Source organism: Anaerococcus sp. C0059F3 (genome assembly GCF_056590475.1).
The window spans coordinates 1-176,604 of sequence record NZ_JBWPWE010000004.1 but is presented as its reverse complement, the minus strand read 5'-3'; the positions used below and the strand labels follow the sequence as shown (position 1 = coordinate 176,604).

The following is a 176,604-nucleotide window of genomic DNA, read 5'->3' as shown; positions in this document are numbered from 1 at the left end:
TTCTGTGCTGTATTTTGCCATTAAAAAACTGACCTCCATTAGTTGATTTTTAAGTCCAACTTTTGGGGGTCAGTACATTTTTTAAAAAGGGATTTTTATAATTAGTCTAAAACCAAATCAGTAAGTCTAAGTGGTTCGATATAATCATCGCCTTTGTAGACTCTCATATTTCCGCCAGATATTTCATCTATTAGGATGACTTTGTTATTTTCATCTAGGCCGAATTCTAGTTTTATATCATAAAGGTCAAGATTTTTTTCTTTTAGGATGTCACGAATTATGCCGCAAATTTCTTTTGTAAGCCTTTTTAGTTCTTCATATTGGTCAGCTGTTGCGATATTTAGAACTTCTAGGCAGTCTTTAGAAATTGTAGGGTCTCCTGCTGCGTCATCTTTGATTGTTACTTCAAAAAATGCGTCAAGTGGAGCGCCTTCTTCTATGTATTTGCCGTATCTTTTATAAAAAGATCCTACAGCTCTGTATCTGCAAATAAATTCAAGACCCTTGCCAAATACTCTTGCTTTTCTAACTTCCATTGTGTTTTCTTCTACATTTGCTTTTACATAATGGGTTGGGATATTTTTTTCATTTAGTTTATTAAAGAAAAATTCTGTCATCCTAAGGCCTGCATTGCCTGCGCCTTCTATTGATAGGCCAACTTGGTTTTCACCTGGGTCAAAAACGCCGTCCTTGCCTGTAACATCGTCTTTAAATTTCATCAAGATGTTGCCATTTTCGAGGCTAAAGATGTCCTTTGTCTTGCCTTTGTAAATTAAATCCATTATTTTCTCCTTATACATTTACAATAATGATATAATACTTACGACTTTCTTACAAATAAATTTTATTTACTAAGAATAATTTGTCAAGCCGACTTCATAAAAAATTTAATTTTCACTTTACCATTGAAAAAAATAATAAAATAGATATACTAATTTTGTAGAAGAAAAGTTAAGGAGTTAAAATGTCAAAAATAGCTGTCATAATGGGTTCAAAATCTGACTACAAGACTATGAAAGAGTGCTGTGCTGTACTTGATAAGTTTGGCATAGACTACGATAAGAGGGTTGTTAGTGCGCATAGGACACCTGAGTTAATGGTTGACTTTGCGAAAAATGCTAGGAAAAACGGCTACAGCCTTATTATTGCTGCGGCTGGTGGTGCTGCACATTTGCCAGGTATGGTTGCTGCGTCAACTACTCTACCTGTGATTGGTGTCCCAATTAAATCATCAACCCTAAACGGCGTTGACTCGCTTCTTTCTATTGTGCAAATGCCATATGGTGTGCCTGTTGCAACCATGGCTATAGGAGAGGCAGGTGCAAAAAACGCTGCTATTACTGCCCTTGCAATTCTTGCTATAAACGACGAAAAATTAGCAGAAAAGTACAGGGATTTTAAAATTGAATTAGAAAATATAGTAAAGGAAGATATGAAAATATGATCAAGACTATATTACCCAAAAGCACTATCGGTATAATCGGTGGCGGCCAACTTGGAAGGATGCTCGCTATGAGCGCAAAGGAAATGGGCTATAAAGTAGCAATTCTAGATCCGGGTGAGGACGCCTGCGCAAGAAAATTTGCAGATTATTTTATCCATAGTGCTTTTAATGTATACGAAAATATCGAAAAACTTTGCAAAATGAGTGATGTAGTGACTTTTGAGTTTGAAAATATAGATATAGAGTCCTATAAAAAACTTGAAAATAAGTACAATTTCGTCCAATCTTCAAGGCTTTTGGAAATTAGCCAGCACAGGCTAAGAGAGAAGGAATATGCCAAATCACTTGGGATTCCAACTGTAAAATACTTTGATGCAAACATTGACGATTACGATATTAACGGCAAGTACGTCATGAAAACCACCAGGTTTGGCTATGACGGCAAGGGGCAAAAAATTATTTCTTCAAATGAGGAAGTTGAAAAAGATACTATCCTTGAAGAATTAATCAACCTTGATAAGGAGATTTCTGTAGTTGCTGTTAAGGATATCGAGGGAATCGAGATTGTGGCTGTGGTTGAAAATGAACACAGAAACAACATTCTCTATAGGTCAAATATTCCAGCAAGAATTACAGAGGACCAAGGAGCTAAGGCTATAGATTATACAAAAAGAATCCTAGCCGACAATGACTATTATGGTGTTCTTACAGTTGAGTATTTCATATCAAATGGAGAGGTAATTTTCAATGAGATTGCCCCAAGAGTGCACAATTCTGGTCATATTACCCAAGAATCAGCGACCAAATCCCAATTTAGGGCCCACATAGAAGGTATTTGCGGACTTAAGGTGGGGAAAATCGAAAACAGGGAAGCGACTTTATATAATATCCTAGGCCAAAACGAAGAATATTTTATAAACCTAATCACCAAGAAACAAGGCTACCTTCACTTATACGAAAAGGAAGCTCGCCACAACAGGAAAATCGGACACATGAACTTTTTAGGAAGCGTATATTTGGAGGATGACTTTGAATAAGAGAATATTTGTACAAAAAAGACCAGCCTATGACAGGGAAAGTGAAAATTTAAAAAATCTTTTTAATAGGGACTTTGATCTAGACTTAAAAGACCTTAAGACTTATGTAATCTACGACCTTTACAACATAAGCGATGATCTTTATGAAAAATCAAAAACTAGAGTTTTTTCAGAAATAATGACAGACCAGGTTTTTGAAGACCTTGATTTATCTGGCAAAACCTACATAGCCTACGAAACCCTCCCAGCCCAATACGACCAAAGGTCAGATTCAGCTATGCAAGCCTTAAAGCTAATTGACGATAAGGCAGATGTTTTGGTAAGGGCAGGAAAACTTGTTGTATTAGACGGGGACGTTTCAGAGGAAAAACTAAAAGAAATTAAAAAATACCTAATAAACCCAATCGAATCAAGCGAAAAAGACCTTGGTAAAATGGACTTTGCCATAGATTCACAGATGAAACCTCTAAAAGATTTAAGAGGTTTTAGGAATTATGGAAAAGAAGAACTCGAAAAATTAATAAAAGACCTTTCTCTTGCCCTAGATTTAGAAGATTTGGAATTTATCCAAGACCATTACAAAAAAGAAGAAAGGGATCCAAGTGAAACTGAAATCTACGTTCTAGACGTATTTTGGTCTGACCACTGCAGGCACACAACCTTTGAAACTAGCCTTGATGAGGTAAATATAAATTCAAAACTTTTCCAAAAGGAAATGCAAGACGCCTTTGATTATTATTTGAAATTAAGGGAAGAACTTGGCATTACAAAGCCAATTAGGCTTATGGATATGGCATCAATCTTTGGCAAATACCACACCAAGGTTTTGGGCGATACCAATATAGAAGTTTCTGAAGAAATTAACGCTTGTTCCTTCTTTACAGAAATTGAAAATAAGGGCAAGAAGGAAAGGTGGCTTATCCAATTTAAAAACGAAACCCACAACCACCCTTCAGAAATCGAGCCATTTGGCGGTGCTTCAACCTGTATAGGCGGTGCCATTAGAGATCCACTTTCAGGTAGGTCCTATGTTTACCAGGCCATGAGGGTGTCAGGAGCGGGCAATATCCTAGAAAAAAGAGAAGAAACCCTAGCCAACAAGCTACCACAAGTTGAAATTTCAAAGGGTAAGGCCTTAGGAAACTCATCTTATGGTAACCAAATTGGCCTTGCGACTACCTTTGTTAGAGAAATCTACGACCCTTCTTATGTTGCAAAAACCATGGAAGTTGGGGCAGTTGTAGGAGCTGTTAAAGACGGTGATTACAAGAGAGAAGAGCTTGTTCCTGGTGATATAGTTGTAATGATTGGCGGTAGAACCGGACGTGACGGCATCCAAGGTGCCTCAGGATCATCTGTAATCCACGATGATTCATCCCTAACAACAGCTTCAAGTCAGGTTCAAAAGGGAAACCCAGTCGAAGAGAGAAAAATCCAAAGACTCTTTAGAAAACCAGAAGTCACAAGACTTATCAAAAAATCAAACGACTTTGGGGCTGGTGGTGTATCTGTAGCCATAGGCGAGCTTTCAGAAGGAATTGAAATTTTCCTTGACAGGGTTAAAACTAAATATAAGGGCCTTAATCCAACAGAAATAGCTATTTCTGAATCTCAGGAAAGAATGGCGGTTGGAATCGATAAAAAAGACTACGAGGCCTTTGTAAAAGAGTGTGAGAAAGAAAACCTCGAATACGTTCACGTTGCAAACATAACCGACAGAAACCGCCTAGAAATGTACTACGAAGACGCAAAAATTGTAGACTTTAGCGCAGAATTTTTAGCAACAGCAGGTGTCAGAAAACACGCCAAGGCAGATTTGGTTGATAATGTAAGGGAAAATCCTTTTGTCAAAAAAGAAGTCACTAAGGAAGCAATCCTAGATGAGCTAAAAGATTTAAATGTGACCAACCAAAAGGGTATGGTTTCAATGTTTGACTCAACAGTAGGTGCCCAAACAGTAATGATGCCATTTGCAGGCAAGGAAAGGATAACTCCAGTCCAAGCCTCAGTTGCAGCCATTCCGACACTTTATTCAACACCAGATACAGCAACCATCTTGGCTTACGGTTTTGTACCAAAAATCTCAAAATATTCACCATTTTTATCTAGCATTTACGCAGTATTAGAATCTGTGGCAAAAGTTTATGCAGTTGGAGGAAACAAGGAAGATCTTTACTTCTCATTCCAAGAATATTTTGAAAAACTCTTAGATGACCCAGAAAAATGGGGTAAGGTAAGCCAGGCAATGCTTGGTTCAATCATAGCCCAAAGGGAAATTGGTAGACCTTCTATAGGGGGAAAAGACTCAATGTCAGGATCTTTTAACGACCTAAATGTAGTTGAAACCTTGATTTCCTTTGCGTGTACACCAGTAAAAATCGAAGACGTTATTACTCCAGACCTTAAAAAGATCGGCAATAAATTATATATAATAGAAATAGAAAAAGACGAAAAGGCCTATCCAAACCTATCTAAGACCATGGCTGACTTTGAAAAATTAAATTCTTATATCAAAGAAAAGAAGGTTGTAGCTGCCTATGTTCAAGACTTTGGATCAGTTTCCTCATCTTTAATCAAGATGGCTTTGGGAAATAAATTAGGATTTACAATTGACTATGACAAGGCCCTTGATTTCAATCCTTGCTCAATCGTCGTAGAATCTAATTGTGATTTAGACTTTAAGGAAATTGGTAGGGTGAGCGAAGAAATTTCTATAAATGGAATTAAAATCGACCTTGATGATGCTGAAAAATCCTACATGTCAACCTTAGAAGAAATCTATCCAACCTACTACAACAAAAATGGGGGCAAGGTTGAAAACCTAGTGTCAGAAAAATCTGAAGATGTCTATTACAATGAAAAAGTTGATGAGGTTAAGGTGGTAATTCCAGTATTTCCTGGCACTAACTCAGAATACGATACCCAAAAGGCCTTTGAAGAGGCGGGAGCAGTAGTCAGTCAAGTTGTATTTACAAATACAAAAGAAGACGACATTGAAAAATCAATCGACGCCTTTGTTAAGGAAATTAAATCTTCCCACATCATAGCCTTCCCTGGTGGATTTTCTGCAGGTGATGAGCCAGATGGGTCAGCGAAATTTATAGTAAATATCCTAAAAAATGACAAGGTAAAAGAAGCAATCCATGCCCATCTTTATGACAAAAAGCTAATCCTAGGTATTTGTAATGGCTTCCAAGCCCTTATAAAATCAGGACTCTTACCTTACGGAAAGATCACAGACCTTGACGAAAACGACCTAAGCCTATTTAGGAATGTTGGTTTTAGGCATATATCAGATACAGCTATTACTAGAGTGGCATCTACCAAGTCACCATGGACCCAAGGCTTTGAAATTGGTGACCTTCATGAACTTGTATTTAGCCACGGAGAAGGAAGACTCGTTGGAAATAATATAGAGAAATTCAAGCACCTTGCAGCCTTCCAATATGTAGACGCCGATGGGGATGCAACCCTAAACGGTAAATATAATCCAAATGGATCAGCCCTAGCCATAGAGGGAATGGTGAGTGAAGATGGTCTAATCTTAGGAAAGATGGGCCATTCTGAAAGGTCTTATAAGACCCTTTACAAAACCAATACCCTAAAGGATAGGCAAGATATATTTAAAAATGGTGTGAAATATTTTACTAGATAGATTTTTTATAAGGAGTAAGGATGTTTGGAATTTGGAATATAGAAAAGGCTCCAAGTGTTGCCTTTTATGCCCTTCACGCCCTTCAACACAGGGGCCAACAAGGTGCAGGTATTGTCTCAACAGAAAGAACTAGACTTAGGGGATACAGAAATGTTGGTCTCTTGGCAGATGTTTTTAAGGATAATGGAAAACTAGAAAAAATTGATGGATCAGCTGCCTTGGGTGCCCTTTGGTACTCAAGCGGCAATTCTACCAACGTTCAAAATATAGAACCACTTTTGTATAAATTTAACGACGGCCACCTAGGAATTGCCATGAACGGAAATTTAAATAACGCCAAATGGTTAAGAGCCGAGCTTGAAGATGAGGGAGCAGTTTTCCACTCAGAAAGCCATGCAGAAATCATCATGCACCTAATTAGAAGGTCCAGAAAAGAAACAATTGAGGAAAGATTTAAGGAAGCCCTAAACAAGCTTAAGGGATCATTTTCTGTAATGCTTCTAACCCAAGATGCCTTATATGGTGCCGTTGATAGACACGCAACAAGGCCTCTAGTCCTTGGAAAACTTGGCGATTCTTACACAATCGCTTCCGAGTCTTGTGCCCTAAATGTTATTGGAGCAGACTTTCTAAAGGATATTTCTGCTGGTGAAATTATAAAAATTGACGATGGAGGTTACGAAATAGGAATCTTCACAGAAGCGTCAAATATAGCCATCGAATCCATGGAATTTATTTATTTTGCAAGGCCTGACTCAACCATCCTTGGCAAAAACGTCCACATAGTAAGGAAAAATACCGGTAGGGTTTTGGCGAGAGAATATCCTGTGGAAGCTGACATAGTTGTTGGTGTCCCAAATTCTTCCCTATCCCTTGCAACAGGATATGCAGAAGAAATCGGCCTTCCATACGAGATGGGTCTTATCAAAAACCAATACATAGGAAGGACCTTTATCGAGCCTTCCCAAAATCTTAGGGATATTGCAGTAAAGATGAAATTATCAGCCCTTTCTGATGTTGTTAGAAATAAGAGGGTAATCTTACTTGACGACTCAATTGTAAGAGGCACTACCTCAAAGAGAATCATTTCCATGCTTAAAAAGGCAGGAGCGAGCGAAGTCCATTTAAGGATAGGTTCACCAGAGATTATTTTCCCATCTTTTTCGGGAATTGATATGAAAACATCTCAAGAACTAATCGCTGCAAACCTAAGCAAAGATGAGGTTAGGGACTTAATTGGTGCAGATAGTTTGGAATTTATAAGTGTTGATGGCCTTAAGGAAGCTGTTGGCTTTGACTTTGATAGTCCTAACAAGGGAATTTCCCTAGATATTTTCACAGGCGACTATGTTGAAGGCCTAGGCAATTATGTAGAAGAATTTAAGGCGGAACTTACAGATATACAAAAAGAATTTTTAGCAAAGGGGAGTAAATGAGCGAGAAATACAAGGCGGCAGGTGTTAGCCTAAATGCCGGTTATGAATCAGTTGAGAGAATAAAAAAACACGTCGAATCCACAAAAAACAAGGGCATGATGGATATGATTGGATCTTTTGGCGGAGCCTTTGATCTTTCTGCCTACGGATTTAAAAATCCAGTTCTTGTTAGCGGGACAGACGGGGTTGGAACCAAGCTTAAGCTTGCCTTTGACATGGATAAGCACGACACAATCGGCATTGACGCTGTTGCCATGTGTGTTAATGACATCCTTGCCCAAGGGGCAATTCCACTTTTCTTCCTAGATTACATTGCCTGTGGCAAAAACGATCCAGCCCAAATCGAAGCTATTGTCAAGGGTGTGGCTGATGGTTGTAGACAGGCGGGGGCAGCTTTAGTAGGCGGGGAAACTGCTGAAATGCCAGGTTTTTATAAGGAAGGCGAATACGACATAGCAGGTTTTGCTGTTGGAGCTGCCGAAAAGGAAGATTTAATTAATCCAGAAAACACAAAGCCTGGCCAAGCTGTAATTGGTATTCCATCTACTGGCTTTCATTCAAATGGCTTTTCCCTAATTAGAAAGGTCCTAAAGGATGAAAATATAAGCTTAAATGACGAATTTAACGGGGAAACCATTGGCGAAGCCCTATTAAGACCTACAAGGATCTACGCTAAGGAAGTAAAAACTTTATTAGAAAATGTAAAGGTTGCTGGCATTTCCCACATCACAGGTGGTGGCTTTATAGAAAACCTACCAAGAGCGCTCAAAAAAGGCCTAGGCATGAAAATTTACAGGGATTCTTATGATGTTCCAGAAATTTTCAAATTTATTGAAGAAGAAGGTCAAATCGACCACGACGAGATGTACCAAGTCTTTAATATGGGAGTAGGCCTTGCAGTAATTGTTGATGATGCTGACAAGGAAAAAGTCCTTGACCTAATCGACGACGCCTTTATCCTAGGAGAAGTCACAGACCAGGAAGGAATCATCCTTCTATGAAAAAAATAGGAATCTTTGCTTCAGGTACGGGCACAAACTTCGATGCCTTGGCAAGTTCAGATGAGATAAAAAAACTGGCAGATATTGAAATCATGGTTTGTGACAAGCCTGGAGCCAAGGTTATAAAAAAAGCAGAAGATAAAAATATTAAGACATTTGTCTTTAATCCAAAAGATTATGAAAATAAGGCCGCTTATGAAAAAGAAATCTTAGAGAAGGTAAAAGACCTAGATTATATTTTACTAGCAGGTTATATGAGGATTTTATCTAAAGATTTTCTAGAAAAATATAAGGGCAAGGTAGTTAATATCCATCCTTCCCTCCTTCCAAAATATAAGGGCATAGAGTCAATCAAAAGAGCCTATGAAGCGGGAGAGGAATACATCGGAGTTACAATCCATTACGTAAACGAAGAAATCGACGGCGGAGAAATCCTCGCCCAAGATAAGTTTAAGGTTGATTATACAAAGAGTCTAGATGAGATAGAAAGTCATGTTCATGAAATTGAGCATAAGCTTTACATAAAGACAGGAGCAGAAATCTTAAAGGGGGAAAAATGAAAAGAGCATTGATAAGTGTGAGCGATAAGGCTGGTGTGGCAGACTTTGCCAAAGGTCTTGTGGCAAATGGTTTTGAAATAATTTCTACAGGTGGGACTTTAAATCATCTTAGGGAAAATGGAGTTGATTGCATTTCTATAGAAGACTACACAGGATTTCCAGAAATTTTAGAAGGTAGGGTCAAGACCCTTCATCCAAAAGTTCATGGCGGTCTTCTCTCAAAAAGAGACAATGATAGCCATATTGCAGAGCTTAAGGCCAATGAAATTGGCTATATTGACTTAATTTGCGTCAATCTTTATCCTTTCGCAGAAACCCTTGCCAAAGAAGGGGTAAGCCATGACGAAATAATTGAAAATATCGATATCGGTGGCCCTTCTATGCTAAGATCTGCTGCAAAAAATTATAAGTTTGTAACCGTAGTTACAGATAAAAATGACTATGAAACTATTCTTAAGGAATTAGAAGAAAATGGAGAGACAAGCCTAGAAACAAGACAAAGGCTCGCAGGAAAAGTTTTCAACAAAACTGCCCAATACGATTCTCTAATCGCTTCTTATTTTAATAAAATAAATGGGGATGTGGAAGAAAGTTTAACCCTAACTTACAGATTAGAAGACGAACTAAGATATGGAGAAAATCCTCACCAAAAGGCAGCCTTCTACGTCTCAGACGAAGAAGTTTCTTATGCACTTCAAGATTGTGTCCAATTACATGGCAAGAAAATGTCTTACAACAATATCCAAGACGCATCAGCTGCCCTTGATATTTTGCAAGAATTTGACGAGACAGTTTGTGTTGGCCTAAAACATATGAATCCATGCGGGGTTGCTACAGGAAAGACTGTTTATGAGGCATGGACTAGGGCTTTTGAAGCAGACCCTGTTTCAATTTTCGGAGGTATAGTTGCGATTAACGGCACAATTGATAAGAAAACTGCAGAAAAAATGCACGAAATTTTCCTTGAAATTATCCTAGCTTATGATTACGAAGACGAAGCTTTAGAGATCCTAGAAAAGAAGAAAAATGTCAGAATTTACAAGATTCCAAAGAAAACTAATAAAAATCCTAAACTGATAAAATCAGTTAGGGGCGGAATCCTAGTCCAAGACTATGATGACAAGGTTTATGAAAAACTAGAAACAGTTACAGAGACAAAGGTCAGCGAGGAAGACCTAAAGGACTTAGAATTTGCCTACAAGATTGTAAAACACGTTAAATCAAATGCAATCTTACTTGCCAAGGACGGTCAAACTGTAGGTGTTGGTGCTGGTCAAATGAACAGGGTCGGTGCAGCTGAAATTGCCTTTAAACAAGCAGGCGATAAGGCAAAGGGCTCAGTCCTTGCATCAGACGCCTTCTTCCCATTCAGGGACAGCGTTGATGAGGCAGCGGGACACGACATTAAGGCTATCATCCAACCAGGCGGATCAATAAGAGACCAAGAATCAATCGACGCTTGTAATGAAAACGGCATAGCCATGGTATTTACTGGCATGCGCCACTTTAAACATTGATATGGCAAGGGTATTAGTAGTAGGAAATGGCGGCAGGGAGCATGCCATTTCTGATAAATTATATAGGGAAGGCCACGAAATATTTATGCTGGGAGAAAATCCCGGCGTGGCCCAGTTTGGAACATGTATCACTTGCGAGGTCAGAGACCTTCCTAGTTTTTGCAAGGAAAAGTCAATTGACCTGGTTTTTGTAGGTCCAGAAGCCTTTTTGGTTGACGGGATTGTTGACCTTTTAGAAAAAGAAAATATCAGGGTCTTTGGCCCAAACAAGGCTGCAGCCATCCTTGAAGGCTCAAAGGCCTTTGCCAAAGATTTGATGAAAAAATATGACATACCAACAGCATCCTACGAAACTTTTACAGATTACGAAAAAGCTCTAGCATATGTTGAAAAATCCGATTTTCCTTTGGTAATCAAGGCTGATGGAATAGCTGCAGGTAAGGGTGTAATTATTGCCCAAAATCTCGAAGAGGGAAGAGAAGCTCTCAAAGAGATTATGGTTGATCAGAAATTTGCAGAAGCTGGTGCATCTGTTGTTATAGAAGAATTTCTTGAGGGAGAAGAATTTTCTCTCCTAGCCTTTGTGTCAGGCGAAATAGTTATGCCTATGAAGGTTGTTCAAGACCACAAGAGGGCCTTTGATAATGACCTAGGCCTAAATACAGGTGGTATGGGCGTTTATATGCCAATTAAGCATATCACAGACGCTGATATTAACGAAGCTATAGAAAAGGTCCTAAAACCAACAGCCAAGGCTATGATTAAGGAAGGCCGCTCATTTAAGGGAATCTTATTTGCTGGCCTTATGAAAACTAAGGATGGAATAAAAACTATAGAATACAACGTCCGTTTCGGAGATCCTGAGACAGAAATTATCCTCTTGTCTATGGAAACTTCCCTTTACGACTTGGCTGAGGCAGTCCTTGACGGAAGAGAAATGGAAATTAAGTGGAAGGATAGGGCCTATATAGGTGTTGTCCTTGCATCTAAGGGTTATCCAGAATCCTATGAAAAGGGTTTTGAGATCACTGGTCTTGACGGCCTTGATTCAAAAGTTTTCCATATGGGTACAAAGGAAAGTGACGGAAAGATTCTTACAAATGGCGGCAGGGTTTTAATCGTGTGTCAAGAAGGAGATTCCTTAGAAGAAGCGAGAGAAGCAGCCTACAAGGACATTGAAAAAATCAAGTGCGATAATCTTTTCTATAGAAAAGACATCGGATATTTATCATTAAAGTGAGGGAAAATGAAGACTGATTACGAAATATCTTTACAAGCAAAAAAAGAAAAAATAGAAGACGTTGCAGCAAAGATTGGCATTTCAGCCGATAAATTAATAAAATATGGTGACTACAAGGCAAAGATCAAAAGAGAAAATTTTGATAATTTATCTGAAAATCTTGTTTTAGTCACATCTATAAACCCAACCTCATCTGGGGAAGGAAAATCAACTGTTACCGTAGGCCTATCTGATGGTTTAAATAAAATTGGTAAAAAATCTACAGTTGCCCTTAGGGAACCATCTTTTGGACCAGTTTTAGGTAGAAAAGGTGGGGCAACAGGTGGTGGCTACGCTCAAGTTGTGCCAATGGATGAGATAAATCTACATTTTAATGGTGACTTTCACGCCATCACATCTGCCCACAATGCGATTATGGCCCTAATTAATAACCATATCTTCCAAGGTAATGAACTTGGCTTTAAAAAAGTTATGTTTAACTATGTCATGGATATGAATGAAAGGGCCCTTAGAAGGATAAAAATCAATGCCAATGGCAAGGACGAGAGGGATTCTTCATTTGATATTACAGTTGCAAGTGAAATAATGGCTATTTTATGCCTTGCAGAAGATCTAGAAGACCTAAGGTCTAGAATTGGCGATATAATGGTGGGTTATAACCAAGATGACAAACCTATTTTTGCAAAAGATTTGGGAGTTGAAGGTGTAGTTGTGGCCATCCTTAAAGATGCCATGAATCCAAACCTTGTTCAATCTTTAGAAAACAACCCAGCAATCATCCACGGAGGTCCATTTGCAAATATTGCTCATGGCTGTAACTCTGTTATTGCAACAAAAACAGCCCTCAAATATTCTGACTATGTAATCACAGAGGCAGGTTTTGGGGCCGATCTAGGAGCTGAAAAGTTTTTAGACATCAAATGTAGGGTTTCCGGCCTACGTCCAAAGGCAGCAGTTGTAGTTGCAACAATCAAGGCCCTTAAACTTCATGGTGGTGTTGACGAAGCAAATCTTACTGGAGAAAATCTAGATGCCCTAAAAGAAGGGGTTAAAAACCTTGAAAAGCACGTAGAAAACATGAGAAAATATAATCTTCCAGTAATAGTTGCCCTCAATGAATTTGTGACAGATACTGATGCTGAAATTAAATTCATGGAAGATTGGGCAAAGAACTTTGACGTAGAATTTTCCCTAACCCAAGTATGGGCAAAAGGCGGTGACGGTGCTATTGACCTTGCCAATAAACTTGTGAAAATAGTTGAAAATAATAGCGAAGAAGTAAAACTTCTTTACAAAGACGACCTATCCACAGAAGAGAAAATCAACACAATCGCCAAGGAAATCTACGGAGCAGCCAAGGTTAATTTTACAGATGAAGCAAGGGCGGTCCTTGATAAAATCGATGAACTTGGTTATAGAAATTTCCCAGTTTGCATGGCAAAAACTCCAGCATCTCTAACAGATGATGGCAAAATCAAGGGCAGACCAGAAGGATTTGAAATCACAGTTTCTGACATCAAAATTAAGACAGGATCAAGGTTCATAGTTGTCTATCTCAATAAGGTCTTAACTATGCCAGGCCTTCCAAAACATCCAAATGCTCTTGATATAGACGTTGACGGAAATGATAATATTATAAATTTATTCTAGAAAATACAAGAAGGATTGAAGTTGAAAGACAAAATCATCAAATTTAAGGAAAATTTAACCTATTATATAAAATCTTTGTCCTTTACGAGTTCATATATAGACGAGCAAAAAATGTATAGGAGCACAGATTGGGAAAAAGAAGTTAAAATTTTGCCCTTGGGTGCCAAGGTTTTAATGGTCTTTTTAATCATCTTCTTATTAATGATTTTATAAAAATTTACAAGCGGCTCCGGCCGCTTTTTTAGTATTTTTATGAAATCCTTTTTTTTTTTTTTTTTTTGATATGTGATATAATGAAGTTAACAAGATAAAGGAGGACAGTATGAAAAAGTTTTTATTAATATGTGCCTTAGCTCTAGCTTTTACAGGATGCAATAAGGAAGCTAATATAGAAGAGGGTGTAAAAATAAGTGAGACTAAGACTGATGTAGATGTAAAAGAATATTCTGGCGAAGAAAAGAAATTAGACCTTGCCTATAATACTTATTCCCTAAAAGGACTTGATACAGAAAATCTAGAAATGAACTTATTTACTATAAAAGACGGGGAAGTTTCTAACTTTGTAGATGGACCTTTACTTGATGTCAAAGAAAATTCTTTACTTGGTATTGGTTTTAATGAAGATTCCTATATCGACTTTAGGATAAAAGGAGATAAAGTATATTATTATACAAGTTATAAGTCAGATTCCACTATGGACAAGGACTATTTTAACAAGACTTATTGGCTAGACCAAGCTGATATAAAAGATAAGGAATCAACTATCCTCTTTGTTGGGATGTCCAAGGATGATAAGTATATTGATATAAAAAATATCACAAAAGAAGACCTTATAAAAATGAGTGAAGAAGATAAGGACCTCAAGATTTTAGCCTTTGAACTTATACTAGATAAAAAAGAAAAGTAAATTCCATATTTAGGAGAAAAAATGAAAAAGAGAAATGTATTATTAAGTTTATTTTTAATACTAAGCTTAGCGTCTTGTAAAGTAGAAGTGAAAAATGCAGAGGATGTCATGCTTACAAAAGAAGACTATGAGCTTAACGTGTTTGACACCTTTGATGGTGGAGATAATTTAGATTATGGGGCAGGAGTTTATTCCTTCAAGGGAATAAGGCCTGATGATCTTCGCCTGACTCTTTCAACTTATGAAAATGGGGAAATTTCAGAAGCTTTTGATATTGAGCTTCCTAAGATAGAAGATAAGGACAAGCTTGGTATAGCGGTAAATTCTAGCAAAATATATATATACGATCTATCAGATAATAAAACTTCTGTACTTACCAAATATGAATTTAAAGATAAAAAACTTACTCACAAGATGTCAAATGGCTGGCAGTGGGATAATGGTGGGGTAATCAAGAACGGAGAAGTTTACCCAGTATTTGCAAGTTTTTCTAATGAAGCTAATTCTTTGATAACCCCAATTTTTCATGAAGATGATATAAGAGATTGGATAAAAACTCATAAGGAATACTCAGGCATGCTCTTAGAATTAAGACTTGAGAATAGTGAGAAATAGCATTATAGAATTTATCATCAAAATATAAGCGGCTTTGGCCGCTTTTTTTGAATTATTTAGGAAATCCTTTTTTTTAAAAGATTTTGGGTATTATATAAGTAACAAGATAAAGGAGGATGAGATGAAAAAGTTTTTATTAATATGTGCCTTAGCCCTTGCTATTACAGGCTGCAATAAGGAAGCTAATCTAGAAGAAGGTGTAAAAATAAGTCAAGCTAAGACTGATGTGGATGCGGTAGAATATTTTGGCGAAGAAAAGAAATTAGACCTTGCCTATAATACTTATTCTCTAGAAGGACTTGATACAAAAAATCTAGAGGAGCAGTTAATTTCTATAAAAGACGGGGAAATCTTTGAGATTTCTAGAGGACCAGTGAACGCCACAAAGTCAAATGCTTTAATAGGTCTAGGTTTTAATGAAAATTCTTATACATTCTTTAGGATAGATGGCGAGGAAGTAAAGGATGCGTCAAGCTTTAGGGCTGATTATTCTATAGATAAAGACGTATTTAAGAAGACCTATTGGCTAGATCAAGGAGATATTAAGGATAAGGAGTCAACTATCCTTTTTGTCGGCATGTCCAAAGATGATAAGGATATTGATATAAAAAATATCACTAAAGAAGACCTTAAAAAAATGACTGAAGAAGATAAGGACCTTAATATTTTGGCTTTTGAACTTATTTAGATAAGGAAGCAAATTGATTTTTAAATCTTGATAAAATTCCGATTATCTAAGGAGGAAGAAATGAAAAAGAAAAATATATTATTAAGCCTTTTGCTCATTCTAATCCTAGGAGCATGCAAAATTGAAAGCCAAAATCCTGGGGAAGTGGGACTTGTAAAAGAAGATTTTGACCTTGATCTCATGGATAAATATGATGGTGGCAATATTGTCGATTTTGGAACTGGAGTTTATTCCATTAAGGGCGGCAAAGACTCAAATCTTAAACTGAAACTCACAAGTTTTGACAATGGAGAAGAAAATAAAATTTTTGAAATTAGCCTTCCAGATTTGGAAGAAGGGGAAAAACTAGGTTTTGAACTTTCTTCAAACCAAGTCAACGTTTATGAGATTTCAGACAAGAAAATTTCCCAAGTTACTAAATTTGATTATGAAAATCAAGTTTTTACAAATGGGGAATTCAAGGTTTCGGAATGGACTGAGGGCGGTTTACTTAAGGAAAATAAGCCTTTCCCATTATTTGCAGCATTCCTTGTTGATTCAAGTGAATTTTCATTTATAGGCATAGAAAATCCTGATTTTAGGTCTCAATTTAAAAATAATAAAGACTTATCGGCCCTAGTCTTGGAATTAAGCATAATCGATGATGAGAAATAGCAGTGGTCAAATCCACTGTTTTTTCTTAAATTTTTGATGGTGTGGGATTTTATATTAGGGAAAGTATAGTTTTTATAAGAAAGGATAAAATGTGTAAATTTTAGGAAAAGCACTTTATTTATTACTTATAATAGTTTTTATGAGATTTTTCTATTTTGTGTTGAGAAAATCTTTTGAAGATAAAATGCAACTACAGTGAAAATGGCAACTAGAGGTATTGTTTTATCTATCTATACAATAGCTATTCTTTCGCTATTTGCCATAGCGATTTTTATCCCAGCTGTGGGAATGACAAAAAGAGCCCTTGCAGGAGTTGTAGCTATCTTGATGTCAATCTATTTTGGAATCATAGTTAAGAAGTATATAAAAAAGGAAGCCTTCTAATGTGGCTTATCTTTGGGGCGGGTGCTATAATTACCGCCCTTTTAAATATTATAAATTACAAAAATAAAGATAATCTTTTTAGATTTTTGTCTTTATCTATCACAAGCCTTACTGTATGCGCTTTTTATGCAGATGGGGCAGGAAGAGTTGTTAGAGAGGATTGGAGCGACATAATGGATACCATACCAACCATATCTAAGGCCCTTTGGATTTGTGTGGCTCTTTCAATTCTTATAAATTCCATTTCATTAATAAAATCTCATAGAAAAAAATTGCAAAATAAAAAGGCAGCTTAAAATTAAGCTGTATTTTAGATTTTAAAGACCATTCTTATTATTCCGAATATTAGCAAATGTACTGGATAAAATAGGTAGTTAAATATTTTATTTTGTTTGCCCTTTTCTCCGTTATAGAAAAGTACAGTTGCAAAACCCAGGATGGCGTATATTTCCTTAATTATCACAAGGTAGGAAAGTCCTGATGCCAGAAGTCTTTTGTCATAGAAAAGATAGTATAGGTAAATTATTATAATGGCATAGTACTCATAGTCAGATGAAATGAGCATGGAGCCTAGGCTTGAAAGGACAACTATTAAGATAGAAACAAAAATCCATAGGGGTCTTTTTTTAATGTAATCTTTTAATTTATCAATTACCATGATTGTAAATAGTCCAAGGGCGAGGCCCCAGAGAATATTTTGTGACCAGGTATTTACAAATTCAGCCGACTGGAACATATCGTAAGGAATTTCAGAAATTACCGCAAAAATCAAAAGATTCCTTAAATATGACCAGCGTGATTTTGTTTTGAAAAAACCTTCCACAACCATAAAGGCAAAGATTGGAAAGGCAATCCTTCCCAAGATGTCAAAGATTGTTGTAATAATGACCATAGGGCCAGTTCCTGTTAAAAATGGTGTTATGATTGCCTTGTTGAAATGGTCTATAAACATTGAGGCAAAGGCTATATATTTTAATTGGGCACCGTTTATGCCCTTGATGCTTTTGATTTTTTCCATAAAATCTCCTTTTAGATTATTTGAAGATTTTATCCCAAAATTATAAAAATTGCAAATTTTAGGCGAAAAAATCTCCGACTAGGATTTTTCCTAGTCGGAGAATGGTTTTTATCTTATTTATTTTTTTCAATTGCTGCTTGGGCTGCTGCAAGTTTAGCGATTGGAATTCTAAATGGTGAACAAGATACATAGTCAAGACCTACGTTGTATAGGTATTTAACAGTGTTTGGTTCTCCACCGTGCTCACCACAGATACCTAGGTGGAGGGCAGGATTAGATTTTCTACCTTTTTCAACAGCTGTTTCTACTAAGAAACCAACACCTTTTTGGTCTAGAACTTGGAATGGATCCTTTTCTAGGATGTCTTTTTCGATGTATGCTGGTAGGAATTTACCTGCGTCATCTCTTGATAGGCCGAAGGTCATTTGTGTCAAGTCGTTTGTACCAAAGCTGAAGAAGTCTGTGATTTGTGCGATTTCATCGGCAGTGATAGCAGCTCTTGGAATTTCAATCATGGTACCAAGTAGGTATTTGATATCCATGCCTTGTTCTTCAAAGACTTTTTCGATTTCTTTTACAACTATATCTTTTACATAGGCAAGTTCGTGAACATCTGAAGATAGTGGAATCATGATTTCTGGAACTACATTTACGCCTTCTTTATTTAGTCTAATAGCAGCTTGCATGATTGCTCTTGCTTGCATTCTAGAGATTTCTGGATAGATAACGCCTAGTCTTAGACCTCTGAAACCTAACATTGGGTTTACTTCTTGAAGTTCTGAAATTCTTTCGTGAACTCTTGCTGGTTGGATTTTTAATTCTAGGGCAAGGTCAGCTATTTCTTTTTCTCCCTTTGGTAGGAATTCGTGAAGTGGTGGGTCAAGAAGTCTTACAGTTACTGGTCTTTCTTCCATTAATTTATAAATTTGATAGAAGTCTTCTTCTTGCATTGGAAGAATCTTATCAAGGGCAGCTTGTCTTGTTTCAACGTCAGCAGCAAGGATCATCTTTCTAACTTGGAAAATCCTGTCATCTGCAAAGAACATGTGCTCTGTCCTACATAGACCAATACCTTCAGCACCAAATTCTAGGGCTTGTTTAGCATCTCTTGGTGTATCAGCGTTTGTTCTAACTTTCATATCCCTATACTCATCAACCCATTGCATGAATTTACCAAAGGCACCGTGCATTTGTGGTGGTTGGGTAGCAAGGGCACCTGCAAAGATTTCACCAGTTGAACCGTCAATTGAGATTGTATCTTCGCTAGTTAGGACAACATCGCCTACTCTTAATGTATGTTCAAGTTCGTTAACGTGGATATCTTGGGCACCAGATACACAGCATTTACCCATACCTCTTGCAACTACTGCTGCGTGGGAAGTCATACCGCCTCTTGCAGTAAGGATACCAACTGCTGATACCATACCTTCAAGGTCTTCTGGGCTTGTTTCTTCACGAACGAGTATAACTGTTTCGCCGTCTTTTGCTCTTCTAGCTGCTTCTGGGGCAGAGAAAGCAATCTTACCTACAGCTGCTCCTGGAGATGCAGCAAGACCCTTTGTTAAAGCTTGGGCTTTTTTAACAGCTTCTTGGGTGAAGGTTGGGTGGAGGAGTCCATCAAGGTCTTGTGGGTTGACTCTTAATAGGGCTTCTTTTTCGTCAACTAATCCTTCTTCTACCATATCTACTGCTACTTGGACAGCTGCTTGGGCAGTTCTCTTACCATTTCTAGTTTGAAGTAGGTAAAGCTTGCCCTCTTGGATAGTAAATTCCATATCTTGCATGTCTTTGTAGTGTTTTTCAAGAGTTTGTGCTGTATTATAAAATTCATCATAAACTTCAGGCATTAATTCGTGAAGGTGGCTGATTGGTTCTGGTGTACGAACACCTGCTACTACGTCTTCACCTTGAGCGTTCATTAGGTATTCACCATAAAGTACGTTTTCACCAGTAGCTGGGTTTCTTGAGAAGGCAACACCAGTACCAGAAGTTTCTCCCATGTTACCAAATACCATGGTTTGAACGTTTACAGCTGTACCCATTTTATCATCAATATCGTTTAACTTTCTATATAGGATAGCTCTTGGGTTATTCCATGAAGAAAATACTGCTGAAATAGCAAGGTCAAGTTGTTTTCTAGGATCTTGTGGGAATTCTTCTCCAGCAAGTTCTTTGTAAACGACCTTATATTTTTCAACAACGTCAACAAAGTCTTCTGCTACAAGGTCGTGGTCTGTTTTTACGCCTTTTTCCTCTTTTTTAGCTGTTAGGACTTCTTCAAATTTGTTTTTGTCAAGGCCCATAGCAACGTCAGCAAACATTTGGATAAATCTTCTGTAAGAATCATAGGCAAATCTCTTGTTGTTTGTCTTATTTTCAAGGCCTTTAACAGCTATATCGTTAAGACCAAGGTTTAAGATTGTATCCATCATACCTGGCATTGAAATAGGAGCGCCTGATCTAACTGATACTAGAAGTGGGTCTTCGTTGTTACCAAAGGTCTTGCCATTGTGTTTTTCAAGGTCTTTGATGTGGTTTGTGATTTCTTCATTTAAGGCATCCCAAAGTTTTTTGTCTTCTTTGTAATATCTAATACATGCCTCAGTTGTTACAGAAAAACCATATGGTACATTGATTCCCATATTTGTCATTTCTGCTAGGTTTGCACCCTTGCCGCCTAGAAGGTCTCTCATTGTTTTGTTACCTTCATCGAAATTGTAAACGTATTTTGTGCTCATAATTTTTTCCCTTTCTATATTTTATTTAATTTGCTTGTGATAATTTCTGAAGTTTCTTCTATAGACCTGTAAGTCACATCAATGATTGTGCAGTCCAAGTCATTCATAAGCTCAAGCGCATAATCGATTTCCTTGCCTATTCTTTCCTTTGACGAATAAAGAGAATCTACAGATAAGCCCAAAGACTTGAGTCTTTCTTCCCTGATTTTTTTTAGGACATCCTTATCGATTGTAAGGCCAAAGATCTTATTTGGATCTATTTCAAATAATTCTTGTGGGACCTTTGAGTCTACAAGGATTGGAATGTTGCTTACCTTATATCCCATACTCGCAAGATACATGGATAGGGGAGTCTTAGAAGATCTTGAAACTCCAATTATTGCTATGTCACAATATGCTAAGCCCCTAAAATCTTGTCCATCGTCAAAATCAATGGCAAAATCAAGGGCTGCTAGCCTCCTCTGGTGGACGGGGTCTAGGGAATTTTTGTCTTTCTTATTTTGTGGAAGATTTTCCAAAAATCCATTCATTTCCCTTACAGAATAATCTATTAGACCAATTTCCCTAAGGTTTCTACTAGCTAGGTAGTTTTTGACATAGGCCTTCATTTTAGAATCTCTAAATGAGTGGTAAATTATCGAAGAATTTGAATCTGTAATTGATGTTAGTAGCTTAGTTAAGTTTTCTCTATTAATAATCCTATCAAAAATCTTTATTTCATAGGATTGATTAAAGTGGCTCATAGTTTCCTTTACTATATCTATTAGGCCAATAGAGCTACCATCTGAGATTATATACACTATTAATTTCATAATTTCTCCTACACCAAGACTCTATAGCTATTATACCAAAAAAATCAAAATAATGAAAATATTTTCATCAAAAATTTATAAATATCCTTAATTAATAGTAAATCTTATGATAATCATAGGCTTTAGTTAAAATTTTTCAATATTTATTAAGTAAGGGAAATCCATATCATGTAAGAGATTGAAATTAAATTAACAATCACTAAAATTATTGACTTTTGGGGATTTATTAATATAATAATCCCAACAGTTTAATACTAACAATGAAAGAGGATTAGCCTAGGAAGTCCTTTAGAGAGAAGATGGTTGGTGAAAATCTTTGGAATAAATAGGTGAAGGTTGCTTTCATATATGTTAATGTAGCATGCATAAATGCAAAGAGAGTCTTTTTATAAGAAATTTAGGTGGTAACGCGATAATTCGTCCTAGAATGCGTTGCCATTTTTTTAATTGAGAGGAGAAAATATGGATACAAAGTATAGTCCACAGGATTTTGAGAAAAAAATCTACAAAGAATGGGAAGAAGGCGGCTATTTTAAGGCAGGAGTAAATCCTGACAAGAAACCATTTACAATTGTTATGCCACCACCAAATGTTACAGGCCAACTCCACTTGGGCCACGCCCTAAATAACACCCTACAAGATATTATCATTAGATATAAGAGGCTAGCTGGTTTTGAAGCCCTTTGGATACCAGGCACTGACCATGCTTCTATTTCCACAGAAGCCAAGGTAGTTGGTAAAATTGCAAAAGAAGGAAAAACCAAGGCGGACCTCGGCAGGGATGGTTTCCTTAAGGAAGCTTGGGATTGGACCCACGAATACGGCGGCACAATCAAAAGACAACTAAGAACTATAGGTGTTTCTTGCGATTGGGATCACGATTCCTTCACCATGGATGAAAACTTAACTCGTGCTGTTAAAAGAGTTTTCAAAAAAATGTACGATGACGGTTTGATTTATAGGGGCAACAGGATTGTAAACTGGGATCCAATGGCAGAAACTGCTATTTCAGATGCAGAAGTCTACCACAAAGACCAAAAGGGCAAGCTTTGGTATATCAAATACCATTATGAAGATTCCGATGATTTTATAACTATCGCTACAACCCGTCCAGAAACCATGCTAGGCGATTTGGCTGTGGCAGTAAATCCAGAAGATACAAGATTTAAAGATAAGATAGGCAAAAATTTAATCCTTCCACTTGTAGGTAGGAAAATTCCAATAATTGCTGACGATTATGTAGATATGGAATATGGTACAGGTTGTGTAAAAATAACCCCATCCCACGACCCTAACGACTTTGAAGTTGGCGCCCGCCACGACCTTGGCCAATGTGTTGTTCTTGACACAAAGGCCCACATTGTAGATGGCTATGGAAGATATTCTGGTATGGATAGGTATGAAGCTAGAAAAGAAATGCTAGCTGATCTTGAAGAGCAAGGATTACTTGTAAAAATCGAAGAAATCGACCACGCAGTTGGCTATTCTGAGAGAACTGATGTTGTAATCGAGCCACTAATTTCTAAGCAATGGTTTGTTAAGATGGATGGCTTTGCTAAGATGTGTATAGATGCCTACAATTCAGGCGAACTTACTCTTATTCCAGAAAACCTATCAAAAACCTATATGAACTGGCTAGAAAATATCAGAGACTGGACAATTTCCCGTCAGCTTTGGTGGGGACACAGACTTCCAGTTTTCTATACAGAAGATGGAGAAATCATAGTTTCAGAAGACGAACCAGATGGAAACGGCATGTTAGAAGGCAAAAAAGTAACCCAAGAGGAAGATACTCTTGATACTTGGTTCTCATCAGCCCTTTGGCCTTTTGCAACCCTAGGTTGGCCAGAAGAAAACGAAGAATTTGATTATTTCTTCCCAACAGATATTTTAATAACTGGCTATGACATAATCTTTTTCTGGGTAATAAGAATGGTATTTGCTTCTTTATATACAACTGGAAAAGTTCCGTTCTCCCACGTTTTATTTACAGGTCTAATCAGAGATAGCCAAGGTAGAAAGATGAGTAAATCACTTGGTAACGGTGTTGACCCAATAGACGTAGTTGATAAATACGGAGCAGACGCCCTTAGGTTTACCCTAATTACAGGCAATTCTCCAGGAAACGACATGAGATATGACGAGGATAGGCTCCTTGCATCTAGAAACTTTGCAAATAAGTTGTGGAATGCATCAAGATTTGTCCTTATGAATATAGATGAGACTGATGATTTAGACTTTGATGGCAAAAACCTAACCCTCGAAGACGAATGGATCCTAAAAAGGCTTAACCAAGTTATAGAAGACGTATCAAAAAACCTTGATAAGTACGAAATCGGCCTTGCTGCAGATAGGATTGAAGACTTTATTTGGAACGAATATTGTGACTGGTATATAGAATTTGCTAAGATTAGACTTTATGGTGATGATGAAGAAGCAAAAGCTAATGTAAAGAAAGTTCTTCTTTACGTTCTAAAATCAATGCTAATCCTCCTTCATCCATTTATGCCATTTATAACAGAAGAAATTTATTCTTCCCTTCCAAACAAAAAGGACATGCTAATTGTTGAAGAATGGCCAGAGATCAAGGAAGAATTTAACTTTACAGAAGAAGAGAAAAACGTAAATTCTGTAATCAAGGCAATAACTGCAATCAGAAACCAAAGGGCAAGCCTAAATGTACCTGCAAAAACTAAGCAAAAATTAACTATAGTAGCAGAAAATGATAAAAATAAAGACTTACTTGCACAAATCAAGGCCCAATTTATCAACCTTGCTAGTGCAAGCGAAGTAGAAGTTTTAGAAAAGTCTCAAGCTAATATTTCTGATGACTGTCTAGTAAAACTTGTCTTTAACGAATTTTCAGTTTATATGTCCCTAGATGAATTGATGGACTATGAAAAAGAAAGAGAACGTCTAAGAGGTGAGATTAAGAAAATCGAATCTGAAATCAAAAGGGCAGAAGGCAAGCTTTCAAACAAGGGCTTTACAGACAAGGCTCCTGAGGCTGTAGTAAATAAAGAAAAAGAAAAACTAGCAGACTATAAGGATCTTTTAGAAAAAACAAAGGCCAGCCTTGAAGAAATAAAGGATAAGTAATGTACGGAGAGTTTTCCTATATCTATGATAAATTAAGTTTTGATATAGATTACGACTACTATGCTCAAAATATCAAGGATTTGGCCAAAGATTATAAAATTGGAAATGAGAATATGCTTGAGCTCGCTTGTGGCTCAGGCATGCTCACCCAATATTTTTTCGATGACTTTGATAGGATAGACGCCCTTGATATTTCAACAGATATGCTAAACTGTTTTGCAGAAAAATACGACAATGACAAGGTAAATCTCATCTATTATGACATGGTAGAATACGAGAAAAAAGACTTTTACGATCTAATAGTAATCCTTTTGGATAGTGTAAATTACGTCACAAATCCAGCTGACCTTGAGAAGTTATTTAGAAACTCCTATAACAACCTCAAGGACGATTCGCTTTTGGTTTTTGATATAAATTCAGAAATGAAAATGCGAGAAATTTTTGGGTCAGAATGTTATGTCTACGAGTATGAGGATATTTTCTATACTTGGGATAATTATATAGAAGATGACCTAATTGATATGAATCTAAATTTTTTCGTAGAAAATCCAGACGGAACATACAGGAGAATAGAAGAATACCAACAAGAAAGGATTTACGGGGTTGACTATGTAAAAACTTTGCTTGAAAAGATTGGTTTTACTGATATAAGGATTTTTGACGAGGATACACTTGACGATGTAAATGAGGAAACTTTGAGAGTCCTATTTTCAGCAAGAAAGGCGGCAAAATGAGTATAGGTGTAGTTAAATTTTTTGATAATAAAAAAGGATTTGGCTTCATAAAATGGGGCGGAGAAGACCTCTTCGTCCATTTTTCAGATATTATTTCTGAGGAAGAATTTAAGAGGCTAGATACTGGAGATAATGTAGAATTTGAAAAAATAGATGCCCCAAGAGGCCCACAAGCAAAAAAAGTTAAGAAATTATAGTAAAAATCCCTCGGTTGAGGGATTTTTTTGCATATTGAATTTCTAATAAAATAATCAATTGATTAACAAGCTAAATTGTGCTAGTATAGAATCATAAGAAAGGATTAATTATGGATTTTTTAGACAGTGTTTTTTCAAAAGTTAGTAAGGCTTCTAACAAGGTTAGTGAATCTGCTAAAACAAAAATAGAAGAAAATAAACTAAAAAAAGAATATAAAAATTTGGAAGAAGAGATGAATCAAGCTCTAAGGCTTATGGGATGTGAGCTTTATGATAGGTTAGAAAAAGGCGAAAGTCTACCAGATTTTAAAGAGGAAAGAGAAAATATAAAAAAATTATATGAAAGACTCACAGACCTAAATAAGCAAATAATTATCCTAACAAATGCAACTAGAAAATGTCCTAATTGCGGGGCCATATATGAGGCAAACGCAAATTTTTGCCCTGTTTGCGGACAAAAGAGAGAATTAAATGGATAAGTATTTGTTAAAAGAAAAATGTCCTCAGTGTTCTTATGAATTAAAAATAGGCTATAAATATTGCCCTAATTGTGGAATTCTTGTAGGAAACGACGGGCCTAGGGTTAAGAGGACGTCTTTTCTTGATTTAAAGGATACGACAAAAAAGACTGGACCAATTGCAAAACCTCTTATAGATATATATGACAATCTCAGTAAAAGCATAAATGCGTCAGATAAGATTTTAAATACCGATATTTATCCTCTTATAATTAAAATAGGTGAAAATCCAGAAATTATAAAGTTTAATAAGGAAATTATCTTAGAAAATGATGTTGTCTTAGCAAATGATTATAAGGGCTATTATATTGAGGTTAATCCAAGTTCGAACCTATTTGTAAACAAAAAAATTATAGACTCCACCAATAAATATTATCTTCATAACAATGATCTAATAGAATTAAAAGGCCTTATCCTAATTTATACAATTTTAGATCAGGAAGATGTTATATGGGAAAAGCAAAAAGTTGATGGAAGCTTTAACTTAGATGTCGATTTTATAAGATATGAAAATGCTAGACTTGTAATCAAGCCACCTTCTGAGGGACTTTTCTTAAATAATAAAAAAATTTATGATGAAATTTTATTTAATAATAATGATTTTGTCCAAAAAGACGGAAGGATGTTTATCCTAAGGGATGATTTCCTAATTTATCAAAAAGAATTAGAAGACTATCAGAAAAGATCCAAGGCTATTTTTGCTGTAAATATAGATAAGGATGATATCCTGGATGTAGATATTAAAGAAAAAGTGGTTATGACAGAAAATGGTCCTAAAACCCTACTTAAGGATATTAAATTTGAAGCAAAACCAGGGGAACTTATCTTAGTTCTAGGATCATCAGGAGCTGGCAAATCCACATTTTTCAATGAATTTTTAAATGAACATAACTCAAAGGCTCAAATAAGTATAGGCAATATTGACTTTGCCAAAAACTTTGATTTGGCCAAAAGAATGGTGTCGACAGTACCTCAATTTGACCTATCTAGAGACAATGATACGGTTTTTATGACTCTTAAAAACTCTGGGGAATTAAAACTTCCTAGGGACTTTACCAAGGATGATAACTTATTAGATGCTTACGTAATAGAAATCCTTGATATGATGAACCTTTCAAGGCTAAAAGATTCCTTAGTAAAAGATTTATCTGGAGGTGAGAGAAAAAGGCTATCCATAGCCAGTGAATATATTGCATCACCTGTAGTTTTTTTGCTAGATGAGCCAGATTCTGGGCTTGACGGCTATAATGCAAGGTCGATTATGGCAAACCTAAGGACAATAGCAGATAATGGCAAGATAATTATGGTAATTTCCCATAGCCCAGATAGGACTGTAGAATTATATGATAAAATCTTAGTTCTGGGTAAAAGTCAGACTGAAAATTGTGGTGAACTAGCCTTTTATGGAAGCCCAGATGAAGCTATGGAATTTTTTGATACAAAAAATATTGAAACAATTGTCGATAGACTTTTAGATGATACGGATTATTATGTAGAAAGATTTAATAAAGGGGAAAGAGATGAATTATCTATCTAAAAAAGAACAGATAAAAGTTTATTATGGAAAATTAATTAGGGATTTTAAAAATAAGTCAAAATTAGTAATTTTACTAGGAGCTATCACTACACCTTTAATAGTAAGGCTCATAACTGGTCCAGATAGTTTTTTAACAACATCGTCTGATGCTGGAACAGCTGTATTTATCTTGGCTTGTGCTTGTTTGTGGCTAGGGATTTTTAACTCCATCACATCAATTTGCAAGGAAAGAGACATAATAAAACACGAATATAGGGAAGGACTAGATATAAAATCATATATAGCCAGTCATATGATCTTCGGTCTTTTGATAGTTTTAATAGAAGCTTTAATAATAACAATACTTCTTACAATTTTTTACCATCAAAATATGGATAATTATATTGTAATTCTTGGACTATTTATTAGTTTTTTCCTTATTATCTATGCTGCCAATGCCCTTGGAATTTTAATTTCTGCAGCAGTTAAAAATACAGAAATAGCAATGACTGTCATGCCTTTTGTCTTATTAATTCAACTGGTTTTGGCAGGAAATATCAAACTTGAAAAATTGTATCTCCAAGCCATATCATGCCTTATGATTAGTAAAAATGGCTATGATTCCATCTTAAGACTAACAGGTTTTACTGAAAGACCTGGGTCCTTCCATGGTGTTGGAAAATTTATTGACTACTCCAATGTAAGTCATTTTATAGTTTGTTGGTTGATGCTTATAGTCTTGTCAGTCCTATGTGGATACTTGGCAGGTAAAGTTTTAGAAAAAAACATAAACAAATAAAGGTCTTGCCGAGCAAGGCCTTTTATTTAATTAGCTTATAGTCAAAGAGTTCAACTCCTGGGGCAAGGCTTAGGTTTTTATAGCCAAGTGCAGCTAGTTTTTTAACAGCCATCTTAGATCTGCCATTTGTCCTGCAATGGATTATGAGTTTTTCATCTTTTCCAAGGTCAAAGTCATTTTCCAAAATTTTATCAAGTGGAATGTTTATGGCATTTTTGATGTGGCCATTTTTATATTCTTCTTCAGTTCTTACGTCGATAATTTTATATGTTGGGTCAAGTTTTAATAAGTCGTCGCCTGAAATTGCTTTAATATCCATACTTATCTCCTTTTCATCACTATACTATAAATTTATATTATTTTGTTTAAAAACTGACACTTTATGGTAAATAAATATAGAGGTGAATTATGAAAATTTTAATTACAGGATTTGATGCCTTTGGCGGAGAACAAATAAACCCGGCAAGTCTAATTTTAGATAAGCTCGGAGATGAAATTGATGGTCACAGGTTAGAAAAACTTTTGCTTCCTACTAGGTTTGTTGGAAGTGCAGATATACTTGAAAAGAAAATAATCAAAACAAGGCCAGATATAGTCATTTCTCTTGGCCAAGCAGGCGGAAGGACTGATATTACAGTAGAAAGAGTGGCTATAAATATAGCAGATGCTTCGATTGCTGATAACGATGGGAAGATGCCTATTGATGAAAAAATAAGATGGGACGGGGAAAATGCCTATTTTTCGACACTGCCAATTAAGGCAATAGTTGAAAATCTTAGAAAAGAAGAAATTCCTGCTTCAGTTTCAAACTCAGCTGGTACCTATGTTTGCAATTTCATCATGTATAACGACTTGTATTTTGCCGATAAATACAAAAATATATCAGCAGGCTTTATCCATGTCCCATATTTGCCAGCTCAGGTTTTAGATAAGAGGGGTACGGGATCTATGAGTCTTGAAAATATGGTCAAGGCTGTAGAAATTATTATAAAAACATCCATAGCATACAAGGGCAAGGAAGACTTGGCCAAAGCAGAAGGGAGGATATGCTAATGAACAAAATAATAATTATTTTATTAATTTTACTCATTCCACAAATTTATTATTTGATTAAGGAAATTCGTTATAAGTCACTTGATATGACAAAGAAGTTTTTTAGGAGGCAGACTGTAAAAAAGGATAGATTTTATGAGGAAGCCTACCTTACAAATACCGATGGTTTTGACTCTTTTGTAAGGATATTAAGTTGTGAAAATCCCAAGGCTATTGTTCAACTAATCCACGGTGTGGCAGAACATTCGGGAAATTATCTAGACTTTGCAAACTTTTTAAATGAAAACGGATACATAGTTGTAATAGGCGATCACAGGGGCCACGGCAAATCAATTTCAACTACCTATCCAAATGGCTATATGAAAAGGGCAGAAGAGATCGTGGACGATGAGATAATGATTGCAAAATACATGAAAAAAGAATATCCAGGCCTTAAATACTACATGTTAGGCCATTCAATGGGATCTATGCTTGCTAGATTATTTATAAGGAAAAACGATGATTTAATAGACAAACTTATTTTAACTGGAACTGTGCCAACAAATCCTCTATCAGCCTTTGCCTTATTTTTCTTTAATATAGGATGTTTTTACTTTGGAGATAAGGGAGAGAGTAGGTTGATCGATGCCCTTGTTGGGGCAAAGGGTTTGGAATTTATCTCATATGATGTGGAAAATATAGGAATAAAAGCTAATGACCCACTTAGGATTTTTAAGTTTAAGACTGGTTATTCAAGGGTCTTAGTAGAGATTAATAAAAAATTAGGCCAAAAATCCACATATAAATGTAAAAATAAGGATTTGGAAATTTATAATATGGTTGGCGAAGATGACATTATAACCAAGGGAGATAAGGGAATTAAGTCCAGTCTAGATTTTTTAAAATCAATTGGTTATAAAAATATCCAAAATAAGGTCTATAAAAATATGAAACACGAAATTCTAAATGAAACCGACAAAAAAATGGTTTATAATGATATATTGAATTTTTTTGAAGGTAAATAATTAAAGATTTTAATGTAACTTTACAATAAAATATTTTGTTATAAAAGTAACTTATGTTATAATAGTACTAATAAATATAAAGGAGCAGTCATGAAAAAAACAAAAAAAGTTCTAGCCTTAGCGCTATTAGCAAGTTTATCAGCAAATAGCCTAGCATTTGTAAATCCTCAAAGTGAAAATGTAGCTTATGCGAGCCAAAAGCTTGATTTTGGTATTTCTACAAAAAATTTTGAAAGTAAGGCTATCACCTTAAATTTAAAACAAGATGAGGAAAATAAATCTCAAGCTCTTGCAGCAATTAGAAACTTAAGAGCAAAGATGTGGGATGAAAATGTACCATATATTTCTGATGCTGAATCAAATCCAACTAATATGAAGCTAAGAGAATATTTAAAGACTAAGGGAATCACATCAAAAGAAGCCTACATCAATAGAACAAAGTGGTCAACAGACCTTGAAAAAATAACCATTCAAAGGATGTATGAAGTTAGTCTTACAGGACTTTCTCACCAAAGACCTGACGGTAGTGATTGTGCTACAGCAGCTCTTCCAAATGGAACAAGAACTTATGCAGAAATCCTTGCTAACAACTCTGATCCATATACACCATCAAAGGCCTTCAACCAATGGGCTTACAGCAAGAGGGCAAACTTTGGAGGCAAGAGTGAATATGATCTTCTAAAAGAATCAAACGGTGTTTACAACAACGGCAACGCCCACCTTCACATCATCCTAGACCCTGAATATGACCACATGGGCCTAAGTATCATCTACGCAGGTGGATTAAACTATGTAGGAGTTGAGTTTGGTTACGCTGACAAGTCAGGCTCTGCTGCTACAGGTCTTGTTGGTGACTACACAATGTACTTTGGTCAAGCTAAGGAGGAAGAAAGCCCTAAAACAGATAAGAAACTTTCTAAAGAACAAAGAGAAAGATTAGAACAATCTATCAGCGAAAATAAGACACAAATATCAGCAGTAAAACTATTGTTTGAAGCTGCTCCAAATAAGGTAGAGAAAGTCAAAGATAGACTTTTAGCACTGATGGATAAGTCAGAAAAATTAATTCAAAAAGCAGAAAAAATGTTACAACAATAAGTAATTACAATCCCCTAATCTTTTATGATTGGGGGATTTTCTAGTAAATTTTAAAAAATATAGTAAATTATAAGTAAAGAAAGAATAGGGGATATTATGGAAAAAATTATAGAATTATTACCTATTAATAATGTAACAAATATCAGCCCAATTGAAGGTGGGGATGTGAATGATTCCTACAAGCTTGAGGCTGATGGTGGATCTTATTTTATGAAGGTCCATAAAAACAAAGATGCTTCATTTTTTGAATGTGAAAAAGCCGGACTTAAGTTATTTGAAGAAAATGGAATTTTTGCGCCAAGAGCCCTCGCAAGTGGGGATATAGATGGGTCAGCATATTTACTCATGACCTACCATCACGAAGAAAGAGCTGGTAGCCAGGAAGACTTGGCTAAGGTTATTGCAGATATTCACAAGATAAAAAGTCCTGATGGGAAATTTGGTTTTCCTTATCCATTTATTGGTACAGCTTGTGATTTTGACAATGAATTTAAAGACACTTGGAAGGAAGTTTTTCTTTTCGAGAGAATGGACAAGCTAAGAGATATGCTTATAAAAACCAAACTTTGGGATGATAAGGATAGGATTAGGTACGAAGAAGTAAGGTTTGTCATAGAAAGAGAGCTTGATAAACATAAGTCAGAAGCGGTTTTACTCCACGGCGACCTATGGGCAGGAAACTTTATGTTTGATGAAGACGAAAGACCAATCGTATTTGACCCATCACCACTTTATGGTGATAGGGAATTTGATATTGGAGTTTCAACAGTTTTTGGCGGTTTTAGAAAGGCTTTCTATGAGGAATACAAGGACCTAATGCCACTTGATGAAGGCTATCAACAACGTCTTAATTTCTATAGACTCTATATTTTAATGAAATATATGTTAAGGTTTGGTCCAGTTTACGATTCATCTGTAAATGACCTAATGAAGATAATTACTAAGTAAAAAAGTGCTTCGGCACTTTTTTTATTGGAATTTTTTGCCTTTAGAAAAGCTCCTTACAGCAGTATAATGATACATAAGCTAGAAAAAGGAGGGGCCATGGATGATATTAAGGCTTTGATTGAAAATTTACTTAATGATATCAAAGATGTAGATAAAAAGAAAATTAAAAGAAAAATTAATACTGACCAAGTCAAAGCTTCTATCAACCTTGACCTAGGAGAGAAAAACGACGGCTATTACGTGTCAAAACTAAGGCTTACAGGTAATCTTTTGGATGTGCCAAGTCAGGTTAAGTCACAGAGCCTAAAGCTTTATATAAAGTTTGCAAGGCTTGGCGAAAAAGAAGTGAAAATTACAAAGTCTCCTTATTTTTATAACCAACTTTACGTCCTAGCCCGTGACTATGTTGAGGATTTTATAGATCCCTACCACGAAAAAAAATCGGCAAGGATCTATAGGAACATAAAAAGTCTTATAAATAGAGATTTAGAACCTCTTTTTGGTCCAGTTGCTGAAGATTTTTTAAAAAAATTTCCAAGCCTAAGCAAGGATGTAATTGATTTTTATAACCTAACCGCATCAGGGAAAGTGGCTGTATTTTGGGATATGGATGGGAAACTTCGTGATAGGTATGATTTTCAAAAAGATGAGGAAAGGGCCCTACTCCAATTAAGTCAAAGGAGAAATGTCCTTTGGGAAAATCCGATTTTGGCAGACCTAACTATAAATTTATTCCTTAAAAGTTTGAAAATAATTTTTACAAGGCCTGAAATTAATAGCGATATTTTAAAAACTTACGCCAGGCCCTATACACTTTCGAAAAATCTTTTGGATAGCCTATTTATAATGACAGAGGCTAATGTTAGGAATAAATTTTCCTTCTTAGCTGGGATTAAAACCCAAAGGGCTATAGATATTCTCTTAGAAAACCAATGCGATGACATCTTGAGTGTTTTTATGGATTATCAATTAGTTTTTCTTGATAATTTGGAAAATAAAAAAATAGAAGAAATTTACCTGGGATATCTTAAGGAAAATCCTCAAAAATCAAATGATATAGCGGCTTTCATAGAAAGTTTGAATCTTGACCGCCAAGAAGAAATCCTAAGGTCTTTTGATAATAGGGAAAATTTTGGAGAAATTTTAGATAGTCTTTTAAAAGCTGATTTTACGCCGACAAGGGTCTTGGCACTTTACTATATTTTCAAAAATAATATGGAAAGACCAAAAGATAAAAAGGCACTTTTTGAAATAATTAGGGACGAAAATTACCAAGATTTTTTGGACCTAATTAAGGATAGAAACTTTGATATTGACCTAGTTTCAGAAGTTTTAGACCTTAGGGAAATTAAGGCTAAGAGGATTAAACTTGATAAAAGCCTTGTGAAAAAATCAAGGAAAGACTTGTCAAAGACAGTCCAAACCATAAATGATTTTGTTGGCGGAGATGAAGAACTTCCTGTGAATGAGGAAATTCCAGAAGAACTTAAGACCGAGGATAAAAAGGAAGAAAATCAAATTTCTAATGAAAAGATTTCTTCATCAGCAAAATCTTTTCTAGAAAAAATCTTAAAAGAAGGCTTTATTTCAAAGAAGGAAGCGACTGGCCTTGCTATGGATCAAGGGCTTTTCTTAAATGTTTTTATTAATAATATTAATGACGAATTATTTGAATATATAAATGATCAGACTTTGGTAATTGAGGATGACAGGATCCTTATTGATGAGTTTTATGAACAAATGGTAAAGGAGTTAATTGATGGATAGGATAAATCCAAAAGAAGCGAGCACTATTATAAAAAGTCTTGAAGCGGGAGTTGTGCCAGACATTGGCCTTGGCCACCTCCTTGTAGGCAGAAAGGCTGAAGTTGACGAGCTTATAAAGATTTTGGCAAATATAGAAAATGGAGATTCTGACCTAAGGTTTTGGGTTGGCGATTTCGGGTCCGGCAAGTCTTTTATGCTTAAAACCATAGAAAACCTAGCCCTTTCTAAAAACTTTGTAGCATCAACCATTGATCTAAATCCATCAAGAAGATTTTATGCGACAGACAGGAAAGCTGTAAACTTATATTCTACAATTATTGAAAACCTCAAGACAAAAAACGCCAGGACTGGCAATGTAATTGAAATAATTTTTGAAGAATGGATTTCAAATATCTTTGCCAAGCTAAGCGCAGACAAAGGATACGACTTACAAGATTTGATGAGAGGCGAATATAAGGACGATGTAATAGGAATTATCCTTGAAACTCTGGCAAAATTTAGGACAGTTGGGCTTTCCTATGAATTAGGTCAAGCAATTTCAACATACTATGAGGGCTTTATTACGGGTAACAGAATCTTAAAGCTTAAGGCTATGAGGTGGATAAGGGGAGATATTACCACAAAGACAGAAGCTAAAAAAGACTTGGGCATAAATGAAATAATTAATGATGATAATTATTTTGAAGCTATAAAAAATCTTGCCGAGCTTTTTCAAGAAATTGGCTATGCTGGTTTTGTAATAAATTTTGATGAGGCGGTAAACCTCTACAAACTCCCACACGCCACAACCAGGGAAAGAAATTACGAAAAGATTTTAAATATTTACAACGAATGTAAGTCAAACCAAGCCAAGGGTTTGTTTATAAATTTTGGGGCAACAAGAAAGACTGTTTTTGATGAATCTAGGGGCCTTGCTTCTTATGGTGCCCTAAAAGGCAGGCTTGGAAGCGAAGCCTCTATGGATAGTGATTTTGTAAATACCAACAAAACTGTCCTCGGCCTTAAGGTATTAAGTGACGAAGAGATTTATACTTTGCTTGAAAATTTGGTAAATATTTACAATACTCATTATAAAGCTGAAATAGATGTATCAAGTTCTGAAATAATTTCCTACATGGAAGGTCAGCTAAATAGGCCGGGTGCCGATGAATTTTTGACCCCAAGGGCAGTAATCAAGGACTTTATAGAAATACTTGATATTAAAAGACAAAATCCAGAGACAGAAATTTCCGACCTTTTAGCTGATAAATTTGGCAACCTCCTTCCAGTTTCTAAAGACCCTGACAATTTAGATGATGAAATAGAAGTGATATGACAAGTTCTTATGATTTATTAGCCAGGGATATGAGAAAGTATATCTACGAAAAAGGCTGGCCATCACTTACAAAAATTCAAGATGCTGCTATTAAACACCTATATGGTTCGGAAAATAATTTAATCTTAGCAGCTCCAACAGCATCAGGAAAAACTGAGGCTGCCTTTTTACCAGCCATTTCCCAGTCCACAGATATAAAAAATAAACTAAAAATTTTATATATTTCACCCTTAATTGCCCTTATAAATGATCAATTTAAAAGAATTACAGATATGTGCGAGGAACTTGATATAGGAGTTACAAGTTGGCATTCGGAAGCATCTGTGACACAAAAAGAAAAACTTGTGGTAAATCCTTCAGGAATTTTACTTATAACTCCAGAATCTCTGGAGGCTATGCTAGTTTCTGATAAGGGAAGGGCAGAAATATTATTTAAGGATCTAGATTTTATCATAGTTGATGAAATCCATGGATTTTTGGATTCAAATAGGGGATTACAATTAAAGTCTCTCCTTGTAAGAATACAAAATTATACAGAAAAAATCCCTAGAATGCTTGGCCTTTCTGCAACTATCGGGGATAAAAACTACGACCTAGCTAAAAATTTTTTCTTAAATGGGAGGGAGGCTAATATCCTCCTTGATAGGTCGAAAAATGACTTGGTTACAAGTCTTGATTATATAGAATGCACAGATGTAAATGAAGAAATTGCTAAAAAAATTTTGGAATATTCCCTAGGAAAATCAACCCTGGTTTTTCCAAATTCTAGGGCCAAGGTTGAAAAGCTATCCTATTTGCTAAAAAAACTTGTGGCAGAAAAAGCCTATGAGATTAGGGTTTTCTCCCACCATTCATCAATATCAAAGCTAAAGCGAACTGAAATAGAAAATTTTGCTAAGACCAGCAGGCAAGATTTTATAATTGTTGCCACTTCTACCCTGGAGCTTGGAATTGACATAGGGGCGGTGGACCAAGTTATCCAAGTAGGATCTGCAGCCTCGGTTTTATCTTTATCTCAAAGACTCGGTAGGTCAGGAAGAAGGACTCGAAAATCAGTAATCCACCAAATAGCAACCGACAAGTGGGACCTAGTCCAAGCTCTTTCGTCCTTGAAGCTATTTGAAGAGGGAAAACTTGATAAGATTGATATTCCAAGAAAATCTTATGATATTTTTGCCCACCAGGTCCTATCGACTCTACTTGAAAAAAATGGACTGATTATAGAAGAATATTATAAATTAAACCAAGAATTAAAATCTTTTGCAGATATTTCTGATGAAGAATTTAAGACCCTAACTAAATATCTTTTAGAAAAAGATTTTTTGGAAGAAATTGACGGCCAATATATAGTCGGCATGGAAGCTGAAAAACTAATGACCATGGGGTCTTTTTATAACCAATTTGTGGCAAAAAAAACTTACAAGGTCCAGACTGATAAGCTAGTCTTGGGAGAAATTGAACTTGGAGAAAATTTAAGAATCGCCGATAGGATTTACCTTTCTGGAGGGGTTTGGAAAATCGAAGCCATAAACCACAAGACTCGAAAAATTAGAGTCAGCCTTTCTGATAAGGCAAACGCCAGGAGTTTTGCTGGAACAGGTGGATTTGAAATTAGCGGAGAAGTAAGGGCAAAGATGGAAGAAATTTTATTAAATCCTGAGGGCCTTGACTTTGATGAAAAAATAAAAGAAATAATAAAGGATTTATGCGAAGAGATAAGTGAAGAGGCTTATCATTTTGTAGACCTCGATGGCGAGACTGGCCTAAGGACTTTTAGGTCAACAAAAATAAACAAAACCCTGGCTCTTATGCTAAATATAAAAACAAAGTCCCTTGATTATTATGTGGAAGATAAGTCTTCAACCATTTTGGGACCGAAAATTAAAAAAGACTTTGAAAACCTAAGGGAAAATCCACTTGAATATTCTGATATAGAAGCTTATCTTGCTGAAAATCCAAGGCTTATAGAAGGCTATATTTCCTTAAATAAGTTTATGGTCCTTGTACCAGATTCTTTGAAAGTTATTTATATTATAGAAAATATCTTAGACCTAGGTGGAGCAAAAGAATACTTACAAAACTTGTAATTAAATATTTCCTTATTTCATGTTATTATTTAATTAACAAAAAATAAGGAGGATATCATGAAACACGCAAAAGAAATGTTACTTATAGGTCTAATAGTTTTTGGAGGGATTTTTCTAAAGGCATCTGGATCTATAGGACAAAAAGACTATGAAAATGAATTAAGAGATAAGAAGGCCAAGGTAGAAGAATATTTGGGCCAGGTTGATGGAGTAGAAAAAGAATTTGTAGAAAAATATCTAAATCACGAGGATGAAGATCCAAGTGTGGTTGTTAGCGAAAATACAAACCTTGATACAGGCGAGTCATATAAATATATACAAGCTAGAGATTCAGAAAAAAATATTGATATTGGCGGCAAGCTTGATGGGGTAATCTTCTTTAGAAAAGGCAATGAAAGATGTTGGATAGATACAAATAAAAAGATTTATTATACAGATACTTTCGATTATAGCAAAAATCCTAAGGAAGACTCTATAATTTCTAGTAATGAAGAAATGATTTACGAAAAATTCTTAGATGGCTACGACAAAGAAGTCGAAAAACTAGAAAACGGCTACAAAGTAACTAGTCTTGATGATTTAAACAAGGGATCATATGATATCTATGATGAGGATATTAACTTAATTGAATCCTTCACAGACAACAGCCAAGGTAGGTGGAAAGAAGTTATTGTTTCAAGATCCGCAGATGTTAATGAAACTTATGAGAAGCTCCTAGGCCTAAAAGACACCTATACAATGGTTGACGATTTAGGTCAAATAAAAAACAAAGGTAAGCAATGAAATTTGAGAGAATTTTAAAAGTAGAAAATCTTGAAAAATATTATGGTAAGGAAGACAAAAGAGTCTTATCCCAGCTAAACTTTGACCTTCTTGAAGGCGAGTTTTTAGGCTTAATGGGCAAGTCCGGCTCGGGAAAGACTACTATCCTTAATTGTCTAGCAAGCATAGGGTCCTTTAATAAGGGCTCTATTTCCTATTATGATAAGGATATTTCCCTTTTCAATAGAAGGGCTATTTCTTCCTATAGGAAAAATGTGATTTCCTATATTTACCAAGATTTTAAACTAATTGACATTCTCACTGCCTATGAAAATATAATCTTGCCTTTAAATATTTCAAATAAACAAATAGATAAGGCAAGGGTCTTAGAAATTGCAAAAATTTTAGAAATCGAAGACATACTTGATTCTTATCCTGAAAGTCTTTCTGGTGGGGAAAAGCAAAGGGTAGCCATAGCTAGGGCTTTGATAAAAGAATCAAAGATTATCTTAGCAGATGAGCCAACAAGTTCTCTAGATAGTAAGCTTAGTGCAAATGTCCTAAGACTTTTAAAAACTTATAACAAGGTCCACAAAAGATCAATAATAATGGCAAGTCACGACACAAGAGCAATTTCTTTTACAGATAGGGTTTTATTTTTAGATGACGGCAAGATTTATAACGAGCTTAGACGTAAGGAAAATGAGTCTAGGGAAGAATTTCTAGAAAGAATTGAAAATGCAGATAGGAAGTTTTTAAGATGAAAAGAAATGAATCTAGCAAAAAACTTTATCTTTTAATCTTAATAATATCTTCCATCACATCCTACATAATTTTATCCATCGATAAGTCTGAAGTTTTTTCCTATATCTACGAGGAAAATAGGTATTATCTCCTTGATACGGTCAGGCTAATTTACCTAGTTTCCCTAATTTTTATTTTTATTTTGATTTATTATGCAAGTTTTTACATGATAAGCGAGAGGAAAAATGACATCGGGCTTTTGATGGCAGAAGGGCTAGGACAAAAGAAATTATTTATCTTACTTTTTAAAGACTCCCTAAAAGACCTTTTGAGGGCAAATATTTTGGGCCTATCCATATCTATTTTCATCAATGAATTTATAAACCTTTTGACTGTAAAGGTCCTAAGTCTGGGTCTGACTTTCCATAATTTTAGCGTATCATTTAAGGCCATTATTTTGACCCTGGCTATAAGTTTGTTTTTAAACAGCCTATCAATTTACACTATTGTTAGAGATTTTTATAAGAAAAATCCTGATGAAATTTTTAGGGGAGAAATAAGGTCAAGGTCAGATTCTTTTTTATTTTTGGCACTAGTTTTGTTTTTACTAGGAACAATTTTAAATTATGATTATTTTTGGGAAGATTTACTGGTCTTACTAAGTCTTATAAGTATATTTTTGCTTATACTTTTTTTTATATTATCAAAAATTCTCCAAAAGACCAGCGGGAAGAATTTGATTGTAAGGAAAAGTTTGAGCCTAACTTTTAAGAAAGACAAGGCTTCCTTGCTTTTTACAAGCTTTATGCTTATTTTAGGGACCCTTATCCTGGCTTACACAATCTTAACAAGTATAGCGTCCAGAAATGCCTTAGAAAGGCCAGCTGACTTTACCCTTTATGATTCTAAGGAAAAGATAGATATCCTATCGAAAGACCAAGATATGGCTCAAATGATAGGGGAAATTTATCCGGTTTTTGGTTATGAGTATTGGGATATTGATTCAGATGAACTTAATAATCTGGTTAAGGCAAATATCAGCCTTGATAGACAAAGTAGGAATGAATTTTATTTTGAGCCCGGGTTTTTATTAAGAGAGTCTTCTTTTGAAAATATTTATAAGATAGAAGCTGACTTAGGAGATAATGAAGCTATTGTTCTTGCAAAAACAGAAAATGAAAAATATGCCCTTGAAGAGACACTAGCTAAGAAAGACTCATCTCTTATAATAGGGGGCAAAAATTATAGGCTAAGAAATATTGTAAAATCAAATAAGATTTTTTCTAACGATGTAATTGGCCTAGCCAGTATGGTTGTTGTTAATGATAAGGTTTATGACTCTTTGATTTCTAAAAAAGAACCCTTTGCCTATAATATAAATCTTTCAAAAGACTTTGTAAACTCCTTTGGTTTTTCCAAAGGATCTGATATGCTAAGACAGGCTTTCATCGACGGGGGCTATAAGTATGAATCCTACATCTGGCAGGCGAAAAATGCTATTTCTCAAATTACAGAAAATCTCTACACTTATTTTTATTTGAGTTTTATTTTTATTCTGGCAGGGCTTAGCTTTTTTACAATTAGGATCTTTATCCTCTTTGAAAAATCCAAGGAAAAATTAAGAATCCTAAGCTTGATGGGTCAGGATATGGATGAAATAAGGGCTATAATCAAAAAGGAATACACAACGCTTTTTCTCACTGTAGGTCTTGTTTCACTTATTGTGTCAATATTTTTATTTACCAAAATACCATATACAATGAATATATTTTTCAAACTAAAACTTAGCAAAATAATTGGAAGCTTAGCCTTAATCAGCCTAGCACTTTTGATTTTAATGGGCCTATTTTTGAGGTTTATCCTAAGAATGAGCTATGAAAGGATACTTAATTATGAAGAAGATTTTAATAATTGAAGATGATAGAAACCTCCTAAATGAACTAAGGGAATTTCTTGAAAATATGGGATATGAAGTGGCAAGCGTGGATAATTTTCTAAAGGCAAATGATCTTGCCCTTAAAATGAGGCCTGACCTTGTGATTTTGGATATAAATCTTCCTGGGATTTCTGGTTTTGATATTTGTAGGGAAATAAAAGAAAAATCAAATATTCCTGTTTTGATGCTCACATCTAGGGTTGGGATTGAAGATGAAATAAAGGGTCTTGAAATAGGGGCTGATGAATATCTAGCCAAGCCAGTTGATACCAGGAGATTGATTTTGAGGATGGAAAAACTCCTAGATCTATTTGATCATTTCCAAGATATTATAAGTGTAGGTGACTTAAGCCTTGAATTATCAACATGTAAATTATCCTACAAGGAAGCCTACCTAATTTTGCCACAAACAGAGTCCGATATTATAAAAAAACTAATGGAATCCTATCCAGAGATTGTGACAAAGGATGACCTCTTAAAAGCAGTTTGGTCTACAATTTACATTGACGAAAATATCCTGCAAGTAAATATAACAAGGCTACGTAAAAAACTTAAAAATCTGGGCCCTTATAATATTTATAACAAGAGAGGCCAGGGCTACGGTCTAGGAGAGATAGATGAATAGCACATTAAAAGATGGACTTCTTTGGATAATAGCCTTTCTTGCCTTGGATGCTTTATTTATTTTTTTAATTTACCTAATAAGTCCAGGCCTAATAAGAAATTTCATAATATTTATCCTCTTATTTACAATTTTGGCCCTTGCCTTTATTCTTAGGTCAATAAAAAGGAAAAATGATAAGAAAAAGGCCTTACTAGAGGAATTTTTGCTAAATAATTCCTTTATGGCCAAGGATTTGCTTGTAGCAGAATTTGGCCATGATTATGGTCAAATCTTTGGTGACTTTCAAAGGGCTATAAAGATTAAGGATAAGAGGCTCGAAGAATCAAGGGCTAAGCTAATATCCTATAGGGATTTTATAGAAATGTGGGCCCACGAAATAAAAACTCCCCTTGCTTTTGCAAATTTATTTCTTGAAAACCACAAAAATGATTTTGACAGGGAAATCCTTGATAAGTTAAGCCTTGCCAACACAAATATAGAAAATTATATCAACCAAATCCTTTACTACGCAAGAGTAGATGCAAACAAAAAAGACTACAAGATGGAAGATGTCCTCCTTAGAGAATGCCTGGATGAAGCCATCAAGGCCTATTATCCATTGATTGCAGAAGAGGGGATTATTATAAAGGAAGAAGTAGGAGAAGCCAAAGTTTTCACTGACAAAAATACCCTGGTATTTATCATTTCCCAGATTATTTCAAATGCCATTAAATACTGTGATGGAGTTATAAATATTACCAATAAGGGTAAAAATCTTTATATAGGAAATAACGGACCAAAGGTTGCCGACCAAGACCTAGCCTTTATCTTTGAAAAGGCCTTCACAGGCGAAGTTGACAAGATTCATAAATCAACAGGCATGGGTCTTTATCTGGCAAAACTTTATGCAAAAGACCTTGCCATAGATATAGAGGTTGCTGAAAATAGGAATGGTAACTTTGTAATAGGCCTAAAACTTTAAGGAGAATCTATGATTTTAAAACCCGAAAAGCTTGTATTTAGCCTACACGATTCGAAAATTTTCTATATAAATAGAAGGGAAAGGAACCTTGAAATAAGCTTATCAAGTATGGTTATTTTTGAAAATGGCAAGACTTTTGCTATCAATAATCCTAAAATCATCTGCCATGACCTTATAGATATAGAAGCTAATATGGATTATCCTGTGAGAATACTTGCTTTTGAAAAAAATCCTATAAATTTAAGTCTAGATGAATTTAAGGACTACACCTTTGATATTATTGAAGAAGCCTACGGCCAAGGCCTCATTCACTTTTATGGGATAGGTAATACTTATAAAGATGGGAAACCATCCACCTATGATATGTCAATTGATATTTTCTATAGGGGAGAATTAGAGGCTATTTGGGATAGGAAAGACCAGGTTGAAATTAAGGGATAGTATGGAATTAAGTAAGAAGTTTGAGCTTCAAAAGTGTAAAAACAAAATAAAATACCAGATAAAGCATGAAGATGTGCCTATTAAGCTTGATCCAAACCTTGATGAAGCCATTAAATACCTCTTGTGGTATGTGCCCAATATAAATTCTGAGCAGGCCAAAAAAGAAGACCTTCTTACCAACATGGAATACGACGACTACGTATTTGTGGAATTGATGGCTGCCATGAAGCTTAGGGATGAGGATGTACTTTTTACCGAGGCAATAAAAAAGTCAATCGTGGATGATTTTAGGGGTGGAATTTGCCCAAATGATCAAAAAATCGTTATGACTTTAGCGGACGGTGAGACTAAGACAATGAGCCTTTTAAGACACGTAAGAAATGCCATAGCCCATGGGAATTTCAATGTGGTTGAAGGTTTGCTTGTTGGTTTTGATATCAAAAGGCAGGCTGACGATAAGATTCAATATAAGGGAATATTTAAAATTTATCCTGAGGGACTTTTAAGAGCCCTAAGGAAAATCCACTTTGACCTATCAAGCCAGGAATTTATTTCAGAAGCCTTCAGAAGAGCTGGTTATAGGGTTGAGCCTTACCAAGAACAATACCAAAGAAGTCACCGTTTTGACCTCTACGCCAAAAAGAATGACAGGCGTTTTGCCCTAGAAATAAGAAATTACGAGTATGGTCACAAGGTGTCAAAGAAAGAAATTTCTAAAATGATAAAAGACTTTAGGGGCGGGGCTGATGATTTAATTCCAGTTTTAATTATAAATTCTAATTATCTTACAGATGCGGCTAGAAATAAGCTCTTGAGGGAAAAAGTTATAATACTAGATATAAAAAATATTAAGAAGATGCACAAGGGCAGGGACATGGTATCAGAAATCCTTAGAGATAATTTAGTTTTCTAATAAGAAATTAAAGAAAATTGACAAAAACTTTAAATTTTTTTAAGGTCTGGTATAATGAACCTACATCGCAAGTTTGTAACGATGTATTTAGGAGGAATTATGACAGACATAAACAATCAAAATCAAGGCGAAAATCTAAGAAAAAATCGTCAAGAAAGAAGAAGAGATATTGCCATCGAAAGAGAAGGCAAATTAGAAGCAGGTAGAAACCTTTCATGGGGATCTATCATAGCAGGAGCAGTTTCAGGTGCGGCAGTATTTACTGTACTAAGTCTTTTGACAGCAGCCCTAGGCTTTGGAATTTTTTCTGCAACATCAGCTAATCCATTTGCAGGAATCGGATTTTTCACTGGCCTTTGGACAGCAATTACACTTATAGTTTCATTTTGCGTAGGTGGTTTTGTAGCAGGTTATGCGGCAAGATCTACAGGTCTACTACATGGTGCAATTACTTGGGCAGTAACAGTTTTACTACTTTTTACCCTTGTATTTAACGCAGTAGCAACCACACTTGGTATTGCAGGTCAAGCAGCAGGAGCTGTTGCAGGAACAGCGGCAAATGTAGCTGGAAGCGCCCTAAGTGGTGCAGGAGATGCAGCAAGCTCAGCTATTGGAGCAGCAGTTGATAAGGTTGGCGAAGGACTAGGAGATGTTGATACAGCAGAGCTTCAAGGTAACCTTGAAAAATACTTAGCTGATACAGATGTTAAGGAACTTCAACCTGACTACCTTGAAGGTCAAGTAAAGGAAAGTAAGGATGAAATCGCAGCAGCAGTTAAATCCATAGCTTTAAATCCAGAAAACGCTGGAGCAGAAATTGATAAGCTAACAAAATCACTTTCTAAGAAAGCTGAGACAATTGCAAATGCAGCAGATGAAGATGCTATAGCAAGTGCCGTAGCAGAAAATTCACAACTAAGCGAAGCAGAAGCTAAAGAAATAGGCAAGAACATCTATGATGAACTTGATAAGGCATCTGTTGAAACAAGCAAGGCAATCAATCAGGCAAGTGATAAGATTAATGAACTTGCTAAAGAAGCAAAACTTACAGCAGACGAGACAGTAGAAAAAGCTAAAAAAGGTGCTGACAAGGCATCAAACGCAGTTTCTATTGGTTCAGTTCTAACCTTCCTAGGCCTAATCGCAGCTCTAGCAATATCAGCAATAGCTGGTAGAAAAGGTGAAGAATTTGCCGTAAAAAACTTTAGATAAGCATAAAAATAGACCCTCTTGGGTCTATTTCTTTGTCCATTTATCCAATGATTGAAAGTATGGATGAGATTGGATATTTTGAATTTATTCTTTGGTTGTACTCTAGATACCTATTTGGGTTTTCGGACCTGGCTGTATTTAGGGAAATAATGAGCCCTGAATGGTCAAGAACGAAAAGAGATGGTGGAAACTCGTAAATCCTATCTTCAGCTGTAGGATTAGGATCAAGTGCGTTTTTCACCACATATGCATTTGATGATTCCTTAAGGATTGAAGCAAGCTTAATCGCTTCGTTGGCCGTATTTGAATTTGTCAAAATATAAATATTTCTTGATGCAAAAGTCGGGTCTTTTTTAATTTTTAAGGAAACCTGGTCGTAGTACATATAAGGATCAAGGTCGAAATGCTCGATTTTTTCCTTATATTTACTAGAAAGATTTTTTACAAAGGCTGTTTGATAAGGTGAATTTTCATCAGATTTTATATCTTTTAGATTATTTTCAATCAAATTTCCCCTGTAGAAAATCAAGTCTTCCTTGGTGTAGTCTTGGTGGATAAAATACTTGGCAAATTCGTTTACAAATAAATTGTTTAGCGAATTATTATCTGACAAGTCAATTACCATAGTAGAAATACCAGGTGCTGCTGTGACATTTTTAATTACTTCATCAATAATTTTTTTAAGGTCATTTACCCTAAAATTTGGTAGGGAAATCCTTAAAACATAGCCGCTTTCGATGCCAACTGAAGCTTCGTTAACATTTTTATCGTTTATTATCCTTTTATAGCGGTTTACAACCTGTGGATTTTCCAAAATTTCCTTCATGGCAGATCCGGTTTTGTTTTTATAGTAGTTAAATAAGTCGGTATAGCTATCCTTATCCAAAATCTTTGTGTAGGAGTCATTTATCAGGCTCAAATATTCACCTAAGAGCATAAAGAAATCTTGGTCGGTCTTTGAGCTGGTAATTTTTTTCCTGTATTCATCGCTTTTTTTTGTAAATTCTCCAAAAGATTCTGCATTTGACTTATCAACAGCAAAATTTTTGACTATGGTTTCATAGAGAATATCAAAGTCAGCGCTTTTCTCGGCACTGGTGAGACTCCTGCCTTCGGTAGAGGAGATGAAAGCTGTTTTTGATAGGTCATCAAGGACCTCATCTCTGAAGGCAGGATAGCCGGTCTTGGCATAGGTATTTAACTTTTTGATTATAAAAAAGCTTGGAATTACTATTAGTAATACTGCAAGGGCAGAGAGAATTATCCTGCGCCTTTTGTAGACTCTTTCTCTCTCACGCCTGGATCTTTTTCTCCTAGATATTTCTCTTGGAGTAAGATTTTCATCATCTTTTACAATCCTGATTTGACTAGGCCTAGACTCTTTCCTTCTTGTATTTTCTGTTTTTCTTCTAGAGTAATTTCTCTTTCTTCTTGTCATTGGTCATCCTGTTATTTTTTTCGAAAATTATAGCAAAATCGCTGCCTTCGCCAAGCTTTGATTTTACTTTAATCTTGCCAGATAGGGCTTCGACGAAATTTTTTGTAATGGCAAGGCCGAGGCCAACGCCATTTTCCTTAGTATTTCTAGCATCTTCAACCCTGTAAAATCTTTCAAAAATTCTCTGTATATTATCTTCTTCGATACCAATACCAGTATCAATTACATTTATAATAATTTCCTTGTCAGTTTCTCTAAGGTGGATATCAATGGTTCCGTCCTTGCCAATAGCCTTGATAGCGTTTGAGACAAGGTTTTGGATAATTTGAGTGAGTTTATCTCTGTCAGTTGAAAATATAACATCCTTGTCAAGGTGGGTTTCAATAGTGATATTATTTAATCTCGCCTTGGCAAGAAAGGTAGATGCAATATTTTCAATCAATTCAGTAATATTAACATTAGATTTAGATAAAATGGCATAGGACACATTTTCATCAAAGGTATTTTTAAGACCTACTACAAGGCCCTCAAGCCTTATAATTTCATTTGATAAAATATCCAAAGTCGCTGGATCTGCATCCACAACACCGTCTTTCATAGCCTCAATGTAGAGTTTGAGGTTGGTAAGGGGAGTTCTAAGCTCGTGGGAAATATCCTGGGCGTATTGCTTTCTTATGGATTCCTGTTTTTTTAGGTTGTTTGACAGATAATTTATATTATCTCTTAAGCTTTCTATTTCTTGAATATCAGAATCTTCCACAATTACATCATAGTTTCCTTCCTTGATGGCAACTGTTGATTCGTCAATAGAGATAATTGGTTTTGAAATATTTGTCGAAAGAATTATAGCAATAACAAGACCAATAGCCAGGGAAATTGTAATTGCATACAAAACCGCCTGGGTAAAATTGCCTTTCATTTCATTTACGCCAGTGTAGTCTCTATTGTAGTAAATTTCTATCTTTCCTGCCTTGGAATTGTTATTCTCATCGATAAAACTATATTCCTTGGTCAAAATCTTTGAATGGTCCGACTCGTCACGGCCCTTCAATTCCTTGATTAAATTATTATTTTCATCGTAATATTTTATATCAACCATTTGGTCTATAGCCATATTCGAAAGATAAGCCCACATAGATTGGCCGCTTATATTTGGATCGTTGTTTAACCTTGTAAATTGCTCTACAACTTCTTTGGGCCTCTTATCATCGATAGCCTTAAAAAGGTCGTTGTAGTTGATTGTGACAAGGAGGGTAATAAGGATAGAAAAAACTAGGATACAGGAAAGAATCCCCGCTATAAAGTTTTTTATTATCTTATTCTTGAGGGTAGTCATCTATACCGCCAGACTTATAACCCATGCCGTAGATGGTTTTGATATACATTGGTTTTTTTGGATTGTCTTCGATCTTTTGCCTTATGTTTTTGATGTGGGTATCAATGGCCCTGTCATAGGCATCGTAGTCATAACCGAAGGTAATTTCTATAATCTCATCCCTGGTATAAATCTTGTTAGGGTTTGAAAATAGGGTCTTAAGGATAGAAAATTCATTTTTTGTTAGGTATATTTCCACACCGTCCTTGAAAAATCTGTTGTATTCAAGGTCCATTTCAAGCCTACCATCAAGGGTTTTAATAATATCAGCCCTTGGGATATTGTATTTTTCGATACGTCTAAGGACAGCTTTGATTCTTTCTATAAGCTCCCTTGCAGAAAATGGTTTGGTTACATAATCATCAGCCCCAAGCCTTAGGCCAGTGACCTTATCGTCCTCTTCAACCTTGGCAGATAGCATGATTACTGGTACTGAGGACCTATTTCTGATTTCCTTCATCACATCTTCGCCAAGCATTTTTGGTAGCATTAGATCAAGGATAACAAGGTCAATATCTTCTGATAAAAACTTCTTTAGTCCTTCTTCACCGTCAAAGGCCTGGTAAACTTCATAGCCTTCTTTGACTAGGTAGGACTTAACGATATTATTGATACTTTCTTCGTCTTCTATTATTAAAATTTTAATCTTTTCCATAGTTCACCTTCCACAATTATTATACCATATTCAGGCCAATATTTCGTCAATCTTTAGCTAATGTTTAAAATAATGAAAATTGGATATAAATATAAGGAGAAAATAATGAAACCCAAAGGAGGAAATATGGGAAATTTAGGATTTATTTGGACATTAATTATAGGAGCCCTTGCAGGTTATATTGCAAGTAGAATAATGAAAAGAGACGCCGAAATGGGCGGCATTGCAAATATATTTACAGGTGTGCTTGGTGGTTACCTTGGTAACTGGCTACTTGGAAACTATATGGGAGGCAAATTCTCACAAATAATTTCAGCTGTAATAGGTGCAGTAATTTTATTATTCATCCTAGGATTAATCCAAAACCGTAAAAAATAAGAATTTATGCCAGGCTTGAGCCTGGCTTTTTTATATGCAAATCAATATATTTTATTTAAGAATAATACAATTTGAAATCTACATAATAAACTTGAACGTAATTTGATCAATAGAGGAGAGCATTATTGGTTAAATATTGCATATGAAACAAATTATTATATAGAAAAAGGGGCTGCGTCTGCAGTCCCTTTTAACTTATGGTTCTGGATTTTCAGGGTTTTCTTCTGGATGACTTTCTTTTTCTTCTCCTTCAGGTTTTTCACCTTTTTCACCTTTTTTATTTTTATCTTTGTCCTTATCCTTATCCTTTTCTTCGTCCTCGTCTTCATCTTCCTCTTCGCCTAGGCCTGAATAGGTTTTTGGCATCCTGTTTGACCAGTCTCTAGGGTAGATGTTGCCGAAGTTTGCAGGATTATAGTTAGACTTTGGATTGATAAATGACCTTGTTGTTACGAATTCTTCAGGAGTCTGTTCACTTACTAGGAGGTTGTTCCTAGAATCGACAGTAGCCCATTCGTGGACATCATCTTTTTGTGTTGGTTTGTTGTTTGGTCCAAATATTTCTGTTCTTACAGTTCCCCTAGGATCTGCATATGAAGCTTTTGTTGGAAGCATACCGCTCATGGTATCAACTTCCATAGAGATAATTCCTTTTGGCACTTCAAATTGTGCAGGTTCATATCCTTCGAGGATTTTATTATTTATCACATTCCACATGAGGGCTGCACGATCTGCAGAGTTACCTGTTAGGGAAATATTTTGGTTATCACAACCCATCCAGATTCCAACTGTATAATAAGGGGTATAACCCATACACCAAAAGTCGTTATCATCATCTGTTGTACCAGTTTTTGTAGCAAATTCTGTTCCGTTTAGGAAGATATTTCCATAAAACTTGCCCGCATCTTCTAGGGCAGAAGTGATTTGGTAAGCTGTTTCTGGACTTGTAACCTCGTGAGAAATCTTATCCTTATCTTCAAATAAAACCTTGCCTGTTGAGTCAACTATTTTTGAAAATGTAAGTGGCTCAAGATATTTACCGCCATTTGCAAGGGCTGCGTAGGCACCAGTCATATCTAGGGCTGTAAGTCCGTTTGTCATGGCACCAAGTCCCATAGCTGCAAGGTTTTCGTCGTTGGTTTCCCTGTTTTCATCACTTGTTACAAAGTTATCTTTGCCATCTTCTTTTATAATGCCAAAGTTTTTGAGATATTGTAGTGATGTGTCAATACCAACCTTGTCAAGGGTTGATACTGCAGTTGTATTTATGGAAAGTTTGAGGGCTTCTCTTAGAGGCTTAACTCCCATAAAGTATCCATAGACGTTGTTTGGCCAAGGCTTGCCATCTTCATCCATCATAAAAGGTACATCATCAAGGCCTGTTGCAAGGTTAAATCCATTGTCAAGGGCTGGGGTATAAGTTGCAAGAGGTTTCATTGATGAACCAGGTTGGCGGGGAACAGATGAGGCCCTGTCTAAGATCCTTTGGCCTTTTTGATCACGTCCACCCATGATTGCCTTGATGTGGCCAGTCTTGTGGTCAATAATTACAGATGATGATTGAGGCTGGATAACCCCTTCTAGGTCCATAGCATAAAAGTCCTTGCTTACAGAAAATGTTCCGTCTTCGTAAGATTTTATGAAGTTTTCGTTTTCATCTAAATAATTCTTGGCAATAACAATATGTTCTTCATCGTCTAGGTAGATATTTTTATTAGAAGTAAGATCAACCATACCAACCCTGTGGGTTCTTAGGTTTTTATTTTCCTCATCTAGGGAATAGTAGTCTCTAAAAACTAGCTTGGTTTGGTCTAGGTAGGCCTTATTTGTAGTTAAAACTAAATTTCCCTTATCATCAAGGTGGGCATCATCGGCTGAAAGCCTGATGTCGTTGTTTTCATTTAGGAAATTATTCCTTGCATAGTAAAGGAGCCTACCGCTTGAATTTACAATATTTCCCCACTTATCATATTTCATGTCAAGGAGGGGAGGAACATTCCAACCAGAAGTATCACCCATGAGGTAGGATGAAAAGTTAGCATATATATCTTCAAGTTTTCTTTGCATTTCTTGGTCAAGGGTTGTTGTAATCTTAAGTCCGCCATAATAAAGCCTGTCCCAAGCTTGGTTTTCACTCATATCTTGAGTTTCCATTAGTTTTGCTACAACTTGCTTTTCAAGAAGGGTGTTGAAATATGATGTAATTTCTGTATTTGCCCTTTCGGCAGGTTCTATTGATTTGGCAATGTCAAAGCTTTTCGCTTCTTCCATTTCCTCTTCGCTAATATAACCAAGCTCTAGCATCTTATCTAGGACATAATTTTCTCTTTTAAGTGGTGCATCATTAAAAACTGCAGAATATTTTGTCCCGTCAATGGTAAATTCTCCAAGAACTCTCTCATCAGTCACTTCACTTGTCTTAATAGCCTTATAGAGAGAATATTCTGATGGAGATTGGACAATACCTGCAAGAGCCGCACATTGGGCAAGGTTTAAGTCCTTTACATCCTTGTTAAAATAAGTATTTGCAGCAGCTTGGACACCGTAGGAATTTTGCCCCATAAAGACCCTATTGAGGTAGGCACCTAAGATTTCCTCTTTTGAAAGGTGGTCTTCTATCTCAAGGGCTAGGTAAATTTCCTTAATCTTTCTTTGGTAGGTTTGGTCGTTTGTAAGGTAGGTATTTTTCGCAAGCTGCTGGGTAATAGTTGACCCACCTCTAACAATGCCACCTGCCTTGATATTTTCAAACATTGAACCAATTATAGAAACAATATCTATACCCTTATGGTCCTTAAACCTTTCGTCTTCAACAGCAATGAAGGCGTTTTTTAAATTGTCTGGTATTTGATCATAGGGAACAATTTCTCTATATTGGCTTGTAGCAATTGCATCAACTTCGTTGCCGTCTTCATCAACGACAGTAGAGTTTTGACTCATTTCAAATTTGATTGCATCTGCATCTATCTCTGGTGCAGTCTTCATAACTTCAAGAATTGCTCCACCGGTTATACCTGCAAAAACTATCATAATCGACCCTAGAAATAGGATAACTATTAGTAGGAGTTTTAATATGATAGCGGATATTTTTTTAGTCATGTGGCCTCCGTTTAATTTTTAAATTTATACTTACTTCTATTTTATCATTTTTTGCGGGTAAGTTCCATCCTTTATTAAATTTTAGATAAAAGTATAATGAAATGGAAAGGATTTTTATGCAAGAAGTTATACAAGTCAACGTCCTAGGTAAGGATGATGACGAAGAAATAAAAATATATGAATTAGAATCCCTGATTAACACGGCAGGCGGCGAGTCAGTTGCCTTTGTAAGCCAAGTTGTGACTAAGGTTAACCCTAGGTTTTATATAGGCAAGGGCAAGCTTGAAGAAATCAGAGATTTGGCAGATAAATTAGAAGTTAAGACAGTAATATTTGACGTGGAATTATCAGCCAGTCAATTATATAACCTAGAAGAAGAATTAAAACTAAAGGTTGTTGACTGGACATCTTTAATTTTGGATATTTTCGCCCAAAGGGCCCACACCAAGGAGGCTAGACTTAAGATAAAACTAGCCCAACTAAAATACCAACTACCAAGGATAAACAAGTGGTTTGCCTATCTATCACGCCAGGCAGGTGGAATTGGAACAAGAGGTCCAGGTGAAACCATGCTTGAGACCGATAGGAGAGCTATTGAAAGAGATATCAGGTCCTTAGAAAAGGCCCTAAAAGATATAGAAAAAACAAAGCGCCTAAATCGTAAATCTAGGGATAGTACCTATAATATTTCCTTAGTTGGTTATACAAATGCCGGAAAATCTACAATCTTAAATGGAATGATGAAATTATTTGGGTCAGAAAAATATGTTTACTCTGATGACCTTCTTTTCGCAACCTTAGATACGTCTACAAGACGCCTTGATTTTTCAAACACCAAGGTCACTCTTACAGATACTGTTGGTTTTATCGACAACCTATCAAAGGAATTAAATGATTCATTTCTTACAACTCTCGAAGAAATCAAATTTGCTGATATGCTTTTAATTGTAATTGATTCTTCAAATAATATAGAAGGGCAAATTGCGACTATAGATAAGTCCCTATCAGAAATTGAGATGGATGAAAAGGAAATTATCTACGTCTTTAATAAGATGGATAGGATTAAGGATGATACAGCGGTTTCCTTATATAAGAGAGATTATGAGAGAATTTTTATTTCGGCTAAGGATGTCAATGACCTTGAAAGATTAAAAGAAGAGATTGTAAAGGTCATTAAAGAAGATTATAGAGAGGTTACCATGCACATTCCTTTTTCTAAGGGAGCGGTCCTCGATTATTTTATGACCAATTACGATATTCTAAAAATAGATTATGATAATGAGGGGACTATTATTGACCTTGAGATAAGTAAGGGAGACTATGGTAAGTATGTATCCTACATCAAAAAATGACTACAAGACAATAAAGGGTACTGTGGTTTCTGAGTTTGAGGTTGAAAAATCAGTCTTCATCACAACTGCTAAGCACGTTGAAAGTGAAGAAGAAGCCATAGAATTTATAGAAGAGATTAGGGAAAAATATAAGGACGCAACTCACAATTGCACAGCCTATATAATTAACAAAACCCCTGTAATTAAAAGATATAATGACGACGGCGAGCCCCAAGGTTCTGCAGGACTTCCTATGTTATCAGTCTTAGAAAAAGAGGAAGTCACAAATGTGTCTGTGGTTGTGACAAGGTATTTTGGAGGAAAACTTCTTGGCAAGGGCGGCCTTATCCGTGCCTACACCAAGGGAGTAGCTGATACAGTCGGCCCAAATGCCCTTTACAAAAGAGACTATTTGAGAGTAGAATTAATTTTGTCTTATACTATCCTAGGTCAAATTGAAAATTATTTGAATGAAGAGAAGTACCAAGTGATTGACAAGGCTTACACAGATGAAGTTAAAATTGAGCTTTATGTAAGAAGTGACAGGTACGAGAAATTTTCTGAAGACCTAATAAATATGACAAGTGCAAATATTATTATAAATAAAAAAGAAGAGCTGATGCTCTATGAAGTAAGGAGTTAAAAATGTCTGGACATAATAAGTGGAGTAAAATCAAAAATAAAAAAGGTAGTGAAGATGCCAAAAAAGGCAAAATTTTCACCAAACACGCTAGAAATATCACTGTAGCAGCTAGGGAAGGTGGCCTAGATCCTGAATATAATGCCAGCCTTAAGACTGCAATAGAAATGGCAAAAGCTGATAACATGCCAAATGATAACATAGATAGGGCTATTAAAAAGGCAAGCGGCGAAGCAGGTGGGGATAATTTTGAGAGAGTTATCTACGAAGGATACGGTCCAGGCGGGGTCGCCTTTATAGTTGACTGCCTAACAGATAATAAAAATAGGACTGCCCCTGATATTAGACATATTTTTGATAAGAATGGCGGTAACCTCGGGACAGACGGATCTGTAATGTTCCTTTTTGAAAAAAAGGGAGAAATTATTGTAAACGGCGAAAGTAAGGACCTCGATGATTTTATGATGGATGCCCTAGAAGCAGGAGCAAGCGACATAAAAGAACTTGAAGAAGGTTATTATGAAGCTCTTACAGAAGTGGCAGATTTTAATGATACTCTTGATAAACTAAGGGATATGGGTTATAAGATTGAGAGCGCTAATATTTCATATATCGCAAATGAAATTGAAGTTGACTCTGACCACCACGAAAAACTTTTCAAATTAATAGACGCCCTCGAAGATAACGACGACGTCCAAGAAGTCTATAATAATTGGGCTATACCAAGCGAGGACTAGGATGGAATTTGATATAGATAGGGTTGCATTTACAATCTTTGGCCTAGATGTCTATTGGTACGGGATAATAATTGTCACAGGCATCCTCGTTTCAGCGATTTTTGCAAAAAAAGAATTCGAAAGAAGGGGCTATAAGGCTGATATTGTTGATGATATCCTTTTTGCCATCCTTCCTATAGGAGTAATTGGTGCAAGGATTTGGTATGTGATTTTTGAATGGGACTACTATGGTGCTCACCCAAATGAAATTATTGACATCAGAGGAGGAGGTCTTGCCATCCAAGGTGGGATTATCTTTGGCTTAATCGCCCTATATATTTTTAGTAAAAGGCGTGACATACCAATGATTGACCTTACAGATATACTTTCTCCATCCCTTGCTTTTGCTCAGGCAGTTGGCCGTTGGGGAAATTTTGCCAATGCCGAAGCCCACGGTTATCCAACAGATCTTCCATGGGGAATTATTATTGATGGGGTCAAGGTTCACCCAACATTTTTCTACGAATCTTTTGGGGACTTTTTGATATTTTTATTTTTGGTTCTCTATAGAAAGAAAAATCCGTCTAAGGGTTTCATTTCAGGAATATATTTCCTTGCTTATGGCCTTGTCAGATTTTTTGTAGAAGGTTTGAGAACTGATTCCCTATATGTATTTGGCCTAAGAACAGCCCAGCTTGTTTCAATTGTATTTATGATTGTAGGAGTTTGTTTATTAATTTATGCCAAGAGGGAAAATCTCCCACCACATTTTTATAAAGAAAAGAAAAACATAAAAGAAGATAAGATTATCAAATTTAAATAAGAAAAAGCATTTGACCGGTTATAAAAACCGGTCTTTTTGTTTGCTTTTTTCTGCTAAATAGGATAAAATATAAGTGAAGTGGAAGATAGTGGTAAAAGGTGGTAAGAAATGTTCCTAGGTGAATACATTCATAAATTGGATAACAAGAATAGAATAATGATGCCTAGTGACTTTAGGGAAGATCTTGACGGATATTTCTACCTAACTAAGGGACCAGAGAAGTCTCTTATAGTTTATACCGAGGAAGAATTTCAGAAAAGATCAGCCGCCCTTGACCAACTAGTTTATGAAAATAAGAAAAATCGTGCCATAAAAAGGCTATTTTTCTCATCCACTGTCAAAGTCAACCTTGATAAGCAAGGGAGGATTTTGATCAACAAATCTTTGAAGGACTATGCCGGGATCTCAGATGAGGCCATGATAATTGGCAATAACACCACCATAGAAATATGGGATAAGGACATCTGGGATGAATATATAAATGAAGTCGAGGTGAATTTGTCCGATATTATGGACGAATAATATGAAATTTGAACATACACCAGTTCTCTATAGGGAATGTATAGAAAATTTAAATATAAAACCTGATGGAATTTATGCAGATTTGACCCTTGGTAAGGGAGGTCATTCTAAATTAATTTTAGAAAATCTTTCACCAAAGGGACTATTAATAGGCATAGACCAAGACAAAGCTGCCATTGAAGCGGCTTCAGAAAACCTAAAGGACTATGACAACAAGGTATTTTTCAATACTAATTTTGAAAACATAGGAAAGGTTTTAACTGAAGCAGGTTTTGATAAAATTGATGGTGCTCTAATGGACATTGGCGTTTCTTCGTATCAAATTGACAATCCAGAGCGTGGATTTTCCTATATGCACGATGGACCTCTTGATATGAGAATGAATAGGCAAAATGAGTTAACAGCAGAAATAATTGTCAATGAATACTCCCAGGATGAGCTTTCTAGAATATTTTTTGATTACGGTGAAGAAAGATTTTCCAAAGCCATAGCTAGAAATATTGTAAAAGCTCGCGCAACCGAAAGAATTAATACCACTTTCAAACTCCGAAATATTGTTATGAAATCTGCGAGATTTTCGGAAGTTCATCCTGAGAAGAGAGTATTTCAAGCCCTACGAATCGAAGTAAATAGGGAACTTGATGTCCTAACAAAGGCAATCGACACAATAATAGATTTTATTGATAAAGATGGCAGACTAGCGATAATTACTTTCCATTCTTTAGAAGATAGGATAGTTAAAAATAAATTTAAGGATTTGGCAACAGGGTGTATATGCCCGCCAGAAATCCCAGTCTGTGTATGTAATCACGAGGCTAAGGTAAAAATCATTACCAAAAAGCCAATTACAGCTAAGGCTGATGAACTAAAAGAAAATTCTAGGTCAAAACCTGCGAAATTAAGAGTATGTCAGAGGATATGATATGGCTGAACGTTTTGAAAAAAGATTAGTAAAAAATAATAATAAAAACCGTGTCAGACTAAAGGTTAAGGAAAAACCAAAGGTAATGAGGTCATACCAGGTAGATAAGCTCAGGAAAAGAGATAGGAAGGTAAAATACGCTATTTCTTTATTGGTTTTTGCCTTCATTGGAACTTTGACAACTCTTTTAATTATTAAGAGAATTAACTTGTCAAATGACAGATTTGAGTATAATAGACTACAGGCAGAAATTGTAAGCTACGAGCTCCAAAAAAATAGACTTCAAGATAATCTTGATGAGGCAATTGACCTAAACAGGATTCAAAGATATGCTATTGAAGAGATGGGCATGGTTTATAAAAATGACAAAAATAATTAACTGCCGTTAGGAATTATTATGGACAATATATATTTAATAACTATTATTGGCATTTTTTTGAGTATGGGACTTGGGAAAGTCATAATTCCCATGCTTGAAAGAAAGAAAATCGGTCAAAATATTAGAAAGGTAGGACCTCAAAGCCACATGGCAAAGGCAGGCACACCTACCATGGGTGGAATTATTTTTATAATAGTAGCTCTTGCTATGAGTCTAATTATTCTACCAAAAAATTTGGAAACTTTAATCTTAGTTATTTCTATGCTAGGATTTGGAGCGATTGGTTTTATTGATGACTTTAGAAAACTTGTTCTCCATCAATCTGAAGGTCTTAAACCTAAACAAAAATTGGTTTTGCAATTTGCTTTGGCAACCTTGATAACAATCTTAGCCTTTATTAACGACAAAGAATCTATAACCAAACTTTTAATACCATTTACAACTACCTACCTACCAGTGTCAGTCCTTGGTATTCCTATAATGATTTTTATAATTGTAGGAACTTCAAACGCCACAAACCTAACTGACGGGCTTGATGGACTCTTGGTAAGTGTGTCTATTCCAGTTTTTATAACTCTTGCAATTCTTGCAGGAAGTGGAACAAATAAATTATTTGCTGTAATTATGCTAGGCGCAATTCTAGGATTTTTAATTTTCAATTCAAATCCAGCCAGCGTTTTTATGGGAGATACTGGATCAATGGCTATTGGTGGAGCTGTAGTGGCCCTTGCCATTAACCTAAAAATTCCAATATATCTTGTGATATTTGGAGGAGTATATGTGATGGAGACCTTATCTGTAATTATTCAGGTAATTTCTTATAGGTATAGGAATAAGAAAAGAGTATTTCTAATGACACCTATCCATCATCATTTTGAATTAAAAGGTTATAAGGAGCAAAAAATTGTAGTAGGATTTATGATTTTATCTACGATCCTATGTCTAATTACTTTGGTGGCAATACTATGAAAAAAGTTTTAGTTTACGGACTCGGTGTAACAGGAATTTCTTCAGTTAAGGCTTTAGATAAGTTTGGATATGAAGTTTACACCTATGATAAAAATAAAAAAAATATTAAAGAACTTGAGGGCTATGACTATAGCCCTATTTCTGATGAAAATTTTGGAAAATACGACTTTGTTTTAAAATCGCCTGGAATCAAACCAAGTGATGATATTGTGAAAATTTTAGAAAAAGATAATGAAATAATATCTGATATAGAAGCAAGTCAGAGACTTTTTCCAGATAAGGAAAAAATTGCTATAACAGGCACAAATGGTAAGACTTCTACAACTTCTATGGTCACTCATATTTTAAATGAGTGTGGTCATCCTGCTTACGCTGTAGGAAATATCGGTGAGGGAATTTTGTGGCAGATGTATGATAAAAAAGGAGTTTTTGTAGAAGAACTTTCATCTTTTCAACTTCATGATACACAGACTTATAAACCACATATTGGTGCGATTTTAAATATTAAAGAAGATCACATAGATTGGCATGGATCTTTTGAAGATTATATAGATAGCAAATTAAAACTTGCGTCAAATCAAGATGAAAACGACTTTTTGGTTATTAACCACGAAGATGAGATAAGCCAGAACCATTTGGGAGATTTTAAGGCTCAAGTTTATGAGTTTTCAAGCCAAAATATGGTGGAAAGGGGTCTTTTCCTTGATGATAATAAAATCTGCTTTAGAAATGGCGGTTGTAATATTGCAGAAATCCTAGATGTTAGAGACTTATCTGTAATTGGAAACCACAATTACGAGAATGTTATGGCTGCGATATTGCTTACTTATTTGTATGGCTTAGATTTAGTTGATATTGTTAAAGCAGTAAAAACTTTCAAATCAATTTCCCATAGACTTGAATATGTGAGGACCCTTGATGGAATAGATTTTTACAATGATTCTAAGGGGACAAACGTAGATAGCTCTGTAAAGGCAATTGAAAGTTTTGATAGACCTATTCTTATAATTGCAGGTGGCTATGATAAGCATATAGATTACACAGATTTTGTAAAGGCCTTTAAGAAAAATGGCAAGATCATGGTTTTAATGGGAGCAACCAAGGAAAAATTAAGGCTTTTGTGCGAAAAATACCAGATTAAATATATTTTGGTTAAGGATATGAAAGAAGCAATTGATACAGCCTATGAAAACGGTGAAAAGGGCGATGTGGTCTTACTTTCTCCAGCTAGTGCTTCTTGGGATATGTATAAATCTTATGAGGTAAGGGGAGATGAGTTTAAGGCCCTTGTAAATAGATTGGAAGAAAAATGAGAGTAATACTATCAGGTGGTGGAACGGGTGGACATATCTATCCGGCCATTGCTATTGGACAAAAAATCATGGAAGAAAAACCAGATAGCCAGATAATTTATGTTGGAATTAAGGGTGGCCCAGAAGAGAAGATTGCTGCAAAAAATGGCTATGAATTTAAAGCTATTGAAGCTATGGGGATTCCTAGAAAAATCAATAAAAGGCTTTTTAAGGCCCTAGCCACAAACCTTAAGGGTTTTAAGGAAGCAAAAAAAATCATCAAAGATTTTAAGCCAGACCTTGTAATTGGAACAGGCGGTTATGTTTGTGCACCAATTTTATACCAAGCAAGCAAAGCAAAAATTCCATCAATTGTTCACGAATCAAATTCTTATCCAGGAATGGCTTCTAAATTTTTATCAAAAAAAGTCGACAGGGTTTTAATTTCCTACAAGGAAGCTGCCGCACATTTTAAAAACAAAGACAATATTGTAGTTACAGGAAATCCAGTTAGGAATAATTTTGATTTGTCATTTACGGATGAAGACCTAAATCAACTAGGCATTGACAAATCTATTCCAGTTGTATTTTCATTTGGCGGATCAAATGGGTCTTTCGCCTTAAATAAGGCGGTTATAGAAATGAGCGGGGATTTAAATGGAGAATTTTATCTCCTCCACCAAACAGGAAATAGGTTTTATGATGATTTTCTTAATAAGGCTCATAAATCGAAATACCTTAAAGCCTTTGCTTATATAGATAATATTGATTTGTTCTATGGGGTATCAGACTTAGTCATTGCTTCAAGCGGAGCTATGAGTTTGGCTGAAATATCTTCTGTTGGTAGACCTTCGATTTTGATTCCAAAAGCCTACACAACTGAAAACCATCAGGAATACAATGCCCGTACCTATGTCGATCATGGAGCAAGTCTTATGATTTTAGAAAAAGATTTATCTGGCTCCCTCCTAAAAAAAGAGATTATGAGTATAATAAAAGATAGAGAAAAAATTAAGCAAATGGGGGAGAAGGCTTACGACCTTGCTGATGAAGATGCCTTAGACAAGATTTACCAGCAAATCGAAGAGCTAATATAGATGACAAATAAAAACGACGATAGGTTAGTAAAAAAAGGATCTAGAGTATTTAACAAAAAATATATAGCCAAAAAACGCAGTTTGGAAGAAGAAAAAAGAGGGAATTCGAAAGTCTTTATTTTTCTCTTAGTTTTGGCTTTTTTATTGGGAGTTTTTTACAATCTCTACACCCACCCTTTTATGAAAATCCAGGATATATACATAAATGGAAATAGGGTTACAGAGGATACTGAGATTATAAAAAAACTTAAGTCACCTCTAGGCAAAAATATTTTATTATATAATCCGACTAAGTACGAAGAAGATATAGAAAATTTAGAGTATATAAAATCGGCCAAGGTGAGGAAGGTTTTTCCAAAGATGTTATCTGTTAAGGTTGAAGAAGATTTTCCTATGTTTGTAATTAAAAAATACGGCAAGGAAATTATTGTGACAAATAACGGATTGGTTACAGATAAAAAGCCTTATAGCAAGGAGGCGAAGCTTATAGAAATAAAAACCAAGGGTGTAGAAACTACTCTCGGCCAAAGTTTCACTTCATCACAGGCAATAGGGGATTTTATCAAAGAATTGCAAGCTTCCTCTTTAATAGGGAGCCTAAGCCAATTAAATTTGGAAAATAAGCTTGATATTGGTATAATGATACAAGATATTGAGGTTAAATTTGGCGATTTAAATAATATTTCTTATAAAATTAAATTGCTGGAGAAAATTTTACAAGACATTAAAAGCAAGGGACTAGAAGCTGTAAGCATCAACTTAAACAATGGAGATAATCCTCTTGTGGTTGTAAAATAGAAGTCTTTTAGTAAAAATCTTAATAAGTAGAATAAAACAATGGGGGATTTTATGGCAAATATTAACATTGATATGGACAACAACTCTTTAGCTAAGATTAAAGTTATAGGAGTTGGTGGTGGTGGCAACAATGCTATCAGCAGAATGAGAGACAACGGACTATCAGGAGTAGAGTTTTTAGCTCTAAATACAGACCTACAAACTCTTCAAGAATCAAACGCAGATTTAAGACTACAAATTGGTGAAAAGCTAACTAGAGGTCTTGGTGCTGGTGCAAATCCAAGTGTTGGAGAAAAAGCAGCAGAAGAATCTAAGGGCGAGATTGAAGAAGCAATCAAGGGCGCTGACATGGTATTTATCACAGCCGGTATGGGCGGTGGTACAGGTACAGGTGCAGCTCCAATCGTAGCTCAAGTTGCTAAGGAAATGGACATCCTAACTGTAGGTGTAGTTACAAAACCATTCACATTTGAAGGTAGAAAAAGAGCAACTCAAGCAGAAGCAGGTATTGAAAAACTTAAAGAAAATGTAGATACACTTATCACTATTCCAAATGATAGACTTTTACAAATTGTAGAAAAAAGAACTTCAATGGTTGAAGCTTTCCAAATGGCTGACCAAGTACTTATGGATGCTGTTAGCGGTATTTCAGAGCTAATCGCAGTTCCAAATGTAATCAACCTTGACTTTGCTGACGTTGAATCAATTATGAGTGATCAAGGTATTGCTCACATGGGAATCGGCAGGGCAAGCGGAGAAAATAGAGCTGTTGACGCTGCTAAAGCTGCAGTTAATTCTCCACTACTTGAAACAAGCATTGACGGAGCAAACGCAGTTCTTCTTAACGTAACAGCTGCAGAAGTTGGCTTAATGGAAGCAAACGAAGCTGCAGAATTAATTAGAGAATCAATTGACTCTGATGCAAACATCATCTTTGGTGTTGGCCAAGATGAATCTCTAGGAGATGAAATCAAGATTACTGTTATCGCAACAGGTTTTGACAACAGTTCTAGATCTCGTAGGGCTGATAGAAATTCTAACAGAGCTGATGAACTAAGAGCTCCACAAAGAAATTCCCAAGCAAACCAACAAAGAAAATCATCAAATCCATTTGATGATATAGATCTTCCAGACTTCTTAAAATAAGATGAGATGTCCCTATTGCAACTCAACAAATACTAGGGTAGTTGACTCAAGGTCGACAGATGACGACAGGGCCATCCGTAGGAGAAGGCTTTGCGAAGATTGTGACAAGAGATTTTCAACCTACGAAAGGTATGAAGATTCTACAGTCATGATAATAAAAAAGGATAATACTAGAGAAGCCTTTGACCCAAGAAAGGTCATATCAGGTATAGTGAAATCCTGTCAAAAACGTCCAGTATCTATGGATCAAATAGAAGAAGTAGCAAAAAATATCGAAACCAAAGTCAACCACACTGGTAAAAAGGAAGTGACCTCAACATATATAGGCGAGCTTGTCATGGATGAGCTAAAAGACCTTGATTCTGTAGCCTATGTCAGATTTGCTTCTGTATATAGGGAATTTAAGGATTTGGAGTCCTTCTATGAGGAGATTATAAATTTAAAAGATGATAAAGGTGCTAATTCTTAGCATCTTTTTTCTTTAAGGAAGAAGAATGGATTTATTTGAACTAAATAGAAAAATTGAATTAGAAAAATCTGCCCCTCTAGCTGATAGGCTTAGGCCAAAAAGCCTAGATGCCTACATAGGTCAAGACCACTTGGTAGGAGAGGGCAAAATCATAAGAAGGATGATTAAGGCGGATAGGATTTACTCTTGTATTTTTTATGGGCCGCCAGGAGTTGGAAAGACTACCCTAGCAAAGATTATCTCAAACTCAACCAACATGGCTTTTGAGGAAGTCTCAGCTGTGGCAAGTGGGATATCTGACCTTAAGGAAAAAATCCAGATAGCCAAGGATAACCTGTCCTACGAAAATAAGAAAACCATATTATTTGTAGATGAGATCCATAGGTTTAATAAGAGCCAGCAAGATTATCTCTTACCTTTTGTGGAAGATGCAACAATTATCTTAATTGGCGCAACAACAGAAAATCCTTATTTTGAGGTAAATAAGGCTTTGATTTCAAGGATGTATGTCTTTGAATTAAAAGAACTAACAGAAAAAAATCTTAGTGATTTGATTGACCTTGCCCTAAATACTGATGAGGTTTTAAAAAATAAAAACATAATCCTGAGCCAATCTGCTAGGGATAAGTTAATAAAATATTCAAATGGTGATTCTAGGGCCCTTTTAAACTCCTTGGAAATCGCCATATTTTCAGAAAATGAAAAAGATGGTAGAATAGAAATAGACTCTGAAACTATAGAGAATTCTACAACAAAAAAGATTGCTGTTTATGATAAAAACGGCGATAGGCACTACGATACTATATCGGCCTTTATCAAGTCGATGAGGGGGTCAGATATAGATGCAAGTTTGTATTATTTGGCAAAAATGCTAGTTTCTGGGGAAGATATTAAATTTATCGCAAGAAGGATGATAATTTTTGCGGCAGAGGATATATCAAACGCAGATCCTTTTGCCCTGGTTTTGGCAAATTCGACTTTTGAGGCGGTAAACAAGATAGGTATGCCTGAAGCAAGGATTATCCTTGCCCAAACGGTAACCTACTTAGCAGCAGCAATAAAGAGTAATTCAACTTATCTTGCGATTGATAAGGCCATTGACTTTGTAAGGACCAACCAGGATAAGACCGTACCAAACAAATTAAAGGATAGCCATTACGCAGGAAGTAAAAATCTGATTACAGAAGAATACTTATATCCGCACGACCACGGTGGTTATGTAGACACAAACTACTTGCCAGATGATTTCGCTGGTGAAAAATTTTACCAGGCAAAATATTTAGGCTATGAAAAAGAAATGATCGAAAGATTAGAAAAAATAAAGGAAGGCAAAAATGAAGATTAGAGAATTAATGAGAGAAGCGGGAAGCTACATTGATAAGGAAGTAAAAATCGAAGGTTGGATAAGAAACTCAAGATTTAGCAAAAACGTAGGTTTTATCGACCTAAATGATGGTTCTACTTTTAAGAACCTACAAGTTGTAGTTGGTAAAGAAATCGAAAACTACGACGAACTTGACAAGCAACACCTATCTGCATCTTTATGTGTAGAAGGAAAATTTGTAGCAACAGGTAATAACAAAAATCCTTACGAAATCCAAGCTACTAAGGTCATCGTTTTAGGTGAATCATCAGAAAAATTCCCAATTCAAAAACAAAGACAAACCTTTGAATTTATGAGAACTATCCCACATCTTAGACCAAGAACAAATACCTACAGGGCTGTTTTTAGACTTCGTTCAATCCTAGCCTTTGGTCTTCATAAGTTCTTCCAAGAAAGAGACTTTGTTTATGTAAACCCACCAATCATCACAGCTAGCGATGCTGAAGGTGCAGGCGAGATGTTTAACGTAACAACAATAGACCCTAATGATCCACCAAGAAGAGAAGATGGTAAAGTTGATTACAATAAAGACTTCTTTAGCAAAAAATCTTATATGACCGTATCTGGTCAGCTTGAAGCAGAAGACTATGCCCTTGCTTTTGGTAATGTTTATACTTTTGGTCCAACTTTTAGGGCAGAAGTGTCAAATACACCAAGGCATGCTGCAGAATTCTGGATGCTAGAGCCTGAAATGGCCTTTGCTGACTACAATGTCTGCATGGATACAGCTGAAGATATGATAAAATACGCAATTGACTATATCCTAGAAAATGCCAAAGACGAAATGGAATTTTTCAACCAATGGATTGACAAGGGCTTAATTGAAAGATTAACAAAACTTCGTGATTCTGAATTTGCAAGAATTACCTATACAAAGGCAATCGAATTACTAAAAGAATCTGGCGAAAAATTCGAATTCCCAGTTGAATGGGGCATGGACTTACAAACAGAACACGAAAGATACCTATCAGAACAAATAGTAGGCGGGCCAGTATTCGTAACAGATTATCCAAAAGACATCAAGGCCTTCTACATGAAGAGAAACGACGACGGCAAGACTGTTGCTGCTTTTGATATGCTTGTGCCAGGTGTTGGCGAATTAATCGGTGGATCTCAAAGAGAAGAAAGATACGACGAGCTTGTAAAATCCATGATTGATAATGGCTTAAAACCAGAAGAATACCAAAACTACCTTGACCTAAGAAGATTTGGTACAGTTGTTCACTCTGGATATGGTCTAGGTTTTGAAAGAGCTATGATGTATGTAACAGGCATGAAAAACATCAGAGACGTGATTGCCTACCCTAGATATGTAAACGCCTTTGCAAGGGAAAATTAGGAGGAAAGATGAGGGAATATAATCCAAATGCCATTGAGAAAAAATGGCAAAAGATATGGAAAGAAGAAAAAACTTTTAAATCCGAAATAGATCCAAATAAAAAGAAATTTTACCCACTTGTAGAATTTCCTTATCCATCAGGCCAAGGCCTTCACGTTGGCCACCCACGTCCATACACAGCTATAGACGTTGTGGCTCGTAAGAGAAGACTTGAGGGAGAAAATGTAATCTATACCATGGGTTGGGATGCCTTTGGCCTTCCAGCAGAAAACTATGCAATAGAAAACAAAATCCACCCAGCTATTATTACAGAAAAAAACATCGACCACTTTAGGGGCCAAATGGAATCTATTGGTTTCTCATTCGATTGGGATAGGGAGATAAATACAACAGATCCAGAATATTATAAGTGGACCCAATGGATATTCCTACAAATGTATAAGATGGGTCTTGCCTATAAGTCTGAAACATCAGTAAACTGGTGTCCATCTTGTCTTGTTGGCCTTGCTAACGAAGAAGTAGTTGACGGCAAGTGTGAAAGATGTGGGGCAGATGTTGAGCATAAGCTTAAAAATCAATGGATGCTAAAGATAACTGCCTATGCAGATAGGTTGATTGATGACCTTGAAGGAGTTGATTTTGAAGATAGGATAAAGACTAGCCAAATCAACTGGATTGGTAGAAGCCACGGTGCAGATGTTAATTTCAAAATCAAGGGCAAGGAAGAAAAGCTAACAGTTTACACAACCAGACCTGACACAATTTTTGGTGTATCTTACATGGTTGTATCCCCTGAACACCCAATCCTTGAAAAATATAAAGATGAAATTAAAAACTACGATGCAATTGTAGAATATCAACACCAAGCAAGTCTTAAATCTGATTTTGAAAGATCAGAATTAAATAAGGATAAGACAGGTGTTATGATTGATGGTTTATCTGCAATTAATCCACTAAATGAAAAAGAAATTCCAATTTGGGTTTCTGACTATGTTTTAATGGGTTATGGTACAGGTGCTATCATGGCAGTTCCTGCCCACGATGAACGTGACTTTGAATTTGCTAAGAAATTTGATATGCCAATTGTCCGTGTCTATGACTCAGAAGAAGACCTTCCTGTAACAGACATCGAAAAAGGTATTTCAATCAATTCTGATTTCCTAAATGGACTTACTGCAAGCGAGGCTAAGAAAAAAGCTATTGAATATATAGAAGAAAAAGGCCTTGGCAAGGCTAAGACAAACTTCAAACTTCGTGACTGGGTATTTTCTAGACAAAGATATTGGGGCGAGCCAATTCCAATGGTTTATTGTGATGACTGCGGTTGGGTGCCAGTAGATGAAAAAGACCTACCAGTAAAATTACCTGAAATTGAGTCTTACACACCAACAGCCACAGGTGAATCCCCACTTGCAAAGATTGACGAATTTGTAAACACAACCTGTCCTCACTGCGGCAAGCCAGCCAAAAGAGAGACAGATACCATGCCACAATGGGCAGGATCTTCTTGGTACTACCTAAGATATGTAGATCCACATAACAAGGAAGCTCTTGCAAGCAAGGAAGCAATTGATTATTACACACCTGTTGATTGGTACAACGGAGGAATGGAACATACTACTCTCCACTTACTTTATTCAAGATTTTGGCATAAGGTCCTATACGACATTGGAGTTGTTCCTACCAAAGAGCCTTACATGAAGAGGACAAGCCACGGCATGATCCTAGGTCCTGATGGACAAAAGATGAGTAAATCACGTGGAAATGTAATTAATCCAGATGATATCATCAGAGATTTTGGTGCAGATACACTTAGGACTTATGAAATGTTCATGGGAGACTTCTCGTCAGTTGCAAAATGGTCAGATGAGGGAGTCAAGGGCTGTAGGAAATATCTTGAAAGAGTTTATAACCTTCTAGACCTAGTGGAAGATGGAGATGATTATTCTAAAGAATTAGAAATCCTAACCAACCAAACAATTAAAAAGGTAAGCGAAGATTATGAAAACCTCAAGTTTAATACAGCTATAGCTCAATTAATGACTTTATCAAATGAGATGAGATCACTTGGAAAAATTACTAAAAAAGATTTCAAGACCTACATTACTTTATTAAATCCAGTTGCTCCTCACCTTACAGAAGAGCTTTGGGAAATGGCAGGCTTTGAAGGAAGGTTAACAGATACTACTTGGCCTACTTATGATGAAAACAAGCTAAGTCTTGATACAGTAGACCTACCAGTTCAAGTTAATGGCAAGATGCGTGGCAAGATTACAATTTCAAAAACAGCTACCCAAATAGAAGCCCTAGCCCTTGCTAACCTAGATAAAAACGTAAATACCTATATCAAAGATAAAGAACTTAGAAAGGTAATCTACGTTCCAGGAAAGATATTAAATATAGTTGTATAAAAAATAAAATCCATTGACCGAGTCTGGTCTTTGGATTTTTCTTTGTAAAATTTCTATCTTTACCAAATCTTCACAAAAGTATGGTATCATAATGTAGTAATTGACAGATGGGAAAGATAGGTGTATGATAGCACTACATACATCATACAGCGGAGTAAATATGGAAAAGTTTGTAAAAGATCAAATTTTTAATATAATAGGGGCAATCCTCTTAATCTTGGGTATTATCCTGGGTTTTGTAGGCTTCCACAAGGGATACTTTAATTCTCTTGATACTTTTAGGGAGTTAATTTTGGCCAAGGGAGCTTGGGCACCTATTGTTTTTATGGGCCTACAAATAGTTCAAATAATCGTGCCGGTAATACCAGGTGGTCTTACCTGTGTTGCAGGAGTGGTGATTTTCGGAGCCTTTTGGGGATTTATTTATAACTACATATCAATATGCCTAGGATCTATACTTGTATTTTTCATTTCAAGAACCTTTGGTAGGTCTATTGTAATAAGAATATTTGGTGAAGAACTTTATGATAAGTATAAGGGAAAACTAAATGAAGATAGGTACGACAAGTTTTTTGCTCTTGCGATTTTCTTGCCAGTTGCACCAGATGATTTTTTATGCTACCTAACAGGTCTTACTGAAATGTCTGTAAGGAAATTTGTTGCAATCATTCTTCTTTGCAAACCCCTTAGCATTTTTGCTTATTCTATGGCCTGGGCCCTTGGTTTTGACTTTTTAATTAAAAAATATTTGTAGGAGAAATAATGAAATTTGAAGATTTTTTAATATTTTTATTCCCAGCCTACTTTGTAATAGTTGGCTTCATTTCAAATATGATAAAGGATAAGCCCATTGATAAAAAATACGGCTATAGGACAGAACTTTCAATGAAGTCCAAGCAAAACTGGTATTTTGCAAATTCTTTTATGGCGAAAGGTTCCTTTGCCCTTGCCTTTATCTTTATGGTTTTGGGTTTAGTCTTGAATAATTTTGCCGATATGACAAGGTATAGGAGGATTTTATTTATTATAATAGAATTTATGTCCTATATAATTTTAGGAATTACACTTGAAAATAGGCTTAAGACAGCCCACAAAAAATAGGAGGAGATATGTTAAGATTACTTGTTTATTTTTTACTTGCCTTGGGGATTATACTATTAATTTTTGGAACTATTCGCAAGTATAAGGAAAGTCGAGATAAGTTAGATTTATTTGAGATAATCGGTCTTATTCTTATGCTACCCCTTCCTATAGTAATGATACTTGATAGATTTATCCACTAAAAAGCTCTCTAACTTGGAAATTCCAAGCTGGAGAGCTTTTTAAGAGAGTAATATACTTAACTTTTTAAGGCTTTTCTATATAAGTTTTTAGATAAGCGTATAAAAAGTAAAAGGCAAATGAAATTCCTATGTGGCCTATGCCAGCAATTCCTGATATGGCTGCGCTTATGGCATTATTATCTAAGCCATAGATTTGATAAAAACCTCTTGCAATTAGGGTTCCTATGACTAATATCAAAGAAAAGTTATAGGTATTGAAAAATCTTTTTTCTTTTTTGTCTTCTTTTAGATCAAAACTTTTAGCAAATAAGCTTAGGATTATAAATAAAACAAAGCCTAATACTAGGGTATGGGTGTGGGCAAGTCCTAAATTTGTAGGGCCTCTAAAGCCAATAATCCTTGTATATTCCCTGTAAAAAGCTCCTATAAATAAGCCAAAAAGGGCGTAGATGAATGATGTCTTAAAGTATTTTTTTGTCATTTTTTTCTCCTTTCATAGCCTTATATCCAATTAAAACTGTCCAGATATAGGCGCAAGTTTTTGGCACCATGAGAGCGCCTATGGCTGGTAAGACCTGTTCAAAAAGCACAACTGGTAAATAAAAACCAAAGCTTAAAACAATGGTTAGCCAAAGATTTTTAAAGGCAGTGTCTTTTCTTTCCCTTGATTTTTGGTAGAATATTATAATTATAATTAGACCCATTATTGTAAAGGGAATGTTCCTATAAATGCCCCAGATAAGTGGGGATGGGCTGGTTAAAAATTTATTTTCTGGACAGAGAACTAGTAAAATCCTCAAGACTGCTAGGGCCCAGATAGTGAAAGTAAGTCCTTTTTTATTTTTAATCTTATAACGCTCTCTCCAAACGTAGTAGAGGATGAGGTAGAAAATCGTCATAGTTATGGAAGTGATTAGTTTGCCAAGGCCAAGTGATCTTGTGAAAGATTCAAGACCTGTGGTATTTAGGGCTATGGCACGAGGTATTAGATGAAAGGCATCACCAAAGCCTAAAACCAGGGCCATTAGACCGAATAAATAGTATACTCTATCAAATTTTCCTTCTTTGAGCATTTTTGTGCCGAGAAATATTACTGTTCCTAGGTAAAAAATATCAAAAATTGTTTCAAATAATGCTTGCATATAAACTCCTTACTGAACATTGTTCATTTTATTGCCTTATAAATCCCGCTTCAAATAGCGGGTTAATATAAGGTCTTTTTTACAATTTTTAATAGCAAGTCTTTGTTATAATTTTTATCAACTATAAAACAAAGGCTAGTTGACAGGATAAATTCAACCAAATCATCCTTAGTAAAGTCATCGTCAAAAGCATCTTTTTTGATATTGGGATCCTTATCCAGGATATAAATCAAATTTTCCCTGAGTTTTTCGATGTAGGTTGCCATTGAGTCCTTGGCCTTGCCGATGCTCTGTGATTTAAAACTTAGGGAGTGGATGGTAAAAAAGTTTGGATACTTTTCTATGCCAAGACTTAGGTGGGTAAAAATATCCGACAGGTATTTCAAAAAGTCATCGGCTCCCTGGTCGTGCTCTTCTATTCGGAATATATCTTCCCAAACACTTTCTATAGTTGAAATCATAAGGTCATCCTTGGATGAAAAGTAGTTATAGATTGTACCTACTGCAAGGTCACATTTTTTTGCTAACTTCCTTATGCTTAGGGCATCTAAGCCTTCGCTTGCAACCAAATCTCTAGACTCTTTAAGGATTTTTTCTTTGGATATAATCATATATGACTCCTAGATGAACATCGTTCATTATCATTATAAGGTGAAATTTTTACTTGTCAAGATTTTTTTTATTTCTTAATTCATCATAGTGGGTTTTTCTTTTAGGATTTTCCTTAAACCAACCCTTAAGAACTCTTTGTTCTTGCTCAATAACTTCACCAATTGACCAAAAACAGCAACAGGCAATTACACCAGCAAAGATGCTAGGGATAAGAGATTTGATGTAAAGGGAAAGGGCAACAAAAATTATACCAAATAAAATAAAAAATTTGTTAACCTTCCTCCCAAAATAATATTCGCCCTTGATCACGAGGGGATGAAAAATTCCTATTAAAAAAAATGTCACGACGCCAATAATAATTCCTTCCATAATTCCTCCTTTAATAATTATCATATATATTGAAAAATTGGTCAAATATTTAAGAAAACCCTTAAAATTAAAGAATGTAAAAGGGTTTTTACATAAAAAAACTTGAGTGTAAAGTGATATAGATAGACTAAATAAATAAAATTTTTTAATATAGACTTAGGAGGTAAGAATGAAAATCGGAGATAAATTAAAAAATGCCAGGTTAAAAAAATCCATGACCCAAGAAGAAGTTGCAGAAAAACTTTTTGTCTCCAGGCAGTCAATTTCAAATTGGGAAAATAACAAAACATATCCTGACATTGGAAATGTAATCGCTCTTTCTGACTTATACCAAATAAGTCTTGATGAGCTCTTAAAAGGGAGTGATAATTTTATGAAACACTTAGAAGAATCAACAAACATTGTAGAATCAAACAAAAAACTCATTTTTATTATAGTAATTGCTTTAATAGCAATGATTATAATGGCACTTTTTACAGAATTTTTGCCAGAAAAAGTATTTTTAATTTCAATATTTAGCCTTGCAGTAATAGTAACAGGCTTAGTTTATAGTGAGATTATTAAAAGATTTTAGGAGAAAGATATGGATATAAAATTAATAATAATGATAATTAGTGGGGCAGTCTTTGTGGTTGGTGGTTTTATCCTCCAATATAATATCTATCAAATGACCCAAATAGATGCAAAAGCGAGGGGGCTTAAACACCCTAGATTATTGGGGGTCTTAAATATTTCAGGCAATAATGGCAATGCTTTTTTGCTAGCATATTTAATTGGTAGGAAAAAATACCCAATACAAAATATTTCTAGTAAGGATTTGGCAGATCTAGAATCCTATAAGAAAAAATCTCTCCTTGCCTTATCAATGAACCTTATAGCATCTTTAGTTTTTGTAATAGCTTTTATATACTATAAGGGGATGACATTATAAAGACTTAAAAAGCTTAGGCAATTTCTCGCCTAAGCTTTTTTCTATACATATAATTCTGCTTGCGTTGTGAACATCTCTTTATAGAGGCCGTCCTCTTTTATTAATTGTTCATGGGTCCCGTTTTCTGTGATTTTTCCAGCATCACAGACAATTATTCTATCTGCATATTTGGTAGACGATAGTCTGTGGGAGATGAAAAGCGAAGTTTGCCCTTTAGAAATTTTTAGCATATTTTCAAAGATTTCCTGTTCACTTCTTGGGTCTAGGGCGCTGGTTGGCTCATCCATGATAAAAAACTTTCCTTCATGGAAGATTGAACGGGCCAGGGCGATTTTTTGACCGATGCCACCTGATGGCTCGACAGATTTATCTGAGAAAAGATAGGTAAGGAAGGTATCTTCCTTTTCTACTTGTTTTCCTATCCAATCCGATAAATTCAAGATGTCAAAGGCCCTATCCATATCCCTGTATTCATCATCGCTGATATCTTCCTTTAGTTTACTAGTAATATTTTCACTAATCCTAAAAGGAAAGAGCCTAAAGTCTTGGAAGGTAGGGGATAAGATTTCATAATATTTTTTTGTTGAAATCTCAGATATATCTATATCGTTTAGGTAGATATGGCCCTCAGTGGGTTCGTAAAATTTACACAAGAGTTTTACTATTGTTGATTTGCCAGCTCCGTTTTTGCCTACAAGTGCAAGGGTTTCTCCATTTTTTATTTCAAAGGAACAATCTTTTAGGACATAATCTTCACTTGCTGGATACTTAAAGGATACATTTTCAAATCTTATCCTAATCTCATTTGTATCAATATCTGTAATTTCTCCCTTATCAAGCAGGCCTTCTTCCATTTCAAGGAAATTGAAAAATACATCAAGTTGGGAATTTACAGAAATAACCTTAGCGTAGTTTTGCTGGATGAGATTAGTTGCGTTTATAACCTGGATTAGGGAGTTGAAGTACATGGTGAAGTTTGCAAGGCTAATTGTCTTATCGATTAATTTATAGGTTAGGTAAATTAATGTGAGAATTATTGATCCATTTGCACTTACATTCATAATCCCAGTGTAGATTCCGTTTTTGTTGAAGTAGTCGGTTGATGATTTAATCATCTCATTTTGGTAGTAATCAGCTTTTTCAAGAACTAATTCTTGACCATCATAGATTTCAATGTCTTTAAAATATCTTAGATCTGATGCAAAATTAGCAAAAAACCTGTATGACCTTAGGTCAGAGATGTTATTTTCTTGGTATTTTAGTTCGTTTTCTTTAATTAGTGTCACAATTTTCTTGTTTATCAAAACTAACAAAACCAACAAGATAATGATAGCAGGATTTAGCTTTACAAGTATTCCTAAAGATAAGATTCCTGTTATCACTGCCGATATTACTAAGACAATTATGTCATAAAGGGTGTACATTTCCCAAACGGCATAGTGGGCCTGCTCCATCATGTCCTGGATTTCTTTGGAGTCGGATTTTTCTATGGGTAGTCTTAGGGATTTTTTTGCTATCTTAAAGGTGAGTTTGTCTGACATATCTTCAAAGGTGAGAGTCAGATAATTGTTTAGCCATCTATAGGTTACTTCTTTGATAAAACCTAGGACTATAACCAAGAGGCCAATGCCTAGACAAAATGAAATTCTTTTTTGTCCCATAAGCTCATCTATAATTAGCTTTGGAGCGAAGATATTTATAAGAGGCAAGAACCCAAGGACTAGGTTTGTTATAATGACTTTGAGGGTAAAACCTGGGCGGTAGGTGTCTATTAATTTAAAAAGTTTTCTTATATTTTTCATAGGACCTCCTTGTAATTGTCTGCTTGGAGATTATAGAGGTCTTTATAATCCTCACAAGTATTCATCAGCTCATCATGAGTCCCATTTGCGAGAATCTTACCGTCTTTAAGATAAATTATCCTGTCACAAAACTTAGTCGATGCCAGTCTGTGGGAGATAAAAATCGAAGACTTATCTTTGGTGAGATTATCGTAGAGCATATAAAGCTCTCTTTCGTTAAGGGCATCAAGTTGAGCTGTCGGCTCATCTAGAATAAGAAGCTTAGCCTTAGATTTTGCAATAGCTCTGGCTAAAAATAGTCTTTGCTTTTGACCACCAGATAAATCAACCCCGTCATTATCCAGAATCCTTAGAAGAGTCTGGTCATCTTTTTTATCATATTTTTTTATGATTTCATCTAGGTGGGTCATCTTGTAAATATCGTCTATATCTCTATTCTCAGTTGACATTAGGATATTTTCCTTAAAGGAAAATGGCAAGAGATTTGAATCTTGAAAGACAGCTGAAATTAGCTTTTTATAGTCTATGTGTGAATCTTTTATATCTTCTCCATTTATTAGAATCTTGCCTTGTGTTGGCTCATAAAGACCTGCGAGAAGTAGGGCGAGTGTTGATTTACCTGCTCCATTTTCCCCTACAAGAGCAATACTTTCGGAGTCTTTTATCCTTAAATTTATGTCTTTTAAAACATAGTCATCTGTACCTGGATATTTAAAAGAAACATAGTCAAGGACAATTTCTACTTGTTCTGGATAAATTTCTTGTTTTTGGTCCTTATAGACATCTGTAATCTTAAAAAATGGCTTAAACATAGTGAAGTTTCTCCTGATATCAGAAAAAACCCACATGGTCTGGTGGTTAAAGGCAATAAATGCGAAAATCGCTGTAAAATAGACATAGAAAGATGCTATAGAAATTCCACCTACAATAAGGCCTGTCATTAGCCAATAAATAATAAGACCGTCTCTGATTAGGTTAAAAATATTTGCCAAGGTAAAAATTATTAGAGTCTTTGTGTTAACTTTTCCGAGGCGATTTATCCTATCTTTATTTGTTTTGCCATAATAAGATTTAAATATCCTTATGGTATCGAAAATCAAAATATCTTGCTTAGATAGGGGAGATTTCATTTCGTTATTAAGCTTTGCAAACTTATCCCAATTTGGACTCACTTCGTCCCAGTATCTGTTATAAGATTTTGGGACTTGGTTTAAAAGTGCCCAAGAAAGGCCAGTTAGGATTAGTGTTGTGATTAAGACCCAAAGATCCATTGTAGTAAAAATCCACAAAAATCCACCGATAGAAATCATCATGGAAAAGACATTTGGTAGATCCATCATAATGCCACCAGCTCCGAGCCAAGGCGATTCTACAGCCTTCATGGCATCACTTATTTTTTCGGATTCTTTCTTTTCTTTTTTAAGAGCGTAGGGTAGGTAGAGCGAATACTCTGTGATCATATTCATTAGCTTATAGCGGACGTGGTTCATCCTCATCCTGTAATTGCCCATAACAAAGGCATCAAAAAAGCTAATTAATGAAGAAATAAAAAATAAGCCTATGAAAAACATGGGAAAAACTTCAGGATTTCCTTGGTAGTTTTCTAGTATATAGGCAGGCGAAATAATCCATAAGAAGGGTTTGATCCCTACAAATAGACCGTAAAGTGCGATTAGTAAAAACATAATTGGCTCCAAATGAGCCATCTTTTTAATCAAAAATTTAAATTCTTTCATAGTGCCGAAAATTCGGCATCCTCCTTGGTTTTTCATATGTAAGTCAAGGAGCTATCCTTACTTACTAGTTACGGGTTTTCTTTCCTTTTCTTAATTTTGTCATTTTTCTTTTCTCCTTTCTTTAAACTTCTAATAATTTACCACGGTAGAATATTTATGTCAAATATTTATCTACCAGTAGCAAAGGAAATGATAGTATTTTTTCCTTCTTTTCTGATGTCTAAAACCTTAAATCTCCTGATTTTATAAGTATTATCAAAATTGATATAAGAATTAATCACAGTGCCAAGACCTGCCACTTCTGTAATTCCTGCTTTTGTTGTGATAGGTAGGTTAGAATCGATGGCGTAATTTATCATCTCATCGAAAAGCTCAGCATCTATATCAGATGTGCAATCTAATAGGGTAATATAAGCCTTATCTTCGCTTAGAAATAAGTTTGTTTTAACATTACCATAAAATCCTTCTAGGAAAATTTGAAAGAGAATGTAGGCTGTATTGTAGGATAGGTTTCTGTATCTTAAAGCCTTATCAACAATTAATTCGATTGTTTCTTCTGTGTATTTGCCTTTTACAGAAATAAGGTCTTTGCCTTTATTTTCCTTGACTTCGACAACCTCAAGACCTCCTGCAGTCTTGTAATCGTTTATCAAAAAATCATCACTAGGCATAAAGATAGTTTTTTCTACAAGAAGCTGGCTAATATTATTTTTAAATCTCTTATCTTTCACTTCTGCGGTGAAATTTAAAATTTCTGGATATTTTTCGTAAATTTTCATGATTTTCTCCTCTAATCTATTATATCATATGATATAATGAAATAGAGGTTTTTATGAAAAAAAGAATCATCCCTTTTCTTTTGGGCTTAATCCTTGGAATTCTGGGCTTTATTAATTTTGAAAATGTGAATATCCTTTTTTGGGGACTTATTTTTGGAACCCTTTTTTTATTTTTTTATAGGAAAAGCAAAGAATATGCCATATTTTTTCTTGCAATCCTTGTAGGCTTTTCTCTGGCTAGTCTTAAATTTTATAGGATTAATCCAAAGGAAAGTAAGAATGTAAATATAAATTTTACTATAATTGATAAAAAGATGAGCAAAAACTCATTAAGATATACGATTAAAATTGATGAAAATGGGAAAAAAGCCTTCATGTTTGATGAAAATGACTTTGATATTGGTGATCAAATCTCATGTGCTGGAGACCTTAAGCTTGTAAGGAGAAATACCAATCCAAATCTCTTTTCTTATAGGTATTATGCTATATCAAAGGGAATTGGTCTTGAATTTAAGCCTAGAAACTTAAATCAAGAAGTGACAAGGACTAGGTCTTCGAATATTTTCCTAAGTCTAAGAAGATCTTTTACAGCTTATGTAAATAGGATTTTTAGGAGAAATTTATCCAAAGATTCTGCTGACTTTGTTATTTCGGTAATTTTGGCGGACAATCTTTTTGAAAAGGGAGATATAAATAAGCTTGGTCTTGCTCATATCCTTGCTATTTCAGGCTTTCACTTAAATCTCTTGATGAATTTTATGGTTTTAATCTTATCCAAAATTGGTCTTTCCTATAAGAAATCCATGACACTTTCACTAATATTAGCTAGTCTTTATGGCTATATAATTGGTTTTGCCTATTCAATCCTTAGGGTAATAATAGTTAGTACAATTGTTTTTCTTGGGTTTTTGCTAAGGCGTGGAGTCGATAGGGTTAAGGCCTTGATGGTTGCAGCAATTTTGATTTTATTTATAAATCCTTTTGCCATCTTAAACACTGGTTTTATCCTTACCTTTGTGACCATGCTTGCAATTTATAAGATTTATCCAAGACTCAATGCTTATTTTAAGGAAGGTTTTATAAGGAAAAACCTTGCCTTTACAACTAGTATCCAAGTTGCAGCCCTGCCTTTTACTGCCTACTACTTTAGGTATTTTAATTTTCTTAGTATCATTGCGAACTTCCTGGTAGTGCCTGTTTTTGAACTTGCCATGTATATTATTTTTAGCCTGATATTTTTATATCCGATTTTTAAAGGCTTTCTAAAACCAGGATTTATGGTCCTTGATATAACCATTAGGTCAATATTTAATATGACAGAAATACTCGCAAAAATTAAGTTTCTTTCTTTTAATTTTATAGCTGAAAGTATCTTTATAAGCCTTTATCTTTTTGCCCTTATCTTTGTACTAACAAATATAAAAAATAAAAAAGGTTTAGGTAAATTTTTTAAGGTTTCTTTTGTCATTGTTATTTTATCAATGGCTGTTAGAAGTCTCGGTAGACCAATAGAATATCAAATGATAGACATTGGCCAAGGAGACGCATTTTTGCTTAATGATAGGGGCAAATATTATATGATAGATGTGGGTGGACCAAAGTACAAGGACTATGATTCGGGAGAAAGAATCCTTGTGCCTTACTTAAAAAGTCTTGGAATCAAGGAAATTGAGGCCGTATTTATAAGTCATGAAGACTCTGATCACGCTGGCAATCTTGATATATTAAGGAAAAATATAAGAATTAAGGAAATTGTAACTGATAATAAGGTTTCAAAGGAATTTATAGAGAAATACCAGCCAAGTTTTATGGGAATAGGTGATGAGTTTAAGTTAAAATCTGGTAAAATTACCTGTATCTATGATGGGGCAGAAGGAGACCTTGATAAAAATGACCAGTCCCTAGGGCTTTTACTTGAGATTAGGGGCAATAAAATTTTGACTATGGGGGATTTATCATCGCCTTATGAAGATAAACTTAAAGTCGAGGCTGATATATTAAAATTATCCCACCATGGTTCATCTTCATCTAGCTCCAAGGAATTTATCGAAGAAGTCAATCCAAGGATGGTTTTGATTTCAGCAGGAAGGGATAATACTTACGGCCATCCAAATAAAAAAGTTCTAGAAAATGTTGGCGATATTAAAAAATATAACACCCAAACTGATGGTCTTGTAAAAATCAACTTTTATAAGGACAGGGTCAAGGTAGAAAAATATTTGAAGGGAGGATTTTTTAGGTGAAATATATTGATTTTTTTAAAAACTTTTCGGGCTTAAAAACATCTGGCATATATTTATTTGATTCCAAAGAGGAATATTTAAATACAACTATAATCGAAGAAGCGGAAAGACTTATAAATATAAAAGATTTTAATCTTATAAAAATAAAGGGAGAGACCGATTTCGATACAATAAAAAATACCTACGAAACTTATCCAGTCATGGAAGATAGGAAGATTATTATTTGGCAAAATATTGATTTATCTAAGGATGGGGTCAAAAATTATAAGGAAATTTTAGATAAGCTAGGGGAAGATGTTAAGGACTTTCCTCCTTATGCAAGTTTTTTGATTTTTTCAGACACCAAACCATTTAAGGGGAAATTTTATAAAGAGATTGCTAAAAACGGGACGATTGTCGAGATTGATAGACTTAATAATAATGAACTAAGGTCTTTTATCGGCAGAAGATTTATAAAAAATAATAAAAAGATTTCAAATAAGTATATAGACGAGATTATCAATAGGTTTTCTTATTTGTCTTATAATAGCGAAATTGATTTATTTGAGATTGTAAATTCGGTTGATAAGATAATTTCAAATTCAAATGACGAAATAATAAAAAAAGAAGATATAGATGACCAGCTAGACCAGGTTTTAAATTTAAACATCTTTAATCTTACAGATGCTATTGCCAGCAAAAATATAAAAGAAGCCTTAAAAACCCTTCTTTTAATGGAAAAATCTGGAGAAGACCTATTTATGATTTACCATATGTTAATAAGACAGTTTAGGATTTTGACAGCTGTAAAAAGTTTGACTGAGGCAAATTATAATGATTCTTTTATAATGAAGGCCGCCCAAATTGGGTCTTTTGAATTAAGAAAAGCCAAGGCAAATATAAGAAATTATTCATTAGACGAATTGATAGATATAAATGAAAGACTAATGGATATGGAAATAAGATCAAAGTCCGAAGCCTTTGAGATGAAGGATGAATTGATGAAATTAATCGCTTTTGTGGGGATTTAAAAAGAGTGGAGTAACCACTCTTTTTTGATACTTATATTTAATTAATTCCTCGACATCGCTCGGGATAAATTCATCGCACTGGACTATTTTCCCTGCATAAAGATTTTCTATTATTTTCCTGCGTGCTTCGCACTTGTAAAATAATGAAAAACGAGCAGATATTGCTTGCAAAACACGTGTAATTTGCGACTACGAAAAAAGAACGCTCCTGTTCGTCGCGTCCTTTTTTCTCCGCTGCATAAGGTTTTTCTATTATTTTCCTGCGTGCTTCGCACTTGTAAAATAATGAAAAACGCACAAATTATGCTTGCAAAATTTGTGCTACTTTTAGCGACTCGGCAAATTCAACACTCCTATTCGTCGTGTTGAATTTTCCTCCCTGCATAATGTTTTTCATCAATTTCTCTTCGCAACTTCGTTGCTCAATAAATTGTGAAAACCGTAAAAAATTTTGCTTACAAAATTTTTTACTACATTTAAAATGAGTGATTATCAGTAGTCATATGTTAGGATCCATTACTGATTATCACTCATTTTATTATGCGTTTAGTTTTCTAGCTAATTTTGATGTAGTTGCTGCTACTCTGTTTTTGTGGATAACATTTTTGCTTTCAGCTTGTTTTAGCTTTTTGTCAACTACTTTAAAGATTTCTCTAGCTTCTTCAAGATTGCCTGCTTCTACTGCAGCTTCAAATTTTTTGATGTATGTCTTGATTTCTGATTTTCTAGATTTGTTTCTAAGATTATTTCTCTTAGCAACTTCTATTCTTTTTTGACTTGATTTAATATTTGCCATCTATTTTTCACCTCTCTTCTGTTTTGCTTGACTTATGTATTCTACCATAATTTATTAAAAAGCTCAAGTTTTTATTTATCTTATGTAAATTTTTGAGAATTGACCCAAACTAGTATATAATTAATAAGAATGAGAGGTTAGCTATGAATGAAGAAAACAAACAAATAAAAAAAGAAAATTCACTATTAAATACCATTTGGGATTGGGTTAAAACCATCCTTATCGCCTTGGCTATTACATTTTTTGTTAAGGCTTTTATCATTGATGCAACAAGGGTAGCGGGCAAGTCTATGCTAAATACCCTCCACGATGGAGATATGCTTATGGTTAATAAAATCGGCAAGCATTTTAGGGACTATAAGAGGGGAGAGATTGTAATTTTGCATGCTCCTGATTATCCAAACAGACTTTATGTAAAAAGAGTAATCGGTACTCCTGGCGATCTTGTTGAGTTAAAAGATGGTGATGTATACATCAACGGTGAAAAACTTGAAGAAAAATATGTTTCAGTTGACGAAACCCTTGCCAAGACAGAACAAACAGGTTGGGTCCTTGGTGATAAGGAATATTTAGTTTTTGGTGATAACAGAGCCAATTCTAATGATTCAAGGGATTTTGGACAAATTTATAAAGAAGAGATTGTAGGCCATGCATTTTTTAGGATTTATCCTTTTGAAGATGCAGGTTTAATTGATAACAATCCTTATGGAAATTAATTAGTAGGAGTTATATGACAAAGAAAAAAGATAATATTAGGAATTTTTCTATCATTGCCCACATCGACCACGGAAAGTCAACTCTTGCTGATAGGCTTATAGAAAGAAGCGAAAATATCAGCCAAAGGGATATAAAAGAGCAGATGCTTGATGATATGGAGCTTGAGCAGGAACGTGGGATTACAATTAAATTAAAATCAATTAAAATCCACTATAAGGCTAATGATGGAAAAGTTTATGACCTAAATCTAATTGATACTCCAGGCCATGTTGACTTTAACTATGAGGTTTCAAGATCTCTTAAGGCATGTGAAGGAGCTATTCTTGTTGTTGATGCTAGTCAAGGTGTAGAAGCACAAACTTTGGCCAATACATATTTGGCACTTGAGCAAGATTTGGAAATCCTTCCAGTTTTAAATAAAATCGACCTACCAAGCGCTAGGGTTGATGAAGTTAAACTTGAGATTGAACATCAAATTGGTCTTGATACTGATAAGGCACCTTTGGTGTCAGCAAAAACCGGCCTAAATATTGAAGATGTTCTAGAAGATATAGTTGAAAATATACCAGCACCAGAAGATCATGATGATAAACCGCTTAAGGCCCTTATTTTCGACTCTTATTATGATTCCTATGTGGGAGTGATTTGTTACATAAGAGTTTTTGAAGGGGTAGTCCGTCCTGGTGATGAAATTAAGATGATGAATACTGGCAAAGTTTTTGAAGTAAACCAAGTTGGCTATACATCAAGAGGTAGGATTGCTACCAAAGAACTAAGGAGTGGTGACGTTGGTTTTATCGAAGCATCTATAAAGCAAGTTAAGGATGCAAGAGTTGGTGATACTATCACAACAGTAGAAAATCCAACAGATAAACCACTTACTGGTTATAAGGAAGTCCTACCTATGGTTTATTCTGGTATTTATCCAGCAGAAGGCGAATCTTTTGATAAATTGAGGGACTCGCTTGAAAAGCTCCAGGTAAATGACGCAGCCTTAGTATTTGAACAAGAAAATTCTCAGGCCCTAGGTGTTGGTCTAAGGGCAGGTTTCCTTGGACTTTTACACATGGATATCATTACCCAAAGGCTTGAAAGGGAATATGACCTTGATATCATCGCAACAGCTCCATCTGTAATTTACAAGCTTAAGTTAAAGGGTCAGGATAATGAAAAGGAATTACAAAATCCTAATGATTTCCCAGATCCAACAGAAATCCAATATATTAAGGAACCTGTAACTATATCTGAAATTATCACTCCAAAAGATTATATAGGCCAAGTAATGGATCTAGCCCAATCTAGACGTGGTGAGTTGATAAATATGACCTACATTGATGAATCCAGGGTGTCAATCAAGTACAAAATCCCTCTAAGCGAGGTAATTTACAACTTCTTTGATTCTTTGAAATCAAGGACAAAGGGCTACGCTTCACTTGATTATGAAGTAACTGACTACCAAGTTTCAGATTTAGTTAAGCTTGATATCTTGATTAACGAGCAAAACGTTGATGCCCTTTCTCTTATCGTTCATAGGGATAATGCCTACTCAAGGGGCCGTGGTATTGTTGAAAAACTAAAGGATGAGATTCCTAGACAACAATTCGCTGTTCCAATCCAGGCTGCTATCGGTGGCAAGATTATTGCAAGAGAAACAGTTAGAGCTCTTAGAAAAGACGTAATCGCTAAGTGCTACGGCGGCGATATTTCAAGAAAGAAAAAGCTTCTTGAAAAACAAAAAGAAGGTAAGAAGAAGATGCGTCAACTTGGTAACGTTGAAGTTCCACAAGACGCCTTCCTTGCAGTATTAAAATTAGATGATGAATAAAAAATAGGTATTTTAAAAGGATGTGAAATTCACATCCTTTTTTGGTATCTTGCTAGGCTTAAGAAGATCAAAAACAAATATACACCTAAAGCTAGAAAGGCGATATATTTAAAATCGGTCACTGGATAATAAGTCGATGTATTTAGTCCCTTAATAGCAATAATTGCTAGGAAAAGCGATAGGGGTGCTCCTATTAGTAGAGTTTTTATTGGTAGACTTATGGCTTTTTTTCTTGATTTTTCTATCAAAAATATTAATACTCCAAGGCCTAGAAAACCTATTAAAGAAAGTCTTGCATAAAATCCTAATAACAATCTAGGAAGGAGGGTTTGGTGAACTTCTCCAGAGCCAATAACCATATTTGGCATGGAATCGTGGTTTTGATAGAGAACTGTTTTAAAATTATCCTTATGGAAAGTTAAAGATTTTCGTAGCCTTCTTTTATTAAAAATCTTGTCATATTTTGTACTATAAGCATCAAGGTAGATGGCGTCTTCTGTATCTGTATAGTCTATTCCACTAACCCTGTCATTAAATTCTACTGTGTAGATTTCATCACTCCTATAAACCTTATACAAACCCTTTTCATACTCGATATGCCTTGGCGTATTGAGGTAGGAGATTATAAAAATAAGGATTGATCCGAGAAGAGCGATGATAGCTAGTGTAAAATACCTTGTTTCTTTTTTTATCCTTTTTTCTACAAAATCTAAGGGCTTTGATTCTTTTCTTTCAATTTGTATTTCATCTTTTAAAAGACCTTCACATTCTGGGCAAGTTCTTAGATGGTCTTCGACAAAGATTTTTGATTCATCACTTAAGAGATTTTCCTGATATAAGGGAAGCAAATCTTTTATAATTTCACAATTATTCATTTTTTTCCTCCAATAATATTTTTAATTTTTCTTTTGCCCTGTGGTAGACAACACAGGCCCAGTTTTGGTTTTTGTTGTAAATTTCTCCAATTTCCTTAAAAGAAAGGTCGTTAAGTCTTAATTTAACTACATCTTTATAAGGATTTTCGAGATTTTCTATAGCCTTTTCTAAGGCAGTCAGGTTTTCTTTTTCTAAAAAATTTTTCTCAAAAGATTCCAAAGCTAAGTCAAAATCTTCGATATTTTCTGTTAGTACAATCCTCTTGTTTTTCTTATAATAGTTGTAATAGGTATTTTTGCCTATTTGAAATAGGTAGGATTTGATATTTGAATCTTCTATATTTTCTATATTGTCCATTGCTTTTATAAAAGACTCTGAACATATATCCTGGGCGACTTCTTTGTTTTTGCATAGATACAGCAAAAACTTATACAAGTCGTCAAAATATATCCTATAAATTTTTTCTATATCCATGACCCCTCCTTCATATAGTAGACAAATAACTTAATCATATCTTACAAAATTTTAAAAAAAATTCCATTATTGTATAGTATTCCTATCAGAGCGAAGGAGAAATTATGGATATTAAAGTTGATTTTACTGATTTGCTAATAAAAACTGACAGGCTAATATTAAGGGCTTTTAATGATAATGATTTGGAAGATTTTTACGAATATGCCAAGACACCCGGTCTTGGTGAAATGGCTGGTTGGCCACATCATGAAAGTATTGACAACACTAGGGAAGTTTTAGAAAGATTTAAGAAGAACAAGGACGTTCTAGCTATAGAAATGGACGGTAAAGTAATTGGATCAATAGGTCTTCATCCTGTGGATGATGAGTTTTATAAGGATTTTGAAGATAAGAAGGGAAAGGAAATAGGATTTGTATTAAGCGAAGCTTTCCAAAGGCAAAAAATAATGACCGAAGCTGTAAAAGCCCTTATGAAATATGCCTTTGAAGAATTAGACCTTGACTATATTTCAGCTGGTTATTTTAGGAACAATTTTAAGTCTAGGTCTTTTCAGAAAAAATTGGGTTTTACTTATTATGGAAGCCATATTGTGAAAATTCTTCTTGGAATTGTAGCACCTGTCCATCAAACAATTTTTACTAAGGATGATTATCAAAACAATAAAACTGGCCACGTTGAAGAGAAAAAGAATCCTAAAGCTAGCCAAGAATTAGTATTGAAATCAGACTCTGAAATTATAAAGAGATTATATTTTGAGAAGGAAAATGAATTTGTTCCCAAAAATAGCGACAATCCTTATTATATTATTGTAATTGAGGGTAGGATTAGGGTTTTATTTGAAAATAAGGAATATACTTATTTTCCAGCCGATGCCCTAAGGATAAGAAAAGGCCAGGATTTTAAGATTATATCAAGATCTGATGCTAAAGTAGTATTAATAGAAATGACTGGTAAGAATGAATAAGGTCGGTGCCTATATCCACATTCCTTTTTGCGAGAAAAAGTGCTATTATTGTGATTTTGCAGCCTTTCCTAACTTGGAAAATTGGATAGAGCCTTATGTAGAAAATCTAATTAAAGAAATAAGACTATATAGGGAAAAGATGGATGTTATAATAGATTCAGTTTACATTGGTGGGGGGACGCCTTCCTATATCGATCCTATATTTATAGAGAAAATTGTAGGTGAAATTTATAAATTTAAGACTGACATTAAGGAATTTACCATAGAAGTAAATCCCAAATCCCTTGACATGAGAAAATTGCAAACCTATAAGGCTTTGGGAATTAATAGGATTTCCTTAGGTGTCCAGTCCTTTGATGATACGGTTTTAAAAAATATTGGTAGAAACCATACTAGTCAAATAGCCATCAAAGATATTGAAATGATAAAAAATGCAGGATTTGATAATCTTTCCTTTGACCTTATGCTAAATTTGCCTGGCCAGGATTTCACCAATGTAAAAAGAGATTTGGAAATGGTTAAGGAATTAAAACCTAAGCACATCTCTTGGTATTCTCTGATTCTTGATAAGGGCTCAAGGTTTTATGCTCTTGATAAAGAGGGTAAGCTTGACCTAATGGATTCTGATCTCGAAGTTGATATTTTTTCTTATTTGATAGATGGGTTAGAAAATCTTGGACTTCATCGCTACGAGGTATCAAATTTTGCCCAAAAAGGTTTTGAGTCTTTTCATAACAAAAAATATTGGAATCAGGAAGGCTACCTAGGCTTTGGGATTGGAGCTGCAGGTTATCTTTCAAATCTTAGATACAATAATACAAGAAATCTTGCTGTTTACGATAAGATGCTCAAATCAAACAAGATTCCTATAATTAATAAGGATTTTGTTGATAAGGATGAAAATGAGAAGGAATATATAATTTTCAAACTAAGGGAAACAGAGGGCATAAATCTGGAAGTCTTTAGGGATAAATACGGTATAGACTTTTTGAAAAAATATAAAGACCAAATAAAGAAATTTAAGGATGATGGATTTTTTGAAATTGACAAAGCTATAAAATTTACAAAAAAAGGTATGAGCCTATCTAATGAATTTTTTGTAGAAATAATATAGGCTTTTAATTTCTATATTTTTGGGTATATAAGGAATATAAGAATTAAGGAGATAAAATTATGACAATACAAAAAGTAACAATAGCTGGCGGTGGTGTTTTGGGTGCACAAATTGCCTATGCAGCAGCCTTTCATGGATATGACGTAACAATTTGGGGCAGACGTGATGATTCAATCGAAAGAATCAAACCAAGAGTGGACCGTCTACATCAAATATATAGTCAAGAATTAGAAGTAGCTCCTTCTTACATTGGTGAGAAAAACCCAAACTACCCAAGATCATTTTTTGCTTCTAAAGAAGAAATTACAGAAGAAAGAATAGCTGAACTAAAAGAAGTTAACGAAAAAGTCTATAAGAGTTTTATATACGCAACAGACTTAGAAGAAGGTTTTGGTCATGCTGACCTTGTTATAGAAGCAATAGCAGAAGTAGTTGACCAAAAGAAAGATTTCTACGAGAAAATTGCTCCATTCTTAAAAGAAGAAGCAATCCTTGTAACCAACTCATCAACCCTACTTCCATCTATGTTTAGGGAATATACTGGCAGGGAAGAAAAATTCTTAAGCCTTCACTTCGCAAATAATATCCACAGACAAAACCTAGCTGAGGTTATGAAACACGATAAGACCGATGATGCAGTAATGAAAGAAGTTGTTGAATTCGCAAGATCAATTGGCATGTACCCAGCCATCCTTAAAAAAGAACAACCAGGCTATATCTTAAACTCAATTCTTGTTCCAGTATTAGGTGCAGGCCTAACACTCTACGGAAATGATGTAGCAGACCCAGTTGATATTGATATGGACTGGAAAATCGGTACAGGTTCACCAAAGGGTCCATTTGAGATAATTGACTTAGTAGGCCTAACTACTGTAATTAATATTTTAAGCAACAACCCAGCATCAAAAGACCCATCAACACCTATTGGTAAGGCGATGATTAAGCTAAAAGAAATGGCTGATAAGGGACATATTGGTATAGAATCTGGTCAAGGCTTCTATAAATATAAATAGAAATCTTATAAAAGTGGCTGAAATGCCACTTTTTCTGTTAGAATAAAAGAAAAACTTAAAATAATTTAATATTTGATTTTAATTTACTTGACAATTAATCCTAACTAAGTATATTATTATTAGCAGTCGGAAGTAAAGAGTGCTAAAAAGGAGTGAAAGACTTTGAAAGATAGAAGAATGCAGATACTTTTCACTATCATAAATTCTTATATCTTGGGAGGAGAGCCTGTCGGTTCTAAGTCTTTGGCGGATGATTATTCTTTTGATGTATCAGCTGCCACAATTAGAAACGACATGAGTGATCTTGAGAAAAAAGGTCTCTTGAAAAAGGCCCACACTTCAAGCGGTAGACTCCCATCAGACAAGGGTTATAGGTTTTTTGTAGACTATTTACTTGAAAATGGTCTGATAAATGAAAGACCAAGACCAGACTATACTAGTTTGAAAGATTCACTAGATAAGAGATACCACAATGCTACGGATATAGTAAGTTCCGCTACAAAGATTTTGGCAGGAATTACAAATCTAACAGCAGTATCAGTTACTTACAAAAATCAAATCAAATCAATTGCTAATATCGAAATGCTAAGGGTAAGCGAATCTTCCTTGCTTTTGATAGTAGTTTATGATAATGGCTTGATAGTAAATGACTTGATTAGGTTAAATTATAGTCCAGAAGACGAAGACCTAGAATTTTTAAACAGGCTCTTGCAAAGAGAGTTAATCGGGTCAAACATTTTAGACTTGTCTGATAAGATTAGGAAAATTGAAGAAAAGTTAAACCTCAATTATAAGTATTTACTCGATATAATCCAAACTAAGATGAAAAACGAATCTGACAAAGATTCGAAAAAAGAAATCAAGATAGAGGGTTTGGGTAATATATTCAGATTCAAAGAATTTGATGATATAGTAAAGGCTAAGGAATTTATCAATCTCTTTGAAAGTCCAGATATTATTACAGATTTTCTAACTGATAAAAATGATAAAAGCCTTGTCATCACTATCGGAGAAGAAAACGAAATCGACCAGTTAAAAGAAAATACAATCATAACTTCATATTTCAAGGTAGATGAAAACACCATTGGTACAATCGGTGTGGTAGGTCTAACTAGGATAAATTATAAGGAAGTAATCGAGAGTATTAAACTAGTTTCAGATTTATTAAATCAATAAGAGGAAGGTGAATGATTTGGCAGACGATATCAAAAAAGACGAAAATCTCGACGAAGAAGCCAGAGATATAAAAGATATAGAAGACGAAATAGAAGCAGACCTTGATGAAGAAATAATTGACGCAGAAATAGTTGATGATGAAAAAGATGCTTCAGGAAATAACGAATATATAGAAAAATACCAAAGACTAATGGCTGACTTTGCAAATTACAAGCAAAGGGAAGAAAAGGCCAAGGCAGATTTTAAGAAGTTTGCATCAAGCTCTTTGATAGAAAAATTATTGCCAGTTCTTGATAATTTCGATAGGGCTCTTAAAGATAAGGACCCAGAAGACCCATTTGTAAAGGGAGTTATAATGACAAGAGATGAACTCCTAAAAACTCTTAATAACGAAGGTCTAGAAGAAATTCCATCAGACGGCGAAAAATTTGATCACAATCTTCACCATGCAGTTATGACAGAAGAAAGTGACACTGTTAAAGAAGATTATATTATAGAAACATTCCAAAAAGGATATACATTAAACGGCAGAATCCTTAGACCAGCTATGGTTAAGGTAAGCAAGTAGGAGGAAAAATTATGGCAAAAATTATAGGAATTGACTTAGGTACAACAAACTCAGCAGTAGCTGTTATGGAAGGTGGTACACCAACCATTATCCCAAATAGCGAAGGTAATAGAACTACTCCATCAGTAGTAGCTTTCTCAAAAGACGGAGAAAGACTTGTAGGTGAAACAGCTAAAAGACAAGCAATCACCAACCCACATAGAACAATAGCATCAGTTAAAAGAGAGATGGGCCACGACTGGAAAAGCCCTGAAATTGATGGCAAACAATATACACCAGAAGAAATATCTGCAATGATCCTTCAAAAATTGAAGGCAGACGCAGAGGCTTATCTAAATGATACAGTAACAAATGCAGTAATTACAGTACCTGCATACTTTACAGACGCTCAAAGACAAGCTACAAAAGATGCTGGACAAATCGCAGGTCTTAAAGTTGACAGAATTATAAACGAACCAACCGCAGCTGCTCTTGCATATGGTATGGATAAGGAAACTGACCAATCAAAGATTATGGTTTACGACCTTGGTGGTGGTACATTCGATGTTTCAATCCTAGAAGTAGGTGACGGAGTATTTGAAGTATTATCTACAAGAGGTAACAACAAATTAGGTGGAGATGACTTTGATAATGCAGTTGTAGATTATCTTGCAGCAGAATTTAAGAAAGAATCAGGCGTTGATCTTACAAAAGATTTAACAGCTATGCAAAGACTTAAAGATGCAGCTGAAAAAGCTAAGAAAGAATTATCTTCAACCCTAACAACAAATGTAAACCTACCATTCATCACAGCAGTAGATGGTCAACCTGTCCACTTAGACATCAACCTATCTAGAGCAAAATTTGATGAATTAACTCATGACCTAGTAGAAAAAACTAGAAAACCAGTAGAAGATGCTCTTCACGACGCAGGTCTATCAGCATCTGACATTGACAAGGTTCTTTTAGTAGGTGGTTCTACAAGGGTACCAGCTGTTCAAGAATTAGTTAAGAAAATAATCGGCAAAGAACCACAAAAAGATATCAACCCAGATGAATCAGTTGCAATCGGTGCAGCTATCCAAGGTGGTGTTTTAACAGGTGAAGTTAAAGACCTATTATTACTAGATGTAACACCTCTATCACTTGGTATTGAAACTCTTGGTGGAGTTGCTACAAAACTAATCGAAAGAAATACAACTATCCCAACTAAAAAATCACAAATCTTTACAACTGCAGCTGATGGACAAACAGAAGTAGACATCCACGTAGTTCAAGGTGAACGTGAAATGGCAGCAGACAATACTACTCTAGGTAGGTTCCAACTTACAGGTATCCCTGCAGCTAGACGTGGTGTGCCACAAATCGAAGTAACTTTTGATATAGATGCTAACGGTATTGTAAATGTAACAGCTAAGGACCAAGGTTCTGGCAAGGAACAAAAGATTACAATCACATCTTCATCTAACTTATCCGAAGAAGAAATTGATAAGAAAATCAAAGAAGCAGAGAAATTTGCAGAAGAAGATAAGAAGAAAAAAGAAGACATAGACGCTAAAAACAACGCAGAAAACCTAGTTTACCAAGCAAGAAAAACTGTAGAAGACGCTAAACTTGAAGGTGCTGATAAGGAAAATATCGAAGCTAAGGCTAAAGAACTTGAAGAAGCAATTAAAGCCAACGATATTGACAAAATCAAGAGCCTATCTGAAGAATTAACAAACGAAATCTACAAGGTAAGCGAAAAAATGTATAAGGCAAATGAAGCAAGCCAAGGCGAGGCTAGCGGAAAAAACGAAGACGTTGTTGATGCTGACTATGAAGTAATCGACGAAGACGAAGAATAATCTTTTGAAAGATTTACTATAGCTAGTATAATAAAAACAATTGATAAAAGGAGCTATTTCCTAGTGAAATAGCTTTTTTTAGTGATTGGAGGAAAAATGAGAGATCCATATGAAGTGCTGGGCGTTGGTAAAAACGCCTCAACTGATGAAATAAAAAGAGAATATAGGAAACTTGCCAAAAAATACCATCCAGACCTAAACCCAGATGATAAGGAAGCTGAGCAAAAATTTAAGGAAGCAACCTTATCCTATGAAATTCTTTCAGATCCAGAAAAGAAACAAAAATACGATACCTATGGAGCAGCAGCCTTTGAAAACGGAGGCGCAGGTTTTAATGGCGGCTTTGGTGGTGGTTTTGGTGGCTTTGGTGATATTTTTGGTGATTTATTTGGAGATATATTTAATCAAGGTTATCAAAATAATGCAAAAAGACCAGTAAAGGGTGCAGACATCCAGCAGGTTGTAAACCTAACTTTCCAAGAAGCTGCCTTTGGTACAGAAAAGGAAATCCAAGTTAGACGAGAGGTAGAATGCCATGTTTGTCATGGTTCTAAGGCTGAGGAAGGATCAGAAAGCCATACCTGTCCGGATTGCCATGGCCAAGGTGTGGTTAATGAAGTATCAAGAACACCTTTTGGAACCATGTCTAGGACTGTAACCTGTTCTAAATGTCATGGAACTGGTGAAATTATTAATAAGCCATGCAAAAATTGCCATGGTTCAGGCAAGGAATATAAGTCTGAAAAAATTAAAATTGATATTCCATCAGGAGTTGAAGATAAAAACGTCATCAGACTTTCTGGCAAGGGTCATGTTGGGGAAAATGGAGGTCCTTTTGGTGATTTATATGTAATCCTTAGAGTATCTGACCATGAAATCTTTAAGAGAGATGGACTTGATATTTATTATGAGATGCCAATTAGTTTTCCAACAGCAGCACTAGGTGGCAAGATAAATGTGGCAACACTTAGAAAACCAGTAGAATTTGAAATCCCAGCAGGAACTCAAACCGGGGAAAGATTTACCATCAAAAATGAAGGAATTGAAGATAAGAGAAAGGGAATTACTGGTAATCTTTATTTTTACGTAAAAGTCATAACTCCAACTAAGCTTTCCAAAGAACAAAAAGAAGCCCTAAAGGCCTACGCTGAGGCAAGTGGGGATGAAGTTAAGGAAAACAAGTCATTTTTTGATAAAGTAAAGGACTTTTTTGAATGAAAAAAACATTTAACATACTAACCCTAGGCTGCAAGGTAAACCAGTACGAGTCAGAGGCCGTTGAGGAAATTTTTGAGTCAAGGGGCTTTGAAAGAGATGAAAAAAACGCAAGTGTCTATGTTATAAATACCTGCACAGTTACAAATATGTCTGATAGAAAGAGCCGTCAGATGATTTCAAGGGCTAGAAAAGATAATCCAGATGCCATTATAGCTGTAATGGGTTGTTATTCCCAAGTAAAACCAGAAGATGTAGCGAAAATTGAAGGCGTGGATATAATTTTAGGTTCAAGAAATAAGGAAGAAGTGGTAGATCTTTGTGAGGATATGCTTCAAAACAAGGAAGCTATTGATCAAGTAATCTCTGTTTCTGAGGAAAAAACCTTTGAAGACCTACAAATTTCAAACCAAACAGAAATGACCAGGGCCTATATGAAAATCCAAGACGGGTGTAATATGTATTGCTCATACTGCCTAATTCCTTACGCAAGGGGCAATGTTGTAAGCCGTCCTATGGATTCTATTGTTAAAGAAGCTGAAAGATTAGCTCAAAATGGCTTTAAAGAAATAGTACTCACAGGCATCCACGTTGCAAGCTACGGCAAGGACATTAAGGACGGGAGTAGCCTAATAGATGTAATTGAAAATGTGGCCAAGGTAGAAGGTATAGAAAGAATTCGACTTTCTTCAATGGAACCAAGACATATAACTAAAGATTTCCTCGAAAGGATGAAGGCTACTGAGAAGGCCTGTGACCACTTCCACCTATCCCTCCAATCAGGATCAGATGATGTCCTAAAGGCTATGAATAGGAAATACGATACAGCCATATTTAAAGAAAAAACTGACCTAATTAGAGAAGTCTTTCCAAACGCTGGACTTACAACAGATATTATTGTAGGTTTTCCTGGAGAAACTGACGAAAATCACAAAGAAACAATGGACTTTGTAAAAGAAATTAAATTTGCCAAAACTCATTTATTTAAATATTCAAAAAGAGATGGGACAAAAGCGGCTAGCATGAAAGACCAGGTTAATGGAAATATCAAAAAAGAACGCTTAAAAGATTTAGAAGCTATAGAGAAAACTAATAGGGAAGAATTTTTAGAAAAGCAAATTGGAAAGACATTATCAGTTTTATTTGAAGAAAAATCTGATATGGATGGGGTTAAATCAGGATATTCAACAAATTATCTAAGGGTAAATGTGAAAGATGAAACAATTCCAAGCAATGAAATCTATGATGTAATCATCACTGGTATAGAAAATGATGAATTAATTGGAGAAATAAGGTAAAAATACTTTACTCTTAAAAATAATTGTGGTAACATATATATTAATGGGGGTGAAGTATGGATTGTGTATTTTGTAAGATTGTAGATGGACAAATCCCATCTAAGATAATCTACGAAGATGAAGAGTTAATTGCATTTGACGATTTAGATCCACAAGCACCTATCCATTTTCTTGTTATACCAAAAAAGCACATCCAAAGTTTAGAAACTCTCGATGAGGCTGATAGTGAATTGATAGGCAAGATATTTTTGGCAATCAGAAAGATAGCCCATGATAAGGGCATAGCTGATTCTGGATATAGGATTGTCAACAACATTGGAGAAGACGGAGGACAAACTGTGCCTCATATGCATTTCCATGTTCTTGGCGACAGAAGCCTACAATGGCCACCAGGCTGATTTGAGTCTAGACTGTGCATATACGAGAGGGGGGATAGAGATGACAGAAATCAGAGTTGGAGAAAACGAATCAATTGACAGTGCGATTAAAAGATTCAAAAGACAATGCGCAAGATCCGGTGTACTTTCTGAATATAGAAGAAGAGAACACTACGAAAAACCAAGCGTTATAAAGAAAAAGAAAATCGACGCTGCTAAAAGAAAAAACAGAAAAAGAAAATAATAATTTAACCATCCACAATGTGGGTGGTTTTTTTATGGATTTTGAAAATGATTAAAAGCTAATTTTATAATTAAAGCCAGGCAAACTTTCTTATATTTTAATAAGTAATTATAAAAATATTTATATAAATTTTTCGGATTTTAACTTAGTATTTTATTTAATTCATAATACTTTGCAATAATAGTTCTTTTTTCTTACTATAATTTATCCAATTTAATAAACTATAAACAAATAATCAGGGTTATAATTTTAACAATCATTGACTATGTTGAATATATATTATATAATTTTAATGAGAAAACGTTAACGAAGATATTTGTCACTAACTTTACTAACTACTTTACTTGTAGTTTTTTATATTTTCACTAAATTATTTGGTGAAAAAATATAGGGCAAATAGCCCTATAAAAATTTTTCAGTAAAATGTAACCGCTTACAAATATAAATTAATATATTATAAAAACTTTATATTTTATTTTAAATTCTTGGTTAAGATTGATTTATTCGGGGTAGTAAAGTTATGAAAATATCTTGGTAATGGATTCTATTATAAAGATACTTGAAGTTATAAATGGGATGAGAACAATAAGTAAAAGAAAGGATTGTGTATGAAATTAAATTTAGAAAATTTATCTAAGGCAAATGAAAAGGTTGACAAAAAGGTATCCTATGATGTCAAACAATTAAGGGAAGATTCTATAAGAGACCCTAAGTGGTTGGCTTTTGGATCTGGAAATATTTTTAGAGCCTATATTGCAAGAATTGGTCAAGACTTGGTTAATGAGGGACATTTTGATAGGGGGATTTCTGTTGTTGAAACTTTCGATACAGAAATTATTGAAAAGACCTATACACCATTCGACAACCTTTGCTTATCTGTGACTCTTCATAAAGATGGTAACTTTGATACTAACTTGATTGCTAACTTAGCAGAAAGTCTAACCTTAAAGGACCTTGACAGAATTACAGAAATATTTTTAAATGATAATCTTCAAATAGCATCCTTTACAATTACTGAAAAAGGTTACAATCTTTATGCTCCGAATGGTGAGTTAATGGATGTTGTTAAGGCTGATTTAGAAAATGATCCTGAAGATAGCAAACATCTTATGAGTATAGTTACTAATTTACTTTTTAAGAGATTTAATAAGAATGAAAAACCACTCACACTTCTAAGCCTTGATAACTGCTCAGAAAATGGTGATAAAGTAAAAGCTTCAATTATGCTAATAGCTAAGAAATGGAATGAAAATGGGAAAGTAAATGATGATTTCATCAAATACCTAGAAGAAAAAGTTTCTTTCCCACTAACAATGATTGATAAAATCACTCCAAGACCAGCTAGCGAAGTTAAAAAATATGTAGAAGATCTTGGTTTTGAAGATATGGATATTGTAGTTACCTCAAAAAATACCTACACAGCACCATTTGTAAATAGTGAAGAGTCTGAATATTTAGTAATTGAAGATGATTTCAAAAATGGTAGACCAGATTTCACAAAAGCAGGTGTTTTCCTAACTGATAGGGATACTGTAAATAAGGTTGAGACAATGAAGGTAACAACCTGTCTAAATCCTTTGCACACAGTTTTAGCAACTTATGGCTGCGTTTTAGGTCATACAACAATTGCAGAAGAAATGCAAGATGAAGATTTAGTTAAATTAATCAAGAAAATCGGTTATGACGAGGGATTAAAGGTAGTAGTAGATCCTGGTATTATAAATCCAAAAGACTTTATTGATGAAGTTATCAATGTGAGATTCCCAAATAAATTTATGCCTGATACACCACAAAGGATTGCAACTGATACATCTCAGAAGATTTCTGTAAGATTTGGCCAAACCATTAAGGGGTATATAAAAGATAAGGACCTTAAGGTAGAAGACCTTAAATTCATACCATTAGCCCTAGCAGGTTACTTAAGATACCTATTAGGTGTAAATGATGAGGGAGAAGCGTTTGAACTTTCAAGTGATCCTTTGATGGACTATCTAAAAGAAAGTCTTGATGGAATCACTCTTGGAAACTTCAAAGTAACAGAAGGTTTGAAAGATATTTTAAGAAATAAAGAAATATTTGGTCTTGATTTGGAAGAAGTTGGTCTTGATAAAATTGTTACTGATTACTTCGAAGAATTATCAGCTGGTCCAGGAAGTGTAAGAGCTACACTTAAAAAATATCTAGGATAGAAAAGGAGAGATAAGCTTATGAAAATGACTTTTAGACACTATGGAAACAACGACCCAATTTCACTTGAGTACATTGCACAGATTCCAGGTGTGACTGGTGTAATGGTAATGATGAACGAGTGGGAAGCAGGAGAAGTTTGGGAAAAAGATGTATTTCAAGAATATGTTGATAAATGCCATGCTGTAGGACTAGAATGTGAAATAATTGAATCAATTAATGTTCACGAAGATATTAAAATGGGTCTTCCTACTAGGGATAAATACATTGAAAATTATAAACAATCTCTTAGAAATGTTGCTGCATGTGGGGTAAAGACTGTAATTTATAACTTCATGCCAGTTTTTGACTGGGTAAAGACAGAATTATATAAAGTTCTTCCAGATGGTTCAAACACACTTGCCTTTGACCAAGCAAAAGTAGAAGGCCTATCACCTCGTGATATGGTTAATGAAATCCTTGATGGGGCTGGAAACTTTGAACTTCCAGGCTGGGAACCAGAAAGATTAGCTCAACTTGAAGATGTTCTAGATAAGTATAAAGACATTGATGAAGATAAATTAAGAGAAAATTATAAGTACTTCCTTGAGGCAATTATTCCAACTTGTGAAGAAGTAGGTATCAAGATGGCAGTTCATCCAGATGATCCAGCTTGGCCAATATTTGATATTCCAAGAATTACTTCTACACCAGAAGACTTAGAAAAAATCGTAAACCTAGTTGATTCTCCATCAAATACACTTTGCATTTGTACAGGATCTTTAGGATCAAGAGTTGAAAATAATGTGCCAGAAATAATTAAAGATTATGCTAAAAGAGGCAAAATTGGAGCAATGCACGTAAGAAACATCAAGTTTACTGGTGAAAAACAATTCTATGAATCAGCTCACTTATCAAAATGTGGTTCTTTAGATATGTATGAAATCATGAAGGCTCTTTATGAAGGTGGCTTTGATGGTTATCTAAGACCAGACCACGGCAGAATGATTTGGGGCGAAGAAGGTAGGGCAGGATATGGTCTATACGACAGAGCCCTAGGCGTTGCTTACCTAAACGGTCTTTGGGAAGCTATAGATAAGGCAAATAAATAAATTGAGACAAAACTTAAAGAGTAGGGCTTGGTTTTAAAGCCAGCCCTGCCTTAAGAATTAACAAAAATTATAAGTTTTCATATAAAAAATATTTGTAAATAAAATTTTATTTTAATATTAAATTATAAAAGTATGTGTAATTTCTAATATAATTAGCCATATACACCAGAATCGAGGAATTATGATTAAAAAAATTATGAAAATTGCCTTGGGACTTTTTGCTATATGCATATTTACAGCATGCGGCAACAAAGGACCTGATGCAGGCAAAACAATTATCAGGATTGGCCACAACCAATCTCAAAACCACCCTACCCACAAAGGATTATTAGCTTTTGAAAAATATATAGAGGATAATCTCGGGGATAAGTATGATGTGCAAGTATTCCCATCAGAACTTCTAGGTTCACAAACAGATATGGTTCAGCTTACACAAACTGGAGCTATAAATATGGTTGTTGCAAGTAACTCAATCCTTGAAACCTTTGACGATTTCTATGAAATTTTCAACCTTCCATACCTTTTTGCTTCAAGTGAAGCCTACCACGCAGTTATGGATGATAAGTCAATAACTGATCCTATTTTTACATCTACTAGAGATGGTGGATTTGAAGCTGTAACCTGGCTTGATGCAGGAAGCCGTTCTTTTTATACTGTTAAAAAGCCAATAGAAAAACCAGAAGACCTTAGGGGACTAAAAATCAGAGTCCAACAATCACCAACCAACGTTAGGATGATGGAGCTTTTAGGCGGTTCTGCATCTCCAATGGGCTTTGGTGAAGTTTATACAGCCCTTCAATCAAATATCATTGACGGGGCAGAAAATAATGAAATGAGTTTAACAGATAATGGTCACGGAGAAGTTTGTAAGTTTTATTCTTACGATATGCACCAGATGATTCCAGATATTGTCCTTGCTAACTATGAATGGTTAGAAGGTCTTGGAGAAGATAGAAAAGTCTTCGATGAAGGATTTAAGATTATAAACAAGGTTCAAAGAGAAGAGTGGACTAAGGCTGTAGAAAATGCCAAAGAAGGTGCAGTGAAAATGGGAGTTCAATTTTCATATCCTGATCAAAAACCTTTTGTTGATGCAGTTGCACCATTAACCCAAGAAGTTTTATCAAGAAACGAAAAATTAAAACCTGTTTATGAGAAAATCCAAGAATACAACAAAAAATACCCAGCTAAGGAGGCAAGTAAATGAGAAAAGCCCTTGAAAATCTAATGAAATTTTTAACAGCTGGTACTCTTTTAGTCATGCTATTATTTGTAGTATGGCAAGTATTTACCAGATACATCTTATCAAACCCATCAACATGGTCCGAAGAGTTGGTATCATATTTGTTTGCATGGTCAACTCTCTTTGGAGCAAGCCTTATTGTTAGCGAAAGAGGCCACATGAATATACCTGTTTTAATAGATACAAAATCTGTTAAAACACAAAAAAATGCTAGTATATTCTCTGAAATAATGATCTTCTTATTCTCACTAATTGTTCTTACTTACGGTGGAATCAGGATTACAAATCTAGCTTTAAATCAATTGACATCTTCACTTGGAGTTGCAATAGGAATTTTCTATATACCTCTTCCAGTAGCAGGAATAATCAACATGATTTTCTGCATCCTTAATATCAAGGACATCTTAGATGGTAAGGTTGAATTTTTCCAAGCTAAGTCAGCATCAGAGATTTCTGAAAGATTGGCAAATGATGCTAGCGAAGTTTCAAAATATGAAAATGAAGACCTAGATATAAATATGGGAGGTAAATAATGGGTGGACAAGCATTAGCAGTAATATTAATAGTTTTAGCAGCCCTATTGATAATAGGAGTGCCAATTGCCTTTTCAATTGGTATAGCATCAATAGTGACAATAATGTCAACTGTTCCATTAAATGTAGCTGTACTTACAGCAGCTCAGAGAACCTTCGTCGGCATGAGTTCCTTTACTCTTACAGCTATTCCATTTTTTATCTTGGCTGGAAACTTCATGAATGAAGGTGGAATTGCAAAGAGATTAGTAGACTTTGTAATGGCGATTTTAGGTAAATTACCAGGCGCACTTTTGGTAACAAACGTAGGTGCAAACGCACTTTTTGGAGCAATTTCAGGCTCAGCTTCAGCAGCTGCAGCAGCAGTTGGATCTATGGTTAGGTCAGGAGAAGATGAACTAGGTTATGACCGAGGTTTATCAGCTGCTACAAACGGAGCGTCAGCACCAGCAGGTCTTCTAATTCCACCATCAAATGCTCTTATTACCTATTCTTTAGTATCAGGTGGTACATCTGTAGCAGCACTATTCTTAGCAGGCTACATCCCAGGATTAATCTGGGCCCTAGCTTGTACAATAGTTGCCGTAGCAATAGCTAAGAAAAAGGGATACAAGGGAACTGAAGGTAAGTTTTCTTGGTCAAACCTAGGAAGAGCAACACTTGCAGCACTACCATCTTTGGGACTAATTGTAGTAGTAATCGGTGGTATTGTAGCAGGAGTATTTACAGCAACAGAAGGATCAGCTATTTCCGTTGTATATTCCTTAATCCTAGGACTCCTATATAAAAACCTAAATTTCAAAAAAATAATAAATATCTTAGTAGAATCAGCTAAAATGAGTGCTATCGTTGTATTTTTGATAGGTGTATCAAATATCTTATCATGGGTAATGGCCTTCACAGGAATCCCACAAATGATAGGAGAAAGCTTATTATCAATAACAACAAACCCAATAATCATCCTATTAATAATGAACGTAATTTTATTAATATCTGGAACTTTCATGGACGTTACACCAGCAATATTAATATTTACTCCATTATTCTTACCGATTGTTCAAGAATTTGGTATCCATCCAGTACAATTTGGTCTAATAATTGTTTACAACCTATGTATCGGAAACATTACACCTCCAGTAGGTAACACCTTATTCGTAGCAATCAAGATTGGGGATACCACTCTAGCCAAGGTAATGCCATACATGCTAAGGTACTACGCTTTAATCCTAATAGGATTATTACTAGTAACTTATGTACCAGCAATCTCACTAGGCCTACCACAAGCAGCAGGATTAATTTAATATTATGTTGGCAGGGTGAGTACCTTGCCAATATTTTTAACAATAATTACAAAAAATGCATTTTATTACCATTAGGAGGTAAATATGAAGAAGTTTCTTGATGAAAATTTTATGATTAACAATGAATTTGGACAAATGCTCTACAATAAGTATGCAGCAAAAATGCCTATATTTGATTTTCACTGCCACCTAGAGGCTAAGGAAATTTATGAGAATAAAAATATACCATCAATTACCGAGGCTTGGCTTGGTGGAGACCACTATAAGTGGAGGGTGATGAGGGCTTGTGGTGTAGAAGAAAAATACATCACAGGTGATGCGTCTGATTTTGAAAAGTTTGAAAAATACGCAGAAGTGATTCCAAACCTAATAGGAAATCCTATCTATCATTGGACACATTTGGAACTTAAGAATTTCTTTGGAATAGACTATCCGTTAAACAAGGAAAATGCAAAGGAAGTTTTTGAGAAATGTAATGAACTTTTGGCCAAAGATGAATTTAGACCAAGAGGTCTAATCGAGATGAGTAATGTAGCTGCAGTTTGTACTACAAATGATCCTGCAGAAGATCTTTCTTATCATAAATTACTAGCAGAAGATGAAAGTTTTAAGGTTAAAGTATTGCCAGCCTATAGGCCAGATAATGCTTTATATATTGAAAAAGACGGATTTGCAGATTATATTAAAAAACTTTCTGGATCTGTAGGATTTGAGATTAAAAATTATTCAGATATCAAAAAAGCCCTTGTAAAAAGGATGGAATATTTTAAAGAACTAGGCTGTATGGCAAGTGACCAAGCCTTTGCTTTTATACCATACAAGAGGGCAAGTGAAGAAGAACTTAACGAAATAGTCCAAAAGAAATTATCAGGCAAGGAAGTTTGCTTAGAATGTGAAGAAAAATACAAGACAGAGTTAACTATTTTCCTAGCCAAAGAATACAAAAAACTTGATTGGGCGATGGAAATCCATGTTGGAGTAATAAGAAATAACTCAAAGGTCTTATTTGAAAAATTAGGAGCAGACGTAGGTGGAGATAGCCAAAACGACTTAAGTTATGCAGAAAACCTTGCAAACCTACTTTCAGATTTTGAGGAAAATGAAGGACTACCAAGAACAGTTATTTTCCCATTAAATCCAAAAGACCACTTCCCAATAGCAACTATAGGCGGATCATTTAACAGGGCAAATCCTGATAATATGCAAAATATACAACTTGGAACAGCTTGGTGGCACCTAGACCACAAGGAAGGCATGATTGAGCAATTAAAGGTATTTTCAAGCGTAGGAGTCCTAGCGAAATTCATAGGTATGCTAACAGACTCAAGATCATTCCTATCTTATCCAAGACACGAATATTTCAGAAGAATCCTCTGCAACTTCATAGGTGAATTAGTAGAAAACGGCGAATATCCAGCTGATGAAGAATTCTTAGGCAAGGTTGTGGAAGATATTTGCTATAACAATGCAAGAAAATATATAAAGATAGATTTATAAGGTAAGTTAATGTAAACAAAAACCTCTTAACAGGTATTTAATAAAGTTAAGAGGTTTTTTATTGATGCAAAATGCACTGGATTTTTAGAAAATGTGTTTATACTTTTTTATTTATTTCTTTTTAATCCTTTTATAATAAAATAAATTGTAAATCCTAGATAGGCTATATAAATAAGATAAGTAAATTCCACTGGCAAAGGGAAATATGCTTCAGGATGACCTAGGGCATATTTTATGAAAACTATAGCGATTAAAAACATGCCTAGTCCTATAAATAAATATTTTTTTGAACTTTTCATAGTTTAGTCCATATCAAAGTTAATTACATATTCATAAATTTCATTTTTTGAAAAAGTACTTTCTTTTTTAATTTTTTTTACGATTTCTTTAGTAGATTTGCCATCCTTAATCATTTCTCTTATTTTTCCATCAAAACTTGAGATATCATCAGTTTCTTCTTCTTTTTTACCTTCTAAAATTAAGACGAATTCACCTTTGAATGTGATTTGCTCTGGGTCTATGTCTTTGATTGTGTAGGTTTTGTATTCCTCGAATTTTTTTGTTAGTTCCCTAGCAATTGTAAGCTTTCTTTCTGGAAAGATTTCTTTAAAGTCTTCGATGGTTTTTCCTAGGTTGTGGACAGAGTCAAAAATAATCGAAGTTTTATCTTCATTTTTTAATTTTTCGTATAATTCACTTTTCTCCTTGGATTTTTTGCCGATAAATCCATAAAATGTAAAAGCTGACATATCCTGACCGGACCCGATTAGGGCTGTGAGTATTGAGCTTGGACCAGGAAGGATTGTGTATGATATATTATTTTCAATGCATTTTTTGATTAAAATTTCACCAGGATCAGACATTCCAGGCATACCCTGGTCGCTTATTACTCCTATTGTTATTCCTTCGCTTGCTTTTTTAATTAGCTCTTCGCTTTTGGCTTGCTCATTAAATTTGTGGTAAGAAGTAAGTGGCTTAGATATTTCATAAAAGTCTAAGAGTTTTTTAGATTCTCTAGTATCTTCACAAGCAATTAGGTCGCATGCCTTTAGGGTATTTATTGCTCTTATTGTCATGTCTTCGAGGTTGCCGATAGGTGTTGGCACAAAATATATTTGGTAATCCATTAGTCCTCCTTGTAGGTTCCGTTTATTTTCCTAACCTGGTCAGTGTATTTCCCGTCCTTATAGATTATGATTGGGTCTTCGATTTTTATCCCATCTTTTGCGTTTTTTACAAATTCTATTATGATAAACTGGGGTTTGGTATCGTAGGTAGAAGATGCAAATTGTATTCTTTTCGCTTTTACATTTCCACACTTATTAAAAATTTCTACCATGCGTTCTGGTTTATGAATCATAAAAAGTTTTCCCTTATCCTTTAAGGTTTTGTTTGCAAAAGCAAAAATATCGTCTAAGTTTAAATAGAGTTCCTGCCTTGAAATTAGGAATTCCTCGTCCTTATTTTTTATATTTTGGTCAATCTTGTAGTAAGGGGGATTGGTTATGATATAATCTAGGCTGTTTTCCTTAAAATCAATCTTGTTTAAGTCTTCGTTTATTATTTCTATATTTTTAATACCGTTAAGGTCTAAATTTTCTTTTAGGATTTTTGTCTTGGCCTCTTGGATTTCTACAGCATAGACTTTTTCCAAACCGTAAAGGCCGTTTGCCATCATTGCTAAAATTCCGTTGCCTGCTCCAATATCGAGGAGAATTTTGTTTTTCTTCATCTTTGCAAAATCTCCCAGCAAAATTGAGTCGATTCCAAAAGAATAAGCGCCCTCAACGTGGATCATTTTTAAATTTGTACGTGGAATATAATCTAATTTTCTCATATTTATATTATAACAGATATGTAAATATTGTTAAATTCAATATTGATAAAGATTTTTGCGAAAGATTTGACAAAAGGAAAACCTTATATTATAATGGAATCATAAGGTAATAAAATCTTCAGGGCGGAGTGTAATTCTCCACCGGCAGTTATAGTCTGCGAGCGCAAGCCGAATCGGTGAAATTCCGATACCGACAGTTAAAGTCTGGATGGAAGAAGTGTTATAGTACTATTTTTGTATGTATTTTCTTTGAAGTCAAGTCCCTGAAAGGGGACTTTTTTTAGTCCCCAAAAAGGAAGTGATAGATTGAATTATGAAAAATTGATGAGAGAGTGCTTTGCCTTAGCAGAAAAGGGTGCGGGAAAGGTTCTCACAAACCCAATGGTGGGTGCTATCTTAATTAAAGATGGAGAGATAATTTCAAAAGGCTACCATCACGGTTTTGGCAAGGACCACGCAGAAGTTAATTGCTTTAAAAATGCTAAAGTTGATGTAAGTGGAGCTACAATGGTAGTAAACCTTGAACCATGTTCCCATTTTGGGAAAAATCCACCTTGCGTAGATGAAGTGATCAGGCAAGGAGTAAAAAAAGTTGTAATCTCAAACCTTGATACAAATCCAAAGGTAGATAGTATTCAAAAAATGAGAGATGCTGGTATTGAGGTTATTATGGGAGTTCTTGAAGAAGAGGGAAGGCTTTTAAATGAGAAGTTTTTCTTCAATATGAAATATCATAGACCCTTGATAAGTCTAAAGTATGCCATGAGCCTTGATGGAAAAATAGCCACAAAAGACTATGATTCAAAATGGATTAGTGGGGAAGAGTCAAGAAATTTTGTCCACAAGCTAAGAAATGACTACGATGCAATTCTTATCGGGAAAAATACTCTTATAAAGGATAATGCAAAATTAAATTGCAGGCTAGATGGAGGTGTGGACCCTGTTAGAATTATTTTAGCAAATGACTTAGACTTTGATGAAAATCTTGAAATTTTTAAGCTAGATTCTGATAAAGATACTATTATTGCAACTACTTCAGATAAGGATTTGGAAGTAAATGCAAAAATCCTCCTCTGTAAAGAAAAAAACGGTCAAGTTGACCTAGAAGATTTGCTAGATAAACTTTATCAGATGAATATTTCATCAGTCCTTGTAGAAGGAGGAAGCCTTGTGAATACAAGTTTTTTAGAAAATAATTTGGTAGATAAAATTTATGAATTTATTGCCCCGATTGTTGTTGGCGGAAAAGATTCGAGATCAGCATTTTTAGGACAAGGTGTAAGTGAAATTAAGGATGCAGAGAAATTTGAAATAGCAAATTTAGAAAGATTTGGCGAAGATATTATGGTTGAGGTGAACAATGTTTACAGGAATATCAACTGAACTTGGAAAGGTCGCAGAATTCAGACAGAAGTCTGACCATGTCGAAGTTAAAATTACCTGCAAGGGTGTATTAGAAGATTTAAAAATCGGGGATTCTTTAATGACTGACGGGGTTTGCCTAACGGTCAAAGAATTTGGCCCAGATTATTATAAGGCAGACCTTATGAAAGAAAGTCTTGATAAGACAAAGTTTGACTCAAGTTTATTGGGCAAATTTGTAAATCTTGAAAGGGCTTTGAGGTTTTCAGATAGGCTTGACGGCCATATTGTCCAGGGCCATGTGGATGGGGTTGTCAAACTTATTGGTATCAATAAAAATGTCTATAGGTTTAAAACTGATAGGAAGATATGCAAATATATTGTAAATAAGGGTTCGGTTTGCCTTGACGGAATTTCCCTTACGGTGTCAGCAGAAAGTGCAGATACCTTCGAAGTCTCACTCATTCCGGAAACCATTGCCAACACCAATTTTAAGTATAAAAAAATAGGCGATGCTGTTAATATCGAAACTGATATTATTGGTCGTTTTGTAGAAAAATTATATAGAAATGATAAAAAGGAGGATTTGGGCTCACTTTTAGGCCTTAACTAGGATGACAAATATAGAAAAAGCTATAGAAGCTATTAAAAACAACGAATTAATAATAGTTACTGATGACGAATCAAGAGAAAATGAAGGTGACTTTATCTGCGCCGGAGAAAATGTAACAGGCGCGATGATAAATATCATGGCAAAATACGGTAGGGGCCTTATTTGTACACCTATGAGCGAAGAAGTTGCTCAAAATCTAGATATTCCTCTTATGGTTGTAAATAATACAGATAACCACGAAACAGCCTTTACAGTGTCAGTTGACCATGTGAACACAACTACTGGAATTTCAGCCTACGAAAGAGCTGAGACTGTAAGAGAGCTCGTAAATCCAAATTCTAAACCAGAAGATTTTAGAAGGCCTGGCCATGTTTTCCCACTAATTGCAAAAAAAGGTGGAGTCGTAGAAAGAGATGGCCACACAGAAGCGACTGTAGATCTGATGAAGCTTGCAGGCAAAAAAGAGATAGGTCTTTGCTGTGAAATAATGGCTGATGATGGTCATATGATGCGAGGTGACGATTTAGTAAAACTTGCTGACAAACTTGGCCTTGTAATGACAAGTGTGGAAGAAATTCAAAATTTTATAAAAGAAAACAAAAAGTCTGAACTTGAAATCACAAACCCTGTAAAGCTTCCATCTGATTATGGTGAATTTACTGCTATTGGTTTTGTAGATCCAAAAGATGGCAAGGAGCATATTGCCCTAACCAAGGGGGATATAAGTGGAGAAAATATCCTAACAAGAATCCACTCAGAATGCCTAACAGGAGATGTGCTTGGGTCAAAAAGATGTGACTGTGGCAACCAACTCCACAAGGCTCTTCGAGCTATAGAAAAAAATGGTTCGGGAGTGCTTCTTTATATGCGTCAGGAAGGACGTGGAATTGGTTTATTTAACAAGCTTAAGGCCTATGAGCTTCAGGAAAATGGATTTGATACAGTTGATGCTAATAGAGAATTAGGTTTTCCTGATGATATGAGAGACTATAAGGTTGCAGCAGAAATTCTAAAAAAACTTGGAGTGAAGTCTGTAAGACTAATGACCAATAATCCTGACAAGGTAGATCAAGTTGAAAAATACGGCATAGAAGTGAGCGAGAGAGAACCTCTTGAGATAAAATCAAACGAAATAGATGAATATTATCTAAAAACAAAAGTTTATAGGATGGGACACAAATTAAACGAATTTAAGGAGAAGAAAAATGCGTGAGTATAGTGCAAATTTAGTTTCAAATAATAAAAAATATGCAATAGTTGTTGCGAGATTTAACCACTTTATAACAGATAGGCTTTTAGAAGGCTGCCTTGATACCCTAAAAAGACATGAGGTCAAAGATGAAGAAATTTCTATAGTAAGGGTGCCGGGAGCTTTTGAAATCCCACTTGCAGCAAAAAAGCTTGCCAAAAAAGAGGATGTAGATGCGGTTATCTGCCTTGGAGCTGTTATTCGTGGCGATACCCCACACTTTGACTATGTTTGTGCAGAAGTTTCAAAGGGAGTTGCCCACGTGGGTCTAGAAAGCGAAAAACCAGTTATATTTGGGGTTGTAACCACAGATAATGTTGACCAAGCTGTTCAAAGAGCAGGAGTTAAGTCTGGAAATAAGGGGGCAGAAGCTGCGATTTCTGCTATAGAAATGGCTAACCTTGTTGATCTACTATGATTTTAGTTTTTGACTTTGACGGGACAATCCACAAGACAGAAATAGCTTATAAAAAAGCCATCACAGAAAGCCTTGATGAACTAAATTTTGATATAAATGATTTTGATTTTAAATCTTTTATAGGCATGGGACCAAAAGAGGTTTGGGATATAATTCTAAAAGATGATTCTGATAAAACTCCATATATAGAAAAAAATGGCGATAGGATTATAAAGTATATGAAGGAAGCTGGTGAGCTTTATGATGGGGCTATCGAAACTCTCTCATATCTAAAAGGTAAATATGACCTCTACATACTTTCAAAATGCAGGAGAGTTTACATGGAAGCTGCCAGGGAAAAGTTTGGTCTTGATAGGTTTTTTAGCAAATATTTTATAGGTGAAGATTATGAATTTCTCGATAAGAATAAGATTCTAAGACAAGAAATTAAAGATGATTATATAATGATAGGCGACCGCAGGGAAGACATGGAAGCGGGTCTTAAAAATGGAAAAAAAGCAATTTTTGCAGCCTATGGATATGGCTCATCCTCCGAAGGAGATGGGGCCTATAAAAAAATATCTTCTATAAAAGAATTGGATGACATATTATAAATAAAAACCAGGGTGATTTTAAAATCGACCCTGGTTTTAGATTTCTAAAAAATATTTTGTTTACTTATTTTCTTTGATGTATTTACTAGCTTCTAGGCCTGAAATCCTACCAAATATTACAGAAGAAGTGTAGGCGCCAGATGTGTCTGTAACTTCTCCAGCTGCAAAAAGGCCTGGTATAACTTCGTCAGAAGTATTTAAGACTTGGGCCTTACTATTTGCGACAATTCCACCCTTAGTCATGTGTAGGCATGGAGTTACTTTCACGCAATATAATTTGCCCTCATAGTCTAGTTCATCTTTGGCGGCTTCTTCTCTAAAGGCATCTTCTTTTTCGCTCCTAACAGCAGCATTAAAGTCTTCCGTGGTTTGAATTAGTGTATCTTTGGAACAGCCAATACCATCTGCTGCCAGTTCTTCAACAGAATTATATTCTTTGATATAACCTTTTTCTACTTGCATCTTAGGTCTCATGAAAGAGTCTTTAGCCTTTTCATCAAAGATGAAATAAACTGGTCTATTTTCCATCATTTTTTGTCCATATTCGATTCCACTATCAGATTCTGCAATAAATCTTTCCCCATTTTCATTTACAAAAATGAAATTATCCATAGAAAAACCTGTTAGGTCACGTCTCGGATCTAGCATTTTATGGAAAATAACAGGTTTATCCATGTGGTCTAGCTTGATATCATTATTTTCAGCTATGGTTATAAAGTCACCTGTTACACCCATTTGGTTAGATGATGGGATATCTTCTGCACCAGGTATATATTTTGCTACCAGGTCTTTGTTCATAGAAAACCCACCTGTGGCAATTACAGTAGCCTTAGACTTAATTGTATATTTGCTAGTCTTATCCTCAACCTTAGCACCCTTTACACCATCATCTTCTAAGATTAGGTCAACACCTTTAGTACCTGTAAGTATTTCTATTCCTAAGTCTTTTGCTTTTTCTTCAAGCTTAGTTTGAATATGGTTGCATGCGTATTCATTTTCATTTCTTAAGTGGCTCATAGAACTTTCCCAGCCAAAGTTATAATCAAGCTCTATACCCTTATCTCTAAGCCATTCATCAAGTACGAAAGCACCTTCGGTCATAGCATCAACTCTTTCGTCGCTATCCCAAGATTTTTCTCTAAATCTTTCTCTGTATTCTTCTTTAGTAACTTCGTTACCAGCATCTTTCATAGCTTTTGAATTTGCAAGGTCGAAAAAGTTCATATCAAATTTACCATTACCTGATAGGATATCTAATTTCTCTATTATTGTAACATTTTCAACGCCCTCAATCTTAGCATCAATAGCACTTGCAAGTCCTGATGGACCACCGCCTATGATTAATAAATCAGTTTCCTTATCTTCAGCTTCTACAAGTTCTCGATCTTCTTCATAACCTGTGGATCTAGTAAGTTCTATTTCACCTTCAAATCCTGCTTCCTTCATAGCTTCAAGTACGGCTTCCTTTACGGCATAGGTTGAAAATGTAGCAGCAGAAACACAGTCCACATCAGGGCTGTTTGCTTCTACAATTCTTTCTTTAATAATAGGGAAAGCACTTTCAATAACTGCATCTGTTTCCTGGTTATCAAGTAAAGATACGTCTGAAATTTTTCCATCAGCTATTTCAAGCTCTATATTAATATCTCTATCATAACCTTGAGCAGAGGCCTTGTATGTACCATCATTCAAAGCTGTAGGCTTTGTTTCATTGGTTTTTTCTTCTTTTATTTTTTTATTTTTTCATTTTGTTTATCTTCCTCAGTTTGTTTTGTATCAGTATTATTTGTACCCTTTTCTGTATTGTTTGCACAGGCTTCTAATAAAACTGACAAAGATAAAAGGCCAGCCAATAACTTTTTATTTACTTTCATATTACCTCCATTAAATATTATTTATTATTTACAAGTATATTATAAGAGATTGACAGAAAAAAGACAAACTTTAACACATTTAAATGATATTTGTAAAAAATTTGAACTATCTTTTTCATCTAAAAAATTGATATTTGTTATATAAAAAAAGAGGGAAGCTCCCTCCATAAAATTATTTTTACTTAAGCGGTGTGGATTGATTTTGCCTCTAGGTACTCCATAAGACCAAATTTTCCGCCTTCTCTACCAACACCTGATTGTTTGGTGCCACCAAAAGGCAATTCTGGGCTTCCTCCGTTTGAGTTTAGGTAGACATCTCCAGCTTTTATTTCGTAAGCAATTTCTTCTGCTTCTTCTGGATTTCCAAAGACTGCTGATGAAAGACCAAAGTCTACAGCGTTAGCTACTTCTATAGCTTCTTTTTTATCTTTAACCTTTATTATGGAAACGACCGGTCCAAAAATTTCCTTATCGTGAATTGCCATACCTGGCTTCACATCTGTAAAGATTACAGGTTTTACATAATATCCATTTTCGCTTTCTTGAGGGACCTCACCCTTAAGGAGTTTAGCTCCTTCTTTGATTCCTTCTTCGATAAAGCCTTTAACTCTGTTAAATTGTTTTTTGCCGGCAAGGGTTCCAACAACAGTATTTGGATCATCTGGGTCTCCAACAGGATAGTTATCGTATTGGGCTATAAATTCTTTTATAACATCGTCGTAAATATCCTCTGTGATAATAGCTCTTGATAGGCAGGAACAGGTTTGACCTACATTTAGGTAAACCCTATTTAAAACTTGCTTTACACCCATCTTGATATCTGCTCCCTTGATAAAAACGGCAGGAGACTTGCCACCAAGTTCAAGGACAACTTTTTTTGCTGTATCCATTGCATGTTTAGCTGAAGATGAGCCACCAGCTAAGCTTCCTGTATAAGAAACCATGGCAACTTTTGGATGAGAATTTAAAATATCTCCAACTTGTGCACCAGAACCTGTAATTAGGTTAAAGACTCCTTTAGGAAGACCTATTTCATCAAAGGCCTTGGCTACAAAATAAGCTGTAAGAGGTGTATCTGATGCTGGTTTTTGGACAACTGTACAACCCATAAGTAGGGCAGGAATTACTTTCATTATTATTTGTCCTAAAGGATAATTCCATGGTGTAAGACTTGCTACAACACCAATTGGCTCCATTCTGACATAGCCACCATCCATATCAATCCTGTAGTCAATTTTCCTAGCTTGGTCAATAAAAACATCAACCCTTCTCATTTGCTTATCAAATTGACCGGGTTTTGCTATTCTAATTGGTACACCAAGCTCGAGTTTTATTGTTTCTATAATTTCGTCTTGGTGGTCTATCATCCAATCCTTAAACTTTTCTATATAAGAAATTCTTTCCTCAAGACTTGTCTTGGAAAAAGTTTTGAAGGCTTCATAAGCAGCTTCAACTGCTTGGTTTATTTCTTCTTCACTTGCTTTTGGAACCCTACTAAGGATCTCACCTGTAGCAGGATTTTCAACCTCAATCCATTTGTTGGATTGGCTTTCTTGGTATCTTCCATTAATATATAATTTTTCATTGTTTAGTTTTTCAAAATTCATATTCTTCTCCTTTCCCATTTTTTTACCCAAATTTTCTCTTATATATCAAAAGGGTATAATAATTAATAATAAAGATTTAAAATTTAGAATTTAAAAGGAGATATTATGAAATATTTTGGTACAGACGGATTTAGGGGAGAGGCTAATAAAAACCTTAATGTTTACCATGCTTTTAAGATTGGTAGATTTATTGGGGATTATTTTTCAACAAAGAATAATGGCCACGGGAAAATCCTTATCGGCAAAGATACAAGAAGGTCTTCTTACATGTTTGAAGATGCCTTATCAGCTGGTATTACCTCATCAGGTTCAAATGCCCATCTATTACACGTTACACCAACTCCTTCAGTTTCATATATAACAAGGACAGAAGATTTTGATTGTGGAATTATGATTACAGCTAGCCATAATCCTTACAACGATAATGGTATTAAAATCATAAATAAAAATGGCGAGAAAATGGAAGATGAATTCCTATATAAGCTCGAAGAATATATAGATAGCGACATAAAAGATATTGAACTTGCTGTTGGCGAAGACATAGGAAGGACAGTTGACTATATTGGAGGTCGTAATAGGTATATTGCCTATTTAATCCAAACAGTAACCAAATCTTTTGAAGGAATCAAGGTTGGTCTTGACTGTGCAAATGGAGCTGCCTTTACAATAGCAAAACCAGTTTATGATGCCCTTGGTGCTGACACCTTTGTAATTAATGCTGAACCAAATGGATTTAATATCAATAGGGACGCAGGATCCACTCATATAGATGGCCTAAGAAAATATGTAGTTGAAAATAAACTAGACCTAGGTTTTGCCTTTGATGGAGATTGCGATAGGTGTATTGCTGTTGATAATGAAGGAAATATTATAGATGGGGATTCTATACTTTATATCCTAGCAAACTTCATGAAAAAAGACGGTGCCCTTGATTCAAATACTGTTGTTACAACTGTTATGTCAAATATCGGTCTTTATAAGGCCTTTGATGAGCTTGGAATAAAATATGAAAAGACAGATGTTGGCGATAAAAATGTCCACGACCGCATGTATGAAAAAGATATAGAACTTGGTGGAGAGCAATCAGGCCACATTATTATCAAGAAGTTTGCTAATACAGGTGATGGCATTCTTACATCATTAAAGATAATGGAAGCTATGATTGAATCTAAAAGTGACCTTAAGAGTTTAGTTCGTGACCTTAAAATATATCCACAAGTCTTAATTAATGTAAGAGTTAAGGATAAAAATACTGTTTTAGATAATGAGTATGTTAAGGCAAGTGTGGAAAAAATTGAAAAAGAACTTGAAGATTCAGGTAGAGTTTTAGTACGTAAGTCAGGCACTGAGCCACTTATTAGAGTTATGGTAGAAGCGGAAACTGAAGAGATTGCAAAGCAATCTGCTATGGAAATTGTAAATACTATTAAAGAAAACGGCCTTTGCCTTGATTAGAGATTGTAAAAGTGGAAGAGAGATAGATATAAGGGAAAGTTTCCTTATAGTAAAGGGAAAAGTCTACGCCAAGGAGTCTTATATTGCCTTTGACACATCAAAGCTTAAGGCTTATCCGCCTATCGTGTATTACGATAGGGAAGACGAATACCTTGGAAGCTTTGAAGAAGAGGGGCTTTATGAGTTTTCTGACATAGAAGATGATCTTTTATCTTATAGTGATTATTGCTTTTCCAACCATGATTTAGATGATCTAAGGGACTTACTTGTTAGAAAAAGAGAAGAATTTATAAAAAAACTTATAAAATAATAGATTAAGTGTTGACAAGTATAGACTTAGCGGGTAATATAGATGATTGTATGGAAGTATCCGTATAGACAAATAGGAGGTGTTTTATGAGAGTAAAAGTTAAATTAGAATGCACAGAATGCAAAAACAGAAACTATGATACAACAAAGAACAAAACAAATCATAGTGAGAGAATTGAGCTTAAAAAATACTGCCCATTCTGCAAAAAACACACAGTTCATAAAGAAACAAGGTAGGAGATTAAATGGCTAAGAAAAAAGATTCTTTCTTCTCAGGAGTTAGCAAAGAATTCAAAAAAATCCAATGGCCTGTCAAGAAGACTACTTTAGAGTATACTCTATTAGTAATCGCCATCAGTGCAGCTACAGCAGTTGCAATCTGGGGACTTGATAAGATATTCCATTTCCTACTTTCAACAATAATGTAGGTGGACAATGACTGATTCTTTAAACTTTGAAGCTAATAAAGAAGAAGAAAAGGAAGCTTTATTAACCGAGATAGAAAAAAATGCTAGATGGTATGTAGTTCACACCTATACTGGCTATGAAAATAGGGTTGCTGATAAAATTCAAATGATGATTGATAATGAGCAAAACCCTGACATTATAGATGTGACTGTGCCAACAGAAGAGTATGTCGAGGTTAAGAACAACGAAAAGAAAGTAAAGACTAGAAAGTTATTTCCTGGTTATGTAATGGTCAAAATGAACGTTACAAGTAAGTCTTGGTATATAATAAGAAATACCCAAGGCGTTACAGGTTTTGTTGGTCCTGATGGAGATCCAGTTCCATTAACAAAAGCTGAAGTTAGAAAATTCGGTGTTAAGGAAAAAGAACCTGTATTTAATATCAACGTTAAACCAGGCGATGACGTAAATATCATTGCAGGCCCATTCAAAGATTTTGTCGCAAAAATCGAAGAAATCGACATGGAAAAGGGCAATATCAAAGCATATGTAGATATGTTTGGTCGTGATACATTAATCGACCTAGAATTCAGTGATATAGAAGAAATTTAGTACTGTCAAAAGCAGTGGGAGGGGAAACCCGAATCACCACAAGGAGGTAAATTATGGCAGAAAAAGATATAAAAGCGATAGTAAAATTACAAGTACCAGCAGGAGCTGCATCACCAGCACCACCAGTAGGAACCGCACTAGGTCCTCACGGAATCAACATTATGGAATTCGTTCAAGCATTTAATGCTAAGACAGCTGACCAAGCTGGAATGATTATACCGGTTGAAATGACTATTTATGCGGATAGGACATTCAAATTTATAACAAAAACACCACCAGCACCAGTATTAATCAAAAAAGCTATCAACCTAGCAAAAGGTTCAGGCGAACCAAACAAAAACAAGGTTGGATCAATTAAGAGAAGCCAACTTGAAGAAATTGCTAAGACTAAGATGGAAGATCTTAACGCTGCAAGCCTAGAAGCTGCAGTAAGCATGATAGCAGGAACAGCAAGAAGTATGGGAGTCACTGTAGAAGATTAGTGGGAGAGTTAACTCGTTTACCACAGGAGGTATTAAATGGCTAAAAGAGGAAAAAAATATTTAGAATCAAAAGCTTCATATGATTCTACAAAAGAATATGAATTAAACGAAGCACTTGAAATTGTTGAAAAAAATGCAAAGGCAAAATTTGATGAAACTGTTGAAATTCACTTCAACCTTGGTGTTGACAGCAGACACGCTGACCAACAAGTTAGGGGTACAGTTATTTTGCCACACGGTACAGGTAAGGTACAAAGAGTACTTGCTTTCGTAAAAGATGACAGAATAGACGAAGCTCTTGCAGCAGGAGCTGACTTTGCAGGTAATGAAGAATACGCTGAAAAGATCCAAAAAGATGGTTGGTTAGATTTTGACGTTGTAATTGCTACACCAGACATGATGGCTACAGTAGGTAGACTTGGTAGGGTACTTGGTCCACAAGGCCTAATGCCAAACCCAAAAACTGGTACAGTAACAAACGACGTTAAACAAGCAATCGAAGACATCAAAGCAGGTAAGGTTGAGTATAGAACAGACAAGGCTAACTTAATCCACGTTCCAGCTGGTAAGGTATCTTTCGGAGTTGAAAAACTTTCTGACAACATCAAAGCTCTAGTTGGAGAAGTTGTTAAGGCTAAACCTGCAGCAGCAAAGGGTAAGTATATTAAATCAATCACAGTAGCATCAACAATGGGACCTGGTGTAAAATTACAAGCAGGTAGAGCTAGCGAATTAGTTGAAACAAAATAATTTGCAATTTTCTTAGAGTGATTGTATAATATAAAAGTCAAATAAACAGGCTACCAAAGACTACGCAGACAGAAATGTTTAATTATTGCGTATAGGTGGGAGAAATTAACTACATCCCCACCGATGTAGGCACTATTAAAGTGTCTATATAAAGTGGGGTTTTTATATACCTACCATTAGCCTTAGGAGGTGAAAAAGTGAGCGAAAAAGCTATAGCAGCTAAACAGTTGATAGTTAACGAAATCAAAGAAAAAATCGAAGGTTCACAATCAGTGACACTTGTAGGTTTTAACGGCATGGACGTTAAGGAAATCACAGATCTACGTGATAAATTCAGAGAAAAAGAAGCTGAATACAAAGTGTACAAAAATACAATGATGAGATTTGCTTTCCAAGAACTAGGCTACGATGAATTAATCGAAGAGCTTAAAGGAGCAAACGCCCTAGTATTTTCTAAACACGACCTTGTAGACGGTCCAAAGATCGCAGTTGACTACAGAAAAGAAGACGAAAAAAACGAAGAAAAATTAGTTTTAAAAGCAGGTATTGTTGAAGGTAAGTATCAAAATAGCCAACAAATGATGGCAATAGCTACATTACCAGCTACAGAAGTTCTACACTCTATGCTTGCAAATGTATTACAAGCACCAATCAGAACTCTTGCAGGAGATCTTAACAACACAATATCTAAACTTGCAATCGCACTTAATGAAGTGGCAAGCAAAAAAGAAAACGAAGCAGCATAATAAAATAATATTAAAAATTTAAGGAGAATTAAAAATGGCATCAGAAAAAGTAACAAACCTATTAGAAGAAATCAAAAATCTTACAGTTCTTGAACTTTCAGAACTAGTTAAAGCAATCGAAGAAGAATTTGACGTATCTGCACAAGCAGCAGTAGCAGTAGCAGCTCCAGCAGCAGCAGGCGGAGCAGCTGGTGAAGCAGCAGCAGAAAAATCTGAATTTGACGTAGTTCTTAAATCAGCTGGTCAATCAAAAATCAACGTAATCAAAGTTGTTAAAGACGTAGCTGGTCTTGGACTAAAAGAAGCTAAGGCTCTAGTTGACGGAGCTCCAGGCAACGTTCTTGAAGGCGTAGCTAAAGATAAGGCTGAAGAAGTTAAAGCAGCTCTTGAAGAAGCAGGCGCTGAAGTAGAATTAGCATAAGCTTACAAACATTACTAGGTTTATCCTAGTTAAACCTCCTAGTTTTCATTAGGAGGTTTTTCTATGGTCATTTGTCTATATTCAAAAATAGAAATATTGATCCTTCAGTTTATTGTTAATGATGGATTGATTTTAGGAAATGATCTTATAATTATGTATTAATTTTATTTTCTTATAATTGTTGATAATCATTACCAATGTTGACAAATAGACATTTTGACGTATATTATTAGCTAGAAAGGTGTGGGAAGATATGCACGATTTAATAGAAAGTTTAAGGGACGCTGATTCCGATAAAAGAATAAATACTCTCAAAGAAATCCTCCAAGATAAAAAAATAAGGGTTTCTCACCAGAGACTTTTGATATTGGACTACCTAATAACCCATCCTATCCATCCTACAGCCGACAAGATTTACAAGGACCTTATGGAAAAAGACCCGGTTATTAGTCAGGCAACTGTATATAACAGCTTGAATTTATTCGTATCTCACAATCTTGTAAAAGAGTTAGATTTCAATATGGCTTCAAAAAGATACGAATTTAAAAGGCCAAGCCACGGCCATTTTATTTGTGAATCTTGTGGTAAAATCAAGGACTTAGAAATCCTTGATATGGAAAAACCACCTATGCTAAAAGATTATACTATAGACACTACTGAAGTAATCTACAGGGGAATATGCCCTGATTGTAAGTAATAAATTTAGCGTTTTTTTAACGCTTTTTTTATTTGTAGAAAGGAGAAAAAATGAAAAAAATAATATCATACTTACCAGGTCTGACCTTGGCTCTGGTAATTGCTTATATAGCACAATTTTTAGAAAATATCCTACCACAACACGTAATTGGTGGATCAGTAATCGCTTTATTTATAGGAATGTTTTTAAACACAATAATAGATACAGAAAAAACTCTAAAATCGGGAATTACCTTTACCTCCAAAAGGCTTTTAAAATTTGCTATTATTCTTTTTGGTGCAAGCCTTAATATAAGTATTGTTTTAAATGTTGGAAAATTATCAATATATGTAATGATATTTACTCTTCTAACATGTTTTGGTGGTGGATATTTTATAGGAAAAGCTTTGGGTCTTAACTGGAAAATGTCAAACCTTATTTCTGCAGGAACAGGCATTTGCGGAGGTTCTGCCATAGCAGCCATTGCTCCTGTGATTGAAGCAGAAGATACAGATATTGCTTACGCTATGAGCGCTACATTTTTATTTGATATGTTAATGATAATAGCCTTTCCTATTATGGGTAGGGCAATGGGTCTATCTGACATGGCTTATGGGCTTTGGACGGGAACAGCTGTAAATGATACATCAAGTGTAGTTGCAGCAGGTTTTGCATATTCGGATGCGGCAGGGGACTTTGCAACTATGGTCAAGCTTACAAGGACTCTTTCAATTATCCCAGTTGTTTTAATTTTTAGAATGATTCACCATAGGTTAGAAGTAAAGAAAATGGGCCATGAATATGTAGAAAAGAAGTTTACAATTTCTTCTATAGTGCCATTTTTTATCCTCGGTTTTTTAGCTATGGTTATGTTGAATTCCCTTGGATTTATATCAGAAAATTTGTCTATGACCCTAAAGACAATTTCAAAATTTTTGATGGTGGCAGCCCTTGCCGCTATTGGCCTAAATACCAAATATAGGGATATGAAAAAAGCTGGGATTAATCCTATGGTTCACGGATTTATAATCTCACTCTTAGTTGTAATTGTAGCAATAGCAGTAATTTATTTTATGGGTTTAGTTTAATATAAAAAGCAGGTAAATTTAAAACTTACCTGCTTTTTTAATCTAATTTTTTAAATCATTAAAAAACTTCATCGAATGGTCAAAATCGTGGTATTTAAAACCAAGTTCAAAGGCTTCTTTTCTTTGGGCTGAAGAACCGTGGGTGAAGGAATCAACATTTACATCCATACCTGCCATTTCCTGGATTCTGTCATCTCCGATAGCTGAAGCAGCCCTCATAGCTTCCTTAATATCACCCTCGTCTAAGTATCCCTTTTCTTGGACATAGTAGGCAAAGACCCCTGCAAAATAATCTGCTTGGAGCTCTTGGGCAACGGAAACTTTGTTATATTCAGTTTCTGTGAGTTTTTGTCTTAGGTCATTAGTTTGTCTTATAATCCCAAGTTGATTTTGAACGTGGTGGCCAACTTCGTGGGCAAGAACATAGGCTAAGGCAAAGTCACCGCCGCCACCGAACCTTGTCTTCATATCATCATAAAAGCTAACATCAAAATATATGGTCTCGTCAACTTGACAATAGAAGGGATCCATCCTTGATTGGGCTATACCACAACCAGTCCTTGTTGTATCTTGATAGAGGGTCATATGTGGTTCCTTGTAGTGGGCGTTTGCTTCATTAAATTTTTCGTGCTAGACATCCTCGGTATCAGCTAATATTACTGAAAGAAAATCTTCTAGAGTTTCTCTTTGCCTAGAAACTTCCTGGGATTCGATTTGGGTGTTTGGACTAATCTGTTGGTTTTGATTTGTAATTACACTTGGATCCACACCAAGGAAATACAAGACAAGGATTAACACAATTCCACCTAGACCACCGCCAACAGCTAGGGGAGCCCTTTGGCCCCTATTAACATTAGAAGATCGCCTTCTATCTTTCCATTTCATAAAAACCTCCAAAATCTTTTATTAATATATTGATACCCATAAGAAATATTTTTATAATAAAAAATTGATTGGTAAATTAAGGTGAAAAATTATATTGATATAAACAAGGATAGTAAAATAGCGAATAAATAAAGCCTATTTTTAGGCAAGACCTAAAATAGGCAAAAAAATGGAGCCGCTTCCCGGAATTGAACCGAGGACCTCTTCCTTACCATGGAAGCGCTCTACCTACTGAGCTAAAGCGGCACACTTATGATTATACAAGCTAATAAAATTAATTCAAGTAAATAAAATAAATAAATTTTAACAAATTAATAGAATTTTTTATTATATTATGGTAGAATAATGTATATGAGTACATTAGGAGGATTTAATGAGCAAACAAACATTTGAAAGAAGCAAACCACATATTAATATTGGTACCATCGGCCACGTAGACCACGGTAAAACAACAACAACAGCAGCAATCACACAAGCCCTAAACAAAAAATACGGCACAGGTGAATACATCGACTACGAACACATCGATAAAGCTCCAGAAGAAAGAGAACGTGGAATCACAATCAACACATCTGTAGTAGAATACGAAACACAAAAAAGACACTACGCACACATCGACGCTCCAGGCCACGCTGACTATGTTAAAAACATGATTACAGGTGCAGCACAAATGGACGGTGCAATCATCGTAGTATCTGCAGCAGACGGTCCAATGCCACAAACAAGAGAACACATCCTACTAGCAAGACAGGTAGGTATACCAAAAATCGCAGTATTCTTAAACAAAGAAGACCAAGTAGATGACCCAGAACTAATCGAACTAGTAGAAATGGAAGTAAGAGACCTACTAAACGAATACGACTTCGACGGCGACAACTGCCCAGTAGTAGTAGGATCAGCATTAAAATCACTAGAAGAAGGTGGAGAAGGTCCATGGTCAGACAAAATCCTAGAACTAATGGACGCCGTAGATGAATACTTCGACATCCCAGAAAGAGACAACGACCAACCATTCCTAATGCCAGTAGAAGACGTAATGACAATCTCAGGACGTGGAACAGTAGCAACAGGAAGAGTAGAAAAAGGAACATTAAAAGTAGGTGACACAGTAGAAATCGTAGGCCTAACAGAAAAGACATCTCAAGCAGTAGTAACAGGTGTAGAAATGTTCCACAAACAACTAGAACAAGCTGAATCAGGCGACAACGTAGGAGTTCTTTTAAGAGGCGTTCAAAGAAACGAAATCTCAAGAGGACAAGTACTAGCAAAACCAGGTTCAGTACACCCACACACAGAATTCGAAGGTCAAGTATACGTACTAACCAAAGAAGAAGGTGGACGTCATACTCCATTCTTCTCAGGCTACAGACCACAATTCTTCTTCAGAACAACAGATGTTACAGGTGACATCCAACTAGAAGACGGAGTAGAAATGGTAATGCCAGGAGACAACGCAACATTCAAGATCACACTTCAAAAGCCAATCGCCCTAGAAGAAGGACTAAGATTCGCTGTACGTGAAGGTGGTAGAACAGTAGCATCAGGAGTTGTTTCTAAAATCGTTAAATAATCTAATTTAGATTATTCATCACAAAAAAACAATAAAGAAAAAAGCGGGCCTGGCTCGCTTTTTTGTTTAGGAGAAGCTATGTTTAAGAAAAAAACTTTTCTTGGTATTTTTTTGATATGTATTTTAATTTTTGCTGGTTGTTCCAAAAAAAATAAAGTCGCAGAAAATGATAAGTTAAAAGAGGCGCTTGAGAGCAGTGAAAATATTGAAAAGAAGATATCGAAAAAGAAAAAGCCGACGAAAAATAAAATAGGAGTTCCCTATGAAATAGGGGTTACACCAGATGATTACAATATGGACTATGATACTTCAAGACTCTTATCTTTAGAGGATAAGAAGAGTAAGTATTACCCAAAAGATGGAGTTAGAGGCCTTTATTTTAATTCTGGTTCTATAAATAATCCGGAAGTTTACGATAGGATTGTAGGATTGATTGAGAATTCTAATCTTAATGCGGTTGTTATCGACGTTAAGGACGACTGGGGCAATATTACTGTAAACTTTGATACAGATAATGAGGATATCCAGTATGCCAATACAAAACTTCTAGATGCTGAAAGTTTGATTTCAGATCTTCATTCCAGAGGAATTTATGTTATAGGCAGAATTACAACTTTTAAAGATTCTATTATTACAAAAAAACATCCTGAATGGGGTTTTACTAGAGATGATGGAAGTCTTTGGGCCAACGGTCGTGGGGAAGTATTTATGAATCCTTTCTTAAAGGAAGTTCAAGATTACAACATTGAAATTGGTGAACTTGCAGCTGAAGCTGGTTTTGATGAAATTCAATACGACTATGTTAGATTTGCTGAAGGTTTTGAAACTTTTGGTGATACTCTTTCTTATTCTAGGGGTGAGTATGAAAACAAACCTATGGATGAAGGAGATAAGAGGGTTTCAGCTATTACTGGCTATGTAAGAAAAGCGCGTGAATCAATTTCAGCCTACGGTCTTCCTGTAGCTATAGATGTCTTTGGTTATGCCCTACAGGCAGGACGTGCAAGCGGTATAGGCCAAGATTTTTCGGAAATTTCCAATGAAGCTGATATAATGTGCTCCATGATTTACCCATCTCACTGGGGTCCTTATTCCTTTGACATAGAAAAGCCAGACCTTGAGCCTTATGAGCTCGTAATAAGATACCTAAAAGAAGAACAGGCTATTTTTAAAGATCTAGAACACAAACCGCAGTCTCGTCCTTGGATTCAGGATTTTACAGCTTCCTGGATTGGTGAAGGCAATTGGATGGTTTATGATGCTGATGCAGTTCAAGCTCAGGTGGATGCAATATATGAGTCAGGCCAGAGAGAATATTTAATATGGAACGCAACCAATACTTATTCCGAAGGTGTTGATTATTAAAAAGCAGGGGAGACCCTGTTTTTTTAGTATAAAAAAACAGAGCAAGTTGCATCACTTGCTCTGGTACAAAATTAATTTTCAGTTTATTTTTATGGTTTATAATCTGTGTTTTCTCCTAAATTGAGAAGGAGTTTGGCCTACTTTTTTCTTGAAAACTTGGTTAAAGTAGGATTGTGAATTAAAACCTACAAGGGCAGAAATTTCCTCCATGGTGTGGTTGGTTGAAATTAATAAGTTTTTGGAAATTTCTATTCTTTTTAAAATTAAATATTCTATCGGAGTTATCCTGTAGGATTGTTTGAATTCTGAAATGAGGTGGAACTTATTCATATAGGCCATTGATGATAGGTCTTCAAGCTTTATGTCTTCATTATAGTTTGTATCAATATATGATTTTATATAATCTATCTGTCTATTAATTTTTTTATCGTGTTTGACTGTGATAGATTTTCTGTATTTTCTTAGAAGGTTGATTACAAGGGTGGATGCAACTGCATTTGCTAGGCTATTTGAGAAGATGTCATTTCCCTTGTATTCATTATAAATATCTTCAAAATAATCTTCAAACTTAAGACTTTTATCCCTATTATCTATATGAAAATAATTAATTGCTTTCGCAGCATCATCCACAAGTCCTGCTATGGATATAGATTCGATACCAAAGCCAAAATATTTTATATTAGCAATATCTTTATCGAGATACATTGTATGACCGATGTTTGAATTTATGATTATTAGGTCTCCAGCATGAACTTCTACCATCTCACTTTCTATAGATAGTTTGCCAAATCCTTCTGCTAGGTAATAAAAATAGGTAAAAGGATGAAATTGAATCCTGTTAGAAACTTTTTGATTATAGGTATTTTTTTGAGCATCAAGTATTTTTACATCCAAATTATTTAGACTATTTTCTTCTTCTAATATTTGATCATTATTATTTTCCATTTTTATCCTCTAAATTTTTTACTAAGCTCGTTTTCCTTATGAATAAATTTATAAGTATATTATACTATAAAATTTAGAGAATTTTAAGACAAATATGAAATAATTTAAAATATTTTTATAAAAAATTTGGGCTAAATATTATTTATATTTTAAAGCTAGAATCTTAAAATTTTTGGGTATCATATATTAAAGACTTTGTCAATTGATAATAAGTGCAAGAAAAGTATAATTTGACTAGGTGAGAAGATGAGATTAATATCAGATGATATGATAAATCAAATAAAAGAAAATTCTGACATAGTAGATATAATTAGTGAATATGTCGACCTTAAAAAGGCAGGTTCGTCTTTTAAGGGCTTATGTCCATTTCATAATGAGAAGACTCCATCTTTTACAGTAGATAGTAAGAAACAATTATTCCACTGTTTCGGGTGCGGAGCAGGTGGTGACGTTGTTTCTTTTATAATGCAAAAAGAAGGTTTGTCTTACCCGGATAGTTTAAAATATCTTGCTCAAAAGGCTGGGATAAACTTAGTTTTCAATGAAAGTCCTGGAATGAGTGAAAAAAGAAAAAGACTTTATGAAATAAACAAAGACATAATGATGTATTTCTATAAGAATCTTTTGACAAATAAAGCTCCTCAAGATTATCTTCTTAAAAGAGGGCTTAGAAGCAATATAGTAAATACTTTTATGCTTGGATTTGCCAAAGATAGTTGGGATGACTTATTAAATTTTGCTAGGTCAAATGATATAAAGGAAGAAGACCTTCTTGAACTTGGGCTAATTGCTAAGTCTAAAAATGGAAATTTTTATGACAAGTATAGGAATAGGTTAATTTTCCCAATAATTGATACCTATGGCAGGATAATTGGTTTTGGGGGTAGGGCTATTGATAATACTATGCCAAAATACCTAAATTCACCAGAATCAGAAGTTTTCAAAAAAAGATACAATCTATATGGACTTAATATTTTCAAAAAGCAAAGTAAAAGAGATTTAATCCTTGTTGAAGGCTATATGGATGTAATTGCCCTAAATAACAATGGAATTGATATAGCGGTTGCAAGCCTTGGTACTGCCTTTACAGTAGATCAAGCAAAACTTGCTAAAAGATATGCTGATAATATTTATATTTGTTATGATTCTGATGCTGCTGGAATTAAAGCAACAAAAAGAGCTATAGAAATATTTAAAGAAGCTGAAATTGGGGTAAATATAATTGAGCTTGGTCAAGGCCTTGATCCAGATGAGTATGTCAAAAAGTACGGCAAAGAAGCTTTTGAAAAGAAAATAGATGAGGCTCTTGATGAGTACAATTATGCTTATGAACAGATCTTAAATGGCTATTCTGAAGCAAATGAAAACGAAAAACTTGAAAAATTGAATTTATTTATTGGGTTCTTAGCTTCTATTGAACAAGATTTAACCAGAGAAATTTTTATAAATAAGGTTTCATCTTTGTTTGATATAGACAAACAAACTTTAAAAGGCGCCATTTCAAAGTATAATAACAAGCATCACCAAGAAAAAATAAATAAAGATAATTTTACCGAGCCAAATATAGTTATAGAAGAAAAAAAGAACGATATTAGTGCTCATGAACTTGAAATTTTAAGACTTATCTTTAATCAGCTTGAAGATTATAAAGTAAATGCAGATTATTTTGATAAGTATTTGATAAATCCAAAGGCTCTTAATTTTAAAGATTTTCTTATTAATAAGGAAGTAAGTAAATTTGATAAGGCCGATGGAGATTATAGATACATGCTAGACTACGTCATGGATGATAAAAATCCAATAGTGGTTAGCGAATTAAAGGATAAGATTAACCTATATGAAAGACTTAAAAAGAGGAATAATCTCAGAAATAAGTCTATAAATGCTAAGGGGAGAGATAATGAACAGCGATGATAGTAAATTGCTCGAAGATGATGTTCTAGACGAAATCATTGAAGAGTTTGAGTCCATAAGTGAAAGTCAAGATGGGATGATCACTTATAGTCAAATTTTTAATTTTGATGATTTTAGGGACATCGACAAGGAAAGTCAAAAGCTAATTCTTGCTAAGATCACTGCTTCAGGTATAGAAATTGTTGAAAAATCTGAAACAGAACTTGATCAAGAGGAAGAAGTCGAAGACGATATTGAAGAAGAAGAGCAAGAAGACGAAATTGACGAACAAGAGTTGGAAAAAGAAATAGATAAGTCTGTTGATAATCTAGCTGGCATTAAGCTTGATGATCCAGTTAAAATGTACCTTAAAGAAATAGGTAAGGTCGACTTACTTACAGCTACTGAAGAAATTATCCTAGCTAGACGTATGGAAGCTGGAGAAATAGCCCATAAGTCTATGCATGGATATAAATTTAATAAGCAAAATAAAAATAAACTTGCAAATGACGTGTTTTTCGGTGACTTAGCAAGGGTTTTGGAAAATGCAAACAAGTCTTTACAAAATAAAGAAAATTTAAGTGATGAAACCATAAAAGATCTGGATGGGCTTGTTAATATGGGGTCCTTATTTAAACAAGTAATGGAAGATGATCTTGACAAGGACCAGTTAGAACAACTAAATGCAAAGATAATTATTTGCAATATTGCTCAGAATTCAATAGACGATGGCCTATCAAGGAAAGATGCAAACATTCTTTGCGACCTTTTCGATTCCTTTGACCACATGCTTAAAATAATCGAAAATGACGAAGTTGTTAGCATGGTTTATTCATCTTTTAATGATCTACTAAAGAAGGCTGCCAATAAGGATGCAATAAAGACAAATGATCAGATGATTATTGATAATCTTTTAAAAACATCAGAATTTGCAGCGGAAATTAAGAATAAAAAGGTCATATCCGATGATGAAGCTGCCTACCTAGCTTATATAATTGAACAGAGAAATATGTCTTTAAAGATGTTAAATAAGGAAGAATTTACAGACGAAGAGCTTAATAAACTTAAGATAGATATAATAAAATCACAAAGGGCTAAGGAAAAGCTTGCTGAAACTAACCTCAGGCTTGTAGTTTCTATTGCAAAAAAATATGTTGGACGTGGCATGAGCTTTCTAGACCTAATCCAAGAAGGAAATATGGGGTTAATGAAGGCTGTTGATAAATATGATTACAACAGAGGATTTAAGTTTTCAACCTATGCTACTTGGTGGATTAGGCAGGCTATAACCCGTGCTATTGCTGACCAGGCAAGGACAATTAGGATTCCTGTTCATATGGTAGAGACAATTAATAAACTTGTCAGAATTCAAAGACAGCTCGTTCAAGATCTAGGACGTGACCCATCCAATGAAGAAATTGCAGACATAATGGGTATCGAAGTTGAAAAGGTATCTGAAATTAGGAAAATTGCTCAAGAACCAGTAAGTCTTGAAACTCCAATAGGTGAAGAAGAAGACAGCCATCTGGGAGATTTTATAGAAGATGATACAGCTATAGATCCAGGCGAGGCTGCTAACTATACAATGTTAAGAGAGCAATTAAACGATGTTTTATCTTGCCTTGGAGCTAGGGAAAAGCGTGTTCTACAATTAAGATTTGGACTAATAGACGGCACTCCACGTACCTTAGAAGAGGTAGGCAAGGAATTTGATGTAACTAGGGAGAGAATTAGGCAAATTGAGGCTAAGGCCCTAAGGAAACTAAAATCTCCAAATAAAAGTGAATTATTGAAAGATTTTTTATAAATGGAAGATAAGAAAAGATTATTAGATATTATTAATATCTTAGATTCAAATAAAAAAATTATAGATATAGGAACCGATCACGGATTGGTTCCTTTATATTTGGCTAAAAACAAGATTTCAACCGATGTTACTGCAACAGATATATCTGCCCCAAGCTTACAAAAACTTGTTGACAGACTTGATGATGACCTAAGGAAAATAATTAAAACCCAGGTGACAGATGGTTTTAAGGGTCTAGAATCTAGCGACAATCAAGTTGCGATTATAGCAGGTATGGGTGCAAATACCATAATTGAAATTATTGAAGAAAGTTTAGACTTCGCGAAAAATCTTGATTACATGGTTCTTGCTTCAAATGTGAATACATACGAGTTAAGGCACTTTCTAAATAATCATGGTTTTTATATAGAAAAAGATTTTTTATCTTATGAAAATAGAAAATATTATGATATTTTGAAAGTTTATTACGGTAAAAATCAGGACTTAAGCTTTGAAGAATACTATTATGGGAAAACTGATATAAAAAATAAAAGTGATTTATTGAGGCAAAAATTATCTATAGATGAGAAAAAGAACCAGGGATTTTTAAAAGAAATTAAGGAAAAATCTCAAGACGACCAAGCTATTAAAAAAATAACAGATAGGTTAAAAGCTATAGGAAAGGTAAAAGAAAGATGCAAATTCGAGAATTAATAAATAAATTAGAAGAAAAATATCCCTTTGAACTACAAGAAGAATGGGATAATTCTGGACTACAGATAGGAAACCCAGACAATGAATTAAAGGGAGTTGTTGTATCCTTAGACTTGGAAGAAGGAGCGATAGACTATGCCCTTGAAGATAAGAAAGCAAATCTAATTATCACCCACCATCCATATTTATTTAATCCTACAAAGTCTATAGATTTTAGGGATAGTTTTTATAACAGGCTTAAAAAGTGCATCAAAAATGACATTACGGTTTATGCCTTCCATACAAATTTAGACATAGCAGAAGGTGGGGTAAATGACAATCTTGCCCACATTTTAGGTCTTAGGGATATAAAGAGCCTAGAAAATGGCAAAGAACTTGGCCTAGGAAGGTATGGTTATATTGATAAACAGTCTGCTAATAAATTTCTTAAAGAAGTAAAAGAAAAACTAGAAGCAAGTGGCCTTGTTGTCTACGGAAATTGCGACAAAATGATTGAAAAAGTTGCACTTTGTGGAGGGGCTGGATCTTTTCTTATAGAAGACGCTATTAATCAAGCTTGTGACTTAATAGTGACAGGAGATGTAAAATATCATGAAGCTATGGATATGTCAAATAAGGGGATAATAATCGCTGATGTGGGACATTTCGCAAGTGAAAACCATATTATATATAAATTACAAGATGAAATAGAAGAAATTACTGGAAAAGAAGTTTATAATTTTTCAAAAACAGATAGATTCAGACATTTTATTTAATTTTACTTTTACGATAAAAAGGGGTATCTTAACTAGGGAGTAAATCAGATAATCGCGGGGCGTAAGTCACGAGGAAAGTCCGTGCACCATAGAGCAAGGATGCTTGATAACGTCAAGTAGGAGTGATCCTCAGGCAAGTGCAACAGAAAGTATACCGCCAATTTTGGTAAGGTTGGAATGGTGAGGTAAGAGCTCACCAGCTGTCCTAGTGATAGGCAGGCTATGTAAACCCCATCCGGTGCAAGAACAAAATGGACATTAGGAGGCTTGCTCGGCCCGGTCCGGAAAATGGTAGTTCGCTTGAGCTTATTAGTAATAATAAGACTAGATAGATGATTATCCACGACAGAACACGGCTTATAGATTTACTCTATACATAATTAGCACACAATTAGTTACAAAAAATTAATTGTGTGTTTTATTTTTTACACTTATTGGTAAAATATTTTATTTATATTGGGAAATTTTAGCTGAATTTACGAATATATATAAAATAACTCTATTAAGTGTAATTTTTTTGTAACTAATTATTGACTTTTTTGTTAAAAAGATATAGAATTAACTTAGATTTCAAAAACAATTAACAAATAGATTTACAATTCATGACAATTATGGAGGAGTAATTTTTTATGAGTAAGAAAAATATAGGAGCAGCATTATCGGTTATAGCTGCATCAGCGGCTGTTGCTACAGCATATGCTACTACTGTAACAGATTTAGAAAATGATAAACATACTAATTCATTAATTACTGAAGAAAACAAGGAAGTTGATTCTTCTTATTCTTTCGTTAAGTCTGATTATACAAAAGAAGTTAAAAATACAAAGATCGCAGGCAAGGCAAGAGATTCTAAAAAAGCTAGCCAAGAGATCAAAAAAGATATTATTATAGAAAAAACAGCCAAGACTCTAGTTGAGACACAAATTGTAAATGCTGAGAAAAAAGCAGAAGCAAATGAAGATGAAAATGAAGTAGTTGTCTATGATGACAAAAACTTAGATGAAATCATCGAAGAAAAAGCTCAAGCCGAAGTTAAGGATGTAGTTGTATACGATAATCAAAACATAGATGAAGTTGCTAAAGAACAAGTTGCTACATATAAAGAAAATACAGAAGTAGCTCCATTAGCAGAAGAAAAAGTTGCACCTGCAAAGGTTGAAGATCCTGTAGTTTCTGATAAATTCGTAAATACTGCAAGTTTAAATATTAGAGCATCTAAGGATGCATCAACTTCAGATAACATAGTAAGAACTATCAAAGCTGGAGATAAGTTAGTTGGCCATGTTGAAGGAAACTGGTTTGTAACAAATGAAGGTTATGTAAGCCTTGATTATCTAGCAAACTATTATCCACAAGACTTAGTTAACAAAGTAAACGCTGAAGAAGAGGCTAGAAGAGCTCAAGAAGCAAAGGCAGCAGAACAAGCAAGACTAGCTGAAGAAGCTAGAAAAGCTCAGGAAGCTAAGCAAGCAGAAGAAGCAAGAAAAGCTGAAGAAGCAAGAAAGGCTCAAGAAGCTCAAAAGCAACAAGTTAAACAAACTGTTCAACAAGTAGAAAAAGTTGTTCAAGAACAAGCGGTAAATACACAAGCACCTGCCGGTCAAGGTGCCCAAGGTGCTGTAAATGTTGCTAGCCAATTTGTTGGTTATTCATATGTTTGGGGTTCAGCAAACCCAAGTGTTGGTTTTGACTGTTCAGGTCTTACATCTTATGCTTACAAGCAAGTAGGCGTAAACCTTCCACACAGCTCTCAAGCTCAATTTAATAATGGTTATGCTGTTGATACCAACAATCTAAAACCAGGAGACCTTGTATTCTTCTCATTTGGTGGTGGCTCAATCGACCACGTAGGTATGATAACAAGTTCTGATGGATCTTTCATCCATGCATCTACACCTCAAACAGGTGTCAGATATGACAACATATTTAACGGATCATACCAAACAGCCTTCAGAGGCGCTAGAAGAATATACTAAGAAAAAATTATATGCCCAGGGCAATAGCTTTGGGCATTTTTTATTAGGAAAAATATGGAATTATTAAATACAAAAACTTTAAGAAAAGAAATAATATCTAGACTACAAGACTACGATTTTAAAAATAAGATAATTCTTCTAAGCAAAAACCCAAGCGAGGAAGTAAACCACTATAAGGATGTTATCATAAAAAGGTGTCAAGAATTTGGAATTACTTATATTGATAAGATTTTTAAGGAAGAAAGTCAAGAGGAAATTCTAGATTTTTTATCATCTTTTGATAAGGAAGATGGATTTATAATTCTGGCGCCCTTTGGTGACAGGGAAGACTTGACTATGCTTAAAGAAAATATTGACCTTAAGGACTTAGATTCTTTTACCTACAAAAGTCTAGGAAAAATCCTTGATGGTGATAAAAACTCACTTCCTGCAACAGCAAGGGCTGTAGTGAGCTTTATGGACTATGAGGGAGTTGACTATAAGGGTAAGAGAGTAGTTATAGCTAATAATACGAATATTATCGGTAGGCCACTTGCCATGTATCTTGCTGCCAAGAGGGCAAGTGTAACTATTATTAATAGCCTTACAAATAATCCAAAAGAACTTATAAAAAATTGCGATATTTTTATTTCAGCAATAGGAAAAGCTCATTTTTATGATAAGACCTATTTTAGAGCTGGCCAGCTTCTTATAGATGTGGGAACTTCCTACAAAAATGGTAAGATAATAGGAGATATTGATAGCGATTCAATATCAGATATGGACGTAAAATACCTAGGAAGTAAAAATGGGATTGGATCAATTACGACTATAACTTTAGTGGAAGGACTAATATATTAATGCCTATAGTAAATAATGACCAAGATTTAATAAGATATAATGATTTTGTAAGAAATTCTGAATATGCCAGACCAATGCAGGATACAAATTGGTCAAAAATAAAAAGTAACTGGACCCATGGCTTTGTTTATTTAGAAGAAAACAAACAGATTATCGCAGCTATGTCTGTAATTGGGATTAAAAATACCAATGGCAAACACTTTTTATATGCACCAAGAGGACCTGTTTGTGATTTTAAAGATACCAAGCTTGTAGAAGCCCTAATCAAAGAAGCAGAGCCTTTAAGAGAAAAATATGATGCTTTTCTTTTGAGGATGGATCCAGAATTAAATTTCGATGAAAAACTCGTTTATGATTATAGAAAAATGGGTTATGATTTTAGATCTGTAGGCATAGACACTCACGCCTTTACCCAGCCAAGATATAATATGATAATTGATTTAAGCAGCCAGGATGAAGATGAAATTTTTGAATCATTTTCATCAAAAGGTAGATACAATATTAGAAAATCAATCAGAGCAGGAATTAAAACTATTTGCAAAACAGATGAAGAAAGCCTTGATATTTTTTATGAACTTACAAAAATAATGGCTGAAAGACAAGGTATAGGTCATAGACCAAAAGATTACTACGAAAGATTGATTAAATATTTAGATGGAAAAATTTTTCTTTCATATTTTGAGGATAATCCTTTATCAGCTTCACTTTTGATTCCTTATGGAAATAAGGTTTACTATCTTTATGCTGCTAGCTCTAATGAGATGAGAAATAAGATGCCTAACTATAATATGATTTGGGAAGAAATAAAATGGTGCCTTGAAAATAATTATGACTATTTAGATTTAGGTGGAACTTTTAGTCTCGATACTAATGATGGCCTATATAGGTTTAAACAATCATTCTGCTATCCAGATAAGTATTCAAACTTCATAGGCGAACTTGATGTTGTCTATGATAGGAAAAAATACGAAGAATTTTTAATAACAAAATAAATTACTCAATATAAACAATATATACTAAAAATTTTTTATTGAGAAGCAAAAAAGACGAGAAAATTTTCTCGTCTTTTTTAGATTTATGAACTAATTTTTATTTATCAAGTGATTTTGCTATCTTGATTGCTTCTTCATATTCAGGAAGATCAGTGTTTTGAGCTAGGTATTGGACATATTTTATGGTGTTATCCTTATCTAGTACAAAAACAGAACGGTTTAATAGTTTTAATTCCTGGATTAGGGTGCCGTATCTGCTAGAGAAGTCTCTGCAGTTGTAGTCTGATACAAATTTAATTTTATCGGTTTTTTTAACCTTCTTAAACCTTTGTTGGGCAAAAGGTAGGTCATTTGAGACTGTAACAACGACAATATTATCTGAGAAAAACTCAGTTGCTTTTTGGAACATTTTTGTTTGTAGTTCGCATACATCAGTATCTAGGGATGGAACGACTGACAAGATTTTTATTTTATCTCCCTCTTCTTCATAAAAATGATATTCAGTTAAGTCCATCTTATCTGCCTTAAAATCTGGCGCCTTATCGCCAACATTTAATTCATCTCCGAGAACTGTGATATTTACAGTGCCGAATTTTCCTTTTCTTGGCATATTATTCTCCTTTTGGTTTCTTTTTCTTTTCCGTCTTTCCTATATTTTATAACAAAGTGGAATTTTAATCAATTAAAATTGAAAATAATTAGATTAAGAAATATTGTAAATAAGGCAAGGATGGGGTATAATTAGCTAGTATGAATAAATAAGGAGGCAAAATGGCTAAAATAGTTTTACAAGCAGAAAAAAGAGAAGCTACTGGTAAAAATCAAGTTAAAAAACTTAGAAATAAAGAACTTATCCCAGGAGTTATCTATGCTAAAAATCAAGAAAATGTAAATGTTCAATTTACAGCTAGAGATTTTGAAAAAGTACTTAGACAAGCTGGAACATCTACTATTATTACATTAGACATCGAAGGTGAAGGTAAGGAAGTTCTTATAAAGGAATTTGCTAGCCACGCATACAAAAATCAATTCTTACACGTTGATTTCCAAGCAATCGACCAAAACGAATCAATCAGAGTTACAGTTCCTGTTGTCCTAGTTAACAGAGATGATATGAACGAAGTTACAGGTGTACTTGTACAAAACCTTGAAAGCGTTGAAGTTGAATGTCTACCAAAATACATCCCACAAACAGCAGATGTTGATGTTAAGGAAATGGCAATTGGTGACAACATGACTATTGCAGATCTTGATATAGCATCAAACGAAAACATCACAATTCTTGCTGATGAAGATGAAGTAGTATGCTCACTACAAGAAGTTTCTGAAGAAGAAATCGTTGATGAAGAAGCTGAAGCAGCAGATGCAGCAGACGTACCAACAGTTGGCGAAACTGAAGAAGACGAAGAAGACGCTGAATAAGATTTAAAACCATTGGTCTTTAAAAGAAGGACAATGGTTTTTTTATTTGCAAATTTTTATAGAATAACAATAGTAGACTAAAAATGTAATTTTATAGTATAATGAATGTATGAATGGAAAATTTATAGTTTTTGAAGGACCTGATGGATCCGGCAAAACCACAATAATAAAAAAAGTTAAAGAGCTACTAGAAAATAAAGATTACTCTATATCCTATTATAGGGAACCAGGTGGGACAGATATTTCTGAAAAGATTAGGTCTATTATTATAGACAATGATAACCACATGATGGATGCTAAGACTGAAGCCCTCTTATTTGCTTCATCAAGAGCTCAGCTTGTTGCAGAAAAAATCCTTCCAGACCTTAAGGCAGGAAAGATTGTTATTTGTGATAGGTTTGTAATGTCATCTCTCTTATACCAAGGCCTGGGAAGGTCACTTGGAGTAGAAAATGTAAAAAGTATAAATGACTTTGCAACAGGTGGACTAAAACCTGACCTTACTTTATTTTTTAATATAGACTACAAGACAGCCCTCGAAAGAAAAAGAGCAAATTTTTCTCCAGATAGGCTAGAAAATGAAGATTTTTCTTTCCATAAGACTATTTTTGATGGCTATTTGAAGATGGCAGATCTTTATAAGGATGAAATTAAGAAGGTCGATGCAAGAAAATCTATAGAAGATTTGACAGAAGATGTTATAAATATCATATATCAATTATTGGAGGACTAAGATGAAATTATTGGTAGCTATAGTACAAGATGCAGATGTTAATTTTTTAATCGATGCTCTAACAGAAAAAGGATACAGGATAACAAAATTATCTACCACAGGTGGTTTTCTTAAAAAGGGCAACACAACACTACTAATAGGTGTGGAAGAAGCAAAACTTGATGAAGCCCTAGGAGTAATTGAGAAAAACTGCAAGAAGAGAAATACAACTACCACAATTATAAATCCAACAGGCGAAAGTTCACTTATTAGCTCAACTGTGCCAATAGAAATAAGTGTTGGCGGAGCAACCATATTTATAATTGATGTTGAACAATATATACAACTATGAGCTTATTAGATAGCCAGCTAAAAAATAATAGCCTATCTAATGCTTATATAATTGAGGGAGAAGATTTAGCCCATAACCTTGAATATGCCAAAGATTTTGCTAAAAAAGTCTTTGGATCATATGGCTTAAGTACAAAGCTTGAGACAAACCCAGATATGGAAATAATTGATAAGGACATAATCGATATAGGAACTATAAGAAACCTTATCAAAGACATGGTAATAAGACCAGTAAATAATAAGATTAAGGTTTACCTTATCCATAACGCTCAAAATTTAAGGATAGAAGCGGCCAACGCCATGCTTAAGAGTCTTGAGGAATTAAAAGCCTATACTTTAATTGTATTTACAATTGATAATGCAGGTAAGATGCTTCCCACCATTAGGTCAAGGTGTCAGATAATCTCCTTAAATACAACAAATAATGACCTAGATATAGATATGGAAAGATTATCTGAAATTTTTTCAAAGATTTTCCAAGGAGACCTCGCAGTTTATTATAAGGAGAGGGAATTTTTGCTTTCTTTTAAGGAAGATAAAGCAAGCCTAATGGAAGGATTGATTAAAATCTTATCAGACACAATCAATAATAAGTATAAGGCTAATAGAGGATTTGCTAGCTATGATTATAACATAGAAAGCATTTCTGGCCTGAGTTTAGCTAGTATTGAGGGACTTTTGGCTAAGTTTGAGAGAATAAATTCATCTTTTAGGAATAATATAAATTTTGAATTGAGTGTTGAAAATATATTTTTAAATATATATAGAGAAGGCAGGCGAAGTTGATGAATGTAGTTGGAATAAGATTTAAAGACGCGGGAAAGATTTATTATTTTTCTGCTAATAATTTAATTCTGAATTTTAAGGACAAGGTAATAGTAGAAAGCTCGAATGGTTTGGAACTAGCGGAAGTTGCCTTGGCCAATATTGAAATAGATGAAAAGAAGTTTGATAAAACTCTTTCACCAGTTATAAGAAAGGCGACAGAAAAAGACCTAGATATTTATAGGCAAAACCTAGAAGATTCTGAAGAAGCAATTAGAATTGCCCAAGAAAAGGCGAATTTCTATAGGCTAAAAATGAAAATAGTCGATAGTGAATATAGTTTTGATAGGACAAAAATCACTTTTTATTTCACAGCTGATATGAGAGTTGACTTTAGATCACTTGTTAAAGACCTTGCCTCTATATTTAGAAATAGGATAGAACTAAGGCAAATAGGGGTGAGGGACCACGCTAAGCTTAAGGGATTTTATGGAACATGTGGACAGAAGTCTTGCTGTTCAAGATTTATGTCTGATTTTTCGCCTCTATCTATAAAAATGGCCAAGGATCAAGGAATCACCCTAGATCCTGCAAAAATTTCTGGTATCTGCGGTAGGCTAATGTGTTGTCTTTCTTTTGAGGAAGAAAATTATGTTAGGGCTAGAAAATATATGCCAAGACCAGGAACTATGGTTCAAACAGAAGATGGAGAGGGTATCGTCCTTGCTAATGACTTTGTAAAAGAAATGTGCAAGGTGAGAGTAAAGACAGAGGACGATGTAGAAATAGAAGAATATTATAAGGCAAGCGACCTTGTCAAATGTAAATGATAATTATTATCAATTTGCATAAATAATCATTATTTTCCGTTTTTAGGTATAAAAATATAAAAAAAGTTGACATTTGGTGTATATAGTTGTATACTAATCATATAACAAATATAGGAGGAAATTATGGCATACAAAATAGATGAAAATGTTTGTATTTCTTGCGGTTCATGCGAAGGTGAATGCCCAGTAGGAGCAATCTCACAAGGCGATGCAGCTTATGAAATAGATTCAAATGCATGTATTGATTGTGGTGCTTGTGCAGCAGTTTGCCCAGTTGAAGCAATCGACCAAGAATAATATATACTACATAAAAAACAAAGACTCCCTTGGGGGTCTTTTTATTTTTCACGATTCTTCTCTTAGATTATAGTAGAGTTTTAAAACTCATATATTTTTTTGAAAAACTTTATGTAGAATATAGGTACAATATATTTTTTAAAAGCAGTTGTGGATTAACTTATTTAGTTATATCAATATTTTAAGTATGAAGATTAAAATTTTATTTAAGTTGAAAATAATTATAGAATGGATATCTGAAAATAATTGTTAAAATCAAAACCCTAAAATCCAAATGTGGATATTGGGGTTTTTAATTTTCCATGCTTATATTAAAAAAAAATCAAATAAACATTGTTAAAATCAAGGAATTTGATATAATTATATAATGGAGACAATATGGATATAGACGTAATAATAAATCAAATTTACAATTTAATATTAGATAACCAAATATTGGGTTTTGCCATTGGTGGTTTTGTAGTTTTGCTTTTAATTTTTATTATATCAAAGACTTTTAGAAAGTCTGGTCTATTTTTATTAGCCAACACATTTTTGATTGATTACACCATTAGGTCCTTGCCATTCGAAATCTATACCTATTATCCAATAGTCCAACAAATAATAACCGGGCTTTATGTTCTTGGATTTTTAAATTTCCTTATCAGGGTAATAGTAATGGTTGTAAAGATGAGCAAAAGAAAGACTAATGAAGAAGAAAAGTCAAGCCTTCAAAACTTTATGGAATTTACAGGCATAAGACCATTTTTCCTAATGCTTATAATTAACCTAGTCAATTTTAATTCCTATATACCAAAAAATATCATTTCACTTCTAACAAGCCTATCTTTTTTGTATATGGCCTTTAGAACACTTTATTCTACTTATTTATATTTAAGTGAAAAAGAAAGTCTACCTATAAAAGATGATATGGATTTTGATGATATAAAGGCTTACCTTTATGATCCTGATGATAAGGCTAGTAAAAATTATGGAAGGATAGTTAGGAAGGATTTGAATAAGGAATCAAAACTAAGTATCGAGCCTAAAAATAAGAAAGCTAAAAAGGAAAAGTTTACTGACCCAATTTCCATTTCTGAAATAAATAAAGATGTTAGGGATATGGAAATGCTTAAAAATATCGAAAAAGACCTATCAGATAATGATGTGATTAAGTTAATTGAGGAGTCAAATCCAAATATTACAAAAATCTCCCTTACAAATCTTAAAACGGGAGATGAACATTCCTACACCAGCAAGCGTGCTAATTTCCACGTTGATGAAGACCATGAATATAAAATAAGTTTGAGTTTTGAAGAATATAATGACTATGATTATGGAAGATTTATGGACCTTCTTATTGCCTACGGGGTGGAAAGGGAAGTTTATAAATTCGAACTTACTGTAATTTCAAAACTTAATGAGGATTTTAAACTGGTATTTTTTGACCCAAGCCAAATTATTGATATTGATAAAAATGGGAATGTAAGGCCGTCTGGTAAAGATATATCAATGATTTTCCCTAAGTATAAGATAAATTTCATCAAGGGGAATTATTAGATGAGTGATAATAAGAGTTTTATGAAAGCTTGGCGATTGGAACGCCCTTATTTAACAAGCGGTCATTTAAAAATAATCGCTTGTAGTGCCATGTTTTTAAGTCACTTAGCCCAATGTGGCCTATTATATATGTTGGGGTTTACCAAAATTGCAGACTTATTTATGCTTATTGGGCGAATTTCCATGCCACTTTTTTGCTTTATGGCCGTTCAGGGAATTTTACTGAGTAAAAATCCTAAAAAGTATTTGAGAGGACTATTAATCTTTGCTTTTTTATCAGAAATCCCCTTTGATCTGGCAAGTACAGGCTATTACTTTTTTATTTATAGCCAGAATGTATTCTTTTCCCTATTTTTGGGTGCATTTATGGTTTACCAATGGGAAAAGATAAGGAAAAGTGAATTAAATGAGCTTTTAAAATTTTGCTTTGCTATCATAATTTTCTTAGGAATTTATTTTTTTGCAGGATTTTTTATGACAGACTACGATTCTAATGCTATTGTTGCTATTGGTCTATTATACTTGGCCAAGGATAGTAGAATTTTAACGGCTCTTGCAATCCTAATAGGTTTTGCTTTTGAAGCAAGGATTGGCGGGGATTACTTATCAATACCCTACATGGTTTACCTATCAATTCCTCTAATATTTTTATATAATGGAAAAAGAGGTACCTATAATAAGTGGTATTTTTATGCCTTTTATCCAGTCCATTTGATACTTATTTATTTATTGAAAATTATATTATTATAAGGAAAATATGAATATTACAGAAATTTTATCAAAAGAATTAAATATTAATGAAGAAAGAATAGAAAATGTAATTAAACTTCTTGATGAAGGCTCAACTGTTGCCTTTATCGCTAGATACAGGAAGGAAGTTACAGGCAATCTTACTGATGTTGAGATTAGAGAAATAGAAAAAAATCTTTCTAGACTTCGTAATATAGAAAAAAGACAAGAAGAAATTATAAAATTAATTGACGAAAAAGGCCAATTAACAGATGAACTTAGGGAAGAAATTCTTGCAAGTAATTCTTTAACCATTCTTGAAGATATTTATGCCCCATATAAGTCAAGAAGAAAGACAAGGGCTGATATAGCAAGAGAATTCGGTTTAGAGGAATTTTTAGAAAAACTTCTTACAGAAATATCTAGCGAAGAAGAAGCTGTTGATGCAGCTAAGGATTATTTCCAGGAAGGTCTTAAGGATGAAAAAGAAGTTATTGAAAGATCCCTTGATATCCTTGCTGAAGATATAGCAAATACAATTGATGCAAGAAATATAATTAGGCGTGACGGTTTGTTAAGAGCAACCTTAATTACAAGTCTTAAGGCAGAAGATGATAATCTATACGAATCATACCATGATTTTTCTAAAAAATTAAAAGATCTTAAGTCTTTCCAGGTTCTAGCCATTAACAGAGCAGAAAAGGAAGATATACTTACAGTAAAAATTGAATTTTCAGACGCCTATAACAAAAGCCTAATTTATAAGCTGGTTAGCCAAGATAGGGAATTTAATCCTTACCAAAAAGAACTTGTAGAACTCACAATAGATGATGCTTACAAGAGATTGATGTTACCTTCAATTACAACAGAGCTTAGAAATAAATTAACAGAAGAAGCAAGCGATGAATCAATTAGAGTTTTTGGAAATAACTTAAAACCTTATCTCCTACAAAGGCCTATTAAGGGCCAGGTGGTAATGGGGCTTGACCCTGGTTTTAGGACAGGGTGTAAGGTAGCAGTTGTTGATAAAAACGGAAAATACCTAGACCAAGCTGTTATTTATCCAGTAGAACCTCACAAAAAAGAAAAAGAAGCAATTGCAACCTTAAAATCCTTAATCGAAAAATATGGAGTAACTTTAATAGCTCTTGGAAATGCAACTGCTTCTAGGGAAACAGAACTTGTTGTTGATAAATTAATTAAGGAAGTAGATGGCGTTTCATATGCCATAGTAAACGAGGCTGGTGCCAGTGTTTATTCTGCATCAAGTCTAGGCGAAGAAGAATTTCCTGACCTTGATGTTACCATCAGAGGTGCAATATCAATGGCAAGGCGCCTCCAAGACCCCATGGCTGAACTTGTAAAAATTGAACCAAAACACATAGGCGTTGGCCAATACCAACACGACCTTGATGGCAAAAAGCTTGATGAAGAGCTAGCAAAAGTAGTAGAAGATGCAGTAAATGAAGTGGGAGTTGCTATTAATAATGCTTCCTACAAGCTTCTATCCTATGTATCAGGCCTAAACCAAAATCTAGCCAAGAGAATAGAAGAAGACTTCAAGGATGGAAAGATTGTTTATAGGAAGGACCTCTTGGATGTGAAGGGATTGGGTAAAAAAACTTATGAACTTGCAGCAGGATTTTTAAGGTTCCCATCATCACCAGAAATCCTAGATAATACTGCAGTCCATCCAGAATCCTACAAAATAGCCAAAAAAATCCAAAGCTTAGATTTGGATAAGATTGATATAGAAAAGCTTGCCCAAGAACTTGAAGTGGGAATACCAACACTTGAGGATATTATTGCAGAGCTTAAGAAACCTGGACGAGATCCTAGGGAAGATAATCCAGAAGTCCTTACCAAAAAGGAAATAATGGGTATAGATGATTTGAAAGTTGGAATGGTTCTTAAGGGCAAGGTAAGAAATATAACTGACTTTGGTGCTTTTGTAGATATTGGAGTTGGAACTGATGGCCTAGTACACGTTTCAGAGATTTCCGATAAGTTTGTAAAAAATCCACATGATGAATTGACAAATTCGCAGGTGGTAAGTGTTAGAATTATAGAAATAGATAAGAAAAAAGAAAGAATTGGTCTTTCAATGAGGAGTGTGAATTAATGAGATTATCGAATTATTATATGCCAACCCTAAGACAAGATCCGGTTGATGCAGAGACAGCCAGCCATAAATTGTTAGTAAGGGGAGCATTCATCAGACAACAAGCTTCAGGAATTTATTCCTTCTTACCTCTTGGACAAAAAGTTTTAAACAAGATTGAAACTATAGTTAGAGATGCTATGGATAGCCACGGGGCTATTGAGGTTTCAACTTCAATCCTCCAACCAAGACAAATTTGGGATAAGTCAACCAGATGGGAGACCTTTGGTCCTGAGATGTTTAAATTAAAAGATAGGCACGATAGGGAATACGCCTTAGGTCCAACAGCAGAGGAATCTTTTGTAGACCTTATAAAGGACGAATTAAATTCTTACAAACAATTACCATTAAATTTATATCAAATCGTTGATAAGTTCAGAGATGAAAAGAGACCAAGATTTGGAATCAACAGGTCAAGAGACTTCCTCATGAAAGATGCCTACACCTTTGATGCTAATCTAGAAGGCCTTGAAAAGTCTTACATGAATATGTGGAAGGCCTATGAGGTTGCTTTTGATAAGATGAAACTCGACTACAAAATCGTAGAAGGTGACTCAGGAGCCATGGGCGGTCACAAATCTCATGAGTTTATAGCACTTTCTGAATCTGGTGAAGGAATTATTCTTTATACAGAAAACAGCGATTCTGCCTATACAGATGAAAAAGCAAGGTCTATTATTGAGCCACTCAAAGAAGATTTAAAGGATCTTGAACTAGTAGAAACTACAGATAAAAAGACTATTGAAGAAGTATCAACTTTTTTAAATACAGAAGCAAAAAGATGCGCTAAGGCAATTGACTTAATTGTTGAAGACGAACCAGTCTTTGTATTTGTACCAGGTGATAGGGAATTAAATATGGCTAAGCTTATTTCTTACCTAAAAGTTCCAGAGCATGAAATCGAGATGGCTGATGACGAAACTATTGAAAAACATACCAAGGCACCAGCGGGATATACTGGTCCAATTGGTATAGAAAATGCAAGAGTTATTGTAGATGAATCACTTACAAGAACAAACAACCTAGTAGTAGGAGCGAATAAACCTGGCTATCACTATATCAATGCAAACTTCGGCAGAGACTTCGAAGGCGAAGTGGCAGAAGATTTGATCCTAGCAAAAGAAGGCGACCAGGCTTACGATGGATCTGGCCTTTATAAGGCAGCTAGGGGAATTGAAGTAGGAAATATTTTTCAACTTGGAACAAAATACTCTGAAGCCCTTGAGGCTAATTTCCTAGACCAAAATGGAGTTGCTAAGCCATTTATAATGGGTTCTTATGGTATAGGTATCTCAAGGTCAATTTCAGCTGTTGTGGAGCAATACCATGACGATAAGGGCATTATCTGGCCAACAAGTGTAGCCCCATTTGAAGTAATAATTACTTTAATAAAACCAAATGATGAAAATCAAGCTAACTTAGCTGAAAAAATCTATAAAGAATTAAAGGCAAAGAAAATTGATGTTCTTCTTGATGATAGAAATGAACGCCCAGGTGTTAAATTTAACGACAGGGACCTAATCGGTATCCCATACAGGATTACGGTTGGAAAAGATGCAGTAAATTCTATTATTGAATACTCAACTAGGGCTGAAATGGAAAATAAAAACCTAGATGCTGACGAAGCAATAAAATTAGTTTGTGAAAATATCTATAAAGATTTGGAAGATTAATCCAAGATAGGTATGATATATAGTATAGAATTAAATAGGGCATAGCCCGGAGGAGAAAATATGTTAGTTAATGCAAAAGAAATGTTAGACCTAGCTTATGAAAATGGTTACGCAATAGGACACTTTAACACCAACAACCTAGAATGGACAAAGGCAATCCTACTTGCTGCTGAAGCAAAAAAGACTGCTGTTATTATTTCATCTAGTGAAGGTGCTGCTAAATACATGGGTGGTTTCAAAACTGTAGCTTCCCTTGTTAGAAATTTACACGATGCACTTGGTATCACTGTTCCAGTAGCAATCCACTTAGACCATGGTTCATATGAAGGAGCTAAAGCTTGTATAGAAGCAGGTTACACTTCTGTTATGTTTGATGGTTCTCACTTCCCAATTGAAGAAAACCTTGAAAAAACAAGAGAAATCGTAAGACTTGCTCATGAAAAAGGCATCTCAGTTGAAGGTGAAGTTGGCGGTATCGGCGGCGAAGAAGATGGCGTTACATCTGCTGGCGAACTTGCTAATGTTGAAGAATGTAAAAATCTTGCAGCTTGTGGTATAGACTTTTTAGCAGCAGGTATTGGTAACATTCACGGTGTATATCCAGCTGATTGGCAAGGCCTTAACTTTGATAGACTTAAAGAAATTTCTGATGCAGTTAAAATGCCATTAGTACTTCACGGTGGTACAGGTATTCCTGATGATCAAATTAAAAAAGCTATCAGCCTAGGCGTTTCTAAGATTAACGTAAATACAGAATGCCAAATCGCTTTTGCTAAGGCAACTAGAGAATATATCGAAGCTGGAAAAGACCAACAAGGAAAGGGCTTTGACCCAAGAAAACTTCTTCTTCCAGGAACAAATGCAGTTCAAGCTTTAGTTGAAGAAAAAATTGACATGTTTGATAGCGAAAATAGCGCTAATAAATAAGAACAAATTAAGGGGCTTTAGGGCCCTTTTTTGTATAAAAATATGGATAATTTAAAAGAAAAAAAATTAGTTGACCTTAGGGAAATTGCCAAAGATTTAGGCATTGAGTCAATTAGCAAATATAGAAAAGATGAATTAATTAAACTTATTGAAGAAGAAGAAAATAAGAAGGAAGAAGAAAGCAAAGAAGCTAGAGAAAATGACCTGGGCGCTAAGTTTGACTGTGACGGTATTTTAGAAATCCTACCTGATGGTTTTGGTTTTTTAAGAACCCAACTTTACGAATCTGGAGACGATGACATATACGTTCCACCAAAGCAAATAAAGATGTTTAGGCTAAAGACGGGGGACTATATTGAAGGAATTGCAAGAGAAAAACATGATAAGGATAAATTTTCTCCTCTTATTTTTGTTTCAACTGTAAATGGTATAAAGCCAGCCGATGCCTTCAACAGAGATTTATTTGAAGATTTGACCCCTATATATCCAAACGAAAGGATAAGTGTAGAAACTGATCCTAAAAATATTTCTGGAAGGATTATTGATGTAATTAGCCCTATTGGTCGTGGCCAAAGAGGACTTATTGTTTCTCAGCCAAAAGCAGGAAAGACTACTTTAATTAAGGACATAGAAAGGTCTTTAGAAAAAAATTACCATGACCTAAAAATAATTGTCCTTCTTATTGATGAAAGGCCAGAAGAAGTTACAGACTTTATAAGGTTTGTAAATGAATATAGGGATCCTGATAATGTTTTGATGCGTACAGAGGTTGCTGCATCTACTTTTGACATGCCTCCACAAAGTCATATTGATATAGCGGAAATGGTTCTTGAAAGGGCAAAAAGATTTGTCGAAGAGAAAAAAGATGTGGTTATTCTTCTAGATTCCCTAACAAGACTTGCTAGGGCTTATAACATAATGACTCCTCAATCAGGTAGGACACTTTCAGGTGGTCTTGATCCTCTAGCCTTAGTTGGTCCAAAGCAATTTTTTGGTGCTGCAAGAAATATTGAAAATGGCGGATCATTAACAATCCTTGCAACAGCCCTAGTTGACACAGGTTCAAGGATGGATGATATGATCTTTGAAGAATTTAAGGGAACAGGTAATATGGAAATCCACCTAGATAGACGACTTTCAAACAGGAGGATTTTCCCAGCTATCAATATCGAAAAATCATCCACCAGACGTGATGATCTTTTATTAACCAAAGAAGAACTCGAAGCGGTTTATAAATTAAGAAAATCAGATCTAAATACTACTGAATCAATAGTTGAACTTATAGATTGGATGAAGAGGACTAAATCAAATAAACAATTTGTAGAATTAATAAATTCATCAATTAAATAACTTGATTTTAATATTTTGCCTGGTATAATTTATATTGCTTATTGAAATGGAAAATAGAGGTGAATTATGAATAAAGAATTACATCCAGAATATCACCAAGCCAAAGTAACTTGTATGTCATGTGGCAACGAGTTTACTGTAGGTTCAACAGAAGAAGAAATCAAAGTAGAAGTTTGCAACAATTGTCACCCATTCTACTCTGGTAAACAAAGAACTGCTGAACGTGGTGGTAAGGTAGAAAGATTTAACAAAAAATACGGTAGAAAATAATAGTATGAAAGATAATAAGGTAAGGCAACTTACCTTATTTTTGTGTAAAATAATGAAAATATCAGACTTTTTAAAAATAGATTATGAGACAAGCCTAATTGCCCTTACTTATATTTTAGGAAAAAGCAAGTCTTATGTCCTAATGAATCAAAATTTAGAATTAAATAACAAGCAAATTGAGCGATTAAAGGATATAATAGATAAGAGAAAAGACTCTTATCCACTCCAGTACGCTATAGGCGAGTGGGAATTTTATAACCTTAGGCTTAAGGTTGACCAAAGAGCCTTGATTCCACGCTTTGAAACAGAAATAATTGTGGATTACCTAATAAAATCACCAATAAAAAGAGATAAAATTTTAGATATTGGAACAGGTACAGGTGCAATTGCTTTATCACTAGCAAAGAATATTGAAAATTCTTATGTAATTGGTTCAGATATTGAAGAAAAGGCTATAAGTCTTGCAAGGGAAAATAAAGAATTTACCGGAATAAAAAACGTTGAATTTATAAAATCAGACTTGTTTGAAAATATTGAAGGGAAATTTGATTTAATTATTTCAAATCCTCCTTATATCAATAAAAAAGATTATGATGCTCTTGATAAAGAACTTTATTTTGAGCCAAAGTCTGCACTTTATGGTGGAGAAGATGGTCTCGATTTTTATAGGGAAATTATAAAAAAAGCTAATGATTATTTAAATAATCAGGGACATCTTGTATTTGAAATAGGTTATGATCAAAAAGAAGTTTTAAATAAGCTTCTTATGGACCAAGGCTTTGTTAATATAGAAAATTTAAAAGATTTTAATGATTTTGATAGGTTTATTATTGCACAGAAAGGATAGAAGATGTTTGAAAATTTAGAGCATGTTAGAGAAAATTACAAACAATTAGAGGCGAAACTAGCTGATCCAGCAGTCTTATCTGATATGGATCAGTTTAGGAAGGTATCTAAAGAATATAATTCTTTAAAACCAGTTGTTGAAAAATACGAAGAAATAAAAAATGCTGAAGATACCATAGCTGAAAATCAGGAACTAATAAATGAAGCTGATGATCAGGAAATGGTTCAAATGCTAAAAGAAGAGATAGAAGAAAACAAGGATAAACTAGAAGTCTTAAAAGATGAGATGCAAATTCTTCTAATTCCAAAAGATCCTAATGATGAAAAAGACGTAATCGTTGAAATCAGACCAGGAGCTGGTGGAGATGAGGCAGGACTTTTTGCTGGCGACTTATACAGGATGTATAACATGTATGCTGATAAGGCTGGTTTTAAGACTGAAGAAATTGAAGTCAATACCCAGGGTGTTGGTGGAATTAAAGATGCTACCTTCGTTGTTAGAGGTGAGGGAGCTTATTCAAAATTAAAGTATGAATCAGGTGTTCACAGGGTACAAAGGGTACCAGAAACAGAATCTGGTGGTAGAATCCACACATCAACAGCAACTGTAGCCGTTCTTCCAGAAGTAGACGAAGTAGAATTACACATAGATCCAAATGACATCAGGGTAGATGTATATAGGTCAAGTGGTAATGGCGGTCAATCTGTAAACACAACTGACTCAGCAGTTAGACTTACCCATATCCCAACTGGTTTAGTAGTTGCTATCCAAGATGAAAAGAGTCAGATAAAAAATAAGGAAAAAGCTATGAGAGTTCTTAGGGCAAGGCTTTATGAACTTGAAGAACAAAAGAGAAATAAAGAAATAGCTGACAACAGAAAAAGCCAAGTTGGTACTGGTGATAGGTCTGAAAGAATAAGGACCTACAACTTCCCACAAGGAAGAATTACCGACCACAGAATTAACAAGACAATTTACCAACTAGATGATTTTCTAAATGGGGATATAGAAGATATGATCAATTCCCTAATTGCAGAAGATCAAACTAGAAAACTTGAAAAAGTAGGCGAGGACGAATAATTGTTTGATTTTTTAGCCAATAGATTCGTAAAAGAATATGAAAATATCGATGACCCTGAAGTTAGGCTTAATCTAATCAGCCTTTCTTCCATCATGGGTATTGGCATGAACATTATACTTTTCCTATCAAAAATATTTTTGGGAATCTATACCAAGTCTACTGCCATCTTAAATGATGCTTTTAACAACTTATCAGACTCGGTGGTTTCTATTATGTCGTTGTTAGGTTCTAGTTTTTCAAAAAAACCAGCTGACGAAGAACATCCTTTTGGGCATGGAAGGGTTGAATATGTAATGGCTCTTTTGGTTTCGATTGTAATTGTTTATGTAGGTATTAATTTATTTATTAATTCTGCGAAAAGCTTTAACGATCCGAACCCAAATGGCCTAAGCTTATTATCTTTCATAATACTTTTTGCTGGTATTTTGATTAAAGTCTATATTTACTATCTAAATTCAAGACTTTATAAGGATTTAGAATCAGATTTAAATCTTGGAGTAATGCTTGATGCAAGAAATGATATAATCTCAACTACAGCTATAATTCTTGGTGTGTTTATGCAAAGATATGTAAACTTCAACCTAGATGCGGCTATGGGTGTTGTTGTAGCATTTTTTGTAACCAAACCTGGTATAGACTTATTTAATGAAACTGTTGGCTATCTTTTAGGTGAAAGAATTGATGAAGAAATAGAAAAGAAAATTTCTGAGATTCTTTTAAGTGGGTCTTATATCATCGGTTTTCACCACTTAGACATCCACCAATACGGCAAGGGACATATTGCGGGATCTTGTCATGTGGAAGTGCCAGGAAACCTAACAGTAGCAGAACTTCACAAAGAAATAGATCGAATCGAAAAAAAGATTAGGAAAGAAACAGGGGTAATTCTTACCCTACACGCTGACCCAACCTACAATATCTTAGATAAAGAAGGTTAAATGAAAACTGAAATTTTAATAATTGACAGAGAAAATATAAATAAGGCTTATATAAAAAAAGCGGCAGACCTCATAAAAGAAGGAGCCCTAGTCGCTTTTCCAACAGAAACAGTTTATGGTCTTGGTGCTGATGGTTTAAATAATGAAGCCAGCAAGAAAATTTTTAAGGCCAAGGGTAGACCTGCTGATAATCCACTTATCTTACATATTTCCCATATATCTATGTTAGATAATTTAGTAGAGGAAATAAGCGAAAGCCATAGGAAATTATTTGATCTTTGGCCAGGGCCAATGACTTTGATTTTTAAAAAATCTAGATTAATTCCTGAGGCAGTGACAGCTGGTGGTGATACAGTGGCAATAAGATTTCCATCTGATGAGATTGCAAGAGCTTTGATAAGTGAAGCTAATACACCAATAGCAGCTCCTTCTGCTAATATATCAGGAAGGCCTTCTCCAACCAAGGCAGATGATGTCTACCAGGATATGGACGGGATTATACCTCTAATTATTGATGGAGGAGAATCAAATATTGGAATTGAATCAACTGTAATTGACTTATCTGGAGAAAAGCCAACCATTTTAAGACCAGGTTATTATACTTATGAATTTCTAAAAGAAATACTTCCTGATATGAGGCTTGATGATAGTCTAGTAGATTCTACAAAGATACCAAAATCACCTGGACAAAAGTACAAACATTATGCACCAAAGGCAAATCTTAGGGTATTTATAGGAGAAAATGTACCGGATTATTTATTAGACCTTGCAGAAGAATATAAGTCTCAAGGAAAAAAAGTTGGAATCTTAGCTTTTGATGAAGATAAAGATAAATTTGCTTCCTACCCATATATTTCTCTAGGTTCAAGGATTGATTTATCAACTATGAGCCATGTCTTATTTTCATCTCTAAGGGAGATGGATAGACTAAAAGTTGACATAATTCTTGCAGAAGGTGTAAGGGAAAATCATTTGGGTAAGAGTATAATGAATAGGATGAAAAAAGCAGCAGCAAACGATGTAAATTATATATAGGAGAAGATATGAAAAACGTAACAGTATTAGACCACCCAGTTATAAAACATAAAATTTCTATACTTAGAGATAAAAATACGGGTTCAAATGAATTTAGGTCCTTGGTAACAGAAATTGCCATGATTCTTGCCTATGAGGCAACAAAAGATCTTGAACTTGAGGAATATGAATTAGAAACTCCAGTTGCAAAGACTACTGGATACAGACTTACAGGCAAGAAAATCGGTATAGTTCCAATTCTTAGAGCAGGTCTTGGCATGGTTGATGGTGTACTAGAAGTTTTGCCAGCAGCAAAAATTGGTCATATTGGTATGTACAGGAATGAAGAAACCCTTCAACCAGTTGAATACTACTGTAAACTCCCTAGCGATGTTGAAAACAGGGATATCTTAGTTGTTGACCCTATGCTTGCTACAGGTGGTTCTGCTTGTGATGCTATAGATAGACTAAAAGAATATGGTTGCAAATCTATAAAATTATTATCAATTATAGCAGCACCAGAAGCTTTTAAACTCCTTGAAGAAAAGCACCCAGATGTTAAAATTTATATTTCTCAATTAGATGAAAAACTAAACGAAAACGGTTATATTGTTCCAGGCCTAGGAGATGCCGGAGATAGATTATTTGGAACTAAGTAAGGAATGAAAATGGCGAAAAAAGAGATTTTAATTATTAATTCTAATGGACCTCTTAAAGGTGAGGTTAATATATCAGGTGCGAAAAATTCTGCACTTCCTATACTAGCCGCATGTGTTTTAGGCACTGAAGAGATCATATTAGATGGGGTTCCTGAGCTTAAGGACGTTGAAATAATGGTTGAGGTACTTAAGCACCTTGGAAGCAAGGTTGAATATCTTGATCAAAATACCTTGAAAATTAATTCGGCAGGTATCAATACTAGTGAAACTCCATATGAACTTATGGATAAGATGAGAGCATCATTTGTCGTAATGGGTCCGCTTTTATCAAGGTTTCACGCAGCTCACACCAAGGCACCAGGCGGATGTAATATAGGAAGTCGTCCTATAGACCTCCACCTAAAGGGATTTGAAGCTCTTGGTGCAGTTAACACTGTTAATAACGACGAAATAGCCATAGTAGCTAAGGATGGGTTAATTGGTACAGAGATTTACCTTGACTTTCCATCAGTAGGAGCTACACAAAACATAATTATGGCTGCTTGCCTTGCCCAAGGTAAAACAACCTTAGAAAATGCTGCAAAAGAACCAGAAATAGTTGACCTTGCATCTTTCCTATCTAAGATGGGTGCAAATATTAAGGGTGCAGGTACATCTACAATAGTTATTGAAGGTGTTGAGAAACTAACCGGTACCCGTCATACCATAATCCCAGACAGGATTGAAGCTGCAACTTACATGACAGCTGCAGCTATGACAAGGGGAGAGGTTTTAATAAATAATGTAATAGGTTCTCACATCAGACCTGTTATTGCAAAACTCGTTGAAATGGGTGTTGATGTAGAAGAAATCGAAGATGAGGATAAGATTATAGTTAAGGCTCCTCATAGATTAAAATCAACTAATATCCAAACCCTTCCATATCCAGGTTTTCCAACAGATGCTCAGGCTCAATTTATGGCCCTTATGACAGTTTGTGAGGGAGAAAGCAGGATTCAAGAGACTGTTTTTGAAAATAGGTTTATGCACGTTGAAGAACTTATGAAAATGGGTGCCGTAATTGCAACATCTGGCAACAGGGCAACAATTGCAGGCGTTGAGAAACTCCACGGGGCAGATGTAAAAGCAACTGACCTTAGAGCGGGTGCTGCTCTTGTTATGGCAGGACTTGTTGCAAAAGGTACAACAAGAGTTTTTGATATTTATCACATAGACAGGGGATATTCAAATCTTGTTGAGAAGCTAACTAAACTTGGCGCTGACATAAAGAGAGTAGAAGTAGAATAATGAAATTAGAAGGCATAGTATCAAACATTAGGTATAGGAACGATGAGAGTGGCTATAGCGTTATGACGCTTGAAACCTCTGATTCTGACATAACTATTGTTGGCACTATGCCCTTTTTTAATGAAGGCGATAGGCTAGAAGTAGAAGGCGATTTTACCTACCACGATAAGTACGGTGAGCAGATAAATGTCAGAAATGTAAGGCTTAAAAAACCTTCTGATAGGGAATCTATAGTAAAGTATTTGGCGAGCGGAAATATTAGAGGAGTTGGCAAAAAAACTGCCCAAGCAATTTACGATGTATTTGGCACAGATTCTCTAGATATTTTATACAAGGATCCAGATAAACTTTTGAAGGTTGAAGGTATCGGGAAGAAGAAACTTGAAGATATAAAGATATCTGCCGAAGAAACTAGGGATTCAAGACGTAGTTTAGAATTTCTCCAAGGACTTAGGATATCCTATAATCTTGCTATGAAAATTTACAATAAGTATGGAGAAAATACTATAGATATTGTAAAATCAAATCCTTATAAACTTATTGAAGATATTAAAGGAATTGGTTTTTCTATGGCGGATGCCTTGGCAAGAAATATGCAAATGGAATCCAACTCTGCCTTTAGGATTTCAGCTGGACTAAGATATGTAATTGATTTTGAAGCAGATTTTAATGGCCACACTAGCCTTGAAATCTCATATCTCATCAATGAGGCGGCCAAGCTTTTGAAGGCTGATAAGGATTTAATAAGAGAACAAATCCAAGACGATCTCTTATCGGGAAAACTTGAACTTGTTGAAATAGAAGAAAAATCCTATGTCTACTCCAAGGGTCTTTATAAGGCTGAAAAATCAGTTGCCATGGCTCTTGCTAAAAAAATCAAGGAACCCTATATTTTTGATATAGAAATAGATGAAGATCTTGGTGGATATTCTGAAGAGCAAAAACAAGCCATTGAAGCTGCCTTTGAAAACATGGTCTTAGTAATAACTGGTGGTCCAGGTACGGGAAAAACCACAATAATAAATGCCATTACAAGTATTCTCGATAAAAACGAGCTTTCCTACGCACTTGCAGCACCTACTGGTAGGGCTACTAAGCGTATGCAAGAGGCAACAGATAGCGAAGCAAACACCATCCATAGGTTAGTTGGAATAAGACCAGATATGCCAATTGCTGAATATAACGAGGAAAATCCAATCGAGAAAGATTACATAATCGTTGATGAGATGAGTATGGTTGATATTTACTTGATGAAAAGCCTTCTTGATGCGGTTGGTGAATCCACAGCATTAATTTTGGTTGGTGATAGTGACCAGTTGCCATCAGTAGGTCCGGGAAATGTTTTATCTGATGTTTTAAATTCTTCTGCCAAATCAATTAGGCTTAAGAAAATCTTTAGGCAGGCAGGCCAATCAAATATAATTGTAAACGCCCACAGGATAAATGAGGGTAAATACCCAGTTTTAAACCAACCAGATAAAGACTTTTTCTTTATAAATGCAAATGGAGATAATTTTAATCATGTCTTATTAGATTTAATCAAAGACAGGTTACCAAATTTTTATAGTTTTGATCCAGTAAGGGATATTGAAGTCCTAGCCCTATCAAGAAAAACAAATTGGGGAGTGGATGCTATTAATAAATCTATTCAAGATGCTATTAATAAAGAAAAAATAATTTTAAAAGTAAATGATAGGACCTTTAAGCTCCACGATAAGGTCATGCAGGTGAGAAATAATTACGATTTAAAGGCTATAAACGAAGCTTCTAACGACGATGGAGTCTATAATGGGGATATTGGTATCATTACAGAAATAGACACCAATGATGAGAGTCTTAAGGTCGAATTTGACGACGGAAAAATCGTAAAATACAAAAAAGAAGATATTAAAGATTTGGACCTATCTTATGCTATCACAGTCCACAAATCTCAAGGCTCCGAATTTAAGTGTGTAATAATTCCAATGATGCAGGTTGCTCCTATGCTTTTGACTAGAAATCTTCTATATACTGGGGTAACTCGTGCAAAAAAACTTGTGATATTACTTGGAGATAAGCGATTTATAAAAAGAATGGTTGATAATAATAGGTCAAATGACAGAAATACCAATCTTTCCTATTGGATAAATGAAATGGAGTCTATTCTTGCTGATTGATTATTTATTTTTAGATGAAAATACCTGTACTTTTTGTCAGAGCGAATACATTTACAAGTACGGTCTTTGTAGGGATTGTTATGATAGGCTTGATTATGTTGATAATAAATTTCTTATAGGTGATTATGAGTGCTACTCTATATATTTTTATGACGAATTTTTTAAAAAGCTAATAGGTCTCTATAAGTTTGAGAGAAGGACAGAATTTTCTAGGATTTTCGCAAAGATTATCTATGACTATGGGATTAAGAAAAATCTTTTCGATGTCGATTATATTTTGCCTTCACCATCATCAAAAGGAACTTTGATCAATAGAGGCTTTGACCATATCAGAATGATTACCGATGATTTTATTGATAAAATAAAACCAAGATATCTTGATAATTTTAAAAAGATAAAAGATACAAAGGCCCAGCACGATTTGGGCAAGGAAGATAGGAGTAAAAACTTAATCGGTGCTTTCAAATTAGATAAGGATTTGACTGGAAAATCAGTTTTGATAATTGACGACCTTGTCACAACTGGAAACACCTCACTTGAAATGATAAAAGTTTTGGAAGAAGCAAATGTAAAAGAAGTAAAAATCTTAGCCCTTGCTTCTGAAAGAAGGGTATTATAAAAGCCAAGCTAAGCGATTGCTTAAACTTGGCTTATTTTTATGCTTCTACCTTTTCGGCTTCTTTCATAAATTCATAAATTTTAATGGCTAGGGCCATTTCAATTCTTTTTCTAAATAGTTTGCAAGAATAATCGTGGGTGTGGTTTAAATCACCTGTCGCATTGTAATTATTTGCAGCACAGCCACCAGAACAATACATATTTGCCCAGCACTCTCTGCATTCTGATTTTGAATAGCAGTTGCAGGTCTTAAACTCGTTTACAAGGCTAGTATTTTTTACGCCTTCAAAAATATTTCCTATCTTAAAATCATCATTGCCTACAAATTGGTGGCAAGGGAAGAGGTCTCCAGTTGGTGTTACAGCCATGTATTCTGTTCCTGAACCACAGCCTGAAAGTCTCTTGTGGATGCAAGGGCCGTTTTTAAGGTCAATCATATAGTGATAAAAAATGAATTCCTCGTTATTATCAATTGCTTCCATCATCATATCAGCTAATTTTTCGTATTGGTCAAAAAGTATTGGAAGGTGTTCATCTTTTAGGGCATATTCATTATCAGGGCTGCCTACAACCGGCTCTAGGGAAGTACGTTTGAAACCTAAATCTAGATAGGTTTTAATATCTTCTGTAAAGTCGAGATTGTTGGCTGTATAGGTCCCTCTCATGTAGTATTCCTTATCACCGCGTTTTTCAACAAGTCTTTGGAATTTTGGCACAATTAGGTCAAAGGAACCAGTACCAGCGAGGGTCTTTCTAAAGTGGTCGTGTTTTTCTTGCCTACCATCAAGGGATAAGACAACATTTTTCATATTCTCGTTCAGATAATCAATAGTATTATCATTTAGAAGTAGACCGTTGGTTGTGAGGGTGAAGTTAAAGTGCTTGTTATATTCTTCTTCTTTACTCCTTGCGTAGTCAACAGTATATTTTACCACATCTAGATTCATCAAAGGCTCACCACCAAAGAAATCTATGTCTAGGTTGTAATGACTGCCAGAATTTTCTAAGAGAAAATCAATTGCTCTTTTTGCAACTTCCTTAGTCATTATAGCGTCTGGTCCATGATATTTGCCGCCCTTTGCAAAGCAATAATCACAGGTAAAATTGCAAGTGTGGGCCACATTTAGGCAAAGAGCCTTGATGTTAGTTGGCCTTTTTGTAACATCAATTGCAAGGTCCTTAAAATTATCTTCTGTGAATAATTGACCTGTAGAGATAAGTTCTTCAACCTCATCGAAGGCTGCATTTAGTTCATCATCTTTGAGCTTGTACTTTTCTTTAATTTCTTCTTTTAATATATTTTCGTCTGTATTTTTGTATTTTTCAATAATATCATAGGTGACATCATCAACTAGGTGGACAGATCCACTATATATATCTAAAACAATATTAAAACCCTTAGCTTTATATTGGTGTATCATAAATTCTCCTTTATTTTTAAAATCCCTACTATTATACTAATATGCAAGGATTATAAAAGCTTTAAACAGAAAAAAACTTACCTACATTTATGTAAGTAAGTTATTAAATAGTGTAAGTTTTTTCCTATTTATTTTCCTTTTTGCTAACACATTCTTGGTTGGCAACTCCGCAAGATGTTTTACAAGCAGATTGGCAAGATGTTTGACATTCACCGCAACCGCCGTCTTTTTGGCTCTTGTGAAGATTTCTTGTGTTAAGTGTAAGTATTCTTTTCATATTAAAATCTCCTTATCGATAAGAATTTCTTATTCAATTATAATATTAACAGTTTTCTTCTCTTTTGTCAATCAGGACAGATATCGAATTTTCCTCAATATTTAGATTAATGTTATTTGCTAATAAATTATTTATATTTTCTAAGACATTTTTATCAATTAATTCTCCTGGCGCAATAATTGGTATTCCTGGTGGATATGCGTAAGTAAAGCCAGCAGCAATTTTTCCCTCAGCATCTTTTATATTTATTAATAAAGATTCTTTTTCCATGGCCTCATAGATTTCGTAAATTTTTTTAGGTCTAATATAGGAAAAATTATTTGACGCATTTATTTGACCTAAAGTTTTATCAATTTTAATTAGAGATTTTTTGAGAAGTTCAAAAGCTAGGTCGCTATCGTAAAGACTTGCTATCAAAAGGACGTAGGAAGGGTAGGCCATTTCTACTTCGATTTTTTCTTTTTTCAGCAAGTCTCCAAGTTCTTTCCCGTTTATATTTGTATCCTTAGTTGAAATTAAAATCTTTGACCTGTCTTTATTTTTAGAATCAATTAATTTTAAATTTTTCAAATTCAACTTATAAAGATTATCGAGATTTTTTGATAACTTCTCATTTAAATTTTTCATCTTTCCAAGGTTTTCTAAAATATAATCAATAGATTGTAAGATCAGATAAGATGGGGAAGATGTTTGGAAAATAGACATAGCAAATCTTAAATCTTTTATTATTTTTTCATCGTTAACAAGAACAGCCGCTCCTGGTGTGAGGGCAGGAAGATTTTTATGAAAAGAAGTTATGGCTATATCAAAAGTGTTTTTATATTCGCCTGTCAAAAACAAATGAGACCCGTGAGCCATATCTAAAACTAGTTTGGTATTATTATCCTTACACAAATCATAAATTTTTTCTATATCAAGGATAAAGCCCTCGTATGAAGGTGAAGTGATTACAAGAGCAGCGTAGTTTTTAGCTTTTAATTGATTTTCTAAGTCCTTATAAGAAATATCAACTATTGCACCGATGTCATTAGTTTTAATATCTAGATAATCGACTTTTAATTTATTAATCAAGCAAGCGTTATAAACGGCCTTGTGGGATGATCTTTGGATTAAGATATTTTTTTTATTTTTTGTGAGGGCTCTTATGCTAGCTAAAATACCTGATGTAGATCCATTTGTAGAAATAATTGCCTCTTTTACCTTATAAATTTCTGCAATTTTTTTCTCCATTTCTACAAAAATTTCTTTAGGATCATTTAGGTTATCAAGCCCATCTATTTCTGTAAAATCCCTTCCATATCCTATATTTGGATTTAAAATTTTTGACCTTTTGTGACCAGGCATATGGAAAGGATAGATATTTTCATTTAAGTAATCATCAATAAGTTTATTTAACATATGTCCTCCACTAATATTATAGCTTAACTTAAAAATTTTGTAAGGTAAATTATCCATTTGGGTGTATGATAAGGCTAGGTGATTAAATGAAAGATAATTTTATAAAAATAATTAAATCAATAATAGTATTTTTGCTCTTTGTGATTGTATTTGCAGCAGGTTTTATTTTGTGGGGCTTTCTTAAGGGTGAAAAAATAGAAAATCCTATTGCAGATATTACAGGTCCTAAGGATGAGTTTTTATTCCTCCTTGCAGGAGTTGACTCAACAGGTGAAGAAACAGGTACAAGGACTGATACACTTATGCTTATAAGAGCTGATAGCAATAATAATACAGTAGATATGATCTCTATTCCAAGAGATTCTTATGTGTCAATAAATGGCAAGATGGATAAGATTAATGCTGCACACTCCTATGGGGGAATTGACTTGACCATGAGCGTTGTTAGGGACTTTTTGGGAATTAACCTAGATAAGTACATGGTAATTTCTTTTGAGGCAGTAATAGAAGGCATTGATGCACTTGGAGGTATGGATGTTGATGTAAGCCAAGACGTGGCAGGAGCTATGGGAATAAATCCTGGTATCCACACTATGAGTGGAGATGAGGTCTTAAAATATGTTAGGTTTAGAAAAGGCTATCAAAATGCAGACCTTGGTAGGATTAATACTCAGCAAGACTTCCTTAAACAATTTATAAAGGAAGCCACTAAGCCAACCAATCTGCCAAAACTTCCAAAAGTTTACGCTGCTATGAAACCATATATAAAAACAAATATGAATATAAAAGACCTATCATCTCTTGCCATGAAATTTAAGTTTGTAGATTCTTCAAATCTTAATTCTGTAAGGCTTGAGGGTGAGGGCTTTAATATGGGTGGCATCTCATATTATAAGATTTATCCTGAATCAATAGAAAATATCAGGTCAACCTACCTAAATTCATTTTTAAGAAATTAGGAAATGGGTATAATAGATATGAATACGATGGAGGAATTATGGATATCAAATCATTAATAAGAGTAATTGAAGATTACCCTGAAAAGGGCATATCCTTTAAGGATATAACAACCTTACTAAAGGATAAGGATGGTTTTAGAAAAACAATTGACCTACTTGAGGCAGAGTTAAAAGACTATGATTTTGACTATATAGCAGGTGTTGAATCAAGAGGACTTATCTTTGGTGCACCTTTGGCTGATAGGCTAAACAAAGGCTTTATTCCAATAAGAAAGCCAGGAAAACTTCCAGCTGAGATTGAAAAGGTATCTTATGATCTAGAATACGGCACAAACGAGCTAGAAATTCACAAAGACGCTCTTAATGAAGGCGATAGGGTTGTAATTATTGATGACCTTATTGCGACAGGTGGATCTGCAAAAGCTGCTGCAAAGCTAGTTGAATCTATTGGTGGGGAAGTTGTTTGTTTTGAATTTTTAATTGAACTTACATCTCTAAAGGGTAGAGAAGTTCTAAAAGACTATGATGTAATATCATTGGTTGAATATGACCATTAATTAAAATAATGTAAAGAGGTTTCATATTGAAATCTCTTTTTAAATGCTCAAATTTAAACATCTTTAAGAATTGAGAAATTAAATTAATTTTCTTAAATAAATTTATAAATATACTTGAAATGAATATTATCCCTAGTATAATCTTATTAAGGTCAGAGATGGTCAAAGAAATATGATGGAGGTAGAAATGCAATATAGAGATTATTATGAAGTGCTAGGGGTGGACAAAAAAGCTAGCGCTGATGAGATAAAAAAAGCATACAGAAAACTTGCTAAAAAATACCACCCAGACCTTCATCCAGACGATGAAAGTGCACACAAAAAATTTACAGAAATAAATGAAGCCTACGAAGTTTTATCAGATTCAGAAAAAAGAAATAAATACGACACATTTGGTGCCAATGCAAACTTTTCTGGCGGTCAAAACTTTGATCCAAGAGATTTTGGTTTTGATTTTGGAAACTTTGGAAATGGCTCTTACACATATACAAGTTCAAGTGGTTCAGGTTTTTCAGACTTTTTTGATACCTTATTTGGAGGTTTTGGAGGATCTTCTTCAAAATCTAGCCAAGGTTTTGGCGGTTTTGGTAGTTCATTTACTAAAAAGCCTAAGTCAAAACTAGATACCGAAGTTAGTATTTCAATTGATGAAGCCATGAAAGGTACAAGTAGAAGAATTTCTATAAAGTCAGAAACCGGCATAAAAGATATTGAAGTTAATATTCCAAAAGGACTAAAGAACAAAAATAAGATTAAAATCGACGGTTCTAAATACGGATTAAATGCAGATATTTATGTAATGGTCAAGATTAAAGAAACTGAGGATTTAAAACTAGAAGGAATTGACTTTGTAAAAAAAGTTAAAGTTAGTCCTTGGGATGCATACTTTGGTACTAAGAAAAAAATCTCAACAATTAAGGGCAATATCTTAGTTACAATTCCTGAAAAAATCACTTCCAATAAGAAAATAAGACTTAAGAACTTAGGATATACCGACAGGAAGAATAAGACTGGTGATTTGATCTTGGAAGTTCTTATTGATAACCCAGAACTTAACGAAGAACAAGTTGAATTATATAAAAAGCTAAAAGAAATCGAGGGATAATATGGATAACAACAAATTAACACAAAAATCAATCGAAGCTATCAACAATGCAAATTCAATGGCAATCAAGGATGCCAATCCAGAAGTTAATGAATTTCATTTAGCCCTAAGCTTAGTTGATAGCCCAAGCTCCTACGTTTCAATGGTTTTAACCAAGATGGGAGTAGACGTAAACTCATATAAGAAAAAAATAGAAAATAGGATAGAATCTTTGCCAAAACAATCTGGCAATGCGAAGACTTACCCATCTCAAGTCTTTCAAAGGATATTTTTGAAGGCTGAGGATGAGGCAGAGGCTATGGGTGATTCTTTCATATCAATTGAACACATTTTCCTTTCATTGTTGAAGGAAAATACTGAAATGAGCCCAATTAATAAGGAGTTTAATATTTCTTATAAGGCCTTCAAAGATTATGTCTTAAAAGTCAGGAATGGTCAAAAAGTTACAACAGATAATCCTGAAGAAACATCTAATCCATTGGAAAAATTCGGTAGGGACTTAACCCAAGAAGCTAGGGAAGGCAAAATAGACCCGGTTATTGGAAGAGATGCAGAAATTAGAAATGCACTTAGGATTTTATCACGCCGTAAGAAAAATAATCCGGTTTTAATCGGTCAACCTGGTGTTGGTAAAACTGCAATTGTCGAAGGTCTTGCCCAAAGAATTGTAAACAACGATGTGCCAGAACCTCTTCAAGGCAGGAGGATATTCTCACTTGATATGGGAGCTCTAGTAGCTGGTGCCAAATATAGGGGCCAATTCGAGGAAAGACTAAAGGCAGTAATTGAAGAAGTCAAAAAATCTGACGGTCAAATTATAATGTTTATAGATGAAATCCACACCATAGTAGGTGCTGGTAAGTCTGAAGGTGCTATGGATGCATCAAATATTATGAAACCAATGCTTGCCCGTGGAGAAATTAAGGTTATTGGTGCTACAACTCTTAACGAATACAGGGAATATATTGAAAAAGACGGAGCACTTGAGAGAAGATTCCAAAAGGTAATGGTAGAAGAGCCAAGCGTTGAAGATACTATTTCAATTCTTAGAGGTATTAAGGAAAAATATGAAATCTTCCACGGAATTAGGATTCAAGACTCAGCAGTAATTGCAGCTGCAGAATTATCTGATAGATACATTTCAGATAGATTTTTGCCAGATAAGGCAATAGATCTTATGGATGAGGCTTGTGCAACAGTTAGAACCGAAATTGACACCATGCCAGCCTATCTCGATGAGCAAAAGAGAAAATTATTACAATTACAAATTGAAATCACAGCCTTAAAGAAAGAGGAAGATGATTATTCAAAGAAGAGGCTAGCTGATCTTGAAAAAGAATTAGCTGATCTTTCAGAAACTTATAATGAAGATTTCTTAAAGTGGAAAGAGCAAAAATCTGCCATTGATGATGTAAAAACCATCAAGGAAGAAATAGACAAAGTCAAGGTTGAAATAGATCAGGCAGAAAGGTCTTATGATTTTGAAAAACTTTCAGAACTCAAATACGGTAAGTTAGTTGAACTTGAAAATAAATTAAAAGAAGCTAGTGCATCTAATAATGACGATTCTTCTATAAAGGAAGAAGTGACTGACGAAGATGTTGCAGATGTAGTTTCAAGCTGGACAAATATCCCAGTATCAAAACTAGTTGAGACTGAAAGGACAAAAATTCTTCATTTAGGCGACACCCTACATCATAGGGTAATCGGCCAAGACGAAGCAATTAAAGCTGTTTCTGATGCAATCATCAGGGCTAGATCAGGTCTTAAAGAGCAAAATAGACCAATAGGTTCCTTTATCTTCCTAGGCCCTACAGGTGTTGGTAAGACAGAACTTGCAAAAACTCTTACAGAAGCCATGTTTGATGATGAACATAATATGATTAGGATTGATATGAGTGAATATATGGAAAAATATTCTGTATCAAGGCTAATCGGTGCCGCTCCAGGCTATGTAGGCTACGAAGAAGGTGGTCAATTAACTGAAGCTGTTCGTAGAAAACCATATTCTGTAATCCTTTTTGATGAAATTGAAAAGGCTCACCCTGACGTATTTAATATCCTTCTTCAAGTATTAGATGACGGAAGATTGACAGATAGCCAAGGCAGGACAGTTGATTTTAAGAATACAATAATCATCATGACTTCAAATATAGGTTCAGAATATTTAATAGACGGTCTAAATAAAGATGGCACTATTAAGGAAGAAAATCAAAAGAAAGTTGATGAAGTTTTAAGAAGATCATTTAAGCCTGAATTCTTAAACAGAATAGATGATATAGTTATGTTCACACCACTAACAAGCGATCAGGTTTACGAAATTATCGACCTACAAATTGATAATATTAGAAAGAGACTTGCTGATAGGGATATCAAACTTGAAATAACACCAGCAGCTAAAGAGTATATTCTAGCTAATTCTTACGATGTAGAATACGGTGCTAGACCTGTTAAGAGATACCTACAAAGAAATGTAGAAACAAAACTTGGTAAGCTAATAATCGAAGGAAAAGTTTCCGATAGAGATACAGCTACTCTTGACTTAGTTGATAATAAACTAGAATTTAAAATCAAATAAGATAGTTGTGCCAAGTAGAAATAATAACGGAGTAATTTAGTAAGTTGCTCCGTTTTTACTTTGGCTATTTTCTGGGGTTTTATACTATATGTAGTATTTTTATACTTATGACCACAATATATAGTACTATTTATTTTACTTTAAAAATAAAATATGGTATGATATAAGTGTAAAATTTCGGAGGTAAAAATGTTACAGGTAATTAAAAGAGATGGGACTAAAGTCGATTTTAATAAAGATAAAATAACCATCGCTATTGAAAAAGCCATGCATTCCCCAAGCGGTATTTATGTGGAAGGCCAGGCGGCAGAAATAGCTGGTGAGATTGAAGAGAGATCTAAAAATAAAAGAGAAATCTCAATTTATGAAATCGAAGACTTAGTCTACTACAAACTAATAGACAGGAAAAATCCTGCTACAGCCAAGGCCTATGAGTCTTATAAGTCAGTTCAGGCTTATAAACGTGAGCAAAATACATCTGACGATGAAATAATCGGACTTTTAAATCAAACCAATATAGATGTAATGGATGAAAACTCAAATAAAAATCCAATCATTGCTTCAACCCAAAGAGACCTAATAGCTGGCGAAGTAGCAAAAGACATAGCAAAAAGAAAACTAATTCCAGCAGACCTTGTAGAAGCTCATGATTCAGGAGCTATACATATTCACGACCTCGATTATCTAATTCAACCAATTTTTAATTGTTGCTTGGTAGATATGAAAGATATGCTGGATAATGGAACAGTTGTAAACGAAAAAATGATTGAAACACCAAAGTCTTTTCAGGTTGCTTGTAATGTTATGACTCAAATCATAGCTCAAATAGCTTCAAACCAATATGGTGGCCAATCAATCAATATTTCTTGTTTAAGCCCTTATTTGGAAAAATCTTTCGATAAGAATTTTAAATTATCAAAAGAAATCTTAGGTGACACTGACAAGGCAAAAGAAATGGCAGATGCCCTAACTCAAAGAGATCTAGAAAGTGGCATTCAAACCATTCAGTATCAAATCAATACCCTTATGACTTCAAACGGTCAATCACCTTTTGTGACACTTTTCATGCATACAGATGAAAACGACCCATATCTTGGCCAAACAGTTGAAATTATAAAAGAAATTTTAAAACAAAGAATCCAAGGTATTAAAAATGACCAAGGCGTATATGTTACACCAGCTTTTCCTAAGCTAATTTACGTACTTGATGAAAATAACATAAATCCAGATTCCAAGTATTTCGACCTAACAAGACTTGCTGCAGAATGTACTGCAAAGAGAATGTATCCTGATTATATTTCAGCAAAGAAGATGCGTGAAAACTACGAAGGCAATGTTTTCTCTCCAATGGGTTGCAGGGCCTTCCTTCCTCCTTACAAGGACAAATTCGGAGACTACAAGTTTGATGGTAGGTTTAATATGGGAGTTTGTACAATAAACCTCCCACAAATTGGAATTTTAGCCCATGGTGATGAAGATTTATTCTTTGAAATATTAGAAAAAAGACTTGACCTTGTAAAAAGAGTTGGACTTTTAAGATATGACCACCTTTCTAAGGTAACAAGCGATTCTTCACCAATCCACTTCCAACACGGAGCGATTGCTAGACTTAAAAAACACCAATCAATCAAACCACTTCTAGAAAATGGTTATGCTACAGTTACAATTGGCTATATTGGAATATATGAAGCCACAAAGCTAACTATTGGGGAAAGCCATACAACAAAGAGAGGCCACGATTTTGCCATGAAGATCATGGAAATGTTAAATGACAAGAAAAAAGAGTGGTCAGATCAATATGGTATTGCCTTTGCGGTTTATGGCACACCTGCAGAAAGCTTAACTCACAGGTTTGCATCAATTGACAAAGAGAGATTTGGAGATATAAAAGACGTCACAGATAAGGGATATTACACAAATTCCTTCCATGTAGATGTTAGGGAAAATATTTCTGTATTTGATAAATTTGACTTTGAATCTGAATTCCAAAAATTATCTACAGGCGGTTGTATTTCCTATGCAGAAATTCCAAATATGACTAACAATATAGACGCAGTCCTAACAATGATAGAATATATCTATGATCACATCCAATATGCTGAATTTAACACAAAGAGCGATTATTGCGGCAATTGTGGTTACGATGGGGAAATTCTTTTAGACGATGACAACCAATGGTATTGTCCAAATTGTGGTAACCACGATAGGGCAACACTTACAGTTGTTAGGAGAACTTGCGGTTATCTTGGAGAAAATTTCTGGAATGAAGGTAGAACTAAAGAAATAAAGGCGAGAGTCCTTCATATATGAATTACGGGCAAATAAGAAAATACGATGTTGCAAATGGTCCTGGTATCAGGACCACTTTTTTCCTTACAGGTTGTGATAGAAATTGCCCGAATTGTTTTAATACCGACTATATGGACTTTAACCATGGGAAAAAATGGGATGAGCAAGCTGAAAAAGAAGTTATTTCATATCTAAAACTCAACCAAGTTGAAGGCCTAACTGTTCTTGGTGGGGAGCCATTTGAAAATCCCCTGGGTCTTTTAGATGCTTTAAGGAATATAAAAAAAGAGGTAACAAAGTCAATCTGGGTTTATACTGGTTTTATCTATGAAGATTTGGTTAATATGGCCAAAGCTCGCGAGATTTTAGAAGAAATTGACGTCCTTGTTGACGGAGAATTTATAGAAGAACTCAAGGATTTAAAGCTAAAATTCAGGGGCTCTTCTAATCAGAGAATAATTGACGTAAAGAAATCATTAGAAAATAATAGAGTTATTATCCTAAATGGGTATAAATAGAAAAAGACAATTTAGGAGGAATAAATGACAAACCAAAAGAAAAGATCAGGTGCTGCGGGGATACTAATTGCAATAATAGCCATCATTGTAATTGCCCTTATTATGATTGTGCCAACCTATAATAGACTTGCAGGCAGTCGTGAAAATGTAAACCAGGCTTACGCTCAAGTACAAAACGTAGTCCAAAGAAGGGCAGACTTGATACCAAACCTTGTAAACACAGTTAAGGGCTACACTGACCACGAATCAGAAACTTTAACTCAAGTTACAAATGCAAGAGCAGGTGTCCAAAATGCTAAAAATCCAAAAGAACTTGCTGAGGCTAACGAAGAGCTAACAAGAGCAATTGGAGATATTAATGTAGTTGTCGAAGCCTACCCAGAATTAAAAGCTGATACTCAATTTGTTCAATTAATGGATGAATTAGCTGGTAGCGAAAATAGGATTTCAACAGAAAGAAAAAATTATAACGAAGCTGTTCAGGCATATAACACTGATATAAAGAAGTTTCCAACAAACCTAATAGCAAAATTTACAGGTTATGATGCGGCTGAATACTTTAAGGCTGATGCGAGTGCTCAAGATGCACCAAAGGTAGACTTTGGTAATTAGGCTTAGTTTAAAAATAACTAGGAAATAAAAGGAGATGTCATGAGAGAGGCAAAATTAAAAAGGCTTTGGCTAATATTTTTAATATTTTTCTGCCTTTTTCAAAGTAAAACTTATGCTAGCATCCCGAAACCAACGGACAATTATTACCTGGATGAAGAAAATCTCTTAGACGAATCGACCAAGGAAAATATAAATAAAACCAACAGACAACTTGAAGATAAGACAGGAAGCCAGGTAATAGTCATGACCCTGGATAATCCAGAAGGGCTTGAAGGAAATTACTATGGTACGGAAATATTCAACTCTTGGAAAATAGGAGATCAAAAAAAAGATAATGGAGTTTTAATTCTCTTACTAATGAGTGACCAAGAAGGGCAAAATCAAATAAATATCATCACTGGTTACGGCATAGAAGGCAGGCTCAATGACGGTAAAATTGGTAGGATAATTGATTCTTTCATGCTTGACGATCTAAGAGATGGTAATTATTCTGAGGCCCTTAATGAAGGTTTTAATGCTGTTGTAGGTGAGATTTGTGCTGAATACGATATAGAACTTGAAAAGGACTATACTGGCTATCAAGACGAGCTTGCAAATTCTAATGATGGAGGCATATCACTTAAGACCATTCTCTTTATGATTATTATTTTTATAATAATATCAAATATTATAAATAAGAATAATTATCGAGGTGGAGGTGGTGGAGGCTTCAGAAGAAGACGATACACCTATCCAAGATTTGGTCCAGGTTGGTCATCTTGGTCTAGCTCTTCAGACTCTTGGGGATCTTCAAGCTTTGGTGGCGGTTCATCAGGAGGAGGCTTCGGCGGAGGATTTTCCGGTGGTGGAGGATCTTCAGGCGGAGGCGGCGCTGGCAGAAAATTTTAAGGAGTAAATATTGAAAGGATATTTAGCAAGTCATTTTTTTAATGATGCTATGTTTAGGTGGACAGAAGATTTAGCCCAGTATATAGAAAAAAATACTGATCTCGAACTTTATGTTCCACAAAGAAATGCAGATATAAACGATAAGAAAAATAATGATGCGATTATAACTGATATTAAAATATCGCAGGCAGATACTGCTCATCTTAAAGAATCTAATGTATTAATTGCAAATCTTGACGGATTGACAATTGATGATGGGGTTTCTGCAGAAATCATGGCCCATGGAGTTATGCGAGAATTTGAAATAGACCATGGAATAGATTTTCCAAGGATGATTATAGGGATAATCACAGATATGAGATATCAGGGAACGGGTGAGAATAAACTCTATAGAAATCTCATGGTTGTTGGAAAAGTGAAAGAGCATGGCCACTTGGTTGTAGGATATGCTGGAGATGATTCTTTTAAGGAAGAAGTAGTTAGATATATAAATGATTTTATAAAAGAAAATAAATAAGGAAAAAGGCGGTAAATCTACCGCCTTTTTCCTATTTTAATTTATCTAGTAATTTTGTAGCAATAAAATATAAAAGGAAATAATTTATTATTCCATCTACTAATACTTTTACAAAACGTGAAGCTAACATTACCTTGTAAGGATTGTTAAATAATTGGCTTAACCACAATGTATTTAAGAACATATGACAGATGTAAAACACAAAAAATACCATAAGTCCAACTTGAACCTTCATAGAAATGTTTTTATCCTTTGAGTATTCTGTTATAAGTCCAGGTATAAGACCTGTTAGGACAGATACTAAGGTAAATCCAAAGTGTGGTGTGCCTCCAGCATTTATAGCAACACCTATTAAGTCGGCTGCAAGTCCAGCAAGTGCTCCAGGTATTGGACCTAATAGCATGCCTGCAAGCATCAATGGCAAGTGGCCAAAAGAAAACTTAATTGTTGGTGTGATGAAAATACCAAAAAATCTTGAAAAGATAATTGATAAAGCCGTCAACATAGCCGCCTTCACGAGTGAATCAACACTAATTTTTTTATTCATTTTTTCCCCTTTCTATCAGAGGTCAGCGGTTGCGATAAAGAATCGGAAGTTTCGTCTGGAAACAACAACCCATTTTCCAGCACTAATCGCTCTTTACCTACTCTGATAGATTCATTATAAGCTAATTGGGGGAAATTTCAAAATTTTAGTCTGGATTTAAGACAAAACCTTGGTCAACTAAGGTTTCAAACATTTTATTTCTATTTTTGATAATGGATCCTTGTTTTTTAGGAATTTGACTTGAAAAAGATTCACTTTTTCTACCAGAATCTCTCAAATCATAGTAGGTTGCCATTTCTTCATCATAAGCCTTTATCATTTCTAGATAAGAATCATAGGTCTTATAGGAATTTTCAAAGTTTTTTAAATTTATATCTAATCTTGGCTTTATTTGAGGATCTTGGTTTGGAACTCCAAAACCAACGCCAACTGCTGGGTAGGTTAATTTTGGCATCCCTAGTAATTCTATTACCTTCTTTGTATCATTGTGGATATTACCAAAATAATTAGCTCCAAGGCCTAAAGACTCAACAGCAATTGTCAAATTCTGTGCAGCAATAATTGCGTCTGTAAAACCTTGAATAAATTTATCAAAGCTTATGATATTGTCATTTTCAAGGCCTAATTCTCTAGCTATTTCGTAATTTCTTTTTAGGTCTACGATAAAAATCCAAAGTTCGGTCGCCCTTGCCATGTAGGCTTGGTTGCCATTTTCTGCTAATTTTTCTTTGATTTTTGGATCCGTAATCCTAATTATAGACATATTTTGCATGCCGTTTGAAGATGCCGACATATTTACAACATCTAGTAGGGTTTTAATTGTATCGTCGTCTATCTTTTCACCTGTAAATTCTCTAATAGTCCTGTGTTTTAATTGGTTTTTGATTGTTTGGTTCATAAGTCCTCCTTTCTTAATTAATACCCAAAGGAGTATAGTAATACTAGGAGAAGTTATGAAAATAAGGACATCTGTTCGAAACTTAATTGAATTCGTTATGAGATCTGGCGATATAGATAACAGATTTAGGGACAATACCATGATGATTGAAGGTATTAGGGCTCACCAAAAAATTCAAGCTAAGTACGATAAGACTTATAAAAAAGAATATAAACTTAAAAATATTACGACCTATAAGGACGTAGTTTTTGAGGTTGAAGGTAGGGCAGATGGTCTTGGCAAAAAAGATGGAACCTATCTTATAGATGAGATTAAGTCAACTTCTAGAAGCCTTGATGATCTTACAGATGATAATAAACTCCATTGGGCCCAGGCTCTTTGTTATGCTTACTTTTATGCTCTTGACAATTCACAAGATACGATGCTTATTTCCCTAACTTACGTATCGGTTGATGATTATAGGTCTAAGATATTTGAAAAGTCCTTTAGCTTTGATGAACTCAAAGATTTTTATTTTAAGCTCCTAGATGAATACATAATATTTTCAAAAATTTTGGCTACTAATAAAGAAAAAAGAGATTTGTCCATAAAAAAATTGGATTTTCCTTACCCATCTTACAGGAAAGGCCAGAGGAAGATGGCTGTGGCTGTATACACGGCAATTTTAGAAGAAAAAAATCTTTTTGTAGATGCACCAACAGGGATAGGAAAGACTATTTCAGCGATTTTCCCAAGTATAAAATCCATGCCTGAAAGTTTAACAGACAAGGTATTTTACCTAACAAGCAAAAATACCATAGCAAAAGAAGCCTTAAAAAGTCTAAATCTTCTTGAAGATAAGGGACTTTTCATAAAAGCCCTACATATTACAAGTAAGGAAAAAATTTGTTTAAATGACGAGGTTTCTTGTAATCCTGTTGATTGTCCTTATGCCAAGGGCCATTTCGATAGGGTAAATGATGCCTTAAAAGATATACTAGAGAATGAAAATACCATAGACTATGATATAATTATCGAGTATGCAAAAAAATATATGGTTTGCCCATTAGAATTTGAACTCGATATTAGCCTCTATGCTGATTTTGTAATTTGCGATTATAATTATGTTTTTGATCCAAATGTTTTTTTGAAGAGGTTTTTTGAGGAAGTCATAGATTCCTATGTATTTTTGATAGACGAAGCCCACAACCTATTAGAAAGAACAAGGGATATGTATTCCTATTCCTTCAAAGATACTACTTTTACAGGTTTAATCGAACTTTTAGATGAGAAAAAAGATAGAAAGTTAAGAAAAAAATTGGGCCAGATTGTAGATGATTTTAATAAATTAGGCCAAATTGCAAAGAAAAATTCCTATTATTTTACAAATGATTACATAGATGTATTGGACAAGGATTTGCTTGCTTTATCAAAGGCAATGGAAAAATTTCTTGTAGAAAAAACTGACCATGGAGCTTATGACAAGGTTCTAGATCTCTATTTTGAAATAAATAAGTATCTAAAAATTTCGGATTACTTTGCAGAAGGCTTTTATAATGTCATTTCTTATGACCCAGGAAGTTTTGAGAGAAGTTTTGAGATAAAGTGTGCCGATCCTAGAGAAGTGCTTAAAAATAAATATAAACTTGCAAGGTCATCGATATTTTTCTCTGCAACCCTTTCGCCAATGGGTTATTTTGTAAAGGCGCTTGCTGGAGAAGATTCCTTAAAACTAAGACTAGATATGCCTTTTAATCCTAGTCATCTTTTGATTTTTAAAAAATCTATATCTACAAGATATAGGGATAGGAATAGGAACCTGGCACTGGTTGCAGAATCAATTAGGGATTTTGTCGCAAGTAAAAAAGGTAATTATTTTATATTTTTCCCATCTTACTCATATTTGGAGGATGTGGCAGAGTACTATAAGGATAATTTTGATGAAGAAATTCTAATCCAGGAAAGAGTAATGACAGCAGAAGCTAGGGGAGATTTTTTAAATGAATTTACCTATGATTCGGCTAAAATTGGATTTTTAGTTCTTGGTGGAATTTTCTCTGAAGGAGTAGACTTAATTGGCGATAGGCTAATTGGATCGATGATAATATCTGTAGGCATGCCTGGAGTCTCAAAAGAAAGAGATTTGATTAAATATCACTTTGACAAAGAAGGTTTCAATGGCTTTGATTATTCCTACACTTATCCAGGCTTAAATAAGGTCTTTCAAGCAGCTGGAAGGGTTATAAGAGGAGAAGAAGATAGGGGAATAATTTATCTTTTGGATGATAGGTATTCATGGCAAAAATATATGGAGCTTTTCCCAAAACATTGGACAAATCAAGTGATAGCAAATGATAAAGATGATTTTGAAAGAATTATAAATAAATTTTGGAGTATAGATGAAGAAGAGACAGACTAAAGATATAAAAATAACCCAAATGAAATATCCAAATATTTCAATAGGTTTTGACGAAAATGGAAGAAAAGTAGAATTTAAAGGTGGTCTTTTAGGCCAAACCGTAAGAGTAAAAGCTGGAAAGAAAAACAAGGATAGGATTAAAGGGAAATACATAGAGCTCCTTGAAGGATCAAAGCTTGAAAATGCTAGAGAATATTGCCCACAAGCTGAAATTTGCGGTGGTTGTGCTTATCAAAAACTTGCTTATGAAACGGAACTTATGCTTAAGCATGGAATGATAAAAGATTTATTTGATGAACATGGAATTGAATATAACAATGACATATCAATAAATAGGTCACCTATCACAAAAGGTTTTAGGAATAAGATGGAATATACTTTTGGTGACTCAGTTAAGGGTGGCCCGCTTGTTTTAGGACTTCATAGAAAGAGAAGATTTTACGAAATAGTGGATTGTAAGAATTGCAATATTGTAGATTCTGATTTTAATACCATAAGATCAAAAGTCCAGGAATATTTTAGAGAAAAAGGAACTGACTTTTATCACAAGATGGCAAAAGAAGGTCTTTTAAGGCACCTTGTTATTAGAAAAGCCATGCACACTGACCAAATTATGGTAATATTGGTAACCACAAGTGATGACATTTTTGATGAAACAAGATTAAGATTATTCTTGCACATGCTTTTAGATTTAGACCTTGATGGTAAAATTTTCTCAGTATATCATGTCTTAAATGATTCGGTTGCAGATGCAGTTATTCCTGAAAAGATAAAATTAATTTACGGCAAAGAATATATCACAGAAGAAATGATGGGCTTAGAATTTAGGATATCCCCATTTTCTTTCTTCCAGCCAAATGTATTTACAGCAGAAAAACTCTACCAAAAAGCCTTTGATCTAGCTGAAATAGATAAAACAATGGATGTCCTCGACCTATATTCAGGAACAGGTACTATCACCCAGCTAATGGCGAGTGTAGCAAAGACTGCAACTGGTATAGAGATTGTCGAAGAAGCAGTAGAAAAAGCAAGAGAAAATGCAAGGATAAATGGTCTAGATAATGTAAATTTCCTCTGTGGCGATGTCTTAGAAGAGATAGAAAAAGTAGGAAACAAATACGACGTGGTGGTATTAGATCCACCAAGAGCAGGAATAAGTCCTGCATCTTTAGAAAAAATTCTAAATATCGACTGCAAAAAATTTGTCTACATCTCCTGCAATCCAAAAACACAGATGGAAAATTTAAAAACTTTTATAGATAGGGGATTTGAGATAAAGGACTACGAAATCTACGATCAATTTCCAAATTCAAGACATTTAGAAGCAATTGCTTTACTTGAAAAATAAAATAAAGTCTTTATAACTGGCTTATGAGATAAAATTTCTAAGCCAGTTTTTTAGTAAATTTAATAAAAAATCAAGGTATAATGAAAGTAATAATTAGTATCAGAAAAGAACTGTTACTATATGAAAAAGAGGTAGAAAATGAGCCTAACTTATAAAATAGCAGCTGACATTGTAAGACTTCTTGGTGTCAAAAAAATGTTTTTAAAAAATAAAGAAGAGATGCTAGAATATGCAAAAGGCGAAAATGCAAAAGTAGTTTTTGAGCTTGAGAAGGCAAAAAAGAGAGCTATGAGGAGAAATTATTTTCTATTTGATAGGGATGTGATGGGATCTATGCTCATAACTTATCAAAAAAATAAAAGTCCGGCTAATGGAGCTGTTCTTTACCTTTTTGGTGGGGGAATGATTACACAACCGAATAAAATAGATTTTTCTTTAGCCGAAAGGATAATGGAAAAAACTAATAAAGACGTCTGGTTTTTGTTTTATCCTCTATGTTCAGAAGATGTTAATGTGAGTAAGACCTATGAAGTTTGTTTTGAAACCTATAGATTAATGACAGAAACTTACCAAGCTTATAATATAAGTGCATTGGGTTTTTCTTCAGGGGCTTGTCTTTCTCTTGGAATATTTCTTCACAATAATGCTTTGGGAAAACCTCTTCCAATGCCTGGCAAAATAATATCAGTCTCTCCAGGAGGAATTCCTGATGCAAGCCAAGATGAAAACAAAGAGATATGGGATAAATTAAAAGAACTAAACCAAAAAGACATCATGATAGAGCCAACATATTTTAAAACCGCCAGAGAAATCTTGATGGGAGATGCAGATTTGCCAGAATATATGTTAGATGGAACAAAGGGAGATTTCACTGATTTTCCAAAAACTTATTTCTATTATGGTGGCAATGAATGTCTCTTTGCCTTCGCTGAAGAATTTAAAAAAGCAATGGAAAAATATAAAGCCCCATATGAGATTATTGTTGGTGAGGGCATGTGCCATTGTTACCCTTTAGTGAGGTTTTTTAGAGAAGGAAGAGAAGCTCAAGATGAAATAATAGAATTATTGAAGTCTTGAATTTAAAAGATTTATAAAGATCTAAAGGGAAATCAAAGAGAGAGTGGGAATACAATTTATGATTTTTATTTTCTTATTTATTTTATGCCTAATATTTTTCGGTTTGTGTTTTTTGGGAACAGGCACCGATGAGAAAAATTTAAAAAACTATATGTCCTACCCTGATGAAGTGCAGGCAAAAATAAAAAGGATAGGTGACTACCAAGGGAAATTTAAAGAAGCTAGTAAAACATCGACATTTGTTGCAAATTTTATAGTATTTTCTATTTTATTTTTGATATTAGGACTAAAAATTCGTCAGGAAAGTTTTGTCCAAAACTTTATAGCTCTATTAATTTTAGGACAAGGATTGAATGTTTTCGACCTTGTATTTATAGATCTATTGTGGTGGAGAAATACAAAAAGAATTAGGCTATCAAAAATACCAGAAAAAGCACTGTACCAAAATCCAAAGAAACACATAGAAGCATTTGAAAGAGCTTTTTTTATGTACTTTCTGATAGCTTTACTAGATGGATATATCCTAACTTTATTCTAAGGAAAAATCATGAATTTTACTTGTTATGGAGAAAAATTTAACAAATCTATCTTATTTATCCACGGTCTCGCATCTACAGCTGACTTATGTTTTAAACCACTTTTGCCTTATCTTACTGATTATTATGTGATTTTTTGTGAGCTTGATGGGCATTGTAATTCTTGCATAAATGATATGATCTCAATGGAAAAAACAATTGAAGATATAGAATCTTACATATTAAATAAGTTAAATGGGGAGCTTTACGGACTTTGTGGATTTTCTATGGGAGGGAGTCTTGCAGTAGACCTAATTTCAAGAGGAAATATTAAGGTTAAAAATGCACTGCTAGATGCGCCGATAACTGCCGAACTAGGGTTGATGGGTATTATTTATACTTGGACCTTTATCATAGGAACAAATATGATAAAAAAAGGAATAAAAATTCCTAAGAATATATTAGATAAGGTCATGGGCAAAGATAATACAAGTATTATCGAAATGATGTATCCAAAAATCAGCAATAGAACTATTAAAAATGTTTGCAAATATATTTACCATTACAAATTTTCTGAGAATTTAAAAAAATATTCTAAACCTCTTTTATTTTGGAGGGGTAGCGAAGAACCGATTCCAGCAAAAAGCCAAAAGAATTTGGAAAAATATTTACCACAAATGACAGTAGAAGTATTTAAAGGCTTTGGTCATGGTCAATTTTTGCATGAACGTCCAAGAGAATATGCTGAAAAATTGAAAAAATTCATGGACGATTAAAAATTAATTAAAAAAATATAGAAAATAAGGGAGGTTTTAATTTGGAAATTAGGAAAATTTTAAAAGTAGATTTATCTAAATTATCAAGGTTGATGGTAGAAGTTTATAATGCTCCACCATGGAATGATAAATGGACAGAAGAAACAGCCTTAGAATCCTTAACTGATATTTTGAATTTTCCAAACTTTACTGGATATCTTATCGAAGATGGAAATGATATTATAGGTGCAATACTGGGATATTCTAGGAAATATGCCACTGAAACTACCTATTATATTGATGAGTTTTTCATTTCTGAAAAATATAGGAGATTAGGTTTAGGGGATAAACTGTATAATACAACTATTAATCAATTAAAGAAAAAAGCTATAAGTGGAGCATTTTTTACAACTTTGAAAAATTCACCTGCTTATAATTTTTATACAAAAGAAGGAGCCTGGGATCTAGAGGATTCAGCATGTTTCTACCATAAATTTTAGTAAGACACCTATAAACAATAGGTGTTTTTCTTTAAAAATTAATAAGGGTATATTGTAAATACTATTTTAAAACGAGGAAGCAAATGAAAAGAATTTTAATTATAGAGGATAATGAAGATATTGGCTTGCAAATGAAAAGATATTTAATAAAAAATGGCTATGAGGTTGAGCTTGCAAAGTCTTTTTATGAAGCAAATTACAAGATGAATGTTGATATTGATGTAGCGCTACTTGATATAAATCTACCAGATAAAGATGGTCAACATCTGATAGAGAAATTAAAAGAAAAGGACATCAGGGTTATTGTAACAACGGTAAAAAATGAAGAAGATTTTATAATTGCAGCCTTGGATCAAGGGGCGGACGATTACCTAACAAAACCATTTTCACTTGCTATATTAAGGGCGAGGATTGATGCAGTTTTAAGGACTCTGCCTATATCACAAGATAAAAGTATTTCTTATAAAGATATAAAAATAGATTTAAACGAGTCAAAAGTTTATTTTAAAGGGGAAAATATTGAATTAACTCCACTTGAGTATGAAATTTTACTTTTCTTTATTAAAAATCCCCACAGAGTTTATACAAGGAGCCAACTTCTTGAAATGTTTTGGGAGGATAGGGATAAGTTTGTAAATGATAACACTCTCACATCAACTATTAAAAGAATTAGAGAAAAGCTTGATAGGGAAGTTATATCAACTGTAAGAGGAATAGGTTATAGGATGGACTAGATGGTATATGTATTTTGGATAATAAGTCTTTTTTTACTTCATTATTTTTTAGAAAAAAGAAAGAAAAAGAGAATTAACGAGCTTACCGATTTGATAGAAAATATGAAAAATCAAAATTATAAAATCCCTATGAAACAAGATGATTTTTCGATTTTGGAAGATAAAATTTACAAGCTATTTATTGAAATTGTAGAAGCCAAGGAAACCACCAGCAAAAATAGCGAAAAGCAAATAGAATATTTAGAAGATATAGCCCATCAGATAAAAACCCCAATCACTAAAGTGACCCCACAAAGTTGGACCTAATACCAGAGTTAGAACTAAACTAGCTCTGGTATTTCTTTGTTCTTTCCTA

172 protein-coding genes, 1 tRNA gene, 1 other RNA gene, 2 pseudogenes and 2 riboswitches are annotated in these 176,604 nt (G+C 34.6%); of the genes and pseudogenes, 143 read left to right on the top strand and 33 right to left on the bottom strand.

Features of this window, described 5'->3' with window-relative positions; genetic code table 11:
* Positions 1 to 101: 101 nt before the first annotated feature.
* Positions 102 to 782 (bottom strand): phosphoribosylaminoimidazolesuccinocarboxamide synthase, encoded by a 681-nt coding sequence (locus tag AC1EJ5_RS04130; RefSeq protein WP_479814718.1) that lies wholly within the window; start codon positions 780 to 782, stop codon positions 102 to 104.
* Positions 783 to 964: 182 nt separating this feature from the next.
* On the opposite strand from AC1EJ5_RS04130, the gene purE reads away from it, so the two are divergent.
* The 16 genes from purE (at position 965) to AC1EJ5_RS04050 (ending at position 17,084) form a co-directional block, all read left to right on the top strand.
* Complete coding sequence (gene purE, locus AC1EJ5_RS04125; RefSeq protein ID WP_223419954.1) at positions 965 to 1,444, top strand: 5-(carboxyamino)imidazole ribonucleotide mutase; 480 nt, start codon at positions 965 to 967, stop codon at positions 1,442 to 1,444.
* Positions 1,441 to 2,481: a 5-(carboxyamino)imidazole ribonucleotide synthase gene (locus tag AC1EJ5_RS04120; protein ID WP_479814716.1), complete on the top strand. Its 1,041-nt coding sequence runs from the start codon at positions 1,441 to 1,443 to the stop codon at positions 2,479 to 2,481. The genes purE and AC1EJ5_RS04120 overlap by 4 nt, the downstream gene beginning before the upstream one ends.
* Complete coding sequence (locus AC1EJ5_RS04115; RefSeq protein WP_479814714.1) at positions 2,468 to 6,136, top strand: phosphoribosylformylglycinamidine synthase; 3,669 nt, start codon at positions 2,468 to 2,470, stop codon at positions 6,134 to 6,136. The genes AC1EJ5_RS04120 and AC1EJ5_RS04115 overlap by 14 nt, the downstream gene beginning before the upstream one ends.
* Positions 6,137 to 6,156: 20 nt before the next feature.
* Positions 6,157 to 7,572 (top strand): amidophosphoribosyltransferase, encoded by a 1,416-nt coding sequence (gene purF / locus AC1EJ5_RS04110; RefSeq protein WP_479814712.1) that lies wholly within the window; start codon positions 6,157 to 6,159, stop codon positions 7,570 to 7,572.
* Positions 7,569 to 8,573, top strand: coding sequence for a phosphoribosylformylglycinamidine cyclo-ligase (gene purM, locus AC1EJ5_RS04105; protein ID WP_479814710.1), 1,005 nt, complete (start codon positions 7,569 to 7,571; stop codon positions 8,571 to 8,573). The genes purF and purM overlap by 4 nt, the downstream gene beginning before the upstream one ends.
* Positions 8,570 to 9,133: a phosphoribosylglycinamide formyltransferase gene (gene purN, locus AC1EJ5_RS04100; RefSeq protein ID WP_479814708.1), complete on the top strand. Its 564-nt coding sequence runs from the start codon at positions 8,570 to 8,572 to the stop codon at positions 9,131 to 9,133. Before purM ends, purN begins: the two co-directional genes overlap by 4 nt.
* A complete protein-coding gene (purH, locus tag AC1EJ5_RS04095; protein ID WP_479814706.1) occupies positions 9,130 to 10,650 on the top strand; it encodes a bifunctional phosphoribosylaminoimidazolecarboxamide formyltransferase/IMP cyclohydrolase in 1,521 nt (506 codons plus the stop codon). Before purN ends, purH begins: the two co-directional genes overlap by 4 nt.
* Position 10,651: 1 nt before the next feature.
* The gene (gene purD, locus AC1EJ5_RS04090; protein ID WP_479814704.1) at positions 10,652 to 11,890 is read left to right on the top strand and encodes a phosphoribosylamine--glycine ligase; all 1,239 of its coding nucleotides are present in this window, start codon (positions 10,652 to 10,654) and stop codon (positions 11,888 to 11,890) included.
* A gap of 6 nt (positions 11,891 to 11,896) precedes the next feature.
* Complete coding sequence (locus AC1EJ5_RS04085; RefSeq protein WP_479814703.1) at positions 11,897 to 13,540, top strand: formate--tetrahydrofolate ligase; 1,644 nt, start codon at positions 11,897 to 11,899, stop codon at positions 13,538 to 13,540.
* Positions 13,541 to 13,561: 21 nt separating this feature from the next.
* Complete coding sequence (locus AC1EJ5_RS04080) at positions 13,562 to 13,753, top strand: hypothetical protein (protein ID WP_479814701.1); 192 nt, start codon at positions 13,562 to 13,564, stop codon at positions 13,751 to 13,753.
* Positions 13,754 to 13,862: 109 nt separating this feature from the next.
* Positions 13,863 to 14,447, top strand: a complete 585-nt coding sequence (locus AC1EJ5_RS04075) for a hypothetical protein (RefSeq protein WP_479814699.1) — start codon at positions 13,863 to 13,865, stop codon at positions 14,445 to 14,447.
* A gap of 21 nt (positions 14,448 to 14,468) precedes the next feature.
* Positions 14,469 to 15,062, top strand: coding sequence for a hypothetical protein (locus AC1EJ5_RS04070; protein WP_479814697.1), 594 nt, complete (start codon positions 14,469 to 14,471; stop codon positions 15,060 to 15,062).
* 121 nt (positions 15,063 to 15,183) lie between these two features.
* Positions 15,184 to 15,750 carry a hypothetical protein gene (locus AC1EJ5_RS04065; RefSeq protein ID WP_479814696.1) on the top strand — a complete coding sequence of 189 codons (567 nt, stop codon included), beginning with the start codon at positions 15,184 to 15,186 and terminating at the stop codon, positions 15,748 to 15,750.
* A gap of 60 nt (positions 15,751 to 15,810) precedes the next feature.
* Positions 15,811 to 16,404, top strand: coding sequence for a hypothetical protein (locus AC1EJ5_RS04060; RefSeq protein ID WP_479814694.1), 594 nt, complete (start codon positions 15,811 to 15,813; stop codon positions 16,402 to 16,404).
* Between the two features lie 201 nt (positions 16,405 to 16,605).
* Positions 16,606 to 16,788, top strand: coding sequence for a hypothetical protein (locus AC1EJ5_RS04055; protein WP_479814692.1), 183 nt, complete (start codon positions 16,606 to 16,608; stop codon positions 16,786 to 16,788).
* Positions 16,788 to 17,084 carry a hypothetical protein gene (locus AC1EJ5_RS04050; protein ID WP_479814691.1) on the top strand — a complete coding sequence of 99 codons (297 nt, stop codon included), beginning with the start codon at positions 16,788 to 16,790 and terminating at the stop codon, positions 17,082 to 17,084. The genes AC1EJ5_RS04055 and AC1EJ5_RS04050 overlap by 1 nt, the downstream gene beginning before the upstream one ends.
* Positions 17,085 to 17,098: 14 nt before the next feature.
* On the opposite strand, the gene AC1EJ5_RS04045 is transcribed toward AC1EJ5_RS04050, so the two are convergent.
* The 3 genes from AC1EJ5_RS04045 to AC1EJ5_RS04035 all read right to left on the bottom strand — a co-directional run bounded on the left by AC1EJ5_RS04045 (position 17,099) and on the right by AC1EJ5_RS04035 (position 21,356).
* Positions 17,099 to 17,806, bottom strand: coding sequence for a TraX family protein (locus AC1EJ5_RS04045; RefSeq protein WP_479814689.1), 708 nt, complete (start codon positions 17,804 to 17,806; stop codon positions 17,099 to 17,101).
* Positions 17,807 to 17,919: 113 nt separating this feature from the next.
* The gene (gene ppdK, locus AC1EJ5_RS04040) at positions 17,920 to 20,544 is read right to left on the bottom strand and encodes a pyruvate, phosphate dikinase (protein WP_479814687.1); all 2,625 of its coding nucleotides are present in this window, start codon (positions 20,542 to 20,544) and stop codon (positions 17,920 to 17,922) included.
* A 14-nt stretch (positions 20,545 to 20,558) separates the two neighbouring features.
* Positions 20,559 to 21,356 (bottom strand): pyruvate, water dikinase regulatory protein, encoded by a 798-nt coding sequence (locus AC1EJ5_RS04035; RefSeq protein WP_479814685.1) that lies wholly within the window; start codon positions 21,354 to 21,356, stop codon positions 20,559 to 20,561.
* Positions 21,357 to 21,818: 462 nt separating this feature from the next.
* Between AC1EJ5_RS04035 and AC1EJ5_RS04030 the strand changes: the two genes are divergently transcribed.
* The 6 genes from AC1EJ5_RS04030 (at position 21,819) to AC1EJ5_RS04005 (ending at position 28,219) form a co-directional block, all read left to right on the top strand.
* Positions 21,819 to 24,455, top strand: coding sequence for a valine--tRNA ligase (locus tag AC1EJ5_RS04030; protein WP_479814683.1), 2,637 nt, complete (start codon positions 21,819 to 21,821; stop codon positions 24,453 to 24,455).
* A complete protein-coding gene (locus AC1EJ5_RS04025; protein WP_479814681.1) occupies positions 24,455 to 25,189 on the top strand; it encodes a class I SAM-dependent DNA methyltransferase in 735 nt (244 codons plus the stop codon). Before AC1EJ5_RS04030 ends, AC1EJ5_RS04025 begins: the two co-directional genes overlap by 1 nt.
* Positions 25,186 to 25,386 (top strand): cold-shock protein, encoded by a 201-nt coding sequence (locus tag AC1EJ5_RS04020; RefSeq protein WP_223419994.1) that lies wholly within the window; start codon positions 25,186 to 25,188, stop codon positions 25,384 to 25,386. Before AC1EJ5_RS04025 ends, AC1EJ5_RS04020 begins: the two co-directional genes overlap by 4 nt.
* 110 nt (positions 25,387 to 25,496) lie before the next feature.
* Complete coding sequence (locus AC1EJ5_RS04015; protein ID WP_223419996.1) at positions 25,497 to 25,865, top strand: zinc ribbon domain-containing protein; 369 nt, start codon at positions 25,497 to 25,499, stop codon at positions 25,863 to 25,865.
* Positions 25,858 to 27,441 carry an ATP-binding cassette domain-containing protein gene (locus AC1EJ5_RS04010; protein ID WP_479814679.1) on the top strand — a complete coding sequence of 528 codons (1,584 nt, stop codon included), beginning with the start codon at positions 25,858 to 25,860 and terminating at the stop codon, positions 27,439 to 27,441. The genes AC1EJ5_RS04015 and AC1EJ5_RS04010 overlap by 8 nt, the downstream gene beginning before the upstream one ends.
* The gene (locus tag AC1EJ5_RS04005) at positions 27,425 to 28,219 is read left to right on the top strand and encodes an ABC transporter permease (RefSeq protein ID WP_223420001.1); all 795 of its coding nucleotides are present in this window, start codon (positions 27,425 to 27,427) and stop codon (positions 28,217 to 28,219) included. Before AC1EJ5_RS04010 ends, AC1EJ5_RS04005 begins: the two co-directional genes overlap by 17 nt.
* 22 nt (positions 28,220 to 28,241) lie before the next feature.
* On the opposite strand, the gene AC1EJ5_RS04000 is transcribed toward AC1EJ5_RS04005, so the two are convergent.
* Entirely contained in the window at positions 28,242 to 28,538 is a 297-nt protein-coding gene (locus tag AC1EJ5_RS04000; RefSeq protein ID WP_223420003.1) for a rhodanese-like domain-containing protein, read from the bottom strand.
* An 89-nt stretch (positions 28,539 to 28,627) separates the two neighbouring features.
* Here AC1EJ5_RS04000 and pcp point away from each other — a divergent pair, with 89 nt between their 5' ends.
* The 15 genes from pcp to AC1EJ5_RS03925 all read left to right on the top strand — a co-directional run bounded on the left by pcp (position 28,628) and on the right by AC1EJ5_RS03925 (position 45,085).
* Positions 28,628 to 29,272 carry a pyroglutamyl-peptidase I gene (pcp, locus tag AC1EJ5_RS03995; RefSeq protein ID WP_479814677.1) on the top strand — a complete coding sequence of 215 codons (645 nt, stop codon included), beginning with the start codon at positions 28,628 to 28,630 and terminating at the stop codon, positions 29,270 to 29,272.
* A complete protein-coding gene (locus AC1EJ5_RS03990) occupies positions 29,272 to 30,276 on the top strand; it encodes an alpha/beta fold hydrolase (protein ID WP_479814675.1) in 1,005 nt (334 codons plus the stop codon). The genes pcp and AC1EJ5_RS03990 overlap by 1 nt, the downstream gene beginning before the upstream one ends.
* A gap of 90 nt (positions 30,277 to 30,366) precedes the next feature.
* Positions 30,367 to 31,374: a CAP domain-containing protein gene (locus AC1EJ5_RS03985; RefSeq protein ID WP_479814673.1), complete on the top strand. Its 1,008-nt coding sequence runs from the start codon at positions 30,367 to 30,369 to the stop codon at positions 31,372 to 31,374.
* A gap of 96 nt (positions 31,375 to 31,470) precedes the next feature.
* A complete protein-coding gene (locus tag AC1EJ5_RS03980; RefSeq protein ID WP_223420014.1) occupies positions 31,471 to 32,322 on the top strand; it encodes a fructosamine kinase family protein in 852 nt (283 codons plus the stop codon).
* 96 nt (positions 32,323 to 32,418) lie between these two features.
* Complete coding sequence (locus AC1EJ5_RS03975) at positions 32,419 to 34,089, top strand: tellurite resistance TerB C-terminal domain-containing protein (RefSeq protein ID WP_223420016.1); 1,671 nt, start codon at positions 32,419 to 32,421, stop codon at positions 34,087 to 34,089.
* A complete protein-coding gene (locus AC1EJ5_RS03970) occupies positions 34,082 to 35,404 on the top strand; it encodes an ATP-binding protein (RefSeq protein ID WP_479814670.1) in 1,323 nt (440 codons plus the stop codon). Before AC1EJ5_RS03975 ends, AC1EJ5_RS03970 begins: the two co-directional genes overlap by 8 nt.
* A complete protein-coding gene (locus AC1EJ5_RS03965) occupies positions 35,401 to 37,491 on the top strand; it encodes a DEAD/DEAH box helicase (RefSeq protein ID WP_479814669.1) in 2,091 nt (696 codons plus the stop codon). The genes AC1EJ5_RS03970 and AC1EJ5_RS03965 overlap by 4 nt, the downstream gene beginning before the upstream one ends.
* Positions 37,492 to 37,548: 57 nt before the next feature.
* Complete coding sequence (locus tag AC1EJ5_RS03960) at positions 37,549 to 38,274, top strand: hypothetical protein (RefSeq protein ID WP_479814667.1); 726 nt, start codon at positions 37,549 to 37,551, stop codon at positions 38,272 to 38,274.
* Positions 38,271 to 39,017, top strand: a complete 747-nt coding sequence (locus tag AC1EJ5_RS03955; protein WP_479814665.1) for an ABC transporter ATP-binding protein — start codon at positions 38,271 to 38,273, stop codon at positions 39,015 to 39,017. The genes AC1EJ5_RS03960 and AC1EJ5_RS03955 overlap by 4 nt, the downstream gene beginning before the upstream one ends.
* Positions 39,014 to 40,912, top strand: a complete 1,899-nt coding sequence (locus AC1EJ5_RS03950) for an FtsX-like permease family protein (RefSeq protein WP_223420028.1) — start codon at positions 39,014 to 39,016, stop codon at positions 40,910 to 40,912. The genes AC1EJ5_RS03955 and AC1EJ5_RS03950 overlap by 4 nt, the downstream gene beginning before the upstream one ends.
* Complete coding sequence (locus AC1EJ5_RS03945) at positions 40,890 to 41,558, top strand: response regulator transcription factor (protein WP_223420030.1); 669 nt, start codon at positions 40,890 to 40,892, stop codon at positions 41,556 to 41,558. The genes AC1EJ5_RS03950 and AC1EJ5_RS03945 overlap by 23 nt, the downstream gene beginning before the upstream one ends.
* Positions 41,551 to 42,519, top strand: a complete 969-nt coding sequence (locus AC1EJ5_RS03940) for a sensor histidine kinase (RefSeq protein WP_223420033.1) — start codon at positions 41,551 to 41,553, stop codon at positions 42,517 to 42,519. Before AC1EJ5_RS03945 ends, AC1EJ5_RS03940 begins: the two co-directional genes overlap by 8 nt.
* Positions 42,520 to 42,528: 9 nt before the next feature.
* Complete coding sequence (locus AC1EJ5_RS03935; RefSeq protein WP_223420035.1) at positions 42,529 to 42,960, top strand: hypothetical protein; 432 nt, start codon at positions 42,529 to 42,531, stop codon at positions 42,958 to 42,960.
* A gap of 1 nt (position 42,961) precedes the next feature.
* Positions 42,962 to 43,873, top strand: coding sequence for a restriction endonuclease (locus tag AC1EJ5_RS03930; protein ID WP_223420037.1), 912 nt, complete (start codon positions 42,962 to 42,964; stop codon positions 43,871 to 43,873).
* Positions 43,874 to 43,972: 99 nt separating this feature from the next.
* Positions 43,973 to 45,085, top strand: a complete 1,113-nt coding sequence (locus AC1EJ5_RS03925; RefSeq protein WP_479814662.1) for a TIGR04086 family membrane protein — start codon at positions 43,973 to 43,975, stop codon at positions 45,083 to 45,085.
* A 40-nt stretch (positions 45,086 to 45,125) separates the two neighbouring features.
* On the opposite strand, the gene AC1EJ5_RS03920 is transcribed toward AC1EJ5_RS03925, so the two are convergent.
* From AC1EJ5_RS03920 to AC1EJ5_RS03910, 3 genes are read right to left on the bottom strand one after another with little or no spacing between them, the layout of a single operon-like run.
* The gene (locus AC1EJ5_RS03920) at positions 45,126 to 46,523 is read right to left on the bottom strand and encodes a peptidase S41 (RefSeq protein WP_479814660.1); all 1,398 of its coding nucleotides are present in this window, start codon (positions 46,521 to 46,523) and stop codon (positions 45,126 to 45,128) included.
* Positions 46,495 to 47,859, bottom strand: a complete 1,365-nt coding sequence (locus AC1EJ5_RS03915; protein WP_223420043.1) for a sensor histidine kinase — start codon at positions 47,857 to 47,859, stop codon at positions 46,495 to 46,497. Before AC1EJ5_RS03915 ends, AC1EJ5_RS03920 begins: the two co-directional genes overlap by 29 nt.
* Positions 47,840 to 48,553 carry a response regulator transcription factor gene (locus tag AC1EJ5_RS03910; protein ID WP_209771456.1) on the bottom strand — a complete coding sequence of 238 codons (714 nt, stop codon included), beginning with the start codon at positions 48,551 to 48,553 and terminating at the stop codon, positions 47,840 to 47,842. Before AC1EJ5_RS03910 ends, AC1EJ5_RS03915 begins: the two co-directional genes overlap by 20 nt.
* A gap of 126 nt (positions 48,554 to 48,679) precedes the next feature.
* Between AC1EJ5_RS03910 and AC1EJ5_RS03905 the strand changes: the two genes are divergently transcribed.
* Positions 48,680 to 48,931 carry a GlsB/YeaQ/YmgE family stress response membrane protein gene (locus AC1EJ5_RS03905; protein ID WP_223420046.1) on the top strand — a complete coding sequence of 84 codons (252 nt, stop codon included), beginning with the start codon at positions 48,680 to 48,682 and terminating at the stop codon, positions 48,929 to 48,931.
* A 195-nt stretch (positions 48,932 to 49,126) separates the two neighbouring features.
* On the opposite strand, the gene AC1EJ5_RS03900 is transcribed toward AC1EJ5_RS03905, so the two are convergent.
* On the bottom strand, positions 49,127 to 52,030 hold the full coding sequence (locus tag AC1EJ5_RS03900; RefSeq protein ID WP_479814657.1) for a transglycosylase domain-containing protein: 2,904 nt from the start codon (positions 52,028 to 52,030) through the stop codon (positions 49,127 to 49,129).
* Positions 52,031 to 52,146: 116 nt separating this feature from the next.
* Between AC1EJ5_RS03900 and hflX the strand changes: the two genes are divergently transcribed.
* The 19 genes from hflX (at position 52,147) to AC1EJ5_RS03805 (ending at position 69,551) form a co-directional block, all read left to right on the top strand.
* Entirely contained in the window at positions 52,147 to 53,382 is a 1,236-nt protein-coding gene (gene hflX, locus AC1EJ5_RS03895) for a GTPase HflX (protein ID WP_308748734.1), read from the top strand.
* A complete protein-coding gene (locus AC1EJ5_RS03890) occupies positions 53,360 to 54,004 on the top strand; it encodes a YigZ family protein (RefSeq protein ID WP_308748735.1) in 645 nt (214 codons plus the stop codon). The genes hflX and AC1EJ5_RS03890 overlap by 23 nt, the downstream gene beginning before the upstream one ends.
* 2 nt (positions 54,005 to 54,006) lie before the next feature.
* Positions 54,007 to 54,738, top strand: a complete 732-nt coding sequence (locus AC1EJ5_RS03885; RefSeq protein ID WP_308748736.1) for a YebC/PmpR family DNA-binding transcriptional regulator — start codon at positions 54,007 to 54,009, stop codon at positions 54,736 to 54,738.
* Position 54,739: 1 nt separating this feature from the next.
* Entirely contained in the window at positions 54,740 to 55,540 is an 801-nt protein-coding gene (lgt, locus tag AC1EJ5_RS03880) for a prolipoprotein diacylglyceryl transferase (protein WP_308748737.1), read from the top strand.
* A gap of 108 nt (positions 55,541 to 55,648) precedes the next feature.
* On the top strand, positions 55,649 to 56,062 hold the full coding sequence (mraZ, locus tag AC1EJ5_RS03875; RefSeq protein WP_223420058.1) for a division/cell wall cluster transcriptional repressor MraZ: 414 nt from the start codon (positions 55,649 to 55,651) through the stop codon (positions 56,060 to 56,062).
* Position 56,063: 1 nt separating this feature from the next.
* Positions 56,064 to 56,984 (top strand): 16S rRNA (cytosine(1402)-N(4))-methyltransferase RsmH, encoded by a 921-nt coding sequence (gene rsmH / locus AC1EJ5_RS03870; protein ID WP_223420061.1) that lies wholly within the window; start codon positions 56,064 to 56,066, stop codon positions 56,982 to 56,984.
* A gap of 1 nt (position 56,985) precedes the next feature.
* The gene (locus AC1EJ5_RS03865) at positions 56,986 to 57,363 is read left to right on the top strand and encodes a hypothetical protein (RefSeq protein ID WP_479814654.1); all 378 of its coding nucleotides are present in this window, start codon (positions 56,986 to 56,988) and stop codon (positions 57,361 to 57,363) included.
* An 18-nt stretch (positions 57,364 to 57,381) separates the two neighbouring features.
* A complete protein-coding gene (gene mraY, locus AC1EJ5_RS03860) occupies positions 57,382 to 58,332 on the top strand; it encodes a phospho-N-acetylmuramoyl-pentapeptide-transferase (protein ID WP_308748740.1) in 951 nt (316 codons plus the stop codon).
* Positions 58,329 to 59,645 carry a UDP-N-acetylmuramoyl-L-alanine--D-glutamate ligase gene (gene murD / locus AC1EJ5_RS03855; RefSeq protein ID WP_479814652.1) on the top strand — a complete coding sequence of 439 codons (1,317 nt, stop codon included), beginning with the start codon at positions 58,329 to 58,331 and terminating at the stop codon, positions 59,643 to 59,645. Before mraY ends, murD begins: the two co-directional genes overlap by 4 nt.
* Positions 59,642 to 60,721 carry an undecaprenyldiphospho-muramoylpentapeptide beta-N-acetylglucosaminyltransferase gene (gene murG, locus AC1EJ5_RS03850; RefSeq protein ID WP_223420069.1) on the top strand — a complete coding sequence of 360 codons (1,080 nt, stop codon included), beginning with the start codon at positions 59,642 to 59,644 and terminating at the stop codon, positions 60,719 to 60,721. Before murD ends, murG begins: the two co-directional genes overlap by 4 nt.
* The gene (locus AC1EJ5_RS03845) at positions 60,722 to 61,519 is read left to right on the top strand and encodes a cell division protein FtsQ/DivIB (protein WP_479814650.1); all 798 of its coding nucleotides are present in this window, start codon (positions 60,722 to 60,724) and stop codon (positions 61,517 to 61,519) included.
* A gap of 51 nt (positions 61,520 to 61,570) precedes the next feature.
* A complete protein-coding gene (gene ftsZ / locus AC1EJ5_RS03840; protein ID WP_311480541.1) occupies positions 61,571 to 62,665 on the top strand; it encodes a cell division protein FtsZ in 1,095 nt (364 codons plus the stop codon).
* Between the two features lies 1 nt (position 62,666).
* On the top strand, positions 62,667 to 63,134 hold the full coding sequence (nrdR, locus tag AC1EJ5_RS03835; protein WP_223420076.1) for a transcriptional regulator NrdR: 468 nt from the start codon (positions 62,667 to 62,669) through the stop codon (positions 63,132 to 63,134).
* Positions 63,135 to 63,159: 25 nt separating this feature from the next.
* Positions 63,160 to 64,479: a replication-associated recombination protein A gene (locus tag AC1EJ5_RS03830; RefSeq protein ID WP_479814648.1), complete on the top strand. Its 1,320-nt coding sequence runs from the start codon at positions 63,160 to 63,162 to the stop codon at positions 64,477 to 64,479.
* A complete protein-coding gene (gene asnS, locus AC1EJ5_RS03825) occupies positions 64,469 to 65,857 on the top strand; it encodes an asparagine--tRNA ligase (protein ID WP_479814646.1) in 1,389 nt (462 codons plus the stop codon). The genes AC1EJ5_RS03830 and asnS overlap by 11 nt, the downstream gene beginning before the upstream one ends.
* A gap of 8 nt (positions 65,858 to 65,865) precedes the next feature.
* The gene (gene leuS, locus AC1EJ5_RS03820; protein ID WP_479814644.1) at positions 65,866 to 68,268 is read left to right on the top strand and encodes a leucine--tRNA ligase; all 2,403 of its coding nucleotides are present in this window, start codon (positions 65,866 to 65,868) and stop codon (positions 68,266 to 68,268) included.
* A gap of 124 nt (positions 68,269 to 68,392) precedes the next feature.
* Positions 68,393 to 69,022 (top strand): TVP38/TMEM64 family protein, encoded by a 630-nt coding sequence (locus tag AC1EJ5_RS03815; protein WP_479814642.1) that lies wholly within the window; start codon positions 68,393 to 68,395, stop codon positions 69,020 to 69,022.
* A gap of 8 nt (positions 69,023 to 69,030) precedes the next feature.
* Positions 69,031 to 69,369: an SdpI family protein gene (locus AC1EJ5_RS03810; protein WP_479814640.1), complete on the top strand. Its 339-nt coding sequence runs from the start codon at positions 69,031 to 69,033 to the stop codon at positions 69,367 to 69,369.
* A gap of 8 nt (positions 69,370 to 69,377) precedes the next feature.
* Complete coding sequence (locus AC1EJ5_RS03805) at positions 69,378 to 69,551, top strand: hypothetical protein (protein WP_479814638.1); 174 nt, start codon at positions 69,378 to 69,380, stop codon at positions 69,549 to 69,551.
* Positions 69,552 to 69,615: 64 nt separating this feature from the next.
* On the opposite strand, the gene AC1EJ5_RS03800 is transcribed toward AC1EJ5_RS03805, so the two are convergent.
* From AC1EJ5_RS03800 to AC1EJ5_RS03785, 4 genes are all read right to left on the bottom strand, one after another.
* Positions 69,616 to 70,032, bottom strand: coding sequence for a DUF2871 family protein (locus tag AC1EJ5_RS03800; protein ID WP_479814636.1), 417 nt, complete (start codon positions 70,030 to 70,032; stop codon positions 69,616 to 69,618).
* Positions 70,013 to 70,693: a hypothetical protein gene (locus tag AC1EJ5_RS03795; RefSeq protein ID WP_479814634.1), complete on the bottom strand. Its 681-nt coding sequence runs from the start codon at positions 70,691 to 70,693 to the stop codon at positions 70,013 to 70,015. Before AC1EJ5_RS03795 ends, AC1EJ5_RS03800 begins: the two co-directional genes overlap by 20 nt.
* Positions 70,694 to 70,755: 62 nt before the next feature.
* Positions 70,756 to 71,304 (bottom strand): TetR/AcrR family transcriptional regulator, encoded by a 549-nt coding sequence (locus tag AC1EJ5_RS03790; protein ID WP_479814632.1) that lies wholly within the window; start codon positions 71,302 to 71,304, stop codon positions 70,756 to 70,758.
* A 49-nt stretch (positions 71,305 to 71,353) separates the two neighbouring features.
* Complete coding sequence (locus tag AC1EJ5_RS03785) at positions 71,354 to 71,674, bottom strand: DUF4491 family protein (protein WP_479814630.1); 321 nt, start codon at positions 71,672 to 71,674, stop codon at positions 71,354 to 71,356.
* 169 nt (positions 71,675 to 71,843) lie between these two features.
* Here AC1EJ5_RS03785 and AC1EJ5_RS03780 point away from each other — a divergent pair, with 169 nt between their 5' ends.
* Positions 71,844 to 72,248, top strand: a complete 405-nt coding sequence (locus AC1EJ5_RS03780; RefSeq protein WP_311486370.1) for a helix-turn-helix domain-containing protein — start codon at positions 71,844 to 71,846, stop codon at positions 72,246 to 72,248.
* A 9-nt stretch (positions 72,249 to 72,257) separates the two neighbouring features.
* Positions 72,258 to 72,605, top strand: a complete 348-nt coding sequence (locus AC1EJ5_RS03775; protein WP_223420103.1) for a hypothetical protein — start codon at positions 72,258 to 72,260, stop codon at positions 72,603 to 72,605.
* A gap of 41 nt (positions 72,606 to 72,646) precedes the next feature.
* Here the strand turns inward: AC1EJ5_RS03775 and AC1EJ5_RS03770 are convergent, their stop codons facing one another.
* From AC1EJ5_RS03770 to AC1EJ5_RS03760, 3 genes are all read right to left on the bottom strand, one after another.
* The gene (locus tag AC1EJ5_RS03770) at positions 72,647 to 74,407 is read right to left on the bottom strand and encodes an ABC transporter ATP-binding protein (protein WP_479814627.1); all 1,761 of its coding nucleotides are present in this window, start codon (positions 74,405 to 74,407) and stop codon (positions 72,647 to 72,649) included.
* On the bottom strand, positions 74,404 to 76,143 hold the full coding sequence (locus AC1EJ5_RS03765) for an ABC transporter ATP-binding protein (protein WP_479814722.1): 1,740 nt from the start codon (positions 76,141 to 76,143) through the stop codon (positions 74,404 to 74,406). The genes AC1EJ5_RS03770 and AC1EJ5_RS03765 overlap by 4 nt, the downstream gene beginning before the upstream one ends.
* Positions 76,144 to 76,310: 167 nt before the next feature.
* Positions 76,311 to 76,922, bottom strand: coding sequence for a hypothetical protein (locus AC1EJ5_RS03760; RefSeq protein WP_479814625.1), 612 nt, complete (start codon positions 76,920 to 76,922; stop codon positions 76,311 to 76,313).
* Positions 76,923 to 76,975: 53 nt separating this feature from the next.
* On the opposite strand from AC1EJ5_RS03760, the gene AC1EJ5_RS03755 reads away from it, so the two are divergent.
* Together AC1EJ5_RS03755 and holA are read left to right on the top strand one after the other, a co-directional pair.
* On the top strand, positions 76,976 to 79,165 hold the full coding sequence (locus AC1EJ5_RS03755) for a DNA internalization-related competence protein ComEC/Rec2 (protein WP_479814623.1): 2,190 nt from the start codon (positions 76,976 to 76,978) through the stop codon (positions 79,163 to 79,165).
* Positions 79,162 to 80,175, top strand: coding sequence for a DNA polymerase III subunit delta (holA, locus tag AC1EJ5_RS03750; RefSeq protein WP_479814621.1), 1,014 nt, complete (start codon positions 79,162 to 79,164; stop codon positions 80,173 to 80,175). Before AC1EJ5_RS03755 ends, holA begins: the two co-directional genes overlap by 4 nt.
* A gap of 538 nt (positions 80,176 to 80,713) precedes the next feature.
* On the opposite strand, the gene rpsT is transcribed toward holA, so the two are convergent.
* A complete protein-coding gene (gene rpsT / locus AC1EJ5_RS03745; RefSeq protein WP_223420119.1) occupies positions 80,714 to 80,971 on the bottom strand; it encodes a 30S ribosomal protein S20 in 258 nt (85 codons plus the stop codon).
* Positions 80,972 to 81,114: 143 nt separating this feature from the next.
* Here rpsT and lepB point away from each other — a divergent pair, with 143 nt between their 5' ends.
* Positions 81,115 to 81,687, top strand: coding sequence for a signal peptidase I (gene lepB / locus AC1EJ5_RS03740; protein WP_223420121.1), 573 nt, complete (start codon positions 81,115 to 81,117; stop codon positions 81,685 to 81,687).
* A gap of 14 nt (positions 81,688 to 81,701) precedes the next feature.
* Positions 81,702 to 83,513 carry a translation elongation factor 4 gene (gene lepA / locus AC1EJ5_RS03735; RefSeq protein WP_223420123.1) on the top strand — a complete coding sequence of 604 codons (1,812 nt, stop codon included), beginning with the start codon at positions 81,702 to 81,704 and terminating at the stop codon, positions 83,511 to 83,513.
* Between the two features lie 29 nt (positions 83,514 to 83,542).
* On the opposite strand, the gene AC1EJ5_RS03730 is transcribed toward lepA, so the two are convergent.
* Positions 83,543 to 84,388: a zf-HC2 domain-containing protein gene (locus tag AC1EJ5_RS03730; RefSeq protein WP_479814618.1), complete on the bottom strand. Its 846-nt coding sequence runs from the start codon at positions 84,386 to 84,388 to the stop codon at positions 83,543 to 83,545.
* On the bottom strand, positions 84,381 to 84,863 hold the full coding sequence (locus AC1EJ5_RS03725; protein WP_479814616.1) for an RNA polymerase sigma factor: 483 nt from the start codon (positions 84,861 to 84,863) through the stop codon (positions 84,381 to 84,383). Before AC1EJ5_RS03725 ends, AC1EJ5_RS03730 begins: the two co-directional genes overlap by 8 nt.
* 104 nt (positions 84,864 to 84,967) lie before the next feature.
* Between AC1EJ5_RS03725 and AC1EJ5_RS03720 the strand changes: the two genes are divergently transcribed.
* The 16 genes from AC1EJ5_RS03720 to uxaC all read left to right on the top strand — a co-directional run bounded on the left by AC1EJ5_RS03720 (position 84,968) and on the right by uxaC (position 102,511).
* Complete coding sequence (locus tag AC1EJ5_RS03720; protein WP_479814614.1) at positions 84,968 to 85,828, top strand: GNAT family N-acetyltransferase; 861 nt, start codon at positions 84,968 to 84,970, stop codon at positions 85,826 to 85,828.
* Positions 85,821 to 86,942, top strand: a complete 1,122-nt coding sequence (gene hemW, locus AC1EJ5_RS03715; RefSeq protein ID WP_479814612.1) for a radical SAM family heme chaperone HemW — start codon at positions 85,821 to 85,823, stop codon at positions 86,940 to 86,942. Before AC1EJ5_RS03720 ends, hemW begins: the two co-directional genes overlap by 8 nt.
* Positions 86,943 to 87,001: 59 nt before the next feature.
* Complete coding sequence (locus AC1EJ5_RS03710; protein WP_479814610.1) at positions 87,002 to 87,955, top strand: 3-hydroxyacyl-CoA dehydrogenase; 954 nt, start codon at positions 87,002 to 87,004, stop codon at positions 87,953 to 87,955.
* Positions 87,956 to 88,117: 162 nt separating this feature from the next.
* Entirely contained in the window at positions 88,118 to 89,131 is a 1,014-nt protein-coding gene (hrcA, locus tag AC1EJ5_RS03705) for a heat-inducible transcriptional repressor HrcA (RefSeq protein WP_308749658.1), read from the top strand.
* 16 nt (positions 89,132 to 89,147) lie between these two features.
* Entirely contained in the window at positions 89,148 to 89,699 is a 552-nt protein-coding gene (gene grpE, locus AC1EJ5_RS03700; protein WP_479814608.1) for a nucleotide exchange factor GrpE, read from the top strand.
* Positions 89,700 to 89,710: 11 nt separating this feature from the next.
* The gene (gene dnaK, locus AC1EJ5_RS03695; protein WP_479814606.1) at positions 89,711 to 91,525 is read left to right on the top strand and encodes a molecular chaperone DnaK; all 1,815 of its coding nucleotides are present in this window, start codon (positions 89,711 to 89,713) and stop codon (positions 91,523 to 91,525) included.
* 96 nt (positions 91,526 to 91,621) lie between these two features.
* Entirely contained in the window at positions 91,622 to 92,743 is a 1,122-nt protein-coding gene (dnaJ, locus tag AC1EJ5_RS03690; RefSeq protein ID WP_479814604.1) for a molecular chaperone DnaJ, read from the top strand.
* Positions 92,740 to 94,038: a tRNA (N(6)-L-threonylcarbamoyladenosine(37)-C(2))-methylthiotransferase MtaB gene (mtaB, locus tag AC1EJ5_RS03685; protein WP_479814602.1), complete on the top strand. Its 1,299-nt coding sequence runs from the start codon at positions 92,740 to 92,742 to the stop codon at positions 94,036 to 94,038. Before dnaJ ends, mtaB begins: the two co-directional genes overlap by 4 nt.
* A 56-nt stretch (positions 94,039 to 94,094) precedes the next feature.
* A complete protein-coding gene (locus AC1EJ5_RS03680) occupies positions 94,095 to 94,436 on the top strand; it encodes a histidine triad nucleotide-binding protein (protein WP_223420144.1) in 342 nt (113 codons plus the stop codon).
* Positions 94,437 to 94,476: 40 nt separating this feature from the next.
* Positions 94,477 to 94,659, top strand: a complete 183-nt coding sequence (gene rpsU, locus AC1EJ5_RS03675) for a 30S ribosomal protein S21 (RefSeq protein ID WP_209771563.1) — start codon at positions 94,477 to 94,479, stop codon at positions 94,657 to 94,659.
* Positions 94,660 to 95,267: 608 nt separating this feature from the next.
* Positions 95,268 to 96,848 (top strand): mannitol dehydrogenase family protein, encoded by a 1,581-nt coding sequence (locus AC1EJ5_RS03670; RefSeq protein ID WP_479814600.1) that lies wholly within the window; start codon positions 95,268 to 95,270, stop codon positions 96,846 to 96,848.
* A gap of 18 nt (positions 96,849 to 96,866) precedes the next feature.
* Positions 96,867 to 97,937 (top strand): mannonate dehydratase, encoded by a 1,071-nt coding sequence (uxuA, locus tag AC1EJ5_RS03665; RefSeq protein ID WP_479814599.1) that lies wholly within the window; start codon positions 96,867 to 96,869, stop codon positions 97,935 to 97,937.
* 181 nt (positions 97,938 to 98,118) lie between these two features.
* Positions 98,119 to 99,144 (top strand): TRAP transporter substrate-binding protein, encoded by a 1,026-nt coding sequence (locus AC1EJ5_RS03660; RefSeq protein ID WP_479814597.1) that lies wholly within the window; start codon positions 98,119 to 98,121, stop codon positions 99,142 to 99,144.
* Positions 99,141 to 99,713, top strand: a complete 573-nt coding sequence (locus AC1EJ5_RS03655; protein ID WP_479814595.1) for a TRAP transporter small permease — start codon at positions 99,141 to 99,143, stop codon at positions 99,711 to 99,713. The genes AC1EJ5_RS03660 and AC1EJ5_RS03655 overlap by 4 nt, the downstream gene beginning before the upstream one ends.
* Positions 99,713 to 101,014, top strand: coding sequence for a TRAP transporter large permease (locus AC1EJ5_RS03650; RefSeq protein WP_308749378.1), 1,302 nt, complete (start codon positions 99,713 to 99,715; stop codon positions 101,012 to 101,014). Before AC1EJ5_RS03655 ends, AC1EJ5_RS03650 begins: the two co-directional genes overlap by 1 nt.
* 84 nt (positions 101,015 to 101,098) lie before the next feature.
* Positions 101,099 to 102,511: a glucuronate isomerase gene (gene uxaC, locus AC1EJ5_RS03645; protein WP_479814593.1), complete on the top strand. Its 1,413-nt coding sequence runs from the start codon at positions 101,099 to 101,101 to the stop codon at positions 102,509 to 102,511.
* A gap of 302 nt (positions 102,512 to 102,813) precedes the next feature.
* Here the strand turns inward: uxaC and rsmI are convergent, their stop codons facing one another.
* Together rsmI and AC1EJ5_RS03635 are read right to left on the bottom strand one after the other, a co-directional pair.
* Positions 102,814 to 103,638: a 16S rRNA (cytidine(1402)-2'-O)-methyltransferase gene (gene rsmI, locus AC1EJ5_RS03640; protein ID WP_479814591.1), complete on the bottom strand. Its 825-nt coding sequence runs from the start codon at positions 103,636 to 103,638 to the stop codon at positions 102,814 to 102,816.
* On the bottom strand, positions 103,638 to 104,348 hold the full coding sequence (locus tag AC1EJ5_RS03635) for a tRNA1(Val) (adenine(37)-N6)-methyltransferase (RefSeq protein ID WP_479814589.1): 711 nt from the start codon (positions 104,346 to 104,348) through the stop codon (positions 103,638 to 103,640). Before AC1EJ5_RS03635 ends, rsmI begins: the two co-directional genes overlap by 1 nt.
* 110 nt (positions 104,349 to 104,458) lie before the next feature.
* A riboswitch (FMN riboswitch) is annotated at positions 104,459 to 104,572 on the top strand.
* Between the two features lie 82 nt (positions 104,573 to 104,654).
* Here AC1EJ5_RS03635 and ribD point away from each other — a divergent pair.
* The 5 genes from ribD to AC1EJ5_RS03610 are packed head-to-tail and all read left to right on the top strand — an operon-like array spanning position 104,655 to position 108,583.
* Positions 104,655 to 105,731: a bifunctional diaminohydroxyphosphoribosylaminopyrimidine deaminase/5-amino-6-(5-phosphoribosylamino)uracil reductase RibD gene (gene ribD / locus AC1EJ5_RS03630; protein WP_308749373.1), complete on the top strand. Its 1,077-nt coding sequence runs from the start codon at positions 104,655 to 104,657 to the stop codon at positions 105,729 to 105,731.
* Positions 105,709 to 106,323: a riboflavin synthase gene (locus AC1EJ5_RS03625; RefSeq protein ID WP_348937144.1), complete on the top strand. Its 615-nt coding sequence runs from the start codon at positions 105,709 to 105,711 to the stop codon at positions 106,321 to 106,323. Before ribD ends, AC1EJ5_RS03625 begins: the two co-directional genes overlap by 23 nt.
* Before the next feature lies 1 nt (position 106,324).
* Positions 106,325 to 107,536 (top strand): GTP cyclohydrolase II, encoded by a 1,212-nt coding sequence (ribA, locus tag AC1EJ5_RS03620; RefSeq protein WP_311486342.1) that lies wholly within the window; start codon positions 106,325 to 106,327, stop codon positions 107,534 to 107,536.
* Entirely contained in the window at positions 107,529 to 107,990 is a 462-nt protein-coding gene (ribH, locus tag AC1EJ5_RS03615; protein WP_223420157.1) for a 6,7-dimethyl-8-ribityllumazine synthase, read from the top strand. Before ribA ends, ribH begins: the two co-directional genes overlap by 8 nt.
* Positions 107,987 to 108,583: an HAD family hydrolase gene (locus tag AC1EJ5_RS03610; RefSeq protein WP_479814587.1), complete on the top strand. Its 597-nt coding sequence runs from the start codon at positions 107,987 to 107,989 to the stop codon at positions 108,581 to 108,583. Before ribH ends, AC1EJ5_RS03610 begins: the two co-directional genes overlap by 4 nt.
* A gap of 60 nt (positions 108,584 to 108,643) precedes the next feature.
* On the opposite strand, the gene AC1EJ5_RS03605 is transcribed toward AC1EJ5_RS03610, so the two are convergent.
* The 3 genes from AC1EJ5_RS03605 to AC1EJ5_RS03595 form a co-directional block, all read right to left on the bottom strand.
* Positions 108,644 to 110,275, bottom strand: coding sequence for an FAD-binding protein (locus AC1EJ5_RS03605; protein ID WP_479814585.1), 1,632 nt, complete (start codon positions 110,273 to 110,275; stop codon positions 108,644 to 108,646).
* 35 nt (positions 110,276 to 110,310) lie between these two features.
* The gene (locus AC1EJ5_RS03600) at positions 110,311 to 110,457 is read right to left on the bottom strand and encodes a hypothetical protein (RefSeq protein WP_479814583.1); all 147 of its coding nucleotides are present in this window, start codon (positions 110,455 to 110,457) and stop codon (positions 110,311 to 110,313) included.
* A gap of 182 nt (positions 110,458 to 110,639) precedes the next feature.
* Entirely contained in the window at positions 110,640 to 112,064 is a 1,425-nt protein-coding gene (locus AC1EJ5_RS03595) for an aldehyde dehydrogenase family protein (protein WP_479814581.1), read from the bottom strand.
* A 105-nt stretch (positions 112,065 to 112,169) separates the two neighbouring features.
* Here AC1EJ5_RS03595 and glmM point away from each other — a divergent pair, with 105 nt between their 5' ends.
* From glmM to AC1EJ5_RS03540, 11 genes are all read left to right on the top strand, one after another.
* On the top strand, positions 112,170 to 113,519 hold the full coding sequence (glmM, locus tag AC1EJ5_RS03590) for a phosphoglucosamine mutase (RefSeq protein ID WP_479814579.1): 1,350 nt from the start codon (positions 112,170 to 112,172) through the stop codon (positions 113,517 to 113,519).
* A complete protein-coding gene (locus AC1EJ5_RS03585) occupies positions 113,512 to 113,829 on the top strand; it encodes an aspartate 1-decarboxylase (aspartate alpha-decarboxylase) (RefSeq protein WP_479814577.1) in 318 nt (105 codons plus the stop codon). Before glmM ends, AC1EJ5_RS03585 begins: the two co-directional genes overlap by 8 nt.
* An 86-nt stretch (positions 113,830 to 113,915) precedes the next feature.
* The gene (gene rpmG / locus AC1EJ5_RS03580; protein ID WP_209771595.1) at positions 113,916 to 114,065 is read left to right on the top strand and encodes a 50S ribosomal protein L33; all 150 of its coding nucleotides are present in this window, start codon (positions 113,916 to 113,918) and stop codon (positions 114,063 to 114,065) included.
* Positions 114,066 to 114,073: 8 nt separating this feature from the next.
* Entirely contained in the window at positions 114,074 to 114,256 is a 183-nt protein-coding gene (gene secE, locus AC1EJ5_RS03575; protein ID WP_308653631.1) for a preprotein translocase subunit SecE, read from the top strand.
* A gap of 7 nt (positions 114,257 to 114,263) precedes the next feature.
* Positions 114,264 to 114,848 (top strand): transcription termination/antitermination protein NusG, encoded by a 585-nt coding sequence (gene nusG / locus AC1EJ5_RS03570; RefSeq protein ID WP_223420164.1) that lies wholly within the window; start codon positions 114,264 to 114,266, stop codon positions 114,846 to 114,848.
* Between the two features lie 53 nt (positions 114,849 to 114,901).
* Entirely contained in the window at positions 114,902 to 115,330 is a 429-nt protein-coding gene (gene rplK, locus AC1EJ5_RS03565; RefSeq protein WP_223420165.1) for a 50S ribosomal protein L11, read from the top strand.
* 36 nt (positions 115,331 to 115,366) lie between these two features.
* Entirely contained in the window at positions 115,367 to 116,080 is a 714-nt protein-coding gene (gene rplA / locus AC1EJ5_RS03560) for a 50S ribosomal protein L1 (RefSeq protein WP_311480996.1), read from the top strand.
* A 197-nt stretch (positions 116,081 to 116,277) separates the two neighbouring features.
* Positions 116,278 to 116,826, top strand: coding sequence for a 50S ribosomal protein L10 (gene rplJ / locus AC1EJ5_RS03555; protein WP_479814574.1), 549 nt, complete (start codon positions 116,278 to 116,280; stop codon positions 116,824 to 116,826).
* A gap of 34 nt (positions 116,827 to 116,860) precedes the next feature.
* The gene (rplL, locus tag AC1EJ5_RS03550; RefSeq protein WP_308749638.1) at positions 116,861 to 117,247 is read left to right on the top strand and encodes a 50S ribosomal protein L7/L12; all 387 of its coding nucleotides are present in this window, start codon (positions 116,861 to 116,863) and stop codon (positions 117,245 to 117,247) included.
* Positions 117,248 to 117,500: 253 nt separating this feature from the next.
* A complete protein-coding gene (locus tag AC1EJ5_RS03545) occupies positions 117,501 to 117,944 on the top strand; it encodes a Fur family transcriptional regulator (protein WP_311486335.1) in 444 nt (147 codons plus the stop codon).
* A gap of 50 nt (positions 117,945 to 117,994) precedes the next feature.
* Positions 117,995 to 119,011, top strand: a complete 1,017-nt coding sequence (locus AC1EJ5_RS03540; protein WP_479814572.1) for a YeiH family protein — start codon at positions 117,995 to 117,997, stop codon at positions 119,009 to 119,011.
* 42 nt (positions 119,012 to 119,053) lie between these two features.
* Here AC1EJ5_RS03540 and ypfJ read toward each other — a convergent pair.
* Both ypfJ and AC1EJ5_RS03530 read right to left on the bottom strand, forming a co-directional pair.
* A pseudogene (gene ypfJ / locus AC1EJ5_RS03535) lies at positions 119,054 to 119,896 on the bottom strand (KPN_02809 family neutral zinc metallopeptidase).
* 170 nt (positions 119,897 to 120,066) lie between these two features.
* Positions 120,067 to 120,142 (bottom strand) — tRNA-Thr (locus AC1EJ5_RS03530).
* Between the two features lie 127 nt (positions 120,143 to 120,269).
* Between AC1EJ5_RS03530 and tuf the strand changes: the two genes are divergently transcribed.
* Both tuf and AC1EJ5_RS03520 read left to right on the top strand, forming a co-directional pair.
* Positions 120,270 to 121,466, top strand: coding sequence for an elongation factor Tu (gene tuf, locus AC1EJ5_RS03525; RefSeq protein ID WP_223419701.1), 1,197 nt, complete (start codon positions 120,270 to 120,272; stop codon positions 121,464 to 121,466).
* A 78-nt stretch (positions 121,467 to 121,544) separates the two neighbouring features.
* Positions 121,545 to 122,831, top strand: a complete 1,287-nt coding sequence (locus AC1EJ5_RS03520; RefSeq protein WP_308748756.1) for a putative glycoside hydrolase — start codon at positions 121,545 to 121,547, stop codon at positions 122,829 to 122,831.
* Between the two features lie 96 nt (positions 122,832 to 122,927).
* Here AC1EJ5_RS03520 and AC1EJ5_RS03515 read toward each other — a convergent pair whose 3' ends face one another.
* Positions 122,928 to 123,776, bottom strand: a complete 849-nt coding sequence (locus tag AC1EJ5_RS03515) for an AraC family transcriptional regulator (RefSeq protein ID WP_223420172.1) — start codon at positions 123,774 to 123,776, stop codon at positions 122,928 to 122,930.
* A 246-nt stretch (positions 123,777 to 124,022) separates the two neighbouring features.
* Here AC1EJ5_RS03515 and dnaG point away from each other — a divergent pair, with 246 nt between their 5' ends.
* From dnaG to AC1EJ5_RS03475, 8 genes are all read left to right on the top strand, one after another.
* On the top strand, positions 124,023 to 125,690 hold the full coding sequence (gene dnaG / locus AC1EJ5_RS03510; protein ID WP_308748757.1) for a DNA primase: 1,668 nt from the start codon (positions 124,023 to 124,025) through the stop codon (positions 125,688 to 125,690).
* Positions 125,677 to 127,476, top strand: a complete 1,800-nt coding sequence (gene rpoD / locus AC1EJ5_RS03505; protein WP_223420174.1) for an RNA polymerase sigma factor RpoD — start codon at positions 125,677 to 125,679, stop codon at positions 127,474 to 127,476. Before dnaG ends, rpoD begins: the two co-directional genes overlap by 14 nt.
* A complete protein-coding gene (locus AC1EJ5_RS03500) occupies positions 127,477 to 128,169 on the top strand; it encodes a tRNA (adenine(22)-N(1))-methyltransferase (RefSeq protein ID WP_308748758.1) in 693 nt (230 codons plus the stop codon).
* On the top strand, positions 128,151 to 128,924 hold the full coding sequence (locus AC1EJ5_RS03495; RefSeq protein WP_479814569.1) for a Nif3-like dinuclear metal center hexameric protein: 774 nt from the start codon (positions 128,151 to 128,153) through the stop codon (positions 128,922 to 128,924). The genes AC1EJ5_RS03500 and AC1EJ5_RS03495 overlap by 19 nt, the downstream gene beginning before the upstream one ends.
* Before the next feature lie 36 nt (positions 128,925 to 128,960).
* Positions 128,961 to 129,300: RNase P RNA component class A (gene rnpB / locus AC1EJ5_RS03490), an RNA gene on the top strand.
* A 253-nt stretch (positions 129,301 to 129,553) separates the two neighbouring features.
* On the top strand, positions 129,554 to 130,900 hold the full coding sequence (locus AC1EJ5_RS03485) for a C40 family peptidase (RefSeq protein WP_479814567.1): 1,347 nt from the start codon (positions 129,554 to 129,556) through the stop codon (positions 130,898 to 130,900).
* Positions 130,901 to 130,954: 54 nt separating this feature from the next.
* A complete protein-coding gene (locus AC1EJ5_RS03480) occupies positions 130,955 to 131,740 on the top strand; it encodes a bifunctional 5,10-methylenetetrahydrofolate dehydrogenase/5,10-methenyltetrahydrofolate cyclohydrolase (RefSeq protein ID WP_479814565.1) in 786 nt (261 codons plus the stop codon).
* Positions 131,740 to 132,732, top strand: coding sequence for a lipid II:glycine glycyltransferase FemX (locus AC1EJ5_RS03475; protein ID WP_479814563.1), 993 nt, complete (start codon positions 131,740 to 131,742; stop codon positions 132,730 to 132,732). Before AC1EJ5_RS03480 ends, AC1EJ5_RS03475 begins: the two co-directional genes overlap by 1 nt.
* A 97-nt stretch (positions 132,733 to 132,829) precedes the next feature.
* Here AC1EJ5_RS03475 and tpx read toward each other — a convergent pair whose 3' ends face one another.
* The gene (gene tpx / locus AC1EJ5_RS03470) at positions 132,830 to 133,342 is read right to left on the bottom strand and encodes a thiol peroxidase (protein WP_308748762.1); all 513 of its coding nucleotides are present in this window, start codon (positions 133,340 to 133,342) and stop codon (positions 132,830 to 132,832) included.
* Positions 133,343 to 133,503: 161 nt separating this feature from the next.
* Here tpx and AC1EJ5_RS03465 point away from each other — a divergent pair, with 161 nt between their 5' ends.
* The 21 genes from AC1EJ5_RS03465 to AC1EJ5_RS03365 all read left to right on the top strand — a co-directional run bounded on the left by AC1EJ5_RS03465 (position 133,504) and on the right by AC1EJ5_RS03365 (position 154,359).
* Positions 133,504 to 134,154, top strand: a complete 651-nt coding sequence (locus AC1EJ5_RS03465) for a 50S ribosomal protein L25 (protein WP_223420181.1) — start codon at positions 133,504 to 133,506, stop codon at positions 134,152 to 134,154.
* 109 nt (positions 134,155 to 134,263) lie between these two features.
* Positions 134,264 to 134,887: a dTMP kinase gene (tmk, locus tag AC1EJ5_RS03460; protein WP_223420182.1), complete on the top strand. Its 624-nt coding sequence runs from the start codon at positions 134,264 to 134,266 to the stop codon at positions 134,885 to 134,887.
* Position 134,888: 1 nt separating this feature from the next.
* Positions 134,889 to 135,218, top strand: coding sequence for a cyclic-di-AMP receptor (locus AC1EJ5_RS03455; RefSeq protein WP_209771648.1), 330 nt, complete (start codon positions 134,889 to 134,891; stop codon positions 135,216 to 135,218).
* On the top strand, positions 135,215 to 136,003 hold the full coding sequence (locus tag AC1EJ5_RS03450; RefSeq protein ID WP_308748763.1) for a DNA polymerase III subunit delta: 789 nt from the start codon (positions 135,215 to 135,217) through the stop codon (positions 136,001 to 136,003). Before AC1EJ5_RS03455 ends, AC1EJ5_RS03450 begins: the two co-directional genes overlap by 4 nt.
* The gene (locus AC1EJ5_RS03445) at positions 136,003 to 136,812 is read left to right on the top strand and encodes a PSP1 domain-containing protein (RefSeq protein WP_308748764.1); all 810 of its coding nucleotides are present in this window, start codon (positions 136,003 to 136,005) and stop codon (positions 136,810 to 136,812) included. The genes AC1EJ5_RS03450 and AC1EJ5_RS03445 overlap by 1 nt, the downstream gene beginning before the upstream one ends.
* Positions 136,813 to 136,935: 123 nt before the next feature.
* Positions 136,936 to 137,109 carry an indolepyruvate ferredoxin oxidoreductase subunit alpha gene (locus AC1EJ5_RS03440; RefSeq protein ID WP_223420185.1) on the top strand — a complete coding sequence of 58 codons (174 nt, stop codon included), beginning with the start codon at positions 136,936 to 136,938 and terminating at the stop codon, positions 137,107 to 137,109.
* 378 nt (positions 137,110 to 137,487) lie between these two features.
* The gene (locus AC1EJ5_RS03435; protein ID WP_479814560.1) at positions 137,488 to 138,648 is read left to right on the top strand and encodes a hypothetical protein; all 1,161 of its coding nucleotides are present in this window, start codon (positions 137,488 to 137,490) and stop codon (positions 138,646 to 138,648) included.
* Entirely contained in the window at positions 138,649 to 139,398 is a 750-nt protein-coding gene (locus tag AC1EJ5_RS03430; protein WP_479814558.1) for a TraX family protein, read from the top strand. It begins immediately after the preceding gene.
* 7 nt (positions 139,399 to 139,405) lie between these two features.
* Complete coding sequence (locus AC1EJ5_RS03425; protein ID WP_479814556.1) at positions 139,406 to 141,499, top strand: Tex-like N-terminal domain-containing protein; 2,094 nt, start codon at positions 139,406 to 139,408, stop codon at positions 141,497 to 141,499.
* Positions 141,499 to 143,211 (top strand): proline--tRNA ligase, encoded by a 1,713-nt coding sequence (locus tag AC1EJ5_RS03420; RefSeq protein WP_479814554.1) that lies wholly within the window; start codon positions 141,499 to 141,501, stop codon positions 143,209 to 143,211. Before AC1EJ5_RS03425 ends, AC1EJ5_RS03420 begins: the two co-directional genes overlap by 1 nt.
* 60 nt (positions 143,212 to 143,271) lie before the next feature.
* The gene (gene fba / locus AC1EJ5_RS03415; RefSeq protein ID WP_479814552.1) at positions 143,272 to 144,138 is read left to right on the top strand and encodes a class II fructose-1,6-bisphosphate aldolase; all 867 of its coding nucleotides are present in this window, start codon (positions 143,272 to 143,274) and stop codon (positions 144,136 to 144,138) included.
* A 42-nt stretch (positions 144,139 to 144,180) separates the two neighbouring features.
* Positions 144,181 to 145,488, top strand: a complete 1,308-nt coding sequence (gene rho / locus AC1EJ5_RS03410) for a transcription termination factor Rho (protein WP_479814550.1) — start codon at positions 144,181 to 144,183, stop codon at positions 145,486 to 145,488.
* Between the two features lie 66 nt (positions 145,489 to 145,554).
* Positions 145,555 to 145,758, top strand: a complete 204-nt coding sequence (rpmE, locus tag AC1EJ5_RS03405; protein WP_004828860.1) for a 50S ribosomal protein L31 — start codon at positions 145,555 to 145,557, stop codon at positions 145,756 to 145,758.
* Positions 145,759 to 145,810: 52 nt separating this feature from the next.
* Positions 145,811 to 146,605 carry a peptide chain release factor N(5)-glutamine methyltransferase gene (gene prmC, locus AC1EJ5_RS03400; protein WP_479814720.1) on the top strand — a complete coding sequence of 265 codons (795 nt, stop codon included), beginning with the start codon at positions 145,811 to 145,813 and terminating at the stop codon, positions 146,603 to 146,605.
* Between the two features lie 3 nt (positions 146,606 to 146,608).
* Positions 146,609 to 147,685, top strand: coding sequence for a peptide chain release factor 1 (prfA, locus tag AC1EJ5_RS03395; protein WP_311480296.1), 1,077 nt, complete (start codon positions 146,609 to 146,611; stop codon positions 147,683 to 147,685).
* A complete protein-coding gene (locus AC1EJ5_RS03390) occupies positions 147,686 to 148,624 on the top strand; it encodes a cation diffusion facilitator family transporter (RefSeq protein ID WP_479814547.1) in 939 nt (312 codons plus the stop codon). It begins immediately after the preceding gene.
* Positions 148,625 to 149,659, top strand: coding sequence for an L-threonylcarbamoyladenylate synthase (locus tag AC1EJ5_RS03385; protein ID WP_479814545.1), 1,035 nt, complete (start codon positions 148,625 to 148,627; stop codon positions 149,657 to 149,659).
* Between the two features lie 8 nt (positions 149,660 to 149,667).
* A complete protein-coding gene (gene upp / locus AC1EJ5_RS03380) occupies positions 149,668 to 150,297 on the top strand; it encodes a uracil phosphoribosyltransferase (RefSeq protein WP_223420196.1) in 630 nt (209 codons plus the stop codon).
* 9 nt (positions 150,298 to 150,306) lie between these two features.
* Entirely contained in the window at positions 150,307 to 151,584 is a 1,278-nt protein-coding gene (gene murA / locus AC1EJ5_RS03375) for a UDP-N-acetylglucosamine 1-carboxyvinyltransferase (RefSeq protein ID WP_311480299.1), read from the top strand.
* On the top strand, positions 151,584 to 153,740 hold the full coding sequence (gene recD2, locus AC1EJ5_RS03370) for an SF1B family DNA helicase RecD2 (RefSeq protein WP_479814543.1): 2,157 nt from the start codon (positions 151,584 to 151,586) through the stop codon (positions 153,738 to 153,740). Before murA ends, recD2 begins: the two co-directional genes overlap by 1 nt.
* Positions 153,712 to 154,359: a ComF family protein gene (locus AC1EJ5_RS03365; protein ID WP_479814541.1), complete on the top strand. Its 648-nt coding sequence runs from the start codon at positions 153,712 to 153,714 to the stop codon at positions 154,357 to 154,359. The genes recD2 and AC1EJ5_RS03365 overlap by 29 nt, the downstream gene beginning before the upstream one ends.
* 37 nt (positions 154,360 to 154,396) lie before the next feature.
* On the opposite strand, the gene scfB is transcribed toward AC1EJ5_RS03365, so the two are convergent.
* From scfB to AC1EJ5_RS03350, 3 genes are all read right to left on the bottom strand, one after another.
* The gene (gene scfB, locus AC1EJ5_RS03360) at positions 154,397 to 155,779 is read right to left on the bottom strand and encodes a thioether cross-link-forming SCIFF peptide maturase (RefSeq protein ID WP_479814539.1); all 1,383 of its coding nucleotides are present in this window, start codon (positions 155,777 to 155,779) and stop codon (positions 154,397 to 154,399) included.
* Positions 155,780 to 155,903: 124 nt separating this feature from the next.
* A complete protein-coding gene (scfA, locus tag AC1EJ5_RS03355; RefSeq protein ID WP_004828870.1) occupies positions 155,904 to 156,056 on the bottom strand; it encodes a six-cysteine ranthipeptide SCIFF in 153 nt (50 codons plus the stop codon).
* A gap of 45 nt (positions 156,057 to 156,101) precedes the next feature.
* On the bottom strand, positions 156,102 to 157,454 hold the full coding sequence (locus tag AC1EJ5_RS03350; protein ID WP_479814537.1) for an aminotransferase class I/II-fold pyridoxal phosphate-dependent enzyme: 1,353 nt from the start codon (positions 157,452 to 157,454) through the stop codon (positions 156,102 to 156,104).
* An 86-nt stretch (positions 157,455 to 157,540) separates the two neighbouring features.
* Between AC1EJ5_RS03350 and AC1EJ5_RS03345 the strand changes: the two genes are divergently transcribed.
* From AC1EJ5_RS03345 to AC1EJ5_RS03305, 9 genes are all read left to right on the top strand, one after another.
* Positions 157,541 to 158,413, top strand: coding sequence for an LCP family protein (locus tag AC1EJ5_RS03345; protein ID WP_479814535.1), 873 nt, complete (start codon positions 157,541 to 157,543; stop codon positions 158,411 to 158,413).
* 38 nt (positions 158,414 to 158,451) lie between these two features.
* Complete coding sequence (locus AC1EJ5_RS03340; RefSeq protein ID WP_308749606.1) at positions 158,452 to 158,970, top strand: adenine phosphoribosyltransferase; 519 nt, start codon at positions 158,452 to 158,454, stop codon at positions 158,968 to 158,970.
* Positions 158,971 to 159,157: 187 nt separating this feature from the next.
* The gene (locus AC1EJ5_RS03335) at positions 159,158 to 160,075 is read left to right on the top strand and encodes a DnaJ domain-containing protein (protein WP_479814533.1); all 918 of its coding nucleotides are present in this window, start codon (positions 159,158 to 159,160) and stop codon (positions 160,073 to 160,075) included.
* A 1-nt stretch (position 160,076) separates the two neighbouring features.
* Entirely contained in the window at positions 160,077 to 162,653 is a 2,577-nt protein-coding gene (gene clpB / locus AC1EJ5_RS03330) for an ATP-dependent chaperone ClpB (protein WP_479814531.1), read from the top strand.
* A gap of 189 nt (positions 162,654 to 162,842) precedes the next feature.
* Positions 162,843 to 164,963: an anaerobic ribonucleoside-triphosphate reductase gene (gene nrdD, locus AC1EJ5_RS03325; protein WP_479814529.1), complete on the top strand. Its 2,121-nt coding sequence runs from the start codon at positions 162,843 to 162,845 to the stop codon at positions 164,961 to 164,963.
* Positions 164,960 to 165,460, top strand: coding sequence for an anaerobic ribonucleoside-triphosphate reductase activating protein (gene nrdG / locus AC1EJ5_RS03320; protein WP_223420207.1), 501 nt, complete (start codon positions 164,960 to 164,962; stop codon positions 165,458 to 165,460). The genes nrdD and nrdG overlap by 4 nt, the downstream gene beginning before the upstream one ends.
* 24 nt (positions 165,461 to 165,484) lie before the next feature.
* On the top strand, positions 165,485 to 166,072 hold the full coding sequence (locus AC1EJ5_RS03315) for a LemA family protein (RefSeq protein ID WP_311480310.1): 588 nt from the start codon (positions 165,485 to 165,487) through the stop codon (positions 166,070 to 166,072).
* Positions 166,073 to 166,111: 39 nt separating this feature from the next.
* Positions 166,112 to 166,960, top strand: a complete 849-nt coding sequence (locus tag AC1EJ5_RS03310) for a TPM domain-containing protein (protein ID WP_479814527.1) — start codon at positions 166,112 to 166,114, stop codon at positions 166,958 to 166,960.
* A 10-nt stretch (positions 166,961 to 166,970) separates the two neighbouring features.
* Positions 166,971 to 167,477: a nucleoside 2-deoxyribosyltransferase gene (locus tag AC1EJ5_RS03305; RefSeq protein ID WP_479814525.1), complete on the top strand. Its 507-nt coding sequence runs from the start codon at positions 166,971 to 166,973 to the stop codon at positions 167,475 to 167,477.
* A 31-nt stretch (positions 167,478 to 167,508) separates the two neighbouring features.
* Here AC1EJ5_RS03305 and AC1EJ5_RS03300 read toward each other — a convergent pair whose 3' ends face one another.
* Positions 167,509 to 168,024, bottom strand: coding sequence for a folate family ECF transporter S component (locus AC1EJ5_RS03300; RefSeq protein ID WP_479814523.1), 516 nt, complete (start codon positions 168,022 to 168,024; stop codon positions 167,509 to 167,511).
* Between the two features lie 21 nt (positions 168,025 to 168,045).
* Positions 168,046 to 168,131: riboswitch (THF riboswitch) on the bottom strand.
* Positions 168,132 to 168,169: 38 nt separating this feature from the next.
* Positions 168,170 to 168,922 carry a nitroreductase family protein gene (locus AC1EJ5_RS03295; RefSeq protein WP_479814521.1) on the bottom strand — a complete coding sequence of 251 codons (753 nt, stop codon included), beginning with the start codon at positions 168,920 to 168,922 and terminating at the stop codon, positions 168,170 to 168,172.
* Positions 168,923 to 168,977: 55 nt separating this feature from the next.
* On the opposite strand from AC1EJ5_RS03295, the gene AC1EJ5_RS03290 reads away from it, so the two are divergent.
* From AC1EJ5_RS03290 to AC1EJ5_RS03255, 8 genes and pseudogenes are all read left to right on the top strand, one after another.
* Positions 168,978 to 171,320, top strand: coding sequence for an ATP-dependent DNA helicase (locus AC1EJ5_RS03290; protein ID WP_479814519.1), 2,343 nt, complete (start codon positions 168,978 to 168,980; stop codon positions 171,318 to 171,320).
* The gene (rlmD, locus tag AC1EJ5_RS03285; RefSeq protein ID WP_479814517.1) at positions 171,301 to 172,668 is read left to right on the top strand and encodes a 23S rRNA (uracil(1939)-C(5))-methyltransferase RlmD; all 1,368 of its coding nucleotides are present in this window, start codon (positions 171,301 to 171,303) and stop codon (positions 172,666 to 172,668) included. The genes AC1EJ5_RS03290 and rlmD overlap by 20 nt, the downstream gene beginning before the upstream one ends.
* Before the next feature lie 138 nt (positions 172,669 to 172,806).
* Complete coding sequence (locus AC1EJ5_RS03280) at positions 172,807 to 173,745, top strand: alpha/beta hydrolase (protein ID WP_479814515.1); 939 nt, start codon at positions 172,807 to 172,809, stop codon at positions 173,743 to 173,745.
* A 58-nt stretch (positions 173,746 to 173,803) separates the two neighbouring features.
* Complete coding sequence (locus tag AC1EJ5_RS03275; protein ID WP_479814513.1) at positions 173,804 to 174,283, top strand: ABC transporter permease; 480 nt, start codon at positions 173,804 to 173,806, stop codon at positions 174,281 to 174,283.
* 9 nt (positions 174,284 to 174,292) lie between these two features.
* Positions 174,293 to 175,036 carry an alpha/beta fold hydrolase gene (locus AC1EJ5_RS03270; protein WP_479814511.1) on the top strand — a complete coding sequence of 248 codons (744 nt, stop codon included), beginning with the start codon at positions 174,293 to 174,295 and terminating at the stop codon, positions 175,034 to 175,036.
* Between the two features lie 41 nt (positions 175,037 to 175,077).
* Positions 175,078 to 175,515, top strand: a complete 438-nt coding sequence (locus AC1EJ5_RS03265) for a GNAT family N-acetyltransferase (protein WP_479814509.1) — start codon at positions 175,078 to 175,080, stop codon at positions 175,513 to 175,515.
* A gap of 83 nt (positions 175,516 to 175,598) precedes the next feature.
* The gene (locus AC1EJ5_RS03260; protein WP_479814507.1) at positions 175,599 to 176,249 is read left to right on the top strand and encodes a response regulator transcription factor; all 651 of its coding nucleotides are present in this window, start codon (positions 175,599 to 175,601) and stop codon (positions 176,247 to 176,249) included.
* Positions 176,250 to 176,534 (top strand): annotated as a pseudogene (locus tag AC1EJ5_RS03255) (sensor histidine kinase); the annotation flags it as partial.
* Between the last annotated feature and the right edge of the window lie 70 nt (positions 176,535 to 176,604).

Bases quoted from the DNA above. Each gene is read 5' to 3' on its own strand.
- AC1EJ5_RS03925 (WP_479814662.1), top strand. From the start codon at position 43,973: ATGACAGACATAAACAATCAAAATCAAGGCGAAAATCTAAGAAAAAAT.
- scfB (WP_479814539.1), bottom strand. From the start codon at position 155,779: ATGATACACCAATATAAAGCTAAGGGTTTTAATATTGTTTTAGATATA.
- AC1EJ5_RS03950 (WP_223420028.1), top strand. From the start codon at position 39,014: ATGAAAAGAAATGAATCTAGCAAAAAACTTTATCTTTTAATCTTAATA.
- rho (WP_479814550.1), top strand. From the start codon at position 144,181: ATGGATAATTTAAAAGAAAAAAAATTAGTTGACCTTAGGGAAATTGCC.
- glmM (WP_479814579.1), top strand. From the start codon at position 112,170: ATGAAATATTTTGGTACAGACGGATTTAGGGGAGAGGCTAATAAAAAC.
- AC1EJ5_RS04065 (WP_479814696.1), top strand. From the start codon at position 15,184: ATGAAAAAGTTTTTATTAATATGTGCCTTAGCCCTTGCTATTACAGGC.
- AC1EJ5_RS04015 (WP_223419996.1), top strand. From the start codon at position 25,497: ATGGATTTTTTAGACAGTGTTTTTTCAAAAGTTAGTAAGGCTTCTAAC.
- AC1EJ5_RS03760 (WP_479814625.1), bottom strand. From the start codon at position 76,922: ATGAAAATTTACGAAAAATATCCAGAAATTTTAAATTTCACCGCAGAA.
- AC1EJ5_RS03905 (WP_223420046.1), top strand. From the start codon at position 48,680: ATGGGAAATTTAGGATTTATTTGGACATTAATTATAGGAGCCCTTGCA.
- uxaC (WP_479814593.1), top strand. From the start codon at position 101,099: ATGAAGAAGTTTCTTGATGAAAATTTTATGATTAACAATGAATTTGGA.
- AC1EJ5_RS03935 (WP_223420035.1), top strand. From the start codon at position 42,529: ATGATTTTAAAACCCGAAAAGCTTGTATTTAGCCTACACGATTCGAAA.
- rplA (WP_311480996.1), top strand. From the start codon at position 115,367: ATGGCTAAAAGAGGAAAAAAATATTTAGAATCAAAAGCTTCATATGAT.
- AC1EJ5_RS03275 (WP_479814513.1), top strand. From the start codon at position 173,804: ATGATTTTTATTTTCTTATTTATTTTATGCCTAATATTTTTCGGTTTG.
- AC1EJ5_RS04055 (WP_479814692.1), top strand. From the start codon at position 16,606: ATGGCAACTAGAGGTATTGTTTTATCTATCTATACAATAGCTATTCTT.
- AC1EJ5_RS03920 (WP_479814660.1), bottom strand. From the start codon at position 46,523: ATGACAAGAAGAAAGAGAAATTACTCTAGAAGAAAAACAGAAAATACA.
- hflX (WP_308748734.1), top strand. From the start codon at position 52,147: ATGCAAGAAGTTATACAAGTCAACGTCCTAGGTAAGGATGATGACGAA.
- AC1EJ5_RS03940 (WP_223420033.1), top strand. From the start codon at position 41,551: ATGAATAGCACATTAAAAGATGGACTTCTTTGGATAATAGCCTTTCTT.
- AC1EJ5_RS04005 (WP_223420001.1), top strand. From the start codon at position 27,425: ATGAATTATCTATCTAAAAAAGAACAGATAAAAGTTTATTATGGAAAA.
- pcp (WP_479814677.1), top strand. From the start codon at position 28,628: ATGAAAATTTTAATTACAGGATTTGATGCCTTTGGCGGAGAACAAATA.
- rplK (WP_223420165.1), top strand. From the start codon at position 114,902: ATGGCAGAAAAAGATATAAAAGCGATAGTAAAATTACAAGTACCAGCA.
- AC1EJ5_RS03425 (WP_479814556.1), top strand. From the start codon at position 139,406: ATGAATATTACAGAAATTTTATCAAAAGAATTAAATATTAATGAAGAA.
- AC1EJ5_RS03770 (WP_479814627.1), bottom strand. From the start codon at position 74,407: ATGAAAAATATAAGAAAACTTTTTAAATTAATAGACACCTACCGCCCA.
- dnaG (WP_308748757.1), top strand. From the start codon at position 124,023: ATGAGATTAATATCAGATGATATGATAAATCAAATAAAAGAAAATTCT.
- AC1EJ5_RS04060 (WP_479814694.1), top strand. From the start codon at position 15,811: ATGAAAAAGAAAAATATATTATTAAGCCTTTTGCTCATTCTAATCCTA.
- AC1EJ5_RS03270 (WP_479814511.1), top strand. From the start codon at position 174,293: ATGAATTTTACTTGTTATGGAGAAAAATTTAACAAATCTATCTTATTT.
- dnaJ (WP_479814604.1), top strand. From the start codon at position 91,622: ATGAGAGATCCATATGAAGTGCTGGGCGTTGGTAAAAACGCCTCAACT.
- nrdD (WP_479814529.1), top strand. From the start codon at position 162,843: ATGTTACAGGTAATTAAAAGAGATGGGACTAAAGTCGATTTTAATAAA.
- tpx (WP_308748762.1), bottom strand. From the start codon at position 133,342: ATGCCAAGAAAAGGAAAATTCGGCACTGTAAATATCACAGTTCTCGGA.
- mraZ (WP_223420058.1), top strand. From the start codon at position 55,649: ATGTTCCTAGGTGAATACATTCATAAATTGGATAACAAGAATAGAATA.
- AC1EJ5_RS03280 (WP_479814515.1), top strand. From the start codon at position 172,807: ATGAGCCTAACTTATAAAATAGCAGCTGACATTGTAAGACTTCTTGGT.
- AC1EJ5_RS04020 (WP_223419994.1), top strand. From the start codon at position 25,186: ATGAGTATAGGTGTAGTTAAATTTTTTGATAATAAAAAAGGATTTGGC.
- ribA (WP_311486342.1), top strand. From the start codon at position 106,325: ATGACAAATATAGAAAAAGCTATAGAAGCTATTAAAAACAACGAATTA.
- AC1EJ5_RS03365 (WP_479814541.1), top strand. From the start codon at position 153,712: ATGAAATGGAGTCTATTCTTGCTGATTGATTATTTATTTTTAGATGAA.
- AC1EJ5_RS03545 (WP_311486335.1), top strand. From the start codon at position 117,501: ATGCACGATTTAATAGAAAGTTTAAGGGACGCTGATTCCGATAAAAGA.
- purF (WP_479814712.1), top strand. From the start codon at position 6,157: ATGTTTGGAATTTGGAATATAGAAAAGGCTCCAAGTGTTGCCTTTTAT.
- AC1EJ5_RS03520 (WP_308748756.1), top strand. From the start codon at position 121,545: ATGTTTAAGAAAAAAACTTTTCTTGGTATTTTTTTGATATGTATTTTA.
- nrdG (WP_223420207.1), top strand. From the start codon at position 164,960: ATGAATTACGGGCAAATAAGAAAATACGATGTTGCAAATGGTCCTGGT.
- AC1EJ5_RS03965 (WP_479814669.1), top strand. From the start codon at position 35,401: ATGACAAGTTCTTATGATTTATTAGCCAGGGATATGAGAAAGTATATC.
- AC1EJ5_RS03475 (WP_479814563.1), top strand. From the start codon at position 131,740: ATGCCTATAGTAAATAATGACCAAGATTTAATAAGATATAATGATTTT.
- AC1EJ5_RS04075 (WP_479814699.1), top strand. From the start codon at position 13,863: ATGAAAAAGTTTTTATTAATATGTGCCTTAGCTCTAGCTTTTACAGGA.
- AC1EJ5_RS03960 (WP_479814667.1), top strand. From the start codon at position 37,549: ATGAAACACGCAAAAGAAATGTTACTTATAGGTCTAATAGTTTTTGGA.
- rplL (WP_308749638.1), top strand. From the start codon at position 116,861: ATGGCATCAGAAAAAGTAACAAACCTATTAGAAGAAATCAAAAATCTT.
- AC1EJ5_RS03655 (WP_479814595.1), top strand. From the start codon at position 99,141: ATGAGAAAAGCCCTTGAAAATCTAATGAAATTTTTAACAGCTGGTACT.
- rsmH (WP_223420061.1), top strand. From the start codon at position 56,064: ATGAAATTTGAACATACACCAGTTCTCTATAGGGAATGTATAGAAAAT.
- AC1EJ5_RS03540 (WP_479814572.1), top strand. From the start codon at position 117,995: ATGAAAAAAATAATATCATACTTACCAGGTCTGACCTTGGCTCTGGTA.
- AC1EJ5_RS03775 (WP_223420103.1), top strand. From the start codon at position 72,258: ATGGATATAAAATTAATAATAATGATAATTAGTGGGGCAGTCTTTGTG.
- AC1EJ5_RS03900 (WP_479814657.1), bottom strand. From the start codon at position 52,030: ATGACTAAAAAAATATCCGCTATCATATTAAAACTCCTACTAATAGTT.
- AC1EJ5_RS03440 (WP_223420185.1), top strand. From the start codon at position 136,936: ATGGCATACAAAATAGATGAAAATGTTTGTATTTCTTGCGGTTCATGC.
- AC1EJ5_RS03295 (WP_479814521.1), bottom strand. From the start codon at position 168,922: ATGAACCAAACAATCAAAAACCAATTAAAACACAGGACTATTAGAGAA.
- AC1EJ5_RS03765 (WP_479814722.1), bottom strand. From the start codon at position 76,143: ATGAAAGAATTTAAATTTTTGATTAAAAAGATGGCTCATTTGGAGCCA.
- lepB (WP_223420121.1), top strand. From the start codon at position 81,115: ATGAATGAAGAAAACAAACAAATAAAAAAAGAAAATTCACTATTAAAT.
- AC1EJ5_RS04045 (WP_479814689.1), bottom strand. From the start codon at position 17,806: ATGGAAAAAATCAAAAGCATCAAGGGCATAAACGGTGCCCAATTAAAA.
- AC1EJ5_RS03635 (WP_479814589.1), bottom strand. From the start codon at position 104,348: ATGAGAAAATTAGATTATATTCCACGTACAAATTTAAAAATGATCCAC.
- purE (WP_223419954.1), top strand. From the start codon at position 965: ATGTCAAAAATAGCTGTCATAATGGGTTCAAAATCTGACTACAAGACT.
- AC1EJ5_RS03610 (WP_479814587.1), top strand. From the start codon at position 107,987: ATGATTTTAGTTTTTGACTTTGACGGGACAATCCACAAGACAGAAATA.
- AC1EJ5_RS03450 (WP_308748763.1), top strand. From the start codon at position 135,215: ATGAGCTTATTAGATAGCCAGCTAAAAAATAATAGCCTATCTAATGCT.
- AC1EJ5_RS03345 (WP_479814535.1), top strand. From the start codon at position 157,541: ATGAAAGATAATTTTATAAAAATAATTAAATCAATAATAGTATTTTTG.
- murA (WP_311480299.1), top strand. From the start codon at position 150,307: ATGGCGAAAAAAGAGATTTTAATTATTAATTCTAATGGACCTCTTAAA.
- AC1EJ5_RS03830 (WP_479814648.1), top strand. From the start codon at position 63,160: ATGGATTTATTTGAACTAAATAGAAAAATTGAATTAGAAAAATCTGCC.
- AC1EJ5_RS04030 (WP_479814683.1), top strand. From the start codon at position 21,819: ATGGATACAAAGTATAGTCCACAGGATTTTGAGAAAAAAATCTACAAA.
- mtaB (WP_479814602.1), top strand. From the start codon at position 92,740: ATGAAAAAAACATTTAACATACTAACCCTAGGCTGCAAGGTAAACCAG.
- AC1EJ5_RS03625 (WP_348937144.1), top strand. From the start codon at position 105,709: ATGTTTACAGGAATATCAACTGAACTTGGAAAGGTCGCAGAATTCAGA.
- AC1EJ5_RS03955 (WP_479814665.1), top strand. From the start codon at position 38,271: ATGAAATTTGAGAGAATTTTAAAAGTAGAAAATCTTGAAAAATATTAT.
- AC1EJ5_RS03660 (WP_479814597.1), top strand. From the start codon at position 98,119: ATGATTAAAAAAATTATGAAAATTGCCTTGGGACTTTTTGCTATATGC.
- AC1EJ5_RS03430 (WP_479814558.1), top strand. From the start codon at position 138,649: ATGAGTGATAATAAGAGTTTTATGAAAGCTTGGCGATTGGAACGCCCT.
- AC1EJ5_RS03885 (WP_308748736.1), top strand. From the start codon at position 54,007: ATGTCTGGACATAATAAGTGGAGTAAAATCAAAAATAAAAAAGGTAGT.
- AC1EJ5_RS04025 (WP_479814681.1), top strand. From the start codon at position 24,455: ATGTACGGAGAGTTTTCCTATATCTATGATAAATTAAGTTTTGATATA.
- AC1EJ5_RS03725 (WP_479814616.1), bottom strand. From the start codon at position 84,863: ATGGATATAGAAAAAATTTATAGGATATATTTTGACGACTTGTATAAG.
- AC1EJ5_RS03290 (WP_479814519.1), top strand. From the start codon at position 168,978: ATGAAAATAAGGACATCTGTTCGAAACTTAATTGAATTCGTTATGAGA.
- AC1EJ5_RS04130 (WP_479814718.1), bottom strand. From the start codon at position 782: ATGGATTTAATTTACAAAGGCAAGACAAAGGACATCTTTAGCCTCGAA.
- AC1EJ5_RS03445 (WP_308748764.1), top strand. From the start codon at position 136,003: ATGAATGTAGTTGGAATAAGATTTAAAGACGCGGGAAAGATTTATTAT.
- AC1EJ5_RS03670 (WP_479814600.1), top strand. From the start codon at position 95,268: ATGAAATTAAATTTAGAAAATTTATCTAAGGCAAATGAAAAGGTTGAC.
- AC1EJ5_RS03845 (WP_479814650.1), top strand. From the start codon at position 60,722: ATGACAAATAAAAACGACGATAGGTTAGTAAAAAAAGGATCTAGAGTA.
- dnaK (WP_479814606.1), top strand. From the start codon at position 89,711: ATGGCAAAAATTATAGGAATTGACTTAGGTACAACAAACTCAGCAGTA.
- AC1EJ5_RS03720 (WP_479814614.1), top strand. From the start codon at position 84,968: ATGGATATTAAAGTTGATTTTACTGATTTGCTAATAAAAACTGACAGG.
- tmk (WP_223420182.1), top strand. From the start codon at position 134,264: ATGAATGGAAAATTTATAGTTTTTGAAGGACCTGATGGATCCGGCAAA.
- AC1EJ5_RS03980 (WP_223420014.1), top strand. From the start codon at position 31,471: ATGGAAAAAATTATAGAATTATTACCTATTAATAATGTAACAAATATC.
- AC1EJ5_RS03990 (WP_479814675.1), top strand. From the start codon at position 29,272: ATGAACAAAATAATAATTATTTTATTAATTTTACTCATTCCACAAATT.
- AC1EJ5_RS03335 (WP_479814533.1), top strand. From the start codon at position 159,158: ATGCAATATAGAGATTATTATGAAGTGCTAGGGGTGGACAAAAAAGCT.
- AC1EJ5_RS03800 (WP_479814636.1), bottom strand. From the start codon at position 70,032: ATGACAAAAAAATACTTTAAGACATCATTCATCTACGCCCTTTTTGGC.
- rlmD (WP_479814517.1), top strand. From the start codon at position 171,301: ATGAAGAAGAGACAGACTAAAGATATAAAAATAACCCAAATGAAATAT.
- AC1EJ5_RS03810 (WP_479814640.1), top strand. From the start codon at position 69,031: ATGAAATTTGAAGATTTTTTAATATTTTTATTCCCAGCCTACTTTGTA.
- AC1EJ5_RS03805 (WP_479814638.1), top strand. From the start codon at position 69,378: ATGTTAAGATTACTTGTTTATTTTTTACTTGCCTTGGGGATTATACTA.
- ribH (WP_223420157.1), top strand. From the start codon at position 107,529: ATGCGTGAGTATAGTGCAAATTTAGTTTCAAATAATAAAAAATATGCA.
- AC1EJ5_RS03780 (WP_311486370.1), top strand. From the start codon at position 71,844: ATGAAAATCGGAGATAAATTAAAAAATGCCAGGTTAAAAAAATCCATG.
- leuS (WP_479814644.1), top strand. From the start codon at position 65,866: ATGAGGGAATATAATCCAAATGCCATTGAGAAAAAATGGCAAAAGATA.
- purH (WP_479814706.1), top strand. From the start codon at position 9,130: ATGAAAAGAGCATTGATAAGTGTGAGCGATAAGGCTGGTGTGGCAGAC.
- AC1EJ5_RS03755 (WP_479814623.1), top strand. From the start codon at position 76,976: ATGAAAAAAAGAATCATCCCTTTTCTTTTGGGCTTAATCCTTGGAATT.
- AC1EJ5_RS03785 (WP_479814630.1), bottom strand. From the start codon at position 71,674: ATGGAAGGAATTATTATTGGCGTCGTGACATTTTTTTTAATAGGAATT.
- AC1EJ5_RS03595 (WP_479814581.1), bottom strand. From the start codon at position 112,064: ATGAATTTTGAAAAACTAAACAATGAAAAATTATATATTAATGGAAGA.
- asnS (WP_479814646.1), top strand. From the start codon at position 64,469: ATGAAGATTAGAGAATTAATGAGAGAAGCGGGAAGCTACATTGATAAG.
- upp (WP_223420196.1), top strand. From the start codon at position 149,668: ATGAAAAACGTAACAGTATTAGACCACCCAGTTATAAAACATAAAATT.
- mraY (WP_308748740.1), top strand. From the start codon at position 57,382: ATGGACAATATATATTTAATAACTATTATTGGCATTTTTTTGAGTATG.
- murD (WP_479814652.1), top strand. From the start codon at position 58,329: ATGAAAAAAGTTTTAGTTTACGGACTCGGTGTAACAGGAATTTCTTCA.
- recD2 (WP_479814543.1), top strand. From the start codon at position 151,584: ATGAAATTAGAAGGCATAGTATCAAACATTAGGTATAGGAACGATGAG.
- AC1EJ5_RS03730 (WP_479814618.1), bottom strand. From the start codon at position 84,388: ATGAATAATTGTGAAATTATAAAAGATTTGCTTCCCTTATATCAGGAA.
- hemW (WP_479814612.1), top strand. From the start codon at position 85,821: ATGAATAAGGTCGGTGCCTATATCCACATTCCTTTTTGCGAGAAAAAG.
- AC1EJ5_RS03300 (WP_479814523.1), bottom strand. From the start codon at position 168,024: ATGAATAAAAAAATTAGTGTTGATTCACTCGTGAAGGCGGCTATGTTG.
- secE (WP_308653631.1), top strand. From the start codon at position 114,074: ATGGCTAAGAAAAAAGATTCTTTCTTCTCAGGAGTTAGCAAAGAATTC.
- rpmE (WP_004828860.1), top strand. From the start codon at position 145,555: ATGAATAAAGAATTACATCCAGAATATCACCAAGCCAAAGTAACTTGT.
- purM (WP_479814710.1), top strand. From the start codon at position 7,569: ATGAGCGAGAAATACAAGGCGGCAGGTGTTAGCCTAAATGCCGGTTAT.
- AC1EJ5_RS03815 (WP_479814642.1), top strand. From the start codon at position 68,393: ATGATAGCACTACATACATCATACAGCGGAGTAAATATGGAAAAGTTT.
- prfA (WP_311480296.1), top strand. From the start codon at position 146,609: ATGTTTGAAAATTTAGAGCATGTTAGAGAAAATTACAAACAATTAGAG.
- lepA (WP_223420123.1), top strand. From the start codon at position 81,702: ATGACAAAGAAAAAAGATAATATTAGGAATTTTTCTATCATTGCCCAC.
- AC1EJ5_RS03945 (WP_223420030.1), top strand. From the start codon at position 40,890: ATGAAGAAGATTTTAATAATTGAAGATGATAGAAACCTCCTAAATGAA.
- AC1EJ5_RS04070 (WP_479814697.1), top strand. From the start codon at position 14,469: ATGAAAAAGAGAAATGTATTATTAAGTTTATTTTTAATACTAAGCTTA.
- purN (WP_479814708.1), top strand. From the start codon at position 8,570: ATGAAAAAAATAGGAATCTTTGCTTCAGGTACGGGCACAAACTTCGAT.
- rpsU (WP_209771563.1), top strand. From the start codon at position 94,477: ATGACAGAAATCAGAGTTGGAGAAAACGAATCAATTGACAGTGCGATT.
- AC1EJ5_RS03485 (WP_479814567.1), top strand. From the start codon at position 129,554: ATGAGTAAGAAAAATATAGGAGCAGCATTATCGGTTATAGCTGCATCA.
- AC1EJ5_RS03680 (WP_223420144.1), top strand. From the start codon at position 94,095: ATGGATTGTGTATTTTGTAAGATTGTAGATGGACAAATCCCATCTAAG.
- AC1EJ5_RS03455 (WP_209771648.1), top strand. From the start codon at position 134,889: ATGAAATTATTGGTAGCTATAGTACAAGATGCAGATGTTAATTTTTTA.
- lgt (WP_308748737.1), top strand. From the start codon at position 54,740: ATGGAATTTGATATAGATAGGGTTGCATTTACAATCTTTGGCCTAGAT.
- AC1EJ5_RS03970 (WP_479814670.1), top strand. From the start codon at position 34,082: ATGGATAGGATAAATCCAAAAGAAGCGAGCACTATTATAAAAAGTCTT.
- tuf (WP_223419701.1), top strand. From the start codon at position 120,270: ATGAGCAAACAAACATTTGAAAGAAGCAAACCACATATTAATATTGGT.
- AC1EJ5_RS03600 (WP_479814583.1), bottom strand. From the start codon at position 110,457: ATGAAAGTAAATAAAAAGTTATTGGCTGGCCTTTTATCTTTGTCAGTT.
- rpmG (WP_209771595.1), top strand. From the start codon at position 113,916: ATGAGAGTAAAAGTTAAATTAGAATGCACAGAATGCAAAAACAGAAAC.
- clpB (WP_479814531.1), top strand. From the start codon at position 160,077: ATGGATAACAACAAATTAACACAAAAATCAATCGAAGCTATCAACAAT.
- nusG (WP_223420164.1), top strand. From the start codon at position 114,264: ATGACTGATTCTTTAAACTTTGAAGCTAATAAAGAAGAAGAAAAGGAA.
- AC1EJ5_RS03480 (WP_479814565.1), top strand. From the start codon at position 130,955: ATGGAATTATTAAATACAAAAACTTTAAGAAAAGAAATAATATCTAGA.
- AC1EJ5_RS03710 (WP_479814610.1), top strand. From the start codon at position 87,002: ATGACAATACAAAAAGTAACAATAGCTGGCGGTGGTGTTTTGGGTGCA.
- AC1EJ5_RS03795 (WP_479814634.1), bottom strand. From the start codon at position 70,693: ATGCAAGCATTATTTGAAACAATTTTTGATATTTTTTACCTAGGAACA.
- AC1EJ5_RS03910 (WP_209771456.1), bottom strand. From the start codon at position 48,553: ATGGAAAAGATTAAAATTTTAATAATAGAAGACGAAGAAAGTATCAAT.
- rpsT (WP_223420119.1), bottom strand. From the start codon at position 80,971: ATGGCAAATATTAAATCAAGTCAAAAAAGAATAGAAGTTGCTAAGAGA.
- AC1EJ5_RS03495 (WP_479814569.1), top strand. From the start codon at position 128,151: ATGCAAATTCGAGAATTAATAAATAAATTAGAAGAAAAATATCCCTTT.
- AC1EJ5_RS03310 (WP_479814527.1), top strand. From the start codon at position 166,112: ATGAGAGAGGCAAAATTAAAAAGGCTTTGGCTAATATTTTTAATATTT.
- AC1EJ5_RS03985 (WP_479814673.1), top strand. From the start codon at position 30,367: ATGAAAAAAACAAAAAAAGTTCTAGCCTTAGCGCTATTAGCAAGTTTA.
- AC1EJ5_RS03890 (WP_308748735.1), top strand. From the start codon at position 53,360: ATGTATCCTACATCAAAAAATGACTACAAGACAATAAAGGGTACTGTG.
- uxuA (WP_479814599.1), top strand. From the start codon at position 96,867: ATGAAAATGACTTTTAGACACTATGGAAACAACGACCCAATTTCACTT.
- AC1EJ5_RS03315 (WP_311480310.1), top strand. From the start codon at position 165,485: ATGACAAACCAAAAGAAAAGATCAGGTGCTGCGGGGATACTAATTGCA.
- AC1EJ5_RS03420 (WP_479814554.1), top strand. From the start codon at position 141,499: ATGAGATTATCGAATTATTATATGCCAACCCTAAGACAAGATCCGGTT.
- ftsZ (WP_311480541.1), top strand. From the start codon at position 61,571: ATGGCAAATATTAACATTGATATGGACAACAACTCTTTAGCTAAGATT.
- AC1EJ5_RS03260 (WP_479814507.1), top strand. From the start codon at position 175,599: ATGAAAAGAATTTTAATTATAGAGGATAATGAAGATATTGGCTTGCAA.
- AC1EJ5_RS03865 (WP_479814654.1), top strand. From the start codon at position 56,986: ATGGCTGAACGTTTTGAAAAAAGATTAGTAAAAAATAATAATAAAAAC.
- AC1EJ5_RS04000 (WP_223420003.1), bottom strand. From the start codon at position 28,538: ATGGATATTAAAGCAATTTCAGGCGACGACTTATTAAAACTTGACCCA.
- AC1EJ5_RS04050 (WP_479814691.1), top strand. From the start codon at position 16,788: ATGTGGCTTATCTTTGGGGCGGGTGCTATAATTACCGCCCTTTTAAAT.
- ppdK (WP_479814687.1), bottom strand. From the start codon at position 20,544: ATGAGCACAAAATACGTTTACAATTTCGATGAAGGTAACAAAACAATG.
- AC1EJ5_RS04120 (WP_479814716.1), top strand. From the start codon at position 1,441: ATGATCAAGACTATATTACCCAAAAGCACTATCGGTATAATCGGTGGC.
- AC1EJ5_RS04085 (WP_479814703.1), top strand. From the start codon at position 11,897: ATGAAGACTGATTACGAAATATCTTTACAAGCAAAAAAAGAAAAAATA.
- AC1EJ5_RS03385 (WP_479814545.1), top strand. From the start codon at position 148,625: ATGAAAACTGAAATTTTAATAATTGACAGAGAAAATATAAATAAGGCT.
- scfA (WP_004828870.1), bottom strand. From the start codon at position 156,056: ATGAAAAGAATACTTACACTTAACACAAGAAATCTTCACAAGAGCCAA.
- AC1EJ5_RS03650 (WP_308749378.1), top strand. From the start codon at position 99,713: ATGGGTGGACAAGCATTAGCAGTAATATTAATAGTTTTAGCAGCCCTA.
- murG (WP_223420069.1), top strand. From the start codon at position 59,642: ATGAGAGTAATACTATCAGGTGGTGGAACGGGTGGACATATCTATCCG.
- AC1EJ5_RS03915 (WP_223420043.1), bottom strand. From the start codon at position 47,859: ATGACTACCCTCAAGAATAAGATAATAAAAAACTTTATAGCGGGGATT.
- AC1EJ5_RS04010 (WP_479814679.1), top strand. From the start codon at position 25,858: ATGGATAAGTATTTGTTAAAAGAAAAATGTCCTCAGTGTTCTTATGAA.
- AC1EJ5_RS03435 (WP_479814560.1), top strand. From the start codon at position 137,488: ATGGATATAGACGTAATAATAAATCAAATTTACAATTTAATATTAGAT.
- AC1EJ5_RS03515 (WP_223420172.1), bottom strand. From the start codon at position 123,776: ATGGAAAATAATAATGATCAAATATTAGAAGAAGAAAATAGTCTAAAT.
- AC1EJ5_RS03340 (WP_308749606.1), top strand. From the start codon at position 158,452: ATGGATATCAAATCATTAATAAGAGTAATTGAAGATTACCCTGAAAAG.
- AC1EJ5_RS03500 (WP_308748758.1), top strand. From the start codon at position 127,477: ATGGAAGATAAGAAAAGATTATTAGATATTATTAATATCTTAGATTCA.
- AC1EJ5_RS04035 (WP_479814685.1), bottom strand. From the start codon at position 21,356: ATGAAATTAATAGTGTATATAATCTCAGATGGTAGCTCTATTGGCCTA.
- fba (WP_479814552.1), top strand. From the start codon at position 143,272: ATGTTAGTTAATGCAAAAGAAATGTTAGACCTAGCTTATGAAAATGGT.
- AC1EJ5_RS03465 (WP_223420181.1), top strand. From the start codon at position 133,504: ATGGCTAAAATAGTTTTACAAGCAGAAAAAAGAGAAGCTACTGGTAAA.
- nrdR (WP_223420076.1), top strand. From the start codon at position 62,667: ATGAGATGTCCCTATTGCAACTCAACAAATACTAGGGTAGTTGACTCA.
- AC1EJ5_RS03930 (WP_223420037.1), top strand. From the start codon at position 42,962: ATGGAATTAAGTAAGAAGTTTGAGCTTCAAAAGTGTAAAAACAAAATA.
- AC1EJ5_RS03975 (WP_223420016.1), top strand. From the start codon at position 32,419: ATGGATGATATTAAGGCTTTGATTGAAAATTTACTTAATGATATCAAA.
- AC1EJ5_RS03790 (WP_479814632.1), bottom strand. From the start codon at position 71,304: ATGATTATATCCAAAGAAAAAATCCTTAAAGAGTCTAGAGATTTGGTT.
- rsmI (WP_479814591.1), bottom strand. From the start codon at position 103,638: ATGGATTACCAAATATATTTTGTGCCAACACCTATCGGCAACCTCGAA.
- AC1EJ5_RS03350 (WP_479814537.1), bottom strand. From the start codon at position 157,454: ATGTTAAATAAACTTATTGATGATTACTTAAATGAAAATATCTATCCT.
- rpoD (WP_223420174.1), top strand. From the start codon at position 125,677: ATGAACAGCGATGATAGTAAATTGCTCGAAGATGATGTTCTAGACGAA.
- purD (WP_479814704.1), top strand. From the start codon at position 10,652: ATGGCAAGGGTATTAGTAGTAGGAAATGGCGGCAGGGAGCATGCCATT.
- AC1EJ5_RS04115 (WP_479814714.1), top strand. From the start codon at position 2,468: ATGACTTTGAATAAGAGAATATTTGTACAAAAAAGACCAGCCTATGAC.
- prmC (WP_479814720.1), top strand. From the start codon at position 145,811: ATGAAAATATCAGACTTTTTAAAAATAGATTATGAGACAAGCCTAATT.